A 225,469-nucleotide genomic window follows, 5' to 3' on the forward strand; every position below is an offset into this window, starting at 1 on the left:
TGCGCACTGGTTTCTTCTCTTTTAAATTCAATGTATTGGTTTTCGGTCGCAGGGATTGGGTTCATCGTCAGGCATCACGTTTATCTGCTACAAGTCAGCGTGATTGTAACAGATAAACGTGTGCAAATTGGGATGGGCTTACCCCGTATTCCGCATCCCCGCCGCAATCGCATTAATCGTCCGCAACAGCGTCGGCAACCAAGGCGAATCGGTACTCCCCGTTTCCTGCACATACTGCCGATGCCGCCGTATCAGCGTGATCTGGATGTGGTTCAGTGGGTCAAGGTAAGGGTCGCGGCGTTGCAGCGAATATTGCAGCAGCGGCGTTTCTTCCATCAACTCATTGATGCGTGCCACACCCAATATTTCCGCTACCGTGCGCTCGTATTCGCCCCGGATGTCAGCAAAAATCTGTTGGGCACTTTCCTGATTTTCCGCCAGTTCCGCGTATTCGCGGGCAGTATCCATTTCACCTTTATACAGTGCCATCTGGGTATTGCTGAGCAGGGCGCGGAACGCAGGCCATTCCTGATACATGCGTTCCAGCAGTACACCATTGTCGGGGTGGGCGGCGCGGAACGTGCTTAACGCAGTGCCGATGCCATACCACGCGGGCAAGGTGTGGCGTGATTGCGCCCAACCAAATACCCACGGAATCGCGCGGATTGAGCCTTTGTCACGCACCGTTTTTTTGCGGTGTGAGGGGCGCGAACCGATGTTGAGCAGGGCAATTTCCTGCACCGGGGTGGCTTCGTAGAAATAATCCATCAGTCCCGGTGTCCAGTCGGTCAACTGGCGATAGCTTTGTTCGCCCGTAGCGGCTATGTCATGCATGGCGCGGTGGAATTCTTCCGGGTAGACCTCCTGTTTTTTCAGCAAACCAAGGCTGGCTTTCAATAAGCCGGTTGCCCCCATGCTGAGTTCATAGGCGGCGGTTTCGACATTGCTGTATTTGGTGGCCAGCACTTCACCTTGTTCGGTGAACTTGATTTGCCCGTAAACCGTGCCGGGGGGTTGTGCCAGAATGGCATCGTGGGTCGGGCCGCCGCCGCGTCCGACTGTGCCGCCACGCCCGTGGAACAGGCGGCAGGTCACGCCGTAAGCGTCGGTGAGGGCAATGACTTGCTTCTGCGCATTGTACAGGTTCCAGTTGGAAGCGAGGATGCCGCCATCCTTGCACGAGTCGGAATAACCCAGCATGACTTCCTGCAAGTTGTCCGCTGCTTCCAACAAAGTACGGTAGGTTTTATTTTCCAGCAAACTAGTGAGGACGCTGCTGATGTGTTTCAGGTCTTCGATGGTTTCAAACAAGGGCGAAACCAAGATATTACAGTACAGGTGACGGTTCGCGTCGTAGCCGATCAGTCCTGCCATGCGTGCCAGCAGCATCACTTCCATCACATGGCTGGCGTTATGGGTCATGGAGATGACGTAAGTGCCGAAGATACCTGTACCGGCTTCGATGCGCATTTCCACCATGCTGTCGAAAATTTCCAGGGTTTCGGCAGCCTTATCGCTGAGTTTGGGGCGGGGCGGCAGGGGCAGGCGCGGGCGTAACAGCAACTCGCCCAGCAATTCCATGCGTTCGGCTTCACTCAGTTCCTGATAGTTGTGGCACAGGTCATTGTGGTGCAGGACTTCCGCCACCGTGTCGGTATGGATGGTGGACTCCTGCCGGATGTCGAGTTTGAACAGGCCAAAGCCACACGTTTCGACTAGACGGATGAGATCTTTGAGTTCGCGCCCGGCAATCACGTGGTCATTGTGACTGCGCAAGGAAGCGTTGATCAGGTTCAATTCGTGCAGGAATTCGCTGACATCGGTGTAAGCGGTGGCGGGCAGCGGGGTGTTTTCACGTTGCAGGCGGGTATCCACGGTTTGCAGGGTCTGGCGTAATTTGTAACGCATCAGGCTGAGCAGGCGGCGGTAAGGTTCCTGATGGAACGTGACCGGAGCGTTGGCAAATACCCGGTCGGCCCAGCGGGCATTTTCCTGTGCCAGATGTTCCGTAAAAGCAGCGGTGGGGGTAATGAATTCGCTCGAATGTGACAGGATGGTGCGCAGTGCGCCGACCCGCTGGATGTATTCTGCCAAGGCTACCTGCATCTGCATACGGATGGCGCGGCGAGTGAGTGCCGGGGTAACGAACGGGTTGCCGTCGCGGTCGCCACCAATCCATGAGCCGAAGCGCAGGAAGCTGGGGACGTTAATCTTGCCCGAACCATAGGTCATGCGTACCGCCCGCTCAAAGTAGCGGTACAGCATGGGGATGGCGTCAAACAGGCTTTCGCGGAAGTAATACAGGCCGTAGCGGATTTCATCCTCGACCGTGGGTTTGCGGGTGCGTACTTCATTGGTGCGCCACAATATCTGAATTTGTGCCTTGAGTTGGCGCAACAGGGAATGGTGTTCATCCTCCCCCGCCAAGGGCGAACCCATTTGGTCGATCACCAGAAAGATACGGCGCTGGATGTCCATCATGGTACGGCGGCGGGCTTCGGTCGGGTGCGCGGTGAATACTGGGATGTAACGCATCTGGTCAAGCAGGAATTGCAATTCCTTGGCGGTCAGCCCTTCCTGTTGCAGCTCGAACACGGTGCGGCGAGCCGAGCCTTTCCACAGGTGGGTTTTGGCCTGTTGCACTTCGCGGCGACGCTCCAGATGCTGGAAGTCTTCTTCGACGATATTGGTAATCAGGTAGAAAGTGTTGAAGGCGCGAATAACCTGTTCTAGCATGTCCACGTCCAGCTCGTCGATCAGTGCCATCAGCTCGTTGCGGGTTTCAGTGTCATTGCTTTTGCGCAGGCGGATGTAGCCACGCCGCAGTTTTTCGATAGTGGCGTAAACCGCTTCGCCTTCCTGTTCTTTAATCACTTCACCGAGCAATTCACCGAACTGGCGGATATTGTCCTGCAATTTGGCAACGTCGAATGATTTGTCAGTGGGCTGGCTAGTAGAGGGGGTATTCATAGGCTAATTTCCTAAAAGTTGACAAGGGTAAACCCGACAGAAATACGCTGTTATTATGCCTCAATAATCGCCCCAGACGCACTAAAGGCTTACGAAATCATCAAACTTCATTATTTTGCTGCATTGCAACAAAAAGCCGTTGACAGTGTTTCAGGAAAGCGATATTGTGCACTGCATCAAATGCAGAAACGCATTAAGAGATTAAACCGAAATAAACACACTAGGAGATATGACATGCAAAACGAAATGATGAACATCGTAAAACAATTCAGTGACAGCGCTATGGCTTCTGCTAAGAAAATCGGCGAACTGAACATGAAAACGTTTGAAACACTGGCTACCAAGCAAGCTGACCTGGTTAAGTCTTGTGTTGAAATGGGCACTAAGAACGCAGAAGCAGCAACTAAAGTGAAAGACATCACTGAACTGAACGCTCTGCAACAAGACGTTACTCGCACTTGTGGCGAAAAATGGGTTGCTAACATGCGTGAAGCAACTGAAATGCTGACTTCAGTTCGTGACGAACTGACTGCCATCATGGAAGAAGCTGCTAAGTACACGCAAGCAGGTGCTGAGCAAGCTGTAGAAGCTGGCAAGAAAGCAGCGACTGAAGCTGTTGAAAAAACTACCGAAGCTGTTGAGAAAGCATCTGCTGAAGTTGTTGAAATGACTAAAGAAGCTGCTGACAAGACTGTTGAAGCTACTAAGAAAGCTGCTGCAAAAGCTAAAGCTGCTTAATTTAACGAGTTTGACAGTGGGTCAGGGTGTAACTCCTCCTCTCCTCTCTCTTGCGACCTGACCCACTTCTCCTCCATTGCCCGCTCTTGTAGCGGGTAATTTTTTGCCTATTCTCTGATGAAACTTTACTTTTTTGTTGCAGTGCAGCAAAAAAGTCGTTGACAGTGTTTCAGGAAAGCGTTATTGTGCACTGCATCAAATGCAGAAACGCATTAAGAGATTAAACCGACATTTAGACCCCCTAGGAGATATGACATGCAAAACGAAATGATGAACATCGTAAAACAATTCAGTGACAGCGCTATGGCTTCTGCCAAGAAAATCGGCGAACTGAACATGAAAACGTTTGAAACACTGGCTACCAAGCAAGCTGACCTGGTTAAGTCTTGTGTTGAAATGGGCACTAAGAACGCTGAAGCTGCTACCAAGGTTAAAGACCTGGGCGAACTGAACGCACTGCAACAAGACGTTACTCGCTCTTGTGGCGAAAAATGGGTTGCTAACATGCGTGAAGCAACTGAAATGCTGACAGCGGTTCGTGACGAACTGACTGCTATCATGGAAGAAGCTGCAAAGTACACTCAAGCAGGTGCTGAGCAAGCAGTAGAAGCTGGCAAGAAAGCAGCAACTGAAGCGGTAGAAAAGACTACTGAAGCTGTTGAAAAAGCTTCTGCTGAAGTTGTTGAAATGACTAAAGAAGCGGCTGACAAGACTGTTGAAGCTACTAAGAAAGCGGCTGCAAAAGCTAAAGCTGCTTAATTTAACGAGTTTGACAGTGGGTCAGGGTGTAACTCCTCCTCTCCTCTCTCTTGCGACCTGATCCACTTCTCCTCCATTGCCCGCTCTTGTAGCGGGTAATTTTTTGCCTATTCGTCGTCAAATTCCAACGCTGCCACTACCCGCATAGTGTGACCGATAATGCCTTGCAACGCGCCGTATATACCGGTCGTGCTGCTGACCACCCGCTCTAACTGCTTTTCGCGTTCTGCCCCCAATGCTTTTCCATTGCACGGCGTTCCTTGTGGATTTGTGCCTGCATGATGGTTTGCATAATTGCGCCCTGTGATTACTCGGTGGTCGGAGTATAGGCGTAGTGTTGCCGAAAAGGCAGTTTGGCAGGCTTGTCAGTCGTCGCCGATGATGATGAGCATTTGGGCGTTGTAAGCGTTCACACCGTATTCGAGTACCTTGTTGGCATAACTGCCGAATTGTGCGTTGAAGTCGGCTTCGGTGTATTTGTGGCAACACACCCCGGGGCAGTTTTTGGTGATATACATATCGGCATAATATTCACTGGTGAAAACGATGGCGCGTTTCCATTTTTCGCCGATGACAACGTAGTTTTTCATGTCAGTACCTTGTTTGGTTAGCCTGGTTGATAGGCAGCTTGTGAGGTTAGACGCTGCTATAGGACTTAGGGTTCACACTAGGCTAACAAATTTGCTGCATTGCAGCAAATAAGTTTTCCGGTACTGGTCGTGGAATCGGGTGCGTTAATCTTAAATGCGCGGTTCTTGACGTTGTGGGGTGGAGCTTTGACCGGGTTTGGCGTTCATGTAGCAGGCGTGTTTGCCGTCGCTGTAGCCGATGCGGTAGAACACCGCGAGGGCGAGGGTTAGCACTATGCTGGCGAGGGTTAGCACTATGCTGGCGAGGGTTAGCACTATGCTGGCGAGGGTTAGCACTATGCTGGCGAGGGTTAGCACTATGCTGGCGAGGGTTTGGTAAATGCCAAACGATTCAATCGCGGTGCTGAGTACCCAGAATAAGCCAATGCCTGCGAAAATCGCACCGGAGAGGATAAAGGGTATGCGCGTTCCCATGAGATGCCCCGTGTTGTTTTTTAATAAATTAAACTAATGATAGCAGTGGGGGCGAGGGGTGTATAGGGTACAACGATTAATTTAAGCGCGTGTCTCGTAGGTTGGACTTTAGTCCGACATTCTTGTAGCCGCTTTTTGTCTTGAACTGGGATTTTTGGGATGACAGGATTGGTAGGATTACAGAGTGGGTTCTTTCATGGTAATCCTTTAATCCTAAAAATCATGGTTCAGATATATTAAATGATGGTGGTATTGAGAGTGTAGGGGCAATTCATGAATTGCCCCTACGTTGATGGTTTTAATTCATTTTAAATCAGGGCGGTTTTCAGAACTAGTTGCTTTTGTCTTGAACTGGGATTTTTGGGATGACAGGATTGGTAAGATTACAGAGAGGGTTCTTTCATGGTGATCCTTTAATCCTAAAAATCATGGTTCAGATATATTAAATTATGGTGGTATTGAGAGTAGGGGCAATTCATGAATTGCCCCTACGTTGATGATTTTAATCCCTTTTAAATCAGGGCGGTCTTCAGAACTAGTCGCTTTTGTCTTGAACTGGGATTTTTGGGATGACAGGATTGGTAGGATTACAGAGTGGGTTCTTTCATGGTAATCCTTTAATCCTAAAAATCATGGTTCAGATATATTAAATGATGGTGGTATTGAGAGTGTAGGGGCAATTCATGAATTGCCCCTACGTTGATGATTTTGATCCCTTTTAAATCAGGGCGGTCTTCAGAATGGTCATTGCCTTCACCCATCACTGCCAGAATGGGTCTTAATCCCTTGTATCTTTAAAGCATAGAATTTCCGATAAGCTAAACTGTTAAAGAGCGGAAGAGGTTGCGCAGTCGGAAGGTCAGAGTTGGTCTTAATCCGAGGCTTCGAGCCTGTGAGAAGAGGAACCGACCTTCCATTTTTCAGGAGATCAGGCTGGACGATACTTGAGTCCACCCATCGCTAAAAATAGCACGGGTTGAGGCTGTATTCTACAAGGGAAGCCGCTGAAAGATTGCACAATAGGATGGCATGAGCAAACCGCTTTTTGATCAGGATAGCGTCAACCACAAGGAGTAGTCCCATGACAGACACTGTTGTATCCATCGGCATAGATGTGGCGAAAGACAAGTTGCAAATTGCTTGGTTGCGCCAGTTGCAGCCCTTGCAGGTGAAGCCCAAGAGCCTGCCTAATCACCCTAAAGGCTATGAAGAACTGCTGGATTGGCTGTTGAAAAACACGGGAGTAACGGTTGAACGGCTACGGATTACGCTAGAACCGACCAATATTTACCATGAAGGGTGGCGTTGTATCTGCATGATCACGGCTGCCAAGTTTGTCTGGTTAACGCTAAACAGGTGAGTGATTTTGCGGCGAGTTTGGGCAATTTGTCGAAGAATGACCGTAAGGATAGCGTCATGCTGGCGCGTTTTGGTCTGGTGATGAATCCACGGATTTGGCAACCCGCACCATTGGAAATCAGGCAGTTACATGCATTGCTAGACCGGCTTGATACTCTGCAAGCGACCATGCAGCAAGAAGAAAATCGTCTGGATACCTTGCAACTACGCGAACGCTACCCGAAAACCGTCAAAGAGTCGTTGGATGAATCCATTGAATTCCTCAAGCAGTCGATGCAAACGATTCGTGACCAAATCGACGACCATATTGACCGTCACCCCGGTTTGAAACACGACCAGAAATTGTTGGCTACCATCCCCGGTGTTGGGGCGTTGACAGCGCAACGAATGATTGCACTCATACGTAGCAGGGACTTCACCAAAGCCTCACAAGTTGCCGCGTTCATGGGCTTAGTGCCGGTGGAGCGAACGTCAGGAACCAGCGTATTTAAGCGTCCGCGTATTTCACGGCGGGGGATCCTGAGTTACGTGGCAAGCTGTTTATGCCAGTGGTAGCGGCGATTACTCACAATCCCATTGTTCAAAAGTTTTACCGCAAATTGCTGGATCAAAAGAAACACCAACGGGCGGCTATGACGGCTGCCATGCGTAAGCTGGTGCATATTTGTTTTGGTGTGTTGAAGAACCAGCAGGTATTTTCACCAACGATGTAGGGTATTCAATAGCGGGGTCAATAAAAAATCCCTATGGATTTTTTGTTGACCTCAAGACGATACTCTTTTAAATCAGGGCGGTCTTCAGAACAATTCCCAACAAAGAAAGCCAGAAATAGCAAGGTCTTAATCCCTTTTAAATCAGGGCGGTCTTCAGAAAATTATTTGGGCATGAGATCAGACGAATCGAACGGTCTTAATCCCTTTTAAATCAGGGCGGTCTTCAGAAAATTCCACTTCCCATAATGCACAAGAGAGGTGCAGTCTTAATCCCTTTTAAATCAGGGCGGTCTTCAGAATAACACAATTCGAGGATTAGACCATGTTGGAAGTAGTCTTAATCCCTTTTAAATCAGGGCGGTCTTCAGAAGTTAAAAAGTTCATACTAGCCCTGATGAGTTATTGTCTTAATCCCTTTTAAATCAGGGCGGTCTTCAGAATAAGCAGAACAAGGCCATTGAAGCGGCTATTTCGTCTTAATCCCTTTTAAATCAGGGCGGTCTTCAGAAAGGCTGGAGTCCTGATGATGTGTCAGCAGAGATTGTCTTAATCCCTTTTAAATCAGGGCGGTCTTCAGAAACTACTATGCGTAAAAGCCCGATGTCTTGGGGGGGTCTTAATCCCTTTTAAATCAGGGCGGTCTTCAGAATGAGAAAGACGGTAGACAGCAACTTCGAGGGGTCTTAATCCCTTTTAAATCAGGGCGGTCTTCAGAAATTCTTCTTTTTTAAATCAATCACCATTGGAGGTCTTAATCCCTTTTAAATCAGGGCGGTCTTCAGAAGCCCTACATTGACGCACAGAATCGTGTACGGTTGGTCTTAATCCCTTTTAAATCAGGGCGGTCTTCAGAAATCGACTGTCACTGTGATGGTGGTGCTGACGCTGTCTTAATCCCTTGTATCTTTAAAGCATAGAATTTCCGATAAGCTAAACTGTTAAAGAGCGGAAGAGGTTGCGCAGTCGGAAGGTCAGAGTTGGTCTTAATCCGAGGCTTCGAGCCTGTGAGAAGAGGAACCGACCTTCCATTTTTCAGGAGATCAGGCTGGACGATACTTGAGTCCACCCATCGCTAAAAATAGCACGGGTTGAGGCTGTATTCTACAAGGGAAGCCGCTGAAAGATTGCACAATAGGATGGCATGAGCAAACCGCTTTTTGATCAGGATAGCGTCAACCACAAGGAGTAGTCCCATGACAGACACTGTTGTATCCATCGGCATAGATGTGGCGAAAGACAAGTTGCAAATTGCTTGGTTGCGCCAGTTGCAGCCCTTGCAGGTGAAGCCCAAGAGCCTGCCTAATCACCCTAAAGGCTATGAAGAACTGCTGGATTGGCTGTTGAAAAACACGGGAGTAACGGTTGAACGGCTACGGATTACGCTAGAACCGACCAATATTTACCATGAAGGGGTGGCGTTGTATCTGCATGATCACGGCTGCCAAGTTTGTCTGGTTAACGCTAAACAGGTGAGTGATTTTGCGGCGAGTTTGGGCAATTTGTCGAAGAATGACCGTAAGGATAGCGTCATGCTGGCGCGTTTTGGTCTGGTGATGAATCCACGGATTTGGCAACCCGCACCATTGGAAATCAGGCAGTTACATGCATTGCTAGACCGGCTTGATACTCTGCAAGCGACCATGCAGCAAGAAGAAAATCGTCTGGATACCTTGCAACTACGCGAACGCTACCCGAAAACCGTCAAAGAGTCGTTGGATGAATCCATTGAATTCCTCAAGCAGTCGATGCAAACGATTCGTGACCAAATCGACGACCATATTGACCGTCACCCCGGTTTGAAACACGACCAGAAATTGTTGGCTACCATCCCCGGTGTTGGGGCGTTGACAGCGCAACGAATGATTGCACTCATACGTAGCAGGGACTTCACCAAAGCCTCACAAGTTGCCGCGTTCATGGGCTTAGTGCCGGTGGAGCGAACGTCAGGAACCAGCGTATTTAAGCGTCCGCGTATTTCACGGCGGGGGGATCCTGAGTTACGTGGCAAGCTGTTTATGCCAGTGGTAGCGGCGATTACTCACAATCCCATTGTTCAAAAGTTTTACCGCAAATTGCTGGATCAAAAGAAACACCAACGGGCGGCTATGACGGCTGCCATGCGTAAGCTGGTGCATATTTGTTTTGGTGTGTTGAAGAACCAGCAGGTATTTTCACCAACGATGTAGGGTATTCAATAGCGGGGTCAATAAAAAATCCCTATGGATTTTTTGTTGACCTCAAGACGATACTCTTTTAAATCAGGGCGGTCTTCAGAACATTGTGAAAGCGTGTAGCTTTCCCCTGATATAGTCTTAATCCCTTTTAAATCAGGGCGGTCTTCAGAATTAAGTATTATCCTGTCATCTATAGGAATGTTTATGTCTTAATCCCTTTTAAATCAGGGCGGTCTTCAGAATGGTGCTTAACAGTGTGGCGTTTATGTATCTTGTCTTAATCCCTTTTAAATCAGGGCGGTCTTCAGAAACTATCTATACATATATGCAGAATAAAGAATGGTCTTAATCCCTTTTAAATCAGGGCGGTCTTCAGAATCTGATTGATGGTCAGGTTAACATGCTCAATATTTGTCTTAATCCCTTTTAAATCAGGGCGGTCTTCAGAAACTGGCGGAACTGGAAACGCTGGCAAAACAGAGGTCTTAATCCCTTTTAAATCAGGGCGGTCTTCAGAAAATTGAAAACGATTGTTAGAACAGGTGAATACGCGTCTTAATCCCTTTTAAATCAGGGCGGTCTTCAGAAGCAACCGTCATAACACACAAATACAAGTCTATGTCTTAATCCCTTGTATCTTTAAAGCATAGAATTTCCGATAAGCTAAACTGTTAAAGAGCGGAAGAGGTTGCGCAGTCGGAAGGTCAGAGTTGGTCTTAATCCGAGGCTTCGAGCCTGTGAGAAGAGGAACCGACCTTCCATTTTTCAGGAGATCAGGCTGGACGATACTTGAGTCCACCCATCGCTAAAAATAGCACGGGTTGAGGCTGTATTCTACAAGGGAAGCCGCTGAAAGATTGCACAATAGGATGGCATGAGCAAACCGCTTTTTGATCAGGATAGCGTCAACCACAAGGAGTAGTCCCATGACAGACACTGTTGTATCCATCGGCATAGATGTGGCGAAAGACAAGTTGCAAATTGCTTGGTTGCGCCAGTTGCAGCCCTTGCAGGTGAAGCCCAAGAGCCTGCCTAATCACCCTAAAGGCTATGAAGAACTGCTGGATTGGCTGTTGAAAAACACGGGAGTAACGGTTGAACGGCTACGGATTACGCTAGAACCGACCAATATTTACCATGAAGGGGTGGCGTTGTATCTGCATGATCACGGCTGCCAAGTTTGTCTGGTTAACGCTAAACAGGTGAGTGATTTTGCGGCGAGTTTGGGCAATTTGTCGAAGAATGACCGTAAGGATAGCGTCATGCTGGCGCGTTTTGGTCTGGTGATGAATCCACGGATTTGGCAACCCGCACCATTGGAAATCAGGCAGTTACATGCATTGCTAGACCGGCTTGATACTCTGCAAGCGACCATGCAGCAAGAAGAAAATCGTCTGGATACCTTGCAACTACGCGAACGCTACCCGAAAACCGTCAAAGAGTCGTTGGATGAATCCATTGAATTCCTCAAGCAGTCGATGCAAACGATTCGTGACCAAATCGACGACCATATTGACCGTCACCCCGGTTTGAAACACGACCAGAAATTGTTGGCTACCATCCCCGGTGTTGGGGCGTTGACAGCGCAACGAATGATTGCACTCATACGTAGCAGGGACTTCACCAAAGCCTCACAAGTTGCCGCGTTCATGGGCTTAGTGCCGGTGGAGCGAACGTCAGGAACCAGCGTATTTAAGCGTCCGCGTATTTCACGGCGGGGGGATCCTGAGTTACGTGGCAAGCTGTTTATGCCAGTGGTAGCGGCGATTACTCACAATCCCATTGTTCAAAAGTTTTACCGCAAATTGCTGGATCAAAAGAAACACCAACGGGCGGCTATGACGGCTGCCATGCGTAAGCTGGTGCATATTTGTTTTGGTGTGTTGAAGAACCAGCAGGTATTTTCACCAACGATGTAGGGTATTCAATAGCGGGGTCAATAAAAAATCCCTATGGATTTTTTGTTGACCTCAAGACGATACTCTTTTAAATCAGGGCGGTCTTCAGAAGCGGCAATTTTCGGTTAAACATTTTTCCGGTATGGTCTTAATCCCTTTTAAATCAGGGCGGTCTTCAGAACGGGTTAAAAGCGTCGAATCTAAGCTGGTTATCTAAGTCTTAATCCCTTTTAAATCAGGGCGGTCTTCAGAAGTGGCACACGCCCTTCGCCAACGGGTGGAGGCTAAGTCTTAATCCCTTTTAAATCAGGGCGGTCTTCAGAATAATAAAAGGAGAATGATTAATGAAACAGATGTCTTAATCCCTTTTAAATCAGGGCGGTCTTCAGAATTTTGGGGAAAATCCAATGGTAAAGGATTAGACCAGTCTTAATCCCTTTTAAATCAGGGCGGTCTTCAGAATTTCCTTGGGGATTCTAAATCCCTGTAAATGTCTTAATCCCTTTTAAATCAGGGCGGTCTTCAGAACAACCTAGCCAAAACACTTACACACTTACAAAAGGTCTTAATCCCTTTTAAATCAGGGCGGTCTTCAGAAGACATTTATTTATGGCTATCTTTGCACAAATCGTCTTAATCCCTTTTAAATCAGGGCGGTCTTCAGAAGCAAAGTTTGAGCACATTAACGGTATCGAATGTCTTAATCCCTTTTAAATCAGGGCGGTCTTCAGAAAAATCCACCGGATTGAATCAACCAATAGCCCTAAGTCTTAATCCCTTTTAAATCAGGGCGGTCTTCAGAAAAGAAAAGTTTGAGGACCTTGTAGAGGCCAGTTACGTCTTAATCCCTTTTAAATCAGGGCGGTCTTCAGAATGTTCAAGATGTCGTATTGGCCGGCATGCGTCGTCTTAATCCCTTTTAAATCAGGGCGGTCTTCAGAAATATAATCCACTCTTAATCTAATCCGCGTATGGGTCTTAATCCCTTTTAAATCAGGGCGGTCTTCAGAACCATTACAAGTCTTAAAAGCGCTATAGCGTCGCTGTCTTAATCCCTTTTAAATCAGGGCGGTCTTCAGAACCTTGGTCAGCAGCTGACTTGGTATACAAAGCTAAGTCTTAATCCCTTTTAAATCAGGGCGGTCTTCAGAAGAGATTACTATCATGGCTATCTTCGACACAATCGTCTTAATCCCTTTTAAATCAGGGCGGTCTTCAGAAAGACATAACCGCACGGATGCCGACAAATGGTACTGTCTTAATCCCTTTTAAATCAGGGCGGTCTTCAGAAATCATAATTGTGCACAGCATCAACCCTGCTAAGTCTTAATCCCTTTTAAATCAGGGCGGTCTTCAGAAAAAGTTGGAAGTAATTAATGAACCTGTAAAATTTGGTCTTAATCCCTTTTAAATCAGGGCGGTCTTCAGAACACTAAACGATTAATTAAACGATTTGATTAAGGAAGTCTTAATCCCTTTTAAATCAGGGCGGTCTTCAGAATCGACCAAAATGCACGATAGTCGCATCGAATACGGTCTTAATCCCTTTTAAATCAGGGCGGTCTTCAGAAACCCACTAGACATTGCAGCGGCAAGAAAACAAGAGTCTTAATCCCTTTTAAATCAGGGCGGTCTTCAGAATAAACCAAAAACTGTGAGTTATGCCGTGACACTAGTCTTAATCCCTTTTAAATCAGGGCGGTCTTCAGAAGACGTTGAGAGCGATGTCGAAACTTCGGAAGTGTCTTAATCCCTTTTAAATCAGGGCGGTCTTCAGAAGGCTCGTGTCTAATCAGCCTTTTGAATCAGTGGGTTACAGAGACCCTTAGCAGGAAATTCACTGTATAAAAAGTTGTCTTGGACGAAAATGCAACAAGATGAGTTTTTAAAGAAGCGACACGCTCAGGTTTTGCGTGTTAGTGAGTTGATTTTACAATGATTTAGCAGCAAATGGAAGGATTATTCAGCAGGCTGGGTAAAATCAATCCCTTCGTAAATGTCAGCCAGTGTCAATGTGCAGCTAGGGCAGGGTAGGGTTAGCACTTGTTCCAGATCATCAAATCGTGCCACTTCCCAACCCGTTTCTGCATCGCGGTAATACATCGTCACCAGCGGCTGATCTTGCTCCCTTCACCCCTTGCGGGGGGCGAAGCGCCGCGCTTAAGCGGCTGGGATGGGTTGGGGATGGGGGGGAATCTCACAACGTATCCCGATTATAGCGCAGTTGTGCAGGCAACTTCGCCCCCGTCAGCAGCACGCCGTCATCCCACAACGGCTTGCCCAACGTCACCCATTCCGGTTCATTCGGCAAGGGGTACACCCGAATATCATCCTGCTTGGGGTGGATCAAGGTGCGCAAATGCTTCAACACCTTCTCGCGCCGTTCCCCATCCAGCTCAATCAAAAACACCGAATACTGCAACGGCAACGCAATCTTCTTCAAATAACGGTGCACCCGCCCCAACCGCTTGGGGTTGGCAATGTCATACGCAATAATATGCGGCAAACGTCGATGCGCCATTAGTCCGCCTCCTGATGTTTCAACAAGCGCCACAAGCGATTCAACGCCACCCGTGCGCGTTCCTCAAAATGCCCGTGATGCGTTTCGTAAAAATGCACCATGCTGTAACGCAAACCCTTATCCGCAAACACCTGCGGCACATCGCCACGCACTGCCAGCCAATACGCCTCCAGCAGCAACAGCTTTTCCACATCCCGCGACAGATGCACCCGCCGCGTCAACGGCAACTGGATATTGTCACTAAACCCATACACCGCCAGCACTTCACTCACATGGCTGGCAATCGGCGCTTGCAACTGCGCCACAAACACCGCAAACCGGCACGGCAACTGCGCCTGCACCAACGGTTCCACCTGCGCCATCACCCGCTGCGCCACCGACCCCAGTAACGGACGTTGGCAAGCCCGCGCCATACGCTGCACCCAACGGCTTTCCTCATGCACCCGCCACTGCTGATACAGCGCATCACCCATTGCATCATCCGCACAAGCGTGCAACAACGCCTCCAACGAAATTTGGCTGCTGCGGTCACTCAAACAATGCCCCACCAACACCCCATCGCGCCCGCGAAACGCCACCGGAATCCCGTATTCCAAACACGCCAACAACGCTGCCGTTTCCCACTCCACCTTGCCCGTTACTACCACCCGTGAAATGCGCCGTAACGGGTAAAAGCTATCCGCCTGCTCATGCGCTTGCACCCGCAACGCCACCTCATCCAAGCCCACCGCATTCGCCTGCGCCACATCCAAATACAACGGTTTACGCATAAGATTCCCCCTCCCATTCCCGCATCGCTTTGATCAAGCCCCGCACCTGCCAGCGCATCGCCCGCCCCAACGGACGCAAGCGCGTTTCCAAACTCGCAAAAAACACCTGCCGCCCCGCCTTATCCAAAAAGCAGCCGTTCACATCCGTCTTGAAATGGTGTTCGCGCAAGGTTTGGGTACGAAAACACTCCCACACCCACGCATCAATGTGCGGTCGCCACACCTCGATCAAATCCGACGCTAACGATTCCCGCCCGAAACTGGTTTCGTGATAAAACCCCAGCAACGGCTCCAGCCCATGCGTATGGATAATCTGCACTGCGCGGTTATGCAGCAAGGTATACGCCAACGATAAGGTAGCATTCACCGGGTCAGGCGGCGGACGCCGCTTACGCCCCGCAAACCCCAACGCCGCAGGCAACACCGCCGCGAATGCGCCAAACATTGCCCGCGCCGCCGCGCCTTCCATCCCCAGCAACGATGCCAAATTCTCGGCGTTTTCCAGATTCGCCAATTGCGCCCGCAATTGCTGCTGCGCATCCGTCAGCGCCTTACGCTGATCCGCCCGATCCACCAGCATCTCATCCAACAAGCGCAAGTGTGCCGCGAATTTCGCCGCCAACACCTGTCGCGTAAACGCCAGCCGCCAGGTCGAATCCTGCGCCAGCCGGTAATGCAGCAAACGAATGCTGGCATCGTTATGCCCACTCCCCAGCAACACCGCCCGCCGCTGCGGCTTACGCTGACTCGCCACACTGAACGCAATCCCGTGTTCCGCCAATGTCCCCAACACACTGGTATCCAATTGCACATTCGCAAGGCACACCACCCGCTCCAGCAACGCCAACGGCACCGGGCGCTGACGCACCTCACCCAACCGCGCCACCAACGTTGCGCCTTCCACTTCCAACGAAGCATTCTTATGGTCGATATATAACGTCGTCATCGTTACCTCCGTTAAATCCCCCCTAACCCCCCTTTTTCAAAGGGGGGAACAAGAAGGTGATACTCGATTCTTGGCTTCCCCCTTTGAAAAAGGGGGACTGAGGGGGATTTTCTTCACCCCAAATAAAACCAATCCGGGTCAACCGGCGCGACCCCCAGCCCCAGCGTATGCACCGTCTGCCGCGCATCCAGCCGAATCAGCAGGAAACTGTCGTCAGCGTCATGCAGAATAAAGCTCATATCGCCCAGCAACTCGCCTTTTTCCGCAGCCGTCAACCACACCTCATGCACCGATTTCTGCCCACCCGTGGCATACGCCCGCACGCAATGCAACGCCGCCCGCAGCCGCCCCGCGTCACTCACGTCATAAGCCGCGAGGTACAACACCCGCTGACTATCCGCCATATTCCACCCCACTAAACGCGGGTGAGGCGGGCAGTTTCAGCAAGCCAAACCCGTGATAACCATTGCCTTCATAGTGATACAACAATACCGGGCAACCGTTGCTGAGTTCCGCGCCGACCATTGCTGCTGCCATGCTGGGGCCTGCGTGGAAGTAGTGAATGCGGTCAACCCCTTGTGCGTACATTTCCCCGACTTGCTGGCGCACACTGGCTTTGAACGCATCGAGCTGATACACGCCCAGCCCGTCACGTTGCAGGTAAAAAACCCGTTCACGCGGAATCGCGGCAAGGTTGGCGTGTTGCTGGCAATAGTTTTCCACTGCCGCACGGATATTGCGCCCCGGCAATAAGTCGATAATGAGGATGGCAGGGCGATTGCCCGGAGCCGTGCGGATCGCTTGCAGGTAGTGGTGGTAACGGCGGCGATTGCCCCACACCACTTGATACCAGGTCCAAAATACTGGAATGGCGAGGATCAGCCCGATAACGATACCGAGCGGGTCGAGGATGGTGGTGATAATGTCGAGCAGTGTTTGCATGGTAGCCCCTGTTTTGGATTAGCCTGTAAGAACCCTCACCCCCCAGCCCCCTCTCCCGGAGGTAGAGGGGGAGCAAGAGCTTGTTTTTCTTAGCCCCTCTACCTATGGGAGAGGGGTTGGGGTGAGGGTCTTTGCAATATCATGCCGCAAACAGGGGAAGAAGTCGGCAATGACAAGCTTGTCAGTTAGGCTGTATCCATTGCTCCAAATGGCTACGCAGTTGTTGCAGTTGTGTGCCATGCAGCACCTTGATGCGTAAGTCTTTGGCGCGTTGCATGTCGTAATCCGGCAACGGTTTGTAGCTGACCAGCATGGCACGCGCTTGCAGACCGCCAATCGCATCCACCAGACTGTCGGGAACCTCTAAAAACCCACTGATACCCACACAAATGTGAGAAAATGCTCATCTGAGCCACCGCCCCGTTACTAGCCATGCCCAAGAAAAGTGCCATCAAAACCAGTCTGTTTGCCGCCGAAGAGCGTGAACAGAAACTCGACCGCAAGGGCGACCTGCTGTCCACCCTGAACCAGCACGTCAACTTTGTCGCCTTGGCAGGAGAAATCGACCACATCGCCCCACGCCCCAGTGACAAGCGAGGAGGCCGTCCACCCTACCCAACGGAACTGATGGTACGGGTCTTGGTGTTGCAACACCTGTACAACCTGTCGGACGAGGCATTGGAATACCAATTGCTTGACCGGCTGTCGTTCCAACGGTTTTGTGGCCTGCGTCATTCCAGCACGATCCCGGATGCCAATACCTTGTGGGTATTCCGTGAACGGATCAGTGCGGCAGGTGGTGCGGATGCCCTGTTTGATGCCGTCCAACGGCAATTACAACAACACGGTTTTATTGCCCGTGGTGGTCAAATCGTTGATGCCACGCTGGTGGAAGCCCCTAAACAACATTTCCACAAAGAAGAAAAAGCGCTGTTGGAACAAGCGGCAACACCTGCTGACTGGACACCTGCCCAACGTCGCCAAAAGGATACGGAAGCAAGCTGGACGAAAAAACACGGTAAAAGTTACCACGGCTACAAACTCAGTATCAGTGCCGATCGGAAATACAAACTCATCCGCAAACACCACATCAGCACCGCCAAAGAACATGACACCAACCATTTTGAAGCGGTGCTTGACCGAGCCAACACCAGCCGTGACGTATGGGCGGACAAAGGTTACGAAGACCAATCCCGTGAACAACGCCTCAACCAAGGTAGCTGGCGGTTACACATCCAGCACAAAGCCAAGAAAGGCAAGCCGCAATCCGACTGCCAGAAGCGCCGCAACACCCGCATCGCCAGACCCCGCGCACGGGTTGAGCATGTGTTTGGGTCAATCTGTGCGATGGGAGGCAAAGCCATCCGCAGCATCGGGTTGGCACGGGCAGTATTCGGCCTCAGCATTAAGGCAACCGTGTATAACTTGCGGCGGCTTTGTTCACTCAAAGAGGGCGGAGTTGTGCCCATTTGATGGAGAAATTCCCGAAAAAACAGCAAAAATGCGGAAAAACCACCTGATTGTGGCTTGGTGTGCTAAAAATTGAGATGGGTTGGTGTTTTTTTAACAAAATGTCGATAGACCAACGCTAACCGTTGCAATACGCCGGGTTTTTAGAGGTTCCCTGTCGAGTTTGTAGAGCGTTTCTGCCCCGCTGTGGCTATCGCCGCGTTTGAAGTTTTTGGCTTTGCATTCGATCAGGTGCAAGCGGTTATCCGCCAGAAACACCACATCCAGTTCATTGGGAATTTTGCCGGGGTCACGTTCCACTGATAGGCTTTGCGCGGTGTCTTGAATCGACGGAATGTGTTTTTTTAAGCTATTAACCGTGGCAAACACGTATTGTTCCAGCCAGCCACCGTTCGCAAAAAAACGGGCTGATTCGCTGCTGAACACCAGTCGTTGCTCCTGTTGTTGCATTACACCGATCTGTTCGAGTCGGTCGAGCAAGTCTTGCAAGGCATCAAAGCGCTGGTGTTGCTTGTCCAGCACCTCGGAGCGCAGGCTACGTTCCGCCGTATTGGCATACCAGTTCAGCACACCGAGCGCCCCGGAAAAATACTGGATGTTTTGAATCAATTCTTGGGCAAAATCGCGGTAATCCGGCGGCACTTGCACGGCTCCGCGTTCCGTTACCCGCCGCCCGTGTGCCTGGATGAAGTGTGGAATTCGGATGCGTTGCGCAAGCTGATGGCGGGCTTGACCCGTTGGATGCATCCAGATGATTTGGTCTTTCTCTGGGTGCACATAGAAAATGGGTTTGTCCAAGGCGCGGAAGGCTTCATAAGCGGCAATACTCATCGGCTTGGTTCCGCCCGTGGCATTCAGCATGATGTTTTCATCATCGTGTTGCACCAGCAAATCCAGCACGCGGTCACGGATGTGTTCGATATTCCACGGGTGTTCAATTGACCAGCGCGATACTTTGACGCCTGCTGTCGCTTTCAGGACTTGCTCCAGCCAATCCGCACGGGTTTGCATGTCAGGGCTGACCAGCAGGATAACCCGATCCGGGCGGATGTCGGCATCCAGCGCAGGCGTGATATTGGGCGTTGCTTGCCCGGAAACGAGGTAAAGATGGGTTTTCATACGGCTTTCCGTTGTGCCGCATACCCTTCCAACCGCGCCCCGTAGGTACGCATATCCTCCGCCGTCAGTTCCTTACCCCGCGCATCGGCAGGCAACTCCAGCGTCAGGTGGAAATACGTGCCGCCCCGCGCATTCACTTCCGCCACCAGATTGATCGGCAAAGTGCCAAGGATTCTGTCACCGGGTTGCACGATGTTCACGTCGAAATGCGCCAGCCGCTCGTCGACGTGAAAGCCTTCCGATTCCGCCCAATCGACCGCGCCAGGGTGGCGGGAGATGAAGTAAGTGGTCATGGTTTCCCCTGTGTTTGGCAAAAATCGCAGTGTAAAGGAGAGGTGGGCGTGGCGCGAGGTTGGCAAGCTTGTGACGTTAAGTGTCGATCATCAACACTTATTGACTATTGCATACAAACGCCTAGACTCAACAGTATAGTTAAGTCTGAATTTCCAACTTTCTAACGTTTAGGTGATGCCCGTGACCTATGTTCAGGTAAAACACAAATATCAGGTGACGATTCCCGCAGCCCTGCGCAAACGCCTCAACCTGCACGAAGGCGATATGCTGGAAGTACGGGAACAGGATGGATTGCTGGTGTTAGTTCCCCAAGCGGTGAGCCAACGTCCGGCTGTACAACCCCGCAGCCCCTTGTTGGCAATGATTGGGGCGAACAAGGGCAGCAACCTGTACAAATCCGCGCAGGATGCCGATAACTTTATCCGCAAGCTGAGGGATGAATGGAACTGAGCAGCATCGGCAAGGGCATTTTTTATCTGGATGCCAATGCGTTTATTTATGCGCTGGAAGCACACCTCGAATTTGTTGGGCAGGTAACAGCGTTGTTTGAAGTGATTGCAGCAACCGACAGTACCAGTGTCACCAGTGAGCTGACTTTGGCGGAGTGTTTGGTCAAACCGTTCGAGAAGCAGGATGTCGGGTCACAGATGCAATATGAGCAGCATATCAGCCCGTCTGAGGCGTTGCTGGTCATTCCGGTATCACGCCAAATCCTCAAAGATGCGGCGCAATTACGGGCGTTTTTCAAGAACAAGTTGCCGGATACCATCCATCTGATCACCGCACTCACCAGCGGCTGTACCTATTTTGTTACCAATGATGACCGGATCAAGTTTCCGCCACACATCACACCCATTATTATCAGCAAGCTAATGCTTTAAAAATAGCAGGTGGTGAAACTGCACCTCCGAAGGGAGATGTAGCGCATCACTATTTGTATTGCGTCACGCGGTGACGTTTCCAGCATTTATGGTGATAACACGCCTTGATTTTGTCATCCCACGCATTAGCAAGACCTTTAGGGCAGCGCTTGGCACGCGGTTTAACGTTTTGATCAATCGCATCAAAATACAGTTTTGCTTCATTGTGTGTTTTGGGTTTTTTGAGATACCCCATAACCTTTTCTCCAGTTAGTTAAAGGCTATGAATCTCCTTCGTTTTTTAGACTTAATATGTTAATCATAAATATTCTCTTTGATTTTTGTCTTGAACTGGGATTTTTAGGATTAAAGGATTAGTGGGATGTAAGTGGGCATCTTGGAAATCTTTTAATCCTGAAAATCTTAGTTCGGACTAAAAGATTTTGTAATGAAAGAGGCTTAATCCCTTTTAAATCAGGGCGGTCTTCAGAATGACCGAAGCACAACAGTCCGCTGCCTTAACTGTCTTAATCCCTTGTATCTTTAAAGCATAGAATTTCCGATAAGCTAAACTGTTAAAGAGCGGAAGAGGTTGCGCAGTCGGAAGGTCAGAGTTGGTCTTAATCCGAGGCTTCGAGCCTGTGAGAAGAGGAACCGACCTTCCATTTTTTAGGAGATCAGGCTGGACGATACTTGAGTCCACCCATCGCTAAAAATAGCACGGGTTGAGGCTGTATTCTACAAGGGAAGCCGCTGAAAGATTGCACAATAGGATGGCATGAGCAAACCGCTTTTTGATCAGGATAGCGTCAACCACAAGGAGTAGTCCCATGACAGACACTGTTGTATCCATCGGCATAGATGTGGCGAAAGACAAGTTGCAAATTGCTTGGTTGCGCCAGTTGCAGCCCTTGCAGGTGAAGCCCAAGAGCCTGCCTGATCACCCTAAAGGCTATGAAGAACTGCTGGATTGGCTGTTGAAAAACACGGGAGTAACGGTTGAACGGCTACGGATTACGCTAGAACCGACCAATATTTACCATGAAGGGGTGGCGTTGTATCTGCATGATCACGGCTGCCAAGTTTGTCTGGTTAACGCTAAACAGGTGAGTGATTTTGCGGCGAGTTTGGGCAATTTGTCGAAGAATGACCGTAAGGATAGCGTCATGCTGGCGCGTTTTGGTCTGGTGATGAATCCACGGATTTGGCAACCCGCACCATTGGAAATCAGGCAGTTACATGCATTGCTAGACCGGCTTGATACTCTGCAAGCGACCATGCAGCAAGAAGAAAATCGTCTGGATACCTTGCAACTACGCGAACGCTACCCGAAAACCGTCAAAGAGTCGTTGGATGAATCCATTGAATTCCTCAAGCAGTCGATGCAAACGATTCGTGACCAAATCGACGACCATATTGACCGTCACCCCGGTTTGAAACACGACCAGAAATTGTTGGCTACCATCCCCGGTGTTGGGGCGTTGACAGCGCAACGAATGATTGCACTCATACGTAGCAGGGACTTCACCAAAGCCTCACAAGTTGCCGCGTTCATGGGCTTAGTGCCGGTGGAGCGAACGTCAGGAACCAGCGTATTTAAGCGTCCGCGTATTTCACGGCGGGGGGATCCTGAGTTACGTGGCAAGCTGTTTATGCCAGTGGTAGCGGCGATTACTCACAATCCCATTGTTCAAAAGTTTTACCGCAAATTGCTGGATCAAAAGAAACACCAACGGGCGGCTATGACGGCTGCCATGCGTAAGCTGGTGCATATTTGTTTTGGTGTGTTGAAGAACCAGCAGGTATTTTCACCAACGATGTAGGGTATTCAATAGCGGGGTCAATAAAAAATCCCTATGGATTTTTTGTTGACCTCAAGACGATACTCTTTTAAATCAGGGCGGTCTTCAGAACTAGCAATCTAGGCTCTAGCCAGCTAGGAAAGGAGACGATACTCTTTTAAATCAGGGCGGTCTTCAGAAAAGGAAAAACAGTAATGTCACGCAAACAACACCAGACGATACTCTTTTAAATCAGGGCGGTCTTCAGAACTGAGACACAAGCCGAATATGAAGCTGTAAAAGCAGACGATACTCTTTTAAATCAGGGCGGTCTTCAGAAATCGCTCCAGAGGACTACAGTAACCCAGCGTACAGACGATACTCTTTTAAATCAGGGCGGTCTTCAGAACGGGCAATTGCAAATAGCCTTGCACTTGCACAATAGACGATACTCTTTTAAATCAGGGCGGTCTTCAGAAGGAAACAAACAAGGAATATGACAAGATGAATGAAGACGATACTCTTTTAAATCAGGGCGGTCTTCAGAATAAGTGGTGTATATCTCTTCAGAGATATATCTATAGACGATACTCTTTTAAATCAGGGCGGTCTTCAGAATGTATCACTCCTAGGGGTAGAGCACTGTTATGGAGACGATACTCTTTTAAATCAGGGCGGTCTTCAGAACGAAAAAACACGTAACTCAAAAAAGAGGAAACAGACGATACTCTTTTAAATCAGGGCGGTCTTCAGAAGGCTCGTGTCTAATCAGCCTTTTGAATCAATGGGTTACAGAGACCCTTAGCAGGAAATTCACTGTATAAAAAGTTGTCTTGGGCAAAAATACGACAAGATAAGTTTTTAAAGAAGCGACACGCTCAGGTTTTGCGTGTTAGTGTGCTGATTTTACAATGATTTTTTGAAAAAGGGAAGAAATATTCGACACTATTGATGCGAAATTTGCTCCCATCAATCCCTACGCAGCATGACGGGTAATTGCAGAGGAAGATTGCGTACCCCCACTTTCGCACTTTGCGCGGTGAGCAGTGGCAATAAGCCGCTTTCAATAAACGCCGCAATCCGCTGCCATTCCTCGGCGGTAATGGGCGCAAAACCGTGCGCGAGAATCGAATGGTTGCGGATGCTCAATAAATCTTTCATGCGCTCTTGATTCTCATCCCAAAATACCCGTATCGCCGCATCACAATGGCAAGCCGCCAATTCCCACGCATCGTGCAACGCTGCCCGGTAAACCCCTTGGCTATCCGGCGTTAACCGCAAGCTATTGGGGATTTTATCCGCAGCCACATGACTGGTATCAATCCCCGCTTGGCTTTTCAATAGCCATTGTGCTGACCATTCCAGCAAGCGATAAGCACGCGAGGTCGCATCATCAAAGCGTTGTTGCGCGGCTCGGCGTTGTGCATTCAGCCACAAATCCAGCAACAGAGCAGGGGTGCGTTTGGGTGATTCCACACACAATAGACGCAACTGCGCCACATAAGGTGCTAACCATTTGCCGTATTTACTCATGTAATTGTCGAGTAACTCCAGCGCACAGGCATGGTCAAAACGATCCCACGCCGAAAACGCCGTGCTCAGGTTACGCACCGCTTGCAATGTACCGCGATCATCACGGTGCAACGGTTTTTGGTCTGCCAAATGCAGCAATGAGTCGTCGTAAGCAAACAATTGCCAGGATGTTAACGCTTGCCGCAACTTCAACTGAAAACGGGTACGCCCGATCTGGGCTTGTTGCGATTGTTCTGTGCCATCTTTCACCTTAATCAGATTGCTTCGCGAACCAGTGACCAATTGCAAACTGATGTTATCGTGATCAAGCGCCGCCAGACACAAGGCGGCGGACATGGTTTTAGTACCGCCCGTGTAATCTGCCACAATCACATGATTAGCCTGCACATACGGGTGGATACAGCGCGAAATCTCGCTATACGCATGGTCAAGATCATCCGCATACACCCGCAACACCGCATAACTACCCGCGCTCAGCCCTGCCTGAGTGGGGATGTTGGGAAGGCTGGGCTTATCATCCTTGAAGTCTTTTTTGAGGAAAATGCCACGCTTTTCGATTTGCTCATACGAGCCGGGTTTACCGGTATCCGGGTCATCTTCCGAACACACAAACAACGTAAAATCGGGCTGGCTGTCCTCAATGGCTTTGATAATGGGTTGGTGTGAACCACCGACGGTGCAAATGAGTGTTTTCATGCGGTGTGTTCAACCTTTATCAATTCTTTATCCTGCACATACGCATTCACTTTCACAAACTGGTTTGTCATCACTTTTTGTTTGATGGCAGGGGAAAGCGTATTCAGCAGTTCTTCGCCTTTCGGCTTGAGTGCATTGACCGTTTTACCGCTCTTCTCAACCGTGAGAGTGCCATTAGCACGGTTGAACTTGATCCGTGCGCCAGCCCAGATTTCAGGTTCGGACTCGGCAATAATCGCGGCTTGTTGTGCCTGTAATGCTGCATTGTGCTTGCCGCTGGCTTGTTGCAATTTTTCCTGCCGTTGCTGGTCTTTGTCCTGCCAAGGTTTCAGCAAGGCTTGCAATTCAGCATCGGGCGCATCATCCAGTTCCACCAATACCCAACCGAACGGCAACATGCCACTTCTGGTGTCATGACTGTCAGCCGCAAGCCATACGGTTTTAGCTTCTGCTTGGTAAGAAGATTTTTGTTTGCCGTCTGCACCTTTACCTTCCAGTATTTTGATACTGCGGACACCTTCGATGGTGACGGATTCAGCTCCGCTATGTCGCCCGACCCGTAGCAAAAAGGCTTTGCCTGCTTTCATTTTCTGGTGAATCACGCCACTGGTAATGGCTTCGGCGAGTTTTTCCCAGTCAGGGTGCAGATAGCGACGTTCCCGTAAAACTTTCATTTCGGCGACGAAACGCTTGTGATAGAAATAATTGCAAGTAGCGGCAATATCTTGCACCGTCCAGCGCAATTCCTTGGCTGGTGTGCCTTTACCTATCATGCCTTGCAAGTCTTGTACGCTCAATGTGCCACCAAAACTGCGGTAGCGTAGTGCTGGCAAACATTCCAGAAGCTGGTAAAGGTTTTGGGCTTCTGCTTGTGATTGCACGATTTGACCGTCTTTGACGACTTCTTTTTTCTTCCGGTCAACGGCGAAACGGATTTCACTACCAAAGAGTGTTGGGGTCTGGTAATTCGCATCACCCAAGCTGATTAAGCGCATTGGGTCAGTGGCAAAACTGCCTTTGAACAACTCTTTTTGTAATGCCTGATTTCGTTGAGGTGGTTTTAAACGATACACTTCTTCTGACAAACCCTGACCATCATTTACATCATCCAGCAAAGCAGTGCGGATTGCGCCCTTGATACTGCTACCGGGAATAATGGGATGCTGGCTATACGGGTTGAAAAAGGTGCGCTGGATTTCCAGCTTATTGACCACGCTTTTACCACCGCTTTCACGGTTGGCACTTTGCCCAACGCGCTTCTGATACAAATCAAACACGCCAGCACTGACAGGCAGGAAATGGTTGGATGCTGCCGCCAATGGTTTACGGTTGTTGTAGAAGAAATCCTGTACCTGCGCGATCATTTCTTCGGCGCGGCGTGTGGGTTTGCTCACCATCTCCAGCAGGTCTTTGCGTTGCCGTTCGGTCAAAACACGATTGGCGACATCGCTGTCAAACGCAAACAGGGCTTCCTCTTCCATCACGTAATTGGTGGGTTCGTAGTCTTCGCCAATCCCCACATGCACAGGTGATAACGGCGTGATGTGCAGGGTGACGCTTTCCATTGTGTTGGTTTTCATGCTTGCTCCACCGGATCAAAGTGAATCGGAATGACGGGCGCGTAGCCTTGTTGCACCGTTTCAGGAATCTGTTTGGATAATTGCCCGTTCCCACCCAGCCCTTGCCCGATAAACGTAGTCGTTGCACTGAATTGTGCTGAACTGAAGACTGCGCCTGTTTTTGCCATTAACACAGGTGTTTTGAACGGTTTGCCCGCTTGTACCGCCTGCCCACCGTGTCGTCCGAAACGGGTGAAAAGCTGGTAATAGCTGTTGGCTGCATCAAAGTTCAAACCTTGCGGCGCACTGGGGGCAAGCGTCAGCACAGCATTAGCGTTTGGATTGGCTGGCATGGCTTGAGTGGTCGTTGCCTGCACTTCAAATTTGCCCAAACCAACGCTGGCATCACGTCCGAAACCCACATTCCCCATTTGCTCGAAAAACTCTTTAAGTGCATCAGCCGTCAATTTGCTTTCATCGAACACCACGTGCACATCCAGCAAGGTATCTGCTTTGTACCAGTGTTGATCCAGCGCATAGGGGGCAAAACCGTCCCCGGTTGTTCCCGTTAAACGGCTGATACTGTTGTGTTGCTGAAGGTGTTCTTCAATGAAATCCTTGGCTTCACACACTGACAACCAGTCGGCAAAAGGTTTGTCGAGTGCGCTCAATGGTAGCCAAGCCTGCTTTTTCACGGCTTTACGGTCGGCATCTTCGATTGGCTGGAAGAAATACAGCGGTACATTCGGGCGTGGTACATAACCGTGTGGCAAGGCATCGGATACCACCGCAAACGGCTTGCCAGTCGTGTAACCGTCCAGCAATTCTGTTAACTTGCCTTCGCCCATGCCATCCCGCAATAACCAGCACAACTGCCCAAACAATGTGTCACCCAACGGCAATGTGCCGAAGGCAGACAGCGGGCGTAATGTCAGGGTCAGTGTTTGCATATCAGGCTGCCTCACCGAAAGTCACGGCATCCAATTTGGCTTGCACGTCGGTGCTACCCAGCTTGAGGTCAACGAATTCGATCTTGCCGTAACCGCGTGACAATGAACCACCCAAGCCAGTCAACTCAATCAGCTTCAAACCTTGGAATAGCATATCGCTCAGGTCTTCGCCGTCATGTACTTTCAGTGTCAGTTTGAAATCGAATTCTGCACCTGCTGGAACACGTTCGGTATTACGCGGGTGTTGCGCGACACCTTGGATACGGTCAATGGTGTTTTCCATTTTGGTTTCAGTGAACAGACGGTTTTTGTCGGATACTTCACGTTTTGCCCAGTCCTGATTCAGTGAGCAATCCCAGAATGCCAGACGGGTGGGGCCGATTTCTGCAATCAGTTTTTCGTCATTGGACGGATCGGGCGAACCACCAAACAGTTTCAGCAATTGCTTGGCTGCTGCCTGATTCGGGGTTTTGGTGATGTGTTTAAAGCTCAACGGTTTGCCTTCGGTCAAGCTAACCACACCCAGTTGCCATTCGAGTAGGCTACGCATTTTGCCTTTCAAACTGGAGCCGGGAATATACGGTTGCCCAGTCAACGGGTTCTTGATGACGGGATTATCCGTACCACCGATGTGCATTTCTTCACTGCCTGCGCCGATGTGCAAGCCAGTCAACAGGCGGATTTTGCCTTGCAGAAGTTGGATATTGGTCAATTGCATGTCGGTTCTCCGTCAGTCTTTCTTTTCCAGTTTGTAAAAGCCCAGCATCGCTTCAAAAAACAGCTTGAAGATGCGTAGTGTCTTGTCGTCGGTCACTTGTTGCAGGCAGTGTTGCATGAAGGCGGTAAAGTTGTTATCCACATGCTTGCGTCCTTCCGCATAGGCGGCTTTGGCATTCAACATGCGGATGAAGGGCAGGTATTCGCCAAACTTTTCCGGGTTCTGCGTAACCTTGGCTTCCCACATCAGCAATTCATCGTAGAAACGCCGGATTTGCGTGGACTTGTTCTGTTCACGCCCAGTTGCCGCCAAAGTTTTTGCCGTGTTCAAGGCAATGCCGTTGAATAACTCTGGATCAAGATCAGTCGGATTGAACTTGATGCTTGAAGTTTCCAGCGTGGGCTTGGGTTCATCCCAGCCGGTATTCCGCCGATCATTTTTATATCCGCTCATGCAACTTATCTCCGATGTTGATAGATGTGGGTAAACAAAGCGATGCGGTAGTTACCCTTGTGTTTTTCGATGCCTTGATTGGCGATTGCCAGACTCAATTCGGCTTGTAAACGTCTGCGCTCGGTTTCATCCAGCTTGCGTCCATCCCGACGGCGGGTTTCCAGCATTCGGTAAGTGCGGTAAGCAAAGCGTGAATGCCAAACGGCGTTTGCCGGTTTGCTGCGATCTTCGGCAAGACTGGTGAGGTTTAACAACCCGTATAAGTAGCCGGTGCTAAGGTCAAAATCCTTACGTATGACATTCAGTTGTTCGGCACACTCCAGCAGATCATTGAAATGCTCCCAACTTGCAGAATGACCAAAACAGGTCACAGCATTTTTGGGGGCAGCTTTATCTTTTTTGGGGTCGAAATTATAGGATTTCGCCTTGTCCAATGCCGCTTCTGCCATGTCTGCCAGATAATTGATCGGCAAGCCCGGTTTGGTGATGGAAAGCCCCGCCGAGAAATGCACATCGGGGTTTTCACCAACATAGCGCTTGAATTCCACCTGCATCCGCTGCGCCAGTTTCATGGTGGAACGCCACGGCCCGATGAGGAAAAAGTCATCCCCACCTGCAAACACGGTGTAAGTGTTCGGGAATTCTTTCTGGCACAAATACGGCAACCAGATAGAGAAAAACGCATTCATTTGGCGCGACAAAGCCGCCATTTTGGCGAAGCTGGGCGCACCAATACCGCGTTGAAAAATGATACCGAGGTTATCCACATCACCTTTCAAGGTCATCAAAGCACTGATACCGATCCAGTCGCCTTTTTCATCCATCCATTGATCTTCATCGGCAAGATGGTTGAGTGTTTTGGTTTCACCCTCAGTCTTCTCATAGATTTCGTCGGTATCGGTATATTTGTCGAAGGTGTCGAAATCAGCTTTGGTGAAGCGCGGAATCCAAGCATTGATGGCTCGGCGGGCATAGCCTTTCCATAGTGCTTTGTCGGCGGTATCCGGTAAGGAAAAATCGAAAGCACGTAACAGGTTTGCTTGCCGTGCCAGTTGCCCAAACTTACCGGTAATATCTTCGCTTTTGGTGAAGCTGACATGGAAACCAAAAATCGGTAGTTTCAGGGTGTTATGGTTCAAGTCATCGCGAGTTATTAGCAAGCGTTTGAAGCCGGTCAGGTATTGCCCTACCTTGATTTGATCGGCAGCAAGACGGCTAATCCATTTATCTTCAAGTGCCACGATACCGGGTGAACGCCCATCAATCGCACAAACGGTTTTATTGTTATCGAACGCATCCAAGAACTCATCAAACACCATAGGTGCTTGAGTAGCACACAAATCAAAACGGCGCAGTTTGACCTTTTCCAATTGCTCAAACAGCCGTTTCATCAAGTCGCTGAATTTGCCTTGGGTGAAGTCATTGCACGCAGCAGGCAGCCACGCCAATCCTACACCCGATTGCCCGAAGGTATGATCAATGAACCACTGATTCAGTTCGTGTTGCACCTTTTCGAGTTTTTGGATGGTGTCTGGCGTATTCGGTGCAACGATCAGGAATTTACCCGCCGCATTAGTTACTTGGCTGGTAGATGGCAAACCCAGCACATCCATAATCTTGAGCGCTGCACACTCCATCAGCAAGGACACATAGAATGAACGCCCACGCAACAGCTTTGCCGCCCGTTTGCGAGTTTCGCCGCCACTGGCAAAGATGAAGTCTTGAATACCGAAAAAATCACCCTGTATCAGCAGGAATTTGTTGGTATCCCAATCTTCCAGCTTGCCCGTTTCTTGCCCTGTTTCCTGATGATAACGCCACAAACCAACAGCCAACGCTGCGGTGGTTTTGGAATGGTCATACAGTGACACATCCGCCTTGATGTTCTGATTCATCGGCGACACGGTAGCCGCCGGGATGGCATGGGCGTACACCTGCCAAAGCGTATCGAAATGGTCTAACCATAACGGTAGATTTTTGCGGTGAGCATCAGGAATCTTGGTCAATGCTTCACGGAAATCTTGCCACAATGCCTTGTATTCTGCCTGTGCCTTGGTGTTGTTGCCTTCGGGTTCACACTGTTCTTTTTTCTGCGGGAACAGGCTATCAACCGTCAGTGGTTTGAGGGCGTAACGGTATTTTAAGTCTTCTTTTTTCGGTGGTTTACCATCCAGCCGAATTTGTTCCAATAGGGTTAACTGGCGGGTGGTGTAATGATTGAGTTTGGCTTTTTCATCATCGGCAAGTTTGTTGTAATCCTCAAACTTCTCACGCTCAAAACCCGAAGCCACTCGATCCGCCGTGGCAATCACCCATTGCAGAAACGTCCCTGGCTTATGGTGCATCGCCGCTGCATTGATCAGCGAATCATCCGCATCCCGATCTTTCCACGGTTTGAACGGAGTCATGTCATCCCCGACTAAATCGGGCATGTGCTGTTCCAGCAGATCAAAACCAATCGCCGTGTAAGCCGCATGGATGTGGGTATGCCGTTCGTTATACTTCGGGCAATAAAGCTGCACATTCAAGTCGCGGCGCTGGTTGCCATCCGTGTCTTTTTGATGGGCTTCTTCGATACGCGCTCGTTCTGCAAACTTCCCCAAGTCGTGCAAAAACGCCGCTAATGCAACCCGGCTGGACGCATTCAACAAGTGCTTATCTGGCATATTAGCCCCTTTGTCCTTGATGCAATAAATTTATGCTTCTGAGTATTAACTAACCTAGCCCACTTGTCACCGATGACAAGCTTGTCAAACTCGATACCCACCCGTAGCGATTCGCTGTCAATACCCTGAAATATGTCTGGCGGAAGCCCAGTTGAAATTATGGCTGAATAATGTGTCAGTTACGGTGATAACAGTCACATTCCATCACACCAGCTCCAGCGCACTCACCGCCAACGTCAGCCCAAAACAAGTGCGCGGCTTTTTCCCATGCGGGTGCAGCAAATACACCTCTGCCGCAGCATGACCGAGCGCGGCGCGTAACGCCTTATGGGTATTCGATTTGCGTTCGTCAAACCACGCCTTGGTGATGCCGTCACGCAACGCCAGCGCCACTTGTTCGTAGCTGCCGGTTTGCCCGTGCAGGCGGGCATAAACGGTGAGGAACTGGCTGGCGAGGTCGGGGGTTTCGGTGCTAGTCCAGTGAATAGGGGGTAAATCGTTGGCACGGCGTTGCAACATCCACGCATAAAACGCGAGTTGCACCGGCGGCATAGAGACGGGAATTCCGCCACAAGTAAGGCTGGCGCGTTGCCAGTCGAGGCGCACCTGTGCGGGGTCAAAACGGCGTTGCGCCGCCGCAATCGTAGCACTGAAACTGCTGCTGCCTTGCAACAGGTCTTGCGGCAAACCTTCCCGCAGGCGCACAAACGGAATGTCCGCCAACGTCACTTCCACCTTGCTGGCATCAAAACCAGAGCCATCGTCACGCACCACCCACACACTGCGCGGCGGTGGGTAAAAGAATTCGTGGTGAAAAAAATACTCCTCATCGACCAGCACATGAGTGAGGCGGTCTTGCGCCCTGCCCAATAGCGAGAGCGCGTAGCCAGCGTAAAACGTCATGGTGCGTCGCCCGCCGGAAAGCGACACGGTAAGTTGGCTGTGCGGGTCGGCGGTCAGTTGTTGCACAATGCGGGTGATGCAATCGGCGGCGTGGGTATTGTCGCGGTGGGTACGAATGTCGTCGAGCGCTTGCCCCGCTGCATCCGTAATCAGGTGGATGTGCGAGGGGTCGCAAGCGGGGGCGGGTAGGGCATAATCCGCGCACAGTTTCGCCAGCCAGCCGGGTTGTGTGCCGCACACCAATTGGCGCACAAACGGCTCACCTTGGCGGGTGGTGATAATGTGGACTTCGGTGGGCATACACGCGGGCGTGGTGTGTTGGGTGAGGGCGTAAACGGTTTCGGTGACAATTTGCGGGGAATTCGCTGCCACCGCCAGCAAAATACGGCGCGGGTAAGTGTGCGGTTGGGTGGGGTCGGGGGTTGTCATGCGGCAATTGTGAGGCGCAACTAGAGATTTTCTCCCACCCAAGCGCGAAACGCCTTCATCGCCACCATGCGCCCCTCACGTTCTGCCAAGCTCAGCAATGCCGGGATTTTTTCCCGCAATGCTAACCCCGGAAAATGCGGGCTAAATTCAACGGCATGATATTCACCCGCCTGCAATACCCAAATCACCAACTGCTTGCCATCGTATATCCATAACTCCGGCACACCCAGCGCCGCGTACAACGCCCGATCTGTTGGTGAATAAATGTCGATTTCCACTGCCAAATCCGGTGGCGGGTCACTATCCAGACTAATCTGCCGTTTGCCTCGAATCGCAGCGGCATGTTCAATATAAAAGCATTGATCCGCTTCCACCGCCTTTTGCACGGATTGTTTATGCAAGGTAACAGACCCCAGCGATTCAAAATCAAGCTCTTGTTTTTCCAATAAATAGCTGATGAAGTCACCAATATACACTTTCGGCATCTCATGCCCGACTGACGGTGCGATTACATGCATACGCATCTGATTGAAAGAAATGCGTAGACTGCTCCTGTCCCCCAATTCATCCATGAAGCGCTCGAAATCCGCCCAAGACACATCATTAATCACCACTTCAGCATTTTCTGGAAAGCTAAGCTGACTAAACTGAAACTGCATAATGCCTGCCTCTCAAATCGCCTTTTCCCCAGTATAGCAGTCAAGCGCATACCCGCCCATGCCCATCACCGCACCTTTCCCCGCGTGTACCCACTGCCCCAACCACAGCCACGGCCAGAAATCCTCCAGCCCCGCCAGCTCCAGCGTAAAGCTCCCCACCAGCCCGCCCATTTGCACATGGTTCTGCTGCCGGTTGGAATAACGCGACCACTCATGCCAACGCAAATCCGCATTCCCCAACGTCACCGCTGCCGCTTGCTGGCTCAGTGCTTTGAAATCGCCCGGCAATTCCACTTCCGCATGATAAGCGTGCAATAACGAAATCCGCCGCATCAACGCATTGATAAACAACTGAAACGTAAACCGGCTGCTACGTATCGGCGTACCTTCCTGCAACAAGCGCAACGGCGTCAACAAGCGCACCTGCACCCTTTCCGGCATTGGCGGAATCAACGGCACAACCCCCACTAACGCCTGCAAACTTCCCCCCGCCGCCTGAATCTGCGCCCATTCGCCCGCGCCCGGTGCAACTTCCTGCTCCACCGCCACCAGCGCATAACGCCCATCACCCTTGCCGATCCCGCGTTCTCCCACCTGTTGCATCGCATGGATTAAATACGGCAAATGCCCAATCGCCGCACCCAGCAAACTCAATTCCAGCGAAAACACTTCCCCCGGCGCATAGTGCTGCCCCGATGTTGCCAAGGGCTGCATAATATACGGGTGGGGCGCGGCATTAATCTTTTCCAGCAATGGCCCATGCCCCGCTGGCGTTTCAAACACCTGACTGTAAACACAGGAACGCCACAACAAACACTGGCGACAATCCGGCTCACGGGTAATACACACTGTGCGCCGTAAGGCATGACCAAACGCACCGCGCCAAGTCGAGCCAGCATAAGCAGGGAATTGAATCGGGGTCAGCGCCCGCAACCGCAAACGGTAACGGGCAATCGGCAGGCTAAAATCGGGGATCATTTCTTCGGCTTTACGTTACCTAAAATGCTTTCCTGCATTTTTTTCCAGGTTTCCATATTTTGTTCGCCCATCTTCATCCAAGTATCCAGCGGCGTACCAGCGAGTACTTTGTGCATTTGCTCCTGCATCGCCGTTTGCTGGCGGCTAAATAGACCGACGCTTTGCTCCATGTATTCCATAAAGCCCTTGCGGGTTGCGTCACTGTAATTGCGGATAAATTGCGCCAGAATATCGGTGCTGAACAAGGGTTGTCCGCCCGCTTCCTGTTCCATAATGATTTGCAGCAAGATACTGCGAGTAATGTCATCGCCGGACTGACGGTCGATCACTTTGAACGGCGTTTCCGCCAAGACCAAATCGCGCACGTCACTCAACGTGATATAACAACTTTGGTTAGTGTCATATAAGCGGCGATTCGGGTATTTTTTAATAATGCGTTCTTCTGCCATAGGAGTCTTCGTAGGTACTACTGTGATGAAACAAATAAAATCAGGCGGCTGCATGAGTGAGGCCAGCTTCTACCAGTGATTTTATAGGTTAACGTTTTGTTATGCACACAAAAATAGTACGGTCATGCACAAAAGAAGGGAATAGGGGGGAAGACCCCCCCACCCTAACCCTCCCCCGCAAGGGGTGAGGGAACAGGAAATCTCTTCTCCTCCTTCACCCCTTGCGGGGGAAGGGTCGGGGATGGGGGGTAATTCTTAGTGAATGAACTGACCGCCGTTGGCAGAGATGTTCGCGCCGGTAATGAAGCCCGCTTTGTCGGATGCTAAGAAGGAGACGATTGCCGCCATTTCTTCTGGAGTACCCAAACGACCCACAGGGATTTGCGCAATGATTTTGTTACGCACGTCTTCGGCGATTGCCATAACCATTTCAGTAGCAATGTAGCCCGGTGACAAGGTGTTGATGGTTACGCCTTTACGAGCCACTTCTTGTGCCAGCGCCATGCTGAAACCGTGTACGCCCGCTTTCGCAGCGCTGTAGTTGGTTTGACCAAACTGACCTTTCTGACCGTTGACGGAAGAAATGTTGATGACGCGACCAAAGCCACGGTCAGCCATTTCGTTCACGAACTGGTGGGTCACGTTGAACACGCTGTCGAGGTTGGTTTTCATGACCGCAGCCCAATGTGCTGGGGTGATTTTCTTGAAGGTTGCGTCACGGGTGATGCCCGCGCAGTTAACGATAATGTCAACTTGACCGAAATCAGCAATCACGGATTCTTTCAGTTTCACGCAATCGTCATAGCTGCTCACATCGCAAGGGTAGATCGCGACTTCATAATCTTGCTTGGCTTGCCATGCTTTGGCTTGCTCTTCTGGCTCGAAATAGGTGGTGACAACTTTGTAACCATCTGCTGCGAATTGCTTGCAAATCGCGTTACCAATACCGCCAGTACCGCCTGTTACCAGTGCAACTTTACTCATAATCAATACTCCTACTGTTTGTTTACCCCTCACCCCAACCCCTCTCCCTCAAGGGGAGAGGGGCTAAAGAGAGAGATTGGGATAATGTATATTTCTTGTTCCCCTCTCTCCTTGAGGGAGAGGGGCTAGGGGTGAGGGGTCTTTAAACCGCTTCAACCGCCATCGCTACACCCTGACCACCACCGATACACAGTGTTGCCAGACCTTTTTTCGCGCCAGTACGCTTCATGCCGTGCAGCAGCGTGACTAGTACCCGCGCACCGGATGCACCAATCGGATGACCCAGTGAAATCGCGCCGCCACTGACGTTAACCTTGCTCAGGTCAAAGCCAAGGCTTTCGTTAACTGACATGGCTTGCGCGGCAAATGCTTCATTCGCTTCGATCAGGTCGAGGTCAGCCACGCTCCAGCCTGCTTTTTCCAGACATTTGGTGGTTGCTGGGATAGGACCAGTACCCATGATTGCCGGGTCAACGCCTGCGCTGGAGAAACTTACAATGCGAGCCATTGGGGTTAAACCCAACTCAGCCGCTTTGGCGGCTGTCATCACGATAACCGCTGCCGCGCCGTCGTTGATGCCGGAAGCATTGCCCGCTGTCACTGTACCATCTTTCTTGAAAGCAGGACGAAGTTTGCCGAGGGAAGCAGCGGTTGTGCCAGCGCGTGGGAATTCATCCTTGGCAAATACCAAAGGGTCGCCTTTGCGCTGTGGAATCACCACGGGGATGATTTCGTTATCAAACACGCCAGCATTTTGTGCGGCTTCGGTTTTTTGCTGGGAGCTGGCAGCGAATTCGTCTTGTGCTTCACGGCTGAAACCGTATTGCGCGGCGATATTTTCCGCAGTGATGCCCATGTGGCAATCGTTGAACGCGCACCACAGACCGTCTTTGATCATGGTGTCGACCATTTTCCAGTCGCCCATTTTCTGACCGTTACGTGAATTAGGCACAACGTGTGTGGAAGCACTCATGGTTTCCTGACCGCCCGCGATTACGATGTCAGCATCGCCGCAAGCGACCGCTTGATACGCCAGATGCACTGCTTTTAAACCACTGCCACAGACTTTGTTGATCGTCATTGCTGGAACTTCAACGGGTAAACCAGCAGACAGTACCGTTTGACGTGCCGGATTTTGACCTACACCAGCCGTCAATACTTGACCCAGAATGACTTCGTTGATTTGCTCAGGTTTCAAACCAGAACGTTCCAGCAAGCCTTTAATGACCGTTGCGCCGAGTTCGGAAGCCGGAATGGCAGCGAGTGAACCACCAAAAGTGCCAAGTGCAGTTCTGCCAGCGGCTACGATCACAATATCTTCGCGCATGAAACGTTCTCCTAGGGTATAAAATGTCACAAAATCTGTGGTATATCATTAGGGTGTCAACAATAAGCTGACAGGGGGGCTTTGGCAAGTCGTAAAAGTACCACACTGTCAACATTGTTGCGATGCACAAAATAGCATGATAAGCTCATAATAGGCAACATTTTTATACGCGGAGGATAGGTACTGTCATGGCAGCTTGGTCGGACGATATGATGAAAAATTGGTCTGATGCGCAACAGCGTTATTGGAATGCATGGTCGGATCTTTCCAAAATGGGGCAGCCACAGGCGGCTGTGCCGAGTTTTGGTGCTGGTTTTGGTACTGCACCTGCTTGGACACAAGGTCTGGAGCAATGGTGGAAAGCGGTCAGCCCGCACACGGTTCCGGGTGCGTCTACCGATGCCTTTCAGCGTATGGTCGAAATGGGCAAGGTCTACATGAATCTTGCGGAAAATGCTTACAACGTGCAACTCGCTGGTGGCAAAGACACCGAGACGATGGATGCGTGGATGGATGCGATGGAGGCGAATTTCCGCCAATGTTGTGGTCAGATCGAAATGGGCAAATTCACCGCACACGGTTTCGGTGTCGGTCAGGCGGCAATGGATAGCTGGCAGCGGGTGCTGAATAGCATGGGTATGCAGGCATTCCAGCAAATGGGCGCGGGTGGTTTCCACATGCCGACCTCGGAAAACTGGACTGAGCAATTCAGTAAAGTGTTGGCAACGCCAGCCGTGGGTTACAACCGCGAATCGCAGGAACGCCTGCAAGCCCTCGCGAAATTGGGCGCGAACTATCAGGAAGCGATGGATGATTACCTGAAAGCGTTTGCCAAACAGGGTATTGAGTCGGTGCAAGCCTTGCGTGAGCGTGTTGCCACCATGCGTGCGGACGGTAAAAAAATCAATTCCTTGCGTGAACTCTACGATCTGTGGGTCGATGTTAACGAAGAGGTGTACGCCAAGTTTGCCATGACTGACGAATATCAGGTGGTTTACGGCGATTTGGTGAATTCGCTGATGGCGCTCAAGCAAGGCATTAATGCCGAATTGGACAGTACCTATGAAGCCGCGAATTTGCCAACCCGTAAAGAGTTGAATGCCGCATTTGCCAAGCAGCAAGAAATGCGCCGCGAAAACCGTACTTTGCGCAAACAATTACAAGAATTGTCCCGTAAAGTGGATGCGTTAGCTGCCGCACAGAACACCGCTCCGCCCGCCGCGCCTGCTGCACCCGTCGCACCGAAACCTAAAGCAGCCGCGAAACCGAAAACCCCTAGCGCCAGCACCAAAAAAGCTTAACCCGCACTGGATATTCAAGGAGAACGAACATGCCGTTTCAAATGCGTCCAGACGAAATTCTGAACGAAGTTAAAACCTTCAATGAAAAACTCGCGCAGGGTATGACCAATCTGATGGAAGTCGGTGAGATTTCCGCAGGCGTTACCCCGTTTGAAGTCGTTTACACCGAAGACAAACTCAAGTTGTTGCATTATATCGGTACTGGCGAGCCGACCAATAAAGTGCCAATGCTGATTGTGTACGCGCTGGTAAACCGCCCTTACATGACCGATATTCAGGAAAACCGTTCCACCATCAAAGGCTTGTTGGATGCTGGGCAGGATGTGTACCTGATCGACTGGGGCTACCCGGATGCTTCCGACCGTTACCTGACGCTGGATGATTACCTCAACGGTTATTTGGATACGTGTATTGACGAAATCCGCGCCCGCCATAACGTTGATGCGGTCAACCTGTTGGGAATTTGCCAAGGCGGCGCATTCAGCCTGTGTTACACCGCCATGCACCCCGATAAAGTCAAAAATCTGGTCACAATGGTCACGCCAGTCGATTACCAGACGCCGGACAATATGTTGAGTCACTGGGTGCAAAATATCGACATCGACCTGCTGGTTGATACCGTCGGCAATATTCCCGGCGAAATGCTCAACTGGACATTCCTCAACCTCAAGCCTTACCAGCTCATGGGGCAAAAATACCTCGGCATGGTGGACGTGATGGGGGATAGCCAAACTCTGAAAAACTTCATGCGCATGGAAAAGTGGATTTTTGATAGCCCTGACCAAGCGGGTGAAACTTTCCGTCAGTTCATCAAAGATTTCTTCCAGCAAAACAAGCTGTTGAAAGGTGAAGTGCAGATTGGTGAATATACCATCGACTTGAAAAATGTCACCGTGCCAGTGTTGAATGTGTTTGCGGAACAAGATCACCTTGTACCACCGGATGCGTCACGGGCGCTGAAAGGGGCAACGGGGTCGTCGGATTACACCGAGCTGTCTTTCAAAGGCGGTCACATTGGTATTTACGTCAGCGGCAAAGCGCAAAAAACGATTCCACCCGCGATTGGCGAGTGGTTGACAGCGCGTAGCTAGAAACACAAGCGGGGCAGGCTCAGGCTTGCCCCGCCGCTGCCAATTCCTGCACAATTAAGTCAATAATGTGCCGCACCGGAATGATATTTTCGGGGTTATGCAACAATAAATCGCGGTTGATTTCCAACGTGAACGGGTGTTTGCCCTTGAATTGTTCGCAGGTGAAACGCCCCAGCGAGTTAATCCCCGAATACGGGTTGTTGCAGCGGATCACGTCACAAAAGTTGAAACCGACATCCAGCTCGTGGAAATGGTCTTCAATAATGCTGGACATGTGTTCTAGGGTTTTTTTATTGGCGTAGCAGTTGTGGTGTGGCTTGCCATGCATATCGCCGCCATTGCCAAACATGAATAGCGGGCGCAAATTGCCCCGGTCTTTGGAAACGCTCGTGCCAATCCCCGGCATGGTGTGGCAAAACAGCACTTGTTTAATTTGCGTATTCGCCAGCAATTCCAGCATTTTCCGTTGGTGTGGCATGACGTAACGTTCGATGACCGTTTGCCGCACCGCTTCCGGCATTCCGCGTTCGGATTGGTAAATCTTCACGCCTTGGCTGGTGTGTGTCTTAACCACGCCATCCGCACTGAAATCGTCGTAACGGCGGTTGGGGTCGGCATGGGCACGCCAAAACCGGAAACGCAGCACATGTGGCTTGCTGGGTAAATCGAGGTAGAGTGCGTCGGAAAATTCATCGGCATCTTCGCGGCGGTCGCCGGGCGTGAACTTGGGGTGCAAGTAAGGTCTGACCTCATCCGGGGTCAAGTGACCGCCATGCGGTAATTCCAATAAGACAGGACTTTCCCCCTCAATGTATTGGAAGGGGCTTTGGTCAATTTCCATGTGTACTGCGTCAATTATAAGTGAATCCCCGGCAGCAGCCCGCGCTGTGCCAACGTGTCACGCAGGCTAACATGGGCATCCACGTCATTTTCGGTCACTTGTGCCAAATAAACCCGCGTCTTCTGATCATAACTAGGGTCGTAATACAAACCAACTGGCATCAGGATTTTTTTCTCGATTTCGGGGCGGAATGTTTCCAAAAACGCCAATGGATTGCCGAGGTAGCAAAAATAGCCGGTTTCCAGATTGGGGCGCTGGAAATGCGTCAGGAAATGTTCACGGATGAAATGGAACGGGGTCGAACCGTTGAGGCGGAAGTTGGGGTCGATGAAATACAGCTTGCCATCGGCGGCTTTGATCACATCCAGCCCGCAGACCCCGAACCAGCCCAAGTGCGCAGCATTGCGGGCAATTTCAACCGCAATAGCTTCGAGTTCGGGGGAGGGATGCCAGCAGAGGTCAATGAAATTACCCTCGTAACGGGCGCTGGCGGAAATGCGCTGTTCCGAGCCGCCAATGAAACGGATGGTGCCATCACGGTCAACGTGCAGGTTGAGGTTGTAATTGGCTAAATAGCCGCCGATGAAATGTTCAACCTTGACCCGATGCCCGCCGAAACGTTCTTGCGCGGCTTGCACATCCGCTTCGGTCTGGCAAATCGCGACGCCATCGCCACCGCCGGAAGGTGCTGCCAGCTTAATGACGAAGGGCAATTCCCAATGTTCCCGCCAAGTTTTGCCTGCAAAGGTGGCAGCGTCGTAGACCTCATAGGGGATGCAATGCGAGGAAATGTCTGCCATGCGCCCTTTGTCGTTGAGTTGCACGATCAGTTCCGGGTTTTCCAGATAGTAATGGTCGCTGGCAATTTGATCGGCGGGGTAGGGGTGTGGCACGACCAATTTGGATTGCGGGTGGTTGCCGAGGTATTCCAGATAGCTATGCCCACCTGCGTAACGCACTATCTCTCCCATTTGCTTGCCGAAATGTTCTTGGAAAAAGCCGTGCCACCAAGGGGTCAAATCTTGGCTGAAATCCACCACGCCATCTTTTACCAAGGTGGTGGCTTCGCCGCCGATGAGCAGGAAACGTGCTGTTTGACAGGTCAGGTATTGCACTGAACGGCGGTAGTAGTAATGGCATTCGCCCGGCAAATCATACGCAGCGTAGTAGGGATAGCGCGGCATGTGGATGCCGTTACTGCCGGTGGCGTAAGCCTCGCTGACGGTGCAGCCTGTATAGCGTTCGAGCATGGTGGTTTACTCCGAGGGCAGCGGTAAACCTAGTAATCTAGCAGGTGATTGTTGCTGGCGTATGACAATATTATGTGGTTTGAAGCAGGTCTTGTTGAGAATAACGGTTTTAGCATGAGCGTACCGTTGCACCAATCCTGCTCGATACAAGTCCCTAAAGCACAACATAAGTGCAACCTAATGAACCGTAGGATGGGCAGAGCGGCAGCGAAACCCGCCATTTCCGCCCCAAATCCGCTGATTTCCCACTTGGCACACCCTTTGCATTATAACCCCCATGCAGTCAACGGCGACTGCGTAATCATGAAGTGACTCCTCCTCCTAACCGTGCGATGTAGTGCGGGTATTTGGGTAAAGCTGCCCTGACGACTGTTGGTTCCTCCTCCGCCAACAGTTCGTCAGGGCTTTTTTTTGGCTACGAAAAATGAATTTGAGGTTTTTATGAGCGATACCAAGAAACCGGATACGTCCGTTACCAACATTACTAACCCTAGTCGCCGCGATTTTTTCCTGAAAACGGGCTTACTGATGGCAGCGGGTTCAATCATGACAATGGTTCCGGCTGGCGTGCGCAATGCCGCATGGGCAGCAGGTTCGGATGCACCGGAAAAACCCAATATCAATGTTGGTTTCATCCCGCTCACTGACTGCGCCAGCGTGGTGATGGCGAATCTGAAGGGCTTCGACAAAAAGTACGGCTTAACCATTACCCCGACCAAAGAAGCGTCATGGGCAGCGGTACGCGACAAACTCACCAACGGCGAATTGGATGCGGCGCATGTGCTCTACGGCTTGATTTACGGCGTGCAAATGGGCATCGGTGGCCCACAAAAAGACATGGCTAACCTGATGACACTCAACAACAATGGGCAAGCGATTACGCTATCCAGCCAGTTGCATGACAAGGGCGTGACCGATGGCGCATCCCTTGCCAAATTCATGAAAGACAATCCGCGTGAATACACCTTCGCGCAAACCTTCCCGACCGGCACGCACGCCATGTGGCTCTACTACTGGCTGGGCAGCTTAGGCGTAAACCCGATGAAAGACGTGAAAACCATCACCGTGCCGCCACCGCAAATGGTTGCCAATATGCGTATCGGTAATATGGACGGCTATTGCGTGGGTGAGCCGTGGAATGCGCGGGCAATTGCTGACAAGATCGGTTTCACCGCCGTCACCACCCAAGACATCTGGAAAGACCACCCGGAAAAAATCCTCGGCACCACCGCTGAGTGGGTGAAAGCCAACCCGAATACGGCGCGTGCCTTGACCGCTGCGGTATTGGAAGCCTCCAAATACATCGACGACATGGCAAACCGTGGCGAAGTTGCCAGCGCGATTGCTGCCAAAGCCTACGTCAATACCGAAGCCAGCGTGATCGAAGGGCGCATGAAAGGCGAATACGACAACGGCATCGGCAAAACCTGGAAAGACGACAACTACATGAAGTTCTGCAACGACGGCGCAGTGAACTTCCCGTATTTGTCCGACGGCATGTGGTTCATGACCCAGCACAAACGTTGGGGCTTGCTGAAAGATCACCCTGACTATCTGGAAACCGCGAAAAAGGTCAACCAGATCGACATCTACAAGCAAGCGGCAGAACTGGCGAAAGTCAGCATCCCCGCCAGCGATATGCGCGAATCCACGCTGATCGACGGCGTGAAATGGGACGGCAAAGACCCCAAAGCGTATACAGATGGGTTTGCGGTAAAGGCGTAACGGTGTGTAGGGGCGACCGGCGGTCGCCCTTCCTCCCTAAAGGAGTTTCGTATGTGGAAAGAACGTTCACTAGGGCTACTAGCCCCCTTCCTAGGACTGCTCGGCTTTGTGCTGCTGTGGTCATTGGTCTCCGCCACCAACCCGCAATTGCCGGGGCCGGTGTCAACATGGGCATCCGCCGTGGAGTTGTTCAAAGACCCGTTTTACCAAAATGGCCCGAATGATCAGGGTATTGGCTGGAATATTCTCAACTCGTTGGCGCGGGTCGGGATTGGTTTCGGGATGGCGGCGTTGGTGGGGATTCCGGTGGGTTTCATTATTGGGCGGGTGAAGTTTTTCAACGATATGCTTGCGCCGATCATTAGCTTGTTGCGTCCGGTGTCGCCGTTGGCGTGGTTGCCGATTGGCTTGTTGGTGTTTCAGAAGGCTGAACCAGCGGCGATTTGGGTGATTTTCATCTCGTCGATCTGGCCGATGATTATTAACACCGCTGTCGGAGTGTCGCAGATTCCGCAGGATTATCTCAATGTGGCGCGGGTACTGAACTTGTCGTCGTGGAAGATGTTTACCAAGATTTTGTTGCCTGCGACTCTGCCGTATGTGATGACCGGGGTGCGGCTTGCTATCGGCGTGGCGTGGCTGGTGATTGTGGCAGCGGAAATGCTGACCGGCGGGGTCGGTTTGGGTTTCTGGGTGTGGGATGAGTGGAACAACTTGAACGTTGAACACATCATTATTGCGATTTTCGTGGTGGGGCTGATTGGCCTGTTGTTAGAACAATTTTTGTTGCTGCTTGCCAGCCGTTTGCGAACCGAGTGAGGTGGTTATGGATTCCAGCAAATACGTGCAGCTTGAACACGTCGATATGGTGTTTAACACCAAGAAAGGCCCGTTTCAGGCGTTGCAAGAGGTGAATTTGAACATCGCGGCAGGCGAGTTTATTACCCTGATTGGGCATTCTGGCTGTGGTAAATCGACCGTGCTGAATATCGTGGCGGGCTTGCTAAACCATACCAGTGGGGTAGCGTTGTGTGCTGACCGCGAAATCAAAGGGCCGGGGCCGGATAGGGCGGTGGTGTTCCAAAACCATTCGTTGTTGCCTTGGCTGACGTGCTTTGACAATGTGTACCTCGCGGTGGATCGGGTGTTTGGCGCGACGGAAAAGAAGGCACAGCTTAAGCAGTGTACCCACGAAGCCTTGGCGATGGTGGGGCTGACTCACGCGGAACATAAGTTTCCAAACGAGATTTCCGGCGGGATGAAGCAGCGGGTGGGGATTGCACGGGCGTTGGCGATGGATCCGAAAGTGTTGCTGATGGATGAGCCATTCGGTGCGTTGGATGCTTTGACCCGTGCGCATTTGCAGGATGAGCTGATGAAAATCACTGCCGCCACTCACAAGACCGTGATTATGGTGACGCATGATGTGGATGAGGCGGTGTTGCTGTCGGATCGGATTGTGATGATGACCAATGGGCCGTCAGCGACGGTGGGGGAAATTCTGAAAGTGGATTTGCCGCGCCCGCGCAATCGGCTGGCATTGGCGGATAACCCCACGTACAACCATTACCGTGCCGACGTGTTGCGTTTCTTGTATGAGAAACATACACACAAAGAGGCGGCATAATCCGTTTGTTTGGCAGATAATGCCGCAATGGATTATCTGCTGCTGTTCACTTCGGCGTTACTCGCCGCTACCTTGATTCCCGCGCAATCGGAAGCCGTGCTCGTTGGGTTATTGCTCAACGGGCAAAGTGCGTTTTGGCTGTTGATTGCGGTGGCGACGTTGGGTAATACGCTGGGGTCGGTGATTAACTGGTGGCTGGGGCGTTATCTGGAACACTTTCAGGATAAACGCTGGTTTCCGGTGAAAGCGGCAAGCTTGGCACAGGCGGTATGGGGCGTTGGCGTGGTTAGTGCACCGCTTGCACAGCACCTTGGGCTATCTCAGTCCGTTGGACTTTGAAGCACAATTCCTCACAAGTTGATGTGTCCGGGTTTAAGGGGCTAGATCAAAACGTGATGCGCCCTATTCCAGTGCAAACCTCCCCACCCACTCCCTAAATTAACGCACCCTCACACCCACTTCTTCCTCCAACCCCCTTCACCCCTTGCGGGGGAAGGGCTGGGGAAGGGGGGGAACACGGAGCAGCCGCCCTTGGCACAACCCTTGCATAAATCTCCCCAAACGCTGCCCCCGGTCAACGGCGATCGAGGTACAGCCACCACGCACTGTTGCGTGACACACATATCACGGGTAACGAAGCCCTGAACCCTACGCCCTCTCCGGCGTAACGGTTCAGGGCTTTTTTGTTTTCAGGAGACGCAACAATGCACAAAGAAAATTTAGTACTGATCGGCAACGGCATGGCAGGGGTACGCACCCTCGAAGAACTGCTCAAACTTGCCCCCGACCATTACAACATCACGGTATTCGGCGAAGAGCCTTATGGCAACTACAACCGCATCATGCTTTCGCCGGTGCTTGCCAGCGAAAAAACCATCGAGCAAATCATGCTCAACGGCGAACAGTGGTACATCGACAATGGCATCACCTTGCACAAAGGCAAAAAGGTTGAGCAAATCAACCGTGCCCGCCGCGAAGTCATCGCCACCGACGGCACGGTAGCGCATTACGACCGCTTGATTATTGCCACCGGTTCCGTGCCATTCATGCTGCCCTTGCCCGGTGCGGATAAAGCGGGCGTGATCGGTTTCCGCGACATCAAAGACGTGGACACCATGCTCGACACCGCCAGCCAGTATAAACACGCGGTCGTCATCGGCGGCGGCTTGCTGGGGCTGGAAGCGGCGAACGGTTTAATGAAACAAGGCATGAATGTCACCGTCGTCCACCTGCTCGACACCCTGATGGAACGCCAGCTCGACAAACCCGCTGCTGCCATGCTGCAAAAATCGCTGGCAGAGCGCGGCATGATCTTCCTGATGGAACACAGCACCGCTGAAATCATCGGTGGCGAACGTGTTACTGCTGTGCGTTTCAAAAACGGCACCGAAATTCCCGCCGATTTGGTGGTGATGGCAGTCGGCATCAAACCCAATACCGAACTCGGCAAATCCGCAGGCTTGTATTGCGAACGCGGCATTGTGGTCAGCGACACCATGCAAACCATTACCGACCCGAAAATCTACGCGATTGGGGAATGCGTGCAACATCGCGGGATTGCCTACGGTTTGGTTGCACCGCTGTTTGAACAAGCCAAAGTCGCCGCCAACCACCTCGCTAAACACGGCATTGCCCGTTATGTCGGCACGGTCACGTCCACCAAACTGAAAGTCACCGGGATCGAACTGTTTTCCGCTGGCGATTTCACCGGCAATGACCAGACCGAAGACATCGTGTTCAAAGACGCAGCGTCCGGCACGTACAAAAAGATCGTGCTGCAAGACAATCAGGTGAAGGGCGCGGTACTGTACGGCGATACCGTGGATGGCAGTTGGTATTTCCAGTTGATGAAAGACGGCACAGACGTGTCCGCCTTCCGCGACACCCTGCTATTCGGACAACATCACTTGGGTGATTCCGGGCATAACCCCGACACCCGCGTTGCCAGCTTGCCGGACAATGCCGAAATTTGCGGCTGTAACGGCGTGTGCAAAGGCGACATCGTAAAAGCGATTACCGAGAAAAAGCTGTTCACGCTGGATGAAGTCCGCGCCCATACCAAGGCATCAGCTTCGTGCGGTTCGTGTACCGGCTTGGTCGAATCCTTGCTGGCGCACACTGTTGGCGGCGACTATTCCGCCACGCCGAAAACCAAACCATTGTGCAAATGCACCGATTACACCCATGACGACATCCGCCACGGCATTATTCAGCACAGCCTGAAAACCATGCCTGCGGTGCGCGAGCATTTCGAGTGGAAAACGCCGGATGGTTGCCCGTCGTGCCGCAATGCACTCAATTATTACCTGCTGTGCGCTTACCCCACTGAATACGTGGACGATGCGCAATCGCGCTACATCAACGAACGCGCCCACGGCAATATCCAGAAAGACGGGTCGTATTCGGTTGTGCCGCGCATGTTTGGCGGGATGTGTACCTCCGACCAATTACGCGCCATTGCCGACGTTGCCGACAAATACCAAGTGCCGACCATGAAAGTCACCGGCGGGCAGCGCATTGATATGTTTGGCATCAAAAAAGAACAACTGCCTGCGATGTGGAAAGATTTGAGCGCGGCGGGTTTCGTGTCGGGTCACGCTTACGGCAAGGCGATGCGTACCGTGAAAACCTGCGTCGGCAGTGAATGGTGTCGTTTCGGCACGCAAGATTCCACTGGACTCGGCGTGAAGCTGGAAGAGCTGACGTGGGGTTCGTGGATGCCGCACAAGTTCAAGCTGGCAGTCTCCGGTTGCCCGCGCAATTGTGCAGAAGCGACCATCAAGGACATCGGCGTGGTGTGCGTGGATTCCGGCTACGAGCTGCACATCGGCGGTAACGGCGGTATCAAAGTGCGTGTCACCGACTTGCTGTGCAAAGTGGCCACTGAGGAGGAAGTGCTGGAATACACCGGTGCGTTCTGCCAGTTCTACCGTGAAGATGCGCATTATCTGGAACGTACTGCGCCGTGGATCGAACGCGTCGGCTTGGAAAAGGTCAAAACCGCGATTTTAAGCGATGCCGCCAACCGCAAAGCCTTGTACGAGCGTTTCCTGATTTCGCAACAGCCCGCGCAAATCGACCCGTGGAAAGCCCGTGCGGACGGTGCAGAAGCCGCTGAATTCACCCCGATCATGATCGAAGCCTAGGAGTACACAATAATGAGCAAATGGATAGAAGTCGTCGAATTAAACAACATTCCGGTACTCGGCTCGCGCCTGATCAAAACCCGTGACACCGACATCGCCGTGTTTCGCGGCTCGGACGATCAGGTGTACGCAATTCGCGACGCTTGCCCGCACAAAGGTGGGCCGTTGTCGCAAGGGATTATGCACGGCTCGACCGTCACTTGCCCGCTACACAATTGGAAGATCGACCTGGGCAGCGGCAACGCGCTTGCGCCGGATCATGGGTGTGGCAATGTGTTTGCGGTGAAGGTGGAGGGGGGGAAAGTGTTTCTTCAGCTTTAAGACACCCTCCCCCCCCAGCCCCCTCTCCCAGAGGTAGAGGGGGAGCAAGATAAAGATGGCTCTCTTCTCTTAGCCCCTCTACCTCTGGGAGAGGGGTTGGGGTGAGGGTTCTTAAGGAATGATTTATGCAAACCAAAACCACCTGCCCCTACTGCGGCGTAGGCTGCGGGGTCATCGTCGAACAAGACGCGGCTGGCGCATTTAAGGTGCGCCCCGACAAGGAACACCCCGCCAACCTCGGCAGGTTATGCTCCAAAGGCACCGCCTTGGCGGAAACCCTAGCTCATCCGCAACGCTTGCTCTACCCCGAAATTGACGGGCAGCGCGTCACGTGGGATGTGGCAACATCCACCATCGCCAACCGTTTCCAGCACATCATCGCGGCACACGGTGCGGATGCGGTGGCGTTCTACGTCTCCGGGCAATTGCTGACCGAAGATTATTACGTTGCCAATAAGCTGATGAAAGGCTACTTCGGCTCGGCGAATATCGACACTAATTCGCGCTTGTGCATGTCGTCGGCAGTGGCAGCACACAAACGCGCTTTCGGTGAAGACCTCGTGTCGTGCAGCTACGAAGATTTGGAAGCGGCGGAACTCATCGTGCTGGTGGGCAGCAATGCCGCATGGTGTCACCCCGTGCTGTACCAACGCATGGTCAAAGCGAAAAAGCTCAATCCGGCGTTGCAAGTGGTGACGATTGACCCACGCCGTACCCAAACCGCCGACCTTGCCGATTTGCACTTGCGGCTTGCGCCGGGGACGGATGCGTTCCTGTTCAACGGCTTGCTGGTGTGGCTCGCGGAAAACGGGCATACCGATGCTGCATTCGTCAATCAATCCACCAAGGGCATGGAGCAGGCGGTAGAGCTGGCGAAAACCAACGCACCCTCAGCGCAAGCCGTCGCAGCCGAATGCAATCTCGCAGTTGAAGCCGTGGAACAATTCTTCAAGCTGTTTGCCGCAACGCAACGAGTGGTCACGGTGTTTTCGCAAGGCATCAACCAATCCTCCAGCGGCGTAGACAAAGGCAATGCGCTGATCAATTGCCACCTGCTGACGGGGCGTATCGGCAAGGTCGGGGCAGGGGCGTTTTCCTTCACCGGACAACCGAATGCAATGGGCGGACGCGAAGTCGGCGGGCTTGCCAACCAGCTTGCCGCGCATCTCGACATCGACAACCCGCAGCACCGCGATTTGGTGCAACGTTTCTGGCAATCGCCGCGCATTGCGCCACAGGCTGGGCTGAAAGCGGTGGATTTGTTCCAAGCGATAGAGGCGGGCAAGGTCAAAGCGGTGTGGATTATGGGCACAAATCCGGCGGTGAGTTTGCCGGACAGTGCGCAAGTCCGTCGCGCCTTGCAGCAGTGCGAACTGGTGGTGGTATCCGATTGCGTGCGCAACACCGATACCGTGGATTTGGCGCATATCCGTTTGCCCGCGCTGACATGGGGTGAACGCGACGGCACGGTGACGAACAGCGATCGCACGATTTCACGCCAACCGCCGTTTTTGCCTGCACCGGGCGAAGCCAAGCAGGATTGGCAAATCTTGGCTGAGGTGGCGCAGGCAATGGGCTTCGGTGCAGCGTTTGCGTATCAATCCGCCCACGAAATTTTCCGCGAACATGCCGCTTTATCCGCGTTTGAAAATCACGGCGAACGTTGCTTTAACCTGGGCGCGTGGCAAATGCTGACGGCAGCAGATTACGACCAGTTACCGCCGACGCAATGGCCGCTGAATGCCGCAGGGCAGGGGACAACGCGCTTGTTTGCCGATGGTAAATTTTTCACACCATCCGGCAAGGCGCAATTCATCGCCGTGCAACCGCGTTTGCCACAATCACAACGCACGCCCGAATTCCCGTTTGTGTTGAATACCGGACGGGTGCGTGATCACTGGCACACGCTGACACGCACTGGCATTTCGCCGCGTTTGTCCGCGCACGTCGCTGAGCCTTACGTGGAAATGCATCCGTGTGATGCGCGTGATCAAGGCTTGCAAGACGGCGGAATTGCGCGAATCTACACCATCACGCAATCCATCTTGGTGAAGGTAAAAACCAGTCGTGACCAGCAGCGCGGCAGCTTGTTTGTGCCGATGCACTGGAGCGGGCAATTCAGTGGCGCGGCAGGCGTGGGGGCGTTGATTCCGGCAAGTGTTGACCCGATTTCGGGGCAGCCGGAGAGTAAGCACGCGACGGTGGCGATTGAAGCGTATCAGGTGGCTTGGCAGGGTTTTTTGATTTCGCGAAGAAAAATCCCCCTCGCTGCTCTCGAAGGAGGGCGTATGCAATACGCCCCTACGAATATTCACGGTAGGGGCGTATTGCATACGCCCTCTTACACTTACCGGACTGCCATCAAAGTTGAAAACGCCTGGCGTTACGAACTCGCAGGCCAGCAACCCGCCGCAGATTGGGCAACCTTCGCTCGCGACCTACTATGCCAACACGCCGAGGACGTGAACTGGACGGAATACCTCGACGTTGCCCGCCAAACCTATCGAGCCGCCCGTTTCACCGGTGATCAACTGGAAAGCTGCTTATTCATCAGCGCATCCTCAGAGCGTTTGCCGCCCCGTGATTGGTTAGTGAGTCTGTTTGCCCATGAAGCCTTGTCAGCAACAGATCGCGCCAATTTGCTGGCAGGCAAACCGGCAGTGGCAAGCGAAGACAAGGGGCGCACGGTATGCGCGTGTTTCAACGTCGGCGAAATAACCATCCGCAAGGCAATTGCAGAGCAGGGGTTAAGCAGCGTGGAAGCGCTTGGACGTTGCCTGAATGCGGGCACGAATTGCGGTTCGTGCTTGCCGGAATTGCGGGCGTTACTGGCGTAATTTTTGCATCGCACTTACATTAGCTATTGCTTATAACAAGGTTCACATGCACAAACTCATGTTGGTCGATCACGACCCCGACCGTTCCGCGAGTCTCGAAGTCGCGCTCTTCGCCGCCGGTTACGCCCACATAATCCGTGTCGGGCAAGGTGAAAACCTGCTCGCCGCCGTGCGCACTCATCAGCCCGACATCATTCTCATCGACATGCAAAGCCCGGATCGCGACACGCTGGAATCGTTGCGCAATGTCAGTCGCGAAATGCCTAAACCCATCGTGTTTTTTGCCGAACAAAGCGATCTTGAAACCACCCGTGCTGCCATCAGTGCCGGAGTCAGTGCCTACATCGTCGATGATTTGCCGGGAAAACGCCTGAAATCGGTGCTGGAAGTGGCGATTGCCCGCTTTCAAGAACACCAAAAGCTCAAAGATGAGCTGGAAGACTACAAATCGCGCCTGCAAGACCGCAAGGATGTGGATAAAGCCAAGGGCATCCTCATGCAGCACCGCAACCTGACGGAAGAAGAGGCGTACCAACTCCTGCGCAAAATGGCGATGGATCGCAATATGAAAATTGGCGAAGCAGCCCGTAATTTCGTCGCGGCAATGGCTTTGCTGGGGGGGAAATTCTGATGAAACAAGATTTACGCATCGGCTTTTTGCCCCTCACCGATTGTGCCGTGCTGGTAGCAGCATTGGAGCGCGGTTTCTTTGAAAAATACGGTCTGCATGTCACCTTGCAGCGCGAAGTGTCATGGGCAAATATTCGTGACCGCGTGGCATTCGGCGAACTCGATGCCGCGCACATGCTTGCCCCCATGCCCTTGGCGGCAACGCTGGGGATTGACGGTTTGGGGATTCCCATGCAAGCCGCGTTCAGTCTTGGTCTGAATGGCAGTGCGATTACTGTCGCCAGCCCCTTGATGCAAGCCATGCGCGAACATTACCCGCAAGCATTATGCACCGCCCCTGTGCGAGCGCACGGTCTCAAGCGTCTTTTAGATGCGCAAACGCCGCGCAAATTGGTGTTCGGTTGCGTCTATCCTTTCTCGCAACACCATTATTTGTTGCAGGCATGGTTGCAGGATGGCGGTCTGGTGTTGGGTCAAGATGTGGAAATTCGCGTCATTCCCCCGCAGCAAATGGTCGAATCCTTGGCGCAAGGTCAGATTGACGGTTATTGCGCGGGTGAGCCGTGGAATCAGCAAGCTGTCAGCCGGGGTATTGGGCAGGTTGCCGTTACCAGTTACGATTTGTGGAACAATGGCCCCGAAAAAGTGCTGGGTGTCACCCAAGCCTGGGCAGAAGCCAATCCCGAAACCCATCAAGCCTTGCTGTGTGCTTTGCTCGAAGCGGCGCACTGGCTGGATGAGCCGCATAATCGCGTGCGGATTGCCGAATTACTGACGCGCTCGGACTATTTGGATGTACCGCTTGCCTTGATCCAGCCGCCGTTGTTGGGGCGTTACCGTTACGCGCCGGATGAACCGGAACGTTTGCTGCCTGATTTCAACGTGTTTGCGCGTTATGCTGCCAATTTCCCTTGGCATTCGCACGGCGCATATTTTTTAGCGCAAATGCACGCCACGGGGCAATTGGCAACCTTGCCCGCCGACCCTGCGGCATTGTTGGCAACGGTGTATTGCACGCCGTTGTATCGCTTGGCGGCTGAAACCTTGAGCCTGCCTTATCCTACGGTGGATTATTTGCCATCGACGCACTGCCTCGCACCGTGGGTGTTGCGCGATGCCAGTCAGCCAATCGCGATGGGGAATAGTTACGTGGCGTTGGAGCGGTTACGGCTATAGCTGTCAATCCCCCAGCACTGTGCCATCCCGACGCGGATCAGCCGCGCCCCGCAAGCCCTGTGGGGTAATCACCACTCCGCTCAAGCCTGATGTCATGGTGCTGGTGGTGACTTCATAACCCAAGGCTTCCAGCGCGGGTTGCATGGCGGCGGCAGACGTGCCTGCCTCCAGCTCGTAACGCCCAAATAGGTTGACCCGGTGCGGCATACTGAAAGCCTGCTGGATGTCGTAACCCCAATCGAGTTGCGCAATCAGCGCGTTCGCCACGTAGCTGATAATGCGCGGCCCGCCCGGTGAACCCAGTGCCATATAAGGCTTGCCATCTTTTAGCACAATCGTCGGTGACATTGACGAACGCGGGCGTTTGCCCGCTTCCACCCGATTCGCAACCGGCACGCCATCTTCAGCGGCTTTGAAAGAAAAGTCGGTCAATTCGTTATTCAGCAGAAAACCGTTGGTCATTAGCCGCGAACCAAAGCCGTTTTCAATGGTGCTGGTCAGCGACACCACATTGCCTTTGGCATCCACAATCACAAAATGGCTGGTGGAAGGCAATTCCAGCGCAGCATCATCCGCCCATTGCTGTGATACCTTGGGCAGGGGATCGCCGGGAGCAACCGTATCCAACGCCTTTTCGCCGTGCAACGCCTGCGCCCGTGCCTTCAGGTAAGCGGGGGCGAGCAAGGCTTGCACCGGCACATCCACGAAATCGCTGTCTGCCAAATACCGCCCGCGATCCGCAAACGCCAAGCGGGTGGCATCACCAATTAAACGCCAGCTTTGCGGGTTGTCTGCCCCCAGCTTTTTCAGGTCGAAATGGCTGAGCATTCCCAATATCTGCCCAATCGCTACCGTGCCGGAGGTTGGCGGCCCCATGCCACAGACTTCATGCTGGCGATAATCCACGCACAACACCTCACGCGCTTTCACCTGATAATCGGCTAAATCTTGCAGTGCCAGCTTGCCGGGGTTGGTGGCGGCTTTGCTCACGGTATCGACAATGGCTTGGGCAATCTCGCCTTGGTAAAAGCCTTTCGCGCCTTGTTTGGCGATGACATCCAGCGTCTTGGCGTATTCTGGGTTTTTGCGCACAAATCCGACGGGCAAGGGCTTGCCGGATGGGGTGAAAAAATACTGTTGGGTGGCGGGGAAGGTGCGCAAACTGTCGGCACTATCAGCGATTTGTTCCGCCATGTGTGCTGTCACCACGAAGCCATCCGTTGCCAATTGCCGCGCCGCTGTGAACAGGTCTTGCCAAGGTAATTTGCCGTAATTGGCGTGGGCGTGTGCCAGCAACGCTACCGTGCCGGGTGTGCCGACGGAACGCCCGCCGACTACCGCATCCATAAAGCCTAAGGGTTCGCCGAGTTCATCCAGAAACAGGTCGGAGGTCACGGCTTGCGGAGCGGTTTCGCGCCCATCCAGTGCCACCAATTGCTGCTGGTCGGCATCCCATAGCACCATGAGTGCGCCGCCACCCAAACCGGAGGCTTGCGGCTCGACCAAACCCAGCACTAATTGCACCGCGATTGCCGCATCCACCGCCGAACCGCCTGCTTTGAGGATGGCGTAACCGGCTTGAGTTGCGTCGGGGTGCGCGGTTGCCACCATGAACTGCTTCGCTGTCACCAGCGTTTGCGGCTTGAGCGTGTGGGTGGTTTGTGGGGCAACGGTATCCGAGGCTTGCCGCGCTGCCAGTGAGGCGGGGAGGCACAGGGCGGCGACGCATACCCAACAGGCAAGTGCTGGCCACGACGGGATAATTTGCATGATAACTCCTTGGTTTAACGTGACACCGCAAGGCGAAAGTTCGCCCGCAATCTTACCAGTTTTATCAACTTTAAATTGACAACGTAACTAAAACATCTGAGTGTGACTCATCCACGCAATTTGGAATGAAGCACCGTGCAAAATCTATCGTTCAGTAATGCCAATGTGCCGTTGGCAGACTTACCCGATGTTGAACAGTTCGACTGGCAGGCACTCTCGCCGCGTTATATGCCGATTAATGCCATGCTAAATCTATTGGTAACGCTGGTATTGCTTATTATCTGGTTCGTCAGTGAATACACCTTCTTGTCTGCCATTACCGCTGATTATCAGCCTTTGGCGGGTTGGGTGATGCTGGGGTTGATCGCCTTGAGTGTGCTGTACAATGTGTATGGTATTTTTGCCGATCAGCGCGTGGCGTATGCCTTGCGTGAGCATGATGTGGGGTTTCGTTGGGGCTTGTTGTTTCGGCATACGGTGATTCAGCCGCTGACCCGTATTCAACACATTGAGCTGAAACGCGGCCCGCTTGAGCGCAGTGCGGGGTTGGCAACCTTGCAGGTGTTTAGTGCCGGTAGCGGTACGTATACGTTTGCAATTCCCGGTTTGCCCATCGAGCAGGCGCAAGGCTTGCGGCAGTTTATTTTACGGCATCAGGATTTACAGCATGGTGGATGATGCGCTGCAAAAGCTGGAAAATTGGCAGCATTTATCACCGATTGCGTTGCTGTATTTCAGTCTGCAAAGTTTGCAGGCGGTGTTTGGCAGTGTGTTTTACCTCATTCCACTCACCATTTTTACGTATCGGGGCTTGCAGGAGTCGCCACTGCTGACGCTGGGCGCGATTGTGCTTGGCTTGGGGTTGTTCGCGGGTATTGCAGTGTTGCGCTATTATTTTTACCAGTTTCGGGTGAGCGGCGACACGGTGGATATTCAGGCGGGGATTATTCAAAAAACCCAGCTCAACCTGCCGTTTGAGCGCATTCAAAATGTGAAGCTGGAACAGCCTTTGTATTACCGCTTCACGGATCATGTGATGGTGCAGTTGGATACGGCTGGTTCGAGTCGCGATGAGGCGCAGCTTGTTGCTTTGTCGCGCTCACAAGCAGAAGCGTTGCAGCACGCCATTTATGCCGCGCATTCAACTACCACGATTACCCAAGAGACCAACACTACGATTGCCAGCGATATTGAGGAGGTGAAGGAGACAATCCCCAACGAACGCTTATTGAATCGGCGCAGTGTCGGCGATTTGTTGATTTATGGGATTAGCAATAATCGGGTGTGGGTGTTTTTGGCAGCAACGACACCGTTTTGGGATAACGCGCTGGAGCGGATTGGTGAACGGCTGGAAACGTCGGGCATTGATGTGGTGCAGTATTTTGACCCGACGCAGCAGTCGCTGGGGTGGTTGATTGTGCTGATGGTGGGCATTGCTTTGTTGGTGGTGATGTTCATGGCGTTGTTATCGGTGGCGGGCGCGATGTTGAGCTTTTTTGATTACAGCTTGGTGCAGCGTGGTGAGCGTTATATCCAACGTTGTGGTTTGTTTACGCGCCACGAAGTGAGTATGAAACTGTCGCGCTTGCAATGGGTGCAGTTTCAGCAAAGTTGGTTGGAGCGGGTGTTTGGGCGTTGCAATGTGCGCTTTGAGCAAATTCAAGCACCGCAGGCAGGTTTGGTCGATGCGGGGCGGATTATGGTTCCCGCCGTTACGCCGCAGGATGCACAAGCGTTATTGACGGAAGCTTTGCCAGCGCAGCGTTTAGCCGAGGTGGTGTTTGCGCCGATTAACTGGCGGTTTTTAATCCGACCGTTTTTGTTCTGTCTTGTGTTGGTCGGGGTGTCGCAATGGCTGTTGCGCCCCGATTCGCCGCTATTGGCGAATGTTGCTTTACTGCTTGGGATTTGGATCGGCTTGCTGAGCGTGTTGCGTTGGCGGCGCTGGGGGTATGCGTTGGATAGTCAGTTTCTGTATATCCGCAAAGGGCTGATTGGGGTGAATTATTACTGTCTACCGATTTTTAAGGTGCAGCAGGTGAGCTATACGCAAAGCTGGTGGTTGCAGCGCCATAACCTATGCCATGTGCGGCTGGTGTTTGCATCAGGCGCTCAGGGCGTGCCGTTTATCCCCTGGGCGGTGGGTAAACGCATTGTGAATGATAGCTTGTATCAGGCGGAAAGTAGCGGGCGGAGTTGGATGTAATACTTATGATGAAAGTGGTTTCACTGTTTTCTGGTGCGGGTGGATTGGACTTGGGATTTTCTCAAGCGGGTTTTCGGATTGTTTATGCTAATGAGCATGATAAAGATATTTGGGCGACATACCGTTTGAATCATCCTGCTACCCAATTAGAAGCGGGTAGTATCGTCAATATTCCTGAAAGTGAAATTCCTGATTGTGATGGCATTATTGGGGGCCCGCCGTGTCAAAGTTGGAGCGAAGGCGGCGCACGAAGAGGGATTAATGATCATCGTGGGCAATTATTTTTTGAATTTATTCGAGTTTTAAGGGCTAAGCAACCTAAGTTTTTTCTTGCTGAAAATGTGAGTGGAATGCTTGCGCCACGCCACCGAGAAGCATTGGAAAATATTAAACAAACGTTTACTGATAGTGGCTATGATGTGTTTTTCAAGCTCCTGAATGCTTCACACTATGGCGTTTCACAAGACCGTGAACGTGTCATTTTTATCGGTTTTAGAAAGGATCTGGGGATTCGCTATACTTTCCCCGCTCCCTTTGCGGAACGTCGTTGCTTGCGGGATGTGATCGGCGATTTAGCAAATTCTGCACGCCCTGCTCACAGCAAGTCGAAACCGAATATTGATCTTGTCATTCCCAATCATGAGTATATGACGGGAGGTTTTTCCAGTATTTATATGTCACGCAACCGTGTCAGGGCTTGGGATGAGCCATCGTTTACTATCCAGGCTGGTGGTCGTCATGCGCCGATTCACCCTGATGCACCGAAGATGGAAAAATTGGGGCAGGATGCATTTAGGTTTGTTCCCGGTTATGAATACCGACGCTTGAGTGTGCGTGAGTGCGCACGTATTCAAGGTTTTCCAGATGACTTTGTATTTTTATACAATGATGTGAATCAAGGTTATAAAATGATCGGTAATGCTGTCGCCGTAGGTTTCGCTAAGGTTTTGGCAGAATCTGTTCAAATGCATTTAACACAGCGTGATTAAGTTGTTGTGCAACAATCAAGAAACTCGTTGACAATATTGGCTAGGGTCGTTAAGGTCTCAAGCCTTATGGCTACATAGCTCAGTTGGTTAGAGCACATCACTCATAATGATGGGGTCCCTAGTTCGAATCTAGGTGTAGCCACCAAAAGAGCGCATCAGGTTGGATTGACCTGTACAAGGAAGCCCTTACTGGTTGCAATCGGTAAGGGCTTTTTTATTGAAGTCCGCAAAAACCACGGGACAAACATGATGGATGATGCACAATTGCTGCGTTACAGCCGCCAGATTATGCTGCCGCAGATTGATATAACCGGGCAAGAAAAGCTCAATGCGGCGCGTGTCCTAATCATTGGGGTGGGTGGTTTGGGTTCGCCCGTGGCGATGTACCTTGCCACGAGCGGGGTGGGAACGCTGGTATTGTGTGACCCGGATGTAGTCGACCTGACCAATTTGCAGCGCCAGATTATTCACGATACGCCAAAGATTGGGCAGCTTAAAGTTGACTCCGCAGCGGAAACCTTGCGCCGCCTTAACCCAGAAATCGCCGTGGAAACCTTGCCACGCCAATTGGATGAGGCTGAATTACTGAGCCAGATGCAGCAGGCGGATGTGGTGGTGGATTGCACCGATAACCTCGATTCGCGCTTGCTGATTAATCGGGTCGCCGTAGCAGCTCGCAAGCCGTTGGTATCGGCAGCCGCGATTCGTTGGGAAGGGCAGATCAGCGTGTTTCAGCCGTATCTTGGAGAAAACCCTTGCTACCATTGCTTTTACGGCAAGGTGGGTGGCATTGCGCAAACCTGTAGTGAAAACGGTGTCGTCGGGCCATTGCTGGGGATTTTGGGCAGTATGCAGGCGTTGGAAGTGGTGAAATTAGTGGTTGGAACGGGTGAAACCCTGACCGGAAAAGTCATGCTGTTCGATGGACAGGCGCTGGAATGGATGCGCTTTACCTTGCCGCGTGATCCGGCTTGCCCGGTGTGTGGTGCAATCGAACGTGAGTAGTTATCCGCCACCTTTACGGTAATACAAATCAAACTGCCGCAAAAACGTTTGAAAATCGGCTTCAGCAACACCCGCGTAGGTAAACGTTACCGGAATATACGGCAGTGCCAGTATGGCAATGCGGCGCACCTGTTCCACCCCTAAAGTCAGCGTCAATGGCACGCCTTTCACCCAGATATGAATAGCGTCACCGCTATGCGTATACGGGTAATCATGCAAAGCAGCGGGCAAGAGTTGTAGAAACTCTGCCCGCGTAAAACCCATTTCGCGGTATAAGCAAGAAATTCGCTTACCCTCCCGCCACGGGTGGCCAAATCGCCAATACATCACCCATTTTTAGCCTTCCCACTTCATCGCGGTCAGCATGGCAGACGAACACCCCATTCAACAGCACCAAATGCGCCAGCTCGCGTGGCACGCGGAACTGGTCAATGATGGCGTTTACGGTTGCCCCTTCCGCCACGTCGATCTGTACCGCATTGCGCTGTGCATTCGTAGGCAATAAATCACTCAGGTTGGCATACAGTTTCAAGGTAATGTTCATGCGCACTCACCGTTACAGTTAGGGGACGTGATGTGCCAGATACGCCTCCATCACGCGGGTTGGGTCATCCATGAGTTTGTGTTTCCACTTGCCTAAGCGCGTGCGGTTTTGGATCAAGCCGCGCATCACACCAATATGTTGCGTCATGCCCAAGGTATTCGCTCCGACCAGCACATCTCCCTCGAACTGGAGGTTGATGTAACGGTAACGCGCCGTATTATCCAGCGTCGCGGCATCGCCGCCATCCACGCCTTGCCACAAGCCGAAGGATGCCGAAATCAGCCCCATCGTGTCCAGCACGTTCATATTAATGCTGCCACGGTGTAGGGCATTTTTGCCGCCACTCATATTGATTGCCGCCAGATAACCATGTTCCACCGCTGTTGGCTGGATCGCTTGCACGCTGTAACTACCGGTGGAAAAGTCCTTACCTTCCGCCACGTCACCTGCTGCGAAAATGTCTGGGTGGCTGGTTTGCAGGCGCTCATTCACGATAATGCCGTAATTGGTGTCCAACAAACCATTCGCCAGATCGGTATTCGCTTGCACCCCGGTGGCGCTGATGACCAGATTGACTTTGAGCGGCTCGTGCCCGCTCAATTCCACCACCAGTTTGCCCGCATCCTCGCTGACGCTTTGCACACGAGTTGATGTTAGCACGCGGACACCTTTGGCTTCGCACCACTGCTTCAGCAAGCCGCCGGACTTTTCATCCATCATGCGCGGCACCATGCGGTTTTCCATTTCCACTACGGTCAGTTTCACGCCGCGTAACGCCAAGGCTTCTAGAATAATGCAGCCGATGAAACCCGCGCCCATCAGCACCACGTCATCGCCTGCATTTGCGCCTGCAATGATTTTACGTGCATCCGCCAGCGTCCAGCAATTGACCACACCCGGCAAATCCATGCCCGGAATCGGTGGGCGTGTCGCGCGTGAACCCGTTGCCAGCAATAGCTTGTCGAACGTCAGCGTGTCGCCACCCACCAAGGTCAGCGCTTTGCTGTCTGGGTGGATACTTTCCACGATGTGTTGGCGTAGCTCAATCCGCAGGGCATCGAAATGCCCTGCTGTTGGGCGCAAATGCGTACCGCCTTCGTCGACTTTACCAATCAGGTGGTAAGGAATTGCCATACGCGAATACGGCAATTCCGGTTCACCACCTAGCAACGTAATGTCCGCCTCTGGCAGCCGTTTACGCAAGGTTTCAGCGGCAACCACGCCCGCTGGCCCTGTACCAATGATCACATGCTTCATGCGCACCTCACGCGGGTAGCCCATAACGGTTGCGGATTTCCTCGGTCAATTGACCATCGGTTGTCCAACCACGCAGTTCGTAGTACTTGGGCAACATGACATCCAGACCGGATACCAAGCCTTTCGCAGGGCCAACATTGGCAGCGTCTTTCAGCAAGCGCTTCGGCAAGGTGTCATCCGCACCCGTCAGACCGGCACGCATATTAAAATCGCGTTCCAGATTCCAGATACGAGCGCCGACTTCGGCGCATTTTTCTACCGACCAATCGCCTTCGCAGGCCGCGTCAATTTGCGGGGCAATGTTCACCAACGACCATGCAAACGTAGTGAACAAGCACAAGCCGGACGAATCCACAGCGGCGGTAGCATCTTGGAACGCAATGACCAACTCCGGTTTGCCATCGGTGGCAAGTGGATCGGTTTTGATCGGAATCCCCAAGACTTCAGATGACACGGTGTAGCTGCGTAAATGGCACGCGCCACGGTTGGACGTTGCATAAGTCAAGCCCATGCCCTGAATCCCGCGTGGGTCATAGGCAGGGAATTCCTGCCCTTTCACCGTCATCGACAATTCGGGATGACCGTACTTCTCGCACATGCGCTTAGAACCCATGCCGAGGATTTTGCCGAAACCTTCGCCTTTCGCGGTGAGTTCGGTGGCTTTTACCAAGGCTTCTGCGGAACCGAAGCTGAGGTCAAGACCGCCGGTGTCTTCCAGCGTAATCACGCCCATCGCGAACAATTCCATCGCCGCTGATACGGTGGCACCGAAGGAAATCGGGTCGAAACCGTCTTCGTTGCACAGGAAGTTGACGTAAGTGAGCGCATCCAAATCATCCACGCCAGTATTCGGCCCCAATGCCCACGCCGCTTCGTATTCCAAGCCGCCGGAATTGCCCCAATATTCGGGCTTGGTGGCGACAGAGAAGTGACCTTGGTCAATAGTGGAAATCCGCCCGCACGCAATGGTGCAACCAAAGCAACCCGCGTTACGGGTCAGGTTCGGTTTGCCGTCGGATTTGCGCAGGGCGTGCATGGCTTCGCCGGAGACGTTGTGTGCGTTTTCAAATTGCACTTCGCGCATATTGCGGGTCGGCAATGCGCCCATTTCGTTGATGACGTTCATCAGCACTTGCGTGCCGTATTTGGGTAAACCTGCGCCTGTCACCGCATTGTCGGCTAGCACTTTTTTCTGTGCCGCGACTTCGCGCATGAAACGGATCGGGTCTTTGATATTGCCGACACCTTTAGTGCCACGTACCGCGACCGCTTTGAGGTTTTTGGATGCCATCACCGTACCCACGCCGGAACGCCCAGCAGCACGGTGCAAGTCGTTGACGATGGCGGAATACAAGCAGCCTGCTTCGGCAGCACGCCCCACACAGCAAATACGAATTTGCGGGTCTTGGTGTTTTTTGTGGATGAGTTCATCCGTTTCCCACACCGATTTGCCCCATAAGTCGTCAGCTGGTAGCAATTCGGCGTGCTCGTTTTCGACGTACAGGTAAACGGGGGCTGGGGCTTTGCCTTCAAAAATAATCATGTCCCACCCGGCGTTTTTCAGTTCCGCACCGATAAAGCCGCCGGAGTTGGAACAGGCAATCGTGCCGGTCAGCGGGCTTTTGGTAATGACGGAATAACGCCCACCTGTGGAAGCCATAGTGCCGGTCAACGGGCCGGTGGCCATAATGAGCTTATTGTCAGGGCCGAGTGCATCGACGGTTGCGTCGACTTCTGCCACAAAATAACGGGTCGCTAAACCGCGTTGACCTAGATAATCGTTCGCCCATTCCATGTTCAGCGGTTCGGTTGTTACCGTGCCGTTGCTCAGGTTGACGCGCAGAATTTGTTTAGTCCATGCCATGTGCTGATCCTCCTCAGGCTGCGTGTTGGGTGTTGATTTTGTCTGCCCAAGAGCGCATCCGCTCCAGACCAGTGGCATCGGCGTCGATGTAAGTAATCGCGCCCGTCGGGCAAGCTGCCGCGCATTGCGGATCACCACCGCACAAATCGCACTTGGTGACTTTGCCAATGGCACTGTTGTAGTTCACCGTGCCGAATGGGCAGGCAATGGTGCACACTTTGCAGCCAACACAACGGTCATTGATGATGTCCTTCGCACCTGTCAGCTTGTTGACGACAATGGCATCAACGGGGCAGGCTTTTAAACACCATGCTTCATCGCATTGGGTACAGGTGTAGGGGACAAAACGCCCGGCATCATGGAAGGTAAAGACTTTGATGCGCGAGCGTGACGGATTAAAACCCCCTTCATTTTCATACGAACAGGCCATTTCGCATTGCAAGCAGCCGGTGCATTTTTCGGGGTTAATGTAGAGCGATTTGAGCATGGTCACCTCCTTCTCTGGATTTCTGGCTATTGAGCCGTTTGGTGTGTGTATACTTGTACTGGCGCGATATTAGCAGTACTTAGGTTGCAAAAAGGTTGGTTCAAAGAAATCCACACACGCTGAGGAATATTGTCATGCAGCAGCCTGGACGACGGGTAAAATTGGCACAACACAAGGAACATACCGCTGACGCTTGGCAGCAGATGGTGAGTGGGCAACCGTTGTACACCCTTGCTGGAGCAGTGAATGCCAAAATTTTGCGTTCCTGGCAGCGCAGTTTGCAACACTTGAATCCTTGGCAACCGCGTACTCTACTTCAGCCATCCCAGTGGGCGGGGAATTGGGATAATTCACCTCTGCAAACCGCTATTCAACACATGCAGGCTGAATTAGCCGTTTTGGTGGAAGAAGGGGGGTTAGTAGCAGGGCTAACCGATTCGCGAGGATGTTTGTTGTGGACAGTCGTCAGTCGCCCAATGGAAGCACTGGCAAGCGCCGCCCGGTTTACTCCCGGTTGCTATTGGGATGAGCATTCAGTGGGTACGAATGCGATTGGCTTAGCACTGGCCTCGCGCCAACAAACGATGGTGTTTGCGGCAGAACATTATTCACGCCATCTGCATGATTGGGTGGCTTACGCCGCGCCCGTGGTTTACCCCGCATCGGGCGAATTGGCAGGCATTTTTTGTGTGGCAACCACTTGGGAAAAGCATACGCCGTTGGGGGAAATGGCAGTCGCGGATCTGGCACGTTCCATCCAACGCCATTTGCCTGCCAGCTTGATCCGTGCCGAGTTGCAAGTACACGCACTGGGATTTTTACGGGTACAGTTTCGCGGCAAAGAGATCCATTGTTCCCTGCGTCAAATCGAAATCTTGTGTTTGTTGATTTTGAATCCGCAGGGATTGACGTTGGCAGGTTTGCATTCAGCGTTGTATGGCGATAAGCCAGTGGCGCTCACGACCTTGAAAGTTGAGCTATCGCATTTGCGGCAGTTGCTCGACGGGCATATTAGTTCGCGTCCGTACCGCTTAACTGTCGATGTGTGGGCAGATTTCGTGGATTTGTGGCAAATATTGAAAGAGAGGCAGATTGAAAAAGCGGTGGCTTTGTATCGCGGTGTCTTTTTGCCTCAATCTGCTTCGCCGGAATTGGAGGAGTGGCGTAACTGCATGGAGGCTGTGATGACAAAAATGGTGGATATGTGCGCCGACGCCACGCTATTGCTGGATAATTTGTGCCAAGGCACGCAAGTGAGTGAATTGGTGCGTACTCGCTTGCTGGAACTGACGGCTAAATCAGCCTGACCAGCCAAACACCTGCACTTGCACCACATCGCCCGGTTCAACCGTAGCGGTTTCTTCCGGCAAAATAATCAAGCAATTGCCTTTGCTCATGGAACTCAGCACGCCCGAACCTTGATACCCTGCCTTGTCCACCACCAGCTTGCCCGCTTCACGCCGGACTATGCCGCGCTGGAATTCGGTGCGCCCTGGCTGCTTTTTCAGGCGGCTTTGGCAGATGGCATCCAACAGCAAGGGTTCATAGTCGGTTTCACCCGCCAGCTTCAGTAATGCGGGTTGCACGAATTGCAGGAATGTCACCATTACCGCCACCGGATTCCCCGGCAAACCGAAGAACAACGCCTTGCCCAAGGTGCCGAATGCCAGCGGACGACCGGGTTTAATGGCGATTTTCCAGAAGTTGATTTGCCCCAGTTTGGCTAAAATGCCTTTGATGTAATCCGCTTCACCCACCGATACCCCGCCGGAAGTCAGCAGCACATCCGCTGCCGCTGCCGCTTGTTGCAACGCCGTTTCAAGGCTGGCAGGGTCATCACGCACCACCCCCATATCGAGGATCTCGACATTAAGTTGCTGCAACATGCCGTATAGCGCATAACGGTTGCTGTCATACACCTGCCCTTCCGCCAGGGTTTCACCGATGGAGCGCAGTTCATCACCCGTGGAAAAAAACGCTACTCGCAACGGGCGTATTACGCTGACTTCAGCAATTCCCAACGATGCCAATACCGCCAAATCTGCCGGATTCACGCGATGTCCTGCTGGTAAGACGGTGCTACCCTGTGCAATGTCTTCCCCGGCTTGGCGCACGTTTTGTCCGGCGCGATGACCCGTACCGATACGGATGTAACCTTCTGCCCCGGCTTCGGTGTGTTCCTGCATCACCACGGTATCTGTGCCAACGGGCATGGATGCGCCCGTCATAATGCGCACGCATTCGCCCTTGCCGCATTCACCGCTGAAGGCTTGCCCCGCAAACGCTTTGCCGATTACGCGGTAGGCACGGCAGTCATCCCCCGGCAAATCATCACTGCGCAAGGCATAACCATCCATCGCCGAATTGACGTGATTAGGAACATTGAGCGGGGAAATGACCGCGTGCGCCAACACCTGCCCCAAGGCATCACGTAACGGGCGTTTCAGCGCGGGCGCAACCGCTTGCAAGTTTGCCATAATGCGGCTGCGAGCCTCGGTGATCGACAGACTGCTAGGGTCACGCGCATCGGCGCAGCTAGGCGCGGTGTGGATGGTGGCGCTGGTATTAGTGACAGGCGCAAGCTGGCGAGTACGCCATTGCAGGATAAACTCGGCAATGCTATCCGACTGATTAAGATCCAGCTTGGTAATGTGTGCCGGAACGTCCAGCGTCATATCATCGGTTGCCAGCGCAATCACGGTGCTGTCATTGGGGTACAGCAACGGTTTGCCAACACTGGGGCGATGCACTTCGATTTTAGGAATGGCGGTGTGCTTAAAACCCTCCACTAACACCAGATCGGCGCAATCACGGTTCACAAAACGCAACACATCCACCAGTTCCGGTTCGCGCTGGGTTTTGCATTCCTGCATCATCGCCATGCGTTTGCGTGATACCAGCAATACTTGGTCAGCACCGGCTTCACGAAAGCGGTAAGTGTCTTTGCCGGGGGAATCCAGTTCGATCTGATGATGCCCGTGTTTGATCACGGTCAGGTTAAGACCGGCGGCTTTCAGGCGTGGAATCACGTCGGTCAGCAGGGTGGTTTTGCCTGAGCCGCTCCAAGCGCATACGCCGATTACGGGGAGAGAAATCCCCCCTAGCCCCCCTTTTGCAAAGGGGGGAACGGAAGCGCCAAGGGGTATTGCGTCCCCCTTTGCAAAAGAGGGATTGAGGGGGATTTCCGCCGCCAGCTCGGCCTGCTGTTGCGGGGTGTTGATATTGCGGAACATGCGGCGGCAATCGGAAAAATCGGCGCTTGCCATGCGGTGCTGTGAGTACCACAAATCAATCTTACGGTCGCCCTTGGCAAGGAAGGCTTGCAGGCTGGGCAATAAACTCACGGGAATTAGCGCGTGAACCGGTTGCAGGCGTTCGCCATCGTGTGCCACGGCGATTTCCGCTTGCTCATCTTGCAAGGCTGTCAGTAAACGGGCGGCAGTATCCGCTGCCAATTCCGGCGCATCACAGGGAATAGTGAGGATGTAATCCGTTTGTGCCGCTTGCATCGCCGCTGCAAACCCCGCCAACGGCCCTTGATAGTCGCTCAATTCATCACTGATCACCGGATAGTGGTATTGCTGGTAACGTGCCTGATTACGGTTGGCATTGATCAGGATAGCATCGACCTGTGGCTGCAAGGCGTCCAACAAATACGCCACCAACGGACGACCGTGCAATTCGAGCAAGCCTTTGTCTTGCCCACCCATGCGGCTGCCTCTGCCACCTGCCAGAATAACGCCGGTAATCCGGGGAGTGCTATGCGCTTGCGTCATGATAAACCTGCTCCTGAGTGGTGGTGGGTATGCGGCGTTAACGGCACAATCGTAGCCAAGCGTAACGCACTGGTAACGGTTTGCAAAATGCCGTCCTGCAAATGCAGGTGTTGATTGACCAACGAGGAAAAATAATCCGGGTCATGGCTGGCAATCAGCAGCGCCATGCCCTCGTCACGCAATTGGCGCAACAATTGAATAGTACGCAGGCGGGCATCCTTATCCATATTCGCGGTAGGTTCATCCAGCAATAAAATACGCGGCTGACGTAACCAAGCCCGTGCCAACGCCACGCGCTGGTATTCGCCACCGGAAAGCGTTTTCGCCGAGGTATCCGCAAGGTGTTCTAAACCGGCCCATTGCAAGGCTTGGCGGATGCGCTCCTGCCGTTGCGCTTTATCCACGGCACGAGGCAAGGCGTAATTGAGGTTGTCACGCACACTGCCTTCAAACAAATACGGTTGCTGATGCAAATACAGCACACTATCGCGCAACAGTTTACGGTATTGCGACCAATTCAGCAGGCTAAAGCCGGTATCCGCCTCAAACTGTTTAGGCGGGTCAAAACCACCGAGAATGCGCAGCAAGGTGGTTTTACCTGCGCCGTTATCGCCAGTCAGCAGGCAACATTCGCCCTGACTCAGGCGCAATGCCAGCCCATTTAAAATCGGGCGTTTACCGTGGTATTGATGAATCTGACGAAAATGCAGTGTATTCATGAACCTATGTGCCCTTTGCCTTGAAAGTGATGCAGCAAAATATTGAGGGTAAATGCCAGTACCAGCAACACCATGCCCAGCGCAATGCCTTGGGCAAATTCGCCTTTGCTGGTTTCCAGCGCAATCGCCGTGGGAATATTGCGGGTATGGTGCAAAATATTGCCACCGAGCATCATCGACGCACCCACTTCCGAAATAATGCGCCCAAAGGACGCTAACACCGCTGCCAATAAGCCAAAGCGTACTTCGTAGGTAACGGTCAATAAGGCACGAAACGGTGATGCGCCCAAGGTGCGCGCTGTTTCCCACGCCCGCCGATCCGCCGCTTGCAGGGCAGAATGCCCAATGGCAACCAGCATCGGAAACGCCAGCACAATTTGCCCCAAGACCATCGCCGTCTGGGTAAACAGCAGGCGGAAGTCACCCAGTGGCCCTTGGCGTGACAGCAGTAAATACAACGTCAACCCAATCACCACCGTCGGCACAGACAGCAAGGTACTGAACAACGAAATCGTCAAACGTCTACCGGGAAATTGCCCATACGCCAGCACAAAAGCCAGCAACAAAGCGGGCGGGGTGGCAATGAGCAAGGCAATGGCGGAGACTTCAAAGGAAATAGCGACGATTTCCCACAATGCCGCATCCCCGTTTAACAGCAGGGATAGGGCTTCAGCGGTGGCATCCAGCAAACTTGCCATGCGTGCTTATTGAGCCGTGGTGCTGGTGTCGGCATTCGGAGTAAACAGCACCGTGCCGTTGACTTTAAATTCACCAATCGCTTGTTGCCCTTCAGCGGACACCATCCAATCAATCAAGGCTTGAGCGCCAGCATGGTTAATGTCGGGGTAACGGGTTTGGCTCACCGCCATAATACCGTAAGGGTTAAACAGGTCTTTGTCGCCTGCGTGGAGGATTTTCAGTGGAGATTTGTCCGCCACCGATAACCAGGTTCCCCGATCCGCCAAGGTGTATGCATCCAGTTCGCCCGCCATTTGAATCACTTTTTCCATGCCATCGCCCGCTTCGCGATACCAATCACCGGCAGGTTTGAGCTTGGCGGTTTCCCATAGTGCCAGTTCTTTCTTGTGTGTACCGGAATCATCGCCACGGGAAATAAACAGCGCGGCTTTGCTGGCAATTTTGCCGAGCGCTTCCGGGGCAGTGGTGGAACCTTTAAGTGCGGCGGGGTCTGCTGCGGGGCCTAGCACAATGAAATCGTTGTACATCACCGGGTAGCGCTGGTCGCCGAAGCCTTTTGCGACGAATTCTTTTTCCGCAGCGGGGGCGTGGGAAAGCACCACATCCACGTCGCCATCTTCACCCATTTTTAACGCTTTGCCCGAACCAACCGCAATCACGTGTACGCTGTAGCCGGTTTTCGTCTCGAATTTGGGCAGGATGTCTTGCAATAAACCGGAATTCTCGGTGCTGGTGGTGGTCGCCATTTTGATGATTTTGGGGGCGGCGGGGGTGGTTTCCTTCGCCAGCAGTAACGGGGGGCTAAACAGGGTTAAGCTCAACAGGGCAGTGGTCAGGAAAAGCTTCATGTGGATCTCCTTGGTTATAGGGATTAAGCGGTAGAGCAATCCCTATCCCAGTTGTAAAAAAGCCACTGAAAATAGTACTTAAGCCAAGGTTGGTAAACGGTTGGTTGCGTGTCAAACCCCGATAGATCATATCTGATCCGCCGTTACGCAGCAGGATGCGCAAGCATTATTTAGCCTCCAACGCCAACAAATACTCCTTCGCAGCCAACCCGCCCGCGTACCCCGCAAGCTTACCCGATTTCGCAATCACCCGATGGCAAGGCACGATAATGCTGACAGGGTTTAAGCCGTTGGTATGCCCGATGGCACGCACCGCTTGCGGTTGCCCGATCATTTGCGCTTGTTCGGAATAGCTTAGGGTTTTGCCGTAGGGAATCTCACGCAGGGCTTGCCAAGTGCGCAGTTGAAAATCGGTGCCGTGCAATTCCAGCGGTAGGGCGAAGCAGCGGCGTGTTCCGGCAAAATAGGCTTGTAATTGACTGATGGCGGCTTGGGTTAGGGCATTGCTTTGCGCTTTGACGTTACCCAAGGTGGCGCGGATGCGTTGCCAATTGCTGTCGAAAGCCAAGGCACACAGCGCGTAGTCGGTGGCGGCAATGTACAAAATTCCTACCGGGGATTCCCAGGTTTCAACGTTGGTGTTCATGCGCTGCCTCCAGTGGTTTTTACGTGGGTTGGGTGGTTTGCATTGCGGGGCGTTCGCGGAAGTGTGCGTACCAAGCCAATGTTTGCGAGCAAGCGGCGGCGTGCAATAGGTGCGGCAGGCGGAATTCCAGATAGCCAAGCGCTGCGCCCAACGCCAAATGTGCCAAGGTGAGGTCTGCGCCCAAGGTGTCGAGACGGGCTTCGATATATTGCAAGGTGCGGGTGATTTCCGTTTCCCAGCGGGTCATCGCGGCGGGGGAACGCTCGTGTTCGGGGCGGCTGCGTTCTTCCATCACGCGGTTGTAGGCGGCATCCATCACACCATCGGCGAGGGCTTCCCAACGTAATACTTCCCAGTGTTGCCAGCCGGATAAGGGGAGTAGGGTGTTACCACTGAGGCTGTCGAGATAGCGGCAAATCACCGGGCTATCGAACAAGGCTTCACCATTTTCCAGCACTAACGCGGGGACTTTGCCGAGCGGATTGGCGGCGAAGAGTTCGGGTTGTTCTTGCGCGACGTTCACCGATATAACGTCGATTTGTGCCGTCAACCCGGTTTCAATGGCGACCATGCGCACTTTGCGGGCGTAGGGGGAGGTGGGGGAGTAGAACAGTTTCATCGTGTGTTTATTCTCCAATCCGCGTCAAAATTTGGCGGATAACAGCGGCGGCAATCCGAAAATCCGCTTGGTGCAAGGTTTCAAATACCGGGCGGGCGACAGGGATTAAGCCGCGCTGTTTTGCCATGCCAATGATGGCAGCCGTGCCGGTGATAGTTAACCCTTTTTCCAAGGCGACTGCGCGTCCGGCACGTTCGTCCATGATTAACAGTACGGGGTCGGGGTGGTGTAAGGCAAGGCTGATGCAGGCACTTTCCCCTTCGTCGAGGTCAAGCCCTGTGAGGGCAGGGAAGGGTTGTTCCCAGACTTGCAACCAGCCAGCGGACAGGGCTGCTTGTATAGCAATTTCACCAGGCGCTTGTTTGCCCGGTAATACTTCATTGCGCACGATTTCGGGTAGCCAGACTTCGCCGAACAGGTGCGGCAACCATTGCAAGCCATCGACAATGGCTAACCCAATCAATGGGCTGGCATCGGCAATTACGACGCGAGCCATTGTTCCAGCGTATCCATGTCTTGGTTGGCTTCGGCGGCAGTTTGGTTAATGACGGGAATGCCCAGCCGCGAAACGTGGGCGATGAAATCTGCCAGCACCATGTTTGCCAGCCGTGCGGAACGTGCCAGTGATAATGCACTGTCTTTGAATAGCGAGGTGGCTAACGCGGTGCGTACACCGGGCATATCCAGCATTCCGCCGGTTTGGTTCAGCCCGATCATCAGTGCGTCGGGTTGGTCGCGGTTCATGACTAACACCATGTCCTCGTGGGCGTAGCGCAAGGCTTCGCTGGGGTTGTTTTTCAAGCTGCTGACATTGACGGTTTTCATGCCTATCTTTCCTAGGATGATTGGATAGGATGATTGTAAGGGAATAATGCTGGCGTTGCACCAATTGCGCCCGATTAAGCCGAAAAAGCACAACATAAGTGCAACCTAATGAACCGTAGGATGGGCAGAGCGGCAGCGAAACCCACCATTTCTGCCACAAATCCGCTGATTTTCCACTTGGCACACCCATTGCATTGTAATCATCATGCAGTCAACGGCGACTGCGTAATCATGAAGCGGAACGTGTCAAGCAAATTGAGACCGGTCTGTTAAAAAATAAAACTACAAACAGGCTTTTTTGGCAGCCGATAATGTAGGGAAATTCACTGCTATGTTTTCATCCGCTTCGTCAGGATGTGCCGGATTAATCCACACTTCCTTGGGCGGCAACTTAACGACGGGCGCACCGTTGATGAACCGTTTTGGGTTGGTTTCATAGGCGGTTTGCAATGCCGTTTGGCGGCAAATAGCCACGTCGCCCACCCGATTCGTGAACACTTGTTCGGGGGTGAAGAAAGCCAAGCCACTGTGTTGGTGGTCGAAGTTGTACCATTCCACGTAGTCGGCAAACCATTCCCGCGCATGGCTGACACTGGCGAAGCGTCCGGGGTAATCGGGTTGTTGCTTGCAGGTCTTGAACTGGCTTTCGCTGAACGGGTTGTCGTTGCTGACTCGTGGGCGGCTGTGGCTACAGGTGATCTCCAGTTCTGCCATCAGGTCGAGGTAGCCGTGAGCCGTCATGGGTGCGCCCCGGTCTTGGTGCAGGGTGAGTTCCCCCAAGCCAATGCGGTAACGGGTGCTGGCTTCTTGCATCAGTTGTTTGGCTAGGTGGCTGTTCTCCTTGCGGGAGACCATCCAGGCGACGATGAAACGGCTGTACAAGTCCAGCACCACGTACAGTGACAGGTAAACACCGCGTTGTTCAGTCGCTAACTTCGTGATGTCCCACGTCCACACTTCGTTGGGGCGCGTGGCTCGCAGGCGCGGCATGGCGTGCGTCTGAGGTTGACGTTGGGGACGGCGTTCCCCGATTTGCCGAGCTTTGCGCAGCAGGCGGTACATGGTGCTGACGGAGCAGTAATAGATGCCTTCGCTCAGCAAGGTGGCATACACTTCGGCGGGTGGTTGGTCAGCAAAGCGTTCACTGTTGAGTACCGTCAGTACCTGTTCCTGTTCGGCGGCACTTAGAGCATTGTCCGGGATCGGGCGGACGGCAGCAACGGTTTCAACGATAGCAATGGCTTCAACCGCTGCGGTGGTTTCCGCCATCGGTGCCGGTTCATCAGACACCGGCACAGCGTCAGATACTGCGTCGTTTGCCACCACGTCAATGACCGTCTGGTTGCTACTGTAGCGGTAATAGCTGGCACGTGATAGCGCCAAGGCGGCACAACCTGCACGCACGGAGACATCCGGGGGACGGCTTTCCAGTAGGATACTCATGAGCGGCTCACGTTGTTCAGGTGATCCAATAGCGTGAAGGCTTTTTTTTGGAGTTCCAATAAGCCTTCCGCCACCTGTAGACGTTGTTCCAGCTTGGCGTTTTCGCGTTGGAGGGCATCTATCGCTTTATCTTTGCTGTCTTTTGACGGTTTACGTCCCACCGTGGCGTTCTCCAAGCCCGTTTCGCCTGCGGTTGCCAATTGATTGCGCCATGTTTGCAGTTGAGTGCTGTAAATCTTCTCTCTGCGTAGCAGTTCACCCAATTCACCGTGAGCGCAGGCATCAGCTTCGGCAAGGATGCGTTTCTTGTCTGCTGCACTGAAATAGCGGTAGGTGCGCTTTTCATGGCGTGGGTTTGGCATCACGTGGTTGTCCGGTAATTCACTGGTTGGTTTCGGCATCGTCTTGCTTCCTGTGTCTTGACCCGATTATACATTCATTTCGCTATCGGGGTGGTCTCAGGGTAGCTTGACACATAGGGGAAGTGACTCCTCCTCCTAACCGTGCGACGTAGCGCGGGTATTTGGGTAAAGCTGCCATGACGACTGTTGGCTCCTCCTCCCCAGCAGATTGTCAGGGCTTTTTTTTGGCTACGAAAAAGGTTTTTACGATGAGCAACATACACGCAACCGCACGCCGTACCTTCCTCAAGAAAGCGACACGGGCGCAAGGGGTAATATCGTTGAGCTGAAAAAGTGCCTGCCAAAGAGGCGGCATAATCCGTTTGTTTGGCAGATAATGCCGCGATGGATTATCTGCTGCTGTTCACGTCGGCGTTACTCGCCGCTACCTTGATTCCCGCGCAATCGGAAGCCGTGCTCGTTGGGTTATTGCTCAACGGGCAGAGTGCGTTTTGGCTGTTGATTGCGGTGGCGACGTTGGGTAATACGCTGGGTTCGGTGATTAATTGGTGGTTGGGGCGTTATCTGGAACACTTTCAGGATAAACGCTGGTTTCCGGTGAAAGCGGCAAGCTTGGCGCGGGCGCAACAGTGGTTTCAGCGTTACGGGTGGGGGGTGTTGTTATTGAGTTGGTTGCCGGTCATCGGTGATCCGCTGACGGTGGTGGCGGGGGTGATGCGGATGCCGTTGCTGCCGTTTGTGGTGGTGGTGGCAGTGGCGAAGGGGGGGCGGTATGGGGTGTTGGCGTGGTTAGTGCTTTAGATTCCCGATTTTTGTAGGAGCCAGCCTTGCTGGCGATCGCTTGCAGGGCAAGCTCCTACAGAAGATGTTTCGTTACACGTTTCTAAGCGGGTTTTTGCAGAAAGGTTGCGGAGAATTTGCGCCATTTATCCAGTATTTCCTTACGCTTTGGAACATCGCGCTCGTGTTTTAACTGATGGTACGTGGCAATGTATTCTTGGCGTAATGTTGTGAACGGTTGGCTGTTGTATTCAGCCTCAATCCATTGGCGTTCTGCTGGGGTGGGTTCATGCAGGTATTCTTGAATTTCCCTTAGGTAACTGTTGTCGGCTTGGTTTGACCAGTGCCATATATCCAGTCGGTCGATGGGTTTATTGAACAGGAATGGCAGCAGGTACAAATTGTTGAGCATGACGATTTGTAGGCGGTAACGTGCTTGCGCTGTGTTGCCAGCCCGAAATTCAGCCAGTACCCAATACAAATCGAAGACGGGTTCGCCGATGTCATCATCGAACTCTTCTTCAAACCACGTGTAAAAGGCTAATGCCTTGTCATTATCGCCAGCCAAAACGTAATAGACGGGGGCGAGGTAGCGTTTGCCTGAGCCGTCGTTGATGTATCCGTATTGTTGTTTTTCTTTGAGGAGTTCGCGCTTTGCTCTATTGGCGCGTTCTCGGTAGCGTTTGATTTCTGCTGGGGTCATGGTGTTCCTAATTGATTAAGCGCACTTCTTGATGACAGCAGGCTTGCGTGGTGGAAAAGATACCCGCTTCCGCGTTGATTTTTCTTGCCTTGCTTTAATATCTTCAAAGATGGCATCTAAGTCATGTTTAAATTGCGCTGCATATTGGTTACGCAATTCGCGTGTTTCTTTGATAATAGGGTCTTGCCACATAATTAACCCTCCATGAGTTCTTGTGGTGTGCAAATAATAGGTGGTTCATAGCCATGAAAACGGCAAACAGCTTCTACTTTTGGGCGCATCACGGCATTGGCGATATGTGTGCAATTCCACGTTAATAAGTAGTCCATTGCGTTCACCGTTGCTACTGCGATGTGATAAGCATCAATTTCAGCTTTTTCAGGTAACGAGCCTTCTTTAATTAAAGCGCGAGCAAGTTCTCTGGCTTCGACGGGAATATCAAGCGCATCAATGCCTTCAAGTGCAGCAAGGCGACGGGCAGCCGCTTCGGGATGACCTTGGGACGATTCGGCGATGACAAATTCTGAGATATAAAGCTCAAAATAGGGTCTACGGTTCTCCCACCACTCGATTGTTGTGTTCTGGTTCGCCATTGCCCGAATATCGTTGCTTGGTCTGGCAGTGAGATAGCTGGGAATTGACGTTTCGATGTAGACTCTGGGCTTCATGCTTGCTTCCGGCGATGCGTGATGTACCAGTGTATCACAAGTTCTGGATGTGGCGGCATGGGCTAAAATCAAAGAGTGCAAATTCGATTGATCATCCTATGTGTCAGGCTGCCATCTTCATGGGAATGACAGGATATAGCCCTTTCTCTTTCGCTTCGAGTATAACGATTTGAACAATATTGCCGTCTTTGTTAGAAGTCCCTAGCTACCCGATTGGATTTTTCAAATAGATAAAAATTGTAAGATTATGAACTCTATTAGCTATTTTCTTTAAATTGAATTAGATTTTTAATCATGCGGTTAGTGCAGTTAAGTTTAATGCTCTCGCCATCAGAAAAGCAAACATCCACAATGTTATTTTCATCATTATAGAATCCAAGGATAACTAAAATAATAAGCATGGCTATTGCCCCGATGGGTCCGAAAATGAAACCGATTATTGGGACAAAAATGATCATTCCAAGTATGAATCCAATGACGGCGAATTTTCTTTCTTTCTCTACGCTAGTATTTATAGAGGTAATTTGGTTATTTGAATATATGGCTTTTTTCGCTGCATTTACAACCAACTTCCTATCTTTGCTTATAAAGGCATCACCTTTAACACCAAAAGTACCAGAAATAATCTTCACAAAACCTCCTATTTATAAAATTTTTTTGATAAATTAATAGTCGTTAGCCAATATAATGTTAAGTATGACGACGACACTGGTTGTTACTGCGTCTATCACGAATCTAAATTAACCTCATCTGACGTATTTATTATTTTCCATCGTTGATTGTCAGAACCATTTGCACCATTAATATGGTAAACAATAACTATAATGTTATTACTCATTTTAGCTTCACATACATCCATGCAGGCTTTTTTAATCCTGATGTTTCTTCCTTTTTCTCGGCGTTCATTTTTATTTTCAATAACATAAAATTCATCTTCATCTTCTAATATAAATCGCCAGAATTGACTATCATTGCCTATTTGAACAGGAGCTAAGTCAATAAGCCAACCATCACGAGGAAAGTCGCTTGATGGCTGCCAGCAACGTGATGGTTTTTTTGATTCTTTTAATATGATTCTTCCATAATCTCCTAGTTTTGGATTAATTTCTTCATTATTATCAGAAACAAATACCCATTCGTCAGCTTCTATGTTTTGAATGGCTCTTCCGTTATTATCTTTTGCTAAATATTTTTTGCTGTGTTTTACTTGTAACTTCATATTGTACTCACGTTAAAATTATAAAATATACTTTATTATCGTCCCGGACGATAGTCGCCAATTATGGAGTTTCTATATAGCATGGCCTCACCTGTAAAGTAGATTGTATTTTGATCTGTGGTTGAACTCCATAATAACGAGTATATATTTGTGCAATTTGGTTTTTCTATAATTTTTAGATTTGCTATTATCGCACTACCATCCTCTTGCCAAATTGTCAGGTAATCCCCAATAAAATCATAACTTTTGTTATTTTTGTCTTCACCTTCATAATAAATTCTACTTGCTGATTCAGGTTCACTGTGCTGGCTATAATTGCTTGAATACTCTCCTATTAAGTTGTAGTTGGTGGTTAACTCGAAGTAGAAGCGACCATTTAATTTCTTTTTTGCCATAAATTACTCAATAAATTTATAGGGTGTAAGGATGTCTAATGAAAATGTGGAAAACTTAGAACTCTCTAGCAGAATTTCAAAAGTAGTGTGATTTACGTAATATGCCATTGTAACTTATAGAAAAATATCTTCTCCATTAATAACCTCATGGTATTTCCTATATAAATCCATGAAAATATTATCAATTAGTATTAATATTGAGAAATAAATGAAATAGTTTTCATGTATATAGTCTTCCTTGATGAGTGTTTTTAATGTCGGTAAATTTTGTTGATATGACTGTGTGTTGTGTGCAATCCTGTTTCTATGTTTATATAGTTGATTCTCATAGATTTTTTTAAGAGAGTGATTGGCTGTCTCTGCAAGCATATTGTTCTTGTCAACAAAAAAATATCCATATGAAACATTGCTCCAAATGTTGCGATACTCATAAAAACTTTTTTGCGCCCAAATTAATAAGTTTGAATCTAAGAATGTGTCATTTATTGATGATGATGTTTTTCTTAGTATTTTAATTTTATCAGCTTGGTTTGTATTAAAGGTTGTTGAACTATGTTTTTCAATTTGCTCGATTATATCTTTATATATAATGCTCTTTTCTTTATAACATGAACACTCTCCCAATCGATTCTGGGTAAATCTAATATATCTAAGCTCATAATCATGAGTTGCCAGTTCCCAAGAAATACATTTCATTTTTTGTTCTTGTGCACCAGTCATTTTTAAGAAGGCAGATTGCATTATATAATCGAATAATGGATAAGTTTCTATTCCGTTGCCTATTCCCGTACTTGCAGAAACAACATTTTTTAAAATATCAGAGACTGGTGATAATATAAAATCATTATGATTCATTAGAGGTGAATCTCTCATAAATTGATATTGATTGACTAATGCGCTCTCTTAAATGTCCTAAATTATTTGGGCTTTTCTTATGAGATCCTACTTGTTTGAAATTTTCAATTGCTGCTTTAATTTCATGCATTAAATGATCTTTCTTAGATACGTCAACTTTTTTCTTCTGAAAAATTATTTGGTATATTAAGCCAAAAATATAAGTATCTAAATCTATGATGGACGGATAACTGCTTGGAATTTCTAATTCAGCTAAAGTGATATTTAGTCTCGAAAAAATATTTTCATATTCTTTGTTTGGGATGATATTTGAAAATTTACCATAGGTTTCTGAGTCTTCATTACTAATTGATGCATAAATATACTCTTCGTAAAATTTCTCCATTTTGGGTTTATAGCTTCGTGCTACATTGTGCGCACTTCCATTTTTATGATACTGGGACAAAAGAGATAGGTATCTAACAAAGTCGGCTTTAGTTTCAGTGTTAACTACTTTTATTGCAATATTACCGAAGAAGCGAGGAGAAAAGAAACCAACCAAGTCCTGATCTAAAAAGTATAAAGAAGCCCTACTTTCTTGAGGAAGTAGAGGCTCCCCTTGAATATTTATATTCCTAAATACAGAAGAATAGTATTTCTGTTGTTCTTTTTCATCTGATGCATGAGGTACTAAATACGAGAATCCCAAGAAAGTCGTTTTTAGAAAGTCATCATTAATATCAAAATTGATAGTCTTATAGTTTCCACTGACAATTTGCTGAAGTATCGCGTCTTTAGTTTTCCCCTTTGCAGTTAGTTGTTTTATATTCCACTGGAGAACATTATCAAGTTGTAACTCATCTTCATCTTCTGCTGATTCATCATTATCGTTGGCAAATAATTCTATTGTGGTTTTATATGTTTGTGCGTCGGGGTATAAACCAAGATATGCCAGCAATATACTAGTTATTCGTTGTTGTCCATCAAGTATTAGATTCTGATTTGTACCTCCAATTTTAAATGCGCCAATCGTAACAGGAGGGACAAACTGTTTGTTTTTAAAGGTTTCTATCAAAGTTTTTGCTTTTTTCTCATTCCACACAAAATAACGTTGGTAGTCAGGAAGAACAATGTTTTGTTTTAATACTAAATCAATCCAATGCTTTAAGGAGTATTCTCCATAGTAAACTTTATTATCCATTAGTGATTGCCTGATATTAGTAATTAATAGAATGATGTGTATTTAATGGCGTTATTTTTTAAACAGTTTGAGTATTTTTGTTTTTTACGAAACTCATGTGGTGACCTCAGTACTCGAGTACTCGGAACAGTCAGCATCCACACAACCAACAAGCAGAGACTGCCAATTTGGTTCGCCAAGCATTCCGCATATTCTGGGAGTGTCATACAAATCGTAAACACGCTACCGCCCTACCGCGTCGAAACCAGCATAGTGTCAGTCGCGTGTTGTTATGATTGGTATGGCGCGTATTGAGTTGTCGCCAACGTTTGACGAATTGCCTAAAACTCTATCATAAGTTGATGGTTGAATCCTATAAATAAAACACACATCCACAGCAAAATACCGCCATTTTGGTGCGTGTGCTAACCTCAAACGAAGAACTCGTTTAGGAGAAAGCCCGATGCCACCAGCACACCCACACGATTATCTCAGCGTCGAAGACTACCTCGCAGGCGAACGCGAGAGCGAACAGCGATACGAATACGTTGAGGGAAAGGTGTACGCAAGGGCGGGAGCAAGCACCAACCATAACCGTATTTCAGGCAATTTGTATGCCTTGATCTGGAACCACCAGCGCGGTAAATCCTGTTTCCCGATGACCAGTGACATGCTGGTAAAAACCACCGCCAAGCGTTTTCGCTACCCCGATTTGATGGTGGTGTGCAACGATGACCCCTCGCCAGATACCTATGTCCGCGAAAGCCCGATTCTGATTGTGGAGGTGTTATCTGGCAGCGCCCACCGCAAAGATAAAACCGAAAAACGCGCCGAATACCTCGCCTTGCCCAGCCTGTTGGAATACGTGCTAATCGAGCAAGACATTGCCGAAGTGGTGGTACAACGGCGCAGCGAGGCATGGCGTTCTACCTATTACTACCCCGGCTCAACCGTCACGCTGGAATCCATCGGCTTAACGGTCGCGGTCGAAGCGATTTACGAGCGCGTGGACAACGCCGACATGCGCGTGTTTTGGGCAGAATCAACCGCCAAAACGTAAGGGAACCTCTAAAAACCCGGCGTATTGCAACGGTTAGCGTTGGCCTATCGGCATTTTGTTAAAAAAACACCAACCCATCTCAATTTTTAGCACACCAAGCCACAATCAGGTTGTTTTTCCGCATTTTTGCTGTTTTTTCGGGAATTTCTCCATCAAATGGGCACAACTCCGCCCTCTCTGAGCGAACAGAGCCGACGCAGGTTATACACGGTTGCTTTGATGCTGAGGCCGAATACTGCCCGTGCCAACCCAATGCTGCGGATGGCTTTGCCACCCATCGCACAGATTGACCCAAACACATGCTCAACCCGTGCGCGGGGTCTGGCGATGCGGGTGTTGCGGCGTTTCTGGCAGTCGGATTGCGGCTTGCCTTTCTTGGCTTTGTGCTGGATGTGTAACCGCCAGCTACCTTGGTTGAGGCGTTGTTCACGGGATTGGTCTTCATAACCTTTGTCCGCCCATACGTCACGGCTGGTGTTGGCTCGGTCAAGCACCGCTTCAAAATGGTTGGTGTCATGCTCTTTGGCGGTGCTGATGTGGCGTTTGCGGATGAGTTTGTATTTCCGATCGGCACTGATACTGAGTTTGTAGCCGTGGTAGCTTTTGCCGTGTTTTTTCGTCCAGCTTGCTTCCGTATCCTTTTGGCGACGTTGGCAGGTGTCCAGCCAGCGGGTGTTGCCGCTTGTTCCAACAGCGCTTTTTCTTCTTTGTGGAAATGTTGTTTAGGGGCTTCCACCAGCGTGGCATCGACGATTTGACCACCACGGGCAATAAAACCGTGTTGTTGTAATTGCCGTTGGACGGCATCAAACAGGGCATCCGCACCACCTGCCGCGCTGATCCGTTCACGGAATACCCACAAGGTATTGGCATCCGGGATCGTGCTGGAATGACGCAGGCCACAAAACCGTTGGAACGACAGCCGGTCAAGCAATTGGTATTCCAATGCCTCGTCCGACAGGTTGTACAGGTGTTGCAACACCAAGACCCGTACCATCAGTTCCGTTGGGTAGGGTGGACGGCCTCCTCGCTTGTCACTTGGGCGTGGGGCGATGTGGTCGATTTCTGCTGCCAAGGCGACAAAGTTGACGTGCTGGTTCAGCGTGGACAGCAGGTCGCCCTTGCGGTCGAGTTTCTGTTCACGCTCTTCGGCGGCAAACAGACTGGTTTTGATGGCACTTTTCTTGGGCATGGCTAGTAACGGGGCGGTGGCTCAGATGAGCATTTTCTCACATTTGTGTGGGTATCAGTGGGTTTTTAGAGGTTCCCGTAAGCCTAATGGCTACTATTGATCGAACTTTTGTAGTATTGTTTCTACAATGACTTAATGCAAGAGGTGTTGCCATGATCACAACGCTTTCCAGCCGCGAATTCAATCAGGATGCCAGCCGCGCCAAAAAAGCGGCACTCAACGGCCCGGTATTCATCACCGACCGGGGCAAACCCGCCCATGTGTTACTCAGTATTGGAGAATACTTGCGCATTACCGGGCAGCAGGTAAGTATCGTTGACTTATTGGCAATGCCAGCAGCGGCTGACATCGAATTCGAGCCACCGCGTTTGAGTGGCAAATTGTACCAGCCTGCGGAGTTACTTTAATGTACGTCTTGGATACCAACGTGGTTTCCGAACTACGCAAAGCCAAAACCGGCAAGGCAGACCCGCACGTCGTCGCTTGGGCGCAAAGCGTGCCTACCACCGGCTTATTTGTGTCGGCAATCAGCATTTTGGAGCTGGAAACCGGCATCTTATTGCTGGAACGGCGTGATCCTACCCAAGGTGCAATGTTGCGCCAGTGGTTGGAAACCCAAGTGTTGCCCAGCTTTGCTGAGCGTGTGTTGGCAGTGGATACCGCCGTTGCGCGGCAATGTGCCAGCCTGCATGTGCCAGACCCGCGCTCAGATCGGGATGCACTGATTGCAGCAACCGCAATGGTTCACGGGATGACAGTTGCGACCCGCAATGTGGATGATTTCAAACCGACAGGCGTTGCGATAGTGAATCCGTGGATTTATGGCTCTGAGGATAGTGTCGGTTAATGGCCATTATCGCGAATGGGCGGGTAAAGCGAACTCACTTATTGATTTCCTTCGCTTGCCAGTAACTGGCGGCATTCTTCAAAGCGGGCAAGGTCTGCCGCGCTGGGTTGCGGGTAATCCATTTGCAGGGATTCCAGCGTTTTAACGATGGTTTCAGCCACAGCCACCCGCATGTAATCCTTGTTGTCCGCCGGGATCGCGTACCAAGGAGCCTGTTTATGTGAAGTGGCACGCAAGGCATCCTCGTAAGCCTGCATATAGGTATCCCAATGCTGGCGTTCCTTCACGTCACTGGGGGCAAATTTCCAGTTCTTATCCGGCTTGTCTAAGCGCTTGAGGAAACGCTTTTTCTGCTCATCACGCGACACATTCAGCCAGAATTTGAGGATCACCGTGCCGTTACGTGCCAGATGCTTTTCATGACCGCAGATGGATTCAAACCGGTCTGCCCACAGCGTATCGCGGTTCACTTCCGCTGGCAGGTTTTGTCCGCTCAGATATGCCGAGTGAACCCGTACTATCAGCACTTCCTCGTAATAGCTGCGGTTGAAAATGCCGATACGCCCACGTTCCGGCAAACATTTGCTGGTACGCCACAGGAAATCGTGATCGAGTTCTTCTGCCGACGGTTGTTTGAAGGAAAACACCTGAAAGCCTGCCGGGTTGACACCACGGGTGACGGCACGGATAGTGCCATCCTTGCCTGCCGCATCCATCGCCTGAAAGATCAGCAGCAACGAATGCTTGTCATGGGCGTAGAACATTTGCTGAAGCTCGTCGATGCGAGCCACCAGCTTTTCCAGATGTTTTTCCAGTTGTTTGTCATCAGCCACGTCTTGGGGCGGGCTGGATGGCACTGCGGATAGGTCGAAACTGCCGTCAAACGGCACGCAATAGGCGTTGGGAAACTCGAACATGCGGATACCCACCGTGTGTGAATTGTTACAGTATATAGTATAGCTGCGTGATTCCCCTGTGTATCAAAAGTTCTGGATATGTCGGATGGGCTAATTGCTGTGTTGAAGAAAAACGTTATTTAGGGCTTGACGCAAAAGCGCGTGCTACGTATAGTTCGCGCTCTTGATTGAGGAACAGAATCAACGTATTCTACTTCTTTCAATGTCGGAATATAGCGCAGCCTGGTAGCGCACCTGTTTTGGGTACAGGGGGTCGGGGGTTCGAATCCCTCTATTCCGACCAATTAATTTTCGATTTCCTACTTGCGCCCGTAGCTCAATGGATAGAGCAACGGCCTTCTAAGCCGTAGGTTGCAGGTTCGAGCCCTGCCGGGCGCGCCATTTCGATGCCCCGCAGATGATAACGTTTTCCGTGGTGACTGTAGCTCAGTTGGTAGAGCACTGGATTGTGATTCCGGTGGTCGTGGGTTCGAGCCCCATCAGCCACCCCACTTTTTTCCCGCTTCAAATATTATGCAAAAGCCAGATGGCTGTGTATAATCGCCTCCTTCGTGATTCTCGGTAAGGTTTGCTAACCGGAATCCGCAAATTGATACATGCGAAAATGGCGGAATTGGTAGACGCACTGGTTTTAGGTACCAGCGCCGCAAGGCGTGAGAGTTCGAGTCTCTCTTTTCGCACCACTTTAAATCCTTGATTTTAATGATGATCTGCCCTGCATCGGTGGATGTGAGGCTTGTAACGAGGTTTTTACATGCAATTTTCTGTCGAAACAACCGGTAACATCGACCGCAAAATGACAGTGGCAGTTCCTGCCCAAAAAATCGACCAAGAAGTAGAAAAACGCCTGAAAGGCATGGTGGGCCGCGTCAAAATCGACGGTTTCCGCCCCGGCAAAGTGCCGTTTAGCGTGGTTAAAAAGCGCTATGAAGATGGCGTGCGTTACGAGGTGGTGGAAAAATTGCTGGGTTCTGCCTTCCAGGATGCAGCTAACCAAGAAAAATTGCGTGTGGCTGGTTTGCCTGAAATCGACCTGAAAACGATGGAAGCCGGTAAAGACCTTGAATTCGTGGCAAGTTTCCAGATTTACCCGGAAGTGGTCATTGCAGGCGTTGAAACCCTGACCGTTACCCGTCCGGTGGCAGCGATTACGGATGCTGATCTCGACAAAATGATTGATGTTATCCGCAAGCAAAATCAGGAATGGAATGAAGTTGACCGTGCTGCTGCGGTGGGCGACATGGTAAACGTTGATTTCGATGGTTCTGTCGATGGCGAAGCATTTGAGGGTGGTGCTGCGGAAGATTACTCAGTCGAACTCGGCGCAGGTCGCATGTTGAAAGACTTTGAGGACGGTCTGGCTGGCATGAAAGCCGGTGAAGTGAAAACCATTGATGTGGCTTTCCCGGATACTTACCACGCAGAAAATCTGAAAGGCAAAACGGCACAATTCAAGCTGACCATGAAGCAAGTACGTGCTGCCACGTTGCCGGAAGTTGATACCGATTTCATCACCAAATTCGGCGTAGAAAGCGGTTCGGTGGATGATTTCCGTGCTGAGATCAAAAAGAATATGCAGCGTGAACTCGACACTGCCATCAAAACCCAGCTCAAGCAGCAGGTAATGGACGGCTTGGCGGAATTACACGCGATTGATATTCCTAAGTCACTGGTGAAGGAAGAAATCCGCTACGTTCGTGATGAGTTCTCGCAAAACACTGGCTCTCCGGCAGATAATATCCCCGACGAGTTGTTTGCGCCGCAAGCAGAGCGCCGCGTGAAGTTGGGTTTGATTGTGGGTGAAGTGATTCGCCAACACAGCCTGCAACGTGACCCTGCACGAGTGGAAGCCATGTTGGAAACCGTAGCTGCCAGCTATGAAGACCCGCAAGCGCTGAAAGACTACTACCGTGGCAACCGTCAAGCCATGCAGACCATCGAAGCAGCGGTAATGGAAGAAATGATCGTTGAATGGGTCATGGCAAAAGCCACGGTCAACGACGAAACCCGCGATTTCGATAGCGTCATGAACCCTAAAAAGCCGGAGCAGGCACAAGCCTGATTCCCGCACACAAATAAGGTAGGTTGTAATGTTTGTAAGAAACCCAGATGAACCACGCGCTGTTGGTGTTCCTATGGTTATCGAGCAATCGGCTCGTGGCGAACGCGCTTTTGACATTTACTCGCGCTTGTTGCGGGAACGGGTCATTTTCTGCGTGGGTGAAGTCGAAGATTACATGGCAAACCTGATTGTGGCGCAGTTGCTGTTCCTCGAATCCGAAAACCCTGAGAAAGATATTCACCTGTATATCAATTCTCCGGGTGGGGTGATTACCGCAGGCATGGCGATTTACGACACTATGAAGTTCATCAAGCCACAAGTCAGCACTTTGTGTATCGGTCAAGCAGCGAGCATGGGGGCGGTATTACTGGCGGCGGGTGAACCGGGTAAGCGTTTTGCACTGCCACATTCCCGCGTCATGATTCACCAGCCGTCAGGCGGGTCACGTGGGCAGGCGTCAGATATTGCGATTCAAGCCCGTGAAATCCTTAAGATGCGTGAAGTATTGAATAAGGTGTTGGCTGACCATACAGGGCAATCTGTTGAACGTATTGAGCAAGATACCGACCGTGACAATTTCATGGATGCGGTGGCAGCACGCGAATACGGTTTGATCGATGAAGTCTTAACGGTTCGTACCTGATTTTTAGGTCGTAAGCGTCGCCTTTTATCTGAAAACAGCCTGTCTTGACAGGCTGTTTTCGTATCTGGACAGGTGTTTTTCAGCAAAAGAAGCGTAAAATACTTGTAAAAGGCGAGTATTCTTGTCACAAGACAAGTTTATTAGAATAATATAGTTTGAAAGCAGTCATACGGACACAATATAGTCCTTTGGTTTATATCGTTGATGTGTCGTGAAGCGGCACAGGATAGAGGTTCTGATGAGTAAAGATAGAAGAGGCGATCACGATAGCGGCAAGCTGCTGTATTGCTCTTTCTGCGGAAAAAGCCAGCACGAAGTGCGTAAGCTGATCGCTGGCCCTTCGGTGTTCATTTGTGATGAATGTGTGGATTTGTGCAATGACATCATTCAAGAGGAAATGCATACCGCGCAAGGGTCTGACGAACAATCTTCCCTGCCGACACCACGTGAACTCAAAGGCAACTTGGACGAGTACGTGATTGGTCAGGAACTGGCAAAGCGTGTGCTTTCAGTAGCGGTTTACAACCACTATAAGCGCTTGTACAAAAAAGGTAGCGGCAAAGATGATGTGGAGCTGGCGAAAAGCAATATCTTGCTGATTGGCCCGACGGGTAGCGGTAAAACCTTGCTGGCAGAAACGCTGGCACGTTTACTGAATGTGCCGTTCACGATTGCGGATGCCACGACCCTGACGGAAGCCGGTTATGTCGGTGAAGATGTGGAAAACATCATCCAGAAGTTGCTGCAAAAATGTGATTACGATGTGGAAAAAGCCCAGACTGGCATTGTCTACATCGACGAAATTGACAAGATTTCCCGCAAAGCCGATAACCCTTCCATTACCCGTGATGTGTCTGGCGAAGGTGTACAGCAAGCCCTGTTGAAACTGATCGAAGGCACGGTAGCGTCTGTCCCCCCGCAAGGTGGGCGTAAGCATCCGCAGCAAGAGTTTTTGCAGGTCGATACCCGCAATATCCTGTTCATTGTGGGCGGTGCGTTTTCTGGTATGGATAAGGTCATCCGTCGCCGTACCGAAAAGGGCAGCATTGGTTTCTCGGCGAAGGTGAAATCACCCGAAGAAAGCCGCAGTTTCGGTGAAGTCATCAAAGACATCGAAGCGGAAGATTTGGTGCATTACGGTTTGATTCCAGAGTTCGTGGGGCGTTTGCCGGTGGTTGCCACCTTGGAAGAGCTGGATGAAACAGCCCTGGTGCAAATTCTCACCGAACCGCGCAATGCGTTAACCAAGCAATACGCCAAGTTGTTTGAAATGGAAGGTGCTGAATTGGTCTTCCGTGATGACGCTTTGCATTCGATTGCGCGTAAAGCGATGGAGCGCAAAACTGGGGCGCGTGGGTTGCGTTCTATTCTGGAAAAAATCTTGCTGGATACCATGTACGATTTGCCATCTGAGCAGAACGTCAGCAAGGTGGTGGTGGATGATGCCGTTGTCAAAGGCGAGTCCCAACCTTATCTGATCTATGAAAATGTCGAGCCGCAGCAACAACTAGCCGCAGGCGAATAACATTTATTTGATCCCCTCACCCCAACCCCTCTCCTTCAGGGGGAGAGGGGCTAAGAAGTCATCTTTCCTGCTCCCCCTCGCCCCTTGAGGGAGAGGGGGCTGGGGGGTGAGGGGTTTCTTATCTGCCACAGTGAGTACTTATTATGGCTGAATCAATCATCGTTCCCGTTTTACCGTTGCGTGATGTTGTGGTGTATCCACACATGGTGATCCCCTTGTTCGTCGGGCGCAATAAGTCCATCCAAGCCTTGGATATGGCGATGGATAGCAATAAGCAAATCCTGCTAGTTGCCCAAAAAAGTGCCGAAGTGGATGCCCCCGATTTGGATGATGTGCATACGATGGGGACGCTTGCCACCATTCTGCAATTGCTAAAGCTGCCGGATGGCACACTCAAAGTATTGGTAGAGGGGTTGGAGCGTGCGGAAATTATCGCAATTGATAATGACGGCGACTTTTCCGCTGCACGGGTCAAAGTAGCTTCTTCAGTTTCCGGTGACAGCCGCAAGATTGATGTATTAAGCCGCTCTTTGGTGGGCTTGTTTGAACAATACGTCAAGCTGAATAAAAAAGTTCCGCCAGAAATCCTCTCGTCCTTATCCAGCATTGATGATCCGGTGCGCTTAGCCGATACCATTGCCGCACATTTGGGTTTGAAGATTGCAGAAAAACAGAAAGTGCTGGAAATGCTCGATGTTGAGGAGCGCATTCACTACCTGATGGAATTGGTGGAAGGTGAAATCGACTTGCTGCAAGTCGAGAAAAAAATTCGTGGGCGCGTCAAGCAACAAATGGAACGCAGCCAGCGCGAGTATTACCTCAACGAGCAAATCAAAGCCATCCAGAAAGAACTGGGCGAAATGGACGATGCTGCGCCGAATGAAATGGAAGAACTGGCGCGTAAAGTCGAAGCAGCCGGTATGCCCAAAGAAGCCAGAGAAAAAGCCGATGCTGAGCTGAAAAAGCTCAAAATGATGTCGCCGATGTCAGCAGAAGCCACAGTGGTGCGCAATTACATCGACTGGTTGGCTAATTTGCCTTGGAAGAAAAAGTCCAAGGTCAATAATAACCTCGCTGATGCCGAGAAGGTTCTCAACGAAGATCATTACGGTTTGGAAGAAGTCAAAGAACGCATCCTCGAATTCCTTGCGGTGCAACAGCGCGTCAAAAAGATCAAAGGACCGATTTTGTGCTTGGTAGGTCCTCCGGGGGTAGGTAAAACCTCACTGGGGCAATCCATTGCGCGTGCGACTGGGCGTAAATTTACGCGGATGGCACTGGGCGGCGTGCGTGATGAGGCGGAGATTCGTGGGCATCGCCGTACTTACATCGGTTCCTTGCCGGGCAAAATTGTGCAAAACCTGACGAAGGTAGGAACCCGTAACCCGCTGTTCTTGCTCGATGAAATCGACAAAATGTCGACGGATTTCCGGGGCGACCCATCGTCTGCCTTGTTGGAGGTGTTAGACCCGGAACAAAACCACACCTTCGCCGACCATTATTTGGAAGTCGATTTTGATTTGTCCGATGTAATGTTCGTGGCGACTTCTAACAGTATGCGTATTCCAGGGCCATTGCTGGATCGTATGGAAGTCATCCGCATTCCGGGTTACACCGAAGATGAAAAGCTCAGCATTGCGAAGAATTACCTGGTTCCCAAGCAGATCAAAGCGAATGGTTTGAAGAAAGGTGAATTGACCATTAGCGATAGCGCGGTGATGGATATTATCCGCCATTACACCCGTGAAGCCGGGGTGCGTAATCTGGATCGTGAAATTTCTAAGTTATGCCGCAAAGCTGTCAAAGAACATTTGCTGAGCGATAAGAAAAAGAGTTCTGTTACCCCGCGTAACATTGAGAAATACCTCGGTGTGAAACGTTTCGATTACGGGCGTGCCGATAAAAGTAACCAGATTGGTCAGGTCACGGGTTTGGCGTGGACTTCCGTTGGTGGTGACTTGTTGACCATTGAAAGTGCGTTACTGCCGGGCAATGGCATGATCAAAAGTACCGGGCGCTTAGGCGAGGTGATGAAAGAGTCTATCCATGCTGCCGAGACAGTGGTTAAAAGCCGCGCACGGAGCTTGGGGATTACCCGTAAATCACTGCGCAAGAATAATGTCCACATCCATGTGCCTGAAGGTGCAACACCGAAAGATGGCCCCAGTGCAGGTATCGGCATGGTAACAGCGATGGTATCAGCGATGACGCGCATTCCGGTACGTGCTGATGTTGCCATGACCGGTGAGATTACCTTGCGCGGTGAAGTATTGCCCATCGGTGGTCTGAAGGAAAAACTGCTGGCAGCACACCGTGGTGGCATTAAGCTGGTGCTGATTCCCAAGGAAAACGAAAAAGATTTGGCGGAAGTGCCGGATAATGTCAAAAAAGGTTTGGAAATTCGGCCCGTTAAGTGGATTGATGAGGTATTAGCCTTGGCGTTGGAACATGCGCCAGTGCCATTAGCTGATGATGAGGACTTGGATGATGATGCGGAAACACCGGCTTCTGCACCAGTGGTGATAGCTGAAGAAGAGGAAACCAGTCCTGCCAGACCGCACTAATGCGTCTATACTGGATGTTGAAATACTTGTGTGCATCTGAAGTCCGTCATTTTGTTGACATATTTTAGATGTCGCTGGTATAACTAGCGGGCGTATCCGCATGGGTGGCTCTGCTGACCGTTAAGTGGCAGGAGTGTTTCGGTTTTCCCCTATAATGAATTCATAAGGAAAGTTTCCATGAATAAATCAGAACTGATAAAGGCAATATCTGAGAAGCCTGAGTTGGATGGTATGACTCAAGCTAATATTGACAAAGTGTTCAAAGCTTTTGTTGAAGTCATCAGCGAAGCGATGGCAAATGGCGACCAAGTGGCTCTGGTTGGCTTTGGCACATTCCTCGTGCGTGAGCGTCAGGCGCGTTCTGGGCGCAATCCGCGCACTGGTGAAACAATTTCTATCGCTTCTGCAAAAATTCCTTCATTTAAGGCTGGTAAAGCCCTAAAAGATGCTGTACAGTAGCGACCTCTGATGAACGACGGGTAGTTAGCTCAGTTGGTAGAGCGTCGCCCTTACAAGGCGAATGTCGGGGGTTCGAGCCCCTCACTACCCACCATCTTCATCTTAGCCATATCGCGGAGCGGTAGTTCAGTTGGTTAGAATACCGGCCTGTCACGCCGGGGGTCGCGGGTTCGAGTCCCGTCCGCTCCGCCAACTATTTATGAAAGGATGCTCATGCAGCATCCTTTTTGTTTGTTTCAAGTTGTTCAACACAACATCGCGGAGCGGTAGTTCAGTTGGTTAGAATACCGGCCTGTCACGCCGGGGGTCGCGGGTTCGAGTCCCGTCCGCTCCGCCAACTTTTTCCATTTCATCCCCCCTTTTCTTCCTGTATGATGGCGAACTTGCGTGCGTGGGGCGTGCGCATTAATTGTTATCAATCAACATTACACACAAAAACGTAAAAGACCATGCTGCAATCAATTCATGACAAAGCCAAAGGCTGGATTGCCTATGTTATCGTAGGCATCATTATCGTCCCTTTCGCACTGACTGGGGTATACGATTATTTTCAAGGAGGGGACAAGCGTATTGCTGCGGTTGTCAACGGTGAAGAAGTTCCTGTGCAGGCGGTGCAAAATGCATTGTTGCAATTGAAGCAGCAATTCGGCGGTCAGTTGCCAGAGGGCATGGAAGAATCCCTCAAAAGCAACGCGCTGGAATCGGTTATCAACCAAACCTTAGTGCAGCAAACTATCCGTGACGGTGGCTACCGTGCAAGCAATCAGGAGGTGGCTGATGCGATTGCTGCTATTCCGGTGTTCCAAAAAGACGGGAAGTTCGACAAAGAAACTTACGAAAACTTTCTGAAAATGCAGCGGCGTGACCCTGTTGAGTTTGAGATGCAGGTACGCACTGATCTCTCGCAACAGCAGTTACGTAATGCGGTGTTAGGGACGGCTTTCTTGCCTAAAGCAGAGGCTGAACAATACCAAGTCTTGCGTAACCAACAGCGTGAACTGGAAGTCTTTACGTTAAAAATGGCTGATTTTCAGGCTCAAGTGCAAGTTACCGATGAGCAAATTGCCCAGTATTACGAGCAAAATAAAGCTTCTTACATGACCGATGAACGGGCGCAATTGGCGTATGTGGAACTCAAGCGTGATGACCTTGCGGCGCAAGTGACGGTCGACGAGGCTGCGTTGAAAACTTGGTTTGAGGCGAATGCTGATGCTTACGCGCAACCGGAGCAACGCATGGTTAGCCATATTTTGGTGGGTGTTGATGACCCGGCTAAAGACGCGGATGCTAAAAAGCGTATTGATGCGCTGTATGCCGAAATCCAAGCCGGTACGCGCACGTTTGAAGCGATTGCCCGTGCAGATTCCGATGACAAAATTGCCGCCGAAAAAGACGGGCAGATGGGCGCGATTGTCGCTGGCGACTGGGGTGCAGAATTTGAAAAGGCTGTGTTCGCTTTAAACGCTGGTGAAATGTCTGCGCCAGTAAAGACGGAAGCGGGTTACGAAATTATCCGTGTAACCGAGATCAAACCGGCACAGCCGAAAACGTTTGAAGAATCCCGTGCGGCAGCAGAAGCCGATTATCGCAAGGAACAGGCGGAGCAAGCCTTCCTCGAAAAGGGTGAAGTCTTAGGGCGTGTGGTTTATGAGCAAGACGGTGATCTTGCACCTGCGGCGAAGGAAACAGGTTTGACTGTGCAGCAAACTGACTGGATGACGCCGTTACAAGGGCAGGGCATCGCAGCAAACGATAAAGTACGTGCCGCTGCCTTCAGTGAAGACGTGTTGAAATCTGGGAAAAACTCTGAGGTGTTAGAGCTGGAAGATGGCAATGCGGTCGTGATTCGTATCGTTAACCATGAACCTGCCGCGCAGAAACCGTTAGAAACTGTACGTGAAGAAATCCGTACTGCCTTGCTGGCGCAGGAAGCCCGTAAGTTGACGGCGCAAAAAGGTGAAGAGTTGCTGCAAAAATTGACCGCAGCACAATCTTGGACCGCATTGACAGAATCTGGCTTGGGTGCGGAAACGGCTGTTGAAAAGCCGGGTCTGATCGGGCGCAGTGATGCAAAATTGTCGCCTGAAATTGCCCAACAAGCGTTTGCTTTGACGCATCCGGCAGAGGGTAAGGCTACTTGGGGCAGCGTTGCTTTGGGCAATGGGGATTACGCCGTGCTGGCGCTGAAGTCGGTCAAAGCAGGTGATGCTACCTTGAGTGCGGATGCCGAAGCGATTTACAGCCAAAGTACCGGCGGGCTTGAATTGGAAGCGTTCCTGAAAGGTTTGCGGGATGCTGCTGATGTTGAAACTCATCCTGAGAATTTGTAAGTAGGTACATGAAAGTCCATCTGAAAGCATTGGGATGCCGTCTGAATGAGGCGGAATTGGAACAATGGTCGCAGCAATTTCGCGCAGAGGGGCATGAAATTGTACCCAATGTGCCGGATGCTGACGTATTGGTGCTGAATACCTGTGCGGTAACGCATGAGGCGTCGGGCAAGTCACGGCGTCTCATGCACCGTCTTTACCGCGAAAACCCTGCCGCCAAACTGGTTGTCAGCGGTTGTTACGCCAGCCTGCAAGCCGATGAAGTCGCCCAAACCTTGGGCGTAGATTTGGTTGTACCGAATACCGAGAAAGACCAACTTCCCCAAACGGTGATGCAGCAATTTTCCCTGCCGGTGATGCCGGTGATGGCGAGTGAGCCGGGGGAATCGCCGTTGTTTTTGCGCGGGCGTCAGCGTGCGTTTATCAAGATTCAGGATGGTTGCCGTTACCGTTGCACGTTTTGCATTGTGACGGTGGCGCGTGGCGAGGAACGTAGTCGTGCTGAAGCCGATATTATTTCAGAAATCAATACCTTGTATCAGCAAGGTATTCAGGAAATTGTCTTGGCTGGGGTGCATGTCGGCGGTTATGGCAGTGATACCGGCAGCTCCTTGTATGCTTTGGTGCAAGCGATTTTGCGGGAAACCGATATGCCGCGTATCCGCTTTGCTTCGGTGGAGCCGTGGGATTTGCCGGATGATTTTTTTGCGTTGTTTACCAATCCACGTTTGATGCCGCACATGCATTTGCCCTTGCAAAGTGGTGCGGATACGGTATTGCGGCGCATGGCGCGGCGTTGTAAAACCGCCGAGTTTGCACGCTTGGTGGCGGAAGCGCGTCAGCGTGTGCCGGGTTTCAACGTGACCAGCGATATTATCGTCGGGTTTCCGGGGGAAACCGATGAGGAATGGGAGCAGACCTTGGCGTATGTGGAATCGGTGGGGTTTGGGCACCTGCATATTTTCACCTATTCGATTCGTGCGGGAACGAAAGCCGCTACTTTGTCTAACCAAGTGGCGGAAGCGGTGAAGAAAGCCCGCAGCCAGACCTTACACGCACTGGGTGAACGTTTAAAACAGCAATGGCTGGCGCAACAAGTGGGTCATACCGTGCCGGTATTATGGGAATATGGGCGTGCTGGCAACACCGGACAGAAGATTTACACCGGCTATACCCCTAATTATTCTAAAGTCAGTGTTACGGTGGCAAACCATGAGATACTGGAAAACACCGTTAGGCAGACAATGCTAACCGGTGTACAGGAAGAAGGTGTTCTCGAAGGGAGGGTGTGAGCGATGAGCCTTAAGCGCTATTTAGCCGGTTTTTATTTATTAATAGCCAGCGTATTACTGTCTGGGTGTATTTTTTCTTCAGAGTCGCAGCAAGCCCGCGAGGTCGCTGATAAGTTTTGGCAGGCGGTGTTAGCGGAAGACATGGATACCGCTAAAAATCTGACAACTTGGGAGAGTGCGCAATACCTGCAATTTCTCACCAGCAAAAGCGTTGCCGCGAAGCGTTTTGAGACCGGTGAAATTAAAGTGGATGGCACAACAGCCGAGGTGGCAACGGTGCTGCATAGTGGCGAAAAGGGCGATATGACAATACCTTTACGCACGGTGTTGGTTCGCAATAAAGATGTTTGGCAAGTCGATGTACAAAAAACCATGGGTTCAATGGTCAGCGGCGCAATGGGCGCGGTAGTCGATCAATTGAATATGTTCATGGAAAACGGTCTCCAGGATTTGGATAAGGCGCTGTCTGATAGCGTGCAAGAGTTAAACAAGAGTCTCAAGCAAGGGGTGGATCAGTTGAAACAAGAGTTGACGGTTCCTCCGGTTGCACCGCCTCCACCGGCTGCACCTCCCGCTAATGGGCAAGCCATATAAGCTTATATTTTAGTCAAAAAGCCAACTTCTTGGTTGGCTTTGTTCATTTCTATTGCATTCAGTTACTATTCAGGCTTATATAGCGGCTATGCCCGTATACAAGCAAAAACCGCCGTTCTGTCAGCCAGTTACTGGTATAAGCTAATAAAGAGCTGTTATGTTGGCATCGCGCTGTTGTGAATGGTCAGATCAAAGAAGTGGAATGCCCCATGCCAAAATTAGTCATTAAACAAGACCTGCCTGAGCCATCCATTATTGAGAAATTGGAAGGTTTATTGCGGGTTGCGTTACCCCTCTTATTGTTTGTTATTGCAATTTCTGCTGCATTGTTGCTCTATTTGTCACGTGAGCCTCACGACACAGTGACGTTGGGGGATGATGCGCCTGCCATGACCTTGCCGCCTGCGTATGCGCAAGAAGCGCAGCGTTTAACCACACTGGCGCGTGAATTTGAAGCACAAGAGCAAGCCGGGGTGGAGGGATATGCCAAACATGCCCGCTTGGTGAGTCAGGCGGAAGCACTCCTTACCCAACTGAGTGTGATGGATGAGCGTGTAGAAGATTTGGTGGTAGCGGCAGATACCAAAGAGACCTTGTTGACTCGTCACCAATACCAAAAGGATTATTGGGAAGCGAAACGGGTATTTCATGATTTACGGTTATCGCGTTTCAACGAGCCGCTGAAAGCGCCGTCGTCACTGGCATCAACCACAATAACACCTGTTGAAGCAAAACCATCAGCAGCCCCTGATGCACCACCTGCAAAAGCTGATTTACCCAAGGATTTCTGCCCGCTGTTTGGGCCGGGGGCAGCAGCGTGCCGCCCCGGTGCTGAGGATAAACCCTAAGGTTTATTCTAAGTCGAGAATTGCTTGCCATTCGGTGGTGCTCACCGGCATGACCGACAGGCGGCAGCCTTTGCGTACCAGTGGCATATCTTGCAAGGCGGCTTGTTCCCGCAGTTCATGTAAGCTGATGGTGCGGGTGAGTTTGCGCACGAATTGCACATCAACCCGATACCAGCGTGGATTTTGCGGATCACTCTTGGGGTCAAAATACTTTGCTTCTGGGTTGCAAGCCGTGTCATCCGGGTAGCCCTTGGTGGCAATGCTGGCGATGCCGACGATACCGGGAACCTCGCAATTGGAATGGTAGAAAAATACTTGATCGCCGACTTGCATTAGGTCGCGCATCATATTACGGGCTTGGTAATTGCGCACGCCATCCCAGGGTTCAATGCTTACTTTCTGTAAGTCGTCAATACCGAATACGTCGGGTTCTGATTTCATCAGCCAGTATTGCATGGGGTTATCCTTTGCCTCAGGTATTTTTTTCGGGGGTGATGTAAGCGACGGTGAAGTGTCCGTTGCCATGTGCCATTTGTTGGTTAAGCCAGGGTAGCAGGGTTTGCATTTGCCCGGCGAGTAACCAGGGTGGATTGATGATGAATAAGCCGCTGCCAGTCATGCCCATTCCCGTGCTATCGGCTAATGGACAATACTCCAGTTGTAAAATGCCCGGAATGCCAGTTTGTTGCAAGGCTGTCGCCATTTGTTTGACCCGTTGGCGTTCTATTACCGGATACCACAATAGGTAAGTTCCCGTGGCGAAGCGTTGGTGGGCTTTGCTCAGGGTGCTAATAACATCGTTGTAGTCGGTTTTGAGTTCGTAAGAGGGGTCGATGAGGGTGACAGCCCGGCGCGTGATGGGGGGGAGTAAGCCTAGTAAGCCTTTCAAGCCATCTTGTTTGCTGACGTGAACACGTTTGTCGGAGCCTAAATTTTGGTTAAGCGCAGTGAAATCACTGGGGTGTAATTCAAACAGGCGCAATTGGTCGGTGTTACGCAGTAAATTGGCAGCTAACCAGGGTGAACCGGGATAGTAGTTGAGTTTTGTGCCGGGGTTGAGTGCCCGGATTTGTTGTCGATAAGGTTCCAGTGCTTCAGGTATATCAGAAGCTTTCCACAGGGTTTGGATACCTTGGGCGAATTCGCGGGTTTTTTGGGCTTCGGCACTGCTGAGTTGGTATAAGCCGCCGCCTGCGTGGGTGTCGATGTACCAGAAGGGTTTGTCTTTGCGTAAGTAGTAGTCTAGCGTTAGCACCAGCACCAGATGCTTGAGAACATCAGCGTGGTTGCCTGCGTGGAAAGCGTGTCGGTAGCTTAGCAAGTGGGTCGTTCCGTGACTGTTTCGATGCGGGATGCGGTAGGGGCGAATTATGATTCGCCCCTGCCATGTGATTACTGTTTTACAGGACCTGGAGTAGTCGTTGCTGCCGCAGGTGCTGGTGTTGCTGCTGGTGTTGCTGCTGGTGGCGCGGCGTCAGGCGGCATTGCCGCCGGTGCTGGCGTTGCTGCTGGTGGCACAGGTGTTGTTGCCGCCGGTGCTGGCGTTGCTGCTGTTTCCGGCATTGCGCTGGGGGCGATCGGTGCTACCGGCGGTGCTGGCGGAATCATGAACGGTGGCAAGTTGTTGTTCATGCCGGGTTGCATTCCAAGCGGTGCTACTGGTCGCGGGTAATGGCGTTGGTTGTTGCTCCAGCCCATGCCGGGGAAGTTCGAGCCATTATTCCATGAGGGGCCGTTATTCCAGTTGAAGGGCATATTAGCGCCATTCCATGAGGGGCCATTGTTCCAGAATGGCATGGTCGGGCCATTATTCCACGGATTGTTGTTACCCCATGATGGACCATTATTCCAGTTGAAGGGCATGTTAGAGCCATTTCCCCAACCCATATTAGGACCACCACCCCATGATGGACCGCTGCCCCAATTGAAACCATTGCCCGGGCCATTACCCCACGATTGGTTATTGCCCCAATTCATGTTGGGATTCATGTCGAAGTTGTCAAAGCCCCAACCGCCTGCATGGACACTGCCTGCGATGCCTGCCAAGAGGATGCTTGCAATCATTTTTTTCATGGATGTGCTCCCTGTAGATTTTATCATGCTAATACGAAAACAGGTCGGATGAACCGACCTGTTTAGTATAACTGCTTTGGCTGAAATTATTTAGCAGCAGGGCCTGGGGTTGCGCCAGGAGCCGTCGGCATTGCTGGCATCGGAGCAGGAGCCATCATTGGTGCGCCCATTGGAGGAGCCATCATTGGTGCACCCATTGGGGGAGCCATCATTGGTGCGCCCATTGGGGGAGCCATCATCGGATAACCCATTTGCGGTGCCATCATTGGGTAGTTGTTATTGTTACCCATGAACGGCATATTGCTGTTATTGCCCATGAAAGGCATTCCGCCCATGAAGCCGTTGTTGCCGCCGAAGGAGTCGTCTTCATCGTCGAAACTGTTCATCATTTCGTCCATCCAGTACATTGGCGTCCATTCTGGCCAGTCACTTTCTTCATAGTAAGGACCGTAAGGACCCATTTTCCATTCGCCGTTGTTGCCACCAAAGAAATCACCAGCGCTTGCACTAGCGGAAAAAGCCAACAGGCTCAAGCCAATTAATAATTTTTTCATTTCAATATCTCCTATGCGGGTTATTTCGTGTCTATCAGGCTTACCCTGACCATGAAAACACTATATCAGTATATTCTAATATATGCTAGTGCCGAACTGAAAAAAACTCTGCTCAGAACTCACCATATCCAATGGTATATCCCAAGATTGGCGGGCTAAATGACTGACTTGTTGAAGGTTATAGGCAAAGCCACAGAGATGCGGGCGTTTGATAGTGGTGCGGGTGCGTTTGAAACTAAAGGTTCGATCGTAAAATCCGCCGCCCATCCCCATGCGTGTACCCGTGTGATCGAAAGCAACCAGCGGCATAATCACCAGATCCAGCCAGGATGCCAGGCGGCTGTTACGGTAACGCGGGTAGGGTTCGGGAATGCGGAAGCGATTAAGACGGAAACGGGTGCTGGCATCCCAACGTACAAACCACAGCCGCCCATCTTTAAAGGGGGAGAGCACCGGCAGATAAAAACGTTGGTGCGGCAAGGCTTGTTTACGTACATTGCGCGGGTCGGCTTCACCTCTTACCGGCAAATACAGTGCAATATGCCGTGCATTGCGGAATGCGCGTTGCGTAGTCAGATGATGCACCGCTTGTTGGGAAAGTTGCGCCTGCAATGCTTGGGGGAGAGCCGCACGTTGGCGTTGAATGGTTCGGCGTAATGTAGCGTTATTCGGGGGGGGTAAGGTTGTTGGCATCATGATCCTTCAGGCAGAACCGGAAGCTGGTTTCTTCCACCCTGAGTGTATCGCCAGCGACCAAAGTACGGGCACGGTGGTTATTCATCGCACCTGTTTCCCGTGTAATATACTGCCCTTGGGGAGAGCACTCAATGACGATTTGCCCAGTCGTTTGATTGCCTAATACCAAGCGTTCGGCTTGCAAGGGGATGATATACCCGGATTTATTGCCATCCAGCACTTGTAACCAAGCGGTGTAACCTGAATCCATCAGTTTGGGATGAATACTCAGGCGTTTGAGTTGTACCGTTAATCCCTGATCAGAACGGAACACGACATGATATTTCCCTAGGCCAATGACATCGCCATCCTCCAGTAAATGGCGGTCAACCTGTTGTTGGTTGACGTAAGTGCCATTGGTGCTTTGCAAATCCTCCAGAAAGCAGTCATCCCGCACCACCGTAATCCGCGCGTGGTTATTGCTGATGGTGCGGTCGGGGAGCGCAATGTCGCACTTGCCATGCCGTCCAAACGTAATGCTGGTTTTTTTTACCGCAAGGCGTTTGAGGATTTGCTTATCAAACATGACAATCAGTTCGCTCATGAGTGGTTGGTCGCTCCCTCAGCCGCTGCCATCACGTCTAAACGTTCACCCACTTTTAATTTGGAGCTGCGTTTGCTGTTATGTTTCATTAGAGTTTGCACCGAAGTACCGTGGCGTTGGGCGATGGATTGCAGCGTTTCACCTCGCCGCACGGTATGCACTTTGGTACTGGATTTCGGTTTGGCTTTTGCGATTTTGCTGGATTTTTTGCCGATACGGGTGGTTGCCAATTTGTTGTAACCGCTTGCTGAGCTGCTGGCGTAAACCCGGTTGCTGGCAGCAGGTAGGGCGTCAATCACAGCCATCAGTTGCTTGGCGTATTGGCGCGGCAGCACAATGCGGTTGGAATATTGTGGAGTCGTAATGCCGGTGCGGAAACAGGGGTTCAAGTCCACTAAAGTGTCAGGTGCCAAACCGGCTTGTAGCGCTGCTTGACGTAAATCCACGGGTTTGTCGATATGTAACTGTGCCAAACGTGCTTGGTTGGGGGTTTCTGATAACGTAATCCCGTAACGTGGCGCGTTGCTAATCAATTCTTTGAAAGCCAGCAAACGCGGCACATATTCACGGGTTTCCTTGGGCAATGACAAGTGCCAAAACGTGGTGGGCAAGCCTTTGGCGCGGTTTTTGTCAATTTCACGTTGCACTCGATTTTCACCGCAATTGTAGGCAGCGAGTGCCAATAACCAATCGCCATTGAAATCGTTATTGAGTTTTTGCAGGTACGTTAATGCTGCCCCGGTTGCTGCGAACGGATCCATGCGAGCATCGTAAGATTTCGCCTGCTGCAAGCCGTAACGTCGCCCAGTATCGGGGATAAATTGCCACAGACCCGCTGCACCGGCATGAGAAAACACATCCGCGTCGAAGGCACTTTCCACAAAAGGCAGCAATGCCAGTTCATTAGGCATTCCCCGGCGTTCCACTTCGTGCACAATCATGTGCAGGAACACGCTGGCACGTTCGGAGAGCAGGTTTAATTGTTCAGGATTGCGCCCGTAGTAATTAACGAAGCGTTGCACCTGTGGGTGTTTGCTGTATTGATTGCTGAGCTGGAAGCCCCGGAATACCCGTTCCCAGGTATCGAAATCTTCATCTAAAGTCGGTTTTTGTTGCAATGGCTGTTGAGCGACGGCGGATGCTTGGGTTCCGGCAAGGTTGGCAGTGTGCAACGACGCTTTGCGCAGTGTCGGTTGCTTGCTGGCGTGCTCCGGTTTACTTAGGGTACTGGAGCAGCCAGAGCCGGTAAACAGTGCTACGATAGACGCAGCCATGAGCGTCTGTTTGTTTATTGTTATCATGTTTAAAACCCCATGGACCTTTGTTGTTCTTATGTTGCCCTTGATTCGTCGTTATAATGGCAAGCAAGGTAGCAGCCGAGTAACTCAATACTCTCCATAAGTTTTTCTGATTAGTTTGATCTGCTGCGAATATAATACGTATGCCACTCGTGAACAAGGAAAAATCGCTGAACGTCACGTCTACAACTTCATTGTCGCCTGCCGGAGTCAAACTGTGCAGGGATTGGTACGCTACGTCGGCAGGGCAGACCACCTTGGCGCGGGTGCAAAGTATCGTCAGTCGGATGAGTGCGGATATTTTCGGTTATTACGCACTGGAAACGGGTGTATTGGCAGGTCAGCATTCATTTTTGCAAGAGTCACGGGTAGCGAATCAGTTTTCCTTAGGCGTATTGCCCGGTGAACAAGCCAGTATTGTTGGCACACCCGAACAATTGCCGTTTGCCTTAAACAATCTGGATTTGGTTGTTGCCAGCCACGCCTTGGATTGTACCCGCAGCCCGCATCAGGTATTACGTGAAATCGAGCGGGTGTTGGTGCCGGAAGGCCATTGCATCTTGATCGGGTTTAACCCAATCAGTTTCAAGGGCTTGGCGCAACTGCGTTACTTGCATAACCCTAAAGCGCGGCATTGCCAGTTTTACTCGACGTTTCGGGTGCGTGAATGGTTGAGTGTATTGGGGTTTGAAGTGTGTGAAACCGCATCGGCAGGCTTTTGCCCGGTATTTGCTGGTGATTACCTCTTCAAGCGGGCGGGTTGGTTAGACCGGTTGGGCAGTCAATACCGCTTAATGACGGGCAATGTGTATATTATTCATGTGCAGAAAAAAGTATCCAATATGACGCCTTTATTGCCTTCGCGTAAGGTCAAACCGCTGTTGCGTCCGGGGATGATTGTGAATCCGGGGGCAGGGCGTGCCTCCCGTAAAGAGCCAAAAAATGCCAAATAATGCAGTTGAAATTTTTACCGATGGGGCTTGTCGTGGCAATCCGGGGCCGGGTGGCTGGGGGGCATTGCTGCGCTATAATGGCGTAGAGCGCGAACTGTATGGTTATCAGCCTGTTACCACGAATAATCAAATGGAGTTGATGGCCGCCATCCAAGCCTTGGAAACCCTGAAACGCGCGTGTGACGTAGTATTGACAACCGATTCCCAATACGTGCGCCAAGGTATTACCGAATGGTTAGCCGGTTGGAAACGCAAAGGTTGGAAAACAGCAGCGGGCAAGCCGGTGAAAAATCAAGAGCTGTGGCAACGTCTGGATGCGGCTGCTGCCCAACACCAGATTGATTGGCGTTGGGTAAAAGGTCACAGTGGACACGCTGAAAACGAACGGGTAGATCAACTGGCCAATCGAGCCATCGACGAGAAGAAATTATGAGTCGCCAAATTATCCTCGATACCGAAACCACCGGCCTCGAACCGAAAGAGGGGCATCGCATTATCGAAATCGGTTGCGTGGAAATGCTCAACCGACGCTTGACGGGGAATAATTTCCACGTTTACTTGCAACCGGATCGCGAAATTGATGCAGGGGCGATTGAAGTCCACGGCATCACCAATGATTTTTTGGCGGATAAGCCGCGTTTTGAAGCGGTTATGGATGATTTTCTTGCTTATGTACGCGGTGCTGAGCTGATTATCCACAATGCACCGTTTGATATTGGTTTCATTAACCACGAATTGCGCTTGGTGAATCCGACGCATCACCCGATTACCGATGATTGCAGCGTGACCGATACGCTGGTGATGGCGCGGCAACTGTTCCCCGGTCAACGCGCCAGTTTGGATGCGCTGTGTAAGCGTTATGAAATCAATAATGCTCATCGCACCTTGCATGGCGCGTTGTTGGATGCGGAGATTTTGGCAGATGTTTACCTAGCGATGACTGGCGGGCAAGTTAGCCTGTTGCTGGGGGCGGAAGATGGCAATCGTGACGGGCAACAAGGTGGAGCGGTAATTCGGCGCGTAACGGCAGACGTGAGCAGTTTGCGGGTGATTCCGGCGAATGAGGATGAGTTAGCGGCACACGCTGAACGTGTTGCCGCTATCACTAAGGCGGGGGGCAAGTGCTTGTTTGCCCCGCCGTCGGTTTAGAAGTTGAAGGTTGCGCCGACGTAGATCATGTCGGTGTCGGTTTTAACGCTGTGCAAGTCCGCGACGTTTTTACTGGAGTCCAATTCTAGAAAACGGTCGCCTTTCCCGGTGTCAAAGGCGCGATCCCACCCGGCGCGGATGCTGATACGGTCAGTTACTTCGTGTTCGATACCCAGTCCTATGGTTGGGCTAACCCCGTGATCAGTGCTTTTATAGGTTCTGCTGATGTTATCAAGGTTGGTGTAGTCCATCCGGTTTTTATTTTCCCAAGCCAATGCGCCCGCTTTGCCGTAGACCGATGTTTTGCGGGTAATGCGGTGGTTGGCTTTGGCACTCAAACCGATACCACGGGTTTTTTGGCGGGCTTTCGCGTATTCAGCGCGTCCGCCGGGGATGCCGAATTCCGGGCGATACATATCGAGGGAATAGGTGTCACCGAGGTTAACGTATTCCGCTTCCACGCCGAAGACAGGGTTTAAATTTGCACCCGCGTAAACCTTGTGGACTTTAGCACCACCCCGATTCTTTTTGTGCATGGTGAATTGCGAACCCGTGCATTCGTCGCAAAATTGGGCTTCATTGCCGTTGTTTTTAGATGCACCAATGGCTGCCCCGGCGTAATAGGGGGAAAAGCCCGCTTCTGCCATGCTTGAACCCATGAGCGCGGCAAGACCAGCATTGACGACAAGAAACTTTTTCATGGGGAAGTCCTGAAAGTAGTCTAATAACAGATTTTATTGCCTTGAGTGTAAGGCTGTATGATTAATTAAGAGGGGCGGGATTTGATGAAGTGGGGAGTTTTGCAGATGATTGGTGTGGTGGGTTCAGGGCTGGTTGGTATTGAATCACTGGATTTATAGGATACTCAGATTCACAAGCTACCGTTAGTCTGCTATTAATGCAGCATTCCTTTCAATCAGCCGACTTTTATCTCATGCCGAAAGCCTTTATCAGTTATGCCCGCGATGGTGGTTATGGTGAAAACCTTGCCACCGAGATTCAGCAGCAGTTGCAGGCGGCTGGCTTTGTTGTGTTCCGCGATGTGATCGGTTTGAAACCGGGCGATGTGTGGTATCACAAACTGGAATTTGAACTCGAAACCAGCGACGTGATGGTGTTGGTGGTTTCTGAGAAGGTGCGCACGTCGAAGTGGGTGCATAACGAAGTGAGTATGGCGGAGGAAATCGGTATTCCGGTGATTCCAGTGCTCGCGGAAAAAGTGCGGTATCCGTTGTGGTTGAGGCATTTGCAGGTGCTGGATTTTTGCGGGGTGGTGGATTGGAGTTTGTTGTTGGGGGCGATTGGGCATCATGTGGGAAGAACCCTCACCCCCCAGCCCCCTCTCCCAGAGGTAGAGGGGGAGCAAGAAGTTCCATCTCTTAGCCCCTCTACCTCTGGGAGAGGGGTTGGGGTGAGGGATAACAGCGTTTCAGATCGTTACATTGTTCACGACAATGGTACGGTAACGGATACCGAAACCGGGTTGATCTGGAAGCGGTGTAGTGAAGGGCAAAGTGGCATGGGTTGCAGCGAAGGGGAAGCAGAACGCTATGGCTGGCGTGAGGCTATGAAGAGATTTAGTAAGAGTGTCAGCTTTGCAGGTTATAACGATTGGCGGATACCAACCATTGAAGAACTACGTGCACTTGTAGATAAAAGCCAAAAACCGACGATTGACCAAATAGCATTCCCAAATAGTTCAACTTGGCCTTATTGGTCGTCAACAGAGAAAGATGCGGACGGTGCTTGGGATGTTGGCTTCGGCAGTGGTAGCGATGGTTGGGATTACAGTTACAGTCGCAATCATGTGCGGTTAGTTCGTTCCGTTCAGTGATTTTGCTTCTCGCTTCTACGATGAGCAGGGTGAGTTAGGTGGTATACTCGTGTGAAGAAAATAAATGGGAGTCGTGGTGTGTCTGATTTGGAAAGTCTTCGACAGAAAATACAACAACTTAATCCTGAGCAGTTACAAATGCTGGAAGGTTTTGTAAGTTTTCTGTGCGCCCAACAGGATGGAGCAATTGCCCCAGATGCAGAGTACTCAGCAGAATATACCGCATGGCGAAACAATGTGCTTAAAGATGCCAATTTCATTGAAAAGCTCGCCAATGATCCTGTTCATTTAGATGCAAATACTGATTTCCTTTCCCGCGACGAAGCCAATCAACGATAGAGTTTTTCCATGCTAGTCTTCTCCGACCTAACCCTACGGCGCGGCTCCAAAGCCCTGCTCGAATCCGCTTCTTTCAGCATCCACCCCGGTCAGAACGTCGGGGTCACGGGTGCGAACGGTGTCGGCAAATCCACCCTGTTCTCGCTGATTCGCGGCGAATTGCACCAAGACACGGGCAATTTTTCGATACCGCCTGCGTGGGTCATCGCGCACGTCCAGCAAGAAACGCCCGCCACCGACCAGTCCGCGCTCAATTACGCGCTCGAAGGTGACACCGAATACGTCAGCCTGCGCCAGCAACTCGAACACGCCGACGGCGCACACCTCGGCGAACTCCACGCCCGCCTCGATGCCATCGACGGCTATACAGCGGAAAGCCGCGCTGCCACCTTGCTGCATGGACTCGGTTTCAAACCCGACCAAATTAGTAACCCCGTCAGTAGCTTTTCCGGCGGCTGGCGGATGCGCCTCAACCTCGCGCAAGCCCTAATGTGCCGTTCCGACCTGCTCCTGCTCGACGAACCCACCAACCACCTTGACCTCGATGCCGTCATCTGGGTGCAAGATTGGCTGAAAAATTACCGTGGCACGCTGCTGCTGATTTCGCATGACCGCGAATTCCTCGATGCGATTTGCACCAATATTGCGCACATCGAACACAGCCGCTTGACGCTCTACACCGGCAACTATTCGACCTTTGAAATCACCCGTGCGGAAAAACTTGCGCAACAGCAATCGGCTTACGAAAAGCAAAAGCGTGAACGCGAACACATGCAAAAGTATGTTGACCGTTTCCGCGCCCAAGCCACCAAAGCCCGCCAAGCGCAAAGCCGCCTCAAAGCCTTGGAACGGATGCAAGTTATTTCCGCCGCGCACGTCGATTCGCAATTCCACTTCAGCTTCCGCGACCCCGAAAAGTTGCCGGATCGCTTGCTGCATGTGCGCGAAGCACGCCTTGGCTACGCGGACAAAACCATCATTGAAAAAGTGGAGTTGCAAATTTTCCCCAGCGACCGCATTGGTCTGATTGGCCCCAACGGTGCGGGTAAATCCACCCTGATCAAATTTCTTGCCGGACAATTGCCTGCACAAGCCGGTGAAAGCTGGCAAGCGCCCGACCTGAAAATTGGTTATTTCGCCCAGCACCAGCTCGAACAGCTCAAAGTCGATCAATCGCCGCTGCAACATTTGCGCGACATGAATAAACAAGCCCGCGAACAGGATTTGCGCAATTTCCTCGGCGGTTTTGCGTTTCAAGGCACACGGGTGGAAGAAGCGATTGCACCCTTTTCCGGCGGTGAAAAAGCCCGGCTTGCGCTGGCTTTGCTGATCTATCAACGCCCGAATTTGCTGTTGCTGGACGAACCGACCAACCACCTCGACCTCGATATGCGCCTCGCCCTCAGCATGGCATTGCAGGAATTCAAGGGTGCAATGGTCATCGTCTCGCACGATCGCCACATGCTCAAAACCGTTACCGACAAGCTGTTGCTGGTCGATAGTGGCAAAGCGCTGGAATTCGACGGCGACCTCGACGACTATGCGGCGTGGCTGCAAAACCGCTTTCGCAAAGAAGAAGACGAATCCTGTAAGGGCGGTTCGCGAACCGCCCCTACGCACACGGCAGAAGGACGCAAAGACCAGCGTCGCGAAGCCGCCGAAAAGCGTAAACAATTGCAGCCTTTAAAGAAAAAGATCGACAAGTTGGAGCAGGAAATGAACAAGCTCCAGCAGCAACAAGCCGCGTTAGAAGCACAGCTTGCCGACCCCGACATTTACAGCGATGCCAACCGCCACAAGCTCAAGCAACTGGTGCTCGACAAAAGCAACCTCGATGCCAAATTGGAGGAAGTGGAAATGGAATGGATGGAACGCAGCGAAGAATACGAGTCTGAACTGGGATTTATAGGATGAAAGGATTAGCAGGATTAAGAGCGCACCTTCACCACGTGATGCTCTTCATCTTGCTAATCTTGTAATCCTGAAAATCCCAGTTCAGACATGCTTCCATAGATTGTATTGTTGTTCGGTCAGTCCCAAGCGTTCGCACAATGCCTGCAATTGCACCAAATCTTTGTCCTTACGCCGCAAATCCAGCGGTACATCGGGTACGTCGCAATAAATGCCGGTTAATTGCCGTGCCAGCCGCACGGTGTCTTGATGTTCCCCGACCAGCTCTTGCAGGCGTTTTGCCCCACGGGTTTTCATCAGCCCGATTTCAGGAATGCGCGACAGTAACACTTCCACGCTGCTGAATTTCTGCAACAGTTTTGCTGCGGTCGACATGCCCACACCCGGAATGCCGGGGATGTTATCGGCTACATCGCCCGCCAGTGCTAGTTGATCGGGGATTTGCGCAGGCCAAACCCCGAATTCTTTTTTCACGCCACCGGGTGGCAGCGGCGTGCGTTTGCCGTAATCCCACCAAATATCGCCATCATTGACCAATTGCGCTAAGTCTTTGTCGCCGCTGATAATCATGCAGGTTTTCCCGTTATTGCGCTGCTGTTTTGCCCAGGTTCCGATGACATCATCTGCTTCAAAATAGGGGCTGGCGGCTTGCACAATGCCGAGCGCATCCAAAAAATCGCGGCACAGTTGAAACTGCATTTTGAGATCGGCGGGGGCAGGGGTGCGGTTAGCTTTATACGCGGGGTAAATGGCTTTGCGGGTAGAGGTTTGCAGGCTAATGTCAAAGGCAAACGCGATGTGCTGCGGTTGTTCGGTTTGCAGCAGGTTGTAAATAAAGCGCAGGAAACCCAGCACCGCATTCACGGGATTGCCCTCACTATCCAACACAATGGGTTGGCGTACAAACCACGGACGGAAGACATAAATACTGGCATCAATCAGCCAGACGGGATTTTCAGGCATGGTATTTTTCAGGTGATGGCTAAGGTTCTGGACTATAAACAGGGAAGCATAAAAATGCACGGCTAGGCTTTTTATGGAAGAATGTTGACGCGGCGATTAAGTAAAGGAGCGAATATGCAACGTTTGGCTGGAAAGAGATGGATGTTAGGCGCAACCGTGGTGCTGTTGAGTATGACAGCTTGTGATGATCAGGCAAATACAGTAGTACAACCAACCGTCAAACCTATCGAAATGTTGTCGGTGGATGGCATTGGACCAATCAACGGCAATACACCGTTCAATCTGCATGACATCACGATGGCTTTTCAAGGCTTAAATGTTGCACAACGCACTAACTATGCAGAAGGGCGGGAATATCCAGTGATTACGGTCAGTCAGGACTTAAAACCGTTGTTAACCATTAACCCCGATGCTAAACAGGAAAAAATCTTTTCGGTAATGGTGTCTGACAATTTGATCGGCAATGGCTTGGGTCATGCGCTGGGAAGCCGTTTCAACGAAGTGTACGCCTACGGTGCAACCGAAGAGTGCCGCGCAGGGGCAGAAGAATTATCCGGCAAAGTGCTGTGTTACGCTCCGAAAACCGGCAATGTGCTGTATTTGTTTGGCGGTACGTGGAATGGGCCGGATGGCTCCGTGCCGCCTAAAGATGTATTGGCCAATTGGCAGATGGAAGCCATGATCTGGAAACCACCGGCGAAGTGATGTTGGGTTGGGGGCGGGGTTTTGGTTCTGGGTAAGGGCGGTTCGCGAACCGCCCCTACGCGTTTTACACGGGTTTGAAGTTATCAATCGCACTCGCGCCTTCGCCAAAGAAGAATTTTTCCATTTCTTCTTGCAGGAATTTGCGGTCTTTGGGGTTGATGGTGCTGAGGCGGTATTCGTTAATGAACATGGTTTGTTGTTTCAACCATTTGCCCCAGGCTTCTTTGGAAACGTGTTCGTAAATTCTCACGCCCAATGCGCCGGGGTAAGTGGGGCGGTCTAAGCCTTCGGCTTCGCGGCCTAAATGGATGCAGTTCACCATGCGTGTCATGTGTTTTCCTCAGTGATTCAGTCAATGGTCTGGAAAAATTGGCGGACAGCGGCTGACAGCCCGCCAGTATATTCGGTGTTTGCTTTATACCAGAGCCAGCCGTTACCTTCCATTATCCGTGCGGGTTGCGCGTCTAAATCGACCTGTAAGGGTTGTAAATGCAGACGATAATGCGAAAAAGTGTGCGTTAACACGGGTAAAAGGGTCGCAATGGCCTGTGTCGGGGCGAAATGCTGCGCCAGCCAGTCATGCAGCGCGGTTTCATCAGCAAATTCGGGGAAACTCCACAGCCCGCCCCAAACGCCGGTTGGGGGGCGTTGTTGCAGCAGTAATTCGCCTGCCGTATTGCGTAATAGCAACGCCAATGCAGTTTTTTCGGGTAGCGCTTTTGTCGGGCGTTTGCCGGGGTAGGCTTGTGGTGTGCCTTGTTTAAAAGCTTGGCAATCGTCTTGCAATGGGCAAAGCAGGCACAGCGGTTTGCTACGGGTGCAAAGGGTTGCGCCCATATCCATCATAGCTTGGGTGTAAGCGGCGTTACGCTCAGCGGGCAGGTGTTGTTCGGCGTATGCCCAGAGTTGTTTTTGCACACGCGGCTCCCCCGCCCAGCCTGCTACGGCGTGGTAACGCGCCAGTACGCGCTTGACGTTGCCATCCAAAATGGCTTCGCGTTGCCCGTGGCTGAGGGAGAGAATGGCAGCAGCGGTGGAACGTCCAATGCCGGGTAAGGTTTCCATGTTGGACATATCGGTGGGGAATTCGCCTGCGTAGATGTCGCATACTTGTTGCGCGGTTTTGTGCAGGTTGCGGGCGCGGCTGTAATAGCCTAAACCTTCCCATAATTTCAGCACATCATCTGGCGGTGCAGCGGCAAGGGTTTGCACATCGGGGAAGCGTTGCATAAAACGTTCGTAATAGGGAATGACGGTGCTGACTTGGGTTTGTTGCAACATGATTTCCGACACCCAAACACGGTAGGGGGTGGGATTTTGCTGCCAAGGCAAGTCTTTGCGCCCGTGCCGGTCGAACCACGCCAGTACTTTGTCCGCAAATGTCGTCATCATGATTGTTGTCTCGGCGAAAACGCACTACAATAGCGACCTGCTGACACTATCTCAATAAGCGGGTGTAGTTCAATGGTAGAACGGTAGCTTCCCAAGCTGCATACGTGGGTTCGATTCCCATCACCCGCTCCATTCTATTGTCCATAGTCGTGCACTAACGTGCATTCCACCTCCAAACCCCTTGCACATCAAGCCCTACACCGTCCACCACAGGCTATACTAGTGCACCATCGGCTATCTAATGTGTGTGTAAGATTGTGTGTATGAATCGCATCTACTACACGTTGCCGCCGTTCCTGTGTAGTGGTTTGTGTATATGGTCGGCTACAAGCCGCGCCGGTGCTTGTGGTTCGATTCCCCACCTATAACAAAACAACCCACCACGCAAAGCCAGACAAAAACAGCCCCGCCATGAACTGCCAAGAGTCGCCCGCTTCACAAAAAAAGCCGCATCAGGTGAGGCGGCTTGATTGATGGTTGGTTGATTCGGGTCATAACATCGCGATAAACCAGCCAACACCTGCAACGTAAAAACCTATGACAAATTGCCATGCATCGCTGCCTACTTCGTCGAGCGATTCCATGTCTAACTTTTTTGCTTTGGGGAAGATCAAACCCGCTGCAATGGTGAATATCACGGATTGAATAAATCCAGTTCCCCACCAAAGATTTTTAGCTTCTTGCCATTTTGCTAGCTGAATTAATTGCTCAGGTTCGATTAGCCACATGACCATTAATAATAGTCCGATGGAATAAGCCGCCCTAGCCCATTGTCTTCGATCTTGATACAAAATATTTACCTCACTTACTGATTAATATAAATGTTAATACAAAAAAGCCGAGAATAATCCCGGCTCTTTGATGGTTATTTAATGCGGGTCAGGTGCTACCCTGCCCGCTTTGGTGATTATGCTTTCAAATATTTTGTTTTCCTATTTCCGGGTGTGTATTCAGGATTAATAATCAGCTTTCCCTCTGCTACGCCACGTTGCCCGAACTTGTCCCAGATAATGGCTAATTTTGCCTTGTTCAGTCCTGCCCGCTTCGAGTCGATGTGAGCGTTAACAAAGTCGGCAAATGCGCCTTCTGATGATTTAACAGTTCCATCGAGAACGCCAGTTATCCACAGACGATAGAGAGCGCTCAACTGTCCGCCCTCACTACCCTTTAGGTAGTCCGGGGTAGTCGCTGGGGTAGTCCGTTCACTACCCTTTAGGTAGTCCGGGGTAGTGGTTGGGGTAGTCGCTGGGGTAGTCCGATCACTACCCTTTAGGTAGTCCGGGGTAGTCGCTGGGGTAGTCCGTTCACTACCCTTTAGGTAGTCCGGGGTAGTGGTTGGGGTAGTCGCTGGGGTAGTCCGATCACTACCCTTTAGGTAGTCCGGGGTAGTCGCTGGGGTAGTCCGTTCACTACCCTTTAGGTAGTCCGGGGTAGTGGTTGGGGTAGTCGCTGGGGTAGTCCGATCACTACCCTTTAGGTAGTCCGGGGTAGTCGCTGGGGTAGTCGCTGGGGTAGTCCGTTCACTACCCTTTAGGTAGTCCGGGGTAGTGGTTGGGGTAGTCGCTGGGGTAGTCCGATCACTACCCTTTAGGTAGTCCGGGGTAGTCGCTGGGGTAGTCCGTTCACTACCCTTTAGGTAGTCCGGGGTAGTGGTTGGGGTAGTCGCTGGGGTAGTCCGATCACTACCCTTTAGGTAGTCCGGGGTAGTCGCTGGGGTAGTGGTTGGGGTAGTCCGTTCACTACCCTTTAGGTAGTCCGGGGTAGTGGTTGGGGTAGCGGTTGGAAGGGGTAGCGGATAGTGCTCTTCGGCAGTGCCTAACGCGGGGTTGTGCAAGCCGGTTGCCCCGGTGCGTTGGCTGAACGGCATGGCAGGGGAAGGGGTAGCAGGTGCTTCGCTTTTGGCGATTTTAGCCGCTACTTTTTGAAGGTCGCCGTCATCCAGATCAGCAGGGTTAAATAGTTTTGAATAGCCATCGAATACCGCTGCTTGAATATCGGCTTCAGATTTTGCACCTGATTTTTTTACCGCATCCACTAACGCACGGATAGTTTCAGCAACAGACTGGCGCTTGATTTCCGGGGCAGGGGATTCACTGAAAACCTTGCCCGCTTCATAATCCTGCATTTGCTCTTTATACAAGCGCTGGACATTGGCTAACTGTTCCGGTGATTGTTTCATGTTCGCTGGTTTAATTTCAGGTCTGTCTAATTCAATCGAATCAGGTTTTTTAAATGCTGATTCGATTTTATCGCCCACGGTTTTTAATGTGTCGCCAGTTTTGCCGCCATCTGTTCGCGGGCATTTTGTGCGCGTGCATATTCGGTGGCGATAACTTCAGGGATGATTTTAATCCCGCCTCAACTTTTGCCGCGTATTCGCCCACAGTTTGTTTGGCAGAGTTCGCGCCGCTGGTGAATGCGGATACTGGAGCGGATTCGTTCCGATCGGAATAGGTGCTGATACTGCCATCGAATTTCCGGGGCGGTTGGCGTAACTTGCGGGTCACGTCGTAACCATTGTCTATGAGTTTCTGGCGTGCGCGGTTGAAATCACCGCCCAAGTAATGAAAGGCATACTCGAACATCGAGATAATAATCACGCTGAACAACAGGCTGGCAGTTTTGCCGCTGACACCTAACCATTCCACGATCACACCCACGATGGGAAAATAATTGCTTTCGTCCTTTTCCATCGACTTGGCTTTATCCAGCAGGGCGGTGGCTTGTTGTTGGCTTGCTGCGTTGTGGGTGGCAATCATCTTGTTTACCGCATCCACACGCGCCGCGCTGCCATCACAATGTTTTCTTTGCCTTGCGCCAGTCGAGCTTGGCACTGTGCGAGCTTCACTTCAGCGGCTTGCAGGTCGGCAGAGTAGGGGTTATAGCTGGTGCTGGCGCTATTACCGAGCGCTGCCAGTGCTGCTTGGTAGGTTGGGGACTCTTGGCTTTTGGTCTCCATGCGCACTTCGTCGCGTTCCATGCCTTGCCCGACTTCAGAGAGCAAGGAAAATGCCACTGCGACCACCACAGCGAGGACACCGACCTTGCCGCCGCCGTGCATATCGCCATTGCCATAGAGTCGGAACTGAAACCCGGTCATCACCGCTGTTACCATCACCGCTGTGATTGCATACTTCCATTCCATCGCTGTCCACTTATCAAAGTCTATGCCGCCGGTCGCGTATGACACCATGAAGTAGGAACTCATGAGAAAAGCAGCCATCGCGCCCAACAAGAAAAGTAGACCTGCCTGTTTATAATCTGCGAAGGCAAAGCCAGCATTGAAGTTTTTATCATCGTTTTTCATTTGAAATCTCCTTAAAACCAGTAGCTAAGCAGTAACACGGCGAAGGTAAAGCCGATTGCATGAACACCATGCTTGGCTTTTGCTGCGCGGAATGCTGCGAGACAGAGGGTCAAACCCATTGCGACATATGACCAATTCGACATAGCAGGGAACATGTCCGCGTAGTGAAGGTTAAATGCCGTTGGGATTAGTAGGAACATTGCCCACATGACCACTGCGCCGATGACTGCGAACCACGGGATTAGTGCATGAATGCGTTGCCAGTCGATCGGGGTGTTTTCCGTTTCCGTTTTCCAGTGTGATACGGATCCCGCGCTGGCGTTGCGTAGCGCGGTCAATTCTGTATTCTGTTGTGGTGTCAGTAGTGGATTCATGCTGAAACCCTCCGATAACCACGTTTGAGCATGTCCGCCTCAATAGCAGCAAAAGCCGCCTCACGGTTGCACTTGTGTTGATCGTGCTGATAGCAGTCGATTACCCACGGCATACGCCCACGCCCTGACCACACCACGCCTTGAAATTCATACTTGGCGGGGTAGTCCTTGAACGTGTCGCCACGGGAACACGCACGATTAGCGGTGAACCGTCGGGTTTGTACCAGTGCAAACCGCTGATAGTTGGTTCTGGCGCAACTGGTGCAACTGTTGGCAGTGCAAAAAGGTCTAGTTGATTGAGTGGCTTAGTCACACATCACCTCCGATTCTTTGAGCGTGGGAAGTTGTTCCAACGAGTCCGAGGGGCGGTGAACCGCCCAAAGAGGAAGAGGAGGAGGGGGAGAACATGACGATTCCGGCGCGTTCTGCCAGCTTGTGCAGCTTGCCTTGTGTCTTGGCTTGATCAATCACGCCTTGAATATCGTCGCTGAAGGTCGGGGACAGGTCTGATTTTTTGGTGTCGGATTCACGAAGGAACTTTTGCACGAGCAACTTGTTCAGCGAGCCGATGTTCAGCAGATACCAATCTTTCAGGCGGGTGCGGATTTCTGCATCTTCCACGAGCAAACCGCGTACCTGATTGATGACTTCGCCGTATTGGTTGTGGGCATCGGTGGCGGTTTCTGCATCCTGCTTGGGTTGGCGCATCATGCGAATAGGACGTTCACGAGCGGAACATGCCGCGCCGCCGTTGATTTCGGTGTATGCCTTCCAGTCTTTGGCGTGTGCCGCTTGGCGGGCGGATTCGAGCAGGGGGTTCTCTTGTGCGTCGGTGATGCGGCGCAATTCGCGCCACGCCATGACGCTGGGGGCATTCCAGAAAGCGTACTGACGCAAGCCCCACACGGATTTTCTAGCCATGATTTTGATAATGGTTTGATCGGATGGGACGCCCGCTTGTAAATCATCCCAGTCTGCACCGGTTAAGCCCTTGGTGATGTATTTCACCATGTAGCTCACCATGCCCGCCGCGCTGGTCATGATTTTGAAACTGAGGCGACGTTCATTCGCGCCACGTTCGGTGGCGTCACGCGCTAGACCATAGACACATGCGCCTTTTTTGGTGAGCCGGTCAGTGTGCGCACCTCTGAGTGCTTTGTTATAGAAAATTTCAACGGCGCGTTGCACATCTTTGGACTTTACCCATATAGCGTAATGGTAGTGACTCACACCGTCATGATGGGTTTCATCCATGCGGAATCCGTAGCCGTCGATAGGGCGGATGTGCTTCGTTTTGCGCTTCCATGCGGTCTGGGTGAGCTTCCATGTTTCTTGCAACCAGTCCCGCGCATCGGCTGGGGTTTTGCTGGGGTCATAGTTGCGGTTTAGCTCCAACGTGCTGTTGGTGCGGGTGCTGTAGCGATGGAAACGTGATGGGGTGGTGAGGGTGAAAAACACACCTACCCATGATTCTGGTTCAGCAGACGCAAACACATTGAGTTCCGGGAGGTCTGCCAATGCGCCGCCGCGTTTGCCGGTGGTCATGTGTTCCGGCTGTGCGTCGACAATATCAGCCGACACGTAGGCGTCACTGGCGATGGCTGACATTCCGTTAACCCGAACCATGAATTCAGCAAACTTGATGAATGCCGCCGTGTGTTCGCTGTCAGCGTCATCTAGGCTGATTTCGTCGCCTTCATTGGAAATCAGCACGGCTTGCTTTTTCCATGCTTCCAGCAGCGTTTGACGGTACTGGTAATTATCAACCGCCTCTTGGGATGCGTAGGGGGAGGCGTCTTTGCTAACGTTGCCAGCGCGGATTTGCGCGGCTTCTGCATCACGGCGGTGTTTTTTGGTGCGTTGCGCATCCCACCACTCAACTGAACAGAGGCGCGATTTTACTGATGCTTGGCTGTTTTTCTGGTGTGGGTCAGTTTCCACTTTGGGGTAAGTGGGGACGCGCACACCTTGACCACGCGCCCATTCTGCGGTGGTGTCCAGATCGGCAATTTGCAGCATTTTGGCGGCTGTGAGTGCGAGGCGGTGTTTGGCTTCTAAGCGTTTGTCGCCTGATGCGAGGGTCAGGGAATTGATGGTTTCCCGGAACCATAGGTTAGTGTTCCGGCGGCGCTCACCTTCGTGTTGGGTGTCGGTGTTGCTCAGGTAGCGGTCAGCGTATTGCGCCCGCACGATTGCATGGAAGTCTTCGGGGATTTTGGCAAGTTGCTTGTCAATCCATACGCCGTCATGCAGGTGATGGGTGAGGTTAGCCATGAGTGTTACCCTCCATTTCGCGCTTCAAGCCGGTGCGGATTTCGTCAAGTTCATCCAAGATCAGCATGATGGTGGTGAGCATTTCTTCCTTGCGTAGATCGGTGCAGTAGTCATTGGTAGCGCCTTTCGCGAAGATAGCCAATGATGACGCGCCGCTTCTTTTGAGTTGCTCTAACAGGGTGATGATTTCAGGATTCATAGCGCCACCTCTGCATTCAGCACGTTGCGATTCAGCCAAGACACCCACAGACGCGCTACGAAGTGGGTAGGGTTGGCGGGGTTGGCTTCGGATTTGCGGCGCTGGATTTCTTCATGCACCAGCTTCACACGGTCTTGAAAGGGGATTGGGGCGACGATTGCGCCGGTAGTGGTTGGGTTAGCCATGATTCACCCCGCTTGCCTTATTAACCAGCGTCAATACGGTGGCATGAATGGGCTTGTAGTCGCCCTTCACATAGGCTTGCAGGTCTGAGTAACGCCACTGACTAATGGCGGTGTGGGTTTCGGCTTGCTTGGGAAACCTGCCATCACGTATAGCCTTGTAGATGGTGCTTTTCTTTAAGCCGACGATTGCCATTACTTCAGTAAGGCGGCATAGACGATCTCCAGCGGGGGCGCTAACCATGGTGGTTGGTGCTTTTGGTTTGCGGGGTTTTTGCAGGCTCATACAGCACCTCCAAACACGCCGTTAATGAAGCTCACGGCTTCAGGCAGGGTGTCAAAGTCGGCTGTTTCCATGTTGATACCGTGGCGGGTTTGGCGATGGTAGGCCACGTCGACGAATTCACAGCGCAAGCCGGTTTCGGTGCTGTGGTGGTAGCCGGGAAGAATCCACGCCACGGGGTTGCTGTGGTGGTAAGCGGTAATACTGCCATCACTGCCCAACAATAATTGCAAGCCGTTTGCAGCTTTTGCGTGGCGCTTGGGTGGTTTGGCGATGGGGAAGGGGGAACCAGTAGGCAACAGACGTGCAAGCGCCTGTAGGGGATTGTGGGCGGATGCGCCCATGCTGATAGATGCGTTCATCGTTTCGTACTCGTAAGATTTTTGAATTGGGCAAATATTGCCGGGTACTTCAATCGTCCTTACGGAAACGACGCGCTTGTTTCGGTTTTCACCGTCTTGTAGTCCACGCATACCCGGCATTAACCGCTGTTGCGCATCCTACAGGCGAAAAAAAACCGCCGTGCGTGTGGGCGGTCTTGCCGCCGTAAGAGGGATTGAAGTCCCAGAATTTTGCTGTTTGCTGCCTGATCTTTCAGACTGCCCGATAAGCATAGGGCAAAAGCGGGCTTATATGCAAATCGGATTCATGGATTGAAAATTCCGCTTGTGTGCGGTTTTCACGATTGATGCGCACGGGGGCGCTTGGTGTATACTCGCATTGTTGATACACGATGATTTTCCTTTGGTCGTTTCAGCATTTGGTTGAAGGTGTTTCCAGCACCGACAACCCACCAATCAAGCCGTTATGTATTTCCAGTACGTAGCGGCTTTTTCATTTCCGGGTTAGGCGGCTTTCAGGTTGCGGGTTGGAAAGCCTAGGGCTTCACGCTTTGCCTTGCGCTCTTCATTGGCTCTTTTTCCCTCTTCTTTGCGGTGCTTAATACCTTGCAGAAAGTAGGTTGCCTGTTGTGACGGGGTGCGGGTGTTGCGGTCGGCTTGATCTTCCAGCCAGTCGGCAAGTTCGCCCGTAAGCGTGAACCTTTGCGGTGTTTGATTGTTTGGGATGTTTGCGTCTTGTCGCTCTGTTTTATGGCATATCCACAAGAGCGGTAGGCGCTATTTTCACATTCCGCCCCTTATCAGGACTCGAATAAACTCTTGAAAGCCGCGCCATGCACAGGCTTTCGTTTTTTCGCTTGAATTTTTACCCGCTTTTTTACCCGCTTTCATATCAGGCTTGCATAAATTCGGGGTCTAGCACTTGCTCAAAGTTCCACTGTCATATTTTTAGTTAGCGTTCGATGCTTTGGTTTATCAGTGTCCAAGCGTGTGCCTTCTCACCTGCCGTTAATTCCCCCGATTCGCTGCCATCAAGGTTGAATCGGTGAAAGCCGTTCACCGCGTTTAGCAAGTATTGGCGGTGATGGGTGTGGTAGTGCAACATCTTGCTTACTACGCGCTTACTTGCGGATAAGTGCAAGTCGGCAATGTGGCGGAATATCTGCTTTTCAATGCCTAGGGCAAGGGGCAAGCGTTCACGCCAGATGGTGAAGTTGTTAAGGCTATCGGATAGCTCACGCGCCCTTAATTCACTTGGGGGCGTTTTGGGTGGTTTGGGTGGCTGTCTTGGTTTGCGCTTGGCTTTTGCGGGTTTCGGTTTGGGCTTCTCAAACTTGCCAGGACGGGTGAGGTTTGCCGCTGGCAATTGATCACGGGTAATGATGCGTTTGCCGGTGCGCTTCACTACGTTACCCCCCACTTCGGTGGTAGGTGTGCCAGTGTTGGCAGGCTTGCGCGTGATGCTGATGGTTTTACGCGGTGGCGTTGGGTCGTTCATATTGTGGACTCGCTACAGGTTGGCAAGGTTTTCCATGATCATTTTGCCGACGTTGGCAATATGGTCACGGTGTTGTATTGCGGGAAGTGTAACAGCCTTGCACGGGGTAAAAATACAATTCAATTGCAAATCCACATCCCACCAGTTCCCGATTCTTCCCGCTTTATCCCGATGGATGTTGAACAATGTAGTAGGTTACTCACCACCTTTTTCCCGACCTGACAGACTTAAGTACGCCCGTCTTTCAATAGGATAAAACATGAACACCCCAGCAAATAACACTGCATGGCCTGAAACCCTGTTGGCTATCAGCGACCATTTCGCGGCATTCTTTCAGCGTTATGGAATGCCCTCGGCAAAGTCTCAGGAAATGGCTGAAGCCGCCGCTATTGAACTCTCTGAAGTGTTTGGGGGAATACAGGTATACCTTCCCCGTGGTGATGCGATAAGGCGCGAACTCAGGGATATTTCCATAGCCCGCCGCCTTGGTGCTGAATCGTGTCAATCATTGGCGATGGAATACAAGCTTTCACAGAAGCAGATATGGGAAATCACCCGTAAGCAGCGAGAAAAACACCGCCGCCATTTTCAAGAATGAGGAACCGCGTTTTTTATCTCTCTAAGCGTTTCCGTTGAAATACCTACTCCTTTTTCTCTAACAATGTGTTTGACCAAGATGATGTCAAACACCTTTGCAGCCATGCTTGCCTGCCCTGAAAGTAACTGCATCACCGCGTCAAGTTCCAAGTCTGCGACGCTTGCGCCCCCATACGGTCGACTCCCTATAGCAGCCGATAATGCTTTCATGGTGTTTGAGGTGCATTCAAGCTGCCATTGCCCGAACTCGATTAGATCGCGCTCATCATCTTCATGGTGAAGGGTTGCGCCGTATTCTTGTGCGAATAAACTTGCCGCCGTCTCTGGTGTAATCTTCATCTGAACCCCTGTTGATTGCCTACTGAATGCCCTTTAAGCCCGCGAAAACACGCACAGAAAAGTGCTTCCCGGTAATTATCGGGCGATTCTATCAGGGAATAATAAACGGCTGTAATGGGTTTCTGTCTTATTTTGTAATGGTTGGCGGGTTATGTATTCAGGGAACCCCATCCGAAGATGGGGCGTAGAAAATCAAGCGATTGATCAAACACCCTTTCTGTCTTGTTCCCCTTGGGTGTATTCCTTGCCAAGCCTACCCGCTGAAACGCTTGCCCTGTAAGGCGTTGCCCGTGTTCAGGGGTAGGGAAACTACAACACGACTATGACCACAACTATAGCTTAAAATGTCAGGGTGGCTTAATGCCCTTCAGTTCATCCACTACCGAATACTGCAAGGCTTGCGGTATGGGTTTGCGTTTTGAATCGTGCTTCACATCACGCACTACGCCCACCACCACATGGGAACCGAGCAAATGCAGGGGTAAACGATCAGGGCGAAACTTTCCCACTGGTTCACCTGCCAATTCCATCACGGTGTAAAACTCACGCGCTAGGTCTGAGCATTTGCCAGCATAAAAGCCGCCCTTCTTTCCGAGCTTTCCAATCAGGTGTTTGGCGTTGTAGTGGCGGGCAAGTCGAACCCCGAAGGCTTCGCCATAGCTCACCACTTCAAACCATACGCTCACTTTGCCAGTATTGAAACGGCGCTTGGTTTCCCAGTGGGTGAAGCGTAGGGCATACGCCCCCGGCTCCACCCTTGGGTATTCCTCTTGCTCATGCTCGGGAAAAGGTATTACATTGCGCACCTTCGCCCCCCGTTAATGCCGTTGGCAAGTATTTCGGGGTGTGCTATTGTCGGCTTTCCCCAGCCGTAGAACATCAAGCGCCCCCCATGAAAGCCCCTCATTGCCCGTGAGGGGTTTTTCATTTTGGTGGCTCCCATCCCTTTGGGTCTTGCTGCCACTTCAAAAGCTCCGATTCTTTCCACCAAACAGCACGCCCGCCATTGCCAGTACGCTTAGGGAATCGTCCGGCTTTCTCCCATTTGGTGACAGTTCCATAACAAACGCCCGCTATTTTCAGCATTTCAGGCTTTCTAACATTCCGGTCTTGCATGTCTATACTTCTCTATAGGTCTTGTTAAACACAAGACCATTCTCAACAAGTCATGCACTCTAAAAACGGTACAATTCCGGTACACCGAATTATTCTTTTTGCGCTACAGGCGATTCAAGGCTTGACGGCTTGCGCCCCCGTTTCAGCACACATATTTTCTTCTTTGCTTGTTGTTTCCAAAATACCTGGAATGTTTCAAACCCTATGCCCGCAAATAGCGCCGGGTCACGTTTGGCAAGTTGTGCGTGTGCATCATCCATGCTGATAAACACCTTGCCGCCGCGTTCCACCATCAAGGCGCTTAGAGACTCTTCCCTTAATTCTTGCGCTGTTTTCTCTTTGGGTGCTGGCAATTTACAAACGCCGCCGCCCCGTATGTAATCCCTGAAGCGTTGTAACTGCCCAATCTCCAGTAGTTTCGATGAACTTACGCCGTATTCAGCCTGTAAGTAATCACGGTATTTACTATCCGCAATCCCAAGGGCTTTAACCTTCAGGTGAATTTCCCCTAGCATTGCGTTACGCGCCGCATCTGGGTCTACATCCCTAAAGCGGTTAGTGTTCCTAAGTTTCCCTATCTCAGAGCGTATAAATTCCACCCCGCGCTCAAAGTCACACATAGGATAGTCATCGAGCCGCCCCGCCCCCGCCTTCCCTATGCTCTTTGCTTGACTAAAAAGCCGCTTATATGCGCCGCCGTAATTTATCGGTTTCCCCGCTAAGCCCGACACATTTACCCATTCGTCAATCATTGCCTTGAATTCTGCCCGTTGCCCCGGTGATATTGCGCCCTCCACGGGTGGTGATACCTGCTTTACTATTTTTGGTCTGATGATTACGCGCCCCTCTGATTCAACATTCACAGAGGTTTTCCCGCCCGTCTTCAGATAAACAACATTACTTCCCGCCACACTTTCCAGCCTTTAATTAGCGAACAAAAAACGAACCTACACCACAAAACCAAGAGAATACAGGCGATAAAACCGCACAATAAACGCCATTCAATACACAAAACCGCTTATTTCATATACTGCAATTGCACTACAGAATTACGTCCGGTTCTGCCCGAACTTTCCCACCACCACATTTGCGCCTATGCGTTGGCTGTCTAGGAAGTCGCCCCACCATTGCATCAACCTGATTCGCTCCGGCATGTATTGCGCCATGTAGTTGTAAGCGCCTGCTATTTTGTTGCGTTCCGCGTGTGCCAGTTGCTTTTCTATTACCTTGGGTTCAAAGCCTGCATCATGCATGGCGCTTGATGCCAAGGCACGGAAACCGTGAACGGTGGTCTTCTCCTTCCAGCCTATGCGCCTGATGACTTGCAACAGGGCGTTGCTGCTTAGCACCTTGTCGGGGTGATTGGTGTAGAAGATCAGGCGTGAATCACGGGTGAAGGGTTGCAAGGCTTGCAACAGTTCCAGCGCTTGACGGGATAACGGCACGATATGCGCCTCTCCCATCTTCATGTGAGCGGCTGGAATGTTCCACGTTTTGGCTTGCCAGTCGATTTCCTGCCATTCCGCCATTCTGACCGAGCCGGTACGGGCAAAGGTCAACAGGGTGAACTGAACGGCACGGCGCAACACCTCAGAACGGTATGCTTCCAAGTCAGCCATGAAGGCGGGCAAGTCTGCCAGCGTTAAGGCGTTGAAGTGGTTCCCGCTTGGTCGTGCGGTTAACGCCCCCGGTGAAGGCGTTGGGTTGGTCTTTATCTTGCCGGTATCCATTGCGTACTGAAGGATTGAGCGCAATCGAGCCAGTATCTTTCCCGCCTTACTCAGTGAGCCGCGTGATTCGATGCGCTTGATGATTTGCATCAGGTCGGGTGGTTCAAGTTCGCTTGCCACGCGCCCACCAATGTATGGGAATACGTCAAGCTCCAAGCTTTGCAGCGTTTGGGTGGCGTTGGTCTCTGTCCATTTGGGCTTGCGCTTTTCGTACCACTCTAACGCCACGTCTTTGAAGGTTTCACCCTGCCCGCGCATCTTATCCCGTTGCTTTTGGGCATTTGGGTCTATGCCCTTGGCTATCATGCCCTTCACTTCCATCAACTTGGTACGCGCTGCACCGATCTTTACTTGTGGGTATTCACCAATGGTGTGAACGGTTGGCTTTTTGGTGCTTGGGTTGCGGTAGCGGTACAGCCAACACTTGCGCCCGCTTGGCCTGATTTCCAGTTGTAACCCGCCGCCGTCATTCAGGCGGTAGGTTTGCGCTTTGGGTTTGGCGTTATCCGCTTGGGTGTTGGTAATTGGCATTTGCTACCTTTTGGCGTTGCCTCGCCGTTGGTGAAATGCTTTCGATTCTAACGAGTTTTTGCAGTGTCTTGCGCCGCTTTTGGGTATGACTTTCCTAAGTGTGTGTAAGATTGTGTGTAAGATTGTTTATCGAACTCATTCCTCTTTTTATAAATCATAAGGTTATGACAAGAGTTAGATTCCCATCACCCGCTCCAATCGTCAAATCTTAACGCAATCTCAATTGCCGTCCCGCATTAAGGCTATTGGGAGAGTCTAACTGATTCAGGGAAACAAGACGCTCAATGCTAACACCGGTTTTGCGGGAAATGGCATAAAGCGTATCGCCAACTCTCACCACATGCCGATCGACTAGCGTGCTCGAAGCGTCAGTATTGGCTCTTGATGTTATCTCATTAGGTAAGGTCAAGGGTTGAGCAGAAATGATTTCAGGCTGTTTCAACGGCTGTGCTAAGTCAGGTAGCCTCAATGATTGACCTGCTTTCAAGTTATTAAGGGATGACAGTTGGTTGAGAACGATCAGGTTTTCAATAGGAACGCCAGATTTACGCATAATCGCATACAGGGTATCGCCCTTTTGTACGATGTAAAAATTGTCGGCAGTACTCGGCATGTTGACAGAAGGCGCAGGTGGTGGCGCATTAAAAGACATCGACTCTAGTGAACTAGCCCCTCCCGGCATGGGAATGCAGTTATAAGTGCCCTCAGCAGCCAGCGTTAACCCGCTAGCCATCCCACAGATCAATAAGAACGACTGCCCTAGTCGTGCCCGCCCAATGAAAAAAGTATCGCTGACCATTATCTAAATTCCATTGTTATTAGATGTTTATATAGTACTGCCATGTTGAAGCCACTGACAGCAACCCCATTCGATCGTTAATTGCATTATGTATGTGACAAATATATCAGCATCTATCAGAAATGCCCATACTTAGTTCAATGACGGGCGGATCCGTTCGTCAGTAATTTTCGGCTTTTTTTCTACCGCTTATCCTCTATTAATAACCGTTAGTTGCGGTCATTCCCCTTATTTTTGCGTCTGTCTAGGGGGGGCGTTCCTATTAAATTGGTTTATGTGAACATGGAGGCATCAAATAATAAACATGCGGACGGAGCGGAAATCATGAAAAACATCAAAACAATCATTAGCTTAAAATTTTTCATTGGCTGCATTCTGCTTTCTTCTCAACTGTTTGGTAACGTTGCTGTGGCTGATTACCTCGTTTATCAAGTGAACAACGTTCAGCACTACGACATCTACGAGAAACCGTCAGCCGTTCATCAGCAAGCTGTTGATAATTTCAGGGAGGTTGCTTATCAGGAGGCAGCGTATCAGCCCCGTTATCAGCCAGTTCCAGAGCAAACCAATCGCCCGCAAGACATCGGTAGAGCTTCCTATTATGGAACCCAATATCATGGTCGCCCAACGGCTAGCGGTGAAACCTACGATATGTACGCCATGACTGCCGCACACCCCAATCTACCTTTTGGTACAGCTATTCGCGTGACCAATCTGGAAAACGGGCAATCTGTGATTGTTCGCGTCAATGACCGTGGCCCATTTAAACCGGGTCGTATTGTGGATGTCTCCCAAGCCGCAGCAGAACGGCTGGGGTTGATTCTGAATGGCACGGCTAACGTACAAGTAGAGGTTGTTGGTTAGTAGCCTTTCACGCTTCCATATAATCGCCCATTTTCGGCGCAAACGGATCCATCACTACTATCCTGCTATTCACGATACTGCGCATCAGGTTGTCGCCGTGCAGATCCCAGTTGAGGTATTTCTGGTGTTCGCGGTAATACAGGCACAGCTTGCGCATGTCCTCCGCCAAAGCAACACCGTAGCGCTCGGCAACGTAATTCCATACCTTGAGGCGATCTTCCTGTTCCATCCAGTCGATTTCGTGGACGTGTTCGGTGAAAAAAGCGGAATCGGCTTCGTTCAAATGTTCCAGCCGTTCCATCACGTAAATGATGCGGTAGTCCGGCTCTTCAAAGCTGAACAGGTGGATGCAGGCGGGGTCAAGTGGCTTGCCATCGTCATCCAGTACCCCGACACGGCGCACGAACGGGACGTTTTGCAGCCCGGATTGCTGGATGGCATCCATGAAATATTCCAGCCCCAGTGACTGCTTTTCGAGGACAACGTAATTGCGCCATGATTCGCTGTCGGTATCAGCAGTGAAGTTGCGCTTGCACTCGGCGCACTTGATGCTGAGTTTTTTGCCTGCATCAAAGCACTTCATTTCGTAGACTTTGGTGAGGAAGGTGTTTTCACACTGGGGGCAATCCATGCGTTTGAATTTGCCGTTAAGAAAACATTCCAGTATTTCTTGGCTAGAGTCGAGTTGTGGTTCCATTGCTAGTACTCATTTTAGTATTCAATGCCATTTCTGAGGAGCAGCGGCGAGCCGAACTGAATGATTCCTGGAAAATAGTCATCAATCCAGAGTCCGACGCTAATGCCCTGATGAAGCATGAAAGCCCGTTTTTTTCTACCATCGGTGGTGTAAATCCGCATCCCATCACCCTGAAGTCTGTCGCGGATTTCCAGCAAATTATCATCCATATCATCGCGTAAGGTACATACGATCGGTTCCCAGTCACTTTCACGGTAAACCTGTATCAGTGACAGGTAAAAGTCGGGGTCGGCAGTAATGGTATTGTCGAAGTCGATCGCGACAATCCGTGATGTGGCGGAATCTGCCAGCACATACTGATCAACCCTGAACTCATCAAAGGTGGAGGTGAGTTCATGTTCACCGTGTTCTTTGATAGCGGTCTCCAGTATCGCGAATGCAGGACAGGGCAAACGGTTATGGTAGTAAAAAACAAGATCTGACATGCAGTTTATCTCTAGCGGAATGAACGTTGCTGTTTTTGTACTTTCAGCGTAGTGCTAGTTGTTAGGGTGTGCAATGATTTAAGGCAAGAAAAAAGGCTCCGTAGAGCCTTTATCCGTTGAAATGTGATTAAAATTGTGGCTGTTGGATTTCCGCATACGCCACCGAACCGAATTTTGCCAAAGCAATACGCAAGACGGAAGGTGATGGGGTTAGCAGCTTTTCAGGAAATTCCACAAACCAGGCACCACTCTCAGGGTTCGGCCAAGCACCACCACCCTCATTGGGTTTCACTACAATCAAGTGTTCTTCACCCGCTTGCACCAATGACATTTCGATGCCACGAATATTGGTGTCGGGGAAAATTTCCAGCCGTACCAAGCCGGGCTGAGAAGCGTCTTTGCGTACCAATGCCACTTTCATACGGGCATTTTGCAAAGCACATTGGTTGGTTGCCAACCAGCATTCACCCTGAAGTTGTAAAGCTTCCATCGAAATGGGGGCTGCTTGTTTCGGCTGGTTTTTGGTGATCCACAGATCGGTCAACCCATAACCACCAATCGCTATAAATGGGGCAAGAATGATGGCTATGCGTAAATGCGCGGGTAAACCTAGAAACCATTTCAAAAACATACAACACTCCAGCAAAAATAAGTGTGCGTAGCATACCTGATTTCCGCCGGTCTTACAGCGCGGCAAGCTCGCCGTTGAAAATGACTTCGCCTAACGGGGTCTCGCTGGGTGGCTTATCCATTGGTTCGAGGCTGATGGCAAACTGGCTGACATTCGCCATTTCTTTCCACGTTGCCTTGTCAATCGGCATCCGGTTTTCGCCTTTGGCAGTCAGCGTCCCCATGCGCATGGGCGGCTTGTTGCTGTCTTTGTGAATGCACCACACCGTCGGCATCATGTCATCCTTGATGGGCAATGCGCCTGTTGGCATGTCGAAGGCTATTTCCATCGTGTCATGGTAGACCATCGCCACCATCATTTTGTCCTGCTGGAGCGGGGATTTCATGTTCGCCATGTAAACATTGGGCTGGTTGCCTAGGTTCAACAGCAAAACCGTCGCCACCGATGCGGCAATCGAGGCAAAAGCGGCTACCGGCACGTAGTTCCACACACTTGCCAGCCAGCTTTTGCGCGGGGTGGCGGTTTTACCTAACTGTAATTGCTTGCTGATAGCATTCCACACCCGTGCCGGTGGTTGTTCTGCTGGCAATAAGTTGGCTAATGGGGCAAATTGCTGTTGGTAAGCGTAGGTAACAGCCCGCAGGTAGAGGTGTTTGCTCATCAATTTCTCAAAGCGCAGGCGTGCCTTGCCCTGCAAAGTGCCTAATGCGTAGGACATCGCCAGATGTTCAAAAATGTCCGGGTTTTGGTAACGCCTCATTGCAAGCACCCCCTTAACTGTTCCAATCCACGCCGTATCCACGCTTTCACTGTGCCTAGCGGTTTTGCCAAAGAGTGGGCAAGCTCCTCATGAGTTTGCCCGTGATAGAAGGCTTGCAGGATGCATTCGCGCTGTTCCGGTTTAAGCTGTTCCAAACAGTGCATCAATTGTTGGGCATCTTCTCCCATTTGTTGCAAGGCATCTGGCCCCGGGTCAAGCGAGGCAAATTCCAAGGTTTCGTATTCCACTTCCTCAGCAATCGCCGGGCGGCTGTACCCTTGGCGCAGTTTGTCGAGTGCCTGATTGCGCACTATCGTGGTCATCCAGGTCATGGCACTGGCTTTGCTGGCGGCAAATTGAGCGGCGTGATGCCAGATTTTCACAAAGCCTTCCTGCAAGACATCTTCGGCGAGTGCTTCATCCCGCAGCAGGCGTTTGCACAGGGCAAACAGGCGCGGGGAAGCCGCGTCATACAGTTGCCGGAAAGCGGTTGCATCACCCTGACCGCTGCGTTGCAACAGTTCGTTCAGTGCTTCCATCATGATCCTTCTATGTTCTTATACGTCGGTTGGCGGCTGTTGGATGCACGCCACACAGGAAAGCCGATTGTAGACAGATTTCCGCTTGCCCGTTCCCCATGAGCTAGTGAAATTGCCTCAGCCAAGGAAGTGGCTGAGGCGAAGCTGATATTTAAGACTTACTTTTTCGCACCGCAAGCACCGTCTTTCTTGGTACCACAGCTACCATCTTTTTTCGCACCGCAAGCACCGTCTTTCTTAGCACCGCAGCTCCCGTCTTTTTTCGCACCGCAAGCACCATCTTTTTTCGCGGCGCTATCTGCCGCTGGTTTGGCTTCGGTGGTGCTTTTGGTGTCGGCACTTTTTTCAGCGGAAAACGGGTTGCTGCTGCACCCTGCAAGTGTAGTACCAGCAATCAATACTGTGCCCAAGGAAAGGGCAAGGGAAAACTTATTGGATTTCATCGTGAACACTCCTTTGGTTTGGGTTCGGTTTCATTATACGTAGGCATTTGTCTGTTGGATGTAGCAACCACAAAAAAATTATTGAAATGAATTTGCATCCAAGCCCGCAACCGTCCCGTATAACCCAATACCTGGCACAAGACTGATAGGGACTAACGCAAATTTTTCCGCTGAGTCGCCGCTTAAGCCGCTAACAGGGAAAGACACCTCACTAACAGTGTTGGTTATGGTAGATTTGTACTGTAATCACACTTGCATTTTACCGACTGGTCAACTAGGATGTTCCTATGAATACCGTAACCGACACCCGCCAACGCCTGCTCAACAGTGCTCGTGAACTGCTCTACTCGCGCAGTTATGGCAATGTGGGTGTGAAGGAAATTTGTGACGTGGCGGGGGTGCAAAAAGGCAGTTTCTACCACTTTTTTCCTTCCAAGCAGGAACTGACATTGGCGGTGCTGGATGAGTTTTTCATTATTTCAAAACAGGAGCTGTTAGCCCGCTCGTTCCGCCAAGAATGGTCTGCGATGCAGCAATTGCGTGCCTTTCTGGATAATGTGTATATTTTTCAGAAAAGCACCAAGGAACAAATCGGCAAAACGCTGGGTTGCCCTTTCGGGAATATGTCCTCGGAAATGAGTACCCAGGATGAAGTCATTCGCCAGCGTCTTAATGGTTTGTTGCAGCAAATGGAGATGTCGCTGAGAACTGCATTGGAGCAAGGGGTACGGACGGGGGAAATTGCCCCGTGCGATACGGTTGCCACCGCTGCGGCGATGTTTGCCTTCGTCGAAGGTTTAATGTTGTTGGCAAAAACCCGTAATGATCCCGAATTGATACGGGAACTAGGTGTTGCCATGTTGACCATCCGCATTGAAGAGTCAGCGACTAGCTAAAAATTTTTTATGCTGAAACTTGACTGACCAGTCGGTAAAGTTTCGCTTATTTTTAACCATAGCCCACAGGAGTAAGATCATGACCACAGCCACGCAAACCCTAGACGCACGCGGACTCAATTGCCCGTTACCGATCTTGCGTACCAAAAAGGCACTGAACACCCTGAGTGCGGGCGATACGCTGGAAGTTCGTGCCAGTGACCCCGGTTCAGTCAAGGATATGCAGGCATTTTGCCAGCAAACCGGCAATGAATTGGTGTCAGCCAACGATGCCAATGGGGAATACGCTTTCTTGATCCGTAAATCGTAAGGAGCTGCACCATGACCGCTACTGCCCAAACCAGCCCGGTTGGTTTTGATAAAGCCTTGTTTGATCAGTGGTTTGACGAGCGTTTCCAACACAAGATGGATGAACGCGAAGCCAACCACATCCCTTCCATGACTATCATCTCTACCAAGGGAACGCTGGATATGGCTTACCCACCGTTCATCCTTGCCTCCACCGCCGCCGCGCTAGGCTGGAATGTGTCGGTATTTTTCACCTTCTACGGTCTGGATTTGCTGAAAAAGAAGCTGGATTTGAAAGTCAGCCCACTCGGCAACCCCGCCATGCCGATGAAAATGCCGATGGGGCCGGAATGGTTGCGCAAAACTAATTTGCCCATTCCCAATGTGTTGATGGCGGGCATTCCCGGTTTCGAGACTGCCGCCACCAGCATGATGAAGGAAACCCTGAAACAAAAGGGTGTCGCATCCATCGAGGAGCTGCGTGAGTTGGCATTGGAAGCCGAAGTAAAAATGGTGGCGTGTCAGATGACAGTGGATTTGTTCGGACATGACAAAGCCGACTTCATTGACGGCATCAGCGAATGGGTGGGTGCAGCAAGCTTCCTGCCGACTGCGCAAAAAGCTGATGTAAACCTGTTTGTTTAATCCACAGCAACACACTGGGTAGGGGTGAAAAATTTTTCGCCTCTACGGAAATTAACTCGTTAACGATAAATCTCATTATCAAAGGTAGTAGCAATGAAAAATGTAATCATCACTGGCAGCAGTAACGGCTTTGGCCTGAAAGCGGCTAAAGATTTTGCGGATAAAGGTTATCAAGTCTTTGCCACCATGCGTAACGCGGATGGCAAAAACGCTGCGGTCAAAGCTGATCTGCAAGCGCATAGCGCACACATTCATGTCGTCGATATGGATGTCACTAGCGACGAATCCGTTGAAACCGCTATTGCGGGCGTGCTGGCTAAAGCGGGTACGATTGATATTTTAATCAACAACGCAGGGGTGATGTATCTGGGCATCACTGAGGCTTTCAGCATCGCTCAAGCCAAAGAACAGATGGAAACCAATTACTTCGGTGCCATCCGTACCATGCAAGCGGTATTGCCCTCTATGCGTGCGGCCAAGTCCGGTCTCATCATCAATACTTCATCTTTGGTTGGTCAAATTTCGCCGCCATTTTTCTCCACCTACAGTGCTACCAAACATGCTTTAGAGGGTTACTCGCAAGGCTTGCGTTACGAAGTGTCGCCATTCGGTATTGATGTCGCCATCGTGCAGCCTGGTCCGTTTGGTACAGGTCTGCTGGCATCGGGTCAACCACCTGCACACAGCGATGTGCTGACCGGTTATGGCGAATTGGCGGGTGTCCCTGCCGCTATGGGTGCGCACTTCGCGGCGTTCTTGCAGAGCGAAGATGCGCCAAAGCCTCAGCTCGTGGTCGATGCCTATTTGGCACTGGCTGAAATGCCCGCTGGTAAACGCCCCACGCGCACGGTGGTCGGTATCACTTGGGGTGTGGATGATATGAATGCAGCCAAACAACCCATTCAAGACCGTGTTTTGAAAGAAATGCAGCTTGAGGGTGTGCTGAGGGGCACTGACGCTTGAGTTTTGTAACTCTTGAGCTATTCGGAGCGGTGAACGGAAGAGGCTGGACGTGTTCCAGCCTTTTTATCGTCAACCTTATCCGTCTGGCGGGCAACATCAAGTGGGGCAATGTGGGTGTCGCACATAACCATGTTAATATGCCAGCGGATCCATTAAAGCAAGGTAAAACCGATAATGTACGACTGGTTAATGCAACAAGAGCCGGTTATTCGGATGGCAATGATGTTGGGTGTTTTAGCCATTATGGCGACATGGGAATGGGTCGCGCCCCGCCGTGCGTTGTCAGTCAGCAAGGCTTACCGTTGGTCAAATAATTTCGGCGTGATTGCGTTAGGCACGTTGTTAACCCGTTTAGTGGTTCCGGCGGGGGCGGTAGGCTTGGCAGTCTTTGTGGAAAGTCAGGGGTGGGGGTTGCTACAAGTCGTCAACTTGCCGTTGTGGCTGACGGTGTTGATTGCCATTGTGGTGCTGGATTTTACTATTTGGGCGCAGCATGTGATGTTTCATGCGATACCGACGTTATGGCGTTTGCATCGGATGCATCATGCCGATTTGGATATTGATGTCACCACGGGGTTACGCTTTCATCCGTTGGAGATTTTATTATCCTTTGGCATTAAGGCGACCGTTATTGTGGCGTTGGGTGTTCCTGCCGTTGCGGTATTATTGTTTGAAATCATTTTGAGTTCCTTGGCAATGTTTAACCATTCCAATGTGCGGATGCCGTTGGCAGTGGATCGAGTCTTGCGTTTATTGATCGTTACCCCTGATTTTCATCGCGTACACCATTCTTGGTATCCGCATGAAACCAATAGCAATTTTGGTTTTAATCTGAGTGTCTGGGATCGCATGATGGGAACGTACCGCGCCCAGCCTGACGATGGACACGACGGCATGACGATTGGCATTAACCAGTTTCGTGACCCGAAATGGGAACGTTTGGACAAGATGCTGATTCAGCCGTTTGTGGGACCTACGAATAGCTATCCGCTGAATCAGCGTGGTGAGGCAAACCTTGCACAAACACCCGCAACGCCAACTGCTCCGGCAATAACTCGCCCTGCATCTCAGCCACCATCTGACGCAGATTAGCTGCGGTATCCACATCGGTCATGGCATTCAAGTAATGGATGTCATAACCGTGCAATGCCGCTACCCACTGTTGCAACGTGTCGTCCTGACCGTATTGCACGGCTGTCCAGCGGCTAAGTGGCACGGGCGTATTGCCACCAAACAAATAAAAGCCACCATCCCGTGCTGGCCCAATCACTAAGCGCTGCGGTTGGCGCAAGCATTGTGCGGCATCCCGCAAATTACTCACCGAATTCTGTGGGCTATCCATCCCCACCAACAGCACCGCATCATGCGTGTGTAACAGTGTGCTGTACACATGGTGCATACGCTCACCCAGCCCACCCTCGCCGGTATGTAAGCGATGCATGAAACGGCTTTGCCACAGCGGATGCGCCAGACCCTGTTGTTCACCGACTGCCCAATAAGCGGATAAGCTGATCCCCTGCGCCGCAAAGTCGGGTACTGCCTGCGCCAACAACGCTTCATTTGCTGCTTTCGCCAAATGAAAAAAAGCGTCAGCTTGCACACGCCCCAAGGTGGCTGCCAGCCGGGTCTTGACGGGTGACAGGTCGGGGGTTTTCACGAAAACAGCAATGGCAACTTTCATCGTTTATGTCCGGCGGCGTTGTGTTAACAGGATCTTAAATTCTGGCCATGCCTGTTTTGCCCAGAGGGAAACGTGCAGTGCAGTGGTTTTCAGCCAGCCGTGTTGCGCGTACTTGCGAGCACTGGTCAGGAGTGCAGTGCCGGTACATTTGAGTTGCATCCCCTGCTGCAAAGCGTGCCAAACCAGTACATGATCTTCGCCCATGCGCACATCTTCGGGATAAGCACCGATGCGGATAAAATCTTGTTGTCGCAGACACAATGCCTGATCACCAAACGGATTACGCAACCAGTGCGAGCGTATCCACACCCCGATGGCGTTTAACCCCATCAGCGGATGACCATAAAAGCGCAAGTTGAAATAATGCAAGGCGTGGGGAAAGCGTTGCATCGACTTCAGCAAGGAAGCCACATGCTGCGCTTGCAAGCGTGAATCGGCATGAACAAACCACAGGTATTCGCCCTGCGCCACACTTGCCCCCGCATTCATCGCGGTGGCACGGCTATGCCCCGCCTGCACCGTGCGAACTTGCTGCTGCAAAGCGGGCGAATAAGCACTTAACTGCTGGTTGATCGCCGTCAAGTCGGACGCTGCCGCCGCCAGGAACAGAATTTCGGTATCCGTTAACACCGCTTGCGCTGCCAATGCTGCGAAATCTTCCAGCAACACCTGCCAGCTCGTATCAGCGGGGGCTAGCGGTATAATAATGGATAGCTTGCCCGTTGACATCAAAGCAACGACCCACCGCAGGAACTCCCCGCGCCCGCTGTACAACCAAAGCAATGATTCGCCACCACAATATCCTGCGTAATCTCATCCAGATGATTAATCGCCATCACCTGACGTGCCCGCCCAGCTACCGGCATTTCCAGCATTTGGTTAAAATCACAATCATAAATTTGCCCGTCAAAACCGACCGAAATTAGGTTCGTACACATGACTCCTTGTGCCGCACTCAGGTTAAAATTATCCAGCAATAACTGCATATACGCCGCCAACTCACCGTCACGTTCCAAAACATGGCGGTAGCGTTTGATCGGCATATTGGTAATGGTAAACAACTGATTAAATTCAATGCCGAAATCATCGAACAGACGCTGTTTGTAATCATGCTGTAATGCATGTTGATTCGGTGGCAGGAACGCGCCGCCGGGGTTATACACCAGATTCAACACCAGACCACTGCCTGCTTTACCGTAACCCAAGCTATTCAGTAGCCGTAAGCCCTGAATGCTTTTATCGAAAACAAAACGCCCGCGCTGCGCTTCCACGTTTTCTTTGGTATAGCAGGGCAGCGATGCCACAATCTCTACCCCTTGCTGTGCCAAAAATTCAGCCGTATCTGCTTGCCCCGGTTCATACAGCACGGTCAGATTGCAACGGTCGATGACCTTGCGCCCTAGCTTGCGGATTTCAGACACAAAATAACGAAAATGCGGATTCAATTCCGGTGCGCCGCCGGTAATATCCACGGTGTGTACAGCCGGTGCGGTACGCAATAAATCCAACAAACGTTCCAAGGTAGGCAATGCCATATTGTCAGGATGTTTGGGGCCTGCCTCGACATGGCAATGGTGGCAAGCCTGATTGCAACGTTTGCCGATATTCACTTGCAGCGTGGTGATGTTGGGGCGTTTTAATGGCAGATTTTCTGCCGCTAAGCGTTGTGCAAAAGCATTCGATTGCATTTAATGTCTTCTCCAAGTATGGAATTTTTCTAGCCAGTTCAGCACCGTTGCCGGGGCATGTGCTCGCTTCCAGTTACCTGCCGCGTATTTATTGGCTTCACTCATGGTCGGGTAAATATGAATCGTGCCGAGAATTTTATTCAGACCGAGTTTGTATTTCATCGCCAGTACAAACTCTGGGATTAAATCCCCCGCGCCTTTCCCCATGATCGTGACTCCAAGAATCGTGTCCTTCCCCGGTACGGTGAGGACTTTCACCAGACCATGATCAGCACTGTCGGCAATCGCTCGATCCAGATCATCAATGCCGTAGGTGGTGACTTCATAAGCAACGCCCTGCTGTGTTGCCTCTTTTTCATTTAAGCCGACCCGTGCCACTTCCGGGTCAGTAAACGTCGCCCAAGGAATCACCCGATAATCCACCTTGAAACGTTTCACACTGCCGAACAAGGCATTCACACTGGCAAACCATGCCTGATGCGCGGCAACATGGGTAAATTGATAAGGGCCGGTCACATCACCGACCACATGAATATTCGGGAAATTGGTCGCCAGAAATTCATTGGCTGCCACCGTGCCACGCTCAGTCAGCTCCACACCCAAGGTTTCCAAACCAAAGCCGCTCACATTCGCTTGCCGCCCTAACGCCAATAACACCTTATCGAACACCAGTTGTTTGGTTTGCCCTTGCGCTTCACACACCATGAGCTGCTGGTCGTTTTCGCGGCGGAATTCCAAGGCTTTATGCCCGGTCAACACCGTGATGCCATCGGCTGCAAACTGTTGGCGTACCTGTGCGGCAACCTCATCATCTTCACGGATCAGAATTTGCGGAGCCATTTCGACCAAGGTGACTTGACTGCCCAAGCGGGCAAATGCCTGTGCCAGTTCACAACCGATTGGCCCACCGCCCAGCACTAATAAGCGCGTGGGTTGTTCCTGCAACGCCCAGAGCGTATCACTGGTCAGGTAGTCTACGCTGTCCAAACCCTTAATCGGTGGAACCAGTGGTCGCGCTCCGGTGGCGATAATGATATTGCGCGTGGTCAACGTCTCACCATTCACCTCAACCCGGTAAGGGTCAATAATCCGCGCCGCGCCTTCGATCACCTTCACCCCCAAGCCGGTATAACGCTCGATGGAATCATGCGGTTCGATTTTGCTAATGACCTGTTTCACCCGCGCCATCACGTCAGCAAAATCAAATTCGGCTTCCATGCGTTTAATGCCGTATTGTGCAGAATGCTTGGCTTCGCTCAATGCTTTAGCGGTGCGAATTAATGCCTTACTGGGAACACAGCCGGTATTTAAGCAATCCCCACCCATTTTATGTTTTTCAATTAAAGTGACTTTGGCTTTCACTGCGGCGGCAATGTAAGCAGAAACCAAACCGCCCGAACCCGCCCCAATCACAATCAGGTTATTATCGAAGGTTGTGGGTTTATTAAATGGAGCAAGGATTTTATTGGCACGAATCCGATCCATGATTTTCTTCGCCACCAGCGGGAACGTGCCTAATAACACGAAGGCGACAATAATGCCGGGTGACAAAATCCCTGCCAACGAGTCCAACTGTGCCAACTGCGTACCGGCATAGACATACACAACCGTACCCGCCAACATCCCCAATTGGCTCACCCAATAGAATGTCTTGGTACGGAAGTTAGTAATCCCCATCAGTAAGTTGATCAGGAAAAACGGGAATAGGGGAACCAAGCGCAACGCAAACAGGTATAAAGCGCCTTCTTTGGTAATACCGGCGTTAATGGCTTGCAATTTATCGGGGTAGCGAGCACGCAAACTATCCCGCAAAACATAGCGCGACACCATAAACGCCAGCGTAGCACCGAGCGTGCTCGCGAATGACACCATGATTACCCCTGTCACCAAGCCAAACAATGCCCCCGCCAGCACCGTCATAATCGCCGCACCGGGCAGGGATAAAGCCGTCACCGCCAGGTAGATCACGAAGAAAATCAGCAAAGTACTGAGGGTGTTTGCCGCGTAGTGCGCAGCAAAGGCATCTTGCTGGGCTTTAATGTAATCCAGCGAAAAATACTGCTGCAAATCAAAGATGAAAAAAGCAGCAATAGCACTAAGGAGTGCCGCAATGAGCAGGGTTTTCTGGTTCATGGGGTGAGCCTTTTATTATGAGTGTTTATTTGCTGGAAAAGAAAATATCACCGTAAGCAGCTTGCGCCTCTCCTTTACTGTTATCGGTATCGGTCATAATTGCTACCGCATCAATGTAACGCACCTCAGTGCCGAATAACTGTTTGAAATCGGCAGCGACATTGCGCTTTTCCTTAACCATTCCCATCGGTTTGTCTTTCTCACCACGCACCGCCAGCATTTTGGCATTATCCGGCAAAAAGGCATTGCCCCAGCTTTGACCAGGCGGCGTATTGCTTGCCCAGACATAATTGACGGCTTTACTGTTCCATTTTAGCAAACCGCCATCGACAACCACATAAACCCTTGCGGCGTAATCATCGCCCGCTTTGGTTTGCTCATTCAAATCGGGCAGTTGATTTTGAATTTGCCATGACCAATTCAGAAAAGGCGTTTCCTGTAAATCGACACGGATACGGCGCACCAAACCAGAAGCACTCGCTTGACTGGTAGCGGTTAGCACGGTTTCCTTGCCTTGTTGCTCGAATTCATAAGCGGTCTTGCCGCTAAACACTTGCGGTTTCCAGTCAGTAAGCTGCTGTTGGGAAAAGTCACCCACGGGTACATTGTCGGCTGCCATTAGCGGGTGGCTCGCCATAACACCTAAAATAATCAATGTTTTATATACGTTGCGTTGCCATGTGTTCATTATTAACCTTCCTGTTAAGCTATGTACTGATTAATACGTCACAGGTGCTAGTTTGGATGCAGCGCAAACGTGTAATGAAGACCGTTTTGAATCTTGGTAGTATGCCCAGCAGATAATGCCCAGTGTGCGACTTGTGTGGAACATGGAGTCAAATCGCGCCTGACCTCTTGGATTTTTATGATTTTTGATGCTTATGATGACTAAAATTTTGCACCTGATTGATAATATACCTGTTGTCCTGCTACTGCTGGTCGCCCTGACGCTTGGTTTAGCCCCCTTTGTTCCTGAGCCACACTTGTGGGAAAAGTTAAAAATGCTCGGCGCAGGCACACTGAGCAAGCCGATCGACATCTTTGATTTACTGCTTCATGCCATACCTTGGATTGTCTTATTGTTAAAATTAGCCCGTATGGCTTATTTAAAGCGAACGGGCGACGTTAGTTAGGTAACTGAGTTTGCTTCCTATTGCTTCGGTGTTTCTGCCTGAGGTTTTTGGAACGGCGTATAACGCACTGTCAGCGGCGCAGGCGTAACCGACAGCACCACTTTCATGTCATCGCTGATCTTGAAATCACCCGTGCCTTTCAGCAGATTTTCTTCTGCCGGTTCCAGCTTTACCTCGGTTTTGGTTTCGCCAGACAGTATTGTGGCAGTGGCAGTCATGCCCGCACTGGGTTGCGCCTCATTCCCATGATCCATCACGTAAACCGTGAGTTCCTTGTCCTTGACCACCAGTTCGAGATGGTAGGCATCGGTCATGCGGATTTGCCCGCCATGTGGCGTTGGTTGGCTATCGAGGTATTCATCGGTGTGTGCCAGCGCGTAGCCAGCAATTAACAGCGAGGCAGCAAACAGGGTGGTTTTAAACAGTTTCATGAGAATCTCCTTGAGTGGATAACAAATGGTGTAACGGTTGTTCGCCCCAGCGGTAAAACAGCACCGGAGTAAGCAGGGTGTCCAGCAGGGTGGAGCTGACCAACCCGCCGAAAATGACTAATGCCACCGGGTAGAGGATTTCCTTACCCGGATCGCCGCCCGCCAGCAGCAGCGGTAACAGCGCGAAAGCTGCCACCAGCGCGGTCATCAGTACCGGCGTCAAACGTTCCAGACTGCCGCGCACGATCATGGGGATGCCGAAGGTTTCGCCTTCATGCCGCACCAGATTGATGTAATGGCTGATTTTGAGGATGCCGTTACGGGTCGAAATTCCCGCCAGCGTGATAAAACCCACCAAACTCGCCACCGATAGCGTTTGCCCCGCCAGCCACAATGCCACCACGCCGCCCACCAGTGCCAGCGGAATATTTCCCATGATAATGAGAGCCAGCACACTGGACTGGTAACGGCTGTACAACACCAAAAAAATCAGCGTCAGCGACACCAATGCGAGCATGGCAATGAGTTGGGTGGCTTGCTCTTGTGCCTGAAATTGCCCTTCCAAGCGAGTGAAATAGCCTTCGGGAAGCGGAAACGTTGCCAGTTCCGCTCGAATCGCTTGCACCACGGCTGCCATGTCCGCGTCAGCGGCGGCATTGGCAGACAGCACCATACGGCGGCGGCTGTTTTCGCGCACAATCTGGTTGGGGCCGCTGCTGTCTTCGATGCTGGCAATTTGCTGCAAGGGGATGTAACCGGAGTGGGTTTCCACCAATAAGTTGCGTAAGCCGTGGGCAGTGCGGTCAGCGTCTTGCAGGCGAATCACTACGTCGGCACGGCGATTATTGTCCAGCACTTGGGCAACGGTTGCGCCATTGGCAAGGGTTTCGAGTGCCTGATTGATGCTGGCAGGGGTAACGCCGTATTGCTGCACTTTGCTGTAATCCACCCGTACCTGCAATTGCGGGATGCGCACTTGCTTTTCGAGCTGCAAATCGACCACGCCGGGAATCGCCGCCAAGCGGGTTTGCAGTTCTGTTGCCAGACTGCGCAAGGTGTCGGTGTCATCGCCAAACACTTTCAAGGCAATTTGCGCCCTGACTCCAGAGAGCATGTGATCCAGACGGTGCGAAATCGGTTGCCCGATATTGACGGAAGCCGGAATCACCGCCAAGCGCGTGCGGATGTCCGCCAATACCGCATCACGTCCCCGTTCTGACGGTTCCAGATCCACATCAATTTCACTGGAATGCACTCCTTCGGCGTGTTCATCCAATTCGGCGCGTCCGGTACGCCGCCCGACCTGTTTCACCTCCGGCACTTGCAGCAACAGGTTTTCTGCCAGCGTACCAATGCGGTTGGATTCCGTCAGCGAAATGCCCGGTTGCAACATCATGCTGATCGTCAACGTACCCTCATTGAACGCGGGCAAGAACGCACGCGGGAAAAACGGAATGCTGGCAATAGCGATCAACACCACGATCAACGCGCCGCTGAGCAAGAGCCTGACGTGACGGAATGACCAATACAGCACGTGGGTGTCGAGGCGTTTGAGGAAGCGGACTAGCGGGGAGTCGTGGTAGTCCCGTAGGGGCGGTTCGCGAACCGCCCCTACCCCCAACAAGTAATAGCACAGCACCGGAGTCACCGTAACTGCCACCCCCAGACTCGCCAGTATCGACACAATGTAGGCAACGCCCAGCGGTGTAAACAACCGTCCCTCAATCCCCGCCAGAAAGAACAGCGGCACGAATACCAGCACCACAATCAGCGTGGCATACACCACCCCGGAACGCACTTCTTTTGATGCTGCTGCAATCACCTGCAAGGCAGGCAACGGTTGTGGTCGCAAGGCATTTTGGCGCAGGCGGCGCAGCACGTTTTCCACATCCACCACCGCATCATCCACCAGTTCGCCCAAGGCAATCGCCAAACCGCCCAGTGTCATGGTATTGACCGACAAGCCAAACGCATGGAACACCAACGCTGCCGCCAACAATGACAGCGGGATGGCAGTCAAGGAAATCACGGTGGTACGCACATTCAGTAGGAATAAAAACAGCACAATCACCACCATGATTGCCCCGTCAAGCAAGGCTTCTTCCACATTGTTGATGGCGGCTTCAATGAAATTGGCTTGCTTGAACAGCAGGTTGTCCGCCTTGATGCCCGCTGGCATATTGCGGTTGAGTTCTGCCAGTGCCGCTTCCACTTCGCTGGTCAGTTTGACCGTATCGACACCGGGTTGTTTTTGTACCGACAGGATAACCGCAGGCTTGCCCATGAAGCTGGCTTCCCCGCGTTTCACTCCAGCGGCAAATTCCACTTGCGCCACCTGTTGCAGCAAAATCGGCACGTCGTCACGATGCGCTACCACCAGTTGTTGCATGTCTTCCAGCCGAGTAGTGCGCCCGATATTGCGGATCAGGTACTCCTGTGACTGTGATTCCAGAAAGCCGCCGCTGGTATTGCTGGCAAAGCCGTGCAGCGTCGTTTGTAACTGATTAAGACTGATTTGCAAGCGTTCCATGTTCGCCACATCCGGGGTAATGCGGTACTGGCGCACTTCACCGCCCATCGGGATCACTTGCGATACCCCCGGAATCCCCAGCAAGCGCGGGCGCACCACCCACTCCGCCAAATCCCGCACCTCCATCGGGGAAAGGGATCCATCTCCAGCCTGTCCCGAAGAAACCCCTCCTAACCTCCCCTTATCAGGGGAGGGATAAGATACGGAGTCCGTCTTGGCTCCTCCCCTGATAAGGGGAAGCGGAGGAGGGGTTTCTTCGATTGTCATCGCCACCAGCAAAATTTCCCCCATGATCGAACTGATCGGCGACATTTGCGGCACAACCTCGGCAGGCAACTGGCTGCTGACTGCCCCCAGCCGTTCGGAAACCTGCTGGCGGTTGCGGTAAATATCCGTCCCCCAGCCAAATTCCACGTACACAATCGACAGCCCTACCCCGGAAACCGAACGCACTCGCGTCACGCCTTCCAAGCCGTTCATTGCCGTTTCCAGCGGGAATGTGACCAGTTGTTCGACTTCTTCCGGTGCCATGCCGTGTGCTTCGGTCATCAGGGTGACAGTCGGCTTGTTGAGGTCGGGGAATACATCCACCGGCAATTGCCGCAGGGTAAACAGCCCGTAGAGCAGCAACAGTACGGCTCCCATGAGCACGAATAGCCGTTGTTTCAGGCTGACATCAATAATGGCATTAAACATGGTAGCCCCCTAGCGCACTTGCGACAGCAACGCCGCGCCGTTTGTCACCACACGGATGCTGCTGTTGGGCAAACCTTCGGTAATCACCAAGGTGTCAGCATCCAGCGTTTGCGCTTTGACCACATGAGAGGTGAAGCGTTCGGCAGCGGTTTTTACCCACACGGTTGGCTGTTGTTGGTTATTGTTGACCAAGCTGCTGGCGGGCACGGGTGTGCCTTGGATGGTGGTGCGGGTGTGTACGGTGAGTTTGAGGGGTTGGCCGATGGTGAGGGCAATTTCTCCTTTTTCTTCCACCTTAAAACGTAATGGGAGGGCTTGATTGCGGAGTTGTTGGCTGCTGCCGATGAAGTTGAGGGTTAAGGTTTGGGCGTTGAGGGTGGCGGTTGCGCCGGTGATTTGCGCGGCTAATGCGGTGTCGTAGGCAAGGGCTTCGACTTGCAAGCGTGTTGGGTCGATGATTTCAAACAGGACATCACCAGCATTGGCTTGTTGCCCCAATACTACTTTGACGCTGCTAATAATGCCGGACAGGGGCGCAAGCAGTGGTTGTGGCTGTTGCGCGAGGCTGCCTTGCAGGGCGTTAAGGCGGGCTTTGAGGGTGTCGGCGGTGTTGCGGGCGGCATCGACTTCCATTTGCGGGATAACCCCGACAATGCTGCTGAGCCGTGCGGCGTTTTTTTCGGCGAGTGCCAGTTCGGAACGGACTTCCGCGATCTTGTCTTGCTGGTCGCCCTTGTCGGTATTGCTGGCGGCGGGTTCGAGGATGGCGAGGGTTTGCCCTTTTTCCACGCGGCTGCCCAAGGTGGGGAAACCTTGTGGCGGGGCAAGCACGCGCCCGCCCAGGGTTGGTTGAATGATGGCACTGGCATTCGGGTCACTGACCACGACTCCGTTAAGGGTGATGCTGTGGGCAACGCTTTGCGGTTTGCCGATGGCAGTGCGTAAGTCGAGTATCTGCTGGGAGGCTTGTGGCATAAACACGCTGCCATCGCTCAAGCGGGTTGCTTGTGCTGCGCCGTTGCTGAACGTTAGCCTGCCAGCCAGCAAATCGTTTATACCTTTGGCTTGCACCGTTGCCAGTAATTCGTGTTTGTCCGCTTGCTGCAACCATGTGGCTTGTGTTTCACCGATGCCGTTGGTATCCGTTTGCAGCAGTAGCGTTTGTCCCTTGCTTTCCAACTCGATTTTGGCATTGGAAATAGGGGTGTTGTCACGGAAATGGCTGGCATACAGGGTGAGTTTGTCGTCATGAATGATGCCGAGCAGTTCCACGTCGGGTGAATTCAATTCCCAGCGTATCCCGCTGTTGGCGGGGGCGACGATGGGGGTAGGGGGGGCATCGTCGTGGCTGTGGTCTTCGCCACCATGCGCCAACGCGGGTAAAGGGAGGCTTGCCATACCCATGAGCAAGCAGCCGCTTAATACGGCAACTATTTGTTTTTTCATGATTTTTGTCCGGTACTGTAGGTCGAGCTTTAGCCCGACAAAAACAACGTTGGGAGAGGGTGTCGGACTGAAGTCCGACCTACAGTTCAGGCAATGGGGGGGCGGTAGGGTATGTCAGTGGGTTCTGGCAATGCTTGTAGGGAGAACATTGGCGGAATAAAACGGTGCGTTGGTAGCTCAGTAGGCAATACCGGCAGGCTTAAAATGAATTGTGCATGTTGGAGCTGGTCGCAATAGCAAGCATCAGCGCAGATTTGCCCGGCTTGCTGGGGCTGCTGTTTTTGCACTTCAAGGTGGCAATGATGCCCGGTGCTTGGTGCGTCGATCACCGTTGCCATTTGCGGCTGGGTTTGCACATGATGGCACACCATCGCCACTGACCAGACTGGCAAGGCAGCCATCAGCAGGATGAGGAATGTGACAAGGTGCTTGCGCATACGGCTAACGATCTACTGTTATGATAGTGATTTCCAATCTATCAGGATTTTCTGGTATGTGCAAAAAGCTTCAAAAATAATGGCTAATGCCGTTACAGTGTTTTAGGGGTATTGATCAAGCGCGGCACAATCTGGCGAACCACATCCATCGGCACGGCAAAACCAATCCCATCTGAACCTCCCGATAGGCTGTAAATGGCAACATTCACCCCAATAACCCGCCCGCTGCTGTCCAGCAAGGGTGCGCCGGAACTGCCGGGGTTAATGGCAGCATCGGTTTGGATCAAGTTGCCAATACCGCCGGTTTGTGGGTCGCCGAAATTACGCCCCAAAGCAGAAACGATACCAGAGGTGAAACTACGACCTAAATCGAAGGCATTACTGATGCTGTAAACGTGTTGCCCAATTTTCAAATCTTTGCTGCTATGGGTGAGAGCGGGGGAGGGCAGATTTGTGGTGTCACGCAGTTTTAAGACGGCTAAATCGTATTCGTTGTCCGAATTAACCACGTCAGCTTGCCGTGTACCTTGATTTTCAAAGCTGACGGTCAGGGTTTCATAACCAGAAACCAAATGTTGAGTGGTGACAATATGTCCTTTTGTATCCCAAAGGAAGCCAGTACCCGTGGCAATTTCCCCGAACGCATCCGGCTCTTGTTCCTCAGCGTGAATGCATACTACCGCTGGATTGGCACGATCATAGATGGCAATCGTTTGCTGTTCTTCAATGTGCAGCAAGAGGCTACAGCCACTTAGCATAAAGCCCAATAAAGCGATGATAAGCAGATTTTTTTTCATTGTGTGACCAGTGTTTTGGTTCCTAGGAATCGCAAGGGTAACACAAATGACACGCGGGTTAGTGTCGTAAATGTATCAAACGTTGCTAAAAAGTCACAGAGAAAACTAATGCGTGGAAATTTAACATGTTTTTGATTATTGCATTAATGATTGCGCTAATAGTGGCTTAAGGTTATGCACTGTTTCGGTACTTTTTGTGTTAGTATTGCCCCGCTTGACTACTTACTGATCTCCACTTGGTGGAAAGTCAGCAGCTACTCAGTAGTGGGCTTAAACTCTCCCCAATACTGAGTGGCTTTTTTATCCTGTTTCTTCAGTTACGTCAGGTGCCTGTTTTTCTTCTTGCACCATTTCAGCGGTGGATGGTGTGCCACCGAGTCCCGCCACTAAAGCACTGCCCAATAGCGCAGCGCACAATATAACAACGAATTTTGTATTCTCAGAAATATGCGGAAATACCACAGGGTAATGCTTGTATTTCATAAAACTCATTTCTCCAATAGTCGGCGAACTCCCCTCGAAAACAGAGGGAAGACCTTGAGTAAAGCAGTTAAATTGGCAAACTGCAAATTTTTTGGATGTGCCTAAGCAGGTGATTGGATGTATTCCGTTGGTTGATTTGCTTACAAATCCGTTAACCAATAAAACTGCAAGGGCGGAATCACCAACTCTTCCTTGAACATGGTAGGGCGTTCCCCCGAATATAAATCACGCACACTGGCATGACGGAAAAACGCCTTGCGCCCCAAATCCTCCAGATTCAGGTGTTGCGGATTGGCATCAAAATTTGCCACCACCAGCACTTTGTTCATCGGTTGGTGAATGTCGAAACGTGCAAACACAAACAAGTGTGGGTTGCCCACATCCAACAATTCGCGGTTATTAAAATCGGCAAATGCCGGAACTTCCTTGCGAATAGCGATGAGTTTTTTCAAGGCATTGAACAGACGAAATTCCAGCGTGCCGGGGGTATTGCGTAAATCGGCTTTATTCCAGTCGATACGCGGGCGGTGCGCCCAGCGGCTATCATTGGCTTTGGCGGGGTCATCCAGATAGGTGGTGTCGTTAAGTGTGCCGATTTCATCACCGTAATACAGCAATGGAATCCCACCGAACGCTAAAATCATGCCATGCAATAGCACAATGGTTTTGAGCGCGGCTTCCAAGGCTTTGGGGTCATCAGTTTGCAATGCCGTTCCCAGCCCTACCAAGGAAGCCAGTGACCCGGCAATGCGGGTATCGCCGGTTTTATCGTTATAGCCAAATGGCAAGCCCCGCGCAGGCGACCCGGCATAACGCCCGGTGAAATAGTCGATCAGAAATTGACGGTGAGCATAGGGTTCATAATCCACCGCACGGATGTCATTATCATCAAACCCCAGCCCAATATCGTCGTGGCAACGCACATAATTCAGCCAAGTGGCACGTTCCAGTTTATCCGGCAAACTTTTAATGCCTTGGGTGAGTAACTTGGCATTTTTGGTGGCGACCGCATCCCACAATAACGCCATGAAGGTGGCGTTATAAGCAATTTCGCATTCCTTGGCATTAATCGCATCCTCGCCGAAATACTTGATGATTTCTACCGGCGCAACAATCGCCTCGGCAATGAACAGCACACCGGGGGCGGTCACTTGGCAGCAATCCTTGAACAGTTGCAACAACAAATGGGCTTCGCGCTCATTCTGACAAATGCTCCCAATTTTTTTCCACAGAAACGCCACCGCATCCAGCCGCAGAATATCCACGCCGTGATTCGCCCAATACAAAATAATGTCGAGCATTTCAATGAAAACGGCGGGGTTGCTGTAATTCAAATCCCATTGGTAGCTGTTGAAGACTGTCATTACCCACTTGCCCATGTCTTCATCCCAGGTGAAGTTTCCGGGGGAGTTTTCCGGGAAAACTTCCGGCATGGTGCGCTCAAACATATCCGGCACTTCGCGGTTATCGAATATGTAGTAGTAATCCTGATGCAAAGGGCAGCTTGCTTTGGCTTGCTTTGCCCATTCGTGTTCGTTGGATGTGTGGTTTAATACCACATCGAGTGTCAACAAGATGCCGCGTTTGCGTAACTCGTCTGCCAGTGTTTGCAAATCAGCCAATGTGCCAAAGCGGCTATCAATCTGACGGAAATCACTGATCGCATAGCCGCCGTCACTTGCCCCGCGTGGGCATTGCATCATGGGCATTAAATGCACCATGTTGACCCCCAATTCCTGAAAGTAATGCACCCGTTCCGTCAAATCGGGAAGGTTTTGGGCGAAGCCATCGGCATAAAGTGCCATGCCGACCCATTGTTGGCTTAAAAACCAGTTATGGTCTTTTTCACGTTCCAGATCGGATTCGCGCAGGTGGTTGGGGCGCAAGACGTATTGCCGCGCCATCGTTTCCACCAAGCACTGCATCTGGGCGCGGTAATCGTCGCGTTTGCCATACAACACGGTAAACAACGAGTGTATCGCGTAAAAATTTGCCCCCAGGCGGGTATAAAAATGCCGCAAGCCTTCGCCTTTAATGCTGGGGTCAAGCTCAATCAGAATGTCATTGAGCAGGGAATGGGAGACTTGTTCGTACATGGGATCTCAGAATGTCAATTGCCATGCGTCAATAAACGGCTGGTAAAACGCCATCGAACGGGTTGTTGCCCCACGCAAACCCACCACCGCACTGGCAAATTGTTGGGCGCGTTGCACAGTTTGCGCCATTCCCCAGCCGTTTAACAAGCCCAACAGCACCACGCTGCTGACGGCATCGCCCGCACCAACGGTATCCACAATGTGGGTGGTGTGTTCCGGTGCAACGTGCCAGCGTTCCCCACTGGCGGCGATTGCCATTGCCCCCGCCGCTCCTTGGGTGAGAATCAGGTATTGCAATGCTGAATCAGCAAACAACTGCTGGATTTGTGCTTCGGTGTCGGCGGCTTGCGGGATGAGGGTTGCCAATTCATCGGCATTGAGTTTGAGGTACGTGGCATGGCGTAACAGCGGCGCAATGCTTGGGGCATCCCACCAGGGCGCACGCAGATTAATGTCAATAAAACGCGGTAATTCAGGCTGTTGTGACAGATGTTCCCAAGTTGTGCGAGAAACTGGCTGCCGCAAGGCTAAACTGCCGTGATACAGCAGGGCATTGGCGGGTAACGCGGGTAAATGTTCTTGGCGAATAAAATCCCATGCACTGTCTGGCACAATTTCATACTGCGGTTCACCGTCGTGAAACTGCACATCCACCACACCAGTAGGGTGATGCGGGTCAAGTTGCAACCCGCTTTGATCCATGCCCCATGCCTGCATCGCGGCTTGCAATTGTTCACCCAAGGCATCCTTACCGACACAGGACAGCAACAGCGGTTGTTGCCCGAAAGCCTGTAAATGCCAAGCCACATTAAACGGTGCGCCACCGAGAACAGATGTGCCATCCGGGAAGCGATCAAACAGCACTTCCCCGAAAATCAACGGGCGTAAGCGGGGGGCGGATATTGTTGAGTTTGCTGTCATGGGGATAACTCCAATTGGGAGGTTAATGAGAAGCAAATTTCTTCGTAGGCTATTTACGCTGTTGGTTTTGATTTTACCGCGATAGAAACCGTTTCTACGCCTAATCGTTTGAAGTCATCGCTATTGTTAGTGGCAACGCTCATCCCATTCACCAAAGCGGTCGCTGCAATGATTGCGTCAGGTGTCTTGGTTTTGAATTGCTGACGCAGCAAGGTGGTTTTTTCTGCGATTTCATCACTTAAGCCCAAGACTCTGGCTTTACTGATAAAGGTTTTGGCTTTTTCGTACAGTTCGGCATCCGTAGCAAAGCGACTCCAGCCCAGAAACTCAATCTTGGTGATGATGGAAATATTGAAGCTGGTTGCTAACAGTGTGTGAATCCCTTCATCGTCCGTCATGCCGTTGAAGTAATAAATAATGATATTGGTATCAAGCAAAGATGGCATCATTGCCACCCTTCGCGCATATCTGCCAGATAAGCATCCACTTCCTGCCGGGAACTGTGGGCAACCCCGAAAAACTGGCGAGGGTTGAACGGTTGGGGATCTGGCGGGGATTGCAAGGCAATGCCGTCTTCTTTTGCCAATTGTTCCAGCAATAATTGTACGAGTCGGAATTTATCGGCATGGGGCAGGGAAATCACACTGGGTAGTATTTCTGCGATTGACATAACACGGTTTCCTGTTGGTGAGTCCTCAAGAGTTGCTCTCAGTATAGCGGTCTGGTAGTAGCACATCCATATTAAACGGTGAGTCACCGAAACTCCAATGGGGCAAGAATCTCAGGGTGGTAATGCGCAATGCCTTCCAGAATACCGGCGGCGTAATGCCCGTTCATGCCTGCCCAGCCACCTTGCGCGAGATAAAGGGCATCGACAACACCGCTCAAACGGCTCATTTGCAGGGCTTCGCGCTTCAATTCCGCGCTGGCATTGTTGACCAGCACCGCCGGAATCGGGCTGACCAGCACCGGCAAATCATTGCCACTGTCACCGGAAAACACCGTTTGTTGCAGGCTGAAACCTTGTTGTGCCATCAGAAATTCAATCGCGTGACGCTTGCTGGCACGGGCGGGCAAGATGTCGAGCAAACCGATATTGGCAGGCTCATCAATGCTCCAGATTAAACTGGCACGAATACCGTGTGTGGACAAGCGCATTTGCACCTCATCAATGACCCGCTGGTGGTTAAGCGCAAGGTCGAGGTAATAGCTCAGTTTGTAGGTGTTTTGCTTGCTGGCTTCCTGCAAGTGCAACAGGGGGAAATCCTGCAATAACGCTGCCAGTGCTGCACGGCTATGCCCGTTCCAGTCGGGGGCAATGTGGTTTGCCCATGCGTCCCACGCTTGCCAGTCCCATTGGTCACAGGTGTAGATAGTTGCGCCCACATCCCCCAGCACAAAGTCGGGTAAGGGCAGGTCGTAGGTGTGAATGGCATCACGCACCAGTGATTGATCCCGCCCGCTGACATACGCCAAGGTAATATTGGGCAATGCCGCCAGTTGCCGGAAATAGCGCCGCGCGCGTGGCGATTCTGGCTCTGCACCATTGGGGATCAGGGTGCGGTCAAGGTCAGTGCAAATCAGTAAGGGTTGCTTGGGTGTCATGCGCTGACCTCACAACTTTGGAAAAACTGGTAATGCTCAATCGCTTCCAAAATGCCATCAGCATAGGGGCGAGTGGCAAAAAAGATATTTACCCCTTCTTGCACCAGTTCGGACAATTCCTCATGGTGACGGTTAGCCACCACTACTGCCAGCGTATTGCCGCGCAACATATCGGCATCTGCGCCTGAACCACCCGCCGCGAGAATGCGTTCCAGCGGAATATCACGTTGATCGGCAACCCAGCGCAATGCCAGCCCTTTGGAAGCGCGTACTGGAATAATATCCAGAAATTGCCCAAACGATTGCACGACATTGACGGCTTGCCCTTCTTGATGCAACAGGCTGTTAAGCTGCTGAAGATCGGGGGCAATTTCTGGGTTAATAAAATAGCTGATTTTGAAGCGGCTTTGATCGCGCTTGGCTTGTGGTTCCAGCCCCGGTAGCCCATCCAGCACCCGGCGGATAATGCGCGGATTCCACAAGTGATCAATATGGCGTTCCCACGCGGTATCGGGGAAGAGATTCGGCGCGTAATAAATTTCTGTGCCTAAACTGGTGATCAGCACATCCGGCAAGGGAATGCGGTGGCGTTTCATGAGCTGGATCGCCGCATCCAGCCGCCGCCCGGTGGCAATGCCAAACAACACACAGCGGCGATTGTCTTGCAAAGCCGTGAGGAAGGGCGCGAGTGCTTCCGGCTTGCCCAACAGGTTTTGGTCGAGGTCAGAAAACAGGGCGCGGTCATGGTGCAATTGCTTGCGGCGTTTGAGGGTTACAGGAGGAGGTGTTTCGGCAGCGGCAGTTGCTTCGGTACGTGCCATCAGGGGGCGCAATTCCGCCAAGTATTTTTCCACATGCGCTTGCCAAGAATAATGGTGGCGTACACCCTGTAAACCCTGTTGCGCTAACGTTTCCCACGCTTGTTGGTCGCTGGTTAATACTTGCAACAATTTGGCAGCCATATCGGCACGATCCAGCGGGTTAATCAGATAGCCGTTGCGGCAGTTGCCAATAATATCCGTGGGGCCGCCGTCATCGGTTGCCACAATCGGTAAACCACTGGCAGCGGCTTCGATCAGGGTTAGCCCGAACGGTTCGGTGAGCGCAGGGTTGATGAATACGCCTTTGCTGGCAGCCGCCAGCCGGTACAAATCCGGCACATCGTGGGCTTGGTGATGTTTAGGGTAGGCGACTTTGCCATACAAATCGTATTGGTCAACCGTGAGTAAAATGTCGCTGAGAACTTCCTGCGCTCCGCTGTCAAGATCGCGGATGTCATCACGATTGCCTGCCACAATTACCAGATTCGCCAATTGCTGAAGTTCGGGGGATTCGCCGTAGGCACTCACCAATTCCACAATATTCTTGCGCGGGTCAGGGCGTGACAGTGCCAGAATCATGGGTTTGTCTGGCTGCGTCAGGAAACGTGCCAGTTCAGCCTGCATCGGGCTTGCGGGTGAGTCGGTTTGCGGCGGGTAAAATTGCTGTAAGTCTGTTCCCGGCGGAATCACCCGCATGTGTTCGGGGCGGTAATGGTCATACAGGGCGTATTGTTCCTGTACTTCCTGTTGGGTGCTGGTGATGACCCGTTCGGCAACACCGAGGGTGGTTTCTTCGGCTTCAATGCGGCGGGTAATGTGGTAACGGGTTTCGAGGGCTTCTTTGCTGTGACCGGCGGCGAGTAACTGACGGCGTTTGCTGCGCCCCAAGGAATGCCCGGTATGCACCAGCGGAATGCCGAGTAAACTGGTAAGGCGTACCCCGACATAACCGGCATCGGCGTAATGGCTGTGGAGGATGTCGGGCAAACGCGCTTGCTGTTTAAGGTATTCCAGTGTGGAATCGGCAAAGCTGTCGAGCGAATCCCAGAGTTGTTCTTTGGGAATATAGCCCGCTTCGCCGCAGTCAATGCGCACGATTTGGACATTATCACTGAGTGTTTCGCGAGGTTGAGCATAATCGGCACTCACTGCCGGGTCATCAACGCGGCGGGTGAGCAGGTCAACCCTGCCCACCTGCGCATTCGCACCCAAAGCACGCGCCAGCTCCACCAGGTATTTGGTTTGTCCGCCGGTATCCGCATCGCGCCCTAATTCGAGGTTATGCCCGCGAATCAGACCGTGAATACTCAACAGGACAATATACGGTTGATGGTCATCTGGGGTCATGGGTTCAGCACTCCCCTTCCAGCTCGGTGAGAATTTCCTGACGGTGCGCAATCATGTCGGCGTATTCTGCCTCGTAGAAAAACTGCTTTGCACCAAACGCTGGTTTAAGGTGATTCAGCCAAGTCGCCTGTTCATCGTACTTGGCAAAAAATGGCTTTTGCACCCACTGGGGATTGCGTCCTTGAATAAACCGTAGCACGAATACTTTTTCACCGCGAATTTCCGCTACCCCTTGAATCTCGATTTTACCGGGGCTGGCACTCATGGAAGGGCCTCGCGCCGTACGCGCTAAACCAGAGACTCGTCGCATTGCGGTGCGGTAAATTTCCCATGCCTTGGCAAGCGGCACTTCAAAGTAATGCTGTGCGCCGGTATCACGTTCCACAAACATGTAGTACGGCACAATGCCCAAACGCACTTGTTCACGCCACATTTTCGCCCAAACTTCAGCATCAGCATTGATGTGATTGAGTACAGGGCCTTGGCTGCGGATGACCACGCCGGTATCCCGCAGACGGCGAATGGCTTCACGTGCGATTGGGGTATCCAGTTCACGCCAGTGGTTGTAATGCGCCATGATCGCGACATGCTTGCCCGCTTTGACCAAGGATTCCAGTAAACGCAATAAATCATCCGCATCCGGGTCGGTGACAAAACGTTGAGGCCAGAAACTTAATGACTTGGTGCCAATGCGCACGGTTTGCACATGTGCCAGTTCCGGCTTGAGCAGGCCGCGCAAATACGGCTCAAAATTGGCAGTTTTCATCACCATCGGGTCGCCACCCGTGAACAGAATGTCGGACACTTGGGTGTGGTGTTTGAGGTAACGCAACAGTTCATCGGATTCCTTGCTGGCAAAGCGCAAATCTTTGTCGCCCACAAATTGCGGCCAGCGGAAACAGAAAGTGCAATACGAATGGCAGACTTGCCCTTGGCTGGGGAAAAACAGCACGGTTTCGCGGTATTTATGCTGCAAGCCCTGCACACGTTCGCGATGGAAAATCGGAACATTCAGCTCCATTTGTCCGGCAGGGTGGGGGTTGAGTTTGGTGCGCACCATTTCGACTGCTTGCGCCAATTGTTCGGCGGGGGCTTGGCGTTTCATTAAATCGGCAATCAGGCTGAAATCGTCCTCTGCCAGCATTTCCCGTTGCGGGAACAGTAGGCGGAACATTGGATCATCGGGAATATTTCCCCAGTCGATTAGGTTTTCCAACACGTAATCATTGACGCGGAACGGTAATACATTAGCAATTACCTGCATATCGAAACGCATGTCAGCGGGTAATGCCTGCACTTGTGGGATACGTTCTAGATGCCGAGCAGCATACACCTTGAACGGTTTTTGATGGTCAGAAGCCAATAATTGATTGGCAGTCATTTTAATAGGTTGTGTCATAACAACTCTCCTCTGCGTGATGCCCGTTGATGAATGGGCACTTGAAAGCAAACAGATACAGGTTGTGAGCCAGTATCCGGCGAAAGACACGCACTTATGAGGGAGTAAGCTCAGTGCGTGCCGAAGGAACGGGGGTAGGATATTAATGCACGAAAAGAGTGCATTAATTGATAGTGATTGATGTTACCACATTGAATGGTGTTATGCAGGGTGTAAATTATTCAATTCTTGCGGGCGTGTGTGTTTGCTACCATTTCCGCCAACTCGCGTTCCACTGCTTCGTCCAGCACAATGTCACCCTTGGTAACGCCCGCCATTGGGTCGTTGTAAACGCTGGTGTCTAACTTGCCTTCGCTTTTCGCCACAATCACCGATACGGCTGCGTCACCGGACACATTCACAGCGGTGCGAATCATATCCAGCAAGCGATCAACGCCCAGAATCAAGCCGATACCTTCCACCGGCAAGCCGACTTGCACAAACACCATTGACAGCATAATCAGCCCCACACCCGGCACACCGGCAGTGCCAATCGAAGCCAATACCGCCATGGCAATCACCAACATGTAATCGCTGGTGCTCAGGTCAACACCGTAGACATGCGCAATAAACACGGTTGCCACGCCTTGCATTATCGCCGTGCCATCCATATTGATGGTTGCGCCAAACGGCACGGTGAACGAAGCAACAGAGTTGTTGACTCCCAAGCGTTCGGTGACAGTACGCAAGGTGACAGGAATGGTGGCGTTGGAACTGGCAGTGCTAAAAGCGAAGACCTGCACATTGCGCATCTTGCTGATAAAGCGCAGCGGGCTAAGTCCCGTGAGTACTTTCAACAGCAGCATCATCGTGCCGAACAGGTGGAACATCAGTGCGGCGACCAACACCAGCACATAACCAATAAGGACGCTGAGTAATTCAAAACCCAGTTCCGCCATTGCTTTGGCAATCAGTGCGAACACGGCGTAGGGGGCGGCTGCCATCACAATGCTGACCATTTTCATCATGACTTCGTTGGCGAGTTCCGCGCCTTCAATCAGTGGTTTGGCTTTTTTGCCGACCATCAGAATGCTGATCCCGGCGAGAATCGCGAAGAAAATCACCTGCAACATTTCGCCATTCGCCATTGCATTAATCGGGTTGGTGGGGACGATATTGGTGAATACGTCCAGCAGCGGCGGAGCATCTTTGCCGGTGAAAGCAGCATCCGTACTGGCTTGCATCCCTTGCCCGATGCCTGCGGTCAGCGCGAAAATAACGGCAGTGGCGACGGCTATCGCGGTGGTGAATAAATACAAACCGAAGGATTTCGCCCCGACGCGCCCCAAGGTGCTGAGGTTGCCAATGCCGCAAACGCCGCAAATCAGCGAGAACAATACCAGCGGTACAACCAGCATTTTCAGCGCATTGATGAACAAGGTGCCGACGGCTTTGAATAAACCATTGACGATGTATTCATTCACAAAACTGCCAGCGGCATTTAACCCGCTGACATTGAGGAGTAAGCCGACGGCAATGCCAAGTAACATGGCAATGACGACTTGGGCGGTGAGTGATGGTTTGGTTTTGGGCATTCGTGCATCCTCGCTGATGGTGTAGAGTCTTGGAGGTTAGCACATAGTGGTATTTCGATTTATCCGTAATGTTTCCGGCAAGGTTGGAAATGCTACCTAGCTACACGTAATACAACACCAGCGAAGCCACCAACATCACCGCTACCCACAACACCATCGCGCCACTTGGCCATGTCCGTGCCAAAATTCCCTGTGGCCCGTGATGGCGGTGCAAACGCTGGATGAATCCCGTCACCCCGCCCCGTACCTGCATTTCCAGCCGGTCAAACACCTTGCCGGTTTTGACGCTGAATTCATCGCCCACCACTTTGGAAAAACGGCGGTAGAACCAGTCAAAATCCAGGCTAATGGTCAAAGTACGCTTCATCATCGGTAGCAACACAAAGAACGCAAACCCGGCAAACAACAGCAACTGGAATTGCGTTACCAGATGGTCAACGGTATACGGCTGATAATCTACCGCATAGGGCAGAATGCTATACAACGCTTGCGGATACACCCCAATTGCAATGCACAGGAACGAAAACAACCACATTGCCCAACGCATATTCGCTGCCGGATCAGGTGGGCGCATTCCCGAATCTTTCTGGAAAAACACAAACCAAGGGAATTTGATCCCCGCGTGCAGGAATACCCCCGCTGATGCCGCCAGCAACATAAACCACACGAACACCAGCCCCTCGTAAGCGGCTGCTGAGGTTTCCAGCGATTTGGTTACAAACCCGGAAGTAAATGGGAACGCCGAAATCGCCAATGCGCCAACAATGCCATTGATCGCCGTCACCGGCATACTCTGGAACAAGCCGCCCAACTCAGTACACTTGCGCTTGCTGGTCATGAGCAACACACTGCCAGCCGACATGAGCAGCAACGCTTTGTAAATAATGTGGGCGAAAGCGTGTGCCGCCGCGCCATTCAACGCCATTTCCGAGCCAATCCCAATGGCTGTCACCATGAAACCGACCTGATTGACAATGCTATACGCCAAAATGCGGCGCATATCGTTTTCCAAGAGTGCGTAAATAATCCCGTAGAACACCATGTACAACCCGATGTAAATCAGGATTTCGGTACCGGCGAAGCCCACCAGCAGCACGAATACTGCCGTTTTGGTGGTAAATGCCGACAGGAATACCATGCCGCTGGGGCTGGCTTCCGGGTAAGCATCCGCAATCCACGCCGACAACGGCGGCGCACCGGCATTCACCAAAAAACCTGCCAAAATCAGCCAAGTGGCGACGCTATCCGCCTGCATCGCGGTAAATGCGGTCGAACCGGTTTCAAACACATACGCCACAATCCCGCTCATTAGCACCACGCCGCCCAACAGATGCACCAGCAAGTAACGGATACTTGCCTTATACGCCTTGGGATTAGCTGCCGTGTTTGCCCACAGCACCATCGTGGAACCCAGTGCCATCATTTCCCAGAAAATGAACAGCGTGATTAAATCGCCCGCAAACGTCACCCCAATTGCCGAACCAGCATATGCAAACGCCGCACTCAATTCGGTCAAGGTAGCCGTTTTCAGCGCGTACAAACCACCCGCAAACGCCATAATCGAAAATATCGTGGCAAACAGTCTGCCCTCGGCGGTCGAATTCACCGGCTGCAAGCTGTAATCCAGAAACGCAATCTGCACGTGATTGCCATCAGGAATCAGCCACACCAACGCCAGCGTCAGCAAGGGCAGGGTCAGCACCAAGGCAGCGCGTAACTTGCCTTCCACCAAGGGCAGCAAAAACGCGCCAATGATTAACACCAGCCCCGGTGGTAACAGAATTGAGCCAAGCATTTCAGTCATCGTAATAGGTATCCTTGCGCTTGAGGAAAATGCCCAGCAATTTCGCCCCGACTACCATTGCGGTACAAGTCAAAAAGCCATACCACGCGAAAAAGCCCCAAGTGGCATCAATGCCAATGCCTTGCTGCTCGAAGTGGGGGTGATGATGCACAAAAAATTCCGGCAATACCGCCAGCACCAGAATCGCTATCTGGATTCCCCATAAGGTTGGCAGGTTTTTCTTGCGATACAGCCAATGTTTATTGGATTCGTTATCCATTAACGCACCTCCACGCCAATCTGTTGCGCCAGAGCCAGCGGTATATCAGGGAACAAAAACAGCAAAAAGGTCAACGCAGCAGTAATGCACAGTGCCAGCACTGCCGGGAACGGGGCTTCGCCATGATCCTTACCACCCGGTTGTTCCTCTTTGAAAAATGCCGCAAAAATAATGGGCAGAAAATACGCCGCATTCAGCAAGGTCGACACCACAATTGCGCCCAATGCCAGCCATTGTTCGGTCTGGAACGCGCCCATTACGATATACCACTTGGAAATAAAGCCCACCGCAGGCGGCACACCAATCATCGACAATGCGCCGAGGGTAAACGCTGCCATTGTCCAGGGCATTCGTTTGCCGATGCCGTCGAGTTGTCCAACTTCGGTTTTTTTGCTGGCGGTATAAATGGCACCCGCCGCAAAGAACAAGGTAATTTTGCCGACCGCGTGCGCCACAATGTGCAACGCCGCCCCGACGATGGAAATAGGGGCAAGGATAGCCGTTGCCAATACCACGTAACCGAGTTGCCCGATGGTGGAATATGCCAGCCGCCGCTTGAGATTATCCTGACGCAAGGCAATTAATGAGGCGAGCACCACGGTAAATGCTGCGACGTACAGCAACCATTCCACATTCGGCAAGGTTTGCAGCGTATCCAGCCCGAATATGTACATGACGATTTTCACCACGCTGAATACCCCGGCTTTCACCACTGCTACCGCGTGCAGCAAGGCACTGACTGGCGTGGGTGCTACCATCGCCGCAGGCAACCAACGGTGAATCGGCATGAGTGCTGCCTTACCAATCCCGAACATAAACAGGAACAGCAACACCAGCAGCAAGCCGCCTTCCAGCTTACCGGACAGGATGCCGCCGGGGACAAAATCCAATGTGCCGCTGACTTGCCATGTCCAAATAATCGCAGGCAATAGCAAGCCTATCGAGGTGGTAATCAAAATGCCCAGATACACCCGCCCGGCTTGCATGGCTTTTTCCGTGCCTTTATGTGCTACCAGCGGGAAGGTCGAAAGCGTCAATACTTCGTAGAAAATGAACAGCGTCAGCAAGTTACCCGCAAACGCAATCCCCAACGCGGCGGTAATTGCCACTGCAAAGAAGAAGTAAAAGCGTGTCTGGTGTTTTTCCTGGTTGCCACGCATATAGCCGATGGAATACAGCGAGTTGATCGGCCACAAAAACGCTGCCACCGCCGCAAATAACATTCCTAAGGGTTCGAGTTTGAACGCAAGGCTCAAGCCCGGCAACACTTCCAGCAAGGTCACGCTAGGGCGTTGCCCCGCTAACACTGCCGGAATCAAACTGAATACCACCAGCAATACCGCGATGGCGGTGGTCAAGGTCACGCCTTCGCGCACATTCGGGAAACGCCCGCTTAACAGAATCCCCACCCCACCCAACAGGGGCAGGATGAGAGCCAACAGCATGAGTTGTTCGGATGACAGCCCCAACATCATGGCGCACCTCCCAACAAGCTAGTGGCAGCGGCTTGGGCAATGCCAACCGTCAAATCGGTTTGCACCCCGAAATACACATTGGCAAGCACCAGCAACCACGTCGGAATCAGCATCCCCAACGGGGCTTCTTTGACCGGCTTGGCATCAGCGGGGCGTTCCTTGAAATATGCTGCTTCCACCACGCGCCAGATGTAAATCACTGCCAATAGCGAAGCCACCAGAATCGCCACGGTCAACGGCCACCAGCCGCGTTCCAGCGTCGCCAGAATCAAATACCATTTGGAAATGAAACCCACCGTCAGTGGCACGCCAATCAGGCTCAAACCACCTGCCACAAATGCCGCCATTGTCCACGGCATTTGCTTACCCAACCCTGCCATGCTGTCAACGGTGGCAACCCCGACCCGCAGGCAGATTGCCCCCAACGCCATGAACAACGCGCCTTTCATCAGGGCGTGATTAAACAAATGCAGCAAGGTCGCGGTCAAGCCGGTGACATTTACCAGCGCAATCCCCAACAGGATATACCCCAGTTGCGCTACCGACGAATACGCCAACATGCGTTTCACATCTTGCTGGAAAATTGCCACGACCGAGGCAAACACCATCGCCGTGACTGCCAGCGGCAGGAACAGGTATTGCACCTGCATCGCCTCAAACACAAACGCTACGCCGAAAATCGTCAGCAGGAAACGCAGCAGTACATACACCGCGACCTTGGTAGCCGTTGCCGCGAGGAATGCCGAAGCCACTGACGGCGCATACGCATACGCATTCGGCAACCACAAATGCAGCGGGAACATTGCCATTTTCAAACCTATCCCCACCACGATGAACGCCAATGCCGCTTGCATGGTGCGCGACGATTGTACGTCCACTAAACGTGCTGCCAAATCCGCCATATTCAGCGTGCCGGTCAGCATGTACAGCAAGCCAATGCCAATGAGGATAAAGGTTGCGCCGATTGTCCCCATAATCAGGTATTGGAATGCTGCTGTCAGTGCCCGCCGGTCTTTCCCCAAACTAATCAGGGTGTAACTGGATAGGGATGAAATTTCCAGCAAGACAAACACATTAAAGGCATCGCCGGTAATGGTCATGCCCAGCAAGCCCGCCAAACACAATAGCATTGCGGTGAAAAACAGCGTCTGTTGTTTGGCTGGAATTTCTTTTTGCACACTGTGCCAAGCATACGGAAACACCACAGCGGCAATCCCGCTGACAATCAGCAGCACAAAGGCATTAAGGCGATCCACGTTATAGGCAATGCCCCACGGCGGTTCCCAGTTACCGATATTGTATTGCAACAGCGTACCGTCACTGACTTGCAGCAACAGCAATACCGCCATTGCAAAGGTCAGCCAACTGACCAAGGTGGCAAACAGCCAAGCCAGCCGAGGTTTTATCAAGAGATAACAGAGGGGGGCTGCCAGCATCGGCACGACCACTTGTAACACCGGCAGATGCGGGTAAAACGCGAAGGTTTCCATCATGCGTCAGCATCCTTTGCGAGGATTTCATCTTCCTCGATCGTGCCGTAAGCCTCCTTAATGCGGATAACCAAGGCTAAGCCCAATGCGGTGGTGGCAATGCCGACCACAATCGCGGTTAAGATCAACACATGCGGCAAGGGGTTGGAATACACCACCGGATTAGCGGCTTGTTCGGCGGTTTGGGTCACGACAATCGGCGCAGTACCGCCAATGATTTTGCCCATCGAAATATAGAGGATAAAAACAGCGGTCTGGAAAATATTCAGCCCGACGATTTTCTTGATCAGATTGTCACTGGCGATGACCGCATAAAAGCCGGTCATCATCAGGAAAATTACCACCCAATAATTGTAATGCCCCAAAAACTGGTCAAACAGATTCATGTCTGGTTATCCTCCTGTGCTGCATTGTCTGCGTTACCGCGTCCGCCGAAAGCAAAAAAAAGCAGCATCATCACCGCCGCAACCGTCAAGCCAACCCCGAATTCAATGATAATAATGCCCATGTGTTGCCCGTGTACCGGGTCATGCGCCAATACGTTGTAATCGAGGAATTTGCCGCCTTTCAGTAACGCCACCACGCCAACCCCGCCATAAATCAGCACGCCCAACGCCGCCAGCGGGCGCAGTAACCAAGGGGGAGCCAAGGCACGGGCAGATTCCATCCCGAATGCCAGCCCGTAAAGGATAACACCCGCTGCAAAAATCACCCCCGCCTGAAAGCCACCACCGGGGCCATATTCACCGTGGAATTGCACATACAGCGCGAATAGCAGCACAAATGGAATGAGCGGTTTAACCGCCACCTGCAAAATCGGGCGCGGCGGTTTGCAGCCGGTATCCTGCGGCGGGCTAAACACGTATTTCCGCCCCACACCGAGTAATGCCAGCACGCCCACCAATGCGGTGAAAACTACTGTCACTTCCCCCATCGTGTCGTAGCCGCGATAGCTTGCCAGCACCGATGTCACCATATTGGGAAGGCCGACCTCCTTGGGCGATTCCTCGATGAAACGCGGCGCAACGTGTTGATGGATGGGGTCATCTGGGCTACCAAACGGCGGCATATCCCACGTTCCCCACACCAGCATTGCGCCTGTTACCGTCACCACCAACAGCGGCAATAACGGGTTGTGTTTTGAACGCTGTTTGCGTTGCCGAGTAATTGCCAGCGTCGATAACATGAGGATGGTGGAAACGCCCGCCCCTACGGCAGCTTCGGTGAATGCTACATCCACCGCATCCAACGCCACAAAGATGCTGGCAGATAAGAGGCTGAAAATGCCGAACAGCATAATAATCGCGAACAAACTGTGCAGGCGCACTACCGTTACCGCCGTGATAGCTAACATTGCCAGCAAGGCTATATCAATTAGGAATTCGATGACTCAGCCCTCCCGGTTGTCGCTTGCTTGCCCAATAGCGGTTGTAAATTGCCCAAATGTGCCGAACGTACCAGCGCATGGCTCGCTACCGGGCCGGTGTACCACAATAACAGCAGGACTAAACCGAGCTTTACCGAAATCAGGGTGAAACCTGCCTGTAATACCAAGCCCGCAATAATGCATAAAGCACTTAAGGTATCGGTCACGCTTGCCGCGTGTACCCGTGTATAAAAATCCGGGAAGCGGTATAAACCCAGTACACCACTGAAACCAAGGAAGACACCGCCCATTAATAAAACCCAGCTCAGGGCATTAATTAACACATCCATTAATGTTCATCCTCCACATTACCACCGTGCGTGGTTTGCACAAAACGCAACACCGCAATTAAACCCACGAAATTGATCAGGGCGTAAACCAAAGCAATATCCATAAAGTCGGGTCTACCAGTCAGGAAACCGTACACAGCAATGAGTAACACCGTTTTAGTGCCGAACATATTGACTGCCAGAATCCGGTCATACACCGTGCGGCTCATAATTGCGAACAATAAGGCAAGAATCATCACCACCAGAATGGCAATGGCTGCGGCGGCAAACATCATGCGGTTTTCCCCTCCAAAGCAGTGACACGGCGATCCATTTCACCTTGCTCAAGGTCACGGATGCTGTCGGAATGCAGGGCGTGTACCAATACCTTGTCACCATCCACTCGCACCGCAATCGTGCCGGGGGTCAGGGTAATGGAATTGGCGTAAATGGTGCGCCCAACGCGGCTTTGCTGGCTCATGGGTAAGACGCTTTGCGCCGGGTCAATCGGATAACGGCTGGGTAGCCAAATGCGTTTAAGGACATCGGCATTGGATTTGACCACTTCCCATACTAGCCAAGGCCAGTAACGCGGCAAATTAGCCAACACCCGCATGAAAGAATGGAAGGGGTAATGCTTTTCGATACGCCAGCTCAGCCAAGCCACTAAGGCAGTTGAAACTACGCCCAATCCCAGTAGTAAGGAGTTATCCCAAAAGCCGGACATTAATAGCCAGAAGATAGAGAGAGCGATGGAAAGTAACACAATGTATGGCATTCGACTATCCCTTGGCTTCGGTTACTGCACTTGCGTAAAACCCTACTTTTTATCACAAGTATACCGGTTAGGGTAGAACCCTCTGGGAATAGTTTGGCTTATTACCGTTGATTAACCATAAAAAAAGGCTCCCGAAGGAGCCTTTCTTCAAACCGAGTGGAGATCGGTTTAGTGACCAGTCGCCGCGCCTGCACCACGAGGGATACGCACGTCTTCGACCAAGTGTTGGATGTGCTCTGGTGGCGGTGGCGTTACGCGGGAAACCGCAAACGCAACTGCAAAGTTCACCATTGCACCGACAGTACCAAACGCTTCAGGGGAGATGCCGAACAGCCAGTTTTCTGGTTTGCTCGCAGCCATTTCAGTACCCTTAATGAAGAACCAGCCTTTGAACCAGAAGATGTAGATAACGGTAACGAGAAGACCCGCAATCATACCCGCTACTGCACCTTGAGTGTTCATACGCTTAGAGAAGATACCCATCATCAACACAGGGAAGATGGTAGCAGCCGCCAAACCGAACGCCAAAGCCACTACCTCCGCCGCGAAGCCCGGTGGGTTGAGACCCATCCAACCTGCGATGACGATAGCAAATGCCATGGCAATACGAGAAGCCAACAGTTCATTCTTCTCAGAAATATCCGGCTTAATAATACTCTTAATCAAGTCATGGGAAATCGCTGAAGAGATCGCCAGCAACAAACCAGCCGCCGTAGACAGTGCTGCTGCGATTGCACCCGCTGCTACCAAGGCGATAACCCAGTTAGGCAGTTTGGCAATTTCAGGGTTGGCAAGAACCATGATGTCGCGGTCAACTTTGGTGATTTCGTTACCGTTCCAACCAAATTTGCCCCACTTCTCATCGTGCTTAGCTTTCACTTCATCCAGTTTCTTCTGAGCCGCCGCTACATCACCGCCGTCTTTCTGAGCTTTAGCCAGTGCTGCTGTTGCATCAGACAAGCCGCCGTCGTTGTAGTACTGGATTTTGCCATCGCCGTTTTTGTCAGCCATTTCCAAAAGCTTGGTTTTTTCCCAAGTTTTCATCCAGTCTGGGCGGTCAGCAAACGCCAAGTTGCCATCCGGGGAGCCAACTTCACCGGTTTGTACGGTGTTCATCAGGTTCAGACGTGCCATAGCACCTACCGCAGGTGCTGTGGTGTACAGAGCCGCGATGAAGATCAATGCCCAACCAGCAGAAATACGTGCATCAGAGACTTTTGCTACGGTGAAGAAACGGATGATAACGTGAGGCAGACCCGCAGTACCGATCATCAGGGTCATGGTGAGCATGAACAGGTTGATGGTGCTGCCTTGCTGGATAGTGTAAGCCTTGAAGCCGAGGTCAGTGACGACCTGATCCAGTTTGTCTAACAGGTAAACGCCGTCAGCCATTTCTGAACCCAAGCCCAATTGCGGGATAGGGTTGCCAGTCAAGTTGAAGGAAATGAATGCCGCAGGAACCGTGTAAGCCATGATCAGAACCACATACTGTGCGATCTGGGTATAAGTGATACCTTTCATACCGCCCAATACGGCGTAAACGAAGACGATACCCATACCGAAATACAGACCGACATCAACCGATACTTCCAAGAAGCGCGAGAAGGTAACGCCTACACCACGCATCTGACCGATTACATAAGTAACGGAGATGATGATCAAGCAGATAACACCCACGACACGTGCAGTTTGTGAGTAATAACGGTCGCCGATGAATTCGGGAACGGTAAACTTGCCAAACTTACGCAGGTAAGGAGCCAGCAACATCGCCATCAATACGTAGCCGCCCGTCCAGCCCATCAGGTACGCGGAGTTGTCATAGCCACCGAAAGCGAGCAAACCTGCCATGGAGATGAAAGATGCCGCAGACATCCAGTCCGCCGCAGTAGCCATACCGTTTTGGATAGGGCCGATGCCGCCACCCGCTACGTAGAATTCACTGGTAGAACCAGCACGCGCCCAGAACGCAATACCGAAGTACAGCGCGAAGCTTAGACCGACAGCAATATAAGTCCAGATTTGAAGTTCTGACATATGATTCTCCCTTATTCGTGAACGTCAAAATGGCGATCGATCTGTCCCATGCGCCATGCATAGAAGAAAATCAAGACCACAAACACGTAAATTGAACCTTGCTGGGCGAACCAGAAGCCAAGTTTATAACCGCCGAGCTGGATGGCATTCAGTGGTTCAACCAACAAAATCCCAAAACCAAACGACACGATGAACCAGATGACAAGGCACATACTAAGCAAGCGAACATTCGCTGCCCAATATGCCTGTGCAGATTTATCCAACATATATAAGACTCCTCCGTTGTTGTACAAACGCCATGAGTTTAACGTGAATGCAAATCATCAAGCAATCACCAAAACAAACATTTTTAGGGATTGCACAACATTTTGTAGATTCTTGTGCCGTGTTTTGCGGCATAAAAGGCGTGTTTTAGGGGTATGCTCTTGAGAATTGTCGACAATCTTGAATTGGTGCTGATAATAATGTGTTGGCAATGCTATGTCGCGTTTATGCCTAGTAACCAGTATCCCACCGATTTGGTGCATATAATAAGTTGCACTGTTTTGGTGCTTTACTTGTGGCTGTGATGGATGCTTAACGGTATGCTAATTGTACGATAATGAAAATTATGAGTAAATTTTTGTGGCACTGAATTTGCATTGTTTTTGCTATGAATAATACTAGCCTGAGAAAAAGTGATCTGCTGGACACCCTGACTTGCGCCATTGTGGTGCTGGATACAGGGCTTGCGGTTGTTTACATGAATCAATCGGCTGAAATGCTGTTTGGTCAAAGTCAGCAACGGGCGTTAGGAATGCCTGTTGCATCATTATTGCGCAGCCGGGAAGTGTTGGATCATTTGGAACTTGCCCTGAGCCTGAGTGACCCGCAATCCATCCGTGAGTGCCAGATTGAATTGGCTAGTAATGAAGCGATTACCATTGATTGCGTGATCACCCCGATTAGCTTGCGCGACTGGAATAATCACTTATTGTTGGAAGTTCACCGCATTGACCGCAAGTTGCGTATCGTGCGGGAGGAGCAAGTCATCCATCAACAGCAGGCGGTGCATGAATTGGTGCGCGGGATAGCGCACGAAATCAAAAATCCGCTCGGTGGTTTGCGTGGCGCGGCGCAATTGTTGGAAAGTGAGCTGGAAAACCCTGAACTCAAAGAATACACCCAGATCATTATTTCCGAAGCAGATCGCCTCAAGCATTTGGTGGACGGCATGTTAGGCCCTAGCCGTTTGCCGCATACTGAAAGCGTCAACATCCACGAAGTGTTGGAACACGTCCGGCATTTGGTGGGGGCGGAAGTCTCTGCTGATGTGCAATTCGTGCGTGATTACGACCCCAGTTTGCCGGAATTTCAGGGCGACCGTAACCAATTGGTTCAGGTGGTGCTGAATATCGTCAATAACGCCACCCGTGCGTTGGCGGGTAGTGGCTTGATTTTATTGCGTACCCGCATTTTGCGGCAATTCACCATCCAGCAAATGCGTTATCGCCACGTGATGAAAGTTGATATTTGCGACAATGGTCCCGGTGTGCCGGAGCATTTGCAGGATAAATTGTTCCTGCCAATGGTGAGTGGGCATCCTGAGGGCAGTGGTTTGGGGTTGGCAATTGCACAGACATTAATGCGCCGTCATAAGGGCTTGATTCATTGCGAATCTGTTCCCGGAAATACGTGTTTTTCGATTTTGATTCCGCTGGAGGAAGACCATGCCACCTATTGAAAATGTCTGGATTGCTGATGATGACCGCTCGATCCGCTGGGTATTGGAGCGCACCCTGCAAAAAGCAGGCATTGAAGCCCGCAGCTTCGAGACTGCCGATCAGGTGCTGGTTGCTTTGCGCACTGAACAACCGGATGCGCTGATCACCGATATTCGGATGCCAGGCACAGATGGTCTGATCTTATTGGAACGGATGCAGCGCGAACACCCGATGATTCCCGTGATCATTATGACCGCGCACTCTGATCTCGAAAGCGCCGTCTCGGCGTATCAAGGTGGTGCCTTTGAATACCTGCCCAAGCCGTTTGACGTGAATGATGCGCTGGAATTGGTACGGCGTGCCTGCAAAATGCGCCGTGAACGTGAGGGCGAAAAAGCGGCTGACCCCTCGATGGAGTTGCTGGGTGGGCGCGATATTATCGGTCATGCTCCGGCGATGCAGGAGGTGTTCCGGGCAATTGGACGGCTTTCCAAATCCAGCATTACCGCGTTGATCACGGGCGAGTCTGGCACGGGTAAGGAATTGGTTGCCAAAGCCTTGCATACCCACAGCCCGCGTTCCACCAAGCCGTTTATTGCGCTGAATACGGCAGCGATTCCCCGCGAGTTGCTGGAGTCAGAATTGTTTGGGCACGAAAAAGGTGCATTCACGGGTGCTTATGCACAACGTAAGGGACGTTTCGAGCAAGCTGACGGCGGTGCACTGTTTTTGGACGAAATCGGCGATATGCCCGCCGAATTGCAAACCCGTTTGCTGCGTGTTTTGGCAGAAGGCACATTCTACCGCGTCGGTGGGCATACCCCGGTGAAAGTGGATGTGCGCATTATTGCGGCAACTCACCAGCACTTAGAAGAGTTGGTGCATAAGGGGCAATTCCGCGAAGACTTGTTTCACCGTTTGAATGTGATCCGTATTCATAACCCGCCGTTGCGCGAACGCCGTGAAGATATTCCCTTGCTGCTTAATCATTTCTTACACCGTGCGGCGGAAGAGTTGCAGGTCGAGGTGAAAACCTTGTCAGGGCGTGTGACCGCGCATTTGCAAACCTTGCCTTGGCCGGGCAATGTACGCCAATTGGAAAATACCTGCCGCTGGTTGACGGTCATGGCATCCGGGCGCGAAATCGTGATGGACGATTTGCCAGCGGAGTTGCTGGAGGTGGACCCCGGTAAGACCGAAGTGCCGGATAATTGGGAAAAAGCCTTGGCGCATTTTGCCGATTACAAACTCAATAAAGGCGATGTTAATTTACTGACGGAACTCAGCCCGATTTTCGAGCGTATTTTGTTGCAAGCGGCACTCAAGAAAACCGGCGGGCGCAAGATTGAAGCGGCGGATTTGTTGGGGTGGGGGCGCAATACCCTCACCCGCAAGCTCAAGGAATTGGAGGTTGAGGAGATTTAAGCATGGCTTGATTTTTGGGCAAGGTGTCTTCAAAGCCACAGAATGCCCCCGAACAGGCTTGCATGTGTACCAATTTGTCGGTCAGGTAGCGGCTTTCAAATCCCGCATAACGCAGGGTGAGGGCATCAAGCATCGCTACATCAATGGTTTCGTATTTCATACCATCCAGCAGCTTTTTGGTGACGTAACCTTGCGCAGAATCCCACACATTAAAATAGGTGCGGAAGCGGTCTTGCTTATAAAAATCCGCATCGGTGAAATGTGCCGCGACATCACCGGGGATGTGGTCGCCAAAGGTCACAACAATGGTGCGCTCCGGTAGCTTTTTGAGTTGCTTGAGCAGGTTTTCGTAGGCTTTTACCGATAGATTCAAGCGTTCGTTGTAATCCAGCATAATTGAACATTGTTTGTCCGAAAGCTGCGGTGCGCACCGCTTGGCATCCGGCTTTATGCCTTTGTCGTGTGGTGAATGCTGCCGCATGGTCGCTACGAAGGTAAATAACGGCTGCTCGTTGAGTGTGACTTGCTTGACGGCTTCATCGAAAAAGATTTCGTCGGGCAGTTTGTTCCAGCGGCGTTTGTCGCATTCCGGCATGGCTTTGCAGTCAATGAAATCTTGAATCCCCAATTGTTCGTGAAAACGTTTGCCACCATAAAACCGCCCGGCAATCGGGTAAATGGTTTTGGTTTTGTAGCCTTGCTGTGCCAGTTGCTGGGCAATGCGTCCATCCAGCCGTCCGGGGGCGAACAGGTTAATGGATTTCCAGCCATTGCCGTACAGCGGCGGAGCTACCCCGTGTAAGAACGCAATTTCCTGTACCCAAGTCGAACCGCCAGCGGTGTAGACTTTGAGCGGGTAAGCATCCTTGAAGAATTTACCCTGTGGCTTGAAACCGATGACTTGTTCGGGGCGGAAGGTCGACTCTTCCAAAATCACGATGATATTGGGTTTTTGGTTAGGTGTGGTGGTAAAGGCTTCGGCTTGCTGATCCCCTTTGAAACAGCAATAGCTGGTATCGTGGGGGGGCGTGGGTTCAGTGAGTTGGGTGCGCCAAATGCTTTGCACAAAAATGGGCAAGGTTTGTTTGTATTGCGTCGTCCATTGCAGGTCAATGTAAAACGGTGGCAGGTTCAGGGTAACTAACAGCGCGGCACTGCTGGCAAAACCCAGTGCAAAAGCGTTGCGTCCCCAACGCACGGTGGGCTGTTCCAGCAGGAAACTCGCCATTAACAAGGCGACATAGCCCATGATCAGCAAGGTGGGGAGTAAGCCCATTTCAAAGAGCGTTTCGAGACTTAACGCGGCAACGACCAGATCCGGCGCTACCAATTGCGAGCCAAGGAATTGGTATTTGATTGCAGCCCCAACCCACAGACCGCCAACCACAACAGCGGCTAAACCAGCAGATGACCAAGGGCGGCGTGATAGCCACAATGCCCCGCTGAACAATACACCCCAAACGATGAAGGTATATAAGCGGTTATACACAAAACCCCATGCGCCGCCGCTCCCTTGGTCGGCAAACAGCACATAAGCCATGCCCAGCATCGCGGGTACGGCAATGATCGCGGGAATGAGTTTGTGTTTGAATGCCAAGCTGGTAATTCCAATCCATGAAGTGGTGATACAGAATAACCAGTTTGTCATCAATTTGTAACATTAGTTGCAGCCCAGCAGTCTTAATTTTTGCAACGCTGCCACTTGCGTCGTAAGGCGCTGAGATTTAGACCAAATGTTTACGCTGGGATAGGTGATGGCTGTACAGTACGCTGAAAAACAATGCGCTTTCCAGCAGGCGCTTGAGCCGGAACAGGCGCGGCTCGGTGACTAAACGCCAAATACTTTCCAAGCCTGCCCGCTGTAACAGGCGCGGTGCACGTTTCACTTGCCCTGAGACAAAATCGAAGGTACCACCACAACCGACTGCCAAATGCACTTGTTCCTGTTGTAAAAAGTCGAGATTGTCGTTGATCCAGTACTCCTGTTTTACTGCACCAAATGCCACAAATAAAAAATCAGGTTTGAATTGGCTAATCTGCGCTTTAATGGCTTCATTGTGGTCAGGCGTGAAAGGGTAGGTGGCGTAGGCTGGTGCGTAGCCCGCCACTTTCAGGCCATAGGTGTCGCGGATAATCTGCACGGCTAAGGCGTTGGCAGTGGCATTGCCGCCCAGCAAGAACAGGCTTTTGCCGTGTTGTTGAGCGTATTCACAGGCATCGTAAATGAGGTCAGAACCACTAATTTTGCTGAAGCGTTTTCCCCTATTCAGCAGGCGTGCAAAAAAATAGGGAACCTGCCCGTCGAAGGTGGCGTAATTGGCATTGATAATGTCCCGGAATGGTTGGTTACGGTTGGCTTTGACAATGAACTCCGCATTGACGGTAACAACAAAATGGGTCTGGGTGTCTTCCTTGAATAATTGTGCCTGTTCCAAGCCGCGAAACTTAATTCCGCAAAAATGTATCGAATCCATTAGCTTTCCCTCGGCTATGACATAGATGACTACAATTTGCTCGGTTACATGACCCTTTAGATAAGCACTGAGATGAAGAATTATCATATAATCAAAGATAATTATTATTTGCTGTTGTTATGATTTAAGTATAACCGACTATTTTTTGTGGACTGGTATGATTTTTGATCTTTTTGCCAAAAAAAACTTATAATAAAAATGGCATGTTTTTTATTTTATGGGGTTTTAGTTAAAAGATAATACCAGATTAGTGATGTTAATGGCTTGTGGGAACCTCTAAAAACCCGGCGTATTGCAACGGTTAGCGTTGGCCTATCGGCATTTTGTTAAAAAAACACCAACCCATCTCAATTTTTAGCACACCAAGCCACAATCAGGTTGTTTTTCCGCATTTTTGCTGTTTTTTCGGGAATTTCTCCATCAAATGGGCACAACTCCGCCCTCTCTGAGCGAACAGAGCCGACGCAGGTTATACACGGTTGCTTTGATGCTGAGGCCGAATACTGCCCGTGCCAACCCAATGCTGCGGATGGCTTTGCCACCCATCGCACAGATTGACCCAAACACATGCTCAACCCGTGCGCGGGGTCTGGCGATGCGGGTGTTGCGGCGTTTCTGGCAGTCGGATTGCGGCTTGCCTTTCTTGGCTTTGTGCTGGATGTGTAACCGCCAGCTACCTTGGTTGAGGCGTTGTTCACGGGATTGGTCTTCATAACCTTTGTCCGCCCATACGTCACGGCTGGTGTTGGCTCGGTCAAGCACCGCTTCAAAATGGTTGGTGTCATGCTCTTTGGCGGTGCTGATGTGGCGTTTGCGGATGAGTTTGTATTTCCGATCGGCACTGATACTGAGTTTGTAGCCGTGGTAGCTTTTGCCGTGTTTTTTCGTCCAGCTTGCTTCCGTATCCTTTTGGCGACGTTGGGCAGGTGTCCAGCCAGCGGGTGTTGCCGCTTGTTCCAACAGCGCTTTTTCTTCTTTGTGGAAATGTTGTTTAGGGGCTTCCACCAGCGTGGCATCGACGATTTGACCACCACGGGCAATAAAACCGTGTTGTTGTAATTGCCGTTGGACGGCATCAAACAGGGCATCCGCACCACCTGCCGCACTGATCCGTTCACGGAATACCCACAAGGTATTGGCATCCGGGATCGTGCTGGAATGACGCAGGCCACAAAACCGTTGGAACGACAGCCGGTCAAGCAATTGGTATTCCAATGCCTCGTCCGACAGGTTGTACAGGTGTTGCAACACCAAGACCCGTACCATCAGTTCCGTTGGGTAGGGTGGACGGCCTCCTCGCTTGTCACTGGGGCGTGGGGCGATGTGGTCGATTTCTCCTGCCAAGGCGACAAAGTTGACGTGCTGGTTCAGGGTGGACAGCAGGTCGCCCTTGCGGTCGAGTTTCTGTTCACGCTCTTCGGCGGCAAACAGACTGGTTTTGATGGCACTTTTCTTGGGCATGGCTAGTAACGGGGCGGTGGCTCAGATGAGCATTTTCTCACATTTGTGTGGGTATCAGTGGGTTTTTAGAGGTTCCCTTATGAAATACCTACCAATGCATTGTTTGTGCTTAGCTGCTTTGGCTTTTAGTGCTACTTCAGTTTCAGCGCTACCCGATGGTAGTGCGCCGCCTTCTATGATGGATATGTCGGCTACGTTTGCGAAGACACGTGCTCAGTTACGGGCGTATGAAGTGGATTTCCGGGATACGGGTACGGAGGTTGATCCCTTTGCCGTAGGCGCGTTGGATACAGCAGGTTGCGACATTAATGTCGGCAATGTTGTGTTGGATGATGCCGCAGGAGCGCCAAACGATATTATCATTTTTGTGCAAGGCGATATTATGCAAGCTAATAACTGTCGTTAACGGGTTTGTGCTGGCTATTATTACCATCCTTTGTTTTGGAGCAAGGTGGGTATTGTCGTATTAATTAATATTAAAAATAATAAATTTGGAGTGTAAAAGCCTGTCTATGAAAAATATAAAATTTTTCTCAATAATGGCGTGCGTAGCAATATTGTATGGTTGTACAAGTGTCGAGTCTCGATTAGAAGATAAATTGGCTAATGAGTTTGCGGAAATGAAGCAGGGGTCAAATGGTGGGCCTTATAAAAGCATTACCAATTTTTCCGATTCATTAAGTTGTATGGATCGTCTGATGTTGGCAAAGAATATTCGCAATATTCCCGTGATGGTGGAAGATATTGACGATAAAACCGAAGCGGTTAAAACCGGTGTTCGGGATATGTTGGTTTCTGCTATTTCTGAAATGACGCATAAAAGCCACGGTATTAAACTTATTTTGTATGGAAAGGATTCGGGGAATCTCATTTCTTTTTTAAAAGCAGCCAATAATAATAAAGTTTATGAAAGTTTGCCTTGGTACGATATTCAGGGGTCTATTAGTCAGTTTGATAAAGGCGTAACCAGCGTTGACGCGAGTATTGGTTTATTTGCACGACGTCATGGTGGTTTAGGTGCTGCACGCGGTTCTTCTTTGAGCGTGGTGGCTTTGGATCTGAATGTGGTGAGCACTAAAGACATGAGTGTTGTGCCGGGGGTTTCCTCGAAGAATTCAGTGGCGATATTCCAACGCGGTGATTCATTGGATGCAGATGCCAGCATCAATAAGTTTGGGGTCTATTTCGATATAAACCTGAGCCGCAATGAAGGTCAGGCGCAAGCGGTACGTTCATTGGTTGAATTGGCAGCGGTGGAAATTGTGGGGAAGTTGACGCGCGTGCCGTATGAGCAATGTTTGAAATAAGCATGTGGCTTACAGCGAAACGCCCCGGTTAGGGGGCGTTTGCTATTGCATAAGCGCGTAAAACGGCTTACAGCGAGTAGTACATGTCAAACTCAACCGGATGCGTCGTCATGCGGAAGCGGGTCACTTCTTGCATTTTTAGCTCGATGAAAGCGTCGATCATGTCGTTGCTGAATACACCGCCTGCGGTCAGGAATTCGCGGTCTTTGTCCAGTGCATCCAGTGCCATATCCAGCGAGTGGCAAACCCGTGGGATGAGTTTGTCTTCTTCGGGTGGCAGGTCGTACAAGTCTTTATCCATCGCCTCACCAGGGTGGATTTTGTTCTTGATGCCGTCCAAGCCCGCCATCATCAGCGCTGCGAACGCGAGGTAAGGGTTCGCAGACGGGTCAGGGAAGCGCACTTCGATGCGACGACCTTTCGGGCTTGCCACGAACGGAATACGGATAGAGGCAGAACGGTTACGTGCTGAGTAAGCCAGCATAACCGGTGCTTCAAAGCCCGGAACCAAGCGCTTGTAAGAGTTCGTGCCGGGGTTGGTAATCGCGTTCAATGCTTTGGCGTGCTTGATAACACCACCGATGTAGTACAGCGCGGTTTCAGACAAACCGGCATAGCCGTCGCCTGCAAAGGTATTTACGCCGTCTTTTGCCAGTGACATGTGCACGTGCATCCCAGAACCGTTGTCGCCGACGATGGGCTTAGGCATGAAGGTGGCGGTTTTGCCGTATTGGTGAGCGACGTTGTGAATGACGTATTTTTGACGTTGTGTCCAATCCGCACGGGTAGTCAGGGTGGAGAAACGTGTACCGATTTCGCACTGACCGGCAGTAGCGACTTCATGGTGATGCACTTCGACAGGTACGCCAACCTCTTCCAGAATGTTACACATGGTGGAACGAATGTCGTGCAGGGAATCAACCGGTGGTACGGGGAAATAGCCGCCCTTAACGCCCGGACGGTGCCCCATATTGCCATCAGGGTAGACTTTTTCGGAGTTCCAGCCTGCTTCTTGGGAGTCGATCTTGACGAAGGTGCCGCTCATGTCAGAGCCCCAGCGCACGTCGTCAAAGATGAAGAATTCAGGTTCCGGGCCAAAGAATGCGGTATCCGCAATGCCGGTGGATTTCAGGTAAGCTTCGGCACGCATCGCAATGGAACGTGGGTCACGCTCGTAGCCTTCCATCGTAGTCGGGTCAACAATGCCGCAGGTAATGTTGATGGTTACGTCTTGGAAGAAAGGGTCAACGAACGCAGTTGCCGGGTCAGGCATGAGGATCATGTCGGATTCATTGATGCCTTTCCAGCCAGCAATAGAAGAGCCATCGAACATTTTACCTTCAGTGAAAGTGTCTTCTTCAACCGTGTAAGCTGGAACGGTAACATGATGCTCTTTGCCGCTGGTGTCGGTGAAACGAAAATCGACGTATTTCGCGTCATTGTCTTTGATCATGTTGAGAACGTCTTGTGCAGACATGATATGTCTCCTAATGAATGGGTAACGGATGGTTTTTCTGACAAACAGGGATGTTACTCAGACTAAAGGGGGCTGTAAATAACAGGCAAAAGAAAGGCGAGATAAATCACGCCTCTCTAGCAGGTATTACGCCTTACTTAATGAATAACATTTCGCTGTACTTTGGTAACGGCCACATTTCGTCAGCAATCAGGGTTTCGAGCGTGTCAGCATGGGCGCGGACTTCCGTCATTAAATCACGCACTGTACCAGCTAAGAATGTCATGTGGTCTTTTACGCTGTCAAAGTCGTGTTTTGCCCGTGCTGCGCTCAGTTTGCCGACAGCAACCATCAGTGCATTGGCTTCAGTGGCAACGCTGCTGGCAACACTGTTGTCCAGCGTGATGCCTAAGTCTTGCAAGTTGCCAGCAGTTGCTGCCAATTCGGACAAGTAAGTGACCGCAGCAGGGTAAATCATGGTGGTCGCCATATTCACCATCAACTTGGCTTCGACGTCGATGCTGTTGATGTATTGTTCAGCGTAAACTTCAAAACGGCTGTACAGTTCTGCTGGGGTCAATACGCCAGTGCGCTCGAAAAGACTGGCTATTTCAGGGCTTAACAATTCTGGCAAGGCATCTGCTGAGGTTGGCAGGTTTTTCAAACCGCGTTCTTCAACGGCTGCTTTGTGCCAGTCTGGGGAATAACCGTTACCGCCGAATACCGCGTTACCGTGTTGTTCCATCAGCGTTTTCAGTACAGCCAGTGTGGCGGTAGCGACATCTTTGCCGCTGTTGAGTTCTGCTTCCAGTTTGTCAGCAACCCAGTGCAGGGAATCTGCCAGCATGGTGTTCATGGCGATTAACGGACCAGACACGGATTGTGAAGAACCAACTGCACGGAATTCAAAACGGTTGCCAGTGAATGCAAACGGTGAAGTACGGTTACGGTCGCCGGGATCGCGTTCAAATTTCAGAATCTGGGACAGACCCAAATCCATGTGACCGCCTTTTTCCGTTTTGAGGATTTTACCGGCCTTAATGTCGTTGAAAACTTGTTCGAGTTGGTCGCCCAAATACACCGACAAAATCGCCGGAGGGGCTTCGTTTGCACCCAAGCGATGGTCGTTAGACGCAGACGCGATAACCGCACGCAGCAATGGCCCAAACAAATGTACGCCACGGATAACCGCGCCGCAGAATGCTAAGAAGTGCAGGTTTTCTTCTGGAGTCTGACCCGGATCAAGCAGGTTGCCTTGCGTGCTATTACCCACAGACCAGTTAACGTGTTTGCCCGAACCGTTTACGCCAGCGAACGGTTTTTCATGCAACATGCACAGGAAACCGTGGGCTTTCGCGGTGGTTTTCATCACCGTCATCAGCAATTGCTGGTGATCCGCCGCGACGTTCGCTGCTTCAAAGTAAGGCGCAATTTCAAACTGACCCGGTGCAACTTCGTTGTGGTGGGTTTTAGCTGGGATGCCGAGGCGATAGAGTTTGTCTTCGATGTCTTGCATGTAAACTTGGACGCGCTCTGGGATTGCGCCAAAGTAATGGTCGTCGAATTGTTGACCTTTTGCTGGCGCTGCACCAAACAGGCTGCGACCAGACAACAAGATGTCAGGGCGGGCAGTAGCGAAGGCTTCGTCGATCAGGAAGTATTCCTGTTCTGCACCACAGCTAGAGTTCAGGGTAGCAACGTCAGTTTCACCCATCAGTTTCAATACGCGCTGGGCAGCGGTGTTCATCGCGGCATTGGAGCGCAGTAATGGGATTTTCTTGTCGAGTGCTTCACCCGTCCAAGACAGGAATACGCACGGAATCATCAGCGTTGCGCCATTAGCGGTGTGCATAATGTATGCAGGGCTGGTTGGATCCCAAGCGGTGTAACCTCGCGCTGAGTTGGTCGCACGGATGCTGCCGTTCGGGAATGATGAGCCGTCTGGCTCACCTTTGATCAGCAGGCTGCCACTGAAGTCGGTGATGGCATTGCCTTCTGGGCTGGTGATGATGAAGCCGTCGTGCTTTTCAGCCGTGGCATTGGTCATCGGGTAGAAGATGTGCGAGAAGAATTTCGCGCCTTTCGACATTGCCCATTCTTTCATCGCCGCTGCCACCACGTCCGCTGTGGCAGGGTCTAGCATTGCACCTGTCTGGAAGGTTTTCTTCATCGCTTTGAAAGCATTCTTGGAGAGGCATTCTTCCATGCGTGCCAGATTGAAAACGTCACAAGCCCAGATCTTGCTCAATGGATCGGTTTTGCCGAGATCCATCGGGGAACGCTGGCTGATGGTTTGGATTGCTTGGGTACGCGCGAAATTGCTGCTCATCTATTAACCTCGTTCAATACAATAAATCAGAAATGATGAGGCTTTATGCAAGTTTTATGCCATTTTTAAGAAACCCCTCCTAACCCCCCATCCCCAGCCCTTCCCCCGCAAGGGGTGAAGGGAGTAAGAGAAAGATTTCGTGCGGCTTTGCCTGTTGTTGGGCAAAAGTCCAGTTTCTTAGCCCCTTCACCCCTTGCGGGGGAAGGGGTTGGGGATGGGGGGAGGTTAAGAGGTGTTTCTTCATAATCACCAAAACAGTGCTTAATTTGCGGCTAATGCACTATTTTGGTGAAAAAATTGATGTGCTCAATGGCGGGAATGCTGCTACAGGCGTTTTTGAATCCTGTGAGTGCTGTTGTGTCGGGTGTTTCTCGCAAAATAACGTCGAGCTGGAGTTTCCCCCCTTGGTAATGCAAGGTGAGGTCGTCGATATTCTCCCCTAAAGCTGCCGTTTCTGGCAGTGCTTGCAGTGCGGCTAATAATTCAACTCGCGAAGGCAGGTTTTTGCTGGGGTGTACCGTTTCATCGTCTTCAGGGTCAATGTGAATAATAACATCACTGATAGCAGGAAACTGCCGCCGCAAGCGGTACATCACGGTATCGCTGATGTGGTGGCCTTCAGAAACGCTGATACGCCCATCGACTTGCAAATGCGCATCGGCTAATACCCGCCCCCCCATCCGCCGGGTGCGTAATAAATGCACGCTTTCCACGCCGTCAATCGCGCAAATAAACTCGCGGATGTCTTGGACTTCCTGCGCATCCAACCCGGTATCCACCAACTCACTGGTGCTTTCCAGAATGAGCTGGATTGCCATGTAAAAAATCATCGCGGCAACAATAATGGCGGCTACCGAGTCCAGCCAAGGATAGCCTAATTGTGCCCCGCCAATCGCCACTAACACTAACACCGACGAAATCGCATCCGAACGGTGATGCCAAGCACTGGCTTTGAGCATGGGCGAACTGATGCGTTTGGCAACGTGGACGGTGTAGTGGTAAAGCCCTTCTTTGCCAATAATCGCTAACGCCGCGATTGCCATTGCCCAGGGTTCGGGGGTGATGAGTGGTTCGTCGCCGGAAAGTCTGTCCCATGCTTGCAGGAAAATCGCCGCCGAGACCCCGCCCAATAATAAACCGAGAATGACGGTGGCAAGCGTTTCAATTCGCCCATGCCCATAAGGGTGGTTCGCATCGGCAGCTTTCCCCGCGTGATGCGCGGCAAATAACACTACGACATCGCCGACCAAATCCGACAGGGTATGCATGGCATCCGCAATCAGCGCTTGCGAATGGGTGAAGATGCCGCCGATGATTTGCACAATCACCAGAAAAATATTCACACTCATGCCGACAAAAGCGACGCGCTGGGTGACGGCTTTACGGCTATTATCGTCGGTGCGGGTATCCGTGATGGTGTGCTGATGGCCGCTCATTGTGTCCCGCCTGTTTGTAAAACGATGACGTGTTCGCGCCCTTCGCTATAGGTTTCCAGTACCGTATGCCCGTGAATCCGCGCCCATGCCGGAATGTCGTGCAATGCGCCGGGGTCGGTGCAAATAGCCGTAATATTAATCCCAGCAGGCAGGTTTTCGACCGCCGTTTGCACCCGAATGACTGGCAGCGGGCAAAGTAAGCGCCGTGCGTCGACGGTCACGTTGCTTGCGTCAATGCGCTGTAATAATTTGTGATGGAATTCGGTGGGATCTTTTTGCAAAACATTGTCACCTGCACGTGGATTCATCTGAGCGTCCAGACGTGATAGCCAGAAACGCAGGGCGGCAGCACGTAACAGTGCCAGCCAGTAACGGTGTTCAAGCGCTTGCCAAGGGCGCACTTGCTGGTAAGCCTTGAGGCAAGCCTGCACCCGCTCGGTATCCAAAGCGCCATCCGCATGACAACACCAATCATTCACCACAATGGCGAGATCGTATAGCCAACTGTCGGTGCAGGCAAAGTAGACATCCAAAATGCCACTGACTTGCCCGTGATGAAACAGCACATTATCACGGAATAAGTCGGCGTGGATTGTGCCTGCGGGCAGTTGGGCAAACGGGATAGTTTGCTGGAACGCGATTTCTGCTTGCAGGAGGGTTGCTGCGGCTGGTTCCAAGCTTGGCAGCAAACGCGCTGCCGTCTGTATTCGCCAGTCATGCCCACGGTCAGGGGCGCGTTGTTGCGGGAAAGTTTGCCCGGCAAGATGCATGTGTGCGAGCGCCGTGCCGAGTGCCGCGCATTGTTCGGGGGTAGGGTGCTCTATATGTTGCCCTGCTAGGCGTGTGACCAAAGCAGCGGGTTTGTGCTTGAGCGTGCCCAGTAATTGACCTGCATGGTTGGGGATAGGGCGGGCGACGGGGATGCCCGCATCTGCCCAGTGTTGCATGAGGTCGAGAAAATAGCCCAGTTCTGCCGGGGTATGGTGCTCAAACAGGGTGAGGACAAATGCCCCTTGCGTGGTGGTGACGAAAAAATTGCTGTTCTCGACACCCGCACTGATACCGGCATAATCCGTCAGCGCTCCGACGGGGTATTCACGCAGAAAGGTTTCCAGTTCGGTGGCGCTGACGGGGGTATAAACTGACATGCATTTACCAGGAAAAGACGTTCCAGCTTGGAATCATCATGTCACGGTTTTGGTGAGCATTTTGACTCTTGCCTTGGGAGCTAACCGAATCGACCAAGTTGTAACCGCCTTCACCATCAGCAGGCACGTAGCGGATTTCGCTGCGCATGGCGGCGACACGCTCTTCTTCAATCGTGCCGAAATTATCGGTGACACGGATCGTTTCTACCTTCATTTTGCTGGCAACGTCAGCGTCGGTAGTGGTTTCTTCGGCATGAATCGTGGTGCTGAACAGCGCGATGAATGCCAGTGTTAGCCATTGTTGTGTTTTCATTGTTGTTATAACTCCATGAATTTAGCGCGTTCTTCAGCGGACGGCCCCGATACCGCGCGTTCGTAGTAACCAAAAATATGATCGACGATTGCATCAGCATCGTCCAAGAGGACAAACAGATCCAAATCGCCTGCCGAGATTGTACCCTGTTTTATCAGGGTGTGCTTGAACCATCCGACCAAGCCTTCCCAGAATGGGGTGTGTACCAGCACGATGGGGATTTTACGGGTTTTGGCGGTTTGTACCAAAGTCAGGATTTCCGCCAGTTCATCCAATGTACCAAAGCCACCGGGCATGACCACGTAAGCGGAAGCGTGTTTCACGAACATGACTTTGCGCGAGAAAAAATGCCGGAAATACAGCGAAATATCTTGATATTGGTTGGAATGCTGCTCGTGTGGAAGCTGAATATTCAAACCAATGCTGGGCGATTTGCCACGCTTTGCGCCTTTATTGGCAGCCTCCATCAAACCGGGACCGCCACCGCTGACGACGGCGAAGCCTGCATCTGAGAGTTTGTGGGCAATGGTTTCCGTCAGGTGATATAGCGGGTCATCCGGCGGGGTGCGGGCGGAACCAAAGATGCTGACGGATGGGCGTAAGTGGGCAAGGCGCTCAAACCCGTCCACAAATTCGCCCATGATTTGGAATATTTTCCAGCTTTCGCGGGCTAATTCCTTGTCACTGATGGGTTGTAGCACCGGGTGTTGGGTGCGAGTTTTGTCATCCATTACGCAACTTCCGCCGGGGTTTTGGCGCGAATCGTCAGCGCATGAAGTTGACCCGCCGTAATCGCGTCATTGACAGCGGCGTACACCAGTTGATGGCGTTTAAGCGTGCTCAAGCCAGCAAACGCATCGCTGATCACATCGGCTTCATATTTATAGCCATCACCGTTGATCGTGACTTGGGCTTCAGGCAGGTGTGCTTGGATCATGGCGGCGACGGCTTCGTTACTGATGCTCATAAGAGGTGTTCCTGTTTGGGTTAAAACAGGGGGATTATACGCTGTGCCTGCCGACAACGCTTATTTCTGCGCGTATAATGCAGGCAATTTCATTTATTGCCGGATCGCGTGCCATGAACCATGTAAATTCTCAATTATTACAGCAAATTAAAGATACCTGCCCGGAGTTTTGTGCCGCCCTGACGGACGATGAGGTCGTGCGATTTTTGCGTTATACCCGCACGCGTGAACTGGGGGCGCAAGAAATCGTGGCGGATATTGGCGAAATCAGTGACCGCTTTTATTTGGTCATCGGTGGGGCGGTCAAGTTACTGCAAGTCGATGGCGAGCGCGAGTTTGAAGTCGGGCAATTGGAACCGGGCAGTTTGGTGGGGGAAATGTCTTTCTTTGACCGCCAGCCGCGTACCGTGCGTTTGAAAGCGCGGCGCAGCGGGGTGCGTTTGCTGGAAATTAACCGTCAGATGTACAACCGCATCCGTATCGAAGAGCCGTATATCGCCACCAATTTGTTGGAATTTGTGGTGCGCAGCTTGGATTTTCTGGTACGCCATTTAAGCGATGAAAATGCCAAGCTGCACAAGCAAGTCACGGGGTTGGGGTATCGTTAAGCGTTTTAGGGCTGGGCTTCCACGGCTTTAATGCTTGCCATCAGGCTTTCAGTAAGGTGTACGCCTTCATTCTTTGTGCCTATGCCATTGCTTGAATATCCAGTGGTGTGGATGCCAATCACGAGTGGTGGTTTGCCGTCGCCCGCTTCTAACCAGATGGGGGAGCCGCTCATGCCACCGTTCGTGTCTGTGTCATAGCTTAAGAGTGAGGGCGTGTAGTCTAGCAGCTTACCTTGCCCTGCCCATTGCCATTCTGCGCTTGACTTATCGCCGGGATAGCCACTGACGGTTACGCTTACGCCTTTAAAGTCAATACCTTCCGGTAGATTGGCATACGGTAATGGCTGTAAATTTTGGTTGGAACAGTCGAGTTTAATAACCCCTACATCGAATGCAGGGTTTTCGCTCTTAATGAATTCTTGGTGTGCGTAGCGTTCTTTGACGTTGCAAGTGCCATTGGGTGGGGTGTTACGGTTGCCATCATAACCGGGGTATACCTTGTCGATAGTCGCGAAGGTCTTAAGTCTTGTATCCCACACGCAATGTCCGGCGGTTACTAAGGTATTGGCATTGCTCAGCCAGCCAGAGCAAACGTTTTCGTTACCGACATAAGTAATGCGTGCTACTGCATTATACGGGTAAGCATACGGATTCACCGCATAGCGGCTGTCCAGACCAATCACGGCTTCATAAGCACCCTCGGTGAGTGGGTCGGCATTGGCGGGTAGTGTCAGCGTGAAGCCGCCACTGAGGAATGCCATTATCAGGGTATTAAAATAGTTGTTGCGCATACGTTGTTGCCCTCGCTTGATGTGAACATAATTTATCCGCCCTGTTATTAGATCAATATTGGCATCATTAACAATCAAATATTTCGTTGATTGATAGGTATGTTTGATATGCGTTATGTCGCCATAATTTTCGGTCTAGTCTGAAATGCCTGAGGCTTTGCGGTAGTGCAGTGAATAATAGGTGTGAGCGTTTTTATAGGTTGTTGTTTAACAAATGCACTATCACCATTCCAACTATTTCGATATGACAGATGAGTTTTCACAAGCGGTGTGGCGCTTTAATTTTCGCCCGGATTCGTATATTCATCCCAGTTGGTTGGCAACCATGCCAGACGGCAAAGTCATGCAGTCGTTGTTAGGTCAGGAGCGCGGCGAGAGCCGTTTATTGCAGCATATGATGCAGCGCTTGGGTTTGCATGACAGTGTGTTTTTTGATTTTAGCAAGCCTTTAACGCGCCTAGCGTTATGGCGAGGGCAAGAGTTGGGGCAATTGGTGTTGTACCTTGGGGCAATGTTCCACTTTCAGTTATTGCGCCGGATTGTGACCCGCGACGATCTGCTTAAAACCCAGCAGGTGTTGGGTGATGATTTATACCGCTTTGTGCAACAACGTGCGCCTTTGCTGACACATAATATCAGTGCAGAAATTGAGTTTCCCACGCCTATCGGTTTGAAAAAGCGCTTTGTGTTGGCGGGAATGTTGTGTTTGCGGGCGGCATTCGCCGGTTATCCGCCGTCTTTCTGGAAACGGTTGGTCTACAAGCTGGAACGCGAATATTATGTGTTGTGGAAGCGTCATGCGAAGTCGGGGCAGGCACTGGAAGCGCAAGCCGCTGAATGCGCGGTGTTAGTACAAAAAATAGCAATAGAAATCAAAATGGGGGTCAGCCGCGATGGCAAAATTCTTTTCAATTAAGCCGGTAGATGCACAATTACGTGCCGGTCAGAAAGTCCTGAAAGCAGCAGATTATGAGGAATTAGTCGCGTATGAGCGCTTGGCATTTGATCTGGAACATCGCCACCGCCAACGTGAAGAAATTATGTCGGTCGCGTTAGGGCGTTCCATTAAACGTGGTTTGGAACAAGGGCGTGAACGAGCCAATCAGGAAGCAGCCGAAAAAATGGTGTTATTCACAGGGCGGGTCAATGACACCCTGATGGCATTGGAAGGCGAACTGGTGGAATTGGTGACGAATGCGGTTCGCAAAGTGATTTACGGTTTTGATCAGGAAGAGCGGGTTCGGCAAGCGGTGTTGGGTGGTTTGGAATTAGTGCGTGGCAGCCATAAGTTGTTGGTTCGGGTACACCCGCAGATGCAGGCAACGATTTCGGAGCAATTGGATGCGATTCCGCATCGTTTTACCAGTCTGGAAGTGGTCGGCGATGATCAGGTGGCCGTGGATGGTTGCATCCTAGAGTCAGATATGGGTATTGTGAACGCGAGCTTGGAACAACAGATGCAGGTTATTGAGCAGGCTCTTCGCGGGACTTTTTATCGTCCTGCACTTTAATGATTTCCTTGAGCTTTTCCAGTTTCAGGTTGGCTTCGCTAGAATGCTGTTGTGCGGTTTGTACTTGGGCGGTAGCAGCTTGTAAGCCTTGTTGGGCATCGGCAAGTTCAGCGCGTAGGCGTTCTTCTTCCAAGCGTAAGTCTTCCAGATTTTTCTGGTATTCAAACAGCATTTGTGGGGCAAACGGCTGGTTTTTCAGGTTGGCAAACAGGGCTTCCTGATGTTCCAGCCGCCACTGTCCGAAGCTGACCAGTTCCTGCTCTTTTTCATGCAGTTGTTGTTCATGGGTTTGCAAGATACGGCGTTGTTCTTGTAATTCGATGAAACGTTGTTCCATGCGGCGGGCGCGAATGGTTTTTAACTGTTCTAAGCTCATGACGCTTATCCTGCCAGTTGTATTAGCCAGTTGATGGTGTCATCAAAACTGGAATATTCGTGGGAAGGTTGTTTGAGGAAGCGCAGAATTTCATCCATCTTGCGGATCGCTTCGTCTGCCAGCGGGTCGGAGCCGTGTTTGTATTCACCAACCCGCAGCAAAAATTCGATTTCCTTGTATTTTGCCAACAAAGTCCGCAGATGCGCTGCCGCAGCGCGATGCTGCGTGCTGACCAATTGCGGCATAATACGGCTCAGGCTGGCGAGGATGTCGACCGCCGGATAATGGTTGCCCGCTGCCAGATCGCGTGACAGCATAATGTGCCCATCCAGCAAGGAGCGTACTTCATCGGCAATCGGGTCACTCATATCGTCGCCTTCTACCAGCACGGTGTAAAACGCGGTGATTGAACCTTTGTCTGAATTGCCTGCGCGTTCGACCAGTTTGGGCAGTTCTGAAAATACCGAGGGTGGAAAACCACGTCGGGCGGGGGCTTCCCCGGCAGCTAAGCCAATTTCACGTTGCGCCCGTGCAAAGCGGGTAAGCGAATCCATTAGCAATAAAACATTATTGCCTTTATCACGGAAGTATTCGGCAACCGCTGTGGCAACATAAGCGGCTTTGAGACGTTCAATCGCTGGGCGGTCAGAGGTAGCAACGATGAGGATGGTTTTTTGCATACCCTCCTCGCCAAGGGCTTCTTCCATGAATTCACGGACTTCGCGCCCACGTTCGCCGATGAGGGCAACCACGTAAACATCGACATCGGCGTGTTGCACCAACATGCTGAGTAAGGAGCTTTTGCCAACCCCTGCACCGGCAAAGACGCCGATGCGTTGCCCGATGCCGCAAGTAATCAGTGCATCCATTGAACGAATCCCCAAGGAGAGCGGGTCGCTCACCCGATCACGGGAGAGTGGATCGGGTGGGTTGGCGTAGATGGGGTAGTATTCGGTGAAAGTAGGTAAGGATCTGCCGGGGGTTTCTTGTACACGCCCAATGCCATCGAGTACACAGCCGCGTAGATGTTCGCCAACCCCGACCTCCAGCATTTTGCCAGTGGTAATGACTTGGGTGTGCGCGGATACGCCTTGCATATCGCCTATCGGTGCAAGCAGTGCAATATTTTGCTCAAAACCGATCACTTCCGCCGGAATTTCGCGTGTATCGCCGCTGTTTTTTAACAGGCACAATTCACCCAGTTTGACACGCGGCACAATGGCGCGGACTACCGTGCCGGTCACTTGCACAATGCGCCCGTGTAATACCAGTGGTGTGCATTTTTCGAGGTTATTGCGCAAGCGTTCGGTGACGTGGCTCAGTGGGGTGCGTGGTCTCATGTCAGCCTGACCTCGCCAATAGGGTTTAAGGAAATGCTGGTGGTGAGTTCCTGTACCGAGATGACGGGCAAGTCGGGGAAGCTGGTTTCGATATGGCGGCGAATATGGCGGCGCAATTCCAGATTGGTGAGGATAACCGGGCGCACTTTGTCTTTAGCGTGTTCGGTTTCGAGTTCTCGCAATGCCTTGGTGAATTGTTCGGTGGCATCGGGATTAAGCGCAAAAAATACGCCATTGGGGGTTTGGCGCAGGCTGTTTTGCAACAATTTCTCGGTTTCGGGGGCGAACATGTAGACTGGCAATACCCCGGTGCCATTGGTGAAGGTGTAAGACAACTGGCGTTTGAGGCTGATGCGCACCCGTTCTGCCAACATGCTGGTGTCTTTTTCGATTTCACCAAACTCGACCAGTGTGCCGAGAATTTGGCGGAGGTCGCGAATAGAAACGCCTTCATTGAGCAAACGCCGGAACACATCCACTGTTTTCGGCGTGTTGACCGCACGTTGTACTTCGCGCACCAGTTCGCTGTAACTGGCTTGTTCCAGTTTGGTGTAGAGCGTGTGCATTTCCTGAATGCCAATGAATTCCGCTGCGTGTTTGCGCAATATGTAGGCGAGGTGAAGGCTGATGGCCTGAATATTGTCAGGTGTTGGGCGTGTGCCACTGGCTACCAAGTCAGCAGCGGCTTTGTCGCCAGGCGCTGAGGGTAGTGCGGTGGCTGTTGCCGCTGCACTGACGGGTTTGAGATTGCCTTGCGCCACGGGGACACCGCGAATCGAAATTCGGTAGCTGTCATCATTTAATTGCGAGGAAATGCGTAGGCTGATACCGGGTAATGGCACACCCATGTCTTGATAGAAATCACGGCGGATACGCATAAAGTCTTGATTTAATGCATCGAGTGAGAACAAGTTTTTGGCTTGTGCAGGGAGTTCGACCAGAGCGGGTGAGAGTGGTTGCATGTCTTCCAATGCGGCATGGGTTTCACTACTGCTGGCAAGAGCCATTTTGCTGCTGTCTTGCTGACCGATCACCGTGGTGATTTCAGCATCGGCAAATTCCATTTGGTTTTGTACCTTACGCAATGCCATACCGGTAAAGCCTAGCAAAATCGCGAGGAAAAAGAACACGATGGTGGGGAATCCGGGAATTAACCCCATTGCGCCAACGATACCGGCAGCAGCTAGCAAAGCACTGGGTTGTGCGAGTACTTGCCCACCGATGTCTGTTCCCAGATTGTTATCATCTTCGCCACGCACACGGGTAACGATAATACCGGCGGTAATCGAAATGAACAGGGCAGGGATTTGTGATACCAACCCGTCACCAATGGTGAGAATGGAATAGAGTTCCACCGCTTCTCCCATCGGCATTCCGCGTTGCATCGTGCCAATGGTGATGCCACCAATGAGGTTGACCATGATGATGATTAGCCCCGCAATTGCATCCCCTTTGACGAATTTCATTGCACCATCGAGTGCGCCGTACAACTGGCTTTCTTTTTCGAGATTAGAACGACGGTGACGGGCATCCGCTAAGGTAATGAGACCCGCCCGCATATCGCTGTCGATACTCATCTGTTTACCGGGCATGGCATCTAGCGAGAAACGGGCGCTGACTTCAGCGATACGTTCTGACCCCTTGGTAATGACGATGAATTGCACAATCGTAATGATCAGAAACACGACCAAACCCACAATCAAGTTACCACCGACCACAAATTCGCCGAAGGTTTGAATAATATGACCAGCGTCTGCTTCCAATAAAATCAAACGGGTGGTGGCAATACTCAAGGATAAGCGGAATAGTGTGGTCAGTAATAAAATGGAGGGAAATGAGGAGATTGCCAGTGGGTGTGAAATGTAAATGCCCAACATCATCAATAAGATTGCAATGCTCATATTCAAAGCAATCAGCATGTCCATGAGCAGGGTGGGCATGGGCAAAATCATCATGGCAATGATCGCGACCAGCAATAACGCCAGCGCTATGTCACTGCGCCGGGTTAGGTTGGTGAGAAAATCTTGTGAGGCGCTGGACTGCATTAAAACGGTGCTCCTGATCCTTGTAATGGCTTATGCGGTTGGGTTTAGGGGCGTTATGTATAAAGTCCTATCATTAATAGCAATAATTTTTACCTGTGTTCCGACAGGGCAATCGACTCCCGCCAGTTGCCACTCCAAGTTATCTAAACGGATACTGCCGATGCCATCCACAAGCGCTTCTTCAAGCGTGATCACTTGTCCGATAAGTTGTTTGCCGGGGTATTCGGTGAATACTTTTTTAAGGGAATGCCACAAGTCCGCTAACAGCGGTGCGATTAACACGCCAATAAGGACGAGCACAAACTGCCAGCGCCACAGACCGTCAGGGTTAAGGAGCATTAATAAACCGGTGATGCCAGCGCCAACACCCAGCCATTTTTCCCACCCTGCGATAAAACGTTGCTGGTATCGTTTAACCAAGCCATGTTTGTTTTTTATATGCTGCGTGGTACGGAAAACCGTGTAGTGTGCTTGCGCCCGCACGTTAGTTTGTCTTAAATCTGCCCAGCTTTTTCGTAAACGCTGAGCCAAGGTCATTTGCTGTTTTTCTTGTTCCATAATACGTCCATTGTACGAGGAAGCGGTCAATAGGTGGGGTATCCCTATCGTGAAATCGGGTACGCCTGTCTTAAATTATGCATTGTAATGTTTATTTTTTTGCCTTCCCTTGGTGTTGGCGCAATAAATTAGCGATCCTATCAATGGTTTTTTCGGGTATGTATTGGTCTAATTTGCCCTCGCTAAGCAAATCTTGCACTAACCCCGGATCACTGATTAACGGTATGTTTTCAATTACGGCAATTTCCGCCATTTTGCGTGACATATTATTTTTACCGATAGCCACAATAATGGGCAGAGGCGTAGTGCCTGCCTCGTATTGCAACGCAACCGCAACCCCCATGTCGAGAATCACCAGCCGAGCGGTACTAATACGCTTCTTGATGTCCTGCTCGGAGAGTTCACGCCGAATGCCTTGACGCGCGGAACGTACATGCGGATCCCCAAAAATGTCCTTCATTTCTTTTTTGACTTCTTCTTTGGTCATGCGCTGATCTTTAATGAATTCCTGTCTCTGGAACAAGAAGTCCAACACCGCCATGAACAATAGCATGGGCAAAATGAACAACATGAGTTGGCTGGTTAAGTCTTCGACGACAGTTTGTTGGCATTCAACATTGCACTGTTTGATGGAGTGTAATAATTCGCTAAGCCCTATGTGCAATACAATCAGCAAAATTGCCCCGATAATGATAGTTTTCAATAGTGAGAGTAAGGTCGTGACGAATTGTTTGGCGGAAAAAATGCGTTTGAAGCCACTGGATAAGCTGACTTTTTCGAGTTTGGGGATAACCGGGTCGAAGGAGAATACAAAACCAAACTGCACCATATTGCCGAGAATACCTGCGACTACGGTGATCATCGCAAACGGCACTGCGATGCCGTACATGGCACTTTCAAACATGGCTTTAAACCCAATTTCCACGGCTTGAGGAAAAGGCATGGTGTATAAGCGGGGTACAATGCTGAACATTTCCTTGAACTGGTCCATGATCCAGTCCCATGCCAGCATAAAATACAGCACGGTAAACAGCATGATCAACGCCGAAGCGACATCATTGCTGCGTGCTACCTGCCCTTGTTTGCGGGCTTTTTCCAGTTTACGCGAACTGGGTTGTTCGGTTTTTTCTTGGCTGCTATCACCGCTCATCGCAATAAGGCATCCAATATCGTGAGGTTATTGCCCATGCGGAAAAAGCCGTCTTTGAGGTATTCCGCTAAAAAGCCGATGTACAATGCCAGCATGAAGAAGACTAAACCACTTTTGACAGGCATCGCTGCCAAGAAGACGTTAAGTTGCGGTAGAAAGCGCCCTACCATGCCCAAGCCAAAATCGACGAGAAACATCATCCCAATAAATGGTCCGGCGATAAGTAAGCTGGTATATAACAGCAAGTCCAGTTGTTGTAGGAAGAACGAGGCAACCTCTAGCGTAAACTGCGGGAAAAACTGATCTATCGGCCAGGTTTGGTAGCTGAAATAGAGTGTTTGTAACAAGATTAAAAAGCCGCCCGATACCAATAATAAGGTAGTAAGCAATAGGTTAAATAATGCACCCAGCGGTGACACCATATTCGCGGTCAGAGGTGAGAAGTATACTGCACTCATGACCCCGCGTTGCATGTCGATTAAAAAGCCAGCCGCTTTCACTGCCCAGAATGGCACGCTCAGGGTGTAACCCAATAAAAGCCCTAACAGCGCTTCTTTCACTAGAATGCCAAGCATCGTTAGCATGTTCAGCTCAATATTGAGAAACTGCTCGTGGGTGAGCGGTAAAATAAACAGACTCATGGTCATAATGACCCCATTGCGCAAGGTGCGGGGGACGATGGGTTCAGTCATTATCGGCAATAATGCAAACGCAACCAAAACCCTAGGCGCGGTAAATGCCCAAGCCAATAGCCATGATTGCAGTGCATCGGTTTCCATCAGCGATGCCGTATCAGCGCAATTTGATCAAAGGCATTTTCGGTAAAGGTGAGCAGTTCAGGCCCTAGCCAGCGCACGGTTGCTACGAGTGCCAGCATGGTCACGATTAGCTTAAAACCATGCGGAAGTGTTTGTTCCTGAATCGACGTTAATGCCTGCAATAAGCCAATCAGCAGCCCCACGACTGTTGCAGCAATAATGGCGGGCAACGATAGATACAGGATGAGTTCCATTGCCACTGAGGTTTTATGGATGATGTCGGTTTCATTCATGGCGTCAATAACTCAATATTAGACCGTGGATCAAGCGTGACCATCCATCCACTAGCACAAATAGCAGCAGCTTGAAGGGTAGGGAAATGGTCATGGGTGATAGCATCATCATGCCCATTGACATCAATAGGTTAGAGATAACCAAGTCAATCACTACGAACGGCAGGAATATCAGGAAGCCGATCTGAAATGCGGTGGTTAATTCGCTGACCATGAAGGAGGGAATCAACACCAGCAAATGGTCTGTGGTTATTTCCGCTGAATATTTTTCAGGCCAAAGTTTTTGCGTGGTTTGAGTGAAAAATTCACGTTCACTTTCACTGGAGTGTTTAATAAGAAATTGTCGCAACGGTTCAGTGCTGCCCTCTAAAGCATTAATCAGCAACGGATTGCGAATATCCTCAATAGCAACCCCAAAGCTATTAAATTGTTCATAGGTTTCCATGAACACGGGAGCCATGATGTAAATAGATAGAATAATCGCGATACCGCTAATGGCAATATTGGGTGGCTCTTGTTGCAAGCCTAGAGCGCTGCGCAGAATGTGCATCACAATCACTAGCTTGACGAAGGAGCTAACCATAATGGCAATAAACGGCGCTAACCCCAAGATGGTGAGGGCTGCCAGTAATATGACCGGATTAGGGAAGCTTTCCATACCTAGCTGCCCTTTGCTTTTTTGTTAAACAGGTTGATGATGCGTACCGCAATGCGCCCGTTGATTTCGACCAGTTCTCCTGTGCCAATCAGCCGATGTTGTGAGCGTATCTGGATGATTTCAGGCAATGATTTGCCTAGTTCCAAAATATAGCCGGGGCGTAATTGGCGTACTTCATTGAATGACAGGGTTTTTTCTCCCACGTCGAAGGAAAGCTGTACCGGTATCTGGCTAATGTGTTCTATGTTTTGTTTTTGTTCATTATCGGACATGGGTATCCACTCAGTATTAATGGTCAGAGTTGAGGGTGTTGTTTGGCTGAGCGTCGCTTCGCAGCAGTAGCTAGAATCGAGGCATAAGCGGAGTGAACCTTCATCCTCGAAGTGCGTATCGTCCAGTAAAATCAGGTCAGACGGTTGTAGTTGGTTGATCTCTTGCATGGAAAACACCACACGGCTGATTTCAAGCCACAGTGGGGTGTCGTGTTCTTCCCAGTCCGGGTTGGTGTCAGAAGGCCAGTGGCGCAGGCGCTCCTGTATGTGCATGTAAAGATGCGGGTCGAGCATCAGTACGCCGAATACTTCTTGCAGCATCTGCCGATTTTCTTGCTCAAGTATCTGAATAGTAAAGCCTATTGGCATCGTATACTGAGTGCTGAGTGGATCTGCTGACATGGCTTGCAAAGTTAACTGCAAGCCCAAGCCGGTTTCCGCCTGATATAACAAGGGAGCCAGCGCACTTTCAATAATGCTGATGGCGAGGTTTTCGGGTAATTGATGGAGTAAACCTTCGGGTAAAAACTGCTTAATACGTTCAGCGAGTGGCCACGCTGACAACCACAAACCCGCTATCGTACCGCCTAGCTCCAGCGTCATACTGATAGGGCAAAGGTGTTGCGTGTCTGATGCCCCCGGTTGTATCCGAAAATGAGCCACGCGCTTGTCGTCCACAGGGATAGTAATTCCCGATGATTTGTTCAGCAGGATATTATTCAAGCGCATGGCAAGGGGCGCTTGATTGGGAAATTTAATCGGTGTGAACAGAATCTGCCGGTTTCTCATTATGGTTATTATCCTGATTGCTGTTCGCAAACACAGCAAGGCGTAGTTTATAGCTGAAAACGTGCAATACTCGCGTCAGTCTGCCGCTACGTCTTGCAAAGTTCAATCTTCTTTAGCCATACGGTCTCAATCTCAGACTGAGCGGTTTGTATCCCAGTTTTGCAGACGTGCAATGTTCGGATTTACGTTGACAGCACCCAAGTAATAACCTTTGAAGTTACCTTGAGGAAGCCAGTTGTTATCACCAAACGTCACATTGACATTACCGACACTGGAACTCCAGAAATGGTAAGAACCGTCATCATTGCGTCCTAAATAAACCGCATTCCAGCCCTGTGATGCCGATTGCTTGTCGCCGGGTAAGTCAAAATAATAAGCCCCACCGGGGGTCAGGGCGTCGCCTTTGTTGGGGTCGAATAAAGCGGTTTCACCTTGCAGGTTGCTGACGCCATCGACGGTGATTTCCCCTGCTTGGGCGGTGCGGACTTTGGTGGTAAAACCGCCATCAAAGCCTGAGCTGTCATGCTGGTCGTACCAAGAGGATATTTGTAAGCGCCCGGCTTTATTGTCGAAATCGTCAGCACCGATAGTATCCAGGGTGGCTTTCAGGTTAAGCAGGCGCATGGGGCTGGCGCAGTCAAAGGCATAGTGCTGGCGATTATTGAAAACGTCATTAATGGCATCAGAGGGCTTGACTGCCTGGCCTGAATTGTCGGTTGCCCGCATGAGCAAATAGCGGTTATTGCCGCGTTGGACGACTTCCCAATAATTATTGCGTTCCAGCACGGTTTCGGTGGCTTGTTGTCCGTTGATGGCGGTGTAAGGGCGGGTTTCTGCTTGAGCTAGTTTGCCATCTTTGATTTGCACCAGATCTTCGGTGAATGTCCAGCCTTCACCCAAGGAACCAGCGGTTTTCACCATATTGTCGCGGAAGCGCTGGTCATAGCGTTCCTCTATTGTCGGTAAATTGGCAGCGGGTGCTGGTGTGCGGATTTCGGTCGGGTTTTGCTTGTGTTGCATGATTTGCTGTAGCAATCCGGCAATCAGGGGCAGTGGTTGCGCGATCCAGTTGTTACCAAGGACATTCGTTGTTCTGGCGCTGGCTGCTGTTTGTTGGCTCGTATTGCTGGGCGGTGACAGCGCGGCAGGATTCCAGCTTGCTTGGCTGGGCGGCAATGTTACGGTGGGCATTCTGCTTTCTTCCCGTGAAATGTTAAGTGAGATGATCACTCATCGGGGCTTAGTGTAATCATGAAAGAGCTTTGAGTCGGGTGAGGAACGGATAAGTGGGCTGTTCTGACGGATAATCCGAAGCTGTGCCAGTGGGCTTGTTCCATTGGGTAGGGTTTCTGATACGGTTTGTCTTCTTCGGCGTGAATATTAGTAAGTAACAGGATAGATTCAGGTTTGTTTATATTTGCCGGGGGACTGCTTGGCTATGCATGACACATTCTTGAAGTTTCGATGGGCTATTGTATCGCTGCTGTTATTGGGCAGCCATGCTATAGCAGCGCCAGTGCCATGGAAACCGGATAACTATTCGCATTTTTCTGATCAGGAACCTTTGCCGGAGTTGTTGAAAACATTGGCATCCTTACAGGATTTGCCGATTGTCGTTAGTCCTAAAGTCAAAGAAGTGGTGAGTTTGCACCTCCAAAATCGCAAGCCTCAGGATATTTTTAATGAACTGGTCAAAAATTATGGGTTAATTTGGTACTACGACAAAGAAGCGCTGTTTGTTTACAAGGAAGAGGAAGTGCAATCAGCCAGTGTGAGTATGAAAAAAATGTCACCACAAGAATTCACGAATGCTTTAAAGCGACTTGAGGTGTTGGAAGAGCGGTTTCAGTGGCAAGTATCTGAAGTGGATAACATTATTTATCTGACTGGGCCTGAACGTTTTGTGAGCACGGTGTTGGATATGGCTAAGGTGATGGATACTCAAGATTTCTCAAGGCGGCAGGTGTACCGCTGGAAAGATAAAGATGGCGTGATGAATTACAGTTCAGAAGATCCCGTCGGTGGTATGGGGTCTGAGTTTGATGTCAAGACGGATGAGAAATTTCCGGGCTTTGATGTAGTGGATGTCGTAAAAAATAAAAAACAGGCCGAATAAATGGCAAATCAACATACCTCATTTATCCTTAAAGTCCTCAGTGGCATCAATAGTGGTGCGTCGGTTCGCTTAAGGAGCGGGAGCGTGGTCATTGGACGTTCCATGACCAGTGACATTATTTTGCATGACGACAATATTGCTGATCAGCACATCCAGTTATTGATCACGCCGGGTTCGATTACGTTGCAACCGCTGGCTCGTCCGGTATTGGTTGAGGCGCAAGAGATTACGGCTGAAAGCATTGAGTTGCAGCCTTATCAGAGGGTGAGGTTGGGTAATGTTGAATTTTTAGTGACCGATAGTCGGGTATCTGATCCGCGTACTCAAACGCAAACACCACCTGAGACCGGTGCTGCTAAACGTGCCGCTGCTTCTGTGGCTAAGGGTGGTCATGTTCCGCCCCAACAGAAAAAATCGCCAGCCGCTAAGGTGTCCGCTAAACAAGGCATGAGCGGCAAGACTTGGTTGCTCTTAGGGCTGGGTTTATTGTTACTGGCTAACCTGATTTATTGGGCACCGCAGTTCAACCGTTTTCTGGAAACGCTGGGCTTGCGTGATTCGGGGGAGCAACAGGCGGCGGTTTTGTTGCAAACACTGGGGCAACAGAATTTCAGTTTGGTGAATGAAGCGGATGGCTCGGTCAGTTTGCGTGGCTACACCGACACGGTTGAGGAACGCAACGCTATCATGGGTAAGATTCAGGATGCTGGCATCAAAGCCAATGTGTACGTCTGGGCGCAAGATGAGATGGCGAATAGTGCCAATATGATTGCCCGTGCGATGGGGCAGCCGGGTGTTAGCTTCAAGCCGGGCGCGACTGAAGGGATTTTGGTTGCCCAAGGTTTCGTCACTAAAAACGCCGATTGGGAGCGTGTCAAAACCACTATCCTCAATGATGTTGGGGGGCTTAGCACGATTGGTGAGGCTGATTTTCAATCATTGGACGGTTATTTGGCGTCTTTTGTGCAGTTCATCGAGAAAAAAGGACTGTCTAGCCGCATCACCGCTACAACCGACGGCAAGAGCGTTATAGTTAAAGGCGAGTTAACGCAGTCGGAAATCGAAAAATTAAAAAGTTTGCGGCAGGAGTTCATTAGCATACAGGGCGACGGTCCCGCGATTGTGCTCAATGTCACTGACATACGCGACCGCATCACCTTGGCGATACGCAGTGTCAGCGTCGGCAAAGTACCGTTTCTGGTTGCGAAAGATGGTAAAAAGTACATGGAAGGGTCGGCACTTGGCGAAAAATACTTCGTAAAGTCCATTAAACCCGATCATGTAATATTGACTAACAATGGAATGGATATTCCTTTTTATTACGGTATAGACAAGGGGAGACTAGATGATGCTGCAAATCGAGCAGAACCTCAAAAATGATGTGTCAGGTATGTATAAAAATGAGCTTCTGGATAAGTTTAACCAAGCAGCTTCGGACGTTCGCTCTGAACTGAACCAAGGGGTTTCCCCTGATGAATACGAAAAACTAAATAGCTTTTTGCTGGCATTAGAAGCCAGTTGCGAGGTCGTTGACCAGTTTTGGACGCAAACCCACCAGTAGGGTTGGTTCAAAAGTAAGCATGGAACGCAATGTGTAACAGGAAGTTAAGAATTCCCTGCGTTTGGTGGTATTTCACCGGGGATTTATTTTTATGGACGATTAATTTTTAGGAGATATGACAATGGATGCAACTACAGCAGCCGCTTCGATTCAAACTGCGACTCAAGAGAGTGTTAATTTATTAAATACTCAAATGCAGAGCAACCGTCAATTGACTAATGCCGGTGTTGCCGCACAGTCAGCGCGTATGCAAGACCAGATGAACTCCGATGCAATGGCTGGTCTAAAGACTATGGCACAAACAATTGGTCAATCAATTGCCCGTTAATTAATTGGGTATTATTCATTTGAATGGTAATAATTTGATTATTATCGCAAAGTGATTTTCCAATAAATAATCAGTGGCATCATATTTTTATGGTGTCACTGTAAGGATAAAAAATATGCAAGCTAGTGTTGAATTACTTCAAATAATTTCTCAAGTTGGTTACATGGCCTGTTTTGGTGGCGATGTTCAGCGTTCACAAACGATTATGGAGGGTGTTAACGCTATTGGCGTTGAGCAAACTCCCATAAAAATGGGTGTGGCTATTTCTAAAATTTACGCGGGTCACTACGATCAGGCAATTCATATATTGCGAGATGATGTATTGTTGAAAGAAGTTGATCACATGAGTGCGAAGTGTTTCTTAGGTATTGCCTTAAGCCAAAAGGGTGAGAAAGCAGAAGCCAGAGGGTTGTTTGAAGAAGTGGTGAGAAAAGGTAATAAAGATGAAAGTAGTATTGCCGCCGCTTATCTTAATACTTAAAGGTTTAGGATCATGTTTGATGCGAGTACGTTAGTTAATCCTGTGATGCAGACGGGGAATTTACAACAGCAGTTGCCCGCTCCATCCGCGAATGATGTGATGCGTTTAGAAAATATTCTGACTCGAAGTCATAACGAAACTACGTCGGCTTCTATGCGGGATGCTCCTATCTTACAGATTCAAGAGCCTGTAACGACTGATTCGTTTGATTTCAAGCGTGTTATGTTGAATAAAATGGGTGAAATTGATCAGTCTTATCATGGCATGATGTCACAAATGTCTACGATGCCTAAGTTTTCAGCTTATCTTTCTGAAAAACAAGCAATTAGTGGTGGCGATGAGACACGTAGTTACCCTGAAGTAGGTAAAAGTGATAATCTGATTAAGCAAATTGAAGAGTCGACAAAAGCATCGGCCGAAAGCCTTTTAGCTTCTAGCGAATACAACCATGTACTCAGTCAGTGGGGAATTAAATCGCAGATGTGGATGGGTAAAATGAATATTGTGGTTGCTGCGGTTGGGCAAGTTTCTCAGGGTTTTAAGACGCTGTTCCAAGCAGGTTAATTTTAATTAACATTTGTCGCTAAAAGTCGGGAATATACGATAATGATAAATAAGACGTTTCGACATATTGCTATTGCTGTGGTATTAGTGCTTCTCACAGGTTGCAAAACAGAGCTTTACAGTAATTTAGCTGAAAATGATGCTAACTCGATGCTTTCGATTCTGTTAAATAATAAAATAGATTCTGAGAAAATTTTCGATAAAAAAGCAGGCGCTTATTTTCTGCATGTGGAAAAATCGCAAATTCCCCAAGCAGTACAACTGCTTAAACAACACGGCTATCCCAAAGAAAAAATTTCCACAGTCGGTGAGTTATTCAAAAAAGAAGGTTTGATTTCTTCCCCACTGGAAGAACGTACCCGTTTCATTTTCGCCTTATCGCAAAGTGTGCAAGAAACCTTGTCGCAAATTGACGGTGTGTTAGTCGCACGGGTACACGTGGTATTGCCTGAAAACAACCCGATTGATAAGGAAGTCAAGCCATCTTCTGCTTCGGTCTTCATCAAATACAATCCCGCTTACCGTTTGGAAGACATGAAATCAGACATTAAGTTGATCGTTGAGAAAAGCATTGAGGGTCTGACTTACGATAAAGTCTCCGTGGTGATGGTTCCAGCTCAGTTTTCGGCAACCAATTAATATTAGTAGACTGGCGGTTCGTCTGCTGGGCGGGTGCGGAATAGTTTTAGTACCCACATGTATTGTTCAGGGTATTCTGCGATAAGTGTTTGTAGCCCTGTGTTCAGGATTCGCGCATTCTGGGCTTCATCTTTACCGGGGAAATCGGGCAAGGGACTGCCGATGACAATCTCATAAGCGCCTTGTGCTGGATTAAAGAATGCCATGATCGGCAAAGCAACCGCTTTACCCAATTTTGTTAGTCGTGCCGGTGTGGTCAGCGTGGCTTTGGGAACGCCGAAAAATGGTGCGAACACGGAATGTTTGCTGCCATGATCTTCGTCCGGCAAAAAGAACATTAGGCGTCCGGGTTCCAGCGCTTTTACCAATTTCATCATGCCTTCTTCACGCGCTACCACGAATTCCACATCTTGCAGGCGACTGCGGGCAATCAGCCAGTTGATGACAGGGTTGCGAAACGGTTTGTACGAGCCGTAAGCGCGGTAATATTGCCCGATAGCAACCGGCGCGAATTCTAACCATACCGAATGACCTAGCATTAGGATGACATTCTGTCCGGCAGCAATGGCTTGATCGACGTGTTCACGCCCGCTAATGCGGGTGCGTTGGTAGACGTGGCTGCGGGCGCGGAAAAACAGCAGGCTGTAATCCAGCATGGCGTTGGCATATTCCTGTAAATGGCTTTGCGCCATTTGCTCACGTTGAAAGTCATTCAATGCGGGGAAGCACAAGCGCAAATTGCTTAACACGACTGCGCGGCGTTTGCGATTGTGGCGGTAAATCCAGTTGCCCAAGTGTCTGCCAAGCCAGCGGCGGGCTTGCCAAGGCAGCCAAGCTATTCCGGCAAATACCCCAACGCCTGCCCAAGTGAGCCAGTGTTGGGGCGCGAGTAATTGGCGCGGGAATGTGGTCACGCTTGTGGTTCGCAATGGATGTTATCAGCCAACATTCGTGCTGCAAACCAAGTAGCAGCAGGGGCGACATCAGCAGCACGACCTTTGATCTCGAAGTCGATTTTGCGGCGTTCAACCGTGCTCGGCAGGCTGGAAATGCGCACGGCAGGAAAGGTTCTGAGCAGTTCTTCCATCATCGGGATCAGTTCGCTTTCTTGTACCGAGTGCAGTGTCCAGCGTTGTTCAATCGGCGGGGCGGTGTCGAAATACTGTGCGTAGTACGTGTCTAGCGCCCACTCGACCATTGGCCATGCCATATTAGGAAAGCCGGGTACAAAGTGGTGATGTTGCAGTTTGAAACCGGGAATTTGGTTGATGGGGTTGGGAATTAAACTTGCACCGTCGGGCAGTTCGCTCATGCGAATGCGATTGGGGTAAGCCTCTTCCCCGAAGCGCCCTTCGATCAGGGCAACGGCTTGCGGGTGGCGCAAGAGTTTGACACCCGCCGCAGCGGCAGCCGCTTGGCGGGTTAAATCGTCGGGGGTTGCGCCAATACCGCCGAAGCTGAACACAATGTCGTCACTCTGCATGGTTTCACGCAGGGTTTGCAGCAATAAATCCCAATCGTCGCCGATCATGCGTACCCACGCCAGCGCTAAGCCGCGTGCTTTGAGGAAGCTCATGACTTGCGGCAGGTGTTTGTCTTGGCGCAAACCACTGAGCAATTCGTCACCGATGAGGATTAGCCCGACTTTCATTTTTTTGCCCCTTTAGCAGTAGCGTTTTGTAAGGTCTGTTCGGCTTGTTGTTGTGAAATCTCTAACCAGTTGGGCGAGGTTTCTGCCCAGCCGACGGTATGTTGCTGGATAATGTCGGCAAGTGCCTGAATGTGGTCAGGATTGGCATTGAGCGCGGGGATGTAGTGGTAAGTTTCTCCGCCTGCGTGTTGGAAATATTCGCGGTTTTCTTCGCGGATTTCTTCCAACGTTTCGAGGCAGTCGGCAGCAAAACCGGGGCAAATTACGTCAACGTGTTTGATGCCTTCACCCGGCAAGGCTTGCATGGTTTTGTCGGTGTAAGGTTGCAGCCATTCGGCTTTGCCGAAGCGTGATTGGAAGGTGACGCGCCATTCGTTGGGGCGCAGGTTGAGTTCTTCCGCCAGTAAGCGTGCGGTTTTATGGCATTCGCAGTGGTAGGGGTCGCCGAGCACCAGGTTGCGTTTGGGGATACCGTGGAAGGACATGAGAAGTAATTGTCCGCGTGGGTGGTTGTCCCAGTGAGCCAGTACGCTGTTGGCGAGCGCTTTGATGTAGCCGGGGTGATCGTGGTAGTGATTGACGAGGCGCAGTTCGGGCATCCAGCGCCAGTGCTTGAGTTCGTCGAATACTTTATCGAAGGTGGTGGCGTTGGTGGCGGCGCAATATTGGGGGTAGAGCGGTAATACCAACACACGCCGCGCTCCGGCTTCCTTGAGTTTTAGCAAGGTGTCAGGGATGGAGGGGTTGCCGTAGCGCATCGCTAAGGCGATTTTTACCGGCCCGTTGAAGCGGATTTCCATCTCTTTCTGGAGCGCTTTTTGTTGTTGCAGGGAAATGCTCATCAGCGGTGAGCCGTCTTCCGTCCACACGGTTTTGTATTTTTCGGCACTTTTGGCGGGGCGGGTGTTGAGGATAATGCCATGCAGGATGACGTTCCAGATAATTCGGGGAATTTCCACGACACGCGGGTCAGAGAGGAACTCTTTCAGGTAACGGCGTAACGCTGCTTTGTCGGGCGCGTCGGGTGTGCCTAAGTTGGTGATCAAAATACCGGTGCATTCTGATTTTCCGTGGAAATAGTCTTTTTCATTGAGAAATCGGCTCATGGTATCATCCTTTATTTTCCGGCTTGAAGGATAAACCATGTTGCCTGACCTGCAAACACTGACACAGATGATACGTGATATTGCACGCGAGGAAATTTTACCGCGTTTCGAGCATGTGGGGTTTGCGGTAAAGCAAGACGGCAGTTTGCTGACAGAAGCGGATTTGGCAACGAATCAGCGTATTGCGGCGTTTTTGGCTCAGAATTGGCCTGAGATTGCGTTTTTGAGTGAGGAAATGGAGCGCGAGGAACAGGAGCGTTTGCTGCGGGAAGCCGATGCACTGTGGTGCCTGGACCCGTTGGATGGTACGAGCAATTTTGCGGCGGGTATTCCGTTATTTGCGGTCTCACTGGCGTTGTTTCAGCGTGGTGAGGTGGTGCTGGCGCTGACTTACGATCCGGTGCGTGATGAAATGTTTACCGCGCAACGCGGGCAGGGGGCATGGCTGAATGGTAAGCCCTTGCGTTGTCAAACCAGTGCGTTTCAGTTGCGTAATGCGGTGGCGATTGTGGATTTCAAACGTTTGTCACCGGCGTTGAAGCAAGCCTTGATGACGAGTCCGCCCTATGGTTCGCAGCGTAATTTGGGCAGTTGTGTGTTGGAATGGGCGTGGATGGCGGCGAATCGTGGCAATCTGTATTTACATGGCGGCATGAAGTTGTGGGATTTGGCAGCGGGTTCGCTGATCTTGGCGGAAGCGGGGGGCTATGCCGCGACCTTGCAGGGTGAGCCAGTGTTCGTCGCTGCGTTAGCGCCGCGTTCGGTGGTGATTTCGCCTGATCCGGTGTTGTTTGCGGCGTGGTTGGGTTATTTACAGGCGCAGCAGTGAACGCGGCACGGCACACACAGCCCATTGGGGTATTCGATTCGGGTTTGGGGGGGATTTCGGTTTTGCGTGAAATTCACCGCCTGTTGCCTGCGGAACATCTGATTTACGTGGCGGATTCGGCTCATGCGCCTTACGGGGCAAAAACCTCGGATTACATCCGGGCGCGTAGCAAGCAGGTGGCGGATTTTTTGCTGGAACAAGATGTTAAAGTGTTGGTGGTGGCGTGTAATACGGCGACGGTTCATGCGGTCGCGTATTTGCGTGAAACCTTGCCGATTCCGGTGGTGGGGATTGAGCCTGCGGTGAAACCCGCCGCACGCTTGACGCAAACCGGGGTGATTGGGGTGTTAGCCACGCAACAAACGGTGAATAGCCCGCGTTTGCAGCATTTGATTCGCGATTATGCCAGTGGTGTGCGGGTGATTACGCAAGCCTGCCCCGGTTTGGTGGAGCATGTGGAGGCGGGGGATTTTAGTAGCACGGCAGTACGCCAGTTGCTCAAGCATTATACCTTACCCCTGTTAGATGCGGGAGTGGATACCTTGGTGTTGGGGTGTACGCATTACCCGTTTCTGGCGGAAGCGCTAGTGGATGTTACCCACGGCAAGATGACCATCTTGGAAACCAGTACACCAGTGACGCACCAATTGATGCGGGTGTTGGAACAAGAAGGTTTACGCTGCCCGCAAACAGGGCAGGGCAGCGTGCAATTCTTTTCCAGTAAAGCCGATCAGCAGCATGTGAACAGCATCCAAACTTTATGGCGACACCGGGTCGCGGTGAAGTTATTGCCGGATGTTTACCGCTGAACGGGTTTAGTGGTGGTGATGACCGCCTTCGCCGTGAGCGTGACCATGAGCCACTTCTTCTTCAGACGCAGTGCGTACATTGAGGATAGTCACATCAAAGGTCAGGGTTACGCCTGCAAGCGGGTGATTGGCGTCGATGGTCACGCTATTGGCATCCACGGCAGCGATGCGAATCGTTTGATTGCCTGCGCCGGTTTGGGCGTGAAACTCGGCACCCGCGAAGATTTGTTCCTCAGGAATGCCTGCAAACATGTTGCGCGGGACTTGTTGAGTCATGCGTTCGTCGTATTCGCCATAGGCTTCGGCAGGTGGCACAGTGACCACTAAGCTGTCGTTGGCTTGTTTGCCGGTTAACTGTTTTTCCAGCCCCGGAATAATATTGTCAGCACCGTGCAGGTAGGCGAATGGCTGGGCAGCGTCCGCTTGATCGAGTACTTGACCTTGGTCGTCGGTGAGGGTGTAGGTCATAGTGACCACGGTGTGTTGTGCGATTTGCATCGGTTTTCCTTAGAGTAAAGAGACTATTGGGGTTATATATCGGTAGTTTGGTGTCAAGTATGGCTTGGCTAGGAAATTTTTCAAGTGCAGGAATGGAACGTGATAAACTTTCCCACTGCTTTTTCTGGTTTTATGTGAAAAATAACGATGAGCTTACAAATTCCTCCTTTTGAACGGGCGCGGGTATTGGTGGTCGGCGATGTGATGTTGGATCGCTATTGGTCGGGTCAAACCTCGCGCATTTCCCCCGAAGCCCCGGTTCCGGTGGTGCATGTCAAAGCCAATGAAGAACGCCCAGGTGGTGCGGCAAACGTGGCGTTAAACATTGCCAGCCTTGGTGGGCAGGCGGTGTTGCTGGGCTATGTGGGCAATGATGAGGCGGGCAGGTCGCTGGCGAATACCTTACAAGCGCGTGGGGTGCAAACCCATTTTGTGGCGCTGGATAATGCGCCGACGATTACCAAGTTACGGGTGTTGAGTCGGCATCAGCAGTTGATTCGCTTGGATTTTGAGGAGGGGTTTGCGGGGCAAGATCATGCGCAACTCTTCAACCAATTCAGCGCGTTGTTGGCAGCGGCTGATGTGGTGGTGCTGTCCGATTACCGCAAAGGGACGCTGGAGCGGGCGCGGGAATTGATTGCGTTGGCGCAAGCAGCCGGTAAGCCGGTGGTGGTTGACCCCAAAGCGCAGGATTTTGCGACGTATCAAGGGGCAACGGTGATTACGCCGAATCTGGCTGAATTCCGTGAAGCCGTGGGCGAATGGACGGATGAGGCGGACTTGGTGCAACGTGGGCAGGCATTGCTGACGCGATGTGAGTTGGGGAATCTGTTGCTCACTCGCAGTGAACAGGGCATGACGTTATTGCGGCATGAGTTTGCGCCATACAACTTGCCGACCCGTGCGCGTGAAGTGTTTGACGTGACCGGGGCAGGGGATACCGTGGTGGCGGTGTTGGCGGCAAGCATGGCAGCGGGTTTGCCGATTGAGCAGGCGATGGGGTTGGCAAATCTTGCAGCAGGGATTGTGGTTGGCAAAGTGGGGACGGCGACGGTTAGCGTGCCTGAATTGCACAAAGCCTTGCAGCAACACCATGCACAGGTGAAAGGCGTGGTCAGTGAGGCACAATTGCTGGCGGCGGTGCAGGAGGCGCGTATCCACGGCGAACGGATTGTGATGACCAACGGTTGTTTCGACATTTTGCACGTTGGGCATGTGACGTATTTGGAAGAAGCCCGCAAGCTTGGCGACCGTTTGATTGTGGCGGTGAATACCGATGAATCGGTGCGAGCGTTGAAAGGTCCGACACGCCCGGTGAATACCATGGCAAACCGAATGCGGATGTTGGCGGCGTTGGCGTGTGTCGATTGGGTAGTGGATTTCAGCGAAGACACGCCCGAACGTTTGATTTGCGCGGTTAAACCGGATTTGCTGGTGAAAGGTGGGGATAACGATCCGCAGAAAATTCCTGGCAATCGTTGCGTGTGGGATAACGGTGGTGATGTGGTGGTGCTGAGTTTTGTGGATGGGGTGTCGACGACTAACACGATTGCACGGATTCAGGGTATGGAGAAAGAAGCGTAATGCAGGTTGATGTTCTGATCGTTGGTGGCGGCATTGCCGGGTTATGGTTGCTGGCGGAATTGCGTGCGCAAGGCGTTAATGCGCTGTTAGCCACGGATGAATTGGGTAAGGGGCAAACCATTGCATCGCAAGGCATTATTCACGGTGGAACCAAATACGCGCTGACTGGCAAGGTGACGGGGGCAACCTTGGCGATTGGCGATATGCCGCGCTTGTGGCGGGCTGCTCTCAATGGCGAAGGTGCGGTCGATTTGCGCAAGGTTAACGTATTGGCGGAATCGCAATTGTTGTGGACATCGGGCGGACTCGGTTCACGCATGACCGGCTTTTTTGCCAGCAAAGCGATGCAAAGCCGGATGGAGGCTGTGCCACGCGACGCTTACCCCGAACTATTCCGGCATTCTGAATTTCACGGCGGTTTGTATCGCTTGGATGAACCGGTGTTGGATGTGCCGTCATTGCTGGAAACGTTGCGTGAACGGTTGACGGATGCGTTGGTGCAGGTGGATGTGCAACGTTCGGGGTTGCAGCCCGCACACAATGGTTATGGTTATCAGGCAGTGTTGCCTAACGGTCAGGTGCTGGCGATTACCGCGCCGCAAATCATTTTGACCGCAGGGGCAGGTAACGAGGCACTATTGACCAGTATTGCCTGCCGTTGTCAGCCGCCACCGCTGCTTCCTAAGATGCAACGTCGCCCCTTGCAAATGGTGATGGTGCGCGGCAATTTGCCGCTGCTTTACGCCCATGCTTTGGGGATGAGTGATAAGCCACGCGCTACGATTACGTCACATCGGGATAAGCACGGCAAGACAGTGTGGTATATCGGCGGGCAACCGGCAGAGCAGGGCGTGGGCAAACCTGCGGCTGAGGTGATTGCTGCCACCCGGCATGAAATGGCGCAACTGTTACCGTGGGTCGATTTTGGGGGAATGGAATGGTCAACCTGGCTGGTTGACCGGGCGGAAGGTTGCCAGCCGGATGGTGGTCGTCCTGATCAGCCGATGGTGCAGCGCTTTGCGAATGTGACGGTGGCGTGGCCGACCAAATTGGCGTTTGCACCGATGTTAGCCGCACGTTTGCGCACGGAGCTGGGGATGCTGGCAAGCGCAGAGGCTTCACTCGATATTGCTGTTGAGCCGTTGCCTACACCCCCGGTTGCTACCAGTATTTGGGATATGGGTTAACGGAATAATGAGAGCGTCACTTCGACCTCCAGTGCTTGGTGACCTTCACGCAATAAACTAACCTTTACCTTGCTGTGACGTGGGTAGTTATCCAAAAGTTTGTTTAATTCGTTGATATTGTTAACGGGCTGCCCGTCAAGCGCTTGAATGATGTCACCCAAAATCAGGTCATCGTTTGCGGTCAGTTTGGTTTCACGAATGCCCGCGAGTGCCGCAGGTGTATTGGGTTGCACCCGTAGCGCTAATACCCCTTGTGTGTTCAATTTAGCCGTAATGCGCTCACTGATATTGTCATCCATCACCACTCCCAACACAGGGCGCGTGTAACGCCCGTCTTTGACTAGGCGCGGCACTACCCGGTTCACCACATCCACGGGAATGGCAAAACCAATCCCCGCAGAAGCACCGGAGGGGCTGTAAATAGCGACGTTGACCCCAATCAAACGTCCAGCACTGTCCAGCAAGGGGCCGCCGGAGTTGCCGGGGTTAATGGCGGCATCGGTTTGAATCAAACCATCCATGCTGCCACCTTCTTCCGCATCAATGCTGCGGCGTAATGCCGAAATAATGCCCGACGTTAAGGTGTGATCAAGACCAAAAGGATTGCCAATCGCTAATACATTTTGCCCAACGTGCAAATCACTGCTGCTGCCAATTTGCACGGGCGGTGGGGCATCTGCCATGTCACGCAGGCGTAATACGGCTAAATCGTGTTCAGGACTGGCACCGACAACATCGGCTTCAAAAACGCGCTGGTCAGCAAACCGAATCTTGGCGGTGTCATGACCTTCGACTACGTGGTAATTGGTGACGATATGTCCTGCATTGTCCCAGACGAACCCGGTTCCCGTGCCTTGTGGAATTTCACGAATATTACGGCTCCACAAGTTCAATACCCGCTCCACGGTGGTGATGTAGACCACGGAAGGGCTGTTGCGCTCAAAAATGGCAATGGTGGCTTGCTCATCCGCCGCCAAATCACCACGCGCAGTGACGGTACGCGGCTGATTCCCCGCCGTTTCTTGAAACCACGGAACCCATACCGGTTGCGCGACCCACAGCAAGAGCACTGCCAGCAATACCCACAAAAACAACGCCAGTGAACGGTTTCCATTCATAAATTATGGCTTCCCTAAGTCGAGGGTGAACAGGGTCAGCGTGGTGGGCAGAAAATCTTCATTGCCATCATCGCCGACCATCAAATACTGATTGCCCTGAATATGGGTCAACCCCTCGTAATTATCAACCAGCAAATGACTCGATAACACTTTCAGGTCTTGCAGCGTACACGCCTGATCTTTGGAACATTGTTGGAAATCCAAATAACGCAAGCTCACCACCAATGGGTTGGGAAACCCTGACCAGGCGCGTTCCATCACCAATAAATTACCATTGGGTAAGACTTCCATCGCACTGATACCGCTATTTGTCGCGGGGTAAGCCATGAACGACCATTGCTGCCCTTTGGTCGAGTACAAGGTGTGCAAATTGCGTGGTTGACCTTTGAGTGGCATTTCCGGGGCGGTTATAAAGCCGTAACGTGGATGAAAAGTGACGGATTCCAGTGAGTTATTACCGTGTTGATAGGCGTTTTTGTCGTCCAACTCTGCCGGTAAGCTAATGTTTTTAATCGCTTGGCCTTGTGGGGTAAACCGAATAATGCGTGGAATGCCCTCAAATGCAATCACGAGTTGCGAATCACCGGTTTTGCCATTATTGGCATTCATCAAGGTTAAACCTTCAGAATCGCGACGACCTTTTTTAATGCGTTCACCGTCCTTATCCATGAGGTTGGCGGCATACACTGCTTCAGCCGCAGTCAGGCGATTGCCTTGGATGTCGAGTTTGAAGTGAAAAATGGCTCCTTTGTCGGAAATGGCGTAGAGCAATTGCTCATCCTGATCCCAGACTAAACCCGATAGTTCACTGATTTTGATGCCATTCACTGTATGCGGTGGAATCACCAAGCTGTTCTGCACTTCCAAAACAGGCGTTGCATTCACATTGACAGACATCAACATTGTCTGCATCAGTAGCAATAACAATAATCCAAAACGCATCATGCTGACTCCTCATCCTTTATTGGCAAATGAATGCACGCAGCATCTTAATGACCTCCGCATGTACTGTAAACCTGTCATTCGTCAGATGATCACTACCGTTAATAATTCCAATAAATACAATCAGATGATTAATCTTGAAATTAGCACCTATACTGTTTTTGGCAGTTGCCGAAATACATAAATTTACCACGGTTTAAAGGAGTCTACTTATGGGTGCGGAGATTACTCAAATTCTAGTCATGTTGGGCATTGGTGCGGTCGCTGGTTGGCTGGCTGGTATCATCATGAAAGGTGCAGGTTTCGGTCTGATTGGTAACATCATTGTGGGGATCGTTGGCTCGGTCATTGGCACGTTCGTAGGTGGTCTCTTGTCTGTAAACTTGGGTGTTGGTCCATTGTTGGGAACCCTGATTTGGGCGGTGATTGGTGCGGTCATCTTGTTGTTCATTATCGGCTTGGTGAAACGCGCATAGCCTTTCCAGACACGTTTTGTCATACTCGAACGCCGCTTATTTCAGAGCGGCGTTTTTGTTGGTGAACCCCATGCCGATACCCGATTATCAAACCTTGATGCGCCCTTTGTTGCAACTGGCAGCCGATGGGCAAGAACACAAATTACGCGATGCGACGCTCACTCTTGCCGAACAATTTCAACTGAACGAAGCCGAACGCTCCGCCATTTTGCCCAGTGGCACGCAATCGGTGTTTGGTAATCGGGTAGGGTGGGCGCGTTCCTACCTCAAGCAAGCGGGGGCGCTGTATTCGCCGCGCCGTGGCTGTTTTGTGATTACCCCGCGTGGGCTGCAATTGCTCAAGGCCAATCCGCACAGCATCCGCATTGCTACGCTGGCAGCATTCCCCGAATTTCAAGATTTTAAAAACCGCCGACACGTCACTAAGACCGAGAGCGGGCAAACGCTGGACATGGATTCGGATATTATTTTCGACGATACCCCCGAAGACATCCTCGCCTCCGCCCACCGTTTGTTATGCCGCAATCTTGAGCAGGAAGTGCTGGAAACCGTTAAAGAAGCTTCGCCGACCTTCTTTGAAAAACTGGTGGTCGATTTGCTCATCAAAATGGGTTACGGCGGCAACCGTCAGGATGCGGGTCGAGCCATTGGCAAAAGCGGCGACGGCGGCATTGACGGCATCATCAACGAAGACCGCTTGGGCGTGGATGTGCTTTACATGCAAGCCAAACGTTGGGAAGCGACGGTGGGTCGCCCTGAAATTCAGAAATTTGCGGGCGCGTTGCAGGGGCAGCGGGCGAAGAAAGGGATTTTCATGACGACCTCCAACTTTTCCCGTGAGGCTAAAGAGTATGCCCGCTCGATTGAGACGCGGATTATTTTGATTGACGGGGAAAAGCTCGCGGCGTTGATGGTGGAATACAATGTGGGCGTATCGGTGGTGGAACATTACGAGGTGAAGAAAGTGGATACGGATTATTTTGAGGGTGGGTAATTTCCAAAGAACGTAACGATCTAGCAAAATTCACAACAACTTTGATCAAACACTATGGAGAGCAGCAACATGGGTAACGCATTCGCCAGCATCAAGCAAGGCTTGGAAGAAGCCATCACTTTCGCAAAAGGCAACTGCCCACAAGCAAAAGTGCATCAGTTTTCACCTGTTGATGTGAAAAACGTCCGCGCAAAAGTCGGTATGACTCAGGTGGAATTTGCAGCAACTTTTGGTATCAGTGTCAGCACTTTGCGCCATTGGGAGCGCGGGGATCGTACTCCGCACGGTGCAGCACGGGTATTGCTGCATGTGGTGGCAAAAGAACCGCAAGCCGTACTACGAGCATTGGCTCAGTAACGCAAATGACAGCATTATTTTACTTATCATAAACTGTACAAATAGACCGTTTTCGCAGCATAATGGCGACGTCTATAATCTGCTCAAGGAATGTCCATGCGCGAATACCTTTACCCTGCTCACCCCTGCAACGATTGGTTTCAAATCAAAGTAATTGACGCATGGCAAACTAGTGGGAAGCCTTTTTTTGCTTTTTCATTCTGCAAATACACCCCTCATGCATTAATTAATAACGAGAATAACCATAATGACCAACAACCTTTCTGGCTTTATATTTATTACTCAGATAGGAAAATTAGAGAAGGTGTAACAGACGGATGGTGTGATGATGAAGATTCAAGAGTAGCCATGCAGGTAGAACACCGCATTCGAGTACTAACATTCACACCCGGAAATCACAATCCCTATGCTTCTACTGATACCCATGATTCATCACCTTGTGATCATGGAGAAGAAAAAATTTGGTTCAAATGCGACAAGGTTGAAAAGGTTAAGAAATTAAACTCATCTGGTCAACTTGTGAACTTAGCTCTTCACGATTTTCAACATGCACTAGACCCACAAAAATCCGTAGGGCAGGCAATGATCACGTCAATTGTACCCGTATGCAGAAAATCACCATTGATTATACGCAAGTCTTGGCAGTATACAGATGAGCCTGCAAGTTGTAGCTCACAACCTTGATCAGCAAAAACGCCGCCTGTTGAGGCGGCGTTTCTCTTTCAGCACAAAAGAGCGTTACACTTCCTGCGCTTCAACTAACGCCGTAAACGTCAGCCTGCCATCTACCACATCCACCGCAATCGTATCCCCCGGCATAAACTTGCTGCTGAGGATTTGCTGTGCCAGCGGATTTTCCACTTGCTGCTGGATAGCGCGTTTGAGTGGACGAGCACCATACACTGGGTCGAAACCAGCCTCTGCCAGCAAGTCGAGTGCCGTATCGGTAATCTGAATCCCCAAATCCCGCGCGGCCAAACGTTGACGCAAGTTATTGAGCTGGATGTCTGCAATCTTGCGGATTTCGACCTGATCCAGCGGATGGAATACCACCGTTTCGTCAATGCGGTTGATGAATTCAGGGCGGAAATGCGTGCCGACGACTTCCATCACCGCTGCTTTCATCCGCTCGTAGTTGGCTTCGCCCGACATCTCTTGAATGAGGTGCGAACCAAGGTTGGAAGTCATGATGATGACGGTGTTGCGGAAATCCACGGTGCGGCCTTGCCCATCGGTCAAACGCCCGTCGTCCAGCACTTGCAGCAGCACGTTGAATACGTCGGGATGGGCTTTTTCCACCTCATCCAGCAGGATTACGGAGTACGGGCGGCGGCGCACCGCTTCGGTCAAATAGCCACCTTCTTCATAGCCGACGTAACCCGGAGGAGCACCGATCAGGCGAGCGACGGAATGCTTTTCCATGAATTCGGACATATCAATCCGCACCATCGCGTCGTCGGTGTCGAACAGGAAAGTCGCCAGCGCCTTGGTGAGTTCGGTTTTACCCACACCCGTAGGCCCCAAGAACAGGAATGAACCGCTGGGGCGATTGGGGTCGGAAAGCCCGGCACGCGCACGGCGAATGGCGTTGGAAACCGCGACTACCGCTTCGGTTTGCCCAATCACGCGCTTGGCAAGCACCTCTTCCATTTTCAGCAGCTTGTCCTTTTCGCCTTCGAGCATTTTGCTGACGGGGATACCTGTCCAGCGTGACACGATGTCGGCAATTTCGTCTTCCGTCACCTTGGTTTTCAGCAATTTGGGCGCTTTGGATTCGGTGTGGGCGGCAGCATCGTCGGCTTGCGCCAACTGGCTTTCGAGTTCGGGGATGCGCCCGTATTGCAGTTCCGCCATGCGTTGCAAATTGCCCGCACGTCGGGCGGTTTCAAATTCGAGCCGCGCTTGGTCGAGGGCTTCCTTGATGTGGGAAGTGCCTTGCACGTCGGCTTTTTCGCTTTTCCAGATTTCTTCCAAATCGGCGGATTCGATTTCCAGACGGTCGATTTCAGCCTGCAAGTCGGCGAGGCGTTTTTTGGAAGCGTCGTCGGATTCCTTTTTCAAGGCTTCGCGTTCGATCTTGAGCTGGATCAGGCGGCGGTCGAGCTTGTCGATCACTTCCGGCTTGGAGTCGATTTCAACGCGGATGCGAGACGCGGCTTCGTCGATCAGGTCGATGGCTTTGTCCGGTAACTGGCGGTCGGTGATGTAACGGTGCGACAGCGTTGCGGCAGCAACCAACGCAGGGTCGGTGATTTCCACGCCGTGATGCACTTCATATTTTTCCTGCAAGCCGCGCAGGATGGCGATGGTGTCTTCCACGGTCGGTTCGTCCACCAGCACTTTCTGGAAGCGGCGTTCGAGCGCGGCATCTTTTTCGATGTATTGGCGGTATTCGTCGAGCGTGGTTGCGCCGAGGCAGTGCAATTCGCCACGGGCAAGGGCAGGCTTAAGCATATTGCCCGCATCCATTGCACCGTCGGCTTTGCCCGCGCCGACCATGGTGTGCAATTCGTCGATGAACAGGATGATATTGCCTTCGGCTTTGGCGATGTCGTTGAGGACAGCTTTGAGGCGTTCTTCAAAGTCGCCACGGTACTTTGTGCCTGCGAGCAATGCGCCGAGGTCGAGCGAGAGCAGGCGTTTGCCTTTCATGCCTTCGGAGACTTCACCGTTGACAATGCGTTGCGCCAAGCCTTCGACCAGCGCGGTTTTACCCACGCCCGGTTCGCCGATCAGCACGGGGTTATTTTTGGTGCGGCGTTGCAGGATTTGCACCATGCGGCGGATTTCTTCGTCACGCCCGATGATCGGGTCAATCTTGCCCTGTTCGGCGCGTTCGGTGAGGTCGATGGTGTATTTGTCGAGGGCTTGGCGTTGGTCTTCGGCATTGGGGTCGTTGACGGTTTGTCCGCCGCGCATCCCTTCGATGGCTTTTTCGACCGCGCCTTTGGTAGCACCGCATTCACGCAGCAGATTGCCGAGCGTGCCTTTGTCTTCCAATCCGGCGAGGATGAAGAGTTCGGAGGAAATGTATTGGTCTTTGCGTTGCTGGGCGATTTTGTCGGTGACGTTCAGCAACTTGCTGAGGTCGTTGGACACATGCACACTACCCGCGTCGCCACCGGAAACGCTGGCAAGACGCTCAACCGCTTCGCCGAGTTTCGAGCGCAATTGGTTGACGTTGACATCAGCTTTGGTCAGCAGACCGCGAGTAGAACCGCCTTCCTGGTCAAGCAGGGCAATCATCAGGTGGATGGGTTCGATGAATTGGTGATCACGCCCTAACGCGAGCGATTGCGCGTCTTGCAGGGCGAGTTGGAACTTGCTGGTGAGTTTGTCCATTCTCATGTGGGCTACCTATTGATTTGGGTTGGACGCAAGTGCGTCGGATGGGACAAATCTGGGGTAGCGGGTGGGGGAATTCAAGGTGAGGGTGTGGATAAGTTTGATGTGGGTCAGGTTTGCTTGACTCCATTCTAACTTCTTCGCATAGTGAGTGGTCTGCATTGCTGGAGTTTTGAGATGAAAAACGATCCTATTGTTGAAGAAATCCACAAAATACGTGAAGCCTACGCGGCGACATTCAATTTTGACCTGAAGGCTATTTTCGCTGACCTGAAGGCTAAAGAGCGCCAGTCTTCCCGTCTAGTGGTCAAACGTGCGCCGGAGCGGTTTCATGATGAAGGATTTGGGCTAATCAAAAGTAAACGCAAAGCTGTACCTGCTGATTTTGATCCTGCCAGCCTTACGCTAGTTACTTGGGCTGCTTCAAATCGCGAATCCACGCCAATACAGAAACCAGTTCTTCTACGGACAAGCAGTGACTCTCCAGAATGATGTCCGCCAGTTCGTCTGATACGCAGTAGAAATATGCTGCCGGAATACCTAACGCTGCTGCCAAATTTTTAGCCGTCTCGAAAGGCGGTTCATGCGTTCCAGTTTCGTAACGACTGATTCGGGCGCTGCTGCATCCCTCATCCAACCCAATCAACACACCCAAACGATCCTGCGGTAAACCCGCACGTATTCGTGCTGTACGCAAACGAGAACCGAATAATGATTGAGGATGCTTTGACATCCTACGATATTCGTAAATTTTACTTGAGTATTCTCTACGCAATTCGTAGAATTGATGATGAACCGGGCATTTACTTCCTTAATAATCATCAGGAGCATCATCCTATGCAAAAGCATATCCTCAGCACATGCTTGGCAATCTCGCTTATTGCCAACAGTTCATACGTTTTCGCAGACAAAACTATTACTGGCACGGGTTCATCATCCAGTGAAAGTGAAATGTCAGATGGGCAAGCTGCCGCTGTTTTGGGCGGATTGCTCTTGCTAGGTGGAATCATGAGCCTACACAGCCAAAGCGTCGCTAAAGCGGAAGAAACCGCCACACAACAGGCAACTAAGACAGTGGAACTCAAACCGGGGCATACCTATCTTTGGTCTACTGGAAATAATGACACATCACTCACTATCCAATATGTCGAAAGCTGCACTCCAGCAAAACAGTACAGTGTTACCAGTAAACTCGTAAATGGAGCGGCTGAAGTTGAGGACAGTAACGTCAGCATAAAAAGCGAAGGTTGTAGCAAAACCTACGATTCCAGAGAAAAATCCATGAATGAGCAAGCTGGAGATCCGTGGGGCTTAAAAACACGCTATACCAGAGTACAAGCTGAAGAAAAAGCACAGGAAGCAAGACGAGAAGCCGAATCCAAAGTCAGAGATGCAAAAGAAGCACAAGCTAAACAGCAAAAAATGGCAGCCGCATACGCCAAAGGATGCTCAGGACTATATGTTAATAAAGTTGTCAAAACTGGGAGTGCAGGGGGATTCGCTAAAATGATAGGTTTAACACATGAATATGTCATCATCGGTATAGATAAAGCCAGCCAAAGCGTTACTCTGAAAAACACCTATGATGGTAGTATGCTTAACACAGAGTGTGCAAATATTCAGTACAATGCATTTTAGTTGATGGCATCAAAGGAAATCGGGGTTCGCCCCCGATTTCCCTATTCATCCAATCGTTGCAACGCAGCTTGATATACCGATATACCGCATTCCGCTCCCGCTTGCCAACCGCAATCACCGTAATAGTCACAATATTATCGTCCACTTGGTAAACAAGGCGATAACCCAACTGCCGCAATTTGATCTTGTAAATGTTCTGCGCACCACTCAACCGGGCTGATGGCACATGCGGTTCTTCAGCTCATAGCTCATCTAACGTCGCCTTGATGCTGGGTTCATGTTCACGTTCGCGGACTGTGGCAAGCAATTCTAGATCATCCAGCCGTTCCATCAGGGCTTCATACATGGCTGGCGGAATACAGTAAAATGCAGGCTCGTTATGATTCAAAACAGCGACGGCATTACCTGAACTAAAAGACATCACCTTCATCGGGTTAGCCTTGAACTCGGAAATACTAGCAACCGTTCCAGCAAGGATTCGCGTAGGCATTTAAAAACCACCTAAGTTTAACAAGAAATTCAGACCTAATATTAGCATTGATTTCAGACTAATAGTCAGAAACCACATTAGCGGCTTCTCTCATCCAGTTGTGCCAGCCAAAAATCCCGCTCCGCTTTCAATGCATCCAAGCCATCGAACAACCCCAGCTTGTCACGCCGCCAAACTTCATTCCGATACCAAGCATATTTCAAGCGGATATACATCTGGTCGTAAACATCCACAAAATCAAACAGATGATGCCAATTACGGCTACTTTCATTGCAAATGTGGTAAGCACTGCTCAATGTCTCGATACCCAACACAGACAATTGATTGACCGCAGTCGCAACCATGCTGGTCGCAATTTTCTGACGTTGGTAGGCAGGCACAACACACAACAAATCCAAGCACACATCGCCCGCCTCATCTGTCAGCAATAACGCCAGCCCAATAATGCTGCCATCCTGAGCCAATGCCATCACAGAAGCAGGATGTGGTACGCCGCGCTTTCCTGCAAAATAATCGCCAATGCTACGGTCAGCATATTCCCGAATTTTGTTACCGTGCCAATCACAAAACTCAACCGTGTCGTGAAAAGCGTCAAAGAAGGCTTCTGCCATTTCCGGCTGTCGGCTAAGGTCAAGCGCAACCAAACGGCAAACGGGTGGCACTGCCCGTGCCACCACCGTCAACCGCGTCACGACATGATTCTCACGCGGCGTAATAACAGCATGATCATCCCAGTATTCCACCTTATAACCGAAAGGCTGCTCCATCAGATGGTACGCTTCGACGGTCATGGGAATACGTTGGTGTTTCATGGGGTTAACGTTTAGCCTACCCAAACCCGCGCATTGCGGAACATCCGCAACCACGCACCATCTTCACCCATGTCATCGGGCTTCCACGAGTGCTGCACCGCGCGGAACAAGCGTTCTGGGTGCGGCATCATGATAGTAAAACGCCCATCCGCCGTGGTCACACCCGTAATCCCCAACGGTGAACCGTTCGGGTTTTCGGGGTAATGCTCAGTAGCGTTGCCGCGATTATCCACGTAACGCAAGCCCACTAAGCCTTCCGCCAACATGCCTTCAGCCGTTGCGGTATCGAACACCGCCCGCCCTTCGCCATGCGCCACCGCAATCGGCAGCTTCGAGCCAGCCATGCCTTGCAGGAACAATGACGGCGATTCCAGCACTTCCACCGCCGAATAACGCGCCTCGAACTGTTCGGAACGGTTGCGGTAGAAACGTGGCCAATGCGCCGCACCGGGGATCATGTCACGCAATTGCGAGAACATCTGGCAACCATTGCACACGCCCAGCCCGAAGGAATCTTGCCGCGCAAAAAACGCCGCAAATTCATCGCTGGCTCGCGGATTCATCAGAATCGTTTTCGCCCAACCGCCGCCAGCGCCCAATACGTCACCGTAAGAGAAGCCGCCGCACGCCACCAAGCCTTTGAAATCTTTCAACTTCACTCGACCGCTGATAATGTCGGTCATGTGCACGTCAACCGCCTTGAAACCGGCACGGTCAAACGCCGCTGCCATTTCTACCTGCCCGTTCACACCTTGTTCGCGCAATACCGCGACCGCTGGACGTACTCCGGTACGGATATATGGCGCTGCCACATCCTCATCCAACTCAAAGGTTGGGGCGAACGGCAAACCGGGGTCTTGCACATCATCCAAGCGCTCGAATTCTTGCGCGGCGCAATCGGCATTGTCACGCAACGCCTGCATCCGGTAGCTGGTTTCTGCCCAGATTTTTTGCAAAGTGGCACGCGAGGCACGGTACACTTCCTTGTTGGCAAAGGTCAGCACCAATTCGTCGCTGTCATTCAATTCGCCAATGACGTGGGTGCAATGCGCCAACCCAGCTTCGCGGAACGCTTCCAACACCGCATCCGTATCGCAATGGCGCACTTGCAATACCGCGCCAAGTTCTTCGCTGAACAGTGCAGGCAGCATTTGCCCGCTAATCTGCCCAATGCAAGCCGTCACACCGACATGCCCGGCAAAACTCATTTCTGCCAAGGTTGCCAGCAAACCGCCGTCGGCACGGTCGTGGTACGCCAGAATCAGGTTTTCGCCACGCAAATCTTGCACAGTGTCGAAAAACGCTTTGAGTGCATCGGGGTTATCCACGTCCGGCGCGTGATGCCCAACTTGCCCGTAGACTTGCGCCAGTGCAGAAGCCGCCAAGCGGTTACGCCCTTTGCCAAGATCCACCAGAATCAGATCGGTATCGCCTACGTCGCTGCACAATGCCGGAGTCAGGGTTTTGCGGATGTCCTGCACGGGTGAAAACGCGGTGACAATCAGGGAAAGTGGCGCAATCATTTCGCGGTTTTCGCCGTCTTGCTGCCATACCGTTTTCATCGACAGGGAGTCTTTGCCAACCGGAATCGCTAGACCCAAACGCGGGCACAGCTCTTCGCCGACCGCTTTCACGGTGTCAAATAATGCCGCATCTTCGCCGTGATAACCCGCCGCCGCCATCCAGTTCGCCGACAGGCGAATGTTGCGGATATTGGCAATGTCTGCCGCCGCAATATTGGTGAGGGCTTCGCCAATCGCCATGCGCCCAGACGCTGCCGGATTCACCAGCGCAATCGGGGTGCGTTCGCCCATTGCCATCGCCTCACCGAAATTGGTGGTGTAATCGCTGGAGGTGACGGCCACATCCGCCACCGGCACTTGCCATGCGCCCACCATTTGGTCGCGTGTCACCATGCCCGTTACCGTGCGGTCGCCGATGGTGATCAGAAAGGATTTGGAAGCAACAGTTGGCAAGCGCAATACGCGCTCAATCGCCTCCGGCAGCTCAATACCGCTGAGGTCGATTTCCGGCTTGTGGAAGGTTTGATGATGCACGTCACGCAGCATTTTCGGTGGCTTGCCGAGCAGCACGTTCATTGGCAAATTCACCGGATTGTTGTCAAACAGCGAGTCACCGACCAGCAATTGTTGTTCGATCGTGGCACTACCGACCACGGCGTAGACGGCGCGTTCGCGTTCGCACAGGGCGCGGAAGGTGTCGAGGCGGTCTTCAGCAATGGCGAGGACATAGCGTTCTTGCGCTTCGTTGCTCCAAATTTCCATCGGAGCCATGCCGAGTTCGGCGTTGGGGACGGCGCGGAGTTCAAAGCGCCCGCCGCGTCCGGCATCGTTGACGATTTCGGGGATGGCGTTGGAAATACCGCCAGCGCCTACGTCGTGAATCGAGAGGATCGGATTTTCCGCACCCAAGGCCACGCAGCGGTCGATGACTTCTTGGCAGCGGCGTTGCATTTCGGGGTTGCCGCGTTGGACAGAGGCGAAGTCGAGGTTTTCCGCGCTCGTACCACTCGCCATTGAAGAAGCAGCGCCACCGCCCAAGCCGATCAGCATCGCGGGGCCACCGAGGACAATGATCGGCGTGCCTTCCGGCAGTGGGTTTTTGTTGATGTTGTTTTCGCGGATATTGCCCATGCCGCCTGCAATCATAATCGGCTTGTGGTAGCCGCGCAGTTCGATGCCTTTTGCGCCGGGGGCTTGCATTTCAAAGGTGCGGAAATAGCCGGTGATATTGGGGCGACCGAATTCGTTATTGAACGCGGCAGCACCAATCGGGCCTTCGAGCATAATGTCGAGGGCGGAAACGATGCGGTCGGGTTTGCCAAAATCGTGTTCCCACGGCTGGGCGTAGCCGGGGATGCGCAGGTTGGATACCGAGAAGCCGCTCAAGCCCGCCTTGGGTTTCGAGCCATTGCCGGTTGCGCCTTCATCACGAATTTCGCCGCCTGAACCTGTTGCAGCGCCCGCAAACGGGGAAATCGCGGTGGGGTGGTTGTGGGTTTCCACCTTCATCAGGATGTGGACGGGTTCGTTGGTGTAGTGGTATTCGCCGGTTTTTACGTCGGTCAAAAAGCGCGTTGCCAACGGGCCTTCGATGACCGATGCGTTGTCATGGTAGGCGGACAGGATGCCTTCGGGCGCGTGCGCGTGGGTGTTGCGGATCATGGCAAACAGCGATTTGGGCTGTTCCTTGCCGTCGATAATCCAGTCGGCGTTGAAGATTTTGTGGCGGCAATGCTCGGAATTGGCTTGTGCGAACATCATCAATTCGACGTCGGTGGGGTTGCGCTGGAGTTCGGCGTAATTTTCCGCGAGGTAGTCGATTTCATCCGCTGACAGTGCCAAGCCCCAGTCGGTGTTGGCTTTGGCGAGCGCGGCTTTGGGGTCATTGCTGATGTCGACGTAGCGCAAGGCGGCGGGTTCGGCTTCGCTGAACAGGACGACGGCATCTTGCAGGTCGGTCAGTACCATTTCGGTCATGCGGTCGTGCAACAGCGCGGCGATGGCGAGGCGCTCGGCTTCCGACAGCGCGGCAGTGGTTTGCACGTCGTAAGCAATGCCGCGTTCGATGCGTTCCACCATCGTCAAGCCGCAGTTGTGGGCGATGTCGCTGGCTTTGCTTGACCAGGGCGAAATCGTGCCTTTGCGCGGGGTGACGAGCAGCAATGTGCCGCTGAACGCGTGGCTGCCTTGTACTTCTTCGTAGGTCAGCAACGCTTGCAACTGGGCGTGTTCGTCGGGGTGCAATTCGCGGCTGTTGCGCACGAAATGGATGTATTCGGCTTGCACAGCGGTGATCGTGGGCACGATGGCTTGCAAGGCGCTCAACAGCTTGTTGCGGCGGAATTCGGAGAGGGCAACGCTACCGGGGAAGATCAGCATGGGGGTAAACCAATGGGCAGTTCATCAAGGAGGGTATGATAGCGGAAAGTGGGGGCTTAGGCACTGTCTCACGTTACACTGCTTAGGGTAATCGCATTAAAATGGTCTTGACAAAAGTCCCTTAAGCTTGTTTCCTTTCATGCTTTTGGTTGCCTGATGAAACTCCGCCCGACAGCCTCGATACTCGAACACTTTGCTTCAATCCCTGACCCACGCTTAGATCGCCGTAAGCGACACAAACTGAGCGACATTTTCTTTATCACGCTGTGCGCGGTGATTTGCGGCGCGGATGACTGGGCATCCATCGAACAGTTTGGCAGAGCCAAAGAAAAGTGGTTCACCAGCGTACTGGATTTGAAGCATGGTATCCCGTCACACGATACCTTTGGGCGCGTTTTTGGGTTGATCGACACCCAGCAGTTCAGTGAGTGTTTTAGTCGCTGGGTGGCAGACTTGGGCGACCTTAGTGACGGTGAAATCATTGCCATTGATGGTAAATGCCTGCGCCGTAGCCTTGATAGCGCATCAGATAAGTTGGCCATTTACATGGTCAGTGCTTGGGCAACTCAAAACCAGTTGGTGCTAGGTCAGCAGCGGGTGGATGACAAGTCCAATGAAATCACTGCCATCCCTAAACTATTGATGCAACTGGATATTGCAGGAGCAGTGGTGACGCTGGATGCGATGGGATGCCAAACCGCCATTGCCCTACAAATCGTAGACAAAGGTGCAGATTACCTGCTCAGCTTAAAGGGTAATCAAGGCACACTTCACCAAGACGTAAAGCTGTTCTTTGAATCGGCTAACACCTGCCCACCCGTGGGACATGTCAGCTATGACGGTGGACATGGACGGATTGAGACCCGTAGTGTACGCGCCACATCAGCTATCGACTGGTTAAAGAAAGACCATGTTCATTGGCCTAAGCTCACTAGCATCATTGCTGTGACGGCTACCCGCGAATGCAAGGACAAAACCACGGAAGAAACCCGTTACTTCATCACCAGTATGGAAGCCTCAAACCCTGAACGTTTAGGGCAAATCGTGCGTGCGCATTGGGGCATCGAGAACAATTTGCATTGGGTATTGGACTACGCTTTCCGCGAAGATGACCAACGAATGCGTTCCGGTAACAGCGATGCGAATATGGCGGTTGTTCGGCATATTGCCCTCAATTTGGTCAAAACCGAAAAAACCGTCAAGCTCGGCGTGAAAAACAAACGTCTTAACGCAGGCTGGGATGAGGATTACCTACTAAAAATCGTTACAGGCAGACCAGGGGCTACCAAGCCTAAAACTTAGGGCTTTGTAAAACAAGATATATTTAATGCGATTGCCCTATTACACTGCTTGAAGCGACGAACTATCGCATTTACGACATATCAATATAACGACGCTTTAAGTTATTAATAGCTCCTCTAAGATCATGCCAAAAAATTGGGATCGCAAACAAAGGAATAAGGAGGATAACTAAAAATAAATAATTTTTATTAAAAATCTCAAAAGCAGCAACGGGGAAAATTAAAATAAGTGATGATAAAGCCAGTATTCTCCCGACAATACTAGCTATGAGATTCTCAGGTTTTTGCGCACTTAACTCGACAATGGTAGGAATACCAACAAGGCGAATATCAGCTTGCATATTGATCTCCGGTGCAGTAACCAAAACCTGCACTACAAAATAATCATTTGAGTTCAATAACAATGGTTTAACTTGAATCGTGTCCTCTACCACCTCCAAGCTACAGCCTAGATTATGTGGGGACTGGTGAATAATCTCAGTCGACAGGACTTTGGCATTTTCTCCGAAGGTAAAGCGCATAGATCGACCTTCAAAGTCATTGATGAGTATTGGCTGATTACCCGAATTTTTCACGCCAAAAATGACGAGCCTGATGTTTTTCACAAGCTGCCCATCAAAGGTCACAGCCACCCGATCCGCCAATTCTTCATCAACACCGAGCAGGTGATGTTCAGACAACACGCCGAAGGCAAGTTCTTTGCGTTGACGTTGCAAGTAGTAGATCACGACGGAAACAAGAATGGCGATCAGAGCAAATGCTGCCCCTGCTAATTCCAACGGTTTATCCTGCAACATTTCCAGCATCACGATGCGCCTAATCAGCTATAAAGTGGCTGGATTGTAGAGAATGTTGATGAATTAGGCGAATGGTAACGAGGTACACAAGCGGATATTTTCAGCTTCTCGCTGTATAGCACGTTACCTCATCTCAATCGTTTTGCTTGCTTTCCAGTTGCTTCACCATGCGGTCAAAGTCGGACTCGTAGGCGTGGTCTTGCCCAATGCGGTATTTTTCGTATTGTTCCAGCGCTAGTTTATCCGCCACTGCTTTACGCACCCGCCCGGCATCGTGCAGCAGTTCGTAGCCGTTGAATTGCAGGAAGGCATCCAGCTTATCCACCCAGTCTTTCATTTTCATGGGGATTTCGCGTTCGGCTTGCACTTCAGCGAAGTCGAGGTACATGGTGACGATGCGATTGAGGTTACGTAATTCCTTTTCGTCCAGATAGTTTTTTGCAATGGTTACGTCAGTCCGCAGGATTTTTCCGTCCGGTGAGTTCTTCCACGTTTTCAAGCCCATACCGGGTTTGTCACTATCGGCACGGCTGCGGATGATTTCAGCGGCAGTCATGCCAGTGATAGCGAAATGCAATTTGTTTTGCACCGTTTTGAAAAAGGTTTGGGTAATCTCGGCTTTGGAATCGTAGTCAATGCTGCACTGGCTATAGATGTCGGTGATTTTCTGGTAGAAACGGCGTTCGCTGGCACGGATTTCGCGGATGCGCTCCAGCAATTCAGCGAAGTAGTCCTTACCGAATTGCTTACCGTTTTTCAGACGTTCGTCATCCAGCACAAAACCTTTAATGATGTATTCTTTGAGGACTTGGGTTGACCAGATGCGGAATTGGGTGGCTTCGGCGGAATTGACGCGGTAGCCGACGGCGATAATGGCATCCAGATTATAGAAATCGAGTGTACGAGTAACCTGCCGCTGACCTTCTTGTTGAACTGCTCGAATTTTTCGAGTAGTTGAATTTTCGTCAAGCTCACCGCTGGCGAAGATTTCTTTCAGATGATAAGTAATAGTGTTCGATTCTACTCCAAACAGCTCCGCCATGCGCTTTTGGGTGAGCCAGAAGATTTCATCCTCGAAATGCACTTCAACGCGGACTTGGTGCTTAGGGGTGGTGTAGAAAATGACGTTGCCTTGTTGCTTCATGTATTTTGACTTCCTCAATTGTGTTAAGCAGGCGGAAATCGTAACTGCGAAAACGCCCGATCTGCCTGTATTGCCCTACATTCAATCTCCGAGATTGGCTTTACGCGGCAGTGCGTCTATCGCTAAGGCTTGCGTGTAACGCTGGAACACACGGGGGTTGCCGCCAATGGCAACGCATTCATAACCTCAATCATCTCCTGCGTCACGTTATCTGATAAATGCGGCATAGGTAGGTGTGACTGCGCCATCAACAAAAATAAATCTTCGGTACTCTCAATCCCTAATGCTTCCATTGCTTGCAGATCGTCGATCTTGCTCAATGAGAAATTCAGCAGCGTGTGGATATTCTGATTACTCACAGTTTTCGCAGCCTCATGTGTGTTAAATGGCGCAGGGTAATACGACGGCGGCGGTTTGTTAATGCCGCCCGCGCCACACCAACGGTTCCCGCAAACGCGCCGCATAATCCGCAATGTGCAAATGACCTTCCGGCTTAATCTCAGCAGCAACATCATACTGTTGCGCAATCGCCGCCACTTGATCTGTTTCCAGCTTACCCGCTTCGGTCAGTGCTTTGGAAAGGGCGTGTAAGCAATGCACGTATTGCCCCAGTAACTCCTTGGTTTCGCTGACCAGACGCATCATCATTTTTTCCACATCCATATCCGTCACCACGGTATTCATGCGGTGCGGGTAATCTTCAATGGTGTAGGTGGCTTGAAATTCATCGTCGAAACCGTAACGGCGCACATAATCCATCGCCAATTCGGTGGCGCGTTCGCGGTCATTTTCACGCCCGGTTGACGCTTCCAAATGCCCAAACAGCAATTCTTCCGCAATACCGCCTGCCAGATACACCTTAATCATATCCAGCAAGGTGCGGCGGGTGCGGTGCAATTGATGCGGGAAGGTGAAACCGCTCGCGTAACTGCTGGCAACTTTGCTTTGCAATTGCAACGGCACCAAGCCGAACAGCACCATGTAAGCCACCGCATGACCGGATTCATGCACACTGATATTTGCCACGGATGCTTGCGTATTGTCCTGCCGGATTTTGTCGATGCGCCCCACATACGGGTGTTCCGTCGTCACCTCGCCCAAACGCGCCACAATCGCTTGGCGTTCTTCGGAGTAGCTCAGGTGAATGGTGTCAATATCGTCGCTGAGGGCTTGCAGTAATAAGCGCGACAAATTGACTTCCAGAATATCGGTCACGCTGGAAAATAACGGGCGCACCCCCTGCACCGGAAACACGCCATTGCGGTAAATCAACTGATTCATGCTCACATCCGTCACCAAACGGATGCCAGTGCGCTCGAACGTGTCGGTTTGTACCCGATGGATTTCCCGCGCAATCAGCGTGTGAAAATCCTGTTTGCGCAAACTGGGGTAAACGAGGTGGATATTGCCAAACCGTGCCACTTGTTCCGGGCGGAATTTGCGTAGTAGCGCGTCTTTAATATTCATCAGCGTCACTTTGGTGGTGAAGGCGTGAAAAATATCGGCATCCACATCCGCTTCCGCCGCTTGATGCGACATTTGAAAGGCATCATCCAAATTACCCGAAATCAGAATCAGCGTTTGAGTGTGGTTGATGGGTTCGTAAATTACTTTTTTGCGCTTGGCGGTAAGAATCATGCTGACCATTTCCTCTTCGGTAATGTCGAGCATATCCACCACTTCCATGTCCAGATTCAGCGCTTTTTTCAGATTCACCGCATCCCACGTGCTGATGTAGCCGTGACTGTCGTCTTCGTCCTCTTTTTCGCCTTTGCTGCGGCGACGTTGAGCATTGCGTTCGCGCTGATAGTATTCGTTCAGAAAACTGTCGAGATCATCTTTTTGCTTTTTGGATAAATGCCCGTCGGATAACAGCTCCCAAAAATCCATGAATTTGGTTTGCGGCAACGGTTCGCCTTTGGAATCAATGGTGTTAAAGCGCTGGATTTCATCGAATAACACAATGCACGGTTTGCCGTTATGAAAGCCGTAATCGTCTAACACGCTGGAAACCGACGAACTCCACGAGGTTTGTCCAATATTGGAGAGTTCCACTTCGGCAAAGCGATCCTGAAAGTTCAGGTGTTTGACCAGTTGACGCACCAAATCGGTTTTGCCAACCCCTGTCATGCCCCATAAATTCACAATCACGGGACGCTTGAGCAATTCCGGCATTAAATACCAGACTTGGATGCAATCCATCAGTTCGTCGATGATCGGGTCGATCCCCACGAAATGCTGTTTCAGGGCGTGTTTGGTGGATTCTAACTCGGCTTTGCGAGCGTGAATCAAGGCTTTATCAAGTTGTAACATGGTGTGATCTTACTACGTGGTCACAACCTATGCTACTGCTCCGTGGTGCGTTTGACTGGCTTAATGATGAGGTGTTTCGCCACTGTTTGCGCATGAGATTCCAGCAAACAATCGGCAAATGTGACTTGCAAGACTGATGTCTGCACTATCTGCCTGCGTTCACCGGAAATTTGCGCTAGATGCATCGCCAAGATGAGTGAAACACTGTTGGAGGCTCGTACTGTCTGGTGAATCAAAACAGGTGGATAGCCTTTATGGTGGCGATTTAAAACGTGAATGCCCCCGTGTACATAAGAACTTAACGGTTTCCATGAATGCTCTTTAAATTGCAATAGCAAGTTCATTATGTTGGTGGGTGCTTTGCCTTCCAATTCTTGTAGCATCTGAGTCATCATCGATAACCTATCGGCTTGTTTGGCTTTTTCATGGGTGAATTCCCCCATGAGTCGCTGTGTTACCTTGTCACTGGCAGCGTATTGCAGCCATACCGCACGTACCAGCGCTTCGTACTGAAGACGCAATAAGCTAATGGCTGATGTGAAATTATCATTTGCAATCAGTATTTTGACGCTTTCGGCGTGCTCAAAGCCTACCGCGCACATAATGCGGCTGGATGCTATGCGGTCAGATACGCCCTCAAAACTGTTAGGCACAAAACGTGTCAACGCAGTATCCAGTAATGCGGAGCGCTGTAATAACTGGTGGAGTTCGTCACTCGTTGGGGTCATAACACTCGCTTGTTATCAGTGGATGAAAGAAATCTTGATTTAAAAACAAAAATGATTATAACGCTAAAACCTCTCAGACTTTCCAGTAAACTGGATAGACTGTCGATTACAGAAAGGTTTTATGCATGTCACCGCGCTGGCAACACAATATTGCATTGCTTACGTTATTTTATTCCGCCACCTTGTGGGGCTTGTTTTGGTATCCATTCCGCTTATTGGATGATTTAGGAATAGGGGGATTACTCGCCACCGGTATTGCGTATGCCTTGCCCACTTTGTTGCTCGGCTGGTATTACGCCAAAGGTTTATGGCAGGTACGCGCTCAATGGCTTTGGTTGCTGATTTTAGGGATAACGGCTGGCTGGAGCAATCTCGGTTATGTGCTGGGCGCATTAGACGGTGAAATTATGCGGATATTGCTGCTGTTTTACCTGTCACCACTATGGACGGTGGTATTTGCCCGCGTATTCCTGCACGAACGTTTGAACCGTGTGGGGTGGTCAGTCATTGGGCTGTCGTTGTGTGGGGCAGTGATTATGTTGTGGCAATCTGATGGGCGTTTGCCTCTGCCCAGTAATCAGGCGGAATGGTTGGGTTTATCCGCTGGTATCACCTTCGCGCTGAGCATTGTCGCAGGGCGCTATCTGGGCGTAGATGTCAGTGAGGGGGCGAAAACCTTGACGGTATGGTTAGGGGTTGGGGTGCTGACGGGATTGGGGCTGTTATTCATGCCGCATAGCGGTGGCTGGCAAGTATTTTCAACATCAGCGATTGTTTTGTTACTGGGTTTGGCGGTGTTGGTGGGGAGTGTCACCTACGCAGTGCAATACGGCATTGCGCGAGTGCCAGCCAGCCAATCCAACGTCATTTTCCTGTTTGAACTGGTGGTTGCGGCTATCGCTGCTTATTGGTTAACCCAAGAGCGCATGGATTGGAACGAATGGGTCGGCGCAATCCTAATTCTCGCCTCCAGCCTGTTTTCGGGGCAGATGCAAGCTACCACGCCGCTTAAGGAAACTTAACCACCGTCCACCCCGCCGGATTAATCGTGCCATCGGATAACAAGATTTTCTCCACCGCCGACGTTTGCGCGTAACGCTGCAAATTGTCTTCGCTCATCCGTCCAAAGGCGGTGCGGAAAATGGCCTCTCTGGATTTCAGGGAGGCAAGTTCCCCCAGTAATGCTTTATCCGTCCCCACCACAATCTTTTTGTAACGGGTACTCGCTTCCCGCGCTGCAATCCAGCGTTCCATTGCCGCGAATTGCGGTTTCAAGGCATACGAGGTATCGACCACAATCAGCACATCCGGCTGGTGTTGGCTCAGGTAAACGTGCGTGCCTGCCCAAGCGGCGACGTGCAGCACTAGAAACAAACCAAAGATTTTCAAGCCTTTCACACGCTGCCTCCCCTAGCTTACATTTCCGAATTCAGCAAATTACCGATGCGAAATGAGGCGGAACCCGCACTCGATTCGGTATACGCGCCTTCTGCCAGACTCGCCATTTCCTTGAGTTCGGGCGAGCTTAGTTCGTAAGCAATGGTATGAATCGGGATGCCGACCAATTCCAGCAAAGTCTTGGTTTGCTCGAAATCCACGCCCATATTGGTTTCACCATCGGATAATACGAAAATCACGGTTTTGTAATCCGGGTGGGTCTTTTTGAATTCGCTCAGCAAATTCGCCGCCACCAAAGTGGCACTGTAAGTCGCGGTCTTGCCGCCCACCGAAAGCTGTTCCACCGCGCCGTTAAATAAGGATTTTTGCTGTACGTTGAACGGGTTAATCGGTAAATCCACGTTCACGGTA

240 protein-coding genes, 9 tRNA genes, 1 pseudogene and 4 CRISPR repeat arrays (2 of these 254 only partly in view) are annotated in these 225,469 nt (G+C 51.3%); of the genes and pseudogenes, 89 read left to right on the plus strand and 161 right to left on the minus strand.

Features of this window, described 5'->3' with window-relative positions; translation table 11 throughout:
• Positions 1-65, minus strand: partial view of an RNA-binding domain-containing protein gene (locus L2Y54_RS07770; protein ID WP_236501257.1) — the 5' end (the start) only. It extends 1,072 nt beyond the left edge of the window; 65 of the gene's 1,137 nt are visible here — the first part of the coding sequence; it begins with the start codon at positions 63-65; its stop codon lies off the left edge, out of view.
• Positions 66-138: 73 nt separating this feature from the next.
• Positions 139-2,970 (minus strand): phosphoenolpyruvate carboxylase, encoded by a 2,832-nt coding sequence (gene ppc, locus L2Y54_RS07775; protein ID WP_236501258.1) that lies wholly within the window; start codon positions 2,968-2,970, stop codon positions 139-141.
• 234 nt (positions 2,971-3,204) lie between these two features.
• On the opposite strand from ppc, the gene L2Y54_RS07780 reads away from it, so the two are divergent.
• Entirely contained in the window at positions 3,205-3,708 is a 504-nt protein-coding gene (locus L2Y54_RS07780) for a phasin family protein (protein WP_236501259.1), read from the plus strand.
• 255 nt (positions 3,709-3,963) lie between these two features.
• On the plus strand, positions 3,964-4,467 hold the full coding sequence (locus L2Y54_RS07785; RefSeq protein ID WP_236501260.1) for a phasin family protein: 504 nt from the start codon (positions 3,964-3,966) through the stop codon (positions 4,465-4,467).
• Between the two features lie 107 nt (positions 4,468-4,574).
• Here L2Y54_RS07785 and L2Y54_RS21690 read toward each other — a convergent pair whose 3' ends face one another.
• The 3 genes from L2Y54_RS21690 to L2Y54_RS07795 all read right to left on the minus strand — a co-directional run bounded on the left by L2Y54_RS21690 (position 4,575) and on the right by L2Y54_RS07795 (position 5,531).
• Positions 4,575-4,703, minus strand: a complete 129-nt coding sequence (locus L2Y54_RS21690) for a hypothetical protein (RefSeq protein ID WP_255697904.1) — start codon at positions 4,701-4,703, stop codon at positions 4,575-4,577.
• A 129-nt stretch (positions 4,704-4,832) separates the two neighbouring features.
• Positions 4,833-5,057: a hypothetical protein gene (locus L2Y54_RS07790; protein ID WP_236501261.1), complete on the minus strand. Its 225-nt coding sequence runs from the start codon at positions 5,055-5,057 to the stop codon at positions 4,833-4,835.
• Between the two features lie 150 nt (positions 5,058-5,207).
• Entirely contained in the window at positions 5,208-5,531 is a 324-nt protein-coding gene (locus tag L2Y54_RS07795; RefSeq protein ID WP_236501262.1) for a hypothetical protein, read from the minus strand.
• Between the two features lie 1,081 nt (positions 5,532-6,612).
• Between L2Y54_RS07795 and L2Y54_RS07800 the strand changes: the two genes are divergently transcribed.
• The 5 genes from L2Y54_RS07800 to L2Y54_RS07820 all read left to right on the plus strand — a co-directional run bounded on the left by L2Y54_RS07800 (position 6,613) and on the right by L2Y54_RS07820 (position 11,696).
• Positions 6,613-6,891, plus strand: coding sequence for a hypothetical protein (locus L2Y54_RS07800; RefSeq protein WP_236501263.1), 279 nt, complete (start codon positions 6,613-6,615; stop codon positions 6,889-6,891).
• On the plus strand, positions 6,888-7,445 hold the full coding sequence (locus L2Y54_RS07805; RefSeq protein ID WP_236501264.1) for a transposase: 558 nt from the start codon (positions 6,888-6,890) through the stop codon (positions 7,443-7,445). Before L2Y54_RS07800 ends, L2Y54_RS07805 begins: the two co-directional genes overlap by 4 nt.
• On the plus strand, positions 7,433-7,603 hold the full coding sequence (locus L2Y54_RS07810) for a hypothetical protein (RefSeq protein ID WP_236501266.1): 171 nt from the start codon (positions 7,433-7,435) through the stop codon (positions 7,601-7,603). Before L2Y54_RS07805 ends, L2Y54_RS07810 begins: the two co-directional genes overlap by 13 nt.
• Positions 7,604-7,726: 123 nt before the next feature.
• Positions 7,727-8,457: a CRISPR direct-repeat array (repeat unit 36 nt; unit sequence GTCTTAATCCCTTTTAAATCAGGGCGGTCTTCAGAA).
• Positions 8,458-8,796: 339 nt separating this feature from the next.
• Positions 8,797-9,789, plus strand: a complete 993-nt coding sequence (locus tag L2Y54_RS07815) for an IS110 family RNA-guided transposase (RefSeq protein ID WP_236497681.1) — start codon at positions 8,797-8,799, stop codon at positions 9,787-9,789.
• Between the two features lie 123 nt (positions 9,790-9,912).
• Positions 9,913-10,365: direct repeats of the CRISPR family, unit length 36 nt; unit sequence GTCTTAATCCCTTTTAAATCAGGGCGGTCTTCAGAA.
• A gap of 338 nt (positions 10,366-10,703) precedes the next feature.
• Positions 10,704-11,696 carry an IS110 family RNA-guided transposase gene (locus L2Y54_RS07820; RefSeq protein WP_236497681.1) on the plus strand — a complete coding sequence of 331 codons (993 nt, stop codon included), beginning with the start codon at positions 10,704-10,706 and terminating at the stop codon, positions 11,694-11,696.
• 124 nt (positions 11,697-11,820) lie between these two features.
• Positions 11,821-13,454: direct repeats of the CRISPR family, unit length 36 nt; unit sequence GTCTTAATCCCTTTTAAATCAGGGCGGTCTTCAGAA.
• Positions 13,455-13,634: 180 nt separating this feature from the next.
• On the opposite strand, the gene L2Y54_RS07825 is transcribed toward L2Y54_RS07820, so the two are convergent.
• From L2Y54_RS07825 to L2Y54_RS07855, 7 genes are all read right to left on the minus strand, one after another.
• Positions 13,635-13,784 carry a hypothetical protein gene (locus L2Y54_RS07825; RefSeq protein ID WP_236501268.1) on the minus strand — a complete coding sequence of 50 codons (150 nt, stop codon included), beginning with the start codon at positions 13,782-13,784 and terminating at the stop codon, positions 13,635-13,637.
• An 88-nt stretch (positions 13,785-13,872) separates the two neighbouring features.
• Entirely contained in the window at positions 13,873-14,196 is a 324-nt protein-coding gene (gene cas2 / locus L2Y54_RS07830) for a CRISPR-associated endonuclease Cas2 (protein WP_236501270.1), read from the minus strand.
• Positions 14,196-14,966 carry a CRISPR-associated endonuclease Cas1 gene (locus L2Y54_RS07835; protein WP_236501272.1) on the minus strand — a complete coding sequence of 257 codons (771 nt, stop codon included), beginning with the start codon at positions 14,964-14,966 and terminating at the stop codon, positions 14,196-14,198. Before L2Y54_RS07835 ends, cas2 begins: the two co-directional genes overlap by 1 nt.
• Positions 14,959-15,912, minus strand: a complete 954-nt coding sequence (gene cas1 / locus L2Y54_RS07840) for a CRISPR-associated endonuclease Cas1 (RefSeq protein ID WP_236501273.1) — start codon at positions 15,910-15,912, stop codon at positions 14,959-14,961. Before cas1 ends, L2Y54_RS07835 begins: the two co-directional genes overlap by 8 nt.
• Before the next feature lie 113 nt (positions 15,913-16,025).
• On the minus strand, positions 16,026-16,316 hold the full coding sequence (locus L2Y54_RS07845; RefSeq protein WP_236501274.1) for a CRISPR-associated endonuclease Cas2: 291 nt from the start codon (positions 16,314-16,316) through the stop codon (positions 16,026-16,028).
• The gene (locus tag L2Y54_RS07850; protein WP_236501275.1) at positions 16,306-16,854 is read right to left on the minus strand and encodes a hypothetical protein; all 549 of its coding nucleotides are present in this window, start codon (positions 16,852-16,854) and stop codon (positions 16,306-16,308) included. The genes L2Y54_RS07845 and L2Y54_RS07850 overlap by 11 nt, the downstream gene beginning before the upstream one ends.
• Positions 16,855-17,035: 181 nt before the next feature.
• Positions 17,036-17,239 (minus strand): Card1-like endonuclease domain-containing protein, encoded by a 204-nt coding sequence (locus tag L2Y54_RS07855; RefSeq protein WP_236501276.1) that lies wholly within the window; start codon positions 17,237-17,239, stop codon positions 17,036-17,038.
• Positions 17,240-17,286: 47 nt separating this feature from the next.
• Here L2Y54_RS07855 and L2Y54_RS07860 point away from each other — a divergent pair, with 47 nt between their 5' ends.
• A complete protein-coding gene (locus L2Y54_RS07860) occupies positions 17,287-18,327 on the plus strand; it encodes an IS5 family transposase (RefSeq protein WP_236497341.1) in 1,041 nt (346 codons plus the stop codon).
• A 90-nt stretch (positions 18,328-18,417) separates the two neighbouring features.
• On the opposite strand, the gene L2Y54_RS07865 is transcribed toward L2Y54_RS07860, so the two are convergent.
• Positions 18,418-19,443, minus strand: a complete 1,026-nt coding sequence (locus L2Y54_RS07865) for a Card1-like endonuclease domain-containing protein (protein ID WP_236501277.1) — start codon at positions 19,441-19,443, stop codon at positions 18,418-18,420.
• Positions 19,440-19,736, minus strand: coding sequence for a CRISPR-associated protein Csx16 (csx16, locus tag L2Y54_RS07870; RefSeq protein WP_236501278.1), 297 nt, complete (start codon positions 19,734-19,736; stop codon positions 19,440-19,442). The genes L2Y54_RS07865 and csx16 overlap by 4 nt, the downstream gene beginning before the upstream one ends.
• Positions 19,737-19,917: 181 nt before the next feature.
• Between csx16 and L2Y54_RS07875 the strand changes: the two genes are divergently transcribed.
• Entirely contained in the window at positions 19,918-20,187 is a 270-nt protein-coding gene (locus tag L2Y54_RS07875; RefSeq protein WP_202718408.1) for an AbrB/MazE/SpoVT family DNA-binding domain-containing protein, read from the plus strand.
• A complete protein-coding gene (locus tag L2Y54_RS07880; RefSeq protein ID WP_236501279.1) occupies positions 20,178-20,618 on the plus strand; it encodes a type II toxin-antitoxin system VapC family toxin in 441 nt (146 codons plus the stop codon). The genes L2Y54_RS07875 and L2Y54_RS07880 overlap by 10 nt, the downstream gene beginning before the upstream one ends.
• 49 nt (positions 20,619-20,667) lie before the next feature.
• Here the strand turns inward: L2Y54_RS07880 and L2Y54_RS07885 are convergent, their stop codons facing one another.
• On the minus strand, positions 20,668-20,853 hold the full coding sequence (locus L2Y54_RS07885; RefSeq protein WP_236501280.1) for a hypothetical protein: 186 nt from the start codon (positions 20,851-20,853) through the stop codon (positions 20,668-20,670).
• A 574-nt stretch (positions 20,854-21,427) separates the two neighbouring features.
• On the opposite strand from L2Y54_RS07885, the gene L2Y54_RS07890 reads away from it, so the two are divergent.
• Positions 21,428-22,420: an IS110 family RNA-guided transposase gene (locus tag L2Y54_RS07890; RefSeq protein ID WP_236501282.1), complete on the plus strand. Its 993-nt coding sequence runs from the start codon at positions 21,428-21,430 to the stop codon at positions 22,418-22,420.
• Between the two features lie 54 nt (positions 22,421-22,474).
• Positions 22,475-23,133: a CRISPR direct-repeat array (repeat unit 36 nt; unit sequence AGACGATACTCTTTTAAATCAGGGCGGTCTTCAGAA).
• Positions 23,134-23,347: 214 nt separating this feature from the next.
• Here the strand turns inward: L2Y54_RS07890 and L2Y54_RS07895 are convergent.
• The 12 genes from L2Y54_RS07895 to L2Y54_RS07950 form a co-directional block, all read right to left on the minus strand.
• On the minus strand, positions 23,348-24,607 hold the full coding sequence (locus L2Y54_RS07895; RefSeq protein ID WP_236501284.1) for a TIGR02710 family CRISPR-associated CARF protein: 1,260 nt from the start codon (positions 24,605-24,607) through the stop codon (positions 23,348-23,350).
• Entirely contained in the window at positions 24,604-26,187 is a 1,584-nt protein-coding gene (locus L2Y54_RS07900) for an RAMP superfamily CRISPR-associated protein (RefSeq protein ID WP_236501286.1), read from the minus strand. The genes L2Y54_RS07895 and L2Y54_RS07900 overlap by 4 nt, the downstream gene beginning before the upstream one ends.
• Positions 26,184-27,116, minus strand: coding sequence for a type III-A CRISPR-associated RAMP protein Csm4 (csm4, locus tag L2Y54_RS07905; RefSeq protein ID WP_236501288.1), 933 nt, complete (start codon positions 27,114-27,116; stop codon positions 26,184-26,186). The genes L2Y54_RS07900 and csm4 overlap by 4 nt, the downstream gene beginning before the upstream one ends.
• A gap of 1 nt (position 27,117) precedes the next feature.
• Entirely contained in the window at positions 27,118-27,834 is a 717-nt protein-coding gene (gene csm3 / locus L2Y54_RS07910) for a type III-A CRISPR-associated RAMP protein Csm3 (protein WP_236501289.1), read from the minus strand.
• A gap of 12 nt (positions 27,835-27,846) precedes the next feature.
• Positions 27,847-28,287 (minus strand): type III-A CRISPR-associated protein Csm2, encoded by a 441-nt coding sequence (csm2, locus tag L2Y54_RS07915; RefSeq protein WP_236501290.1) that lies wholly within the window; start codon positions 28,285-28,287, stop codon positions 27,847-27,849.
• Positions 28,288-28,292: 5 nt separating this feature from the next.
• A complete protein-coding gene (gene cas10 / locus L2Y54_RS07920) occupies positions 28,293-30,953 on the minus strand; it encodes a type III-A CRISPR-associated protein Cas10/Csm1 (protein ID WP_236501291.1) in 2,661 nt (886 codons plus the stop codon).
• 204 nt (positions 30,954-31,157) lie between these two features.
• Complete coding sequence (gene csm6, locus L2Y54_RS07925) at positions 31,158-32,285, minus strand: CRISPR-associated ring nuclease Csm6 (RefSeq protein ID WP_236501292.1); 1,128 nt, start codon at positions 32,283-32,285, stop codon at positions 31,158-31,160.
• Between the two features lie 20 nt (positions 32,286-32,305).
• Positions 32,306-32,944, minus strand: a complete 639-nt coding sequence (locus L2Y54_RS07930) for a Uma2 family endonuclease (RefSeq protein ID WP_236501293.1) — start codon at positions 32,942-32,944, stop codon at positions 32,306-32,308.
• Between the two features lie 12 nt (positions 32,945-32,956).
• Positions 32,957-33,922 (minus strand): CRISPR system precrRNA processing endoribonuclease RAMP protein Cas6, encoded by a 966-nt coding sequence (cas6, locus tag L2Y54_RS07935; RefSeq protein WP_236501294.1) that lies wholly within the window; start codon positions 33,920-33,922, stop codon positions 32,957-32,959.
• Positions 33,919-34,371, minus strand: coding sequence for a polyhydroxyalkanoate synthesis repressor PhaR (gene phaR, locus L2Y54_RS07940; RefSeq protein WP_236501295.1), 453 nt, complete (start codon positions 34,369-34,371; stop codon positions 33,919-33,921). The genes cas6 and phaR overlap by 4 nt, the downstream gene beginning before the upstream one ends.
• Positions 34,372-34,626: 255 nt before the next feature.
• Complete coding sequence (gene phbB, locus L2Y54_RS07945) at positions 34,627-35,355, minus strand: acetoacetyl-CoA reductase (RefSeq protein WP_236501296.1); 729 nt, start codon at positions 35,353-35,355, stop codon at positions 34,627-34,629.
• A gap of 142 nt (positions 35,356-35,497) precedes the next feature.
• On the minus strand, positions 35,498-36,682 hold the full coding sequence (locus tag L2Y54_RS07950) for an acetyl-CoA C-acetyltransferase (protein WP_236501297.1): 1,185 nt from the start codon (positions 36,680-36,682) through the stop codon (positions 35,498-35,500).
• Positions 36,683-36,870: 188 nt separating this feature from the next.
• On the opposite strand from L2Y54_RS07950, the gene phaE reads away from it, so the two are divergent.
• Both phaE and L2Y54_RS07960 read left to right on the plus strand, forming a co-directional pair.
• The gene (gene phaE, locus L2Y54_RS07955) at positions 36,871-37,983 is read left to right on the plus strand and encodes a class III poly(R)-hydroxyalkanoic acid synthase subunit PhaE (RefSeq protein WP_236501299.1); all 1,113 of its coding nucleotides are present in this window, start codon (positions 36,871-36,873) and stop codon (positions 37,981-37,983) included.
• Positions 37,984-38,012: 29 nt separating this feature from the next.
• Entirely contained in the window at positions 38,013-39,074 is a 1,062-nt protein-coding gene (locus L2Y54_RS07960; RefSeq protein WP_236501301.1) for a class III poly(R)-hydroxyalkanoic acid synthase subunit PhaC, read from the plus strand.
• Positions 39,075-39,093: 19 nt separating this feature from the next.
• On the opposite strand, the gene L2Y54_RS07965 is transcribed toward L2Y54_RS07960, so the two are convergent.
• Both L2Y54_RS07965 and L2Y54_RS07970 read right to left on the minus strand, forming a co-directional pair.
• Positions 39,094-39,915, minus strand: a complete 822-nt coding sequence (locus tag L2Y54_RS07965; RefSeq protein ID WP_236501303.1) for an N-formylglutamate amidohydrolase — start codon at positions 39,913-39,915, stop codon at positions 39,094-39,096.
• Positions 39,916-39,929: 14 nt separating this feature from the next.
• A complete protein-coding gene (locus L2Y54_RS07970; protein WP_236501304.1) occupies positions 39,930-41,165 on the minus strand; it encodes an ATP-grasp domain-containing protein in 1,236 nt (411 codons plus the stop codon).
• Between the two features lie 441 nt (positions 41,166-41,606).
• Between L2Y54_RS07970 and L2Y54_RS07975 the strand changes: the two genes are divergently transcribed.
• From L2Y54_RS07975 to L2Y54_RS08015, 9 genes are all read left to right on the plus strand, one after another.
• Positions 41,607-42,890: a CmpA/NrtA family ABC transporter substrate-binding protein gene (locus tag L2Y54_RS07975; RefSeq protein WP_236501306.1), complete on the plus strand. Its 1,284-nt coding sequence runs from the start codon at positions 41,607-41,609 to the stop codon at positions 42,888-42,890.
• A 51-nt stretch (positions 42,891-42,941) separates the two neighbouring features.
• Positions 42,942-43,709, plus strand: a complete 768-nt coding sequence (gene ntrB / locus L2Y54_RS07980) for a nitrate ABC transporter permease (protein WP_236501307.1) — start codon at positions 42,942-42,944, stop codon at positions 43,707-43,709.
• 7 nt (positions 43,710-43,716) lie between these two features.
• Complete coding sequence (locus L2Y54_RS07985) at positions 43,717-44,517, plus strand: ABC transporter ATP-binding protein (protein ID WP_236501308.1); 801 nt, start codon at positions 43,717-43,719, stop codon at positions 44,515-44,517.
• A gap of 9 nt (positions 44,518-44,526) precedes the next feature.
• Positions 44,527-44,856: a YqaA family protein gene (locus tag L2Y54_RS07990; protein WP_236501309.1), complete on the plus strand. Its 330-nt coding sequence runs from the start codon at positions 44,527-44,529 to the stop codon at positions 44,854-44,856.
• A gap of 365 nt (positions 44,857-45,221) precedes the next feature.
• Positions 45,222-47,663, plus strand: a complete 2,442-nt coding sequence (nirB, locus tag L2Y54_RS07995) for a nitrite reductase large subunit NirB (RefSeq protein WP_236501310.1) — start codon at positions 45,222-45,224, stop codon at positions 47,661-47,663.
• A 12-nt stretch (positions 47,664-47,675) separates the two neighbouring features.
• The gene (gene nirD, locus L2Y54_RS08000; RefSeq protein WP_236501311.1) at positions 47,676-47,984 is read left to right on the plus strand and encodes a nitrite reductase small subunit NirD; all 309 of its coding nucleotides are present in this window, start codon (positions 47,676-47,678) and stop codon (positions 47,982-47,984) included.
• A gap of 125 nt (positions 47,985-48,109) precedes the next feature.
• Complete coding sequence (locus L2Y54_RS08005) at positions 48,110-50,821, plus strand: nitrate reductase (protein WP_236501312.1); 2,712 nt, start codon at positions 48,110-48,112, stop codon at positions 50,819-50,821.
• Positions 50,822-50,867: 46 nt separating this feature from the next.
• Entirely contained in the window at positions 50,868-51,452 is a 585-nt protein-coding gene (locus L2Y54_RS08010) for an ANTAR domain-containing response regulator (RefSeq protein WP_236501313.1), read from the plus strand.
• Positions 51,452-52,627, plus strand: coding sequence for a CmpA/NrtA family ABC transporter substrate-binding protein (locus tag L2Y54_RS08015; protein ID WP_236501314.1), 1,176 nt, complete (start codon positions 51,452-51,454; stop codon positions 52,625-52,627). The genes L2Y54_RS08010 and L2Y54_RS08015 overlap by 1 nt, the downstream gene beginning before the upstream one ends.
• A 3-nt stretch (positions 52,628-52,630) precedes the next feature.
• Here the strand turns inward: L2Y54_RS08015 and ggt are convergent, their stop codons facing one another.
• Entirely contained in the window at positions 52,631-54,397 is a 1,767-nt protein-coding gene (gene ggt, locus L2Y54_RS08020; RefSeq protein ID WP_236501315.1) for a gamma-glutamyltransferase, read from the minus strand.
• A 135-nt stretch (positions 54,398-54,532) separates the two neighbouring features.
• Between ggt and L2Y54_RS08025 the strand changes: the two genes are divergently transcribed.
• The 5 genes from L2Y54_RS08025 to L2Y54_RS08045 all read left to right on the plus strand — a co-directional run bounded on the left by L2Y54_RS08025 (position 54,533) and on the right by L2Y54_RS08045 (position 58,597).
• Entirely contained in the window at positions 54,533-55,075 is a 543-nt protein-coding gene (locus L2Y54_RS08025; RefSeq protein ID WP_236501316.1) for a PH domain-containing protein, read from the plus strand.
• Positions 55,065-56,603: a PH domain-containing protein gene (locus L2Y54_RS08030; protein ID WP_236501318.1), complete on the plus strand. Its 1,539-nt coding sequence runs from the start codon at positions 55,065-55,067 to the stop codon at positions 56,601-56,603. The genes L2Y54_RS08025 and L2Y54_RS08030 overlap by 11 nt, the downstream gene beginning before the upstream one ends.
• Before the next feature lie 5 nt (positions 56,604-56,608).
• The gene (locus L2Y54_RS08035; RefSeq protein ID WP_236501319.1) at positions 56,609-57,592 is read left to right on the plus strand and encodes a DNA cytosine methyltransferase; all 984 of its coding nucleotides are present in this window, start codon (positions 56,609-56,611) and stop codon (positions 57,590-57,592) included.
• A gap of 68 nt (positions 57,593-57,660) precedes the next feature.
• Positions 57,661-57,737: transfer RNA gene (locus L2Y54_RS08040), tRNA-Met, on the plus strand.
• Positions 57,738-57,841: 104 nt separating this feature from the next.
• Positions 57,842-58,597 carry a HesA/MoeB/ThiF family protein gene (locus L2Y54_RS08045; protein WP_236502006.1) on the plus strand — a complete coding sequence of 252 codons (756 nt, stop codon included), beginning with the start codon at positions 57,842-57,844 and terminating at the stop codon, positions 58,595-58,597.
• On the opposite strand, the gene L2Y54_RS08050 is transcribed toward L2Y54_RS08045, so the two are convergent.
• From L2Y54_RS08050 to L2Y54_RS08070, 5 genes are read right to left on the minus strand one after another with little or no spacing between them, the layout of a single operon-like run.
• Positions 58,598-58,861 (minus strand): hypothetical protein, encoded by a 264-nt coding sequence (locus L2Y54_RS08050; protein ID WP_236501320.1) that lies wholly within the window; start codon positions 58,859-58,861, stop codon positions 58,598-58,600. It abuts the gene before it with no gap.
• A gap of 25 nt (positions 58,862-58,886) precedes the next feature.
• Positions 58,887-59,141 carry a MoaD/ThiS family protein gene (locus L2Y54_RS08055; protein ID WP_236501321.1) on the minus strand — a complete coding sequence of 85 codons (255 nt, stop codon included), beginning with the start codon at positions 59,139-59,141 and terminating at the stop codon, positions 58,887-58,889.
• 18 nt (positions 59,142-59,159) lie between these two features.
• Positions 59,160-60,398 carry an NAD(P)/FAD-dependent oxidoreductase gene (locus L2Y54_RS08060; RefSeq protein WP_414718466.1) on the minus strand — a complete coding sequence of 413 codons (1,239 nt, stop codon included), beginning with the start codon at positions 60,396-60,398 and terminating at the stop codon, positions 59,160-59,162.
• A gap of 7 nt (positions 60,399-60,405) precedes the next feature.
• A complete protein-coding gene (locus tag L2Y54_RS08065; RefSeq protein WP_236501323.1) occupies positions 60,406-62,262 on the minus strand; it encodes an aldehyde ferredoxin oxidoreductase family protein in 1,857 nt (618 codons plus the stop codon).
• 13 nt (positions 62,263-62,275) lie between these two features.
• Positions 62,276-62,749 carry a 4Fe-4S dicluster domain-containing protein gene (locus L2Y54_RS08070; RefSeq protein WP_236501324.1) on the minus strand — a complete coding sequence of 158 codons (474 nt, stop codon included), beginning with the start codon at positions 62,747-62,749 and terminating at the stop codon, positions 62,276-62,278.
• A gap of 134 nt (positions 62,750-62,883) precedes the next feature.
• On the opposite strand from L2Y54_RS08070, the gene L2Y54_RS08075 reads away from it, so the two are divergent.
• On the plus strand, positions 62,884-64,056 hold the full coding sequence (locus L2Y54_RS08075) for a transcriptional regulator (protein ID WP_236501325.1): 1,173 nt from the start codon (positions 62,884-62,886) through the stop codon (positions 64,054-64,056).
• On the opposite strand, the gene L2Y54_RS08080 is transcribed toward L2Y54_RS08075, so the two are convergent.
• The 10 genes from L2Y54_RS08080 to L2Y54_RS08125 form a co-directional block, all read right to left on the minus strand.
• On the minus strand, positions 64,048-66,525 hold the full coding sequence (locus tag L2Y54_RS08080) for a bifunctional molybdopterin-guanine dinucleotide biosynthesis adaptor protein MobB/molybdopterin molybdotransferase MoeA (protein ID WP_236501326.1): 2,478 nt from the start codon (positions 66,523-66,525) through the stop codon (positions 64,048-64,050). The genes L2Y54_RS08075 and L2Y54_RS08080 overlap by 9 nt on opposite strands.
• Entirely contained in the window at positions 66,522-67,244 is a 723-nt protein-coding gene (locus tag L2Y54_RS08085; RefSeq protein WP_236501327.1) for an ABC transporter ATP-binding protein, read from the minus strand. Before L2Y54_RS08085 ends, L2Y54_RS08080 begins: the two co-directional genes overlap by 4 nt.
• Positions 67,241-67,942 (minus strand): ABC transporter permease, encoded by a 702-nt coding sequence (locus L2Y54_RS08090; protein ID WP_236501329.1) that lies wholly within the window; start codon positions 67,940-67,942, stop codon positions 67,241-67,243. The genes L2Y54_RS08085 and L2Y54_RS08090 overlap by 4 nt, the downstream gene beginning before the upstream one ends.
• A gap of 6 nt (positions 67,943-67,948) precedes the next feature.
• Positions 67,949-68,791 (minus strand): ABC transporter substrate-binding protein, encoded by an 843-nt coding sequence (locus L2Y54_RS08095; protein WP_236501330.1) that lies wholly within the window; start codon positions 68,789-68,791, stop codon positions 67,949-67,951.
• Between the two features lie 166 nt (positions 68,792-68,957).
• Positions 68,958-69,437, minus strand: a complete 480-nt coding sequence (locus L2Y54_RS08100; RefSeq protein WP_236501331.1) for a methylated-DNA--[protein]-cysteine S-methyltransferase — start codon at positions 69,435-69,437, stop codon at positions 68,958-68,960.
• Positions 69,438-69,456: 19 nt separating this feature from the next.
• Entirely contained in the window at positions 69,457-70,056 is a 600-nt protein-coding gene (locus L2Y54_RS08105; protein WP_236501332.1) for a glutathione S-transferase, read from the minus strand.
• Positions 70,057-70,063: 7 nt separating this feature from the next.
• Positions 70,064-70,552: a PIN domain-containing protein gene (locus L2Y54_RS08110; RefSeq protein WP_236501333.1), complete on the minus strand. Its 489-nt coding sequence runs from the start codon at positions 70,550-70,552 to the stop codon at positions 70,064-70,066.
• A complete protein-coding gene (locus L2Y54_RS08115) occupies positions 70,537-70,881 on the minus strand; it encodes a UPF0175 family protein (protein ID WP_236501334.1) in 345 nt (114 codons plus the stop codon). The genes L2Y54_RS08110 and L2Y54_RS08115 overlap by 16 nt, the downstream gene beginning before the upstream one ends.
• 282 nt (positions 70,882-71,163) lie before the next feature.
• Positions 71,164-72,324, minus strand: a complete 1,161-nt coding sequence (locus L2Y54_RS08120; protein WP_236496403.1) for an IS3 family transposase — start codon at positions 72,322-72,324, stop codon at positions 71,164-71,166.
• Positions 72,321-72,725: a hypothetical protein gene (locus tag L2Y54_RS08125; protein ID WP_236496365.1), complete on the minus strand. Its 405-nt coding sequence runs from the start codon at positions 72,723-72,725 to the stop codon at positions 72,321-72,323. Before L2Y54_RS08125 ends, L2Y54_RS08120 begins: the two co-directional genes overlap by 4 nt.
• A gap of 327 nt (positions 72,726-73,052) precedes the next feature.
• On the opposite strand from L2Y54_RS08125, the gene L2Y54_RS08130 reads away from it, so the two are divergent.
• Entirely contained in the window at positions 73,053-73,487 is a 435-nt protein-coding gene (locus L2Y54_RS08130; protein WP_479688091.1) for a YqaA family protein, read from the plus strand.
• Positions 73,488-73,569: 82 nt separating this feature from the next.
• Here L2Y54_RS08130 and L2Y54_RS08135 read toward each other — a convergent pair whose 3' ends face one another.
• The 8 genes from L2Y54_RS08135 to L2Y54_RS08170 all read right to left on the minus strand — a co-directional run bounded on the left by L2Y54_RS08135 (position 73,570) and on the right by L2Y54_RS08170 (position 78,486).
• Positions 73,570-74,169 carry a hypothetical protein gene (locus L2Y54_RS08135; protein ID WP_236501335.1) on the minus strand — a complete coding sequence of 200 codons (600 nt, stop codon included), beginning with the start codon at positions 74,167-74,169 and terminating at the stop codon, positions 73,570-73,572.
• 15 nt (positions 74,170-74,184) lie between these two features.
• Positions 74,185-74,361, minus strand: coding sequence for a hypothetical protein (locus L2Y54_RS08140; RefSeq protein ID WP_236501336.1), 177 nt, complete (start codon positions 74,359-74,361; stop codon positions 74,185-74,187).
• 2 nt (positions 74,362-74,363) lie between these two features.
• Positions 74,364-74,837, minus strand: coding sequence for a type II toxin-antitoxin system VapC family toxin (locus L2Y54_RS08145; RefSeq protein ID WP_210219618.1), 474 nt, complete (start codon positions 74,835-74,837; stop codon positions 74,364-74,366).
• A 257-nt stretch (positions 74,838-75,094) separates the two neighbouring features.
• Positions 75,095-75,469, minus strand: coding sequence for a hypothetical protein (locus tag L2Y54_RS08150; protein ID WP_236501337.1), 375 nt, complete (start codon positions 75,467-75,469; stop codon positions 75,095-75,097).
• A 95-nt stretch (positions 75,470-75,564) separates the two neighbouring features.
• The gene (locus tag L2Y54_RS08155) at positions 75,565-76,056 is read right to left on the minus strand and encodes an RICIN domain-containing protein (protein ID WP_236501339.1); all 492 of its coding nucleotides are present in this window, start codon (positions 76,054-76,056) and stop codon (positions 75,565-75,567) included.
• A gap of 35 nt (positions 76,057-76,091) precedes the next feature.
• Positions 76,092-76,451 (minus strand): hypothetical protein, encoded by a 360-nt coding sequence (locus L2Y54_RS08160; protein ID WP_236501340.1) that lies wholly within the window; start codon positions 76,449-76,451, stop codon positions 76,092-76,094.
• Between the two features lie 114 nt (positions 76,452-76,565).
• Positions 76,566-77,306 (minus strand): hypothetical protein, encoded by a 741-nt coding sequence (locus tag L2Y54_RS08165; protein WP_236501341.1) that lies wholly within the window; start codon positions 77,304-77,306, stop codon positions 76,566-76,568.
• Entirely contained in the window at positions 77,296-78,486 is a 1,191-nt protein-coding gene (locus L2Y54_RS08170) for a DUF262 domain-containing protein (RefSeq protein ID WP_236501342.1), read from the minus strand. The genes L2Y54_RS08165 and L2Y54_RS08170 overlap by 11 nt, the downstream gene beginning before the upstream one ends.
• 442 nt (positions 78,487-78,928) lie before the next feature.
• Between L2Y54_RS08170 and L2Y54_RS08175 the strand changes: the two genes are divergently transcribed.
• A complete protein-coding gene (locus L2Y54_RS08175) occupies positions 78,929-79,525 on the plus strand; it encodes a Uma2 family endonuclease (RefSeq protein ID WP_236501343.1) in 597 nt (198 codons plus the stop codon).
• A 152-nt stretch (positions 79,526-79,677) separates the two neighbouring features.
• Here L2Y54_RS08175 and L2Y54_RS08180 read toward each other — a convergent pair.
• A pseudogene (locus L2Y54_RS08180) lies at positions 79,678-80,717 on the minus strand (IS5 family transposase).
• Positions 80,718-80,869: 152 nt separating this feature from the next.
• Here L2Y54_RS08180 and L2Y54_RS08185 point away from each other — a divergent pair.
• Both L2Y54_RS08185 and L2Y54_RS08190 read left to right on the plus strand, forming a co-directional pair.
• On the plus strand, positions 80,870-81,124 hold the full coding sequence (locus L2Y54_RS08185; RefSeq protein WP_093070798.1) for a type II toxin-antitoxin system Phd/YefM family antitoxin: 255 nt from the start codon (positions 80,870-80,872) through the stop codon (positions 81,122-81,124).
• Entirely contained in the window at positions 81,124-81,564 is a 441-nt protein-coding gene (locus L2Y54_RS08190) for a type II toxin-antitoxin system VapC family toxin (RefSeq protein ID WP_210225463.1), read from the plus strand. The genes L2Y54_RS08185 and L2Y54_RS08190 overlap by 1 nt, the downstream gene beginning before the upstream one ends.
• Before the next feature lie 38 nt (positions 81,565-81,602).
• Here the strand turns inward: L2Y54_RS08190 and L2Y54_RS08195 are convergent, their stop codons facing one another.
• A complete protein-coding gene (locus L2Y54_RS08195) occupies positions 81,603-82,481 on the minus strand; it encodes a polyphosphate kinase 2 family protein (protein WP_236501344.1) in 879 nt (292 codons plus the stop codon).
• 206 nt (positions 82,482-82,687) lie between these two features.
• Between L2Y54_RS08195 and L2Y54_RS08200 the strand changes: the two genes are divergently transcribed.
• The 16 genes from L2Y54_RS08200 to L2Y54_RS08275 all read left to right on the plus strand — a co-directional run bounded on the left by L2Y54_RS08200 (position 82,688) and on the right by L2Y54_RS08275 (position 94,798).
• A tRNA-Pro gene (locus L2Y54_RS08200) sits at positions 82,688-82,764 on the plus strand.
• Between the two features lie 22 nt (positions 82,765-82,786).
• Positions 82,787-82,862: transfer RNA gene (locus tag L2Y54_RS08205), tRNA-Arg, on the plus strand.
• Between the two features lie 34 nt (positions 82,863-82,896).
• Positions 82,897-82,972, plus strand: a tRNA-His gene (locus L2Y54_RS08210).
• A 107-nt stretch (positions 82,973-83,079) separates the two neighbouring features.
• Positions 83,080-83,164, plus strand: a tRNA-Leu gene (locus L2Y54_RS08215).
• Between the two features lie 71 nt (positions 83,165-83,235).
• On the plus strand, positions 83,236-84,543 hold the full coding sequence (tig, locus tag L2Y54_RS08220; protein WP_236501345.1) for a trigger factor: 1,308 nt from the start codon (positions 83,236-83,238) through the stop codon (positions 84,541-84,543).
• Between the two features lie 28 nt (positions 84,544-84,571).
• Positions 84,572-85,186, plus strand: coding sequence for an ATP-dependent Clp endopeptidase proteolytic subunit ClpP (gene clpP, locus L2Y54_RS08225; protein WP_236501346.1), 615 nt, complete (start codon positions 84,572-84,574; stop codon positions 85,184-85,186).
• Between the two features lie 238 nt (positions 85,187-85,424).
• Complete coding sequence (clpX, locus tag L2Y54_RS08230; RefSeq protein WP_236501347.1) at positions 85,425-86,711, plus strand: ATP-dependent Clp protease ATP-binding subunit ClpX; 1,287 nt, start codon at positions 85,425-85,427, stop codon at positions 86,709-86,711.
• 143 nt (positions 86,712-86,854) lie between these two features.
• Positions 86,855-89,275: an endopeptidase La gene (lon, locus tag L2Y54_RS08235; protein ID WP_236501349.1), complete on the plus strand. Its 2,421-nt coding sequence runs from the start codon at positions 86,855-86,857 to the stop codon at positions 89,273-89,275.
• 177 nt (positions 89,276-89,452) lie between these two features.
• Positions 89,453-89,734: an HU family DNA-binding protein gene (locus tag L2Y54_RS08240; RefSeq protein WP_236501351.1), complete on the plus strand. Its 282-nt coding sequence runs from the start codon at positions 89,453-89,455 to the stop codon at positions 89,732-89,734.
• An 18-nt stretch (positions 89,735-89,752) separates the two neighbouring features.
• Positions 89,753-89,828, plus strand: a tRNA-Val gene (locus tag L2Y54_RS08245).
• Positions 89,829-89,849: 21 nt separating this feature from the next.
• A tRNA-Asp gene (locus L2Y54_RS08250) sits at positions 89,850-89,926 on the plus strand.
• Between the two features lie 68 nt (positions 89,927-89,994).
• Positions 89,995-90,071: transfer RNA gene (locus tag L2Y54_RS08255), tRNA-Asp, on the plus strand.
• Between the two features lie 112 nt (positions 90,072-90,183).
• On the plus strand, positions 90,184-92,064 hold the full coding sequence (locus tag L2Y54_RS08260; protein WP_236501352.1) for a SurA N-terminal domain-containing protein: 1,881 nt from the start codon (positions 90,184-90,186) through the stop codon (positions 92,062-92,064).
• An 8-nt stretch (positions 92,065-92,072) separates the two neighbouring features.
• Positions 92,073-93,356 (plus strand): tRNA (N(6)-L-threonylcarbamoyladenosine(37)-C(2))-methylthiotransferase MtaB, encoded by a 1,284-nt coding sequence (mtaB, locus tag L2Y54_RS08265; protein ID WP_236501353.1) that lies wholly within the window; start codon positions 92,073-92,075, stop codon positions 93,354-93,356.
• Between the two features lie 3 nt (positions 93,357-93,359).
• Complete coding sequence (locus L2Y54_RS08270; protein ID WP_236501354.1) at positions 93,360-93,950, plus strand: hypothetical protein; 591 nt, start codon at positions 93,360-93,362, stop codon at positions 93,948-93,950.
• A 209-nt stretch (positions 93,951-94,159) separates the two neighbouring features.
• On the plus strand, positions 94,160-94,798 hold the full coding sequence (locus L2Y54_RS08275) for a hypothetical protein (protein WP_236501355.1): 639 nt from the start codon (positions 94,160-94,162) through the stop codon (positions 94,796-94,798).
• 3 nt (positions 94,799-94,801) lie between these two features.
• Here L2Y54_RS08275 and L2Y54_RS08280 read toward each other — a convergent pair whose 3' ends face one another.
• The 7 genes from L2Y54_RS08280 to L2Y54_RS08310 form a co-directional block, all read right to left on the minus strand.
• Positions 94,802-95,254: an EVE domain-containing protein gene (locus L2Y54_RS08280; protein WP_236501356.1), complete on the minus strand. Its 453-nt coding sequence runs from the start codon at positions 95,252-95,254 to the stop codon at positions 94,802-94,804.
• Between the two features lie 16 nt (positions 95,255-95,270).
• Positions 95,271-96,119, minus strand: coding sequence for a 23S rRNA (adenine(2030)-N(6))-methyltransferase RlmJ (locus tag L2Y54_RS08285; RefSeq protein ID WP_236501357.1), 849 nt, complete (start codon positions 96,117-96,119; stop codon positions 95,271-95,273).
• A gap of 71 nt (positions 96,120-96,190) precedes the next feature.
• Entirely contained in the window at positions 96,191-96,871 is a 681-nt protein-coding gene (locus L2Y54_RS08290; RefSeq protein ID WP_236501358.1) for a hypothetical protein, read from the minus strand.
• 86 nt (positions 96,872-96,957) lie between these two features.
• Positions 96,958-97,425, minus strand: coding sequence for a hypothetical protein (locus L2Y54_RS08295; RefSeq protein WP_236501359.1), 468 nt, complete (start codon positions 97,423-97,425; stop codon positions 96,958-96,960).
• 75 nt (positions 97,426-97,500) lie between these two features.
• Positions 97,501-98,121, minus strand: a complete 621-nt coding sequence (locus L2Y54_RS08300) for a 5-formyltetrahydrofolate cyclo-ligase (protein WP_236501360.1) — start codon at positions 98,119-98,121, stop codon at positions 97,501-97,503.
• Positions 98,090-98,704: an FHA domain-containing protein gene (locus tag L2Y54_RS21760; protein WP_311196233.1), complete on the minus strand. Its 615-nt coding sequence runs from the start codon at positions 98,702-98,704 to the stop codon at positions 98,090-98,092. Before L2Y54_RS21760 ends, L2Y54_RS08300 begins: the two co-directional genes overlap by 32 nt.
• Complete coding sequence (locus L2Y54_RS08310) at positions 98,701-100,005, minus strand: transglycosylase SLT domain-containing protein (RefSeq protein ID WP_236501361.1); 1,305 nt, start codon at positions 100,003-100,005, stop codon at positions 98,701-98,703. The genes L2Y54_RS21760 and L2Y54_RS08310 overlap by 4 nt, the downstream gene beginning before the upstream one ends.
• A 140-nt stretch (positions 100,006-100,145) precedes the next feature.
• Here L2Y54_RS08310 and L2Y54_RS08315 point away from each other — a divergent pair, with 140 nt between their 5' ends.
• Genes L2Y54_RS08315 through dnaQ form a run of 3 tightly spaced genes read left to right on the plus strand, consistent with a single transcriptional unit; the run spans position 100,146 to position 102,104 of the window.
• Positions 100,146-100,955 carry a class I SAM-dependent methyltransferase gene (locus tag L2Y54_RS08315; protein ID WP_236501363.1) on the plus strand — a complete coding sequence of 270 codons (810 nt, stop codon included), beginning with the start codon at positions 100,146-100,148 and terminating at the stop codon, positions 100,953-100,955.
• Positions 100,945-101,388 (plus strand): ribonuclease HI, encoded by a 444-nt coding sequence (rnhA, locus tag L2Y54_RS08320; protein ID WP_236501365.1) that lies wholly within the window; start codon positions 100,945-100,947, stop codon positions 101,386-101,388. Before L2Y54_RS08315 ends, rnhA begins: the two co-directional genes overlap by 11 nt.
• Entirely contained in the window at positions 101,385-102,104 is a 720-nt protein-coding gene (dnaQ, locus tag L2Y54_RS08325; protein WP_236501366.1) for a DNA polymerase III subunit epsilon, read from the plus strand. Before rnhA ends, dnaQ begins: the two co-directional genes overlap by 4 nt.
• Here dnaQ and L2Y54_RS08330 read toward each other — a convergent pair.
• Complete coding sequence (locus L2Y54_RS08330) at positions 102,101-102,805, minus strand: outer membrane protein (protein WP_236501367.1); 705 nt, start codon at positions 102,803-102,805, stop codon at positions 102,101-102,103. The two genes, dnaQ and L2Y54_RS08330, sit on opposite strands and share 4 nt — an antisense overlap.
• Before the next feature lie 233 nt (positions 102,806-103,038).
• On the opposite strand from L2Y54_RS08330, the gene L2Y54_RS08335 reads away from it, so the two are divergent.
• The 3 genes from L2Y54_RS08335 to L2Y54_RS08345 all read left to right on the plus strand — a co-directional run bounded on the left by L2Y54_RS08335 (position 103,039) and on the right by L2Y54_RS08345 (position 106,191).
• Complete coding sequence (locus tag L2Y54_RS08335) at positions 103,039-103,938, plus strand: Lcl domain-containing protein (protein WP_236501368.1); 900 nt, start codon at positions 103,039-103,041, stop codon at positions 103,936-103,938.
• Between the two features lie 78 nt (positions 103,939-104,016).
• Positions 104,017-104,277: a hypothetical protein gene (locus L2Y54_RS08340; RefSeq protein ID WP_236501369.1), complete on the plus strand. Its 261-nt coding sequence runs from the start codon at positions 104,017-104,019 to the stop codon at positions 104,275-104,277.
• Positions 104,278-104,286: 9 nt separating this feature from the next.
• Positions 104,287-106,191 carry an ATP-binding cassette domain-containing protein gene (locus L2Y54_RS08345; protein ID WP_236501370.1) on the plus strand — a complete coding sequence of 635 codons (1,905 nt, stop codon included), beginning with the start codon at positions 104,287-104,289 and terminating at the stop codon, positions 106,189-106,191.
• A gap of 81 nt (positions 106,192-106,272) precedes the next feature.
• On the opposite strand, the gene L2Y54_RS08350 is transcribed toward L2Y54_RS08345, so the two are convergent.
• The gene (locus L2Y54_RS08350; protein WP_236501371.1) at positions 106,273-107,151 is read right to left on the minus strand and encodes a 5'-3' exonuclease; all 879 of its coding nucleotides are present in this window, start codon (positions 107,149-107,151) and stop codon (positions 106,273-106,275) included.
• A 114-nt stretch (positions 107,152-107,265) separates the two neighbouring features.
• Between L2Y54_RS08350 and L2Y54_RS08355 the strand changes: the two genes are divergently transcribed.
• Positions 107,266-107,856 (plus strand): DUF1131 family protein, encoded by a 591-nt coding sequence (locus tag L2Y54_RS08355; RefSeq protein WP_236501372.1) that lies wholly within the window; start codon positions 107,266-107,268, stop codon positions 107,854-107,856.
• Between the two features lie 64 nt (positions 107,857-107,920).
• Here L2Y54_RS08355 and L2Y54_RS08360 read toward each other — a convergent pair whose 3' ends face one another.
• A complete protein-coding gene (locus L2Y54_RS08360) occupies positions 107,921-108,187 on the minus strand; it encodes an oxidative damage protection protein (RefSeq protein WP_236501373.1) in 267 nt (88 codons plus the stop codon).
• 17 nt (positions 108,188-108,204) lie between these two features.
• Complete coding sequence (gene mutY / locus L2Y54_RS08365) at positions 108,205-109,248, minus strand: A/G-specific adenine glycosylase (protein ID WP_236501375.1); 1,044 nt, start codon at positions 109,246-109,248, stop codon at positions 108,205-108,207.
• Positions 109,249-109,306: 58 nt separating this feature from the next.
• Here mutY and L2Y54_RS08370 point away from each other — a divergent pair.
• A tRNA-Gly gene (locus L2Y54_RS08370) sits at positions 109,307-109,380 on the plus strand.
• A 359-nt stretch (positions 109,381-109,739) separates the two neighbouring features.
• Here the strand turns inward: L2Y54_RS08370 and L2Y54_RS08375 are convergent.
• From L2Y54_RS08375 to L2Y54_RS08435, 13 genes are all read right to left on the minus strand, one after another.
• Positions 109,740-110,039 carry a hypothetical protein gene (locus L2Y54_RS08375; protein ID WP_236501376.1) on the minus strand — a complete coding sequence of 100 codons (300 nt, stop codon included), beginning with the start codon at positions 110,037-110,039 and terminating at the stop codon, positions 109,740-109,742.
• A 116-nt stretch (positions 110,040-110,155) separates the two neighbouring features.
• Complete coding sequence (locus L2Y54_RS21850; RefSeq protein ID WP_414718456.1) at positions 110,156-111,427, minus strand: hypothetical protein; 1,272 nt, start codon at positions 111,425-111,427, stop codon at positions 110,156-110,158.
• 67 nt (positions 111,428-111,494) lie between these two features.
• Positions 111,495-112,007, minus strand: coding sequence for a hypothetical protein (locus L2Y54_RS08385; protein ID WP_236501378.1), 513 nt, complete (start codon positions 112,005-112,007; stop codon positions 111,495-111,497).
• Between the two features lie 5 nt (positions 112,008-112,012).
• A complete protein-coding gene (locus L2Y54_RS08390; protein WP_236501379.1) occupies positions 112,013-112,555 on the minus strand; it encodes a hypothetical protein in 543 nt (180 codons plus the stop codon).
• 11 nt (positions 112,556-112,566) lie between these two features.
• Entirely contained in the window at positions 112,567-112,929 is a 363-nt protein-coding gene (locus L2Y54_RS08395; protein ID WP_236497411.1) for a hypothetical protein, read from the minus strand.
• Between the two features lie 100 nt (positions 112,930-113,029).
• On the minus strand, positions 113,030-113,242 hold the full coding sequence (locus L2Y54_RS08400; protein ID WP_236501380.1) for a hypothetical protein: 213 nt from the start codon (positions 113,240-113,242) through the stop codon (positions 113,030-113,032).
• Positions 113,239-115,203: a replication endonuclease gene (locus tag L2Y54_RS08405; RefSeq protein ID WP_236501381.1), complete on the minus strand. Its 1,965-nt coding sequence runs from the start codon at positions 115,201-115,203 to the stop codon at positions 113,239-113,241. Before L2Y54_RS08405 ends, L2Y54_RS08400 begins: the two co-directional genes overlap by 4 nt.
• Positions 115,196-115,402, minus strand: coding sequence for a hypothetical protein (locus tag L2Y54_RS08410; RefSeq protein ID WP_236501382.1), 207 nt, complete (start codon positions 115,400-115,402; stop codon positions 115,196-115,198). Before L2Y54_RS08410 ends, L2Y54_RS08405 begins: the two co-directional genes overlap by 8 nt.
• Positions 115,399-115,587, minus strand: coding sequence for a hypothetical protein (locus tag L2Y54_RS08415; protein WP_236501384.1), 189 nt, complete (start codon positions 115,585-115,587; stop codon positions 115,399-115,401). Before L2Y54_RS08415 ends, L2Y54_RS08410 begins: the two co-directional genes overlap by 4 nt.
• Positions 115,580-115,870 (minus strand): helix-turn-helix transcriptional regulator, encoded by a 291-nt coding sequence (locus L2Y54_RS08420; protein WP_236501385.1) that lies wholly within the window; start codon positions 115,868-115,870, stop codon positions 115,580-115,582. Before L2Y54_RS08420 ends, L2Y54_RS08415 begins: the two co-directional genes overlap by 8 nt.
• Positions 115,867-116,229, minus strand: a complete 363-nt coding sequence (locus L2Y54_RS08425) for a hypothetical protein (RefSeq protein ID WP_236501386.1) — start codon at positions 116,227-116,229, stop codon at positions 115,867-115,869. The genes L2Y54_RS08420 and L2Y54_RS08425 overlap by 4 nt, the downstream gene beginning before the upstream one ends.
• A 483-nt stretch (positions 116,230-116,712) precedes the next feature.
• Positions 116,713-116,973, minus strand: a complete 261-nt coding sequence (locus L2Y54_RS08430; RefSeq protein WP_236501387.1) for a hypothetical protein — start codon at positions 116,971-116,973, stop codon at positions 116,713-116,715.
• Positions 116,974-117,160: 187 nt separating this feature from the next.
• On the minus strand, positions 117,161-117,706 hold the full coding sequence (locus L2Y54_RS08435) for a ProQ/FINO family protein (RefSeq protein ID WP_236501388.1): 546 nt from the start codon (positions 117,704-117,706) through the stop codon (positions 117,161-117,163).
• A gap of 259 nt (positions 117,707-117,965) precedes the next feature.
• Here L2Y54_RS08435 and L2Y54_RS08440 point away from each other — a divergent pair, with 259 nt between their 5' ends.
• On the plus strand, positions 117,966-118,304 hold the full coding sequence (locus L2Y54_RS08440; RefSeq protein WP_236501389.1) for a Mor transcription activator family protein: 339 nt from the start codon (positions 117,966-117,968) through the stop codon (positions 118,302-118,304).
• Here the strand turns inward: L2Y54_RS08440 and L2Y54_RS08445 are convergent.
• From L2Y54_RS08445 to L2Y54_RS08465, 6 genes are all read right to left on the minus strand, one after another.
• The gene (locus L2Y54_RS08445; RefSeq protein WP_236501390.1) at positions 118,295-118,642 is read right to left on the minus strand and encodes a hypothetical protein; all 348 of its coding nucleotides are present in this window, start codon (positions 118,640-118,642) and stop codon (positions 118,295-118,297) included. The genes L2Y54_RS08440 and L2Y54_RS08445 overlap by 10 nt on opposite strands.
• 347 nt (positions 118,643-118,989) lie before the next feature.
• Complete coding sequence (locus tag L2Y54_RS08450) at positions 118,990-119,448, minus strand: hypothetical protein (protein ID WP_236501392.1); 459 nt, start codon at positions 119,446-119,448, stop codon at positions 118,990-118,992.
• Positions 119,449-119,566: 118 nt separating this feature from the next.
• Positions 119,567-119,758, minus strand: coding sequence for a helix-turn-helix transcriptional regulator (locus tag L2Y54_RS21855; protein ID WP_414718457.1), 192 nt, complete (start codon positions 119,756-119,758; stop codon positions 119,567-119,569).
• Between the two features lie 89 nt (positions 119,759-119,847).
• Positions 119,848-120,669, minus strand: coding sequence for a hypothetical protein (locus L2Y54_RS08455; protein ID WP_236501393.1), 822 nt, complete (start codon positions 120,667-120,669; stop codon positions 119,848-119,850).
• A 138-nt stretch (positions 120,670-120,807) separates the two neighbouring features.
• Positions 120,808-122,019, minus strand: coding sequence for a tyrosine-type recombinase/integrase (locus L2Y54_RS08460; protein ID WP_236501394.1), 1,212 nt, complete (start codon positions 122,017-122,019; stop codon positions 120,808-120,810).
• A gap of 208 nt (positions 122,020-122,227) precedes the next feature.
• Entirely contained in the window at positions 122,228-122,818 is a 591-nt protein-coding gene (locus tag L2Y54_RS08465; RefSeq protein WP_236501395.1) for a LysM peptidoglycan-binding domain-containing protein, read from the minus strand.
• Between the two features lie 324 nt (positions 122,819-123,142).
• Here L2Y54_RS08465 and L2Y54_RS08470 point away from each other — a divergent pair, with 324 nt between their 5' ends.
• Entirely contained in the window at positions 123,143-123,682 is a 540-nt protein-coding gene (locus L2Y54_RS08470; protein WP_236501396.1) for a septal ring lytic transglycosylase RlpA family protein, read from the plus strand.
• A gap of 7 nt (positions 123,683-123,689) precedes the next feature.
• Here the strand turns inward: L2Y54_RS08470 and L2Y54_RS08475 are convergent, their stop codons facing one another.
• The 6 genes from L2Y54_RS08475 to L2Y54_RS08500 form a co-directional block, all read right to left on the minus strand.
• Positions 123,690-124,379: a hypothetical protein gene (locus L2Y54_RS08475; RefSeq protein ID WP_236501397.1), complete on the minus strand. Its 690-nt coding sequence runs from the start codon at positions 124,377-124,379 to the stop codon at positions 123,690-123,692.
• Positions 124,380-124,393: 14 nt separating this feature from the next.
• Positions 124,394-124,864 carry a type II toxin-antitoxin system RelE/ParE family toxin gene (locus L2Y54_RS08480; protein ID WP_236501398.1) on the minus strand — a complete coding sequence of 157 codons (471 nt, stop codon included), beginning with the start codon at positions 124,862-124,864 and terminating at the stop codon, positions 124,394-124,396.
• Between the two features lie 127 nt (positions 124,865-124,991).
• Positions 124,992-125,495, minus strand: a complete 504-nt coding sequence (locus L2Y54_RS08485) for a hypothetical protein (RefSeq protein ID WP_236501399.1) — start codon at positions 125,493-125,495, stop codon at positions 124,992-124,994.
• Between the two features lie 52 nt (positions 125,496-125,547).
• Positions 125,548-126,255: an anti-sigma factor gene (locus L2Y54_RS08490; protein WP_236501400.1), complete on the minus strand. Its 708-nt coding sequence runs from the start codon at positions 126,253-126,255 to the stop codon at positions 125,548-125,550.
• Complete coding sequence (locus L2Y54_RS08495; RefSeq protein ID WP_236501401.1) at positions 126,252-126,797, minus strand: sigma-70 family RNA polymerase sigma factor; 546 nt, start codon at positions 126,795-126,797, stop codon at positions 126,252-126,254. Before L2Y54_RS08495 ends, L2Y54_RS08490 begins: the two co-directional genes overlap by 4 nt.
• A 155-nt stretch (positions 126,798-126,952) precedes the next feature.
• Positions 126,953-127,237: a hypothetical protein gene (locus L2Y54_RS08500; RefSeq protein WP_236501402.1), complete on the minus strand. Its 285-nt coding sequence runs from the start codon at positions 127,235-127,237 to the stop codon at positions 126,953-126,955.
• A 287-nt stretch (positions 127,238-127,524) separates the two neighbouring features.
• Between L2Y54_RS08500 and L2Y54_RS08505 the strand changes: the two genes are divergently transcribed.
• The 5 genes from L2Y54_RS08505 to L2Y54_RS08525 all read left to right on the plus strand — a co-directional run bounded on the left by L2Y54_RS08505 (position 127,525) and on the right by L2Y54_RS08525 (position 131,121).
• Positions 127,525-128,133, plus strand: a complete 609-nt coding sequence (locus L2Y54_RS08505) for a TetR/AcrR family transcriptional regulator (RefSeq protein ID WP_236501403.1) — start codon at positions 127,525-127,527, stop codon at positions 128,131-128,133.
• 79 nt (positions 128,134-128,212) lie between these two features.
• Positions 128,213-128,443 (plus strand): sulfurtransferase TusA family protein, encoded by a 231-nt coding sequence (locus L2Y54_RS08510; protein WP_236501405.1) that lies wholly within the window; start codon positions 128,213-128,215, stop codon positions 128,441-128,443.
• An 11-nt stretch (positions 128,444-128,454) separates the two neighbouring features.
• Positions 128,455-129,066: a sulfur carrier protein DsrE2 gene (gene dsrE2 / locus L2Y54_RS08515; RefSeq protein WP_479688092.1), complete on the plus strand. Its 612-nt coding sequence runs from the start codon at positions 128,455-128,457 to the stop codon at positions 129,064-129,066.
• 93 nt (positions 129,067-129,159) lie between these two features.
• The gene (locus L2Y54_RS08520; protein WP_236501407.1) at positions 129,160-130,029 is read left to right on the plus strand and encodes an SDR family oxidoreductase; all 870 of its coding nucleotides are present in this window, start codon (positions 129,160-129,162) and stop codon (positions 130,027-130,029) included.
• Between the two features lie 174 nt (positions 130,030-130,203).
• On the plus strand, positions 130,204-131,121 hold the full coding sequence (locus tag L2Y54_RS08525) for a sterol desaturase family protein (RefSeq protein ID WP_414718458.1): 918 nt from the start codon (positions 130,204-130,206) through the stop codon (positions 131,119-131,121).
• Here the strand turns inward: L2Y54_RS08525 and L2Y54_RS08530 are convergent.
• The 5 genes from L2Y54_RS08530 to L2Y54_RS08550 are packed head-to-tail and all read right to left on the minus strand — an operon-like array spanning position 131,003 to position 136,219.
• Positions 131,003-131,710 (minus strand): TIGR04282 family arsenosugar biosynthesis glycosyltransferase, encoded by a 708-nt coding sequence (locus L2Y54_RS08530; protein ID WP_236501408.1) that lies wholly within the window; start codon positions 131,708-131,710, stop codon positions 131,003-131,005. The genes L2Y54_RS08525 and L2Y54_RS08530 overlap by 119 nt on opposite strands.
• 3 nt (positions 131,711-131,713) lie before the next feature.
• Positions 131,714-132,439, minus strand: coding sequence for a glycosyltransferase (locus L2Y54_RS08535; RefSeq protein ID WP_236501409.1), 726 nt, complete (start codon positions 132,437-132,439; stop codon positions 131,714-131,716).
• On the minus strand, positions 132,439-133,398 hold the full coding sequence (gene arsS, locus L2Y54_RS08540; RefSeq protein ID WP_236501410.1) for an arsenosugar biosynthesis radical SAM (seleno)protein ArsS: 960 nt from the start codon (positions 133,396-133,398) through the stop codon (positions 132,439-132,441). Before arsS ends, L2Y54_RS08535 begins: the two co-directional genes overlap by 1 nt.
• Positions 133,399-135,531: an FAD-dependent oxidoreductase gene (locus L2Y54_RS08545; RefSeq protein ID WP_236501411.1), complete on the minus strand. Its 2,133-nt coding sequence runs from the start codon at positions 135,529-135,531 to the stop codon at positions 133,399-133,401. It lies immediately after the preceding gene.
• 25 nt (positions 135,532-135,556) lie between these two features.
• Positions 135,557-136,219, minus strand: a complete 663-nt coding sequence (locus L2Y54_RS08550) for a DUF3047 domain-containing protein (protein WP_236501412.1) — start codon at positions 136,217-136,219, stop codon at positions 135,557-135,559.
• 193 nt (positions 136,220-136,412) lie between these two features.
• On the opposite strand from L2Y54_RS08550, the gene L2Y54_RS08555 reads away from it, so the two are divergent.
• Positions 136,413-136,664: an RND transporter gene (locus L2Y54_RS08555; RefSeq protein WP_236501413.1), complete on the plus strand. Its 252-nt coding sequence runs from the start codon at positions 136,413-136,415 to the stop codon at positions 136,662-136,664.
• Between the two features lie 17 nt (positions 136,665-136,681).
• Here L2Y54_RS08555 and L2Y54_RS08560 read toward each other — a convergent pair whose 3' ends face one another.
• The 25 genes from L2Y54_RS08560 to L2Y54_RS08680 all read right to left on the minus strand — a co-directional run bounded on the left by L2Y54_RS08560 (position 136,682) and on the right by L2Y54_RS08680 (position 163,048).
• Entirely contained in the window at positions 136,682-137,095 is a 414-nt protein-coding gene (locus L2Y54_RS08560) for a hypothetical protein (protein WP_236501414.1), read from the minus strand.
• Positions 137,082-140,321: an efflux RND transporter permease subunit gene (locus L2Y54_RS08565; protein ID WP_236501415.1), complete on the minus strand. Its 3,240-nt coding sequence runs from the start codon at positions 140,319-140,321 to the stop codon at positions 137,082-137,084. Before L2Y54_RS08565 ends, L2Y54_RS08560 begins: the two co-directional genes overlap by 14 nt.
• A 9-nt stretch (positions 140,322-140,330) precedes the next feature.
• Positions 140,331-141,767, minus strand: coding sequence for an efflux RND transporter periplasmic adaptor subunit (locus L2Y54_RS08570; protein ID WP_236501416.1), 1,437 nt, complete (start codon positions 141,765-141,767; stop codon positions 140,331-140,333).
• Positions 141,768-141,853: 86 nt separating this feature from the next.
• The gene (locus L2Y54_RS08575; RefSeq protein WP_236501417.1) at positions 141,854-142,204 is read right to left on the minus strand and encodes a hypothetical protein; all 351 of its coding nucleotides are present in this window, start codon (positions 142,202-142,204) and stop codon (positions 141,854-141,856) included.
• Positions 142,205-142,296: 92 nt separating this feature from the next.
• Positions 142,297-143,001 (minus strand): S1C family serine protease, encoded by a 705-nt coding sequence (locus L2Y54_RS08580; RefSeq protein WP_236501419.1) that lies wholly within the window; start codon positions 142,999-143,001, stop codon positions 142,297-142,299.
• Between the two features lie 300 nt (positions 143,002-143,301).
• Complete coding sequence (locus L2Y54_RS08585) at positions 143,302-143,484, minus strand: hypothetical protein (RefSeq protein WP_236501420.1); 183 nt, start codon at positions 143,482-143,484, stop codon at positions 143,302-143,304.
• Positions 143,485-143,624: 140 nt separating this feature from the next.
• On the minus strand, positions 143,625-145,580 hold the full coding sequence (locus L2Y54_RS08590) for an alpha-amylase family glycosyl hydrolase (protein WP_236501421.1): 1,956 nt from the start codon (positions 145,578-145,580) through the stop codon (positions 143,625-143,627).
• Positions 145,581-145,586: 6 nt separating this feature from the next.
• Positions 145,587-146,501 (minus strand): carbohydrate kinase family protein, encoded by a 915-nt coding sequence (locus L2Y54_RS08595; RefSeq protein WP_236501422.1) that lies wholly within the window; start codon positions 146,499-146,501, stop codon positions 145,587-145,589.
• A gap of 53 nt (positions 146,502-146,554) precedes the next feature.
• Positions 146,555-146,950: a type II toxin-antitoxin system VapC family toxin gene (locus L2Y54_RS08600; protein WP_236501423.1), complete on the minus strand. Its 396-nt coding sequence runs from the start codon at positions 146,948-146,950 to the stop codon at positions 146,555-146,557.
• A complete protein-coding gene (locus L2Y54_RS08605; RefSeq protein ID WP_236501424.1) occupies positions 146,947-147,171 on the minus strand; it encodes a hypothetical protein in 225 nt (74 codons plus the stop codon). Before L2Y54_RS08605 ends, L2Y54_RS08600 begins: the two co-directional genes overlap by 4 nt.
• Positions 147,172-147,254: 83 nt before the next feature.
• On the minus strand, positions 147,255-148,106 hold the full coding sequence (locus L2Y54_RS08610) for an HAD-IIB family hydrolase (protein WP_236501425.1): 852 nt from the start codon (positions 148,104-148,106) through the stop codon (positions 147,255-147,257).
• Complete coding sequence (locus L2Y54_RS08615; RefSeq protein WP_236501426.1) at positions 148,103-150,274, minus strand: HAD family hydrolase; 2,172 nt, start codon at positions 150,272-150,274, stop codon at positions 148,103-148,105. Before L2Y54_RS08615 ends, L2Y54_RS08610 begins: the two co-directional genes overlap by 4 nt.
• A gap of 4 nt (positions 150,275-150,278) precedes the next feature.
• On the minus strand, positions 150,279-151,673 hold the full coding sequence (locus L2Y54_RS08620) for a KamA family radical SAM protein (protein ID WP_236501427.1): 1,395 nt from the start codon (positions 151,671-151,673) through the stop codon (positions 150,279-150,281).
• Between the two features lie 221 nt (positions 151,674-151,894).
• The gene (locus L2Y54_RS08625; RefSeq protein WP_236501428.1) at positions 151,895-153,247 is read right to left on the minus strand and encodes a dicarboxylate/amino acid:cation symporter; all 1,353 of its coding nucleotides are present in this window, start codon (positions 153,245-153,247) and stop codon (positions 151,895-151,897) included.
• Positions 153,248-153,347: 100 nt separating this feature from the next.
• On the minus strand, positions 153,348-155,051 hold the full coding sequence (locus tag L2Y54_RS08630; RefSeq protein ID WP_236501429.1) for a Na(+)/H(+) antiporter subunit D: 1,704 nt from the start codon (positions 155,049-155,051) through the stop codon (positions 153,348-153,350).
• Entirely contained in the window at positions 155,044-155,310 is a 267-nt protein-coding gene (locus L2Y54_RS08635) for a hypothetical protein (protein WP_236501430.1), read from the minus strand. The genes L2Y54_RS08630 and L2Y54_RS08635 overlap by 8 nt, the downstream gene beginning before the upstream one ends.
• Entirely contained in the window at positions 155,310-156,785 is a 1,476-nt protein-coding gene (locus tag L2Y54_RS08640; RefSeq protein WP_236501431.1) for a proton-conducting transporter transmembrane domain-containing protein, read from the minus strand. The genes L2Y54_RS08635 and L2Y54_RS08640 overlap by 1 nt, the downstream gene beginning before the upstream one ends.
• Positions 156,782-158,278, minus strand: a complete 1,497-nt coding sequence (locus L2Y54_RS08645; RefSeq protein WP_236501432.1) for a monovalent cation/H+ antiporter subunit D family protein — start codon at positions 158,276-158,278, stop codon at positions 156,782-156,784. The genes L2Y54_RS08640 and L2Y54_RS08645 overlap by 4 nt, the downstream gene beginning before the upstream one ends.
• Complete coding sequence (locus tag L2Y54_RS08650) at positions 158,275-158,661, minus strand: cation:proton antiporter subunit C (protein WP_236501433.1); 387 nt, start codon at positions 158,659-158,661, stop codon at positions 158,275-158,277. The genes L2Y54_RS08645 and L2Y54_RS08650 overlap by 4 nt, the downstream gene beginning before the upstream one ends.
• Positions 158,658-159,629: a DUF4040 domain-containing protein gene (locus L2Y54_RS08655; RefSeq protein WP_236502010.1), complete on the minus strand. Its 972-nt coding sequence runs from the start codon at positions 159,627-159,629 to the stop codon at positions 158,658-158,660. Before L2Y54_RS08655 ends, L2Y54_RS08650 begins: the two co-directional genes overlap by 4 nt.
• A gap of 20 nt (positions 159,630-159,649) precedes the next feature.
• Positions 159,650-159,991, minus strand: a complete 342-nt coding sequence (gene mnhG / locus L2Y54_RS08660; protein ID WP_236501434.1) for a monovalent cation/H(+) antiporter subunit G — start codon at positions 159,989-159,991, stop codon at positions 159,650-159,652.
• Positions 159,991-160,266: an MrpF/PhaF family protein gene (locus tag L2Y54_RS08665; protein WP_236501435.1), complete on the minus strand. Its 276-nt coding sequence runs from the start codon at positions 160,264-160,266 to the stop codon at positions 159,991-159,993. Before L2Y54_RS08665 ends, mnhG begins: the two co-directional genes overlap by 1 nt.
• Complete coding sequence (locus L2Y54_RS08670) at positions 160,263-160,748, minus strand: Na+/H+ antiporter subunit E (protein WP_236501436.1); 486 nt, start codon at positions 160,746-160,748, stop codon at positions 160,263-160,265. Before L2Y54_RS08670 ends, L2Y54_RS08665 begins: the two co-directional genes overlap by 4 nt.
• 168 nt (positions 160,749-160,916) lie before the next feature.
• Positions 160,917-162,782 carry a sodium:solute symporter family protein gene (locus L2Y54_RS08675; RefSeq protein ID WP_236501438.1) on the minus strand — a complete coding sequence of 622 codons (1,866 nt, stop codon included), beginning with the start codon at positions 162,780-162,782 and terminating at the stop codon, positions 160,917-160,919.
• Between the two features lie 11 nt (positions 162,783-162,793).
• The gene (locus L2Y54_RS08680) at positions 162,794-163,048 is read right to left on the minus strand and encodes a DUF4212 domain-containing protein (protein ID WP_236501439.1); all 255 of its coding nucleotides are present in this window, start codon (positions 163,046-163,048) and stop codon (positions 162,794-162,796) included.
• Positions 163,049-163,434: 386 nt separating this feature from the next.
• Between L2Y54_RS08680 and glnL the strand changes: the two genes are divergently transcribed.
• Both glnL and ntrC read left to right on the plus strand, forming a co-directional pair.
• Positions 163,435-164,505: a nitrogen regulation protein NR(II) gene (glnL, locus tag L2Y54_RS08685; protein ID WP_236501440.1), complete on the plus strand. Its 1,071-nt coding sequence runs from the start codon at positions 163,435-163,437 to the stop codon at positions 164,503-164,505.
• Positions 164,492-165,910: a nitrogen regulation protein NR(I) gene (ntrC, locus tag L2Y54_RS08690; RefSeq protein WP_236501441.1), complete on the plus strand. Its 1,419-nt coding sequence runs from the start codon at positions 164,492-164,494 to the stop codon at positions 165,908-165,910. Before glnL ends, ntrC begins: the two co-directional genes overlap by 14 nt.
• Here ntrC and L2Y54_RS08695 read toward each other — a convergent pair.
• From L2Y54_RS08695 to L2Y54_RS08705, 3 genes are all read right to left on the minus strand, one after another.
• Positions 165,882-167,558 (minus strand): sulfatase-like hydrolase/transferase, encoded by a 1,677-nt coding sequence (locus L2Y54_RS08695; RefSeq protein WP_236501442.1) that lies wholly within the window; start codon positions 167,556-167,558, stop codon positions 165,882-165,884. The two genes, ntrC and L2Y54_RS08695, sit on opposite strands and share 29 nt — an antisense overlap.
• Positions 167,559-167,634: 76 nt before the next feature.
• On the minus strand, positions 167,635-168,384 hold the full coding sequence (locus L2Y54_RS08700) for a WecB/TagA/CpsF family glycosyltransferase (RefSeq protein ID WP_236501443.1): 750 nt from the start codon (positions 168,382-168,384) through the stop codon (positions 167,635-167,637).
• Between the two features lie 420 nt (positions 168,385-168,804).
• Complete coding sequence (locus L2Y54_RS08705; RefSeq protein WP_236501444.1) at positions 168,805-169,845, minus strand: IS5 family transposase; 1,041 nt, start codon at positions 169,843-169,845, stop codon at positions 168,805-168,807.
• A gap of 79 nt (positions 169,846-169,924) precedes the next feature.
• Here L2Y54_RS08705 and L2Y54_RS08710 point away from each other — a divergent pair, with 79 nt between their 5' ends.
• Positions 169,925-170,251 carry a hypothetical protein gene (locus L2Y54_RS08710; protein ID WP_236501445.1) on the plus strand — a complete coding sequence of 109 codons (327 nt, stop codon included), beginning with the start codon at positions 169,925-169,927 and terminating at the stop codon, positions 170,249-170,251.
• A 106-nt stretch (positions 170,252-170,357) separates the two neighbouring features.
• Positions 170,358-171,152: a CsgG/HfaB family protein gene (locus tag L2Y54_RS08715; protein WP_236501446.1), complete on the plus strand. Its 795-nt coding sequence runs from the start codon at positions 170,358-170,360 to the stop codon at positions 171,150-171,152.
• 67 nt (positions 171,153-171,219) lie between these two features.
• Here L2Y54_RS08715 and glnA read toward each other — a convergent pair whose 3' ends face one another.
• The 7 genes from glnA to L2Y54_RS08750 form a co-directional block, all read right to left on the minus strand.
• Positions 171,220-172,629 carry a glutamate--ammonia ligase gene (gene glnA, locus L2Y54_RS08720; RefSeq protein WP_236501448.1) on the minus strand — a complete coding sequence of 470 codons (1,410 nt, stop codon included), beginning with the start codon at positions 172,627-172,629 and terminating at the stop codon, positions 171,220-171,222.
• Positions 172,630-172,762: 133 nt separating this feature from the next.
• Positions 172,763-174,937, minus strand: a complete 2,175-nt coding sequence (locus L2Y54_RS08725; RefSeq protein WP_236501450.1) for a glutamine synthetase III family protein — start codon at positions 174,935-174,937, stop codon at positions 172,763-172,765.
• A 272-nt stretch (positions 174,938-175,209) separates the two neighbouring features.
• A complete protein-coding gene (locus L2Y54_RS08730) occupies positions 175,210-176,373 on the minus strand; it encodes a cation diffusion facilitator family transporter (protein WP_236501451.1) in 1,164 nt (387 codons plus the stop codon).
• Complete coding sequence (locus L2Y54_RS08735) at positions 176,370-177,521, minus strand: homoserine kinase (protein WP_236501453.1); 1,152 nt, start codon at positions 177,519-177,521, stop codon at positions 176,370-176,372. The genes L2Y54_RS08730 and L2Y54_RS08735 overlap by 4 nt, the downstream gene beginning before the upstream one ends.
• 4 nt (positions 177,522-177,525) lie before the next feature.
• Positions 177,526-177,834 carry a DUF2782 domain-containing protein gene (locus tag L2Y54_RS08740; protein ID WP_236501455.1) on the minus strand — a complete coding sequence of 103 codons (309 nt, stop codon included), beginning with the start codon at positions 177,832-177,834 and terminating at the stop codon, positions 177,526-177,528.
• Positions 177,835-177,839: 5 nt separating this feature from the next.
• The gene (locus L2Y54_RS08745; RefSeq protein ID WP_236501457.1) at positions 177,840-178,565 is read right to left on the minus strand and encodes an LOG family protein; all 726 of its coding nucleotides are present in this window, start codon (positions 178,563-178,565) and stop codon (positions 177,840-177,842) included.
• Complete coding sequence (locus L2Y54_RS08750) at positions 178,565-178,801, minus strand: BolA family protein (protein WP_236501459.1); 237 nt, start codon at positions 178,799-178,801, stop codon at positions 178,565-178,567. Before L2Y54_RS08750 ends, L2Y54_RS08745 begins: the two co-directional genes overlap by 1 nt.
• Positions 178,802-178,914: 113 nt before the next feature.
• On the opposite strand from L2Y54_RS08750, the gene L2Y54_RS08755 reads away from it, so the two are divergent.
• Positions 178,915-179,409, plus strand: coding sequence for a Crp/Fnr family transcriptional regulator (locus tag L2Y54_RS08755; RefSeq protein ID WP_236501460.1), 495 nt, complete (start codon positions 178,915-178,917; stop codon positions 179,407-179,409).
• Between the two features lie 5 nt (positions 179,410-179,414).
• Here L2Y54_RS08755 and L2Y54_RS08760 read toward each other — a convergent pair whose 3' ends face one another.
• Positions 179,415-180,200: a trypsin-like serine peptidase gene (locus tag L2Y54_RS08760; RefSeq protein ID WP_236501461.1), complete on the minus strand. Its 786-nt coding sequence runs from the start codon at positions 180,198-180,200 to the stop codon at positions 179,415-179,417.
• 214 nt (positions 180,201-180,414) lie between these two features.
• Between L2Y54_RS08760 and L2Y54_RS08765 the strand changes: the two genes are divergently transcribed.
• Both L2Y54_RS08765 and sctL read left to right on the plus strand, forming a co-directional pair.
• The gene (locus tag L2Y54_RS08765; RefSeq protein WP_236501462.1) at positions 180,415-181,116 is read left to right on the plus strand and encodes a SctK family type III secretion system sorting platform protein; all 702 of its coding nucleotides are present in this window, start codon (positions 180,415-180,417) and stop codon (positions 181,114-181,116) included.
• Positions 181,094-181,711 (plus strand): type III secretion system stator protein SctL, encoded by a 618-nt coding sequence (gene sctL / locus L2Y54_RS08770; RefSeq protein ID WP_236501463.1) that lies wholly within the window; start codon positions 181,094-181,096, stop codon positions 181,709-181,711. Before L2Y54_RS08765 ends, sctL begins: the two co-directional genes overlap by 23 nt.
• Here sctL and sctO read toward each other — a convergent pair.
• The 10 genes from sctO to L2Y54_RS08820 all read right to left on the minus strand — a co-directional run bounded on the left by sctO (position 181,665) and on the right by L2Y54_RS08820 (position 191,141).
• Entirely contained in the window at positions 181,665-182,087 is a 423-nt protein-coding gene (gene sctO / locus L2Y54_RS08775; RefSeq protein WP_236501464.1) for a type III secretion system stalk subunit SctO, read from the minus strand. The genes sctL and sctO overlap by 47 nt on opposite strands.
• Positions 182,088-182,092: 5 nt before the next feature.
• On the minus strand, positions 182,093-183,427 hold the full coding sequence (gene sctN / locus L2Y54_RS08780; RefSeq protein WP_236501465.1) for a type III secretion system ATPase SctN: 1,335 nt from the start codon (positions 183,425-183,427) through the stop codon (positions 182,093-182,095).
• A complete protein-coding gene (gene sctV, locus L2Y54_RS08785) occupies positions 183,424-185,472 on the minus strand; it encodes a type III secretion system export apparatus subunit SctV (protein WP_236501466.1) in 2,049 nt (682 codons plus the stop codon). Before sctV ends, sctN begins: the two co-directional genes overlap by 4 nt.
• A gap of 30 nt (positions 185,473-185,502) precedes the next feature.
• A complete protein-coding gene (locus L2Y54_RS08790) occupies positions 185,503-186,030 on the minus strand; it encodes an NfeD family protein (RefSeq protein WP_236501467.1) in 528 nt (175 codons plus the stop codon).
• Positions 186,031-186,121: 91 nt separating this feature from the next.
• The gene (locus L2Y54_RS08795) at positions 186,122-187,180 is read right to left on the minus strand and encodes an EscU/YscU/HrcU family type III secretion system export apparatus switch protein (RefSeq protein ID WP_236501468.1); all 1,059 of its coding nucleotides are present in this window, start codon (positions 187,178-187,180) and stop codon (positions 186,122-186,124) included.
• Entirely contained in the window at positions 187,177-187,959 is a 783-nt protein-coding gene (gene sctT / locus L2Y54_RS08800) for a type III secretion system export apparatus subunit SctT (protein ID WP_236501469.1), read from the minus strand. The genes L2Y54_RS08795 and sctT overlap by 4 nt, the downstream gene beginning before the upstream one ends.
• Positions 187,959-188,231, minus strand: coding sequence for a type III secretion system export apparatus subunit SctS (sctS, locus tag L2Y54_RS08805; RefSeq protein ID WP_236501471.1), 273 nt, complete (start codon positions 188,229-188,231; stop codon positions 187,959-187,961). Before sctS ends, sctT begins: the two co-directional genes overlap by 1 nt.
• 4 nt (positions 188,232-188,235) lie before the next feature.
• Entirely contained in the window at positions 188,236-188,889 is a 654-nt protein-coding gene (gene sctR / locus L2Y54_RS08810) for a type III secretion system export apparatus subunit SctR (RefSeq protein ID WP_236501472.1), read from the minus strand.
• Between the two features lie 2 nt (positions 188,890-188,891).
• Positions 188,892-189,950 carry a FliM/FliN family flagellar motor switch protein gene (locus L2Y54_RS08815; protein ID WP_236501473.1) on the minus strand — a complete coding sequence of 353 codons (1,059 nt, stop codon included), beginning with the start codon at positions 189,948-189,950 and terminating at the stop codon, positions 188,892-188,894.
• Between the two features lie 132 nt (positions 189,951-190,082).
• Positions 190,083-191,141: a hypothetical protein gene (locus L2Y54_RS08820; RefSeq protein ID WP_236501474.1), complete on the minus strand. Its 1,059-nt coding sequence runs from the start codon at positions 191,139-191,141 to the stop codon at positions 190,083-190,085.
• Between the two features lie 247 nt (positions 191,142-191,388).
• Between L2Y54_RS08820 and L2Y54_RS08825 the strand changes: the two genes are divergently transcribed.
• The 7 genes from L2Y54_RS08825 (at position 191,389) to sctJ (ending at position 195,639) form a co-directional block, all read left to right on the plus strand.
• Positions 191,389-192,066 (plus strand): hypothetical protein, encoded by a 678-nt coding sequence (locus L2Y54_RS08825; protein WP_236501475.1) that lies wholly within the window; start codon positions 191,389-191,391, stop codon positions 192,064-192,066.
• Positions 192,067-193,446, plus strand: coding sequence for a type III secretion system inner membrane ring subunit SctD (sctD, locus tag L2Y54_RS08830; RefSeq protein ID WP_236501476.1), 1,380 nt, complete (start codon positions 192,067-192,069; stop codon positions 193,444-193,446). It abuts the gene before it with no gap.
• Positions 193,412-193,627 carry an EscE/YscE/SsaE family type III secretion system needle protein co-chaperone gene (locus tag L2Y54_RS08835; RefSeq protein ID WP_175517939.1) on the plus strand — a complete coding sequence of 72 codons (216 nt, stop codon included), beginning with the start codon at positions 193,412-193,414 and terminating at the stop codon, positions 193,625-193,627. Before sctD ends, L2Y54_RS08835 begins: the two co-directional genes overlap by 35 nt.
• Before the next feature lie 121 nt (positions 193,628-193,748).
• Positions 193,749-193,955, plus strand: a complete 207-nt coding sequence (locus L2Y54_RS08840; protein ID WP_093069347.1) for a hypothetical protein — start codon at positions 193,749-193,751, stop codon at positions 193,953-193,955.
• A 115-nt stretch (positions 193,956-194,070) separates the two neighbouring features.
• Positions 194,071-194,436, plus strand: a complete 366-nt coding sequence (locus tag L2Y54_RS08845; protein ID WP_236501477.1) for a tetratricopeptide repeat protein — start codon at positions 194,071-194,073, stop codon at positions 194,434-194,436.
• Positions 194,437-194,448: 12 nt separating this feature from the next.
• On the plus strand, positions 194,449-195,000 hold the full coding sequence (locus tag L2Y54_RS08850; protein ID WP_236501478.1) for a hypothetical protein: 552 nt from the start codon (positions 194,449-194,451) through the stop codon (positions 194,998-195,000).
• A gap of 42 nt (positions 195,001-195,042) precedes the next feature.
• Positions 195,043-195,639, plus strand: coding sequence for a type III secretion system inner membrane ring lipoprotein SctJ (sctJ, locus tag L2Y54_RS08855; RefSeq protein WP_236501480.1), 597 nt, complete (start codon positions 195,043-195,045; stop codon positions 195,637-195,639).
• 2 nt (positions 195,640-195,641) lie between these two features.
• Here the strand turns inward: sctJ and L2Y54_RS08860 are convergent, their stop codons facing one another.
• From L2Y54_RS08860 to hemH, 3 genes are read right to left on the minus strand one after another with little or no spacing between them, the layout of a single operon-like run.
• The gene (locus L2Y54_RS08860) at positions 195,642-196,553 is read right to left on the minus strand and encodes an LpxL/LpxP family acyltransferase (protein ID WP_236501481.1); all 912 of its coding nucleotides are present in this window, start codon (positions 196,551-196,553) and stop codon (positions 195,642-195,644) included.
• Entirely contained in the window at positions 196,550-197,290 is a 741-nt protein-coding gene (locus L2Y54_RS08865) for a competence/damage-inducible protein A (protein ID WP_236501482.1), read from the minus strand. Before L2Y54_RS08865 ends, L2Y54_RS08860 begins: the two co-directional genes overlap by 4 nt.
• Positions 197,287-198,396 (minus strand): ferrochelatase, encoded by a 1,110-nt coding sequence (gene hemH / locus L2Y54_RS08870; RefSeq protein WP_236501483.1) that lies wholly within the window; start codon positions 198,394-198,396, stop codon positions 197,287-197,289. Before hemH ends, L2Y54_RS08865 begins: the two co-directional genes overlap by 4 nt.
• Positions 198,397-198,433: 37 nt before the next feature.
• On the opposite strand from hemH, the gene L2Y54_RS08875 reads away from it, so the two are divergent.
• Both L2Y54_RS08875 and murI read left to right on the plus strand, forming a co-directional pair.
• Entirely contained in the window at positions 198,434-199,225 is a 792-nt protein-coding gene (locus L2Y54_RS08875) for an inositol monophosphatase family protein (protein WP_236501484.1), read from the plus strand.
• On the plus strand, positions 199,222-200,034 hold the full coding sequence (murI, locus tag L2Y54_RS08880) for a glutamate racemase (protein WP_236501485.1): 813 nt from the start codon (positions 199,222-199,224) through the stop codon (positions 200,032-200,034). The genes L2Y54_RS08875 and murI overlap by 4 nt, the downstream gene beginning before the upstream one ends.
• 6 nt (positions 200,035-200,040) lie before the next feature.
• Here the strand turns inward: murI and L2Y54_RS08885 are convergent, their stop codons facing one another.
• On the minus strand, positions 200,041-200,532 hold the full coding sequence (locus tag L2Y54_RS08885) for an FKBP-type peptidyl-prolyl cis-trans isomerase (RefSeq protein WP_236501486.1): 492 nt from the start codon (positions 200,530-200,532) through the stop codon (positions 200,041-200,043).
• A gap of 147 nt (positions 200,533-200,679) precedes the next feature.
• Here L2Y54_RS08885 and hldE point away from each other — a divergent pair, with 147 nt between their 5' ends.
• Entirely contained in the window at positions 200,680-202,116 is a 1,437-nt protein-coding gene (gene hldE, locus L2Y54_RS08890) for a bifunctional D-glycero-beta-D-manno-heptose-7-phosphate kinase/D-glycero-beta-D-manno-heptose 1-phosphate adenylyltransferase HldE (RefSeq protein WP_236501487.1), read from the plus strand.
• Complete coding sequence (locus tag L2Y54_RS08895; protein ID WP_236501488.1) at positions 202,116-203,303, plus strand: FAD-dependent oxidoreductase; 1,188 nt, start codon at positions 202,116-202,118, stop codon at positions 203,301-203,303. Before hldE ends, L2Y54_RS08895 begins: the two co-directional genes overlap by 1 nt.
• Here L2Y54_RS08895 and L2Y54_RS08900 read toward each other — a convergent pair.
• Positions 203,300-204,421 carry a S1C family serine protease gene (locus tag L2Y54_RS08900; RefSeq protein ID WP_236501490.1) on the minus strand — a complete coding sequence of 374 codons (1,122 nt, stop codon included), beginning with the start codon at positions 204,419-204,421 and terminating at the stop codon, positions 203,300-203,302. The genes L2Y54_RS08895 and L2Y54_RS08900 overlap by 4 nt on opposite strands.
• A 3-nt stretch (positions 204,422-204,424) precedes the next feature.
• Positions 204,425-205,366: an esterase-like activity of phytase family protein gene (locus tag L2Y54_RS08905; protein WP_236501492.1), complete on the minus strand. Its 942-nt coding sequence runs from the start codon at positions 205,364-205,366 to the stop codon at positions 204,425-204,427.
• Between the two features lie 209 nt (positions 205,367-205,575).
• On the opposite strand from L2Y54_RS08905, the gene L2Y54_RS08910 reads away from it, so the two are divergent.
• From L2Y54_RS08910 to L2Y54_RS08925, 4 genes are all read left to right on the plus strand, one after another.
• A complete protein-coding gene (locus tag L2Y54_RS08910) occupies positions 205,576-205,839 on the plus strand; it encodes a GlsB/YeaQ/YmgE family stress response membrane protein (protein WP_210225693.1) in 264 nt (87 codons plus the stop codon).
• Between the two features lie 70 nt (positions 205,840-205,909).
• Positions 205,910-206,833 (plus strand): restriction endonuclease, encoded by a 924-nt coding sequence (locus L2Y54_RS08915; RefSeq protein ID WP_236501493.1) that lies wholly within the window; start codon positions 205,910-205,912, stop codon positions 206,831-206,833.
• A gap of 69 nt (positions 206,834-206,902) precedes the next feature.
• Complete coding sequence (nadS, locus tag L2Y54_RS08920; RefSeq protein WP_236501494.1) at positions 206,903-207,190, plus strand: NadS family protein; 288 nt, start codon at positions 206,903-206,905, stop codon at positions 207,188-207,190.
• Between the two features lie 96 nt (positions 207,191-207,286).
• Positions 207,287-207,874, plus strand: coding sequence for a hypothetical protein (locus L2Y54_RS08925; RefSeq protein WP_236501495.1), 588 nt, complete (start codon positions 207,287-207,289; stop codon positions 207,872-207,874).
• Between the two features lie 54 nt (positions 207,875-207,928).
• Here L2Y54_RS08925 and clpB read toward each other — a convergent pair whose 3' ends face one another.
• Together clpB and L2Y54_RS08935 are read right to left on the minus strand one after the other, a co-directional pair.
• A complete protein-coding gene (clpB, locus tag L2Y54_RS08930) occupies positions 207,929-210,538 on the minus strand; it encodes an ATP-dependent chaperone ClpB (protein WP_236501496.1) in 2,610 nt (869 codons plus the stop codon).
• Positions 210,539-210,944: 406 nt separating this feature from the next.
• Complete coding sequence (locus tag L2Y54_RS08935) at positions 210,945-211,232, minus strand: helix-turn-helix domain-containing protein (RefSeq protein ID WP_236501497.1); 288 nt, start codon at positions 211,230-211,232, stop codon at positions 210,945-210,947.
• A gap of 14 nt (positions 211,233-211,246) precedes the next feature.
• Between L2Y54_RS08935 and L2Y54_RS08940 the strand changes: the two genes are divergently transcribed.
• Positions 211,247-212,173, plus strand: coding sequence for a hypothetical protein (locus L2Y54_RS08940; protein ID WP_236501498.1), 927 nt, complete (start codon positions 211,247-211,249; stop codon positions 212,171-212,173).
• Here the strand turns inward: L2Y54_RS08940 and L2Y54_RS21765 are convergent.
• The 4 genes from L2Y54_RS21765 to purL form a co-directional block, all read right to left on the minus strand.
• A complete protein-coding gene (locus L2Y54_RS21765; RefSeq protein ID WP_311196234.1) occupies positions 212,133-212,399 on the minus strand; it encodes a type II toxin-antitoxin system RelE family toxin in 267 nt (88 codons plus the stop codon). The two genes, L2Y54_RS08940 and L2Y54_RS21765, sit on opposite strands and share 41 nt — an antisense overlap.
• A gap of 15 nt (positions 212,400-212,414) precedes the next feature.
• Positions 212,415-212,663, minus strand: a complete 249-nt coding sequence (locus L2Y54_RS08950; RefSeq protein ID WP_236501499.1) for a type II toxin-antitoxin system Phd/YefM family antitoxin — start codon at positions 212,661-212,663, stop codon at positions 212,415-212,417.
• Positions 212,664-212,740: 77 nt separating this feature from the next.
• Positions 212,741-213,475 (minus strand): GNAT family N-acetyltransferase, encoded by a 735-nt coding sequence (locus L2Y54_RS08955; RefSeq protein ID WP_236501500.1) that lies wholly within the window; start codon positions 213,473-213,475, stop codon positions 212,741-212,743.
• 11 nt (positions 213,476-213,486) lie between these two features.
• The gene (gene purL, locus L2Y54_RS08960; RefSeq protein WP_236501501.1) at positions 213,487-217,377 is read right to left on the minus strand and encodes a phosphoribosylformylglycinamidine synthase; all 3,891 of its coding nucleotides are present in this window, start codon (positions 217,375-217,377) and stop codon (positions 213,487-213,489) included.
• Between the two features lie 156 nt (positions 217,378-217,533).
• Here purL and L2Y54_RS08965 point away from each other — a divergent pair, with 156 nt between their 5' ends.
• Positions 217,534-218,679 (plus strand): ISAs1 family transposase, encoded by a 1,146-nt coding sequence (locus tag L2Y54_RS08965; protein ID WP_236501502.1) that lies wholly within the window; start codon positions 217,534-217,536, stop codon positions 218,677-218,679.
• A gap of 70 nt (positions 218,680-218,749) precedes the next feature.
• Here L2Y54_RS08965 and L2Y54_RS08970 read toward each other — a convergent pair whose 3' ends face one another.
• The 5 genes from L2Y54_RS08970 to L2Y54_RS08990 form a co-directional block, all read right to left on the minus strand.
• Positions 218,750-219,484 carry a hypothetical protein gene (locus tag L2Y54_RS08970; protein WP_236501503.1) on the minus strand — a complete coding sequence of 245 codons (735 nt, stop codon included), beginning with the start codon at positions 219,482-219,484 and terminating at the stop codon, positions 218,750-218,752.
• Positions 219,485-219,608: 124 nt separating this feature from the next.
• Entirely contained in the window at positions 219,609-220,619 is a 1,011-nt protein-coding gene (locus L2Y54_RS08975) for a virulence RhuM family protein (RefSeq protein ID WP_236501504.1), read from the minus strand.
• A 122-nt stretch (positions 220,620-220,741) separates the two neighbouring features.
• Positions 220,742-220,978: a hypothetical protein gene (locus L2Y54_RS08980; protein ID WP_236501505.1), complete on the minus strand. Its 237-nt coding sequence runs from the start codon at positions 220,976-220,978 to the stop codon at positions 220,742-220,744.
• Positions 220,979-221,036: 58 nt separating this feature from the next.
• Positions 221,037-222,932 carry an AAA family ATPase gene (locus L2Y54_RS08985; RefSeq protein WP_236501506.1) on the minus strand — a complete coding sequence of 632 codons (1,896 nt, stop codon included), beginning with the start codon at positions 222,930-222,932 and terminating at the stop codon, positions 221,037-221,039.
• A gap of 32 nt (positions 222,933-222,964) precedes the next feature.
• A complete protein-coding gene (locus L2Y54_RS08990; protein WP_236501507.1) occupies positions 222,965-223,660 on the minus strand; it encodes a DUF6988 family protein in 696 nt (231 codons plus the stop codon).
• 125 nt (positions 223,661-223,785) lie between these two features.
• Here L2Y54_RS08990 and L2Y54_RS08995 point away from each other — a divergent pair, with 125 nt between their 5' ends.
• Positions 223,786-224,682: a DMT family transporter gene (locus tag L2Y54_RS08995; RefSeq protein WP_236501508.1), complete on the plus strand. Its 897-nt coding sequence runs from the start codon at positions 223,786-223,788 to the stop codon at positions 224,680-224,682.
• Here L2Y54_RS08995 and L2Y54_RS09000 read toward each other — a convergent pair.
• Positions 224,669-225,058, minus strand: a complete 390-nt coding sequence (locus tag L2Y54_RS09000) for a hypothetical protein (protein ID WP_236501509.1) — start codon at positions 225,056-225,058, stop codon at positions 224,669-224,671. The two genes, L2Y54_RS08995 and L2Y54_RS09000, sit on opposite strands and share 14 nt — an antisense overlap.
• 17 nt (positions 225,059-225,075) lie before the next feature.
• A protein-coding gene (locus L2Y54_RS09005; RefSeq protein ID WP_236501510.1) for a vWA domain-containing protein crosses the window boundary here: on the minus strand, positions 225,076-225,469 show its end. The gene runs 1,280 nt beyond the window's last position; only the last 394 of its 1,674 coding nucleotides appear in the window; its start codon lies off the right edge, out of view; the stop codon is at positions 225,076-225,078.

Origin of the sequence: Thiothrix winogradskyi (genome assembly GCF_021650935.1) — a bacterium.
In the GTDB taxonomy this organism is placed as follows: domain Bacteria; phylum Pseudomonadota; class Gammaproteobacteria; order Thiotrichales; family Thiotrichaceae; genus Thiothrix; species Thiothrix winogradskyi.

Bases quoted from the DNA above. Each gene is read 5' to 3' on its own strand.
- nadS (WP_236501494.1), top strand. From the start codon at position 206,903: ATGGGTAACGCATTCGCCAGCATCAAGCAAGGCTTGGAAGAAGCCATC.
- L2Y54_RS07845 (WP_236501274.1), bottom strand. From the start codon at position 16,316: ATGGCGGATAGTCAGCGGGTGTTGTACCTCGCGGCTTATGACGTGAGT.
- L2Y54_RS08485 (WP_236501399.1), bottom strand. From the start codon at position 125,495: ATGTTTTTGAAATGGTTTCTAGGTTTACCCGCGCATTTACGCATAGCC.
- nirD (WP_236501311.1), top strand. From the start codon at position 47,676: ATGAGCAAATGGATAGAAGTCGTCGAATTAAACAACATTCCGGTACTC.
- ntrC (WP_236501441.1), top strand. From the start codon at position 164,492: ATGCCACCTATTGAAAATGTCTGGATTGCTGATGATGACCGCTCGATC.
- L2Y54_RS07975 (WP_236501306.1), top strand. From the start codon at position 41,607: ATGAGCGATACCAAGAAACCGGATACGTCCGTTACCAACATTACTAAC.
- phbB (WP_236501296.1), bottom strand. From the start codon at position 35,355: ATGAGTAAAGTTGCACTGGTAACAGGCGGTACTGGCGGTATTGGTAAC.
- L2Y54_RS08125 (WP_236496365.1), bottom strand. From the start codon at position 72,725: ATGCCGAAACCAACCAGTGAATTACCGGACAACCACGTGATGCCAAAC.
- L2Y54_RS07860 (WP_236497341.1), top strand. From the start codon at position 17,287: ATGCCCAAGAAAAGTGCCATCAAAACCAGTCTGTTTGCCGCCGAAGAG.
- L2Y54_RS08875 (WP_236501484.1), top strand. From the start codon at position 198,434: ATGTTGCCTGACCTGCAAACACTGACACAGATGATACGTGATATTGCA.
- L2Y54_RS08600 (WP_236501423.1), bottom strand. From the start codon at position 146,950: ATGATGCCATCTTTGCTTGATACCAATATCATTATTTATTACTTCAAC.
- clpP (WP_236501346.1), top strand. From the start codon at position 84,572: ATGTTTGTAAGAAACCCAGATGAACCACGCGCTGTTGGTGTTCCTATG.
- sctD (WP_236501476.1), top strand. From the start codon at position 192,067: ATGGCAAATCAACATACCTCATTTATCCTTAAAGTCCTCAGTGGCATC.
- sctR (WP_236501472.1), bottom strand. From the start codon at position 188,889: ATGGAAAGCTTCCCTAATCCGGTCATATTACTGGCAGCCCTCACCATC.
- nirB (WP_236501310.1), top strand. From the start codon at position 45,222: ATGCACAAAGAAAATTTAGTACTGATCGGCAACGGCATGGCAGGGGTA.
- L2Y54_RS08160 (WP_236501340.1), bottom strand. From the start codon at position 76,451: ATGGCAAAAAAGAAATTAAATGGTCGCTTCTACTTCGAGTTAACCACC.
- L2Y54_RS08715 (WP_236501446.1), top strand. From the start codon at position 170,358: ATGAAAAATATAAAATTTTTCTCAATAATGGCGTGCGTAGCAATATTG.
- csm3 (WP_236501289.1), bottom strand. From the start codon at position 27,834: ATGCAATTGACCAATATCCAACTTCTGCAAGGCAAAATCCGCCTGTTG.
- L2Y54_RS08190 (WP_210225463.1), top strand. From the start codon at position 81,124: ATGTACGTCTTGGATACCAACGTGGTTTCCGAACTACGCAAAGCCAAA.
- L2Y54_RS08575 (WP_236501417.1), bottom strand. From the start codon at position 142,204: ATGCGCAAGCACCTTGTCACATTCCTCATCCTGCTGATGGCTGCCTTG.
- L2Y54_RS08035 (WP_236501319.1), top strand. From the start codon at position 56,609: ATGATGAAAGTGGTTTCACTGTTTTCTGGTGCGGGTGGATTGGACTTG.
- L2Y54_RS08445 (WP_236501390.1), bottom strand. From the start codon at position 118,642: ATGAAGATTACACCAGAGACGGCGGCAAGTTTATTCGCACAAGAATAC.
- L2Y54_RS07950 (WP_236501297.1), bottom strand. From the start codon at position 36,682: ATGCGCGAAGATATTGTGATCGTAGCCGCTGGCAGAACTGCACTTGGC.
- L2Y54_RS08530 (WP_236501408.1), bottom strand. From the start codon at position 131,710: ATGAAAGTTGCCATTGCTGTTTTCGTGAAAACCCCCGACCTGTCACCC.
- L2Y54_RS08470 (WP_236501396.1), top strand. From the start codon at position 123,143: ATGAAAAACATCAAAACAATCATTAGCTTAAAATTTTTCATTGGCTGC.
- L2Y54_RS08700 (WP_236501443.1), bottom strand. From the start codon at position 168,384: ATGGATTCGATACATTTTTGCGGAATTAAGTTTCGCGGCTTGGAACAG.
- L2Y54_RS08085 (WP_236501327.1), bottom strand. From the start codon at position 67,244: ATGAATACACTGCATTTTCGTCAGATTCATCAATACCACGGTAAACGC.
- sctV (WP_236501466.1), bottom strand. From the start codon at position 185,472: ATGCAGTCCAGCGCCTCACAAGATTTTCTCACCAACCTAACCCGGCGC.
- L2Y54_RS08480 (WP_236501398.1), bottom strand. From the start codon at position 124,864: ATGTCAGATCTTGTTTTTTACTACCATAACCGTTTGCCCTGTCCTGCA.
- mnhG (WP_236501434.1), bottom strand. From the start codon at position 159,991: ATGGATGTGTTAATTAATGCCCTGAGCTGGGTTTTATTAATGGGCGGT.
- L2Y54_RS08185 (WP_093070798.1), top strand. From the start codon at position 80,870: ATGATCACAACGCTTTCCAGCCGCGAATTCAATCAGGATGCCAGCCGC.
- L2Y54_RS08360 (WP_236501373.1), bottom strand. From the start codon at position 108,187: ATGACACGCATGGTGAACTGCATCCATTTAGGCCGCGAAGCCGAAGGC.
- L2Y54_RS08510 (WP_236501405.1), top strand. From the start codon at position 128,213: ATGACCACAGCCACGCAAACCCTAGACGCACGCGGACTCAATTGCCCG.
- glnA (WP_236501448.1), bottom strand. From the start codon at position 172,629: ATGTCTGCACAAGACGTTCTCAACATGATCAAAGACAATGACGCGAAA.
- L2Y54_RS08390 (WP_236501379.1), bottom strand. From the start codon at position 112,555: ATGAAAAACGATGATAAAAACTTCAATGCTGGCTTTGCCTTCGCAGAT.
- L2Y54_RS07790 (WP_236501261.1), bottom strand. From the start codon at position 5,057: ATGAAAAACTACGTTGTCATCGGCGAAAAATGGAAACGCGCCATCGTT.
- hldE (WP_236501487.1), top strand. From the start codon at position 200,680: ATGAGCTTACAAATTCCTCCTTTTGAACGGGCGCGGGTATTGGTGGTC.
- sctS (WP_236501471.1), bottom strand. From the start codon at position 188,231: ATGAATGAAACCGACATCATCCATAAAACCTCAGTGGCAATGGAACTC.
- L2Y54_RS07890 (WP_236501282.1), top strand. From the start codon at position 21,428: ATGACAGACACTGTTGTATCCATCGGCATAGATGTGGCGAAAGACAAG.
- L2Y54_RS08725 (WP_236501450.1), bottom strand. From the start codon at position 174,937: ATGAGCAGCAATTTCGCGCGTACCCAAGCAATCCAAACCATCAGCCAG.
- L2Y54_RS08580 (WP_236501419.1), bottom strand. From the start codon at position 143,001: ATGAAAAAAAATCTGCTTATCATCGCTTTATTGGGCTTTATGCTAAGT.
- sctJ (WP_236501480.1), top strand. From the start codon at position 195,043: ATGATAAATAAGACGTTTCGACATATTGCTATTGCTGTGGTATTAGTG.
- L2Y54_RS08705 (WP_236501444.1), bottom strand. From the start codon at position 169,845: ATGCCCAAGAAAAGTGCCATCAAAACCAGTCTGTTTGCCGCCGAAGAG.
- L2Y54_RS08710 (WP_236501445.1), top strand. From the start codon at position 169,925: ATGAAATACCTACCAATGCATTGTTTGTGCTTAGCTGCTTTGGCTTTT.
- L2Y54_RS08465 (WP_236501395.1), bottom strand. From the start codon at position 122,818: ATGGTCAGCGATACTTTTTTCATTGGGCGGGCACGACTAGGGCAGTCG.
- L2Y54_RS08420 (WP_236501385.1), bottom strand. From the start codon at position 115,870: ATGAGCCTGCAAAAACCCCGCAAACCAAAAGCACCAACCACCATGGTT.
- rnhA (WP_236501365.1), top strand. From the start codon at position 100,945: ATGCCAAATAATGCAGTTGAAATTTTTACCGATGGGGCTTGTCGTGGC.
- L2Y54_RS08820 (WP_236501474.1), bottom strand. From the start codon at position 191,141: ATGCCCACCGTAACATTGCCGCCCAGCCAAGCAAGCTGGAATCCTGCC.
- L2Y54_RS08260 (WP_236501352.1), top strand. From the start codon at position 90,184: ATGCTGCAATCAATTCATGACAAAGCCAAAGGCTGGATTGCCTATGTT.
- L2Y54_RS08735 (WP_236501453.1), bottom strand. From the start codon at position 177,521: ATGTCAGTTTATACCCCCGTCAGCGCCACCGAACTGGAAACCTTTCTG.
- L2Y54_RS08010 (WP_236501313.1), top strand. From the start codon at position 50,868: ATGCACAAACTCATGTTGGTCGATCACGACCCCGACCGTTCCGCGAGT.
- L2Y54_RS08925 (WP_236501495.1), top strand. From the start codon at position 207,287: ATGCGCGAATACCTTTACCCTGCTCACCCCTGCAACGATTGGTTTCAA.
- L2Y54_RS08290 (WP_236501358.1), bottom strand. From the start codon at position 96,871: ATGAAAAAAATGATTGCAAGCATCCTCTTGGCAGGCATCGCAGGCAGT.
- L2Y54_RS08270 (WP_236501354.1), top strand. From the start codon at position 93,360: ATGAGCCTTAAGCGCTATTTAGCCGGTTTTTATTTATTAATAGCCAGC.
- L2Y54_RS08495 (WP_236501401.1), bottom strand. From the start codon at position 126,797: ATGATGGAAGCACTGAACGAACTGTTGCAACGCAGCGGTCAGGGTGAT.
- L2Y54_RS08170 (WP_236501342.1), bottom strand. From the start codon at position 78,486: ATGGATAATAAAGTTTACTATGGAGAATACTCCTTAAAGCATTGGATT.
- L2Y54_RS07985 (WP_236501308.1), top strand. From the start codon at position 43,717: ATGGATTCCAGCAAATACGTGCAGCTTGAACACGTCGATATGGTGTTT.
- L2Y54_RS08625 (WP_236501428.1), bottom strand. From the start codon at position 153,247: ATGCCCAAAACCAAACCATCACTCACCGCCCAAGTCGTCATTGCCATG.
- L2Y54_RS08595 (WP_236501422.1), bottom strand. From the start codon at position 146,501: ATGACAGCAAACTCAACAATATCCGCCCCCCGCTTACGCCCGTTGATT.
- L2Y54_RS21855 (WP_414718457.1), bottom strand. From the start codon at position 119,758: ATGCAAGACCGGAATGTTAGAAAGCCTGAAATGCTGAAAATAGCGGGC.
- L2Y54_RS07835 (WP_236501272.1), bottom strand. From the start codon at position 14,966: ATGCGTAAACCGTTGTATTTGGATGTGGCGCAGGCGAATGCGGTGGGC.
- hemH (WP_236501483.1), bottom strand. From the start codon at position 198,396: ATGAGCCGATTTCTCAATGAAAAAGACTATTTCCACGGAAAATCAGAA.
- dnaQ (WP_236501366.1), top strand. From the start codon at position 101,385: ATGAGTCGCCAAATTATCCTCGATACCGAAACCACCGGCCTCGAACCG.
- L2Y54_RS07815 (WP_236497681.1), top strand. From the start codon at position 8,797: ATGACAGACACTGTTGTATCCATCGGCATAGATGTGGCGAAAGACAAG.
- L2Y54_RS08550 (WP_236501412.1), bottom strand. From the start codon at position 136,219: ATGAACACATGGCAACGCAACGTATATAAAACATTGATTATTTTAGGT.
- L2Y54_RS08695 (WP_236501442.1), bottom strand. From the start codon at position 167,558: ATGACAAACTGGTTATTCTGTATCACCACTTCATGGATTGGAATTACC.
- L2Y54_RS07810 (WP_236501266.1), top strand. From the start codon at position 7,433: ATGCCAGTGGTAGCGGCGATTACTCACAATCCCATTGTTCAAAAGTTT.
- mtaB (WP_236501353.1), top strand. From the start codon at position 92,073: ATGAAAGTCCATCTGAAAGCATTGGGATGCCGTCTGAATGAGGCGGAA.
- L2Y54_RS08610 (WP_236501425.1), bottom strand. From the start codon at position 148,106: ATGACACCCAAGCAACCCTTACTGATTTGCACTGACCTTGACCGCACC.
- sctL (WP_236501463.1), top strand. From the start codon at position 181,094: ATGGCAAAATTCTTTTCAATTAAGCCGGTAGATGCACAATTACGTGCC.
- L2Y54_RS07850 (WP_236501275.1), bottom strand. From the start codon at position 16,854: ATGCAAACACTGCTCGACATTATCACCACCATCCTCGACCCGCTCGGT.
- L2Y54_RS08345 (WP_236501370.1), top strand. From the start codon at position 104,287: ATGCTAGTCTTCTCCGACCTAACCCTACGGCGCGGCTCCAAAGCCCTG.
- L2Y54_RS08520 (WP_236501407.1), top strand. From the start codon at position 129,160: ATGAAAAATGTAATCATCACTGGCAGCAGTAACGGCTTTGGCCTGAAA.
- ntrB (WP_236501307.1), top strand. From the start codon at position 42,942: ATGTGGAAAGAACGTTCACTAGGGCTACTAGCCCCCTTCCTAGGACTG.
- L2Y54_RS08655 (WP_236502010.1), bottom strand. From the start codon at position 159,629: ATGTTAGCTATCACGGCGGTAACGGTAGTGCGCCTGCACAGTTTGTTC.
- L2Y54_RS08045 (WP_236502006.1), top strand. From the start codon at position 57,842: ATGGATGATGCACAATTGCTGCGTTACAGCCGCCAGATTATGCTGCCG.
- L2Y54_RS08825 (WP_236501475.1), top strand. From the start codon at position 191,389: ATGCATGACACATTCTTGAAGTTTCGATGGGCTATTGTATCGCTGCTG.
- L2Y54_RS08555 (WP_236501413.1), top strand. From the start codon at position 136,413: ATGATGACTAAAATTTTGCACCTGATTGATAATATACCTGTTGTCCTG.
- sctN (WP_236501465.1), bottom strand. From the start codon at position 183,427: ATGAGACCACGCACCCCACTGAGCCACGTCACCGAACGCTTGCGCAAT.
- L2Y54_RS08140 (WP_236501336.1), bottom strand. From the start codon at position 74,361: ATGTGGCAAGACCCTATTATCAAAGAAACACGCGAATTGCGTAACCAA.
- L2Y54_RS08680 (WP_236501439.1), bottom strand. From the start codon at position 163,048: ATGTTGGATAAATCTGCACAGGCATATTGGGCAGCGAATGTTCGCTTG.
- L2Y54_RS08240 (WP_236501351.1), top strand. From the start codon at position 89,453: ATGAATAAATCAGAACTGATAAAGGCAATATCTGAGAAGCCTGAGTTG.
- L2Y54_RS08570 (WP_236501416.1), bottom strand. From the start codon at position 141,767: ATGAAAAAACAAATAGTTGCCGTATTAAGCGGCTGCTTGCTCATGGGT.
- L2Y54_RS21760 (WP_311196233.1), bottom strand. From the start codon at position 98,704: ATGAGCGAACTGATTGTCATGTTTGATAAGCAAATCCTCAAACGCCTT.
- L2Y54_RS08355 (WP_236501372.1), top strand. From the start codon at position 107,266: ATGCAACGTTTGGCTGGAAAGAGATGGATGTTAGGCGCAACCGTGGTG.
- L2Y54_RS08750 (WP_236501459.1), bottom strand. From the start codon at position 178,801: ATGAGCATCAGTAACGAAGCCGTCGCCGCCATGATCCAAGCACACCTG.
- L2Y54_RS08850 (WP_236501478.1), top strand. From the start codon at position 194,449: ATGTTTGATGCGAGTACGTTAGTTAATCCTGTGATGCAGACGGGGAAT.
- L2Y54_RS08490 (WP_236501400.1), bottom strand. From the start codon at position 126,255: ATGAGGCGTTACCAAAACCCGGACATTTTTGAACATCTGGCGATGTCC.
- L2Y54_RS08765 (WP_236501462.1), top strand. From the start codon at position 180,415: ATGCACTATCACCATTCCAACTATTTCGATATGACAGATGAGTTTTCA.
- L2Y54_RS08535 (WP_236501409.1), bottom strand. From the start codon at position 132,439: ATGTCAACGGGCAAGCTATCCATTATTATACCGCTAGCCCCCGCTGAT.
- L2Y54_RS08300 (WP_236501360.1), bottom strand. From the start codon at position 98,121: ATGATGCCAACAACCTTACCCCCCCCGAATAACGCTACATTACGCCGA.
- L2Y54_RS08790 (WP_236501467.1), bottom strand. From the start codon at position 186,030: ATGGAACAAGAAAAACAGCAAATGACCTTGGCTCAGCGTTTACGAAAA.
- L2Y54_RS08665 (WP_236501435.1), bottom strand. From the start codon at position 160,266: ATGATGTTTGCCGCCGCAGCCATTGCCATTCTGGTGGTGATGATTCTT.
- L2Y54_RS07880 (WP_236501279.1), top strand. From the start codon at position 20,178: ATGGAACTGAGCAGCATCGGCAAGGGCATTTTTTATCTGGATGCCAAT.
- L2Y54_RS08440 (WP_236501389.1), top strand. From the start codon at position 117,966: ATGAACACCCCAGCAAATAACACTGCATGGCCTGAAACCCTGTTGGCT.
- L2Y54_RS08940 (WP_236501498.1), top strand. From the start codon at position 211,247: ATGATTGAGGATGCTTTGACATCCTACGATATTCGTAAATTTTACTTG.
- L2Y54_RS08415 (WP_236501384.1), bottom strand. From the start codon at position 115,587: ATGGCTAACCCAACCACTACCGGCGCAATCGTCGCCCCAATCCCCTTT.
- L2Y54_RS08760 (WP_236501461.1), bottom strand. From the start codon at position 180,200: ATGCGCAACAACTATTTTAATACCCTGATAATGGCATTCCTCAGTGGC.
- L2Y54_RS08385 (WP_236501378.1), bottom strand. From the start codon at position 112,007: ATGATTGCCACCCACAACGCAGCAAGCCAACAACAAGCCACCGCCCTG.
- L2Y54_RS08845 (WP_236501477.1), top strand. From the start codon at position 194,071: ATGCAAGCTAGTGTTGAATTACTTCAAATAATTTCTCAAGTTGGTTAC.
- L2Y54_RS08075 (WP_236501325.1), top strand. From the start codon at position 62,884: ATGCAGCAGCCTGGACGACGGGTAAAATTGGCACAACACAAGGAACAT.
- L2Y54_RS08590 (WP_236501421.1), bottom strand. From the start codon at position 145,580: ATGTACGAACAAGTCTCCCATTCCCTGCTCAATGACATTCTGATTGAG.
- L2Y54_RS07970 (WP_236501304.1), bottom strand. From the start codon at position 41,165: ATGCTCGAACGCTATACAGGCTGCACCGTCAGCGAGGCTTACGCCACC.
- L2Y54_RS08585 (WP_236501420.1), bottom strand. From the start codon at position 143,484: ATGAAATACAAGCATTACCCTGTGGTATTTCCGCATATTTCTGAGAAT.
- L2Y54_RS08115 (WP_236501334.1), bottom strand. From the start codon at position 70,881: ATGAAAACCGTCAATGTCAGCAGCTTGAAAAACAACCCCAGCGAAGCC.
- L2Y54_RS08635 (WP_236501430.1), bottom strand. From the start codon at position 155,310: ATGGATAACGAATCCAATAAACATTGGCTGTATCGCAAGAAAAACCTG.
- L2Y54_RS08175 (WP_236501343.1), top strand. From the start codon at position 78,929: ATGCCACCAGCACACCCACACGATTATCTCAGCGTCGAAGACTACCTC.
- L2Y54_RS07960 (WP_236501301.1), top strand. From the start codon at position 38,013: ATGCCGTTTCAAATGCGTCCAGACGAAATTCTGAACGAAGTTAAAACC.
- L2Y54_RS08315 (WP_236501363.1), top strand. From the start codon at position 100,146: ATGCCACTCGTGAACAAGGAAAAATCGCTGAACGTCACGTCTACAACT.
- L2Y54_RS08310 (WP_236501361.1), bottom strand. From the start codon at position 100,005: ATGATAACAATAAACAAACAGACGCTCATGGCTGCGTCTATCGTAGCA.
- L2Y54_RS08095 (WP_236501330.1), bottom strand. From the start codon at position 68,791: ATGAAGCTTTTCCTGACCACTGCCCTGTTGAGCTTAACCCTGTTTAGC.
- L2Y54_RS07800 (WP_236501263.1), top strand. From the start codon at position 6,613: ATGACAGACACTGTTGTATCCATCGGCATAGATGTGGCGAAAGACAAG.
- L2Y54_RS08105 (WP_236501332.1), bottom strand. From the start codon at position 70,056: ATGAAACTGTTCTACTCCCCCACCTCCCCCTACGCCCGCAAAGTGCGC.
- glnL (WP_236501440.1), top strand. From the start codon at position 163,435: ATGAATAATACTAGCCTGAGAAAAAGTGATCTGCTGGACACCCTGACT.
- L2Y54_RS08965 (WP_236501502.1), top strand. From the start codon at position 217,534: ATGAAACTCCGCCCGACAGCCTCGATACTCGAACACTTTGCTTCAATC.
- L2Y54_RS07785 (WP_236501260.1), top strand. From the start codon at position 3,964: ATGCAAAACGAAATGATGAACATCGTAAAACAATTCAGTGACAGCGCT.
- L2Y54_RS08060 (WP_414718466.1), bottom strand. From the start codon at position 60,398: ATGAAGCATGTGATCATTGGTACAGGGCCAGCGGGCGTGGTTGCCGCT.
- L2Y54_RS08985 (WP_236501506.1), bottom strand. From the start codon at position 222,932: ATGTTACAACTTGATAAAGCCTTGATTCACGCTCGCAAAGCCGAGTTA.
- L2Y54_RS08755 (WP_236501460.1), top strand. From the start codon at position 178,915: ATGAACCATGTAAATTCTCAATTATTACAGCAAATTAAAGATACCTGC.
- arsS (WP_236501410.1), bottom strand. From the start codon at position 133,398: ATGCAATCGAATGCTTTTGCACAACGCTTAGCGGCAGAAAATCTGCCA.
- L2Y54_RS08730 (WP_236501451.1), bottom strand. From the start codon at position 176,373: ATGAGCGGCCATCAGCACACCATCACGGATACCCGCACCGACGATAAT.
- L2Y54_RS08740 (WP_236501455.1), bottom strand. From the start codon at position 177,834: ATGAAAACACAACAATGGCTAACACTGGCATTCATCGCGCTGTTCAGC.
- L2Y54_RS08545 (WP_236501411.1), bottom strand. From the start codon at position 135,531: ATGAACCAGAAAACCCTGCTCATTGCGGCACTCCTTAGTGCTATTGCT.
- L2Y54_RS08990 (WP_236501507.1), bottom strand. From the start codon at position 223,660: ATGACCCCAACGAGTGACGAACTCCACCAGTTATTACAGCGCTCCGCA.
- ggt (WP_236501315.1), bottom strand. From the start codon at position 54,397: ATGCAAATTATCCCGTCGTGGCCAGCACTTGCCTGTTGGGTATGCGTC.
- L2Y54_RS08080 (WP_236501326.1), bottom strand. From the start codon at position 66,525: ATGACGCAAGCGCATAGCACTCCCCGGATTACCGGCGTTATTCTGGCA.
- L2Y54_RS08505 (WP_236501403.1), top strand. From the start codon at position 127,525: ATGAATACCGTAACCGACACCCGCCAACGCCTGCTCAACAGTGCTCGT.
- sctT (WP_236501469.1), bottom strand. From the start codon at position 187,959: ATGGAAACCGATGCACTGCAATCATGGCTATTGGCTTGGGCATTTACC.
- L2Y54_RS08840 (WP_093069347.1), top strand. From the start codon at position 193,749: ATGGATGCAACTACAGCAGCCGCTTCGATTCAAACTGCGACTCAAGAG.
- L2Y54_RS08070 (WP_236501324.1), bottom strand. From the start codon at position 62,749: ATGCTCAAATCGCTCTACATTAACCCCGAAAAATGCACCGGCTGCTTG.
- L2Y54_RS08950 (WP_236501499.1), bottom strand. From the start codon at position 212,663: ATGCCTACGCGAATCCTTGCTGGAACGGTTGCTAGTATTTCCGAGTTC.
- L2Y54_RS07795 (WP_236501262.1), bottom strand. From the start codon at position 5,531: ATGGGAACGCGCATACCCTTTATCCTCTCCGGTGCGATTTTCGCAGGC.
- L2Y54_RS08975 (WP_236501504.1), bottom strand. From the start codon at position 220,619: ATGAAGCAACAAGGCAACGTCATTTTCTACACCACCCCTAAGCACCAA.
- cas6 (WP_236501294.1), bottom strand. From the start codon at position 33,922: ATGATCCCCGATTTTAGCCTGCCGATTGCCCGTTACCGTTTGCGGTTG.
- L2Y54_RS08015 (WP_236501314.1), top strand. From the start codon at position 51,452: ATGAAACAAGATTTACGCATCGGCTTTTTGCCCCTCACCGATTGTGCC.
- L2Y54_RS08395 (WP_236497411.1), bottom strand. From the start codon at position 112,929: ATGAATCCACTACTGACACCACAACAGAATACAGAATTGACCGCGCTA.
- clpX (WP_236501347.1), top strand. From the start codon at position 85,425: ATGAGTAAAGATAGAAGAGGCGATCACGATAGCGGCAAGCTGCTGTAT.
- L2Y54_RS08955 (WP_236501500.1), bottom strand. From the start codon at position 213,475: ATGAAACACCAACGTATTCCCATGACCGTCGAAGCGTACCATCTGATG.
- L2Y54_RS08090 (WP_236501329.1), bottom strand. From the start codon at position 67,942: ATGGCAAGTTTGCTGGATGCCACCGCTGAAGCCCTATCCCTGCTGTTA.
- L2Y54_RS08435 (WP_236501388.1), bottom strand. From the start codon at position 117,706: ATGAACGACCCAACGCCACCGCGTAAAACCATCAGCATCACGCGCAAG.
- L2Y54_RS08120 (WP_236496403.1), bottom strand. From the start codon at position 72,324: ATGAGTATCCTACTGGAAAGCCGTCCCCCGGATGTCTCCGTGCGTGCA.
- L2Y54_RS08645 (WP_236501432.1), bottom strand. From the start codon at position 158,278: ATGATGGAAACCTTCGCGTTTTACCCGCATCTGCCGGTGTTACAAGTG.
- L2Y54_RS08005 (WP_236501312.1), top strand. From the start codon at position 48,110: ATGCAAACCAAAACCACCTGCCCCTACTGCGGCGTAGGCTGCGGGGTC.
- L2Y54_RS08905 (WP_236501492.1), bottom strand. From the start codon at position 205,366: ATGATGCGTTTTGGATTATTGTTATTGCTACTGATGCAGACAATGTTG.
- L2Y54_RS08560 (WP_236501414.1), bottom strand. From the start codon at position 137,095: ATGAAACTGTTTAAAACCACCCTGTTTGCTGCCTCGCTGTTAATTGCT.
- purL (WP_236501501.1), bottom strand. From the start codon at position 217,377: ATGCTGATCTTCCCCGGTAGCGTTGCCCTCTCCGAATTCCGCCGCAAC.
- L2Y54_RS08330 (WP_236501367.1), bottom strand. From the start codon at position 102,805: ATGAAAAAGTTTCTTGTCGTCAATGCTGGTCTTGCCGCGCTCATGGGT.
- L2Y54_RS08410 (WP_236501382.1), bottom strand. From the start codon at position 115,402: ATGAATCCTGAAATCATCACCCTGTTAGAGCAACTCAAAAGAAGCGGC.
- L2Y54_RS08425 (WP_236501386.1), bottom strand. From the start codon at position 116,229: ATGAACGCATCTATCAGCATGGGCGCATCCGCCCACAATCCCCTACAG.
- L2Y54_RS08055 (WP_236501321.1), bottom strand. From the start codon at position 59,141: ATGAACATTACCTTGAAACTGTATGCCAACCTGAGTGATTTATTGCCT.
- L2Y54_RS08195 (WP_236501344.1), bottom strand. From the start codon at position 82,481: ATGTTCGAGTTTCCCAACGCCTATTGCGTGCCGTTTGACGGCAGTTTC.
- L2Y54_RS08900 (WP_236501490.1), bottom strand. From the start codon at position 204,421: ATGAATGGAAACCGTTCACTGGCGTTGTTTTTGTGGGTATTGCTGGCA.
- cas1 (WP_236501273.1), bottom strand. From the start codon at position 15,912: ATGACGACGTTATATATCGACCATAAGAATGCTTCGTTGGAAGTGGAA.
- L2Y54_RS08615 (WP_236501426.1), bottom strand. From the start codon at position 150,274: ATGACCCCAGATGACCATCAACCGTATATTGTCCTGTTGAGTATTCAC.
- L2Y54_RS08630 (WP_236501429.1), bottom strand. From the start codon at position 155,051: ATGACTGAAATGCTTGGCTCAATTCTGTTACCACCGGGGCTGGTGTTA.
- L2Y54_RS08915 (WP_236501493.1), top strand. From the start codon at position 205,910: ATGCCGATACCCGATTATCAAACCTTGATGCGCCCTTTGTTGCAACTG.
- tig (WP_236501345.1), top strand. From the start codon at position 83,236: ATGCAATTTTCTGTCGAAACAACCGGTAACATCGACCGCAAAATGACA.
- L2Y54_RS08525 (WP_414718458.1), top strand. From the start codon at position 130,204: ATGTACGACTGGTTAATGCAACAAGAGCCGGTTATTCGGATGGCAATG.
- L2Y54_RS08670 (WP_236501436.1), bottom strand. From the start codon at position 160,748: ATGCCATACATTGTGTTACTTTCCATCGCTCTCTCTATCTTCTGGCTA.
- L2Y54_RS08030 (WP_236501318.1), top strand. From the start codon at position 55,065: ATGGTGGATGATGCGCTGCAAAAGCTGGAAAATTGGCAGCATTTATCA.
- dsrE2 (WP_479688092.1), top strand. From the start codon at position 128,455: ATGACCGCTACTGCCCAAACCAGCCCGGTTGGTTTTGATAAAGCCTTG.
- L2Y54_RS08620 (WP_236501427.1), bottom strand. From the start codon at position 151,673: ATGACACAACCTATTAAAATGACTGCCAATCAATTATTGGCTTCTGAC.
- L2Y54_RS07895 (WP_236501284.1), bottom strand. From the start codon at position 24,607: ATGAAAACACTCATTTGCACCGTCGGTGGTTCACACCAACCCATTATC.
- L2Y54_RS08745 (WP_236501457.1), bottom strand. From the start codon at position 178,565: ATGGATGACAAAACTCGCACCCAACACCCGGTGCTACAACCCATCAGT.
- L2Y54_RS08135 (WP_236501335.1), bottom strand. From the start codon at position 74,169: ATGACCCCAGCAGAAATCAAACGCTACCGAGAACGCGCCAATAGAGCA.
- L2Y54_RS07865 (WP_236501277.1), bottom strand. From the start codon at position 19,443: ATGAAAACCCATCTTTACCTCGTTTCCGGGCAAGCAACGCCCAATATC.
- L2Y54_RS08110 (WP_236501333.1), bottom strand. From the start codon at position 70,552: ATGGCTCGCGTCGTAATTGCCGATGCCAGCCCATTGATTGGGTTAGCC.
- L2Y54_RS08350 (WP_236501371.1), bottom strand. From the start codon at position 107,151: ATGCCTGAAAATCCCGTCTGGCTGATTGATGCCAGTATTTATGTCTTC.
- L2Y54_RS08165 (WP_236501341.1), bottom strand. From the start codon at position 77,306: ATGAATCATAATGATTTTATATTATCACCAGTCTCTGATATTTTAAAA.
- L2Y54_RS08295 (WP_236501359.1), bottom strand. From the start codon at position 97,425: ATGAAAAAATTATTAATTGGCTTGAGCCTGTTGGCTTTTTCCGCTAGT.
- L2Y54_RS07900 (WP_236501286.1), bottom strand. From the start codon at position 26,187: ATGAAAACCAACACAATGGAAAGCGTCACCCTGCACATCACGCCGTTA.
- csm4 (WP_236501288.1), bottom strand. From the start codon at position 27,116: ATGCAAACACTGACCCTGACATTACGCCCGCTGTCTGCCTTCGGCACA.
- L2Y54_RS08995 (WP_236501508.1), top strand. From the start codon at position 223,786: ATGTCACCGCGCTGGCAACACAATATTGCATTGCTTACGTTATTTTAT.
- L2Y54_RS08460 (WP_236501394.1), bottom strand. From the start codon at position 122,019: ATGCCAATTACCAACACCCAAGCGGATAACGCCAAACCCAAAGCGCAA.
- L2Y54_RS08675 (WP_236501438.1), bottom strand. From the start codon at position 162,782: ATGTCAGAACTTCAAATCTGGACTTATATTGCTGTCGGTCTAAGCTTC.
- L2Y54_RS08100 (WP_236501331.1), bottom strand. From the start codon at position 69,437: ATGAACACCAACGTTGAAACCTGGGAATCCCCGGTAGGAATTTTGTAC.
- L2Y54_RS07820 (WP_236497681.1), top strand. From the start codon at position 10,704: ATGACAGACACTGTTGTATCCATCGGCATAGATGTGGCGAAAGACAAG.
- phaR (WP_236501295.1), bottom strand. From the start codon at position 34,371: ATGGCAGAAGAACGCATTATTAAAAAATACCCGAATCGCCGCTTATAT.
- L2Y54_RS08050 (WP_236501320.1), bottom strand. From the start codon at position 58,861: ATGGGTTTTACGCGGGCAGAGTTTCTACAACTCTTGCCCGCTGCTTTG.
- clpB (WP_236501496.1), bottom strand. From the start codon at position 210,538: ATGAGAATGGACAAACTCACCAGCAAGTTCCAACTCGCCCTGCAAGAC.
- csm2 (WP_236501290.1), bottom strand. From the start codon at position 28,287: ATGAGCGGATATAAAAATGATCGGCGGAATACCGGCTGGGATGAACCC.
- L2Y54_RS08650 (WP_236501433.1), bottom strand. From the start codon at position 158,661: ATGAATCTGTTTGACCAGTTTTTGGGGCATTACAATTATTGGGTGGTA.
- L2Y54_RS08565 (WP_236501415.1), bottom strand. From the start codon at position 140,321: ATGTTTAATGCCATTATTGATGTCAGCCTGAAACAACGGCTATTCGTG.
- L2Y54_RS08970 (WP_236501503.1), bottom strand. From the start codon at position 219,484: ATGCTGGAAATGTTGCAGGATAAACCGTTGGAATTAGCAGGGGCAGCA.
- csm6 (WP_236501292.1), bottom strand. From the start codon at position 32,285: ATGACAACCCCCGACCCCACCCAACCGCACACTTACCCGCGCCGTATT.
- mutY (WP_236501375.1), bottom strand. From the start codon at position 109,248: ATGATGACGACATTTGCGGACAAAGTACTGGCGTGGTTCGACCGGCAC.
- cas2 (WP_236501270.1), bottom strand. From the start codon at position 14,196: ATGGCGCATCGACGTTTGCCGCATATTATTGCGTATGACATTGCCAAC.
- L2Y54_RS08155 (WP_236501339.1), bottom strand. From the start codon at position 76,056: ATGAAGTTACAAGTAAAACACAGCAAAAAATATTTAGCAAAAGATAAT.
- L2Y54_RS08885 (WP_236501486.1), bottom strand. From the start codon at position 200,532: ATGCAAATCGCACAACACACCGTGGTCACTATGACCTACACCCTCACC.
- phaE (WP_236501299.1), top strand. From the start codon at position 36,871: ATGGCAGCTTGGTCGGACGATATGATGAAAAATTGGTCTGATGCGCAA.
- L2Y54_RS07885 (WP_236501280.1), bottom strand. From the start codon at position 20,853: ATGGGGTATCTCAAAAAACCCAAAACACACAATGAAGCAAAACTGTAT.
- L2Y54_RS08475 (WP_236501397.1), bottom strand. From the start codon at position 124,379: ATGGAACCACAACTCGACTCTAGCCAAGAAATACTGGAATGTTTTCTT.
- L2Y54_RS07930 (WP_236501293.1), bottom strand. From the start codon at position 32,944: ATGCAGTTTCAGTTTAGTCAGCTTAGCTTTCCAGAAAATGCTGAAGTG.
- L2Y54_RS08275 (WP_236501355.1), top strand. From the start codon at position 94,160: ATGCCAAAATTAGTCATTAAACAAGACCTGCCTGAGCCATCCATTATT.
- L2Y54_RS08145 (WP_210219618.1), bottom strand. From the start codon at position 74,837: ATGAAGCCCAGAGTCTACATCGAAACGTCAATTCCCAGCTATCTCACT.
- csx16 (WP_236501278.1), bottom strand. From the start codon at position 19,736: ATGACCACTTACTTCATCTCCCGCCACCCTGGCGCGGTCGATTGGGCG.
- L2Y54_RS21850 (WP_414718456.1), bottom strand. From the start codon at position 111,427: ATGAAACAATCACCGGAACAGTTAGCCAATGTCCAGCGCTTGTATAAA.
- L2Y54_RS08815 (WP_236501473.1), bottom strand. From the start codon at position 189,950: ATGAGAAACCGGCAGATTCTGTTCACACCGATTAAATTTCCCAATCAA.
- cas10 (WP_236501291.1), bottom strand. From the start codon at position 30,953: ATGCCAGATAAGCACTTGTTGAATGCGTCCAGCCGGGTTGCATTAGCG.
- ppc (WP_236501258.1), bottom strand. From the start codon at position 2,970: ATGAATACCCCCTCTACTAGCCAGCCCACTGACAAATCATTCGACGTT.
- L2Y54_RS08910 (WP_210225693.1), top strand. From the start codon at position 205,576: ATGGGTGCGGAGATTACTCAAATTCTAGTCATGTTGGGCATTGGTGCG.
- L2Y54_RS08605 (WP_236501424.1), bottom strand. From the start codon at position 147,171: ATGTCAATCGCAGAAATACTACCCAGTGTGATTTCCCTGCCCCATGCC.
- L2Y54_RS08335 (WP_236501368.1), top strand. From the start codon at position 103,039: ATGCCGAAAGCCTTTATCAGTTATGCCCGCGATGGTGGTTATGGTGAA.
- L2Y54_RS08065 (WP_236501323.1), bottom strand. From the start codon at position 62,262: ATGGCATGGACTAAACAAATTCTGCGCGTCAACCTGAGCAACGGCACG.
- L2Y54_RS08795 (WP_236501468.1), bottom strand. From the start codon at position 187,180: ATGAGCGGTGATAGCAGCCAAGAAAAAACCGAACAACCCAGTTCGCGT.
- L2Y54_RS08280 (WP_236501356.1), bottom strand. From the start codon at position 95,254: ATGCAATACTGGCTGATGAAATCAGAACCCGACGTATTCGGTATTGAC.
- L2Y54_RS07780 (WP_236501259.1), top strand. From the start codon at position 3,205: ATGCAAAACGAAATGATGAACATCGTAAAACAATTCAGTGACAGCGCT.
- L2Y54_RS08865 (WP_236501482.1), bottom strand. From the start codon at position 197,290: ATGAAAGTCGGGCTAATCCTCATCGGTGACGAATTGCTCAGTGGTTTG.
- L2Y54_RS08640 (WP_236501431.1), bottom strand. From the start codon at position 156,785: ATGATGTTGGGGCTGTCATCCGAACAACTCATGCTGTTGGCTCTCATC.
- L2Y54_RS08405 (WP_236501381.1), bottom strand. From the start codon at position 115,203: ATGGCTAACCTCACCCATCACCTGCATGACGGCGTATGGATTGACAAG.
- L2Y54_RS07965 (WP_236501303.1), bottom strand. From the start codon at position 39,915: ATGGAAATTGACCAAAGCCCCTTCCAATACATTGAGGGGGAAAGTCCT.
- lon (WP_236501349.1), top strand. From the start codon at position 86,855: ATGGCTGAATCAATCATCGTTCCCGTTTTACCGTTGCGTGATGTTGTG.
- sctO (WP_236501464.1), bottom strand. From the start codon at position 182,087: ATGAGCTTAGAACAGTTAAAAACCATTCGCGCCCGCCGCATGGAACAA.
- L2Y54_RS08835 (WP_175517939.1), top strand. From the start codon at position 193,412: ATGATGCTGCAAATCGAGCAGAACCTCAAAAATGATGTGTCAGGTATG.
- L2Y54_RS08895 (WP_236501488.1), top strand. From the start codon at position 202,116: ATGCAGGTTGATGTTCTGATCGTTGGTGGCGGCATTGCCGGGTTATGG.
- L2Y54_RS08500 (WP_236501402.1), bottom strand. From the start codon at position 127,237: ATGAAATCCAATAAGTTTTCCCTTGCCCTTTCCTTGGGCACAGTATTG.